The 230,686-nt window shown below is 43.5% G+C and carries 181 protein-coding genes (2 of these 181 cut by a window edge); 91 read left to right on the forward strand and 90 right to left on the reverse strand.

All coding sequences use genetic code 11. The features are described from left to right. Window positions 1-928, forward strand: partial view of a Si-specific NAD(P)(+) transhydrogenase gene (sthA, locus tag AAJP47_RS08870; protein WP_497198710.1) — the 3' portion only. 551 nt of this gene lie to the left of the window's left edge; only the last 928 of its 1,479 coding nucleotides appear in the window; its start codon lies beyond the left edge, outside the window; the stop codon is at window positions 926-928. A gap of 143 nt (window positions 929-1,071) precedes the next feature. Here sthA and AAJP47_RS08875 read toward each other — a convergent pair whose 3' ends face one another. The 5 genes from AAJP47_RS08875 to AAJP47_RS08895 form a co-directional block, all read right to left on the reverse strand. Next, on the reverse strand, window positions 1,072-2,268 hold the full coding sequence (locus tag AAJP47_RS08875) for an ABC transporter permease (RefSeq protein WP_346717557.1): 1,197 nt from the start codon (window positions 2,266-2,268) through the stop codon (window positions 1,072-1,074). Continuing rightward, window positions 2,268-3,659 (reverse strand): ABC transporter permease, encoded by a 1,392-nt coding sequence (locus AAJP47_RS08880; RefSeq protein WP_346717558.1) that lies wholly within the window; start codon window positions 3,657-3,659, stop codon window positions 2,268-2,270. Before AAJP47_RS08880 ends, AAJP47_RS08875 begins: the two co-directional genes overlap by 1 nt. A gap of 3 nt (window positions 3,660-3,662) precedes the next feature. Beyond that, window positions 3,663-4,868: an HlyD family secretion protein gene (locus AAJP47_RS08885; protein ID WP_346717559.1), complete on the reverse strand. Its 1,206-nt coding sequence runs from the start codon at window positions 4,866-4,868 to the stop codon at window positions 3,663-3,665. 48 nt (window positions 4,869-4,916) lie between these two features. Further along, complete coding sequence (locus AAJP47_RS08890) at window positions 4,917-5,780, reverse strand: YihY/virulence factor BrkB family protein (protein WP_346717560.1); 864 nt, start codon at window positions 5,778-5,780, stop codon at window positions 4,917-4,919. Between the two features lie 304 nt (window positions 5,781-6,084). Continuing rightward, window positions 6,085-7,755: a TolC family protein gene (locus tag AAJP47_RS08895; protein ID WP_346717561.1), complete on the reverse strand. Its 1,671-nt coding sequence runs from the start codon at window positions 7,753-7,755 to the stop codon at window positions 6,085-6,087. 582 nt (window positions 7,756-8,337) lie between these two features. Here AAJP47_RS08895 and glpK point away from each other — a divergent pair. From glpK to AAJP47_RS08915, 4 genes are all read left to right on the forward strand, one after another. Beyond that, window positions 8,338-9,930, forward strand: a complete 1,593-nt coding sequence (gene glpK / locus AAJP47_RS08900; RefSeq protein ID WP_346717562.1) for a glycerol kinase GlpK — start codon at window positions 8,338-8,340, stop codon at window positions 9,928-9,930. 451 nt (window positions 9,931-10,381) lie between these two features. Further along, complete coding sequence (locus AAJP47_RS08905; RefSeq protein WP_346717781.1) at window positions 10,382-10,897, forward strand: hypothetical protein; 516 nt, start codon at window positions 10,382-10,384, stop codon at window positions 10,895-10,897. Between the two features lie 298 nt (window positions 10,898-11,195). After that, the gene (locus AAJP47_RS08910) at window positions 11,196-12,224 is read left to right on the forward strand and encodes an endonuclease/exonuclease/phosphatase family protein (RefSeq protein WP_346717563.1); all 1,029 of its coding nucleotides are present in this window, start codon (window positions 11,196-11,198) and stop codon (window positions 12,222-12,224) included. 236 nt (window positions 12,225-12,460) lie between these two features. Then, a complete protein-coding gene (locus AAJP47_RS08915) occupies window positions 12,461-13,153 on the forward strand; it encodes a TetR/AcrR family transcriptional regulator (protein WP_346717782.1) in 693 nt (230 codons plus the stop codon). 70 nt (window positions 13,154-13,223) lie between these two features. Here the strand turns inward: AAJP47_RS08915 and AAJP47_RS08920 are convergent, their stop codons facing one another. The 5 genes from AAJP47_RS08920 to AAJP47_RS08940 form a co-directional block, all read right to left on the reverse strand. Beyond that, a complete protein-coding gene (locus tag AAJP47_RS08920; RefSeq protein WP_346717564.1) occupies window positions 13,224-13,991 on the reverse strand; it encodes a hypothetical protein in 768 nt (255 codons plus the stop codon). Window positions 13,992-14,163: 172 nt separating this feature from the next. Next, entirely contained in the window at window positions 14,164-19,455 is a 5,292-nt protein-coding gene (locus AAJP47_RS08925; RefSeq protein WP_346717565.1) for an SdrD B-like domain-containing protein, read from the reverse strand. Window positions 19,456-19,599: 144 nt separating this feature from the next. Then, the gene (locus AAJP47_RS08930; protein WP_346717566.1) at window positions 19,600-21,654 is read right to left on the reverse strand and encodes a hypothetical protein; all 2,055 of its coding nucleotides are present in this window, start codon (window positions 21,652-21,654) and stop codon (window positions 19,600-19,602) included. A gap of 82 nt (window positions 21,655-21,736) precedes the next feature. After that, window positions 21,737-22,201 carry a hypothetical protein gene (locus AAJP47_RS08935; protein ID WP_346717567.1) on the reverse strand — a complete coding sequence of 155 codons (465 nt, stop codon included), beginning with the start codon at window positions 22,199-22,201 and terminating at the stop codon, window positions 21,737-21,739. Window positions 22,202-22,472: 271 nt separating this feature from the next. After that, complete coding sequence (locus tag AAJP47_RS08940) at window positions 22,473-24,125, reverse strand: penta-EF hand family protein (RefSeq protein ID WP_346717568.1); 1,653 nt, start codon at window positions 24,123-24,125, stop codon at window positions 22,473-22,475. 694 nt (window positions 24,126-24,819) lie between these two features. On the opposite strand from AAJP47_RS08940, the gene aceE reads away from it, so the two are divergent. Both aceE and AAJP47_RS08950 read left to right on the forward strand, forming a co-directional pair. Continuing rightward, complete coding sequence (gene aceE / locus AAJP47_RS08945) at window positions 24,820-27,636, forward strand: pyruvate dehydrogenase (acetyl-transferring), homodimeric type (protein ID WP_497198707.1); 2,817 nt, start codon at window positions 24,820-24,822, stop codon at window positions 27,634-27,636. Window positions 27,637-27,661: 25 nt separating this feature from the next. Beyond that, window positions 27,662-29,371, forward strand: coding sequence for a 2-oxo acid dehydrogenase subunit E2 (locus AAJP47_RS08950; protein WP_346717570.1), 1,710 nt, complete (start codon window positions 27,662-27,664; stop codon window positions 29,369-29,371). A 241-nt stretch (window positions 29,372-29,612) separates the two neighbouring features. Here AAJP47_RS08950 and AAJP47_RS08955 read toward each other — a convergent pair whose 3' ends face one another. Further along, a complete protein-coding gene (locus AAJP47_RS08955) occupies window positions 29,613-30,245 on the reverse strand; it encodes an OmpW/AlkL family protein (RefSeq protein ID WP_346717571.1) in 633 nt (210 codons plus the stop codon). A 466-nt stretch (window positions 30,246-30,711) separates the two neighbouring features. Between AAJP47_RS08955 and AAJP47_RS08960 the strand changes: the two genes are divergently transcribed. Beyond that, a complete protein-coding gene (locus tag AAJP47_RS08960; protein WP_346717572.1) occupies window positions 30,712-30,888 on the forward strand; it encodes a hypothetical protein in 177 nt (58 codons plus the stop codon). A 189-nt stretch (window positions 30,889-31,077) separates the two neighbouring features. Continuing rightward, window positions 31,078-32,061 (forward strand): ion transporter, encoded by a 984-nt coding sequence (locus AAJP47_RS08965; protein ID WP_346717573.1) that lies wholly within the window; start codon window positions 31,078-31,080, stop codon window positions 32,059-32,061. Between the two features lie 309 nt (window positions 32,062-32,370). On the opposite strand, the gene AAJP47_RS08970 is transcribed toward AAJP47_RS08965, so the two are convergent. The 3 genes from AAJP47_RS08970 to AAJP47_RS08980 all read right to left on the reverse strand — a co-directional run bounded on the left by AAJP47_RS08970 (window position 32,371) and on the right by AAJP47_RS08980 (window position 37,223). Then, on the reverse strand, window positions 32,371-33,018 hold the full coding sequence (locus AAJP47_RS08970) for a TerD family protein (protein WP_346717574.1): 648 nt from the start codon (window positions 33,016-33,018) through the stop codon (window positions 32,371-32,373). A 113-nt stretch (window positions 33,019-33,131) separates the two neighbouring features. Then, on the reverse strand, window positions 33,132-34,250 hold the full coding sequence (locus AAJP47_RS08975; protein WP_346717575.1) for a helix-turn-helix transcriptional regulator: 1,119 nt from the start codon (window positions 34,248-34,250) through the stop codon (window positions 33,132-33,134). Window positions 34,251-34,412: 162 nt separating this feature from the next. Beyond that, the gene (locus AAJP47_RS08980) at window positions 34,413-37,223 is read right to left on the reverse strand and encodes an AAA family ATPase (RefSeq protein WP_346717576.1); all 2,811 of its coding nucleotides are present in this window, start codon (window positions 37,221-37,223) and stop codon (window positions 34,413-34,415) included. A gap of 432 nt (window positions 37,224-37,655) precedes the next feature. Between AAJP47_RS08980 and rsmG the strand changes: the two genes are divergently transcribed. The 10 genes from rsmG to AAJP47_RS09030 all read left to right on the forward strand — a co-directional run bounded on the left by rsmG (window position 37,656) and on the right by AAJP47_RS09030 (window position 47,725). After that, on the forward strand, window positions 37,656-38,372 hold the full coding sequence (gene rsmG, locus AAJP47_RS08985) for a 16S rRNA (guanine(527)-N(7))-methyltransferase RsmG (protein WP_346717577.1): 717 nt from the start codon (window positions 37,656-37,658) through the stop codon (window positions 38,370-38,372). Window positions 38,373-38,552: 180 nt separating this feature from the next. Beyond that, window positions 38,553-39,332 (forward strand): ParA family protein, encoded by a 780-nt coding sequence (locus tag AAJP47_RS08990; protein WP_346717578.1) that lies wholly within the window; start codon window positions 38,553-38,555, stop codon window positions 39,330-39,332. Between the two features lie 97 nt (window positions 39,333-39,429). Then, the gene (locus AAJP47_RS08995) at window positions 39,430-40,563 is read left to right on the forward strand and encodes a ParB/RepB/Spo0J family partition protein (protein ID WP_346717579.1); all 1,134 of its coding nucleotides are present in this window, start codon (window positions 39,430-39,432) and stop codon (window positions 40,561-40,563) included. An 85-nt stretch (window positions 40,564-40,648) separates the two neighbouring features. Then, complete coding sequence (locus tag AAJP47_RS09000) at window positions 40,649-41,386, forward strand: MotA/TolQ/ExbB proton channel family protein (protein ID WP_346717580.1); 738 nt, start codon at window positions 40,649-40,651, stop codon at window positions 41,384-41,386. A 74-nt stretch (window positions 41,387-41,460) separates the two neighbouring features. Then, window positions 41,461-41,892 carry an ExbD/TolR family protein gene (locus AAJP47_RS09005; RefSeq protein WP_346717581.1) on the forward strand — a complete coding sequence of 144 codons (432 nt, stop codon included), beginning with the start codon at window positions 41,461-41,463 and terminating at the stop codon, window positions 41,890-41,892. Between the two features lie 122 nt (window positions 41,893-42,014). Then, a complete protein-coding gene (gene msbA, locus AAJP47_RS09010) occupies window positions 42,015-43,766 on the forward strand; it encodes a lipid A export permease/ATP-binding protein MsbA (protein WP_346717783.1) in 1,752 nt (583 codons plus the stop codon). 76 nt (window positions 43,767-43,842) lie between these two features. Then, window positions 43,843-44,949 carry a tetraacyldisaccharide 4'-kinase gene (lpxK, locus tag AAJP47_RS09015; RefSeq protein WP_497198708.1) on the forward strand — a complete coding sequence of 369 codons (1,107 nt, stop codon included), beginning with the start codon at window positions 43,843-43,845 and terminating at the stop codon, window positions 44,947-44,949. 176 nt (window positions 44,950-45,125) lie between these two features. Beyond that, the gene (kdsB, locus tag AAJP47_RS09020) at window positions 45,126-45,950 is read left to right on the forward strand and encodes a 3-deoxy-manno-octulosonate cytidylyltransferase (protein ID WP_346717582.1); all 825 of its coding nucleotides are present in this window, start codon (window positions 45,126-45,128) and stop codon (window positions 45,948-45,950) included. Between the two features lie 105 nt (window positions 45,951-46,055). Then, on the forward strand, window positions 46,056-47,192 hold the full coding sequence (locus tag AAJP47_RS09025) for a DNA polymerase III delta subunit-related protein (RefSeq protein ID WP_346717583.1): 1,137 nt from the start codon (window positions 46,056-46,058) through the stop codon (window positions 47,190-47,192). Between the two features lie 185 nt (window positions 47,193-47,377). Further along, a complete protein-coding gene (locus AAJP47_RS09030) occupies window positions 47,378-47,725 on the forward strand; it encodes a PilZ domain-containing protein (RefSeq protein ID WP_346717584.1) in 348 nt (115 codons plus the stop codon). 117 nt (window positions 47,726-47,842) lie between these two features. Here AAJP47_RS09030 and ppk2 read toward each other — a convergent pair whose 3' ends face one another. Both ppk2 and AAJP47_RS09040 read right to left on the reverse strand, forming a co-directional pair. Next, the gene (gene ppk2 / locus AAJP47_RS09035) at window positions 47,843-48,856 is read right to left on the reverse strand and encodes a polyphosphate kinase 2 (protein WP_346717585.1); all 1,014 of its coding nucleotides are present in this window, start codon (window positions 48,854-48,856) and stop codon (window positions 47,843-47,845) included. Window positions 48,857-49,019: 163 nt separating this feature from the next. Continuing rightward, window positions 49,020-50,420 (reverse strand): acetyl-CoA C-acetyltransferase, encoded by a 1,401-nt coding sequence (locus AAJP47_RS09040; protein WP_346717586.1) that lies wholly within the window; start codon window positions 50,418-50,420, stop codon window positions 49,020-49,022. Window positions 50,421-50,973: 553 nt separating this feature from the next. On the opposite strand from AAJP47_RS09040, the gene AAJP47_RS09045 reads away from it, so the two are divergent. The 4 genes from AAJP47_RS09045 (at window position 50,974) to AAJP47_RS09060 (ending at window position 55,913) form a co-directional block, all read left to right on the forward strand. Beyond that, window positions 50,974-52,374 (forward strand): 3-oxoacyl-ACP reductase, encoded by a 1,401-nt coding sequence (locus AAJP47_RS09045; protein ID WP_346717587.1) that lies wholly within the window; start codon window positions 50,974-50,976, stop codon window positions 52,372-52,374. A 351-nt stretch (window positions 52,375-52,725) separates the two neighbouring features. After that, a complete protein-coding gene (locus tag AAJP47_RS09050; RefSeq protein ID WP_346717588.1) occupies window positions 52,726-53,643 on the forward strand; it encodes a MaoC family dehydratase in 918 nt (305 codons plus the stop codon). A gap of 55 nt (window positions 53,644-53,698) precedes the next feature. Then, entirely contained in the window at window positions 53,699-54,283 is a 585-nt protein-coding gene (locus tag AAJP47_RS09055; protein WP_346717589.1) for a protein tyrosine phosphatase family protein, read from the forward strand. Window positions 54,284-54,464: 181 nt separating this feature from the next. Next, the gene (locus AAJP47_RS09060; RefSeq protein WP_346717590.1) at window positions 54,465-55,913 is read left to right on the forward strand and encodes a serine hydrolase domain-containing protein; all 1,449 of its coding nucleotides are present in this window, start codon (window positions 54,465-54,467) and stop codon (window positions 55,911-55,913) included. 23 nt (window positions 55,914-55,936) lie between these two features. Here the strand turns inward: AAJP47_RS09060 and AAJP47_RS09065 are convergent, their stop codons facing one another. From AAJP47_RS09065 to AAJP47_RS09075, 3 genes are all read right to left on the reverse strand, one after another. Beyond that, window positions 55,937-57,184 (reverse strand): cation:proton antiporter, encoded by a 1,248-nt coding sequence (locus AAJP47_RS09065; RefSeq protein ID WP_346717591.1) that lies wholly within the window; start codon window positions 57,182-57,184, stop codon window positions 55,937-55,939. A gap of 368 nt (window positions 57,185-57,552) precedes the next feature. Next, window positions 57,553-59,439: a dihydroxy-acid dehydratase gene (gene ilvD, locus AAJP47_RS09070; RefSeq protein ID WP_346717592.1), complete on the reverse strand. Its 1,887-nt coding sequence runs from the start codon at window positions 59,437-59,439 to the stop codon at window positions 57,553-57,555. A gap of 191 nt (window positions 59,440-59,630) precedes the next feature. Further along, window positions 59,631-60,383 carry a hypothetical protein gene (locus AAJP47_RS09075; protein WP_346717593.1) on the reverse strand — a complete coding sequence of 251 codons (753 nt, stop codon included), beginning with the start codon at window positions 60,381-60,383 and terminating at the stop codon, window positions 59,631-59,633. A 216-nt stretch (window positions 60,384-60,599) separates the two neighbouring features. On the opposite strand from AAJP47_RS09075, the gene AAJP47_RS09080 reads away from it, so the two are divergent. The 3 genes from AAJP47_RS09080 (at window position 60,600) to dusB (ending at window position 64,514) form a co-directional block, all read left to right on the forward strand. Then, window positions 60,600-61,040, forward strand: coding sequence for an HIT family protein (locus AAJP47_RS09080; RefSeq protein ID WP_346717594.1), 441 nt, complete (start codon window positions 60,600-60,602; stop codon window positions 61,038-61,040). 275 nt (window positions 61,041-61,315) lie between these two features. Beyond that, window positions 61,316-63,361 carry a BCCT family transporter gene (locus AAJP47_RS09085; RefSeq protein ID WP_346717595.1) on the forward strand — a complete coding sequence of 682 codons (2,046 nt, stop codon included), beginning with the start codon at window positions 61,316-61,318 and terminating at the stop codon, window positions 63,359-63,361. A gap of 133 nt (window positions 63,362-63,494) precedes the next feature. Next, window positions 63,495-64,514, forward strand: a complete 1,020-nt coding sequence (gene dusB, locus AAJP47_RS09090) for a tRNA dihydrouridine synthase DusB (protein WP_346717596.1) — start codon at window positions 63,495-63,497, stop codon at window positions 64,512-64,514. A 54-nt stretch (window positions 64,515-64,568) separates the two neighbouring features. Here dusB and AAJP47_RS09095 read toward each other — a convergent pair whose 3' ends face one another. Further along, on the reverse strand, window positions 64,569-64,952 hold the full coding sequence (locus tag AAJP47_RS09095; protein ID WP_346717597.1) for a DUF1622 domain-containing protein: 384 nt from the start codon (window positions 64,950-64,952) through the stop codon (window positions 64,569-64,571). A gap of 186 nt (window positions 64,953-65,138) precedes the next feature. Here AAJP47_RS09095 and AAJP47_RS09100 point away from each other — a divergent pair, with 186 nt between their 5' ends. Further along, window positions 65,139-66,026: an SDR family NAD(P)-dependent oxidoreductase gene (locus AAJP47_RS09100; protein WP_346717598.1), complete on the forward strand. Its 888-nt coding sequence runs from the start codon at window positions 65,139-65,141 to the stop codon at window positions 66,024-66,026. Between the two features lie 71 nt (window positions 66,027-66,097). Here the strand turns inward: AAJP47_RS09100 and AAJP47_RS09105 are convergent, their stop codons facing one another. Next, a complete protein-coding gene (locus tag AAJP47_RS09105; RefSeq protein WP_346717599.1) occupies window positions 66,098-66,331 on the reverse strand; it encodes a hypothetical protein in 234 nt (77 codons plus the stop codon). Between the two features lie 483 nt (window positions 66,332-66,814). On the opposite strand from AAJP47_RS09105, the gene AAJP47_RS09110 reads away from it, so the two are divergent. Beyond that, entirely contained in the window at window positions 66,815-67,318 is a 504-nt protein-coding gene (locus AAJP47_RS09110; RefSeq protein ID WP_346717600.1) for a GNAT family N-acetyltransferase, read from the forward strand. Window positions 67,319-67,495: 177 nt separating this feature from the next. Further along, entirely contained in the window at window positions 67,496-67,939 is a 444-nt protein-coding gene (locus tag AAJP47_RS09115; RefSeq protein WP_346717601.1) for a GNAT family N-acetyltransferase, read from the forward strand. Between the two features lie 162 nt (window positions 67,940-68,101). Here the strand turns inward: AAJP47_RS09115 and AAJP47_RS09120 are convergent, their stop codons facing one another. The 3 genes from AAJP47_RS09120 to lipB form a co-directional block, all read right to left on the reverse strand. Next, window positions 68,102-68,569 (reverse strand): hypothetical protein, encoded by a 468-nt coding sequence (locus AAJP47_RS09120; RefSeq protein WP_346717602.1) that lies wholly within the window; start codon window positions 68,567-68,569, stop codon window positions 68,102-68,104. Between the two features lie 189 nt (window positions 68,570-68,758). Then, window positions 68,759-69,289, reverse strand: coding sequence for an inorganic diphosphatase (locus AAJP47_RS09125; protein WP_346717603.1), 531 nt, complete (start codon window positions 69,287-69,289; stop codon window positions 68,759-68,761). A 236-nt stretch (window positions 69,290-69,525) separates the two neighbouring features. Next, window positions 69,526-70,371 (reverse strand): lipoyl(octanoyl) transferase LipB, encoded by an 846-nt coding sequence (gene lipB / locus AAJP47_RS09130; protein ID WP_346717604.1) that lies wholly within the window; start codon window positions 70,369-70,371, stop codon window positions 69,526-69,528. 403 nt (window positions 70,372-70,774) lie between these two features. Between lipB and AAJP47_RS09135 the strand changes: the two genes are divergently transcribed. The 6 genes from AAJP47_RS09135 to pncB all read left to right on the forward strand — a co-directional run bounded on the left by AAJP47_RS09135 (window position 70,775) and on the right by pncB (window position 85,145). Then, on the forward strand, window positions 70,775-72,205 hold the full coding sequence (locus AAJP47_RS09135; RefSeq protein WP_346717785.1) for a coniferyl aldehyde dehydrogenase: 1,431 nt from the start codon (window positions 70,775-70,777) through the stop codon (window positions 72,203-72,205). Between the two features lie 419 nt (window positions 72,206-72,624). Then, a complete protein-coding gene (locus AAJP47_RS09140; RefSeq protein ID WP_346717605.1) occupies window positions 72,625-77,682 on the forward strand; it encodes a hypothetical protein in 5,058 nt (1,685 codons plus the stop codon). A gap of 286 nt (window positions 77,683-77,968) precedes the next feature. Further along, window positions 77,969-79,903 carry a glycine betaine ABC transporter substrate-binding protein gene (locus tag AAJP47_RS09145; protein ID WP_346717606.1) on the forward strand — a complete coding sequence of 645 codons (1,935 nt, stop codon included), beginning with the start codon at window positions 77,969-77,971 and terminating at the stop codon, window positions 79,901-79,903. A gap of 135 nt (window positions 79,904-80,038) precedes the next feature. Beyond that, a complete protein-coding gene (locus AAJP47_RS09150) occupies window positions 80,039-80,989 on the forward strand; it encodes an ATP-binding cassette domain-containing protein (protein WP_346717786.1) in 951 nt (316 codons plus the stop codon). Window positions 80,990-81,608: 619 nt separating this feature from the next. Then, window positions 81,609-83,396: a bifunctional peptide-methionine (S)-S-oxide reductase MsrA/peptide-methionine (R)-S-oxide reductase MsrB gene (msrAB, locus tag AAJP47_RS09155; RefSeq protein ID WP_346717607.1), complete on the forward strand. Its 1,788-nt coding sequence runs from the start codon at window positions 81,609-81,611 to the stop codon at window positions 83,394-83,396. Between the two features lie 522 nt (window positions 83,397-83,918). Next, window positions 83,919-85,145: a nicotinate phosphoribosyltransferase gene (gene pncB, locus AAJP47_RS09160; RefSeq protein ID WP_346717608.1), complete on the forward strand. Its 1,227-nt coding sequence runs from the start codon at window positions 83,919-83,921 to the stop codon at window positions 85,143-85,145. 4 nt (window positions 85,146-85,149) lie between these two features. Here pncB and xseB read toward each other — a convergent pair whose 3' ends face one another. The 3 genes from xseB to AAJP47_RS09175 form a co-directional block, all read right to left on the reverse strand. Further along, complete coding sequence (gene xseB, locus AAJP47_RS09165) at window positions 85,150-85,395, reverse strand: exodeoxyribonuclease VII small subunit (RefSeq protein WP_346717609.1); 246 nt, start codon at window positions 85,393-85,395, stop codon at window positions 85,150-85,152. 87 nt (window positions 85,396-85,482) lie between these two features. Next, window positions 85,483-86,982 carry an exodeoxyribonuclease VII large subunit gene (gene xseA, locus AAJP47_RS09170; protein ID WP_346717610.1) on the reverse strand — a complete coding sequence of 500 codons (1,500 nt, stop codon included), beginning with the start codon at window positions 86,980-86,982 and terminating at the stop codon, window positions 85,483-85,485. A 219-nt stretch (window positions 86,983-87,201) separates the two neighbouring features. Continuing rightward, a complete protein-coding gene (locus AAJP47_RS09175; RefSeq protein WP_346717611.1) occupies window positions 87,202-87,573 on the reverse strand; it encodes a hypothetical protein in 372 nt (123 codons plus the stop codon). 263 nt (window positions 87,574-87,836) lie between these two features. Here AAJP47_RS09175 and AAJP47_RS09180 point away from each other — a divergent pair, with 263 nt between their 5' ends. The 11 genes from AAJP47_RS09180 (at window position 87,837) to purF (ending at window position 98,951) form a co-directional block, all read left to right on the forward strand. After that, on the forward strand, window positions 87,837-88,496 hold the full coding sequence (locus AAJP47_RS09180) for an alpha/beta hydrolase (protein WP_346717612.1): 660 nt from the start codon (window positions 87,837-87,839) through the stop codon (window positions 88,494-88,496). 85 nt (window positions 88,497-88,581) lie between these two features. Then, window positions 88,582-89,682, forward strand: a complete 1,101-nt coding sequence (gene zapE, locus AAJP47_RS09185) for a cell division protein ZapE (protein ID WP_346717613.1) — start codon at window positions 88,582-88,584, stop codon at window positions 89,680-89,682. Between the two features lie 70 nt (window positions 89,683-89,752). Beyond that, on the forward strand, window positions 89,753-90,388 hold the full coding sequence (locus AAJP47_RS09190) for a nitroreductase family protein (protein WP_346717614.1): 636 nt from the start codon (window positions 89,753-89,755) through the stop codon (window positions 90,386-90,388). Between the two features lie 143 nt (window positions 90,389-90,531). Further along, window positions 90,532-91,800: an NAD(P)H-dependent glycerol-3-phosphate dehydrogenase gene (locus tag AAJP47_RS09195; RefSeq protein ID WP_497198711.1), complete on the forward strand. Its 1,269-nt coding sequence runs from the start codon at window positions 90,532-90,534 to the stop codon at window positions 91,798-91,800. A gap of 124 nt (window positions 91,801-91,924) precedes the next feature. Next, window positions 91,925-92,380: a SixA phosphatase family protein gene (locus AAJP47_RS09200; RefSeq protein ID WP_346717616.1), complete on the forward strand. Its 456-nt coding sequence runs from the start codon at window positions 91,925-91,927 to the stop codon at window positions 92,378-92,380. Between the two features lie 126 nt (window positions 92,381-92,506). Then, window positions 92,507-93,916 (forward strand): type II secretion system protein GspL, encoded by a 1,410-nt coding sequence (gene gspL, locus AAJP47_RS09205; RefSeq protein ID WP_346717617.1) that lies wholly within the window; start codon window positions 92,507-92,509, stop codon window positions 93,914-93,916. Between the two features lie 38 nt (window positions 93,917-93,954). After that, the gene (locus tag AAJP47_RS09210; protein WP_346717618.1) at window positions 93,955-94,530 is read left to right on the forward strand and encodes a type II secretion system protein M; all 576 of its coding nucleotides are present in this window, start codon (window positions 93,955-93,957) and stop codon (window positions 94,528-94,530) included. A gap of 132 nt (window positions 94,531-94,662) precedes the next feature. Then, window positions 94,663-95,199, forward strand: a complete 537-nt coding sequence (locus AAJP47_RS09215) for a DUF4870 family protein (protein ID WP_346717619.1) — start codon at window positions 94,663-94,665, stop codon at window positions 95,197-95,199. A gap of 187 nt (window positions 95,200-95,386) precedes the next feature. Continuing rightward, window positions 95,387-96,421 carry a quinone-dependent dihydroorotate dehydrogenase gene (locus tag AAJP47_RS09220; RefSeq protein WP_346717620.1) on the forward strand — a complete coding sequence of 345 codons (1,035 nt, stop codon included), beginning with the start codon at window positions 95,387-95,389 and terminating at the stop codon, window positions 96,419-96,421. Window positions 96,422-96,623: 202 nt separating this feature from the next. Next, window positions 96,624-97,121, forward strand: a complete 498-nt coding sequence (locus AAJP47_RS09225; protein ID WP_346717621.1) for a CvpA family protein — start codon at window positions 96,624-96,626, stop codon at window positions 97,119-97,121. A 294-nt stretch (window positions 97,122-97,415) separates the two neighbouring features. Beyond that, complete coding sequence (purF, locus tag AAJP47_RS09230; protein ID WP_346717622.1) at window positions 97,416-98,951, forward strand: amidophosphoribosyltransferase; 1,536 nt, start codon at window positions 97,416-97,418, stop codon at window positions 98,949-98,951. Between the two features lie 130 nt (window positions 98,952-99,081). Here purF and AAJP47_RS09235 read toward each other — a convergent pair whose 3' ends face one another. The 6 genes from AAJP47_RS09235 to yajC form a co-directional block, all read right to left on the reverse strand. Continuing rightward, on the reverse strand, window positions 99,082-99,441 hold the full coding sequence (locus AAJP47_RS09235; protein ID WP_346717623.1) for an AzlD domain-containing protein: 360 nt from the start codon (window positions 99,439-99,441) through the stop codon (window positions 99,082-99,084). Next, on the reverse strand, window positions 99,431-100,162 hold the full coding sequence (locus AAJP47_RS09240) for an AzlC family ABC transporter permease (protein ID WP_346717624.1): 732 nt from the start codon (window positions 100,160-100,162) through the stop codon (window positions 99,431-99,433). The genes AAJP47_RS09235 and AAJP47_RS09240 overlap by 11 nt, the downstream gene beginning before the upstream one ends. Before the next feature lie 89 nt (window positions 100,163-100,251). Further along, on the reverse strand, window positions 100,252-101,673 hold the full coding sequence (locus tag AAJP47_RS09245) for an MATE family efflux transporter (RefSeq protein WP_346717625.1): 1,422 nt from the start codon (window positions 101,671-101,673) through the stop codon (window positions 100,252-100,254). A gap of 239 nt (window positions 101,674-101,912) precedes the next feature. Next, window positions 101,913-103,181 carry a protein translocase subunit SecF gene (gene secF, locus AAJP47_RS09250; protein ID WP_346717626.1) on the reverse strand — a complete coding sequence of 423 codons (1,269 nt, stop codon included), beginning with the start codon at window positions 103,179-103,181 and terminating at the stop codon, window positions 101,913-101,915. Between the two features lie 9 nt (window positions 103,182-103,190). Further along, the gene (secD, locus tag AAJP47_RS09255; protein ID WP_346717787.1) at window positions 103,191-105,068 is read right to left on the reverse strand and encodes a protein translocase subunit SecD; all 1,878 of its coding nucleotides are present in this window, start codon (window positions 105,066-105,068) and stop codon (window positions 103,191-103,193) included. 355 nt (window positions 105,069-105,423) lie between these two features. Beyond that, entirely contained in the window at window positions 105,424-105,750 is a 327-nt protein-coding gene (gene yajC, locus AAJP47_RS09260) for a preprotein translocase subunit YajC (protein ID WP_346717627.1), read from the reverse strand. Window positions 105,751-106,449: 699 nt separating this feature from the next. Here yajC and AAJP47_RS09265 point away from each other — a divergent pair. The 3 genes from AAJP47_RS09265 to AAJP47_RS09275 all read left to right on the forward strand — a co-directional run bounded on the left by AAJP47_RS09265 (window position 106,450) and on the right by AAJP47_RS09275 (window position 111,830). After that, a complete protein-coding gene (locus tag AAJP47_RS09265; protein ID WP_346717788.1) occupies window positions 106,450-107,760 on the forward strand; it encodes a hemolysin family protein in 1,311 nt (436 codons plus the stop codon). A gap of 349 nt (window positions 107,761-108,109) precedes the next feature. Then, on the forward strand, window positions 108,110-108,604 hold the full coding sequence (locus AAJP47_RS09270; protein WP_346717628.1) for a nuclear transport factor 2 family protein: 495 nt from the start codon (window positions 108,110-108,112) through the stop codon (window positions 108,602-108,604). 250 nt (window positions 108,605-108,854) lie between these two features. Next, window positions 108,855-111,830: a LysM peptidoglycan-binding domain-containing protein gene (locus AAJP47_RS09275; protein ID WP_346717629.1), complete on the forward strand. Its 2,976-nt coding sequence runs from the start codon at window positions 108,855-108,857 to the stop codon at window positions 111,828-111,830. A 137-nt stretch (window positions 111,831-111,967) separates the two neighbouring features. Here the strand turns inward: AAJP47_RS09275 and AAJP47_RS09280 are convergent, their stop codons facing one another. Both AAJP47_RS09280 and AAJP47_RS09285 read right to left on the reverse strand, forming a co-directional pair. Continuing rightward, the gene (locus tag AAJP47_RS09280) at window positions 111,968-113,173 is read right to left on the reverse strand and encodes a transglycosylase SLT domain-containing protein (RefSeq protein ID WP_346717630.1); all 1,206 of its coding nucleotides are present in this window, start codon (window positions 113,171-113,173) and stop codon (window positions 111,968-111,970) included. 1,018 nt (window positions 113,174-114,191) lie between these two features. After that, complete coding sequence (locus AAJP47_RS09285; protein ID WP_346717631.1) at window positions 114,192-114,989, reverse strand: Nif3-like dinuclear metal center hexameric protein; 798 nt, start codon at window positions 114,987-114,989, stop codon at window positions 114,192-114,194. A gap of 280 nt (window positions 114,990-115,269) precedes the next feature. Between AAJP47_RS09285 and AAJP47_RS09290 the strand changes: the two genes are divergently transcribed. Further along, window positions 115,270-116,589, forward strand: a complete 1,320-nt coding sequence (locus AAJP47_RS09290) for a S1C family serine protease (RefSeq protein ID WP_346717632.1) — start codon at window positions 115,270-115,272, stop codon at window positions 116,587-116,589. 270 nt (window positions 116,590-116,859) lie between these two features. On the opposite strand, the gene yfaE is transcribed toward AAJP47_RS09290, so the two are convergent. From yfaE to AAJP47_RS09340, 10 genes are all read right to left on the reverse strand, one after another. After that, window positions 116,860-117,126 (reverse strand): class I ribonucleotide reductase maintenance protein YfaE, encoded by a 267-nt coding sequence (gene yfaE / locus AAJP47_RS09295; protein WP_346717633.1) that lies wholly within the window; start codon window positions 117,124-117,126, stop codon window positions 116,860-116,862. A 244-nt stretch (window positions 117,127-117,370) separates the two neighbouring features. After that, window positions 117,371-118,504: a class Ia ribonucleoside-diphosphate reductase subunit beta gene (gene nrdB, locus AAJP47_RS09300; RefSeq protein WP_346717634.1), complete on the reverse strand. Its 1,134-nt coding sequence runs from the start codon at window positions 118,502-118,504 to the stop codon at window positions 117,371-117,373. Between the two features lie 86 nt (window positions 118,505-118,590). After that, window positions 118,591-118,947 carry a hypothetical protein gene (locus AAJP47_RS09305; protein ID WP_346717635.1) on the reverse strand — a complete coding sequence of 119 codons (357 nt, stop codon included), beginning with the start codon at window positions 118,945-118,947 and terminating at the stop codon, window positions 118,591-118,593. A gap of 39 nt (window positions 118,948-118,986) precedes the next feature. After that, window positions 118,987-119,274, reverse strand: a complete 288-nt coding sequence (locus AAJP47_RS09310) for a type II toxin-antitoxin system RelE family toxin (RefSeq protein WP_346717636.1) — start codon at window positions 119,272-119,274, stop codon at window positions 118,987-118,989. Then, window positions 119,264-119,515 (reverse strand): type II toxin-antitoxin system Phd/YefM family antitoxin, encoded by a 252-nt coding sequence (locus AAJP47_RS09315; RefSeq protein WP_346717637.1) that lies wholly within the window; start codon window positions 119,513-119,515, stop codon window positions 119,264-119,266. Before AAJP47_RS09315 ends, AAJP47_RS09310 begins: the two co-directional genes overlap by 11 nt. 639 nt (window positions 119,516-120,154) lie before the next feature. Further along, window positions 120,155-120,355, reverse strand: a complete 201-nt coding sequence (locus tag AAJP47_RS09320) for a hypothetical protein (RefSeq protein WP_346717638.1) — start codon at window positions 120,353-120,355, stop codon at window positions 120,155-120,157. Window positions 120,356-120,359: 4 nt separating this feature from the next. Then, window positions 120,360-120,914, reverse strand: a complete 555-nt coding sequence (locus AAJP47_RS09325; protein WP_346717639.1) for a hypothetical protein — start codon at window positions 120,912-120,914, stop codon at window positions 120,360-120,362. A gap of 186 nt (window positions 120,915-121,100) precedes the next feature. After that, a complete protein-coding gene (gene nrdA, locus AAJP47_RS09330) occupies window positions 121,101-123,377 on the reverse strand; it encodes a class 1a ribonucleoside-diphosphate reductase subunit alpha (protein ID WP_346717640.1) in 2,277 nt (758 codons plus the stop codon). Between the two features lie 501 nt (window positions 123,378-123,878). Then, window positions 123,879-124,256: a YbeD family protein gene (locus tag AAJP47_RS09335; protein ID WP_346717641.1), complete on the reverse strand. Its 378-nt coding sequence runs from the start codon at window positions 124,254-124,256 to the stop codon at window positions 123,879-123,881. A 275-nt stretch (window positions 124,257-124,531) separates the two neighbouring features. Then, the gene (locus AAJP47_RS09340) at window positions 124,532-125,458 is read right to left on the reverse strand and encodes a bestrophin family protein (RefSeq protein ID WP_346717642.1); all 927 of its coding nucleotides are present in this window, start codon (window positions 125,456-125,458) and stop codon (window positions 124,532-124,534) included. Window positions 125,459-125,639: 181 nt separating this feature from the next. Between AAJP47_RS09340 and AAJP47_RS09345 the strand changes: the two genes are divergently transcribed. Both AAJP47_RS09345 and AAJP47_RS09350 read left to right on the forward strand, forming a co-directional pair. Continuing rightward, the gene (locus AAJP47_RS09345) at window positions 125,640-125,807 is read left to right on the forward strand and encodes a DUF4926 domain-containing protein (RefSeq protein ID WP_346717643.1); all 168 of its coding nucleotides are present in this window, start codon (window positions 125,640-125,642) and stop codon (window positions 125,805-125,807) included. Between the two features lie 103 nt (window positions 125,808-125,910). Next, window positions 125,911-126,342 (forward strand): SMI1/KNR4 family protein, encoded by a 432-nt coding sequence (locus tag AAJP47_RS09350; protein WP_346717644.1) that lies wholly within the window; start codon window positions 125,911-125,913, stop codon window positions 126,340-126,342. Window positions 126,343-126,405: 63 nt separating this feature from the next. Here the strand turns inward: AAJP47_RS09350 and AAJP47_RS09355 are convergent, their stop codons facing one another. After that, window positions 126,406-127,266, reverse strand: coding sequence for a LysR substrate-binding domain-containing protein (locus AAJP47_RS09355; protein WP_346717645.1), 861 nt, complete (start codon window positions 127,264-127,266; stop codon window positions 126,406-126,408). Between the two features lie 180 nt (window positions 127,267-127,446). Here AAJP47_RS09355 and AAJP47_RS09360 point away from each other — a divergent pair, with 180 nt between their 5' ends. Continuing rightward, window positions 127,447-128,211: a sulfite exporter TauE/SafE family protein gene (locus AAJP47_RS09360; RefSeq protein WP_346717646.1), complete on the forward strand. Its 765-nt coding sequence runs from the start codon at window positions 127,447-127,449 to the stop codon at window positions 128,209-128,211. Between the two features lie 270 nt (window positions 128,212-128,481). On the opposite strand, the gene AAJP47_RS09365 is transcribed toward AAJP47_RS09360, so the two are convergent. From AAJP47_RS09365 to AAJP47_RS09380, 4 genes are all read right to left on the reverse strand, one after another. After that, window positions 128,482-129,009, reverse strand: a complete 528-nt coding sequence (locus tag AAJP47_RS09365) for a hypothetical protein (protein WP_346717647.1) — start codon at window positions 129,007-129,009, stop codon at window positions 128,482-128,484. A 337-nt stretch (window positions 129,010-129,346) separates the two neighbouring features. Then, entirely contained in the window at window positions 129,347-131,269 is a 1,923-nt protein-coding gene (gene rpoD / locus AAJP47_RS09370; RefSeq protein ID WP_346717648.1) for an RNA polymerase sigma factor RpoD, read from the reverse strand. Between the two features lie 783 nt (window positions 131,270-132,052). Further along, window positions 132,053-134,230, reverse strand: coding sequence for a DNA primase (locus AAJP47_RS09375; RefSeq protein WP_346717649.1), 2,178 nt, complete (start codon window positions 134,228-134,230; stop codon window positions 132,053-132,055). Between the two features lie 168 nt (window positions 134,231-134,398). Next, complete coding sequence (locus AAJP47_RS09380; protein WP_346717650.1) at window positions 134,399-135,637, reverse strand: outer membrane protein assembly factor BamD; 1,239 nt, start codon at window positions 135,635-135,637, stop codon at window positions 134,399-134,401. A gap of 847 nt (window positions 135,638-136,484) precedes the next feature. Between AAJP47_RS09380 and AAJP47_RS09385 the strand changes: the two genes are divergently transcribed. From AAJP47_RS09385 to AAJP47_RS09395, 3 genes are all read left to right on the forward strand, one after another. Next, window positions 136,485-137,588 carry an RluA family pseudouridine synthase gene (locus AAJP47_RS09385; RefSeq protein WP_497198712.1) on the forward strand — a complete coding sequence of 368 codons (1,104 nt, stop codon included), beginning with the start codon at window positions 136,485-136,487 and terminating at the stop codon, window positions 137,586-137,588. Window positions 137,589-137,698: 110 nt separating this feature from the next. Next, complete coding sequence (locus tag AAJP47_RS09390; protein ID WP_346717652.1) at window positions 137,699-138,661, forward strand: purine nucleoside phosphorylase YfiH/LACC1 family protein; 963 nt, start codon at window positions 137,699-137,701, stop codon at window positions 138,659-138,661. Window positions 138,662-139,025: 364 nt separating this feature from the next. Then, complete coding sequence (locus AAJP47_RS09395) at window positions 139,026-139,643, forward strand: flavodoxin family protein (RefSeq protein ID WP_346717653.1); 618 nt, start codon at window positions 139,026-139,028, stop codon at window positions 139,641-139,643. Between the two features lie 557 nt (window positions 139,644-140,200). Here AAJP47_RS09395 and AAJP47_RS09400 read toward each other — a convergent pair. The 8 genes from AAJP47_RS09400 to tolQ form a co-directional block, all read right to left on the reverse strand. Then, complete coding sequence (locus AAJP47_RS09400) at window positions 140,201-140,722, reverse strand: ureidoglycolate lyase (RefSeq protein WP_346717654.1); 522 nt, start codon at window positions 140,720-140,722, stop codon at window positions 140,201-140,203. Further along, on the reverse strand, window positions 140,722-141,843 hold the full coding sequence (gene alc / locus AAJP47_RS09405) for an allantoicase (RefSeq protein ID WP_346717655.1): 1,122 nt from the start codon (window positions 141,841-141,843) through the stop codon (window positions 140,722-140,724). Before alc ends, AAJP47_RS09400 begins: the two co-directional genes overlap by 1 nt. 102 nt (window positions 141,844-141,945) lie before the next feature. After that, window positions 141,946-142,926: an allantoinase PuuE gene (gene puuE / locus AAJP47_RS09410; protein WP_346717656.1), complete on the reverse strand. Its 981-nt coding sequence runs from the start codon at window positions 142,924-142,926 to the stop codon at window positions 141,946-141,948. A 114-nt stretch (window positions 142,927-143,040) separates the two neighbouring features. After that, entirely contained in the window at window positions 143,041-144,537 is a 1,497-nt protein-coding gene (locus tag AAJP47_RS09415; RefSeq protein WP_346717657.1) for an NCS1 family nucleobase:cation symporter-1, read from the reverse strand. Between the two features lie 483 nt (window positions 144,538-145,020). After that, window positions 145,021-146,328, reverse strand: a complete 1,308-nt coding sequence (locus AAJP47_RS09420; RefSeq protein ID WP_346717658.1) for a translocation protein TolB — start codon at window positions 146,326-146,328, stop codon at window positions 145,021-145,023. Window positions 146,329-146,468: 140 nt separating this feature from the next. After that, window positions 146,469-147,440, reverse strand: coding sequence for a cell envelope integrity TolA family protein (locus AAJP47_RS09425; RefSeq protein WP_346717659.1), 972 nt, complete (start codon window positions 147,438-147,440; stop codon window positions 146,469-146,471). A 75-nt stretch (window positions 147,441-147,515) separates the two neighbouring features. Beyond that, window positions 147,516-147,974 carry a protein TolR gene (gene tolR, locus AAJP47_RS09430; RefSeq protein ID WP_346717660.1) on the reverse strand — a complete coding sequence of 153 codons (459 nt, stop codon included), beginning with the start codon at window positions 147,972-147,974 and terminating at the stop codon, window positions 147,516-147,518. Continuing rightward, window positions 147,971-148,693: a protein TolQ gene (tolQ, locus tag AAJP47_RS09435; RefSeq protein ID WP_346717661.1), complete on the reverse strand. Its 723-nt coding sequence runs from the start codon at window positions 148,691-148,693 to the stop codon at window positions 147,971-147,973. The genes tolR and tolQ overlap by 4 nt, the downstream gene beginning before the upstream one ends. 453 nt (window positions 148,694-149,146) lie before the next feature. Here tolQ and AAJP47_RS09440 point away from each other — a divergent pair, with 453 nt between their 5' ends. The 3 genes from AAJP47_RS09440 to AAJP47_RS09450 all read left to right on the forward strand — a co-directional run bounded on the left by AAJP47_RS09440 (window position 149,147) and on the right by AAJP47_RS09450 (window position 155,140). Continuing rightward, window positions 149,147-150,442 carry an NCS2 family permease gene (locus AAJP47_RS09440; protein ID WP_346717662.1) on the forward strand — a complete coding sequence of 432 codons (1,296 nt, stop codon included), beginning with the start codon at window positions 149,147-149,149 and terminating at the stop codon, window positions 150,440-150,442. A 730-nt stretch (window positions 150,443-151,172) separates the two neighbouring features. Continuing rightward, entirely contained in the window at window positions 151,173-154,436 is a 3,264-nt protein-coding gene (gene putA / locus AAJP47_RS09445; protein WP_346717663.1) for a bifunctional proline dehydrogenase/L-glutamate gamma-semialdehyde dehydrogenase PutA, read from the forward strand. Window positions 154,437-154,447: 11 nt separating this feature from the next. Further along, complete coding sequence (locus tag AAJP47_RS09450) at window positions 154,448-155,140, forward strand: 1-pyrroline-5-carboxylate dehydrogenase (RefSeq protein WP_346717664.1); 693 nt, start codon at window positions 154,448-154,450, stop codon at window positions 155,138-155,140. A 179-nt stretch (window positions 155,141-155,319) separates the two neighbouring features. On the opposite strand, the gene AAJP47_RS09455 is transcribed toward AAJP47_RS09450, so the two are convergent. Continuing rightward, window positions 155,320-156,492: a JmjC domain-containing protein gene (locus AAJP47_RS09455; RefSeq protein WP_346717665.1), complete on the reverse strand. Its 1,173-nt coding sequence runs from the start codon at window positions 156,490-156,492 to the stop codon at window positions 155,320-155,322. A 128-nt stretch (window positions 156,493-156,620) separates the two neighbouring features. Between AAJP47_RS09455 and AAJP47_RS09460 the strand changes: the two genes are divergently transcribed. Next, on the forward strand, window positions 156,621-156,800 hold the full coding sequence (locus AAJP47_RS09460) for an NF038104 family lipoprotein (protein WP_346717666.1): 180 nt from the start codon (window positions 156,621-156,623) through the stop codon (window positions 156,798-156,800). A gap of 10 nt (window positions 156,801-156,810) precedes the next feature. Here the strand turns inward: AAJP47_RS09460 and AAJP47_RS09465 are convergent, their stop codons facing one another. Both AAJP47_RS09465 and purB read right to left on the reverse strand, forming a co-directional pair. Continuing rightward, window positions 156,811-157,449: a DUF2238 domain-containing protein gene (locus AAJP47_RS09465; protein ID WP_346717667.1), complete on the reverse strand. Its 639-nt coding sequence runs from the start codon at window positions 157,447-157,449 to the stop codon at window positions 156,811-156,813. A gap of 52 nt (window positions 157,450-157,501) precedes the next feature. Then, window positions 157,502-158,893 carry an adenylosuccinate lyase gene (gene purB, locus AAJP47_RS09470; protein WP_346717668.1) on the reverse strand — a complete coding sequence of 464 codons (1,392 nt, stop codon included), beginning with the start codon at window positions 158,891-158,893 and terminating at the stop codon, window positions 157,502-157,504. A gap of 305 nt (window positions 158,894-159,198) precedes the next feature. Here purB and AAJP47_RS09475 point away from each other — a divergent pair, with 305 nt between their 5' ends. Continuing rightward, window positions 159,199-159,627, forward strand: a complete 429-nt coding sequence (locus AAJP47_RS09475) for a hypothetical protein (protein WP_346717669.1) — start codon at window positions 159,199-159,201, stop codon at window positions 159,625-159,627. 237 nt (window positions 159,628-159,864) lie between these two features. Further along, a complete protein-coding gene (locus tag AAJP47_RS09480) occupies window positions 159,865-160,692 on the forward strand; it encodes a hypothetical protein (protein ID WP_346717670.1) in 828 nt (275 codons plus the stop codon). Window positions 160,693-160,720: 28 nt separating this feature from the next. Here the strand turns inward: AAJP47_RS09480 and mnmA are convergent, their stop codons facing one another. Beyond that, the gene (gene mnmA / locus AAJP47_RS09485; RefSeq protein ID WP_346717671.1) at window positions 160,721-161,932 is read right to left on the reverse strand and encodes a tRNA 2-thiouridine(34) synthase MnmA; all 1,212 of its coding nucleotides are present in this window, start codon (window positions 161,930-161,932) and stop codon (window positions 160,721-160,723) included. A 270-nt stretch (window positions 161,933-162,202) separates the two neighbouring features. Between mnmA and ispF the strand changes: the two genes are divergently transcribed. The 6 genes from ispF to AAJP47_RS09515 all read left to right on the forward strand — a co-directional run bounded on the left by ispF (window position 162,203) and on the right by AAJP47_RS09515 (window position 168,065). After that, window positions 162,203-162,703, forward strand: coding sequence for a 2-C-methyl-D-erythritol 2,4-cyclodiphosphate synthase (ispF, locus tag AAJP47_RS09490; protein ID WP_346717672.1), 501 nt, complete (start codon window positions 162,203-162,205; stop codon window positions 162,701-162,703). Between the two features lie 319 nt (window positions 162,704-163,022). Beyond that, the gene (gene grxD, locus AAJP47_RS09495) at window positions 163,023-163,373 is read left to right on the forward strand and encodes a Grx4 family monothiol glutaredoxin (RefSeq protein ID WP_346717673.1); all 351 of its coding nucleotides are present in this window, start codon (window positions 163,023-163,025) and stop codon (window positions 163,371-163,373) included. A gap of 256 nt (window positions 163,374-163,629) precedes the next feature. Then, a complete protein-coding gene (locus tag AAJP47_RS09500) occupies window positions 163,630-164,169 on the forward strand; it encodes a hypothetical protein (protein WP_346717674.1) in 540 nt (179 codons plus the stop codon). 282 nt (window positions 164,170-164,451) lie between these two features. Then, entirely contained in the window at window positions 164,452-166,350 is a 1,899-nt protein-coding gene (mnmG, locus tag AAJP47_RS09505) for a tRNA uridine-5-carboxymethylaminomethyl(34) synthesis enzyme MnmG (RefSeq protein ID WP_346717675.1), read from the forward strand. 273 nt (window positions 166,351-166,623) lie between these two features. Further along, complete coding sequence (locus AAJP47_RS09510) at window positions 166,624-166,833, forward strand: ChaB family protein (protein WP_346717676.1); 210 nt, start codon at window positions 166,624-166,626, stop codon at window positions 166,831-166,833. A gap of 272 nt (window positions 166,834-167,105) precedes the next feature. After that, window positions 167,106-168,065 carry an AEC family transporter gene (locus AAJP47_RS09515; RefSeq protein ID WP_346717677.1) on the forward strand — a complete coding sequence of 320 codons (960 nt, stop codon included), beginning with the start codon at window positions 167,106-167,108 and terminating at the stop codon, window positions 168,063-168,065. Window positions 168,066-168,350: 285 nt separating this feature from the next. Here AAJP47_RS09515 and AAJP47_RS09520 read toward each other — a convergent pair whose 3' ends face one another. The 4 genes from AAJP47_RS09520 to katG all read right to left on the reverse strand — a co-directional run bounded on the left by AAJP47_RS09520 (window position 168,351) and on the right by katG (window position 175,863). Beyond that, window positions 168,351-169,355, reverse strand: coding sequence for an LLM class flavin-dependent oxidoreductase (locus AAJP47_RS09520; protein WP_346717678.1), 1,005 nt, complete (start codon window positions 169,353-169,355; stop codon window positions 168,351-168,353). A gap of 296 nt (window positions 169,356-169,651) precedes the next feature. Further along, window positions 169,652-172,201 (reverse strand): membrane-bound PQQ-dependent dehydrogenase, glucose/quinate/shikimate family, encoded by a 2,550-nt coding sequence (locus AAJP47_RS09525; RefSeq protein ID WP_346717679.1) that lies wholly within the window; start codon window positions 172,199-172,201, stop codon window positions 169,652-169,654. 208 nt (window positions 172,202-172,409) lie between these two features. Beyond that, window positions 172,410-173,339 carry a LysR substrate-binding domain-containing protein gene (locus AAJP47_RS09530; protein ID WP_346717680.1) on the reverse strand — a complete coding sequence of 310 codons (930 nt, stop codon included), beginning with the start codon at window positions 173,337-173,339 and terminating at the stop codon, window positions 172,410-172,412. 334 nt (window positions 173,340-173,673) lie between these two features. Then, window positions 173,674-175,863 (reverse strand): catalase/peroxidase HPI, encoded by a 2,190-nt coding sequence (gene katG, locus AAJP47_RS09535; protein ID WP_346717789.1) that lies wholly within the window; start codon window positions 175,861-175,863, stop codon window positions 173,674-173,676. Between the two features lie 557 nt (window positions 175,864-176,420). On the opposite strand from katG, the gene AAJP47_RS09540 reads away from it, so the two are divergent. The 4 genes from AAJP47_RS09540 (at window position 176,421) to AAJP47_RS09555 (ending at window position 181,354) form a co-directional block, all read left to right on the forward strand. Further along, window positions 176,421-178,085 carry an AmpG family muropeptide MFS transporter gene (locus AAJP47_RS09540; protein WP_346717681.1) on the forward strand — a complete coding sequence of 555 codons (1,665 nt, stop codon included), beginning with the start codon at window positions 176,421-176,423 and terminating at the stop codon, window positions 178,083-178,085. A gap of 48 nt (window positions 178,086-178,133) precedes the next feature. Continuing rightward, window positions 178,134-179,006 carry a peptide chain release factor N(5)-glutamine methyltransferase gene (gene prmC, locus AAJP47_RS09545; RefSeq protein WP_346717682.1) on the forward strand — a complete coding sequence of 291 codons (873 nt, stop codon included), beginning with the start codon at window positions 178,134-178,136 and terminating at the stop codon, window positions 179,004-179,006. 127 nt (window positions 179,007-179,133) lie between these two features. Then, complete coding sequence (locus AAJP47_RS09550) at window positions 179,134-179,931, forward strand: HesA/MoeB/ThiF family protein (RefSeq protein WP_346717683.1); 798 nt, start codon at window positions 179,134-179,136, stop codon at window positions 179,929-179,931. Between the two features lie 103 nt (window positions 179,932-180,034). Next, complete coding sequence (locus tag AAJP47_RS09555; protein ID WP_346717684.1) at window positions 180,035-181,354, forward strand: ABC1 kinase family protein; 1,320 nt, start codon at window positions 180,035-180,037, stop codon at window positions 181,352-181,354. Between the two features lie 277 nt (window positions 181,355-181,631). On the opposite strand, the gene AAJP47_RS09560 is transcribed toward AAJP47_RS09555, so the two are convergent. Beyond that, on the reverse strand, window positions 181,632-182,120 hold the full coding sequence (locus AAJP47_RS09560; RefSeq protein WP_346717685.1) for an Lrp/AsnC family transcriptional regulator: 489 nt from the start codon (window positions 182,118-182,120) through the stop codon (window positions 181,632-181,634). Between the two features lie 201 nt (window positions 182,121-182,321). On the opposite strand from AAJP47_RS09560, the gene leuA reads away from it, so the two are divergent. Together leuA and AAJP47_RS09570 are read left to right on the forward strand one after the other, a co-directional pair. Beyond that, complete coding sequence (gene leuA / locus AAJP47_RS09565; RefSeq protein ID WP_346717686.1) at window positions 182,322-184,106, forward strand: 2-isopropylmalate synthase; 1,785 nt, start codon at window positions 182,322-182,324, stop codon at window positions 184,104-184,106. A gap of 410 nt (window positions 184,107-184,516) precedes the next feature. Then, the gene (locus tag AAJP47_RS09570; protein ID WP_346717687.1) at window positions 184,517-185,137 is read left to right on the forward strand and encodes a hypothetical protein; all 621 of its coding nucleotides are present in this window, start codon (window positions 184,517-184,519) and stop codon (window positions 185,135-185,137) included. Window positions 185,138-185,236: 99 nt separating this feature from the next. On the opposite strand, the gene accC is transcribed toward AAJP47_RS09570, so the two are convergent. The 4 genes from accC to AAJP47_RS09590 all read right to left on the reverse strand — a co-directional run bounded on the left by accC (window position 185,237) and on the right by AAJP47_RS09590 (window position 189,588). Next, window positions 185,237-186,598: an acetyl-CoA carboxylase biotin carboxylase subunit gene (gene accC / locus AAJP47_RS09575; RefSeq protein WP_346717688.1), complete on the reverse strand. Its 1,362-nt coding sequence runs from the start codon at window positions 186,596-186,598 to the stop codon at window positions 185,237-185,239. 154 nt (window positions 186,599-186,752) lie between these two features. Beyond that, window positions 186,753-187,184, reverse strand: coding sequence for an acetyl-CoA carboxylase biotin carboxyl carrier protein (gene accB / locus AAJP47_RS09580; protein ID WP_346717689.1), 432 nt, complete (start codon window positions 187,182-187,184; stop codon window positions 186,753-186,755). Between the two features lie 245 nt (window positions 187,185-187,429). Beyond that, the gene (locus AAJP47_RS09585) at window positions 187,430-188,797 is read right to left on the reverse strand and encodes an MATE family efflux transporter (RefSeq protein WP_346717690.1); all 1,368 of its coding nucleotides are present in this window, start codon (window positions 188,795-188,797) and stop codon (window positions 187,430-187,432) included. Window positions 188,798-189,090: 293 nt separating this feature from the next. Beyond that, a complete protein-coding gene (locus AAJP47_RS09590; RefSeq protein ID WP_346717691.1) occupies window positions 189,091-189,588 on the reverse strand; it encodes an EVE domain-containing protein in 498 nt (165 codons plus the stop codon). A gap of 232 nt (window positions 189,589-189,820) precedes the next feature. Between AAJP47_RS09590 and hemW the strand changes: the two genes are divergently transcribed. Then, a complete protein-coding gene (gene hemW, locus AAJP47_RS09595; protein ID WP_346717692.1) occupies window positions 189,821-191,176 on the forward strand; it encodes a radical SAM family heme chaperone HemW in 1,356 nt (451 codons plus the stop codon). 70 nt (window positions 191,177-191,246) lie between these two features. Here the strand turns inward: hemW and AAJP47_RS09600 are convergent, their stop codons facing one another. Next, window positions 191,247-191,387, reverse strand: coding sequence for an entericidin A/B family lipoprotein (locus AAJP47_RS09600; protein ID WP_346717693.1), 141 nt, complete (start codon window positions 191,385-191,387; stop codon window positions 191,247-191,249). Between the two features lie 256 nt (window positions 191,388-191,643). On the opposite strand from AAJP47_RS09600, the gene AAJP47_RS09605 reads away from it, so the two are divergent. Next, a complete protein-coding gene (locus tag AAJP47_RS09605) occupies window positions 191,644-192,204 on the forward strand; it encodes a tRNA (cytidine(34)-2'-O)-methyltransferase (protein ID WP_346717694.1) in 561 nt (186 codons plus the stop codon). Window positions 192,205-192,285: 81 nt separating this feature from the next. Here the strand turns inward: AAJP47_RS09605 and AAJP47_RS09610 are convergent, their stop codons facing one another. From AAJP47_RS09610 to tusD, 4 genes are all read right to left on the reverse strand, one after another. After that, on the reverse strand, window positions 192,286-192,642 hold the full coding sequence (locus AAJP47_RS09610) for a TusE/DsrC/DsvC family sulfur relay protein (protein ID WP_346717695.1): 357 nt from the start codon (window positions 192,640-192,642) through the stop codon (window positions 192,286-192,288). Further along, window positions 192,639-192,980, reverse strand: coding sequence for a hypothetical protein (locus AAJP47_RS09615; RefSeq protein ID WP_346717696.1), 342 nt, complete (start codon window positions 192,978-192,980; stop codon window positions 192,639-192,641). Before AAJP47_RS09615 ends, AAJP47_RS09610 begins: the two co-directional genes overlap by 4 nt. Before the next feature lie 80 nt (window positions 192,981-193,060). Then, complete coding sequence (locus tag AAJP47_RS09620) at window positions 193,061-193,384, reverse strand: hypothetical protein (protein ID WP_346717697.1); 324 nt, start codon at window positions 193,382-193,384, stop codon at window positions 193,061-193,063. Window positions 193,385-193,662: 278 nt separating this feature from the next. Beyond that, window positions 193,663-194,133 carry a sulfurtransferase complex subunit TusD gene (gene tusD / locus AAJP47_RS09625; protein ID WP_346717698.1) on the reverse strand — a complete coding sequence of 157 codons (471 nt, stop codon included), beginning with the start codon at window positions 194,131-194,133 and terminating at the stop codon, window positions 193,663-193,665. Between the two features lie 231 nt (window positions 194,134-194,364). On the opposite strand from tusD, the gene glnE reads away from it, so the two are divergent. The 6 genes from glnE (at window position 194,365) to AAJP47_RS09655 (ending at window position 201,524) form a co-directional block, all read left to right on the forward strand. After that, window positions 194,365-197,256 carry a bifunctional [glutamate--ammonia ligase]-adenylyl-L-tyrosine phosphorylase/[glutamate--ammonia-ligase] adenylyltransferase gene (glnE, locus tag AAJP47_RS09630; RefSeq protein WP_346717699.1) on the forward strand — a complete coding sequence of 964 codons (2,892 nt, stop codon included), beginning with the start codon at window positions 194,365-194,367 and terminating at the stop codon, window positions 197,254-197,256. 281 nt (window positions 197,257-197,537) lie between these two features. Then, window positions 197,538-198,467 (forward strand): branched-chain amino acid transaminase, encoded by a 930-nt coding sequence (locus AAJP47_RS09635; protein WP_346717700.1) that lies wholly within the window; start codon window positions 197,538-197,540, stop codon window positions 198,465-198,467. A gap of 109 nt (window positions 198,468-198,576) precedes the next feature. Continuing rightward, window positions 198,577-198,768 carry a hypothetical protein gene (locus tag AAJP47_RS09640; protein WP_346717701.1) on the forward strand — a complete coding sequence of 64 codons (192 nt, stop codon included), beginning with the start codon at window positions 198,577-198,579 and terminating at the stop codon, window positions 198,766-198,768. A 24-nt stretch (window positions 198,769-198,792) separates the two neighbouring features. Continuing rightward, a complete protein-coding gene (locus AAJP47_RS09645; RefSeq protein WP_346717702.1) occupies window positions 198,793-199,413 on the forward strand; it encodes a glycosyl transferase in 621 nt (206 codons plus the stop codon). Between the two features lie 79 nt (window positions 199,414-199,492). Next, window positions 199,493-200,359 (forward strand): glycosyltransferase, encoded by an 867-nt coding sequence (locus tag AAJP47_RS09650; RefSeq protein WP_346717703.1) that lies wholly within the window; start codon window positions 199,493-199,495, stop codon window positions 200,357-200,359. Window positions 200,360-200,426: 67 nt separating this feature from the next. Beyond that, window positions 200,427-201,524 carry a glycosyltransferase gene (locus AAJP47_RS09655; RefSeq protein ID WP_346717704.1) on the forward strand — a complete coding sequence of 366 codons (1,098 nt, stop codon included), beginning with the start codon at window positions 200,427-200,429 and terminating at the stop codon, window positions 201,522-201,524. On the opposite strand, the gene AAJP47_RS09660 is transcribed toward AAJP47_RS09655, so the two are convergent. The 4 genes from AAJP47_RS09660 to AAJP47_RS09675 form a co-directional block, all read right to left on the reverse strand. Continuing rightward, window positions 201,521-202,288: a hypothetical protein gene (locus tag AAJP47_RS09660; RefSeq protein ID WP_346717705.1), complete on the reverse strand. Its 768-nt coding sequence runs from the start codon at window positions 202,286-202,288 to the stop codon at window positions 201,521-201,523. The genes AAJP47_RS09655 and AAJP47_RS09660 overlap by 4 nt on opposite strands. An 83-nt stretch (window positions 202,289-202,371) precedes the next feature. Continuing rightward, window positions 202,372-203,397, reverse strand: a complete 1,026-nt coding sequence (locus AAJP47_RS09665) for an NAD-dependent epimerase (RefSeq protein WP_346717706.1) — start codon at window positions 203,395-203,397, stop codon at window positions 202,372-202,374. Then, window positions 203,397-204,563: a nucleotide sugar dehydrogenase gene (locus tag AAJP47_RS09670; RefSeq protein ID WP_346717707.1), complete on the reverse strand. Its 1,167-nt coding sequence runs from the start codon at window positions 204,561-204,563 to the stop codon at window positions 203,397-203,399. The genes AAJP47_RS09665 and AAJP47_RS09670 overlap by 1 nt, the downstream gene beginning before the upstream one ends. Window positions 204,564-204,656: 93 nt before the next feature. Next, window positions 204,657-205,658 carry a stealth family protein gene (locus AAJP47_RS09675; protein WP_346717708.1) on the reverse strand — a complete coding sequence of 334 codons (1,002 nt, stop codon included), beginning with the start codon at window positions 205,656-205,658 and terminating at the stop codon, window positions 204,657-204,659. Between the two features lie 314 nt (window positions 205,659-205,972). On the opposite strand from AAJP47_RS09675, the gene AAJP47_RS09680 reads away from it, so the two are divergent. Beyond that, window positions 205,973-207,127: a glycosyltransferase gene (locus AAJP47_RS09680; RefSeq protein ID WP_346717709.1), complete on the forward strand. Its 1,155-nt coding sequence runs from the start codon at window positions 205,973-205,975 to the stop codon at window positions 207,125-207,127. A 3-nt stretch (window positions 207,128-207,130) separates the two neighbouring features. On the opposite strand, the gene AAJP47_RS09685 is transcribed toward AAJP47_RS09680, so the two are convergent. The 4 genes from AAJP47_RS09685 to aspS all read right to left on the reverse strand — a co-directional run bounded on the left by AAJP47_RS09685 (window position 207,131) and on the right by aspS (window position 212,081). Continuing rightward, entirely contained in the window at window positions 207,131-207,988 is an 858-nt protein-coding gene (locus tag AAJP47_RS09685; RefSeq protein WP_346717710.1) for a WaaZ-like lipopolysaccharide core biosynthesis protein, read from the reverse strand. Between the two features lie 110 nt (window positions 207,989-208,098). Beyond that, complete coding sequence (locus AAJP47_RS09690) at window positions 208,099-208,896, reverse strand: glycosyltransferase (protein WP_497198709.1); 798 nt, start codon at window positions 208,894-208,896, stop codon at window positions 208,099-208,101. A 358-nt stretch (window positions 208,897-209,254) separates the two neighbouring features. Further along, entirely contained in the window at window positions 209,255-210,187 is a 933-nt protein-coding gene (locus AAJP47_RS09695; RefSeq protein ID WP_346717711.1) for a lysophospholipid acyltransferase family protein, read from the reverse strand. Window positions 210,188-210,254: 67 nt separating this feature from the next. Next, window positions 210,255-212,081: an aspartate--tRNA ligase gene (aspS, locus tag AAJP47_RS09700; RefSeq protein WP_346717791.1), complete on the reverse strand. Its 1,827-nt coding sequence runs from the start codon at window positions 212,079-212,081 to the stop codon at window positions 210,255-210,257. A 397-nt stretch (window positions 212,082-212,478) separates the two neighbouring features. Here aspS and sohB point away from each other — a divergent pair, with 397 nt between their 5' ends. The 5 genes from sohB (at window position 212,479) to AAJP47_RS09725 (ending at window position 218,502) form a co-directional block, all read left to right on the forward strand. Continuing rightward, window positions 212,479-213,492, forward strand: coding sequence for a protease SohB (gene sohB / locus AAJP47_RS09705; RefSeq protein ID WP_346717792.1), 1,014 nt, complete (start codon window positions 212,479-212,481; stop codon window positions 213,490-213,492). 277 nt (window positions 213,493-213,769) lie between these two features. Further along, window positions 213,770-215,020 (forward strand): acyl-CoA dehydrogenase family protein, encoded by a 1,251-nt coding sequence (locus tag AAJP47_RS09710; RefSeq protein WP_497198713.1) that lies wholly within the window; start codon window positions 213,770-213,772, stop codon window positions 215,018-215,020. 343 nt (window positions 215,021-215,363) lie between these two features. Further along, entirely contained in the window at window positions 215,364-216,650 is a 1,287-nt protein-coding gene (locus AAJP47_RS09715; RefSeq protein WP_346717713.1) for a phosphotransferase family protein, read from the forward strand. 86 nt (window positions 216,651-216,736) lie between these two features. Next, the gene (locus AAJP47_RS09720; RefSeq protein WP_346717714.1) at window positions 216,737-217,531 is read left to right on the forward strand and encodes a histidine phosphatase family protein; all 795 of its coding nucleotides are present in this window, start codon (window positions 216,737-216,739) and stop codon (window positions 217,529-217,531) included. Between the two features lie 101 nt (window positions 217,532-217,632). Continuing rightward, window positions 217,633-218,502, forward strand: a complete 870-nt coding sequence (locus AAJP47_RS09725; RefSeq protein ID WP_346717715.1) for an SDR family oxidoreductase — start codon at window positions 217,633-217,635, stop codon at window positions 218,500-218,502. 157 nt (window positions 218,503-218,659) lie between these two features. On the opposite strand, the gene AAJP47_RS09730 is transcribed toward AAJP47_RS09725, so the two are convergent. From AAJP47_RS09730 to AAJP47_RS09750, 5 genes are all read right to left on the reverse strand, one after another. Beyond that, window positions 218,660-220,360, reverse strand: a complete 1,701-nt coding sequence (locus AAJP47_RS09730; RefSeq protein WP_346717716.1) for an AMP-binding protein — start codon at window positions 220,358-220,360, stop codon at window positions 218,660-218,662. A gap of 868 nt (window positions 220,361-221,228) precedes the next feature. Then, window positions 221,229-222,920, reverse strand: coding sequence for an AMP-binding protein (locus AAJP47_RS09735; RefSeq protein WP_346717717.1), 1,692 nt, complete (start codon window positions 222,918-222,920; stop codon window positions 221,229-221,231). A gap of 539 nt (window positions 222,921-223,459) precedes the next feature. Then, window positions 223,460-224,236: an ABC transporter permease gene (locus AAJP47_RS09740; protein WP_346717718.1), complete on the reverse strand. Its 777-nt coding sequence runs from the start codon at window positions 224,234-224,236 to the stop codon at window positions 223,460-223,462. 198 nt (window positions 224,237-224,434) lie between these two features. Further along, entirely contained in the window at window positions 224,435-225,319 is an 885-nt protein-coding gene (locus tag AAJP47_RS09745) for an ABC transporter ATP-binding protein (protein WP_346717719.1), read from the reverse strand. A 36-nt stretch (window positions 225,320-225,355) separates the two neighbouring features. Further along, the gene (locus tag AAJP47_RS09750) at window positions 225,356-225,988 is read right to left on the reverse strand and encodes a hotdog domain-containing protein (protein WP_346717720.1); all 633 of its coding nucleotides are present in this window, start codon (window positions 225,986-225,988) and stop codon (window positions 225,356-225,358) included. A gap of 284 nt (window positions 225,989-226,272) precedes the next feature. Here AAJP47_RS09750 and xthA point away from each other — a divergent pair, with 284 nt between their 5' ends. From xthA to AAJP47_RS09765, 3 genes are all read left to right on the forward strand, one after another. Next, on the forward strand, window positions 226,273-227,097 hold the full coding sequence (xthA, locus tag AAJP47_RS09755; RefSeq protein ID WP_346717721.1) for an exodeoxyribonuclease III: 825 nt from the start codon (window positions 226,273-226,275) through the stop codon (window positions 227,095-227,097). A 48-nt stretch (window positions 227,098-227,145) separates the two neighbouring features. Continuing rightward, window positions 227,146-228,369, forward strand: a complete 1,224-nt coding sequence (gene argJ / locus AAJP47_RS09760) for a bifunctional glutamate N-acetyltransferase/amino-acid acetyltransferase ArgJ (protein ID WP_346717722.1) — start codon at window positions 227,146-227,148, stop codon at window positions 228,367-228,369. A 447-nt stretch (window positions 228,370-228,816) separates the two neighbouring features. After that, window positions 228,817-229,215 (forward strand): DUF4377 domain-containing protein, encoded by a 399-nt coding sequence (locus AAJP47_RS09765; protein WP_346717723.1) that lies wholly within the window; start codon window positions 228,817-228,819, stop codon window positions 229,213-229,215. Between the two features lie 268 nt (window positions 229,216-229,483). On the opposite strand, the gene AAJP47_RS09770 is transcribed toward AAJP47_RS09765, so the two are convergent. Continuing rightward, window positions 229,484-230,686, reverse strand: partial view of an L-serine ammonia-lyase gene (locus AAJP47_RS09770; RefSeq protein ID WP_346717724.1) — the 3' portion only. Its footprint extends 231 nt past the window's final position; 1,203 of the gene's 1,434 nt are visible here — the last part of the coding sequence; its start codon lies off the right edge, out of view; its stop codon occupies window positions 229,484-229,486.

Here is a 230,686-nt window from a genome sequence, read left to right on the forward strand (position 1 = left end):
CATTTTAGATTTCGACCATCCACGCGTTTTTGACTCTGATAAAATCCTACAAATGGACTATATCGTCAAAAAAATCATCATTTATGGGGCGGGCGTGATTGGTTGTGAGTACGCTTCTATCTTTACAGGTTTGGGTTATAAAGTTGATTTGATCAACAACCAAGATCAATTGCTCAATTATCTAGATAGCGAAATCAGTGATGCCATCGCGCACGATTTTAGACAATTTGGTGTGCTTATCCGTAGTAATGAAGAAATTGATCATTTAGAAACGCATGATGACTGTGTGATCTTGCATCTAAAAAGTGGTAAAAAAATCAAATCTGATGCGATTCTTTGGTCAAATGGACGCTCAGGTAATACAGAAGGTCTGAACCTAGAAGCGATTGGTCTAAAAGCCAATAGCCGTGGTCAGCTAAAAGTAGACGATACCTATCGTACTGAGGTTGATAATATTTATGCAGCAGGTGACGTCATCGGTTGGCCATCGCTTGCCTCTGCTGCTTATGACCAAGGACGCTGTGCTGCCGCCTTTATGGTTGGCGACAGAAATGCTGAGCCAGTTTCTAGCGTACCGACGGGTATTTATACCATTCCTGAAGTATCGTGTATCGGTAAAACTGAGCAAGAGCTGACGGACGAAAAAGTCCCTTATGAAGTGGGTCAAGCCTTTTTCAAACACCTAGCACGCGCGCAGATTATTGGTGAGCGTACTGGTGTACTGAAGATCTTATTCCACCGTGAGACCTTAGAAATATTAGGTATTCATTGTTATGGTAATCATGCGTCAGAGATTATTCACATCGGCCAAGCCGTGATGAAGTGTAACAATACGCTTGAGTACTTCGTTAATACGACATTCAACTATCCAACGATGGCAGAAGCCTATCGCGTGGCGGCATTGAATGGTTTGAACCGCGTCTTTTAAGCGATAAAAGTCTAGAGTAAGAAACGCAAAAATCAAAGACAAAAAAGCGCCTGCTGCATGAGTAGGCGCTTTTTTTTGTTCGCGCTTTATCAGTTAATCCTAATAATAAAGCGTCATTTATTGCTTGTCAGAAACGTTGTTTTTTACTGCCATGCGTCGCGCTGTTTGATAGAGCCATACCAGCGTATCAGCATTAATAAAGTGAAATAAAACACCCACAATGCTGCTAGTGCATAAAACCCTGTCGCGACTTGCGAGACGCTGGCACCCATTTGGTTCAGTTGCACAGAGGTATTGATGGCAGGCGTGGTCGGTATCAACCAGCGGATGATTTGTAAGAATTCTGGAAGCTGATGGGCGGGCCAAGGGTAGCCACTGATAAAAAACAAGGGCAATGAGCTAAAAATCAAAATCTGCATACTACGCTCGCGCTGGCGGAACCAAAGCCCCAGCACGCAGCCAAGCGTTGCTACGGTTGGGCAAAACAGCAGCAAAAATAACAAACTGCCAAGCATGTTTTGTCCACGCGCATAGTGATGCAGCTCAAACGCCCAGCCATAATAAAAACAGCCCATCAGAAAGCTAAACATACTGAGCGCTGCAATACGTCCAAGCCAGCCGCGCATCGTGGTGCTATGACGACGTTGCTCATACCATGTGCCAATCAACATGGCGGTGGCGATCAACAGCGTTTGCTGCAAAATAAGAATAGAGACCGCTGGCACGACGTAAGCGCCGTAACCTTCAGTTTGATTATACAAAGGAACGATCTGTAAGGGCACTGCTTGGATATTGGCGGCAGCAGTGGCAGAATAAGCACCTTGTGCCACGTTTTTTTTGACCTCAATACCCGCTGAGACAGTGCTCACCGCTTTCAAAAAACCCGTTTGCACGTTTTTATTCAATAAAAGATAGCCACCATTGCCGAGGACGCTGACGCTTGCGGCTTTGCCGGACATGACTTGTTGCTCAAGTCCAGTGGGTATGACCATGTATCCGGCGATCTCATTTGACCACATGGCTTCTTTGGCAGTTTGTTCATCGACAAAGCGCTGTGTATCCAATTGCGGACTCGCGCTTGCATAGCGAATGATGGTTCGAGATAGCTGACTATTGTCTTGATCAATAATACCTACAGGTACATGGTTGACGACTTCTGTTGAATAGGGCCAAGGATAAAAGAAGCCGTAGATAATGGGCGCAATTAATAATAATAAAAATACGCCTTTATCTGAAAAGATGTCTTTGACAGTCTGTAAGAAGCTGCCGAAAAAGCTTTGTGACGAGTCAGTTTGTGACTCTGCCGTTTTGGTAGATGAACGGTCTTTTGATAATGGCATTAGCGCGCTCCCCAGCGTTCAGGATGCGCCAATGCGCGTTTGGTTAACAAGGCTGTCAAAAGCCATGCAATCATAGCAGCTATGGTTAGACCATAGACAATCGGCAATGAGATGGTAGCAGGGGCTTGCATCTGCAACTGAGCAATATGCAGTTTTAGATAATGGGTAAGTGGTAAGACGTTTGACCAATATTGGGCGCTACTACTGATGGCAATATAAGGGAAAGTGACGCCCGCAAACGCATAAGAAGGGGCTGAAATAAAAGCAGTAGAAGACAATCCCATGCGTAATGAAAACGATCTCAAGGTAAAGATAGCACCGAGCCAAAAAGAGAGCATAATGAGCAATAATAAACCAATATAAGTGACAATAAGTGAGCTGATGGCGATAGAGTCTTGAGGAGCAGCAAGCCATAGCGCGAGCATTCCCCAAACGCTATAGGCCAGCATCGGCCAAAAATACTTGCCCAACAGACCAGATAGCAAAACGGCGACACTGACATGATTAGGGATTTTATGAGAGAGGCTTTCCTTTATCTCAATACCTTGATTGTTGTTTGTGTTAGCTATTTCTACTCTTGATGTCGTTTGCTCGGGGTTTTCATTTAATGTCTTCTTGGTACTTAATGTCTCCTTGGTATTGCTCGTCCCATTAGTGTTTGGCGTCTCATTGATCGTTAGTAAATTAGGACGACCTGTTTGAATAAAATGATACCAATGACCAAGTTTTTTATCACGTAACTCACGTCCAATCGTGGTAGCGCCGATGACCATGGCCAAGATATGTAGCAGCGCAGGAATAACGGTCGATGCCAAAAACTGCTGATAGTTAGTGGCGGTATTAAACAGGCTGATACGCTGTATTTTAATGGGCGAGTATGCAATGTCCGCTTGCGATGGCGCCATTCCTTGTTTGATCAAACGCTGTATCTTAACACCGGCGGACAACGTGCCAGCAACGCCTTGTACACTGGTTTGAATGATGCCCGAATGCGTACCGTACTGCGCATTTACTTGCAAAATTAGGGGCGCGGATTTACCCGATAAAATATGGCGAGAAAAATCGTCAGGAATCACGACAATGGCATAGACATCGCGTTGCAAGATAGCCACCTCTGCCTCAGCTTTTGAATGATAAAGCTGTCTTACCGTCAGAGTGGGGCTGGCTTCCAAATAGCGTACGGCGGTATTGGCCACAGGACCATTGTCTTGATCTATAACACCAATGGGTAAGTCGGTAATTTGGGTTTGGGAAAATATCCACCAAACCAGCAATACCGTTACTAGCGGTATCCAAACCACCATACTCAAGTCCCATGGGTTTTTGGCTAAAAACCGTCGCTCATAGGCCGCGCTACGTACAAAAGCTTTAATGAGCTGAGTCAGGCGCATGGCTTACTCTTGGGTCTGAGAGGCAGTAGGATCGATACGGACGACAACGCTCATACCTGAGCGAATACGAGCATCAGTGATGGTCGGCCGCGCTTTGATCTCAAACGTGCGCACATCAAAGCCATCATCATTATTGGTTGGACGCCAAGTGGCAAAGTCAGAGAGTGTTGAGGTTGCATAGACCGTGAACTGCTTGGTATAAGGTTGATTGGCTGAGGAAAGCGCGGGAATCGTACCCGTAAACTGCTGACCAATCGCAAACTGATTCAAATACGTCTCGGTGACGTTTAGCACCACCCATTGGTCATCAGTATTGACCAGCGTTAAGATAGGCACGCCTTCACCAATGACTTCACCCGCATTGACGATAACATTATCTACGATACCTGCGATCGGACTTTTTAAATTGGCTTCTTCTTTTGCCACTAAGGCTTCGTCTAGTTGTGCATCGACTTGGGCGACTTGGGCGGTCGCGGCAGACTTGTCTTCACTACGAGCGCCTTCCATCGCCAAATCATACTGCAAGCGTGCCGCTTCCGTCTGATCTTGAGTGGCCAAATACTGGGCATAAGCTTCGTCACGTTTCTGCCGCGCCATCAGCCCTTCCTCATAGAGACGGTTGACTCGCTGATAGGTGTTTTCAGCCAAATCAGACGCCGCTTTATTGGCTTGCCAAGCGGCTTTTGCTTGCGCAATCTCTTGCGGGCGTGCGCCATTTTCAGCTTTGTCTAACTGACTTTGTGCCATTTGCTTGCCAGCACGCGCTTGATTGATTTTTGCGTTGATCTCAGGTGAGTCCATCTCAATGAGCTGCTGACCAACCGTCACCATATCCCCTTCTGTCACTAAAATCTGAGCAATACGTCCTGGCACTTTTGCCGCGATAGACGTCTGCTGCATTTGCATCTGCCCTTGCAAAGTGACCACTTGAGCCTCGCTTTGCTCATTGCTCTTATACAGACCGTAAGCAATAACGCCCACTACTATTAAAAACAGCAAGGCGAGCAGTCCTTTTTTTATCTTAGCTGACTGGTTCGTTTTTTTAGGCGTGCGCTGATAATTGGGCACCGCTTGTTCTTGTTCAGAGTTACTGTCATCAACGATAGGATCAACGGGGGCTTGCTCATTATGATGGCTATTTGGCGTAGTTGATGATTCTGAGTCTGTTAACTTGCGCGCGTCGTCTGGTTCGTTTGTAGAGTCAGTCATGACAATGAGGTTCCTAAAACAACAAAATGGGAGATAAAAGAGTAATGGCTAATACACGCGGATAGCATGAGGTTTGGCTTTTTCTAGGGTTTCAGAATTGAAAATAGCACCAAAAGCGATGATAAAGGCTGAATAATAAAGCCAAAGCATAATAACCACGGCTGCTGAAAGCGCACCAAACTCAGCACTATAATTATTAAAATTTTGTACATAAATCGAAAATACGACTGACAACACAATCCAAAGAACGGTTGCTAAAGCAGCGCCAGGCATCAGTTTTTTTAGGGCGATGGCGTCACGGTTTGGGGCTAGGCGATAAAGGCTTAGAAAGCTTAAGAATATAATGCCAGCCAATATGGGCCATCTGCTCCAAAGCGCAATCGTCTTGGCTATTTGCGGGAAGGGGAAGTAGGCTGCTGCCAAAGGAATAATAGCAATAGAAGAGATTGCTACAATCAACACCACGACTGCGCCAAAGGTCAACCCAAGCGCTCGAATCGTGCCCTGTATGAAACTGCGTTCTTGATTAATGTGAAAGGCAAGATTGATCAGAACTATCAACGACTTTACGCCTTTTGAGCCAGCATAAAGGGCAAGTAGGCTCGTTATAACGAGACTGAAAGTTAGGGTGGACGTCGTACTAGAAACTAGGTCGCTTAAGCGTGAATTAAGGACTTCATAGACACTATCAGGTATAAAGGCGCGTAACAATGATATCTGCTCTTGCATCTCAGCTGGTGAAAACGCGAGACCATAAACCAGCACAAACACCGCCATGACGGGGAAAATGGATAAAAAACCAAAATAACCGACGCTTGCACAATGTGCCCAAATATTAGAGCTATTCGCAATACGCCATGTTTCTAGTAAAGTTGGTAGCCAACTTGTCGATTTAGGAGTCATTTTTTTCATAAAATGGTATTCACAATAGGTTTATTAGTAGTATGGCACTTATTAGTGGCAAGACAATCAGCTGGTCGCTATGCAGTCAGTCGTTATATCGTTAATCCTAAATAAAATAGATACAAGAAACGATAAAGCGAGACTAGAATCAACTTTTCTTGCTTGCTGTGCCTTCGCAGGCAAGGGCATCAAAAAATGAGTCCCATTCTCGCTGTGCCTTTTTTATATTGGATTGACTATATGCAGTTATTCATGACAGGCCAGTCAGTATAAGCCCTTATCAATATACTCGATGATTTTTGATATAAAACCATTACTCAGTATATAAAGTCGGCAATCGAATGCCAGCGGCATTGAGATAAGCGTTAAAAGCAAGGGGTGTACCGCAGCTTTGCATCAGCGCTGCCAATGATTGTACATAACTGTTCGCTGCTTGTGCTTGTTCCGTTCGTGCTTTAAGCGATTGCGTCTGTGCTTGTACCACCTCGATAGGCGTATTTACCCCTTCTTGCAGTCCTAATTGCCGCAAGCGTAAAACCTCTGCCGCCAAATCGACGTTGCTTTGTAATGCCTGATAACGTGACTGAGCATTGTTGACATCGTGCCAGTTTTTTTCAACCAATAATAATAGGTTATCACTGACTTCAATCTCAGACAGATCAGCTTGGCGTATTTTGGCATTACTGGAGGCCAATGAAGCGGTTTTATCCAGTCCGCCCCACAGTTTCCAGCTTGCAGAAACCCCAGCTACCCAGCTTGGGTCTTTTTCGACTTGTCCATAGCCATAGAGCATAACGGTCGGCTTATAACCTGTATCCGATAGAGCGTGCAGCTGCTGCGCCTGCGCGCGTTTGGCAGCGACTTTTTGTAGTCCTGGGTGATTTTGGAGTGCCAAATCCTGAAAATAGCTGACGTCTGGTAAAGGGCGACTTGACACAAATAGTGGCGTTGAAGGTTTGATACGATAATCCGTACGCAAGAGACGCTGTAGCGACATCATGGCCAGACGGGCGTCGTTGTTGGCATTGACCGACTCACTTTTTGCATCGGCAAGTGCAGACTGAGCTTCTAAGCGATCCACACGTGAGATAAAACCTTCTTCAAAAAGCCGCTGCGCCATATGATCGGTCTGCTGTAACGTATCATAAGCATCGTCACGCAAGTAGGCGGCAATAATGGCCAGTTGCGCCTTAAAATAGCGCTCAGTTAACGTGTTATAAAGCTCGTTCTTGTCCAGTATGCTGTCCGCTACGGCTTCTTGCGTTCGCGCATTAGAAGCACCTGTGAGCGCCGTGGTGCGTCCAGCGGTATAAATAGGCCATACCACACCCACACCTGCACCGGTCGTAGACCCTAAACGCTTAAGCTCATAAGAGTCAGGGATACGTTCACCAATTAACTCGCCAAAATTTGGTAGGTCAGGTACTGAAGCGACTGGCGGTACTGCACCGCCCACATCCTCATTTACCTGATTAGTAATGTCGTTTTTGAGCGTTGATAAATCAAGATCTGTATCCACGTTATAAGCATTGGCCGATATCCGTGCAAATACCAAAGGATTGTCTATGGTTTTGAGTGCGTCTGTTTGGTATTCACTCGCAGCGATCGCGGCTTGGTTGGCAGCCATTTTTGGTGACACTTGCAATAAAATATTTTGAGCCTGTTCAAGACTCAATAGGCTAGACACTTCTAATGGATAGCTATTATCAACGCTTTTGTGGGTGATCGGATCGATAAGTGTGGTCAAGCCAACGCGCGGCTCAGTGTTGTCCGTCTCAGGGTCAGCGCTAGCAACAGTGGTTGCGCCGGTCACGTCATCTAAAGCGTTGTTTTGAGTATCAGCGTCAACAATTTGCGTCACAGCGACGGGTGTTATGTCATTTTGCAGCCCAATGCTATTTTCTTGAGTATGTGCGGAGGTAGCTAAGCCCATAAGCATAACCGTCATTACAGCAGTAGATAGCGTCGATAAAGCAAATTTCATAAGTCATGTAAGCCATTAATTAAAAAACAGAGTATTTTAGAATCACATATAGCCTTCACCGTACCGAAAGCACGGATTCTTATCACTAGCGACCAGTAGAATAAAGGTCTATTAGAATAAAGACAGTATTATAGACCATTCATAGAGACTAGAATTTTGTTACTCATAATAAAGCGTACACTGTAGTGGCACAATGGTGACGGGTCAATGCTCAGTATTGGCTTATTTTGCATTGAATGAGTGATAACTTTATGATAGTGCTTTGAGTTCAAAAAAGTCACGATGTTACTGATGGCTCAATAATAAAAACCCAATCAAGCATTTAGTGTGTTGGTTGCTACTAATTTTATATCTAGTGGCCTTTATAAATGAGTGTTTATCAAGCATAGACAACACGGATATAGGCTATGTTTCATGCGATTTATTTTTCTAGGCAGTCAAAATAGTAGAGGAGAGATGAGCGCTTTTCTAGCATAAGGCTGTGATGATTGATGTCAAAGAGCCTAAATGAGTGTCAGTAATGAAAAAATGATTATAGAATACCAATGACAAAATGATTGAGATTAAGATGGAGCGTGAGGAATGGCAGGATATATTTTGGCTTTGGATCAAGGCACAACGTCAAGTCGAGCGATACTCTATGATGATCATGCTCGTCCGATCAAGATAGCACAACAGTCAACGACACTAAAAACGCCGCAAGCAGGTTTTGTCGAGCAAGACGCGCAGCAAATTTGGCAGACGCAAATCAGCTGTGCGCATGACGTGATTAATCAGGCAGGTTTACTGGCCACCGATGTCACCAGTATTGCCATTACCAATCAACGTGAGTCTATTGTTATCTGGGATAAGCAAACGGGCAAGCCATTGGCACCAGCCATCATTTGGCAAGACAGACGCACAGCCAGTTACTGTGAAAAACTGACCACCGAGCTGACAACGGATAATCATCAGGACAAACAGACTGACATTGCAAGCGACATACAGCGCATGACAGGCCTACATCTAGATCCGTACTTTAGCGCCAGCAAAATCGCGTGGCTACTGGAGCATAATCCAAAATGGCGTGTCCGTATTGATAAAGGCGAGATCGCTGTCGGCACGATAGACAGCTGGCTTATATATAAATTAACAGGCGGCGAGCATGTGATTGATGTGACCAATGCTTCTCGCACCTTGCTATATGACATTCATAAAATGGCGTGGTCAGAATCGTTGTGCGCGTGCTTTGCTATACCTATGAAATTATTGCCCAAAGTATTGCCCTCTGATGGCGACTTTGGCAAAACCAAAAAAGGTCTGTTTGCCAAACAAATTCCTATCCACGCTGTATTAGGCGATCAACATGCCGCCTTATTTGGACAAGGTTGCCTTGATGCTGGCATGGCAAAAAATACCTACGGAACGGGCTGTTTTTTGCTAATGAACATTGGCAAAGAGCCCAAGCTTAGCGAACATAAGCTGTTGACCACGGTTGCTTGGCAACGAAAATCCTCGCCCTCGCGCTCAGAGAATCTATCGCTTGATCACATTGTGCAATCAGGTCGCCGCATGTTACATCCACCCAAAAGAGAAGTGACGTATGCGTTAGAAGGTAGCGTGTTTATGGCAGGTGCAATCGTACAATGGTTGCGTGATAATCTGGGTATGATTCAGCAAAGCGATGAGATTGAGAGGTTGGCGCGGCAAGTTGAGAGCAGTGAAGAGGTGGTATTGCTACCAGCATTTACAGGGCTGGGCGCCCCTTATTGGCGCTCAGATATCAGTGCGAGTATCACAGGAATGAGCCGTGGCACGACTAAAGCCCATATTGCACGCGCCGCATTAGAAGCAGTGGCTTATCAAACTTACGACGTTCTTATTGCGATGCAAAAAGACAGCCCGCATCCTTTGACTGAGCTGAGAGTGGATGGCGGGGCTGCTAACAATGATTTGCTGATGCAGTTTCAAGCGGACTTACTCAACGTCCCCGTACTGCGTCCAAAAGATACGGAAGTCACTGCTAAAGGGGCAGCGCTATTGGCAGGTCTAAAAACAGGTCTGTATGATGAAGCCACGATAAAAGCCTCATGGCAAGTTGATCGAGTCTTTGAACCTACCATGTCAAACGAGACTCGCGAGCGCCATCTTGATAAATGGCAACGAGCGATCAATAGTGCATTGAATACCAATTAAAACACAAGGGTATTGGTTAAGATAAGATAATCATCACATTAAAAATTACTTTAACTACTCTGCCATACCATAAAATAGTTAGAAAGATACAGGTTGTAACGCAAGACAATCGCAATTCGGACAGAGTTTACATAATCGGTCTATCTGTCTTCCCCCATAAGTTCCTATACTTTAGAAGAATTAAGCAAGACCGCTGGTTCTTTATTTATTAATGAATCAGCACTCAATAACTCTAATATATAACAATGAATTTAAGGAAGATATTATGAATAACGATGGCCGTATTACAGATCCTAACAATCGTGTGGTTGCTGATGATGATTACCTTGAAGTGGGTGATAGAGAGCGAATTATTGATGACAATCACCGCAGAGAAACAGGCGCTGACCCTATGCTAGGTGCTGATCCTATGGTAGACGGTAATAGAGGCGTTCTACACGACAATGACAATATGGTAAATGATCATGACGCCATTGATCGTGGTGAAGTTAAGCATATGTCAAAAGAGACAAAGAAAGATTTGAATGCTGACATGATTACTGGTGAGCCAGGCTCGCACCCAGTAGGTACAGGTATTGGCGGTGTAGGCGGTGCAGCAGCAGGCGCAGCTATCGGTACAATGGCTGGTCCATTAGGGACATTGATTGGTGGCGCTATCGGTGCAATCGTTGGTGGCGGCGCAGGTCATGCAGCTGCTGAAGCAATCGATCCAACACATGAAGAAGCGTATTGGCGTGCTGAGCATGCAAATGCTGATTACTACAAAGAAGGCTACGATTTCGACCGCGACCTACATCCAGCCTATGCAGTAGGGTATGCTAACCGTGCACGCTATCCTGCCGATGCTCGTTTTGAAGATCATGAAGCAGACTTAGAGCGTTCATGGCATGAAGTAAAAGGCGAGTCTCGTATGGAATGGAACGAAGCACGTCGAGCTTCAGCAGATGCTTGGAATCGTGTCTCTTAATAACAATCAGCTATTATAAACCATGATGAAAACGGTATAATCTACAAAACATACATAGCTTCGAGGCCTAAGACAATTAAGGTTAACTAATAACTGGCTTGTTTTAGGTAAGCGGATACTATAGAATCTTACTCTCTTATCACTAGAGTTAGTCTGATTGTAGATGACCCCTCAATACTAGATAAAATCCGTAGGTTTATGCTATTTTTAAGCTTCCAAAGATTTCTTTGGAAGCTTTTTTACTGTATATTTATATCTTGGAATGCAATTGATTGCGAACGATAACTATAGGTAATTTATGAGAAGTAACGCGAGTAACGGCAATCAAAAGCATTTCTACATTGCAACGGCCAATTTGCTCAATTTTGCTAACCCAAACCGTATTTATTATGATAATGCACCTGCTTATAGTAACAATGAGTATGAGCATAAGCTTCACGGTATCACCAGTTTATTATCAAAAGCGCACGCGGATATCATAGCAGTACAAGAAGTATGGGACAGCAAAGCGCTTGAAGCATTAGCGGTATCATTAGGGTTTGAGCCTGAGCATGTGTTAGCACCTCTGGCAAGCAATGACAGTGCCAGCCCGTACACGCAAGGCCAAGGCGCACAAGATACGCCCGCTGTGGGTATCATCAGTCGCTTTGAGCAATTAGAAAGCAGTTTGTTAGAGGATATAGCACCTAAAGCTGTGATTGATATCCCTGATATTGGTCCTTATCGTCGTTTTAACCGTCCACCATTGTTATTACGTGTCAATGCTTACGGTCAGCCCATTACGATTGTCACGGCGCATCTAAAGAGCAAACGGGCTTTTTTCTTACGTGATAAAGACGGCAGTTTATTAGAAGATATGGACGATCCAAATGTTCGAGTACGTGCCAAACTTCGCAGTTTGTGCATGCGCGCTGCAGAAGCAGCCTCTATTCGTATGTCTATTATTGAGCGCCTTTATCATACTCGCGAGCCATTAATTCTTTTAGGTGATATGAATGACGTGACTGGCAGTGTCACCACGCAACTGATGACAGAGACCGGCGAGGTCAATTACGATAAGAGTATGCGTGATGTTGCATTGTTTGACGCCGCCCGTATCCAATCGCGTTATGATTGGATGAGAGACGTGGCTTATACTCATATCTATCAAGGCATGCCAGAAGTTATCGATCAGTTGTTTGTTTCAGAAGAGTTCTTGCCTGATAGTAAGTTTTCGCTCGGTCAGGTTGAACGAGTCGACTATTTCAATGACCATTTAAAGTGGGATTATGCAGATAGAGTCATCGATCATGGTATTATAAGAGCGAAAATCAAACTTAACGATTAATTTTATTAAATTGCATTGTATGATCAGCTCGAATACATTGTTGATCTGTACATTATTCTTAACCCATTCATCTTCCTTGCTTGATAGTGTACAAGCGTTTATTATGACTTTCTATTAGTCTTAATAGGACTAAAGCGGTATTGTTGGTTAGTAGAAAGTAATTCTTCAGGTTAGAAGGCGTGCTATCTAATAAAGATGATTGTATCAAATAGGGTTTTAATTTTAAGAGACTTATGATGAGCGAAAACAAAGACGAAAAAATTGAAGACGTGTTAGTAGATTCGGAACTGGCAAAAAAACTTGTACCGAACAAGTTTAAATTTACCAGTCAACAAGGTCGATCTCGTCGTCAAAAACTTTTGGCTGGTGCCAAAAAGTTGAGTGAAACGCAAGCTATCAATGACATTACGTTGGCGGCTGTCTGTGAAGAAGCGGGCATCCCAAGAGCGTCAGCCTATCACTTCTTTCCCAATATCGAAGCCATATTTTTAGCATTGCGTTTTTTAAATGCGATCGAAATATTAGAGATGGTAGAAACCGTTGATGTTGGTAATTATGATAGATGGCAGGGGTATTTGACGGCCCTTATCGACCAATGTGTGACGATATTCCATAACGATAAAACCAAGGCCAAGCTTATTTATGATACCAACACGCCTGATTTTGAAGGTGATGGTTTTGGTGAAGACATGGATCATCAGATTGTTGATTTGGTTTACAAGCGTTTGTCAGAGCGTTATGAGATGCCAAACTTTGAAGACATTCAAGACACATTGTTAGTGGCTTATAGTATTGTTAATGCTATATTCACCTTGTCTTATCGTCGTCATCAAAGCATCACTAATGACTATATCCAAGAAGCAAACACGGCTTTCATTGCCTATCTGCGTTGCTACCTACCAGAAAAGCTACCACGTAAGAACCGTTGATAGATAGGCTTGGCTAGCGCTGAGCGGTCACAAAAAAAGCCGACATTATGTGTCGGCTTTTTTTGTGGTCTTATGTCGTCGTCGTCAATATTTGTCCCTGACAAATATGGGCGCTTGAGTCTACAGGCGCGTACTGTTTATAGTAGTACACTATTAACCCCTCCAAGGCAACATTGGTCTGCGAGTCATGATTATTGATATAGGCTTCACGCGCTTGCTCAACCCAGCGGTCTGCCATGCGAAAAAGACTGCCGGATTCGCGCTCACCGCGCTCGCAATAGTTATTCGTCGCCCAAATAAGAGCAACCTCGCTAAAGGCAATCTCACGCGGTGCTGACGCTATGCCTCCTTGCGCTTTAAGCGCGCTTAAAGTTGCCCACAGATCAGATCGCATCAGCGTACCGTTTGAAGGGATGTCTTGAATGAGAGGAAGGTCTGTTTCAGTGCCATTTTTTAAGGCTAATAATATATCTTCAGCAATTTGTGCGGCTTGCATACCAATCGATGAGCGGTTATTCATACTTTTTTTATGAATAGCATAGTTAAGCCAAGCTTGAGCTTTGTAGGCAAAGTACTGTTGACGAGCAGTCATACTGTCTTGTTGATAATATTGCAGTTGCGTTAGCAGACAGCTCAAAACGCGTTGGTCTTTTGAGCGGCGAGAGAATACTTGTAATTCAGTGCATGAGTGATTCTCATTTTCCACCGTCGTTACCTGCGCCGCTGCGCTCATAGCAAAAGCAGAGGGGATCAGCATCGGTGACAGTAATACAGCAACTGATAAAAGGATAAAGGTAGACCGTTTATGGGCGTCTGCTTTGACAATAGCATGAGACATGATGTAGCCACCTTGTAGTAAGCACAGGAAGGTTAGTGGTAGAGTTTAAGCTTGACTCAATGGCTGATTGCCATGCATCTGCTGTTCTAAGAGGTAGGGTCGATGGCGCCCAGTGCTGGCACGGTTATGTGATCAAGGCGATACCATAACCGTGTGCAACCATGAGTATAGATTATAACTCAGGATCAGTAGCCAATCCCTTGTCTTTACGTAGGTTTTCGCGTTTGAATAAAGCTTCATCAAACTTAAAGCGCAATCTACAATAACCGCCTTGCTGGGTGGTGTCATCCTGCGCGATATCTTCGTCCTCAAAACCCATGAAGTTATAGCCCAATGATAACCAAAGATTGGTCATCGGACTATAGCCCACTTCAGCGCCCAACATATAAGACATGTCATCCGCTTGTTTGTTCCAGTAAGTCCCTGCTTGCAAGCCTACATCCCAGCGCTCACTAATATCATAAAGACTGCGACCATAAAGCGCGTGTGCGGTATTATCACTGCTGATATTGTCCGCATCAAACTGCGTATACTTACCAGAATAATGGCCAGACAAGGTGAATGGTCTTGTTGGGTGATAGTTGCCGCTCAATGACCAAATAATCGCGTCTTTTTGATAAGCGTCGGCGCCTGTGCTGTTATCGTCTATACGATATTCAAGCTTTGTTAGCATGTCTAGCTGATTGCTATCGTAATCACGGTAAGCTGCGCCAAGCTGGAAACGGTTGATCATACGATCGCCATCATCGTAAGACACTTGTGAGTAGATGTCTTTGGCAAGTAATGTGACGTCATCGTTATAGCGATAGGCAACACCAGCACTACCAAGCAACGTATCACTGGTTTCGCCCCAACGCTTCTCAACACGTGCAGATGCTTTGTAGTCTTTGTTTGCAAGATACTCAACGCCGACACCTGCTGCGGTAGCGGTGTTACCAGCTTCTCCCTCTAATGACTCAACGCGCTCGAACAAAGTATTTAATGTCAAACCCTGCTGGACGTACCATTTGTTCTTTAGACCAATGGCTGCTTCGGCTTCGCGGGCACTAAGCGCATCATGCATACGATATTCGCTATAGACTTTACCGTCTTTCATATAATTGGCATCAAAGCCAAACACAGTACGCTGACGCTCTTCTGTATCGTCTAAACCGTAAGTACCCGATAAGCTGTTGATCAAATCATGACGCGCATACAAACGTCCCAAGCCACCGAGTGGGGTTTCGCTACCAATAGAGGTTGCATTACGACTGCTATTATCGATATCTTGCTCATATTCTGCAAATACCAAAGAGTTATTAATCTTTGGTAGACGCGCAGTAATACGAGCACGAGCCGTGGTGCCTTCGATGTCTTTTCCAGCTGTGTTCACGTCATTCAATGCTGATTGGTTGATGATGTCATCATTAAAAATAGTGTCATCAGTCACATCGACGACATCGGTTGCCGCTTGGGTATTACGTGAAGCAGGCGTGGCGTCTTGTTTGTAGTAGCGTAGACCAACCTCGCCCACAACGTTGGTACTTAAGCGTTGCTCAACACTGGCCAAAATACCTTCTTGGCTGGCATCGGTGATATTGTCTTTAGTACGTACGCCTTCAAGTTTCAATGCCGTCTTTTTGTCATTGATTAAATGAGTTAGCTCAGCGCCAGATTCTTCACGACCAGCCGTTTGCGGCGATGCGCCTGTGACAAATCCTTCATCCGTGTCTTTATAATACGCTTTGGCACGGGTGTTTTTCTTATTATCAAAATCAAGCTCGACACGTAAGGCATTGCCTTTAACGTCATTACCTACTAATGGCGTCGTATTGATTTGATTGCTCGGCTGAAAGTTTGGGTTTTCAGCTTGGTTAATGGCGTATTCGGCAACCAGTTTTAGCTGATCATTAAATTTAACGACACTGTTTACACTGCTCAGCTCTTCTTTATTTAAAGGATCGTCACTATTGACGTAGCTACCACCGATTGACACTTTTTCAGATAACAGTTTTTTGGCAGCAATGCCGCCCACTAAGTATGAGTCGCCGCCTTCGTCTACTTCTACGGTGATACGTAGATAGATAGGATTGCCATCGAAGTCTTGGCTAGCAATGGGCGCTTTGAGAAATAAGCTGCGGCTGATAGGATCAATCTCATAATCCGCAAAACGGGTTAGGGTTTCGCGCTTGATGATCAAGCCAGGATTGTTTGCATCACGCGTGATGACTTCAACGGTTTCTGAGTTTTCTAGTACCGCATCAAAGTTTTTTGCCAATGGGTAAGGGCCTGAGATTCCCAAACCACGGGTTTCATTCACGCGCTGGCTCGTACTGGTTTCTGCCAAAAAAGCAGTAACGCGAGTGGTAGTGTTTTCGTATTGCGTTTTTAAACCAGTCAAGGTACGGTTGTACTGACCAAGCTTGATCCCTTCATCATTATCAATTTGCGTTTTTAAATCGCCATACATCGCAAACGAGCGACCTTTATCCAAGCGTACATAAAGCTTGCTGGTAGACTGCGCGTCAAAGCCTTTGGCTGATGAGTCGCCATACACAGGATAGTATTCACCAGGCTCGATATCACGGAACAGCCGCTCGCCTTTTTTGTCACTGTCATACGCCAGAGTCAATAGATAATCGCCACGTACCTTACCTTTTAAAAACATAGCGGCGCGACCAGAGGCGTCATTACCGGCAAAGTCATTTAACTCTTGCTCGAAAGCACCTTGAGCGTCAGTGATGCTACTACCATCAAAATCTTTAAGCGAGATTGCTCCTTCGACGATACCGACAGCAATTAGAGGACGCAACGAAGCTGTAAATTGTAAAGGGATGACTTGTTTGCTACTACCTGTATCGATAATCATCTCACCTTTGCCTGGTATGCTTGAGGCAATAACAGGGATCAGTAGCTCGCCGCCAGAAACGATAACCTGAGTACCTGCTTGGTCTTTACTGTTATCGGTCAGGTTGATGCGGCCAATGTTGGTGTCGATAGTGATGGGGGTGGACGCAATATAAGGGCGGCCATCACGATCTTTTAGGCTAATAACAACTTGATACTCGCTTATCCCATCAGCCATAACCATTTGCTCTTGGGTACGATAGTCAATCGTTTGTAGTTTTTCTGGCGTCCATACCTTGATGGTTTGCTCAGAGATGACTTTACCATTTACGTCAGTTGCCACACCGCGCAATGTGTTGTTGCCGCGCTCTAGATTGACGCCGTAGTAATCAAAGGCGGTGACGCTTTGTTTTTCTTTCTTGGCCGTTTTGCCGATTTGCTCTTCTGATACCGCTTTGCCATTAACATATAGGGTGAATAATGAGCCAAGTGGCGCTTGTACCTGCATCATTTGTTTATAGGTACTAAGCTGCTGACCTTCGTTTAGATTGATAAAGGCAACGGCGTTGTCAGTCACCTCTTTTAAGTAGACTTCAAGGTCTTTTTCTACTGGTGGTACAACGGTAGTCACTGCCATATCTACACGATTGGCTGCTGGATTAACCATTTCTTTGATGATGGCTGAGTCACAGTTGCGGCCTAAATCTAAATCATCATTGGTCAGGCAACCACTGGCTTCAATGTGGTCATTGTAGTCACGATCGTAATCAGTTTCTAAGGCGAGTGTCGTTTTTACGGCCTGCTCAAGGGTATTGTTTTGTGCGCTAACGGATTTGCTACGAGCGGCCAGCTCAGTATTTAAGCGCTCGGTGCTGTTACCCATGCCGCCCACAATACCAAAATCAGCACGATGCAATTCACCATATTTTAAATCAACGAAACGGCTACTTGCATCACCCGCATTGCGGCTGCTTTGTGTGACCATTTCGGTCGCGTTAGGAAGGGTGGTGCGGTCCACTTTTAAAACGTGCGTTTTGGCGCTCACGCCGTAGAAGTTATATTTACCTTCAGGATCGGTCACGACAAAGTTGCCGTTTTCCATATAGATACGCACGCCAGCGACACCAAGCTCGCCGTCTTCTTTTTGTTGGATACCGTCGCGGTTGATATCATGATAGACCTTACCGATGATGATACCATCGGTATTTATGGTGCCGCGCTCCACATCAATTTTCCATTGTGCTTCTCTTGATGCCACGCTTTGACCTTGGCCGTTATTCGCCACCGCTGTCGCACGATTAATACCATCACCGCCCAATGAGGCTGCTCCAACCAACACACGGTAAGTGATTTTTTTACTGGCACCACTTGGCATGTCACCCAAGGTGAGCACCTGATATTTGCCATCAGTCTTAAATTCGGTGGTTTGAGCTTTATTAATCTCAGTGGTTTGATCAACACGCACGCTACCATCGACGTAATCAAAGCCACGTGGCAAAGCGTCTTTTAGTTGCACATCAAAAGCGGTAGCGTTGCTGTTATTGGCCACATTAATAGTGTAGCTGACGTAATCGCCAAGCTCGGCACGTTTTACATCACTTTCTTTGGTGACAACAAGGTTTGGGGTTTCATCAAGGATACGGATCTGTGAAGATAAATCACCGATATGGAATGACAAGTCGCCATCGCTTGGTAATTCGTCATCACCCGTGCCAACAGAGGGAGCAATACAAGCATCCAAGCTTACTGTCACAGTATCGTTTGCCAACGCTTGAACTATTCTATCGCTGATGGCATTGGCATTGTTTTGTGTTGGCATAGATAAGTGATATTTACCCGTATTGTTGCCAGTTTCGATGGCTTTCCACGAGATCTTGTCACCTGTCATCAAAGACGTGATCGTCAACCACACTTGATCCGGTTTGTCTGGCTGGATGTTACACTGGGCGTAGCTTGCATCAATATAGATGTTTTCGTTGAGTTGTGAGGTGGTTTTGTTCTCATCGAATTTAGGCGTCGTAAATTTTATCTCAGATTCGACGATCTGCATTTTTTCAGTAATATTAACCAATGACACTGATGGATCTTCAAGAACCACAGCCTTGATGTTGATATCTTCAATATCACCCGTCTTGCCGTTAGGGTTTGACAGCGTTTGCATAATGATTTTTATGCTTTCGCCCTGACCAAGTTTGACCTGAGTGCTAAAGTTGTAAAAGAAGACTTCGCTGTCCTCACTGTCTACAATGCCGTTATCATTAAGATCTTGATAAACTTTGACATTAGAGATAGACGGGGCTACATCAAGAGTCAACTCAACAGTCTCATCACTAAAACTGGTGTTGCTTAGCGTTTTATTCCAATTGACTAACGTATTTGGGGCAACGGTACGCAACGTTTGTTGGTTTAAGCTAATACCGTATTTAGCCAAAGCAGAAGATTGAAGTTGGACTAGGTTTGATGTGCCAAACTGTTTTGTATTACCAACGCTGTATTCAACATTAGCAATATTATTGATCATTTGCACGACTGAGTCAGTGGCAGCGAACGACGCATTCGATTGCATAAGTAACATGGCCAAAGACAGCGCCGAAATCTTCGCTGTACATAAAGTCCGACGATTAGGAGGTGTAATCATAGGTCTGCTGCTCATAAGTCACTTATCCAATGAAACGTAAAAAGGGTGTGAGTAGGGTGCCTATCGTTTGAATATGCTCAAGTGATAGGGGTCTACAGCTGCCATCCGACAGCTATAGACCTCAAAAAATAATTTTTTAAAAAATTACCAAGTCGCGCTACTTGCTTGAGACGTTTTAGCAGAAAATTTGATCACTCCTTTTGCTTGAGGCGCTAGGCTTGCAAAAGTACCTTTTACAACAGGCGCAATGGTACCGTTACCTGCAGATGGTGTAGAAGTGAAGTCAGTTCGGTACTCGACCTTGGTGTCTAAGGTATCTAATACGACGACATTATTAAGGCTAATGCCACTAGTCGTTGTAAAGGTATTGGTAGCTTCAAGCTTATAGAAAACACACTGACCCGCTTGTGCAGTAGTGGCTGCTTGTGACCAGCGGCTGTCATTATCTGTAATACTTGCCACTGTAGTCGTACAATCAGCGACAATTTGAGATTTTAGTAGGTTGATACCACGTAGTGTCGTCGTAGACGTTGTCGTCGCATCCGTTGCTTGTTTTGGCGTGCCATTTATTGAGCCTTGTTGCACCACAGTAATAGCCATCGTTTCAAATTCACCAAGATTATTGGTGCCTGAGTTATCACTTGTACCATCAATTTTGACCTGCACACTGATTTTGACAGACTCATTAGGCGCTATACCTGTCGTTTTTGCTTGGTTAAGGTCGTACTTACCAGCCGCATTTGGCGTCAGCTCAATATCACCACCGTCGAACGCACCATTATTATTGACATCCACATATACTCTTTCGACTGTAATGTAGGACTTATCAGTCGCAGCGGTTGGGGCAACCGTGAAAAGGACTTCGCCAGTTTTAGCAGCTTCCGTAATGTCTTTACCTGCATTAGTAATGGTATAGCTGTAAGAGACATTATCGTTCTTAGGCGCAACTTCCTGATTGGTACCCGTAGTCACTGTTAAATTACGAGTTTGGTTTTTGAGTAACAGTGTCGCCCCAGTATTGTCATCTTTACCAAGATTTGGTCTGGCGGGATCTTCATAGGTACTTTCTGTGACTGATTTATCAGTACTGTCACCTGAGCTATCGGTGATATCAGGAGTAGTGGTAGTTGTATCACTCTTGGTATTGTCTTTGACCACGGCATAGTTGGTGAAAACGCTGGTATCAGTTGCGCCAGCGGCTTTCTTAGCACGGAAGGTGACGGTAATGGTTTCGCCTACTTGGACGTTCTGACCTGTCACAGTAATGGTTTTACCATTGTTGGTTATCACTGGCGTCACAGCCGCACTGCCATTAGATGCAGTCGTTGTTGGCGCTGTGTAGTTTGCTTCAGTTGACAAGATGGCGACTAACCCTGCTGGCAAGTCATCTGAGATCACGATGGCAGTACCGTTGATGTTGCCGTCATTTTTCACTTTGATGGTGTAATCGACATAAGCACCAGCGTTGTTCAAATCCAAGTTTTTGTTGCCAAGATTGGTTTGAGCTGAGTTAGTGATAGCATAGATGGGGGCCGTTGTTTTGGCATTATCAGTGTTGGTTGCGGTATAAGCTGTTGACGCTGAATTTTTAGATTTTAAGTAAGCACTTTCTGCCGTCACAAGTAAGATACCGTTAGCATCAGCAACACGCTTGGTATCTGACTGAGCCGTGATAGTGATAAATGCCTTTTCGCCTGGGGCTAATGGGATGGTACCGCCATTGGAGATGGTGGTTGAGCTACCAATGTTACTACCACTGGCAGAAACTTTTTGATATTGGATTACACTGCTGCTTAGATTGTAATCGAAATCATCACCTGTAGCATTTGCAATATTGACAGTATAACTGTCATTCATGTTACCTGCGTTGATTAAGGTGTGGGTAAAGTTTACGGTCGATTTTGCCTGTGCATTGATAGGACGATCTCTACCGAAATCATCATTTGAATTGCCGTCTTCTACTGTTGACAACAAACCAAATGAGCCAGTTTCAGAGACGCTGACCATTACTTCGTTTGAATCGGCTCTTTGTTCGGTATTATTTCCAGCGACAGTATAAGTTGCTGAGGCTTTGTTTTTGACATTGAACGTACCAGAAGTGCCACCAATAGGGGTAGCGGCCATCGCGCCAGAAGAGATGCCCATCACAGCAGCAACACCAATAGCAAGCAAACTATAATTAAAGGTATTTGATTTCATATATTACTCCAAGAGAGGTCGTCAGTTTTTGGAACGTTAATTAATATAAAGTGAGAGTGATAAGTTGCTTACTATTGAGGTATTAGTCGACAGTCGTGTTTAGTGCGACAGCTGCTGACTTCTTAGCTGGCAGTAGTTTGATGTTCCAGCGTAGCATCCGATATTCCGATAAAGGAACTTTTACCAACTGACCATTTACTTTACGCATCAACGGCATATCGCCATAGTTCTGACCATCGGTGCTGGCTTGTGCACTGGCTGGGATAACTTCCCCTGTAAATGTCATGTTGGTCGGGATAGGTAGGGTGACCATCAAATCGTTAATGTCTTTATTGATAGTGTTGGTATAAGTCGCTTTGTATTGGATGACAGTACCTTTGGGCGCGGTACGTACTGGCGAATAAACGGTTTTGCCTTCTGCATTTTTGATAACTTGGTTAGCAGTTAGATCCATTTTTAACGCATCATCAGCATGAGCGATACCTAGTACACAGGTAGAAGCCAACGCTGCTAATAAAACACTGGGTAAAAGCTTAAAATGTTTCATATAAAGTCCTTGTCTCGATAATGGTGCTAGTGAGGTATTGACTTATAAATCGCAGCGAAATGGGCTTTAATCTGATAAGTAGTACCAACAGAAAGTATATGCTTCTTATGTTTTGCATTGTCACGTAAACAATACAAAGATTCACTATAAAGACGACAAATGGCTTATTGAGGTGACTAAACGGCAAAAGCCCTATCTCGGCAGATAGGGCTTGTTTTTGGAAGGTAAAAAGAGGTAATTAAGCAATAGAATCGGGAGGAAAAAACAGGTACTAAGGGTTCACAGTATTGCCGTATTTTGTATTGAAGTAAAAGTCGCGTTTTGATCTAGCAGATAGAGAAAGAGATCTGGTTTTAATTTCACCGTTTGCGCCAATAGCAGGATTCTCAGTAGCATTGTAATCTACTGTCGAGAGCACTGGATTAGCAAGTACAGAGGTTACAGTCGCGTTATTAACTCCCTTTTCCTGTAGTACATCTCGCATGATAAAGTTATCAATATTTATATTGGCGCGATTGGTCGCTGTTATCCTATATGCAATACATTGGCCGGGTGTTATGTTACTGATGTTACCAGTACTAAATCCGGTTTTGGGATCAGCATTATTGGCAGTATTTAGATTAGAATCGGTATAATTGAGGGTCGTCGGACAATTATTAACATATTGTGCTTTTTTTAGCACCAAAGCTGCGTTTGCAGCAATGACTCTACCAAAGTCATTGTTCGGATAAAGGTACTTTGTGGTGGTAAATCCAACGTTCCTATTATCGCTGGTGGTTCGAATAGGGTAGGTAGTACCACTATATTCTTCCATTAAACAAATATTGGTATTGCTATTAAAAGTAGAAAGAGGAACGCTGAATTGATATTGACCGATGGGAGCGCCTGCATTAACGGTTTGAGTCGCATAAGTAATCGATGTATTCGTACAGTTTACTAATTTAACGGTACTACCGCTAATTCCCGACTCTTGAGGCGAGTTAAAAACGCCATTAAAATAATTGGGTTTATTGGTATAAACACTACTGCTACTGGTAATATCATCATTGGTCGCATTTGCCTGTGCATCAGTGATACCGCCATTATCATCGAATACAGTACCTGTAAAAATATACTGAGGTATGTAGCAATAGTTATCTAAGCGTATATCGATTTCTTGGTTAGTTGCAGCGTTAAGATAACCAGTATTGGTGTAACGAATCTTCACTGAGGTGACAGGTTGAGAAAACTGCACAGAACCTTGGCATTGTGTACCTAAGTTTTTCGCTGGACAGTTAGGATCACTGGCGGTTCTAGTGAATAAACCTTGCGAACCTTGTGGCGGCTGACCAAACATAATATTTGAGCCAGTTATTGGCTGAAATGTACCGGCAATAGTAGAGCCTGCTTGAGTGATACCTGTAATCTGTACGAAATCATCAAAAGTATTGCCATTGCTATTGGCATAATCGATATCGAAAGCACTGAGGGCTACGTTGGTCAAATAGATGGGCTGCGCGGTCAAAGCATTGCGAAAGTCAAAGATGATGTCAGTAAAGGCAGTTGTGTTCGGGAAGGTTCTTTGAATATTAAGGGCACTTGTTCCCGATGTCGTAATCACACCAAAATTTGACCTTACGGTGCTAGTACTAGATTCAACGGTGGTTGTTTTTATCTGTAATGGAATACTGCCTCCCGCATTGCCAGTAATAGTGACATAATTATTAGTATTGACAGCGGCTACTAAGTTAGAATAATCAGTATTGGTTAGGCTACCTTGAGAAAAGCTAGTATTGCAGACAGCCCCTGGATTCGTGGCAAGCGCAAACGCTGCATTGCTAACGAATAACAAAGCTATGAAGCTAATAAAAATCGATGATAAGTGTTTCAAACGGCGAGATATATACAGATTTCTATAGCCTAAGACCTTTTTACTCTTACTCATAGTACTATTTCCTTCAATATATCTCGATAGCCAAAATTAGCCATAAGCTTGTCTGTTGACAATCTTATGGCTGCATGTATGAATATTGTAAAGCATATTTTATAGATAATTATAGGAGTAATTCTATAAAGAGTCGATAAGTGGTAGATATTCTATGACCAATTACCGTTTATTAGCATTAATAACATCGTTCTATTTACAGATAATATTATAGAAAGCTTGAGATGTTTAAATATTGTTTATGAAGACTGATCCATCTCATATTAATAAGATTAGTTATCTAATAAAGGTTAAATATTTACCTAATCACTAATCATTATTTATTTCAGAAATACTTGTCGTATCATCATTTCCCTATCGCTATAAACAACCATTCCATAAGCGCCTATAATGAAGGGTTATTATCATTTGATAATTGATTATAGGAGTCAAATGACAACCTCGTTTTACTATCTGATTATTCACTTTATATAGGATATATGAAGGGATAGTAATACCATTTTTAATGATGTCTGGCTGGCACAAGTGATGAATTGATCAAACGTCGCCGCATCATCACCATGCACTAAATGTCTCTTCTTAAATTAACAAGGAAGTCATTGAGCGAACCATTCACTTAAGACAGTATTGAACAATACTTCGATTTAACAACATCCTGTTTTTAGGCAGGGTTGACTGACAGAAAAGGACAGTAATGATGAATTATTATAAGGATGCTGACAGCACCGAAACCAAAGAGTGGCTTGAGGCCTTTGAGTCTGTTCTCAAACATGCGGACAAGGATCGCGCTCAGTTTTTGCTAAAAGCTTTATACAATATGGCGGTGCAAGAAGGATTGCCGTTCAACCGCCTCGATACCGCTTATGTCAACAGTATCGCTGTCGAAGATGAGCCAATGTACCCAGGCGATCTAGGCATGGAGCGTAAAATTCGTGCTCTAATTCGCTATAACGCCTTAGCCATGGTGATGCGCGCTAACAAAAACGACGACGATTTGGGTGGTCACTTAGCGTCATTCGCCTCTAGCGCCACGCTTTATGAGACAGGATTCAACCATTTCTTCCGTGCAGCAAGTGATCATTTCGGTGGTGACATGATTTATTATCAAGGTCACTCAGCCCCAGGTATTTATGCACGCTCTTATCTAGAAGGCCGCTTGACGGAAGATCAGCTTGATAACTTCCGCCGTGAAGTCGGTGGTAAAGGTCTATCGAGCTATCCGCATCCATATCTAATGCCTGACTACTGGCAGTTCCCAACTGTTTCTATGGGTTTGGGCCCGATCATGTCAATCTATCATGCCCACGTGCATCGTTATATGGAAAACCGTAAACTGCTGGATAAAGAAGGCCGTAAGATTTGGGCATTCTTAGGGGATGGTGAGACCGATGAGCCAGAAAGCTTGGGTGCCATCTCTCTGGCTGGTCGTGAGAAGCTTGATAACCTAATCTGGGTGGTCAACTGTAACTTGCAGCGCCTTGATGGGCCAGTACGTGGTAACGGCAAGATCATCCAAGAGCTGGAATCTGTATTCCGCGGCGCAGGCTGGCGTGTGATTAAAGTCATCTGGGGCGGTAAGTGGGACAGCTTGCTTGCCAATGATGATACGGGCGTTCTCAAACACCGTATGGAAGAAGTGGTGGATGGTGAGTATCAGTTGTACGAAGCCCGTACGCCAGAGTTCACTCGTAAAGAATTCTTTGGTAAATACCCTGAGTTAGAAGAGATGGCTAATGCGCTGTCTGATGAAGATATTGCTCGCCTAAACCGTGGTGGTCACGATCCTCAAAAGGTATATGCAGCCTTCAGTGAAGCCATGAAAACAAAAGGTCAGCCAACGGTTATTTTGGTTAAAACCGTTAAAGGTTATGGTTTGTCCAGCACAACACAAGCGGTCAATAAATCGCATCAAATCAAGAAGCTGGATCAAGAAGCCTTGGTTTATTTCCGTGACCGTTTTGACTTGCCGTTTACCGATGAGCAGTTAGAGACGCTACCGTTCTACCGTCCTGAAGAAGGCTCGGCTGAAATGAAATATCTCAAAGGTCGCCGTGAAGCGTTGGGTGGTCACCTGCCAAACCGCCGCAGTGGTCATATCCCATTGAACATTCCTGAACTATCGATGTTTGATCGAGTGTTAAAAGGCAGCAATGGTAAAGAGCAATCAACGACGATGGTGTTTGTACGCTTGTTGTCAGCCATGCTGAAAAACAAAGACATCCAAGATCGCGTGGTACCAATCGTACCAGATGAAGCGCGTACTTTCGGTTTAGAAGGTATGTTCCGCCAATTGGGTATTTATTCTGCGGTTGGACAGAAATATACACCAGAAGACAGCGAAGCCTTGATGGGTTATAAAGAAGCCATCGATGGTCATATGCTAGAAGAAGGGATCAACGAAGCGGGCGCAATGAGTACTTGGATTGCATTGGCAACCAGCTATTCTGTGAACGCACTACCGATGATTCCGATGTATATCTACTACTCAATGTTTGGTTTCCAGCGTATCGGCGACTTGGCTTGGGCGGCAGGTGATTGTCAAGCACAAGGCTTCTTACTAGGCGCGACTGCTGGTCGTACCACATTGAACGGCGAAGGCTTACAGCATCAAGATGGTCACTCGCAAATTTTGTTCAATGTTGTGCCAAACTGCGTCACTTATGATCCTTGCTTCGGTTATGAGCTAGCTGTTGTCGTGCATGACGGTTTGCGCCGTATGTATGGCGAAGGCGAGCGCGTCTATTATTACTTGACCTTGATGAACGAAAACTACGAGCAGCCTGCTATGCCAGAAGGCGCCGAAGAAGGTATCAAGCGCGGCATGTATTTACTAGAAGACAATGGCTCAGCACAAGTACAGCTATTGGGTTCTGGTGTGATCTTACGTGAAGTACAAAAAGCGTCTCAGATTCTAAAAGATGAGTTCAACATTACTTCTAACGTTTGGAGCGTCACCAGCTTTAACGAGTTGACGCGTGATGGTATGGCTTGTGATGATTACAATCGCTTGCATCCAATGGAAGAAGAAAAAGTATCTTGGGTCACTGAACAATTAGCCCCGCATGAAGGCATCGTAGTCGCAGCAACCGATTACATGCGCAACTACTCAGAACAGATTCGTGCTTGGTTACCAGACAATCGTCCTTATACGACCCTTGGAACAGATGGTTATGGCCGCTCTGACACCCGCGAAAAACTACGCAGTTTCTTCCATGTCGACGCCGCTCACATCGTCGTTGCAACGCTTAAACGCTTGGCAGATGAAGGCGAAGTAGAAATGCGTTTGGTCAAAGATGCGATTTCAAGCTTCGGTATTGAAGCGGATCAGCCGCCCGCATGGCAGCAGCAGCCTCACTATGATCATTTCCCAGATGCGCCAGCACCTGACAAAGTCAAACCAAATCCGGTTCCTGAGTTTGTGGGTGAAGAGGATGACGAAGTCAGTAGCGAAGGCCGAGCTGAAGATCCAGCCGATGCGACTCTACTTAACAGTGGCGATGTCAAAGAATAATAATCATAAGACGAGGAGATAACACATGGACATTAAAGCCCCCGATTTGGGTGTTGATAGCGCCGAAGTCAGCGAAATTATGGTAGAGGTTGGTGATGTCATCGCAAAAGATGACAACATCGTTTTACTAGAGTCTGACAAAGCCTCGGTCGAAGTACCAAGCTCTGCCGCTGGTAAAGTCGCCAAAATCAGTGTCGCAGTTGGCGATCAAGTCAGCGAAGGCATGGTTCTGATTGAGATTGATAGTGATAGTGAGAGTGCTGATGCAAGCGATGATACTGACGACAATGCCGAAGAAGTTACTGAGGCAGAACAAGTAGATGATAGTACTGAAGACGCCCCTGTCGAAGATGACGCAGACGTAGAAGAAGCGACTGATGATACTGGCGAAGGCGCATCAACTACCCATGCATTACCAGATATTGGCGTTGATGAAGCGCAAGTGGCTGAGATTATGGTTAGTGTCGGCGATACGGTCAGTGCTGATCAATCTATTCTATTGATTGAGTCTGATAAAGCCTCAGTCGAAGTACCTGCACCAGAAGCAGGCGTGGTCGAGAAAATCTTGGTTGAAGCGGGTGACATGGTCGCCAATGGCCAAGATTTTATTGTCATTCAAGCGGCAAGTAGTCCCAAAGCGAAACCGAAAGCGGATACTGCTAATAAAGAAGATAAAACAGACAAGCCTACGCCGAAAGCTGAAAGCAAGTCACAGCCAGCACCAACAGGCGAGCCAAAGCAAGCGCCTGCGCCGACCTCGACTGCTGCACCTGCGGATAAAAAATTAAGCGAAGCGGAAGTTAATGAAAAGTTAACAGATGTCTATGCAGGCCCTGCAGTGCGTAAGCTTGCCCGTCAGCTTGGTGTAGATATCACAAAGGTGAGTGGTTCTGCAATTAATGATCGCATCCTAAAAGAAGACTTGTTTGCCCATGTCAAAGAAAGCCTAAGTACTCAAAAAGCAGCACCTGCTAGCGGTAATGTAGCCAGTGCCAGTCTACCAAGCTTACCTGACATGAGTAAGACTGAGATTTGGGGTGAGACGGAAACACAAGACCTTAGCCGTCTACAAAAAGTCTCGATACCGCAGCTTAATTACAATACGCTACTGCCACAAGTCACTCAGTTTGATTTGTCAGATATCACTGATACTGAAAAACTGCGCGGTGAGCTAAAAGGTAGTATGAAGGCGGAAGGTATTGGTTTTACCATCTTGGCGTTTGTGGTCAAAGCAACCGCCTATGCCTTAACGCAGCACCCACGTTTTAACAGTCATTTGAGCGACGATAATACGCAAATTATCTTACGAAAAAGTGTCAATATGGGTATCGCTGTGGCAACGGATGATGGTCTTATCGTGCCTGTCATCAAAGACGTGCAAGACAAAGGTCTTAAGCAAATCGCTATTGAGATTGGCGAGCTTGCTGTCAAAGCCCGTGATAAAAAGCTCAGTACCAAAGACTTACAAGGCGCAAGCTTTACCATATCAAGCCAAGGTAACTTGGGCGGTACTGCATTCACGCCACTCGTAAATTGGCCACAAGTAGGTATTTTGGGTGTGTCTGAAGCCAGTATGCAACCGCGCTGGGACGATAAAAAGCAAAGCTTTGAGCCACGTCTCATGCTACCGCTGTCGTTGTCTTACGACCATCGCGTAATCAATGGGGCAGATGCGGCTGTGTTTACCCGCTATATCGCAACGCTATTGGCTGATCCGCGTCGTATCTTGCTCTAGAGTAGCTGTTAACTGTTAGTTATTATTATATAAATAAGCCTATTATTTTAAAAAAGACTGTCTACGGATGGTCTTTTTTATGCTCGATAATTTTTAACGGAATAACTTTTAGCAGAATGATTTTTATGTCAATTTATTATGCTCATATAACAATGGTATAGGCACAAAAAAGCCAGCTATGACGCTGACTTTTTTATTGCACTAATTTATCTCAATTAAGACACGCTTTTATCTGACGGTCTTAAAACTGTTTGACGAACGCCACGCCATATACCCAAGGACTAATATCAACTTCACCGATATCATCACCGTTTAAGCTTGCGTCTGTCTTAATGTCCATATAGCGTGCATCGATACGGAAGGCTTCGGTTTCAGCAAACGGAATGTCAATCCCAACATGACCTGCAACACCAACGCTGTCGTCAAGCTCTAAGTCACTGCCGTTGCCGTTATAGATTCTTTCTTTAAAGAAAGTCGTGTAATTCACACCCACCCCTACAAATGGTTTCACATTCATTGGCATATTGTAGTCATCGAAATGGTATTGTAGAGATAGGGTAGGCGGTAGGTGCTGAGTTTTTGCATCAATTTGGTTGCCAGCATTATCTGTCAAGGTAATGTCATGATGAAACGGAATCGCTGCCAATAGCTCAACGCCTACATTATTGGCAATGAAGTACTCGCCACTGATGGTTGGACGGATATCGTCATCAACTTCTACAGAAAGTGCGCCGTCTAAAAGCTTGCCATTGTCGCTCTTGGGATCAACCATATGGGCGCCTGCGGCAACAGACCATGTACCAGCAGGTACAGCAAAAGCGGTAGTCATAGTAAGAGCAGTGGCTGCGGCTAAAACTAGGGATTGTAGTTTCATCGTTCGATTCCTCAACATAATAAATGGTTGGTGGTAACTGCCTAATGAGGGATGACATCAGTTAGTTACCGATACACAATGTTATGGTGGTTGATTAACCTGTAACATTATAACTGTATTATAATATAAAACCCCTCTTTCTGTAAGGTTTTAATTGAGTATAAAGGGTTTTTATTCGATTAATCACGTTTAGTATTGGCTTTATGAGTAATCGACATGGTTGACAGAATCGATTCCGGTAGAAATATTGATTAGTAAGCAAGGAGTTATCCGCATTGATACATCGTAAGTAGACTTAAAATTATTAACTTTAGATTTCTGCCATTGATTTTGGAATTTTAAAGTTAGTAATGACCCAATCGTAGCTTTTTGCATTGATAGATAGGGTACAAAAGGAAAAGAGGCGTAATATATTATGCTCGGTTATTGTAGTAACTCTCCTCTACGCTGTGAAAAAGCGCATTCTATGGAACTATTGAATCAAGCAGATTCTTGTTGTCCTGAATGCCATCTGTTTTTGTTGCCAGCTCAAGACATCAGCCAGCAATTACGCGCTGAAGAGAAGTTGCTACTGTTTGCGGTCTTAGTCATTGCGTTTATACTGTTTGCCAGTATCTATATATACTATTCAGATTTTATATAACTTATGATGAGTGACCACTATTCATCGCGCATAAACCACACTAGATATAAGTCGCGCTAATACTGTTTAGTACAAACGCAACTAACGATTGGCAGGAATTATTTTGCTCACACACTCAGAACACACCTTGTGATGACTGCTTTATTTTATAATTAACTCAAGACCGGTATTACACCGCATAGGGATTGCATGATATTCCAATCTATTCGGCGCTTGCGTCTTTTTGTCTACAATATCTTGCAAAACGATGCGCATGACACATTGTTCAGTCGCTGCGTAGATTACTTCTTAATATTTTTAATCATGACCAATGTCGCAGCCGTCATTGCTGAGTCGGTCGATCAGTGGTATTACCCTTATCAAACGTATTTTACTTGGTTTGAAAATTTTTCCATCGTCATATTCTCCATCGAGTATCTGCTGCGTCTTTGGAGCGTGGCTGAGGCAAAGCCTGAGCATACCACTTGGCGTCAGCGTTGGCAGTGGTTAAAAAGTCCTTCAGCATTAATCGATTTGGTGGCCATTGCCCCTGCGTTCTTAAACTTCTTTGTCAATATTGACCTGCGCTTCTTACGTATTTTGCGCTTGTTCCGCATCCTTAAATTGACACGGTATTTTGCCTCTTTGCGTATTTTACTGGTAGTTATTAATAAAGAAAAAGGCTCATTTCAGGCCGTTATCTTTATTTTAATTATTATGATTGTGACCGCTTCTAGTGGTATTTATTTGGTGGAAAACCATGCGCAGCCGCAAGAGTTTGAGTCGATACCCAAAGCGATGTGGTGGGCGGTGGTGACACTGACGACAGTGGGCTATGGCGACGTTATCCCAATCACTACCGCAGGTAAGATATTGGGTGCAGTGATTACCATATTGGGTGTGGGTTTGGCGGCACTGCCTGCAGGTATTTTGGCAACAGGGCTGGCAAATGAGCTTGCTCAGCGGCGTGAAGAGCTTGAACAGCATTTTCGCGAACAACTGATCGACAGTGATTTTGATTTGATACAAAACCAGATGATGATTGATAAGATTCGCCGCGAGCTTGGATTAGATAGAGAGCAGGCGCAAAGTATTGTTCTACAAGTATTACGAGAGCAAGAGCTTGAGCGCCGCGAAAAAGAGGTAGAAGTAAAACAGAAGAACTTTTGTCCCAATTGCGGCGAGGCGTTGTAATAAATGGCAAGCTATAGTGAGTTCGATATAAAAACGATACAGGGGGACGTATATGAATTTTTTGCAGCCCTTGCCTGTGTAGGAACAGCAAGCCAGAAAAATTTATATTAGTTCCGCGTCATAAGATAACTATCTGTTTTATTTAGAATCGACTATAGTGCTTATAAAGCGCTATCTCATAAGTTTTTATCGCCGTAATTTAATATAAGGTTTGATATGATAAAAAAGGTGCTACGTTATTGAACACAGCACCTTTTTTATACGTGGTTATTTCTTATATATAATAGTTGACAGAATAATAGAACGATTTTATAAGCCTTGTGGAATAGGGAGTGCCCGTGCCAATTCATGAGCGACTTCTTGTGCTGCATCCGTGATATCTTCGGCAACAAGCGGTAAGTTTTGCAAGGTCAAATGCCAATCGTCTATTTCTCGGCGCAAATGTGCCACCCAAAGCGTCGTACAATCTTTTGGAAGTTGCTTTAAATTGACTTCAAAACACCGATTGCCTTCATCATCACTGAGATGAATTTCGCCTTTTTCGACTCTAGAAAAAGGATGACCATGGTAAGAGTTAGCAATCATAGCAATATGGGTGATACGGATGGGTATCTTATCTAGGTACAGTCTGATTTGTTCTTGGTCAAGTGGCGCTTGATACATTGCTTGCTCACCGCGATCCTTGCCATTTAGACTGTCACCTTGATGCCTTACGGACTCAGCTTTGTCACGCAATTGTTTGAACCAGACGATGTCATGAATGCTGGAATGGTTGTCGTATAGCACACATGCCAAATCAATATCGATCGCTTCTTTATTCTTCTTAAAGCGCTTAAACAGGCCTTTTGACTGAATCTTCGTAAACTCGTAGTTCAGGGCAAAAAATAAGGCACCTGCATCTAAGCCCAGTCCTTTTAAACTGTCCGACAATAAGGGTGATGGCACAGGGGTCGACATAATATTCCTTTTTAGTTCTTAGTTTTTTATAGGGTCGTAATACTGTTTTTGGGGCGTCGAGATGATTCGGATACAGACAAACTTAAACATCAGTTAAATAGTATCATCAGCGGCTATTTATTATTCAAAGGTTCGTCTAATACAGCTTGATAGAGCAGCTCAGGCTCGGCTTTTAATAACCCATTACCAAAACCTCGTAACCACCACACCAGCTGCGAGGTCAAATTAACCGTGGCTTTGATCGTCAGTGTGTCCTCATTGAATGTCACCGTTTGATCCTCACTCAGCTTACTTTCAGTGAGGCTTCTGCCTGCTTGTTTGGTAAATTGTAGCTCAATGGGCGTATTTTTGCCATGATCCGGTAACACGCTAAATAACGGATGGCTAAAGCCCATACCGCCTGAGTCCAAATAGGTATCCAGTTGAAAATTATCCGGTGTTTTTGCAGCCGTCTCGAGAATTTCAACACTGGCAAATCGATGCAAGGCAAAGGTTCGAATGATGGCTTCTGGGTCATCGATGCGGGTTGCTACCAAATAAATAATCACCCCGCGCTGAATAATCGCAATCGGGTTTAAGGTATATTCACTGGCTTGTGACTTGTCGCCGCGAGTATAAGCCGCTTTGATTTGTAGCTGATAAAACAACGCATGATAAATATTGTCTTTGCTTTCTAAATCTATATGCGGCGCAATCAACGGCTGCGTGGCAGGTTCAATCCGCACTCTATCTATCCAAGAATGGGTGACTTTACTGTTTTTAAGCTGTCGTCTGGCCAAATCAAACCAAGGAAATAGCTCATCTAAAATGACAGGAGGCAGTAGTTGGGTGAGGTTGGCTTCTACCATATTAAAGGCAACTGCTTGCGACAGATTCATATGCGGTAAGCTTTGTAATGGCGCGTCATCGCACCAGCGCCACCCTTGTGGATTGGCGTTGTTTTTTTCAATGGGGAAACGCTTGGCGAGCGCATTCAAGTCACGCTGTACGGTGCGCAAACTGATATCAAAGCCTGCCATCATAAGCTGCTCAAATATATGCGTGGTGCCCACCCAACGATTGCGCTGGAGCTGTGACAATACTTGCCACTGCCGCGCTGTGGTTGCCGCGCCGTGTCGATTTTTGCCTGACTCATCTACAGCCTGATTGTCGCTAGCCACCAGAGTACTGGCCTTGGTATCAGGATCTGTCCGAGTTTGAAGAACGTTGGCGTCAGTAGAATGTACCGTCATGAAAAATAACCTTTATTAACCTTTACAAAGTCACAGTCAGTTTTACACGTTTTTAGCGCACCATTAGGGCGTGTTCAACACGCCCTAATCATTTATCATCGCAGAAAAGCGTCGTAGCGTCTAGGGACGTTCGTTTTTGATTATGTTTTTGATTACGCCCATTTAATGATTGATCTCCAAGCTGACAGGTGCATCGCCATCATTTGCGATCTTATCATCGTCTTTTTCGTCCTGACCTGTATCTTTTCTTTTTTTATCCTCTTTTTTTTGACGTTTGGCTTTACGTTTTTTCTTATCTTTGTTTTTTGACTTTTTATCATCAAGGTCATCCTCGCCATCTTGATTGTCATCCCACAACATCAAGCGGCTTAATACTTTGCCAAATAAGGTTTCTTTGCGGTAACGACCTTTTTTATTCATCGTGTCGATAGGGAGACCAGTCATTAAGGTTAAGGCTTCACTTAGCGTATGCACGCCATAAATATGAAAGCTACCCGCTCTTACCGCATCGATGATGTCGTCGCGCAACATTAGTTGTTTGACATTGGCCATGGGAATGACTACGCCTTGCTGACCCGTCAGCTCTTGCTCACGGCACGCATCGAAGAATCCGGCAATCTTTGCATTGATACCGCCAACGGCTTGTACTTCACCCAGCTGGTTCATGGAGCCTGTGATGGCAAGAGATTGATCAATGGGAACGTTTGCTAAAGCGGACAGAAGTGCGCAGCCTTCGCTGACGGTGGCACTATCGCCATCTATCTGCGCGTAGCTTTGCTCAAAAGCAAGTGAGGCGCTAAAGTTTAAAGCGTGATGTTGGCTGAACAAGGCACGCAAATAGCTGGTCATGATCAGCATGCCTTTGGCGTGTAAGCTGCCACCCAAGTCCACATCGCGCTCAATATCAAGAATCTCACCTGCGCCAATATTTGGTTGAATGACGGCGGTCAGACGCGCTGGCATGCCAAACTCGCTGTCCGCATAGCTGACCACGGTTAGGGCATTGACTTGTCCGACCGCACTGCCTTGGGTTTGGATCAATTGCTGACCGTTTTTTAGCTCATCCCAATATAGATCGCGCAAGTAGCCTGAGCGCTCATCCATGTCCTCAATGGCTTGAGTGACGTGCTCAGCTGTGACAATGCATTCATTGTTCAAACGTGCATGACGGTTTGATTCATGAAGCAGCTTGATGAGCAAGTCGCTATGTAAGCTCAAGCGGTCTTGCTCTTCGGCTTGTAAGCTTAAATGTTCAAGCAAATTGGCTTGGGCGTAGCGATCAAAAGGACAGAGATTGGCGTAATCGATGATGTCCGCCATTTTTGCGACCAATGCCAGCTCATGCTCGCTGGTACGAACCACGTCATCATGAAAGTCGGCGCGAACTTTGAATACGGCATCAAACTCAGGCTCAAGCTCTAACAGTTCGTAATACAAATCTGCTTCACCCAATAAAATCACTTTAATATCAAGATCAATGGGTGCAGGCGATAACGATAAGCTACCTGTTAGCGTCAGCATTTGCTCGAGACTAGACAGCTTAATTTTGCGTGATTGTAGAGCGCGTTTAAGCCCTTGCCAAGCATAAGGATGCTCTAGCAAGTGGCTGGCTTCTAGTAGCAGATAACCGCCATTGGCACGGTGTAGCGCACCTGCTCGAATCATGCTGACGTCAGTGGTCACTGTGCCCAGTTGTGTGATTTGCTCGACATGACCCAATAAGTTTAAATGCGTCGGCAAGTCCTCAAAGATCACAGGCGCACCATTGTCAGGTTCGTGACTGACAATGACGTTAACCGCATAGCGGCTTGGCGTCGTGGCGAGCACCGCTGTCACAAACTCTTCATCATCACCGTTGACGATGCGCTCTACATGCGTGACCATATCGGCAAATACGGCTTTGAGATAATCAATCACAAGCGGGTGAGTAGAAAACTGCTCATAAACAGGAGCAAACAACGGCTGCAATGCTCGCCGTGCAATGCTGCGATGTAGTGTCTCTATGGCATCATTGGCTTCATCTTCTAGCTTTTCTAACGCTATGGTCAGCTGGCTAAGCCGTTTTTGCATGTGATTTTTTTGTACAAAGTTATTCAGTTCCGCTTGGTATTCACTATTACCGTATTTAGTATCGTCATATTCACTATTGTCATTCTGCGTACCAGCGTTGGTTGATTTTTTATGGTTGTCTATCGCTGATTTATTTTTAAGATTGCGAGAAGATTGGGTGTCAGCAACTTTGGTATCAGCATGATCGCTATGATTGTCATGATCTTCTGCTGGCAGCTGGCTTGGGTGTACAAAAACGGCTTTATTATCGAACGAGCGAAACGTGAGCGCTAAGTCATATTGCTTGCCTTCGGCGCTTAACACTTCATACGCCTGACTCTCTTGCTCATGCGTGTTGTTTTTGATGGCTTCGATTTTACTTTGATATTGATCACTGCGAAAGCGTTGGCTCAGTCGTTTTTTGGCTTGTTGCCATAAGTTATTCACTTGCTGTTGCAGCAGCACCGCTTGACCAGCAGGCAGACGTAGCGCTAAAGGCGTGCGTGGATCGGTGAAGTTATGTACATAAACCCAATCGTCCGGTGTCGGGGCATCTGCTGCGATGCGATTGAGCAGGCGGCTAATAATGGTTCGTTTGCCAAGCCCGTTTTCGCCAGCGGCAAACACATGATAACCACTGGCCTTAATATCTAACGCTGTTTGCAAGGCTTTAAGCGCACGCTGTTGACCAAAGCCAACATCCAAATCAGGTGCCGTGCGTGTGTCTAGTGGCAGCTCATCTGGCTCGCTATAACGCTTAAGTTGCTCAGCAGCAAGAAGGCAGCGCTCTTTGACTTCAATAAAGCTAGGATGCGGCGTGTCTGTTGTCGCTTGCTCGGTAACGGTTAATTCAGTGGTGGGTGTTGCCGTATCATGAGTGTCTTTTGATACTTGAGGGATAGGCGTGCGGCGTTGTTCGGTCATAGGCGTCTGGTAAATCGTCTTAAAATAATGGAATGGTATTGATGGATTCGTTTGTTATATCTGAGCTTTTTACGTCGCTTGCTGTGCTTATACTATTGTACTTAAATGTAGTGCTTAGCATTTTATAGTTGATTATTTATGCTTAATTTTTAATAGTAAATTAGACATCTTACAAGATATCACTATGCTTGAGACAAGTCATTACAGGCAATTTTGTATCGTCAGAAGCCATAACGCTGAATGTAGGCAAGCAAATAATAGCAAACATCAGTAAATAAATGGTTAGTTTAAGCTCGTTAAAAGAGAATAACGCACTTAATACGAGGGCAGATAGTATAAGATGTCTCACATTGGCGCAATCTGCAACTATTCAATGGGCAGACTGCATGATAAAATAGACGGTTCACGTGTCATAACTGGATAACTTGCTATATGTCAGCTTCCGCTAAAACTTCTTCGTCCTCTGCTAACATGAGCAATGTTCATATTGATCCGACTGGCTTTGTGAAGCTTGGCTCACAATTACCAACGCTTGCTCATACCTTGGCGCAAGCGATAGACAAATTGGGTTTATCATTAAGTGCAGAGCAGCAGCGCACCTTATTACGGTACTTAGATCAGCTTTTGTTGTGGAATAAAGCGTATAATCTGACCGCCATCACTGATCCAGAAGAAGCGCTGATCAAGCATGTGATTGATTGTTTGGCTATTATAACGCATTTGCCATCAGGATCATTGCTCGATATTGGGACGGGTGCAGGGTTGCCGGCGGTGATTATCGCCATTTGTCAGCCTGAACGCCAATGTACAGCACTAGATAGCAATCAGAAAAAAATACGATTTATCAAGCAAATCAGTAGCGAGCTTGGTTTGAGTAATATGCAGCCGATTGCGTCTCGTATCGAAGCGCATGAGGCCAGCTACGATGTGGTCACATCCCGTGCCTTTGCCAGCTTGATCGATTTTGTCGATGTGGCGCACTCGCGTTTGGCAAATGGCGGCTATCTGTGCGCTATGAAAGGTAAGGCACCAAGCGATGATGAATTACAAGCGCTTGAGAGTGATTGGCAAATCAAAACCATTCCACTAAAAGTGCCGTATTTGCATGACAGCCGTCATTTAATTGAATTGTCTGTTAAAAATGTCTAAGCTATGAGCACTTTACCGATGAAAGTGGCAATATGGAACGTATTAACTATTTTGTGAAACATAAAGCTGAGTGACTATTGAATGACCAAACTATCGACAAATAATATAATGACGAAAGCATAAAATTAATAAAGCATAAAAGTGTCAAAGTAACAGACCCCAATTAAATTGAGTGAGTGTATGGAAATCATAGCAATTGCGAATCAAAAAGGCGGCGTGGGTAAAACCACAACAGCGGTAAATTTGACCGCCAGTTTGGCTGCTAAAAACAAGCATGTACTACTGATTGACTTAGACCCACAGGGAAACGCAACCAGTGGCACAGGCGTGGATAAAAATGAGTTGGCACTAACAATAGCGGATGTGCTGCTCGATGGCGTGTCATTAGCTGATGCTATTGTTACCAGCCCAGCTGGGTTTGATGTTATCGGTGCCAATCGTGATTTGGCAGGTATGGACATCACTCTAATGAGTAAGTCCGATAGCCATGAGTTGTTCAAGACCGCGATGGCGGATCTTGTTGCTAGTCAAGTGGCTTCGCAAAAACCCGCTTATGACTATATCATTATTGACTGTGCACCCAGTTTGAATTTGCTGACCATTAATGCTTTGGTGGCGACCGATAGTGTTATCATTCCGATGCAGTGTGAGTATTACGCCTTAGAGGGCTTAGCAGACTTATCGCAAACCATTGAGCGTTTAACCGAGCTCAATCCCAATCTGTATATTCGCGGCGTGGTGAGAACCTTGTTTGATGCGCGCAATACATTGGCGCGCGATGTGTCCGCTGAACTCGAAGCGCACTTTGGCGACATTATGTACAAAACTCACATTCCAAGAAATATCCGTTTGGCAGAAGCGCCTGCCCATGGTTTGCCCGTTATTGCTTACGAGAGATGGTCGAAAGGCGCACGTGCATATCTAAAACTGGCAGCAGAAGTAATGAAACAAAGCCATTAAGATGCCAGTTGCATCATAAAACATTTAATATTGTATTTTTAGTAAGCCGCATTAACAATCAATTGGCTTTTAATTTAGCGTTAGAGGATAGGTAATCATGGCAAAGAAAAGAGGGTTGGCCGCTAACCGAGGCTTAGATGCCTTATTAGGGTCAATCAAAAAAGAAAAGCAAATTACTGCCTCTGCTTTGCAAGATGATATGGCTGCGCGTGACCAAATCTCGCCAGCCGACACGCTAAATACTCAGGTATCTACTGAGACAGACGGTATAGAAACCAATGAAAAACCGGTCGTACAATCAAGTACTACGGAAACGTCTGATCATAGTCAACGTAAAGCGCGTTTGCCGCGGGTTAATAATAAAGCACCTGCTAATAAAGTGCGCGCTACCGGATCGGATGCAGGCACTACAGAAGATCAAATCAGTTTGGTACAAATTGATGTGACGCGTTTGCAGGCTGGTAAATATCAACCGCGCCGCGACATGAGCGAAACGGCGCTGGCAGAACTTGCTTCTTCTATCGAGCAGCATGGGGTGATGCAGCCGATTGTTATCCGTCCCTTACTAGCGAATGAAGACAAGAGTGAAGCCTTCGTTACTCACGAAATCATTGCAGGCGAGCGCCGCTGGCGTGCGGCTAAAATGGCTGGAAAATCAGTCATTCCGGCGATAGAACGTGCTTTGTCTGATGAGCTGGCGATTGCACTGGCATTAATTGAAAATATCCAGCGCGAAGATTTATCGGTCATCGAGCAAGCGGCTGCCTTACAGCGCTTTCATACAGAGTTTGGTATGAGTCATGCAATGATTGCTGAGGTCGTGGGCAAGGCGCGTACAACGGTGTCAAATTTGCTGCGTTTGAATCAACTACACGATACCGTAAAAGATCATTTGGCAAACGGTGCTCTAGACATGGGGCATGCACGCACGCTTTTGGCGTTGTCATCTGAGCAACAACCTATCATTGCACAAAAAATCATTGACGGCGGCATGACCGTACGCGACGCTGAAAAGCTGGTCAAATCGATCTTGCAGCCTGCGCCTAAAGTAACGCGCACTGAACAAGTACAATCGCGTGATGCTGAGCAGTTAACGCAGAGATTGACAGACATGTTAGGCGCTGAGGTAAAACTCAAACACAAAAAAGATGGCCAAGGCAGCGTTGAGATTTTCTTCCATAGCCAAGACCAATTGGCTGCCCTCATTAAGCATATAGAAGCACAAGCGTAAAAGATCGAAAGAGCTTACAGTTATTCTTCTTTCTTTACATCATTTTGATCACCCCTGTTTTTATGAAAAATAAAAGAGAGTCGCTATGTGGGAGTTGGTAAAAGCAGGTGGTTGGTTGATGACGCCTATTGTGTTGTGTTCGATATTGGCATTGGTCATCATCATCGAACGTAGCCACACCTTACAGTTTAATAAAATTGTGCCAAGTCGCTTGCGTGAACAGCTTATTACTCGCTTGCGTGAAAACGGTGATATTGGTCGCACACAATTAATGAATGTCAAAGAAAAAACCGCATTGGGTGATATTTTGGCAACAGGTTTGCTTTATCGTCAGTATGGGTTAGAGTCGATGACGATGCACATGCAAAACCGAGCCAGCGTACAAGTTCATCAGCTAGAAAAAAACATCAATATGCTCGGCACCATAGGCGCAATTTCACCATTGCTTGGTCTATTAGGTACGGTATTGGGTATCATTTCTTCGTTTTTGGCGATTACCGATGGGGCGATGCAAGACCCAACAATGCTGGCAGCTGGCGTGTCACAGGCGCTTATCACCACTGCAGCGGGTATGATTGTGGCGATTCCGGCACTGGTGGCCTATCGTTATTTTCAGCGTCGTATCATTGATATCAATGCCCAGTTTGAAACCCAAGCGGGGCTTATGATTCAAGAGCTTTATGATTATCAGTTGCTAGAACATACTCATGCAGCTGGTTTTAATCAGTCTCGTCGCCATACGGCACTAAATGGGGAAGGCTTGGATCATGAGCGTCCAATGAGAGCCTCAGGACAAAACAAAGCGCCAACAATCGCGCCTTAGTAAGAGGTTCGCATCAACAGTTATGTGCAGCATTTTCCGAGCACATGGACATTACGGAAATTAAAGAGAGTGATATGCGCTTTAGAAAACCAACGGTTGAGCCACTCGAAATTAACTTGACGCCGATGATCGATTGCTTGTTGTTTTTGATTGTGTTTTTATTGCTAGCGACGTCATTCAATCATTTTAGTCGTTTAAACATCATTCTCCCTGAAGCGGAAGGCGTTGCACAGACAGAACAAAAAAACAGTATTGAGGTAGCGGTTCAAGAAGACGGCAGTTATTTGGTCAATGGCATAACTCTTGCCAGTAGTAATGAAGCTGAGTTGACCAGCATGTTACAACAAGAGGCGGGCAGTAACCGTGACATGTTATTTGTCATTGCAGCGGATGCCAATGCCACCCACCAGTCAGTAGTGCGGGTGATGGATGTCGCTGGTAAATTGGGATTTTTAAACCTTAATATCAGTACAGTCGTGCCGCTTGGCCAGCCTCTACCACCATAGTATATGGTCGCTTTTGAGCAAAAACACTCTCATAAAACTGTGCGCTAAGTGCAGCCTATTTCTATAATAATATCCAAATTGAGGCTTTTATGAGCCAAACCTATCCATCTGACTCTACGAAAATGCCTGCTAAAACAGTAGCAGCCCCATTAGTTGTCTCAAGGTATGCAACCTTGCTGCGTCTACTGAGCTATTTAAAACCATACTGGTGGGCATTGCTCCTCACGGTTTTGGGTTTTGCTATCAATGCAGGAACAGAGATTTGGATTGCCAAATTACTGCAATATATCACCGATGCGATCAACCAAAATGATCAAAGTCAACAAGACTTGTTTCCGTTGCTAATCATTGGCCTGTTTTTTGTTCGCGGTGTCGGCAGCTTTTTGGGAAACTATTATTCTGCTTTGGTCTCACGCAATCTTGTCTATGAGCTGCGAGTCGAAGTTTTTAATAAATTGCTGCGCTTACCAAGCTCTTTTTATCTTGCCAATCCAGCAGGTACTATTTCTTCCAAGCTGATATTTGATGTGGAACAAGTGACGGCTGCTAGTACCGACTCTATGAAAACCTTACTCCGTGATGGCTTGACCGTCGTGGCCTTGATAGGTTTTTTGCTTTATAGCAATTGGCGTCTGACCCTGATTTTATTTGTGGTGTTGCCGCCTATATTATGGCTCATTCGGTTGGCCTCCAAACGATATCTGAAGCTTTCTAAAGGCATTCAGGAAACGATGGGCGACGTCAGTCATATTACCAATGAAATCATTGGTGGTTATCAAGTGGTCAAAAACTATGGCGGCCAAGCTTATGAAGCCCAGCGTTTTGATAAAACATCGAAGAGAAATCTACGTCAAGGCATGAAAGTTGTTGTTACCAACAGCATCAATACGCCGCTTGTGCAGTTATTAATGGCAATTGCGATGTCGGTTGTGGTATGGCTGGCTTTGCGTCCAGCAGTAATAGACAATATCTCAGCAGGCGCTTTTATCTCGTATATCGCTGCCGCTGGTTTGCTGAGTAAGCCTGTGCGCTCATTGACGGATGTCAACCAAAAACTGCAAAAAGGCATTGCCGCTGGCGAGTCAATATTTGCACTACTCGATGAGCCAGAAGAAGAAGACACAGGAGTGGTTAGTCCTGCCTTGTCAGGTGAGATTCGTCTGAACAATATTGGTTTGGTTTATCCAGATTCGACCATCGCATTACGTGATTTTACGCTTGATATACGAGCGGGTGAAACGGTGGCATTGGTCGGACGTAGCGGTGCTGGTAAGTCGTCTTTGGTGAATTTATTAACTCGTACTTTATCGACCACGTCAGGGCAGATTACCTTAGACGGACTGCCCATCGAGGACATCACGTTAGAGAGCCTACGCTCACAAATTGCGATGGTCAATCAGCAAGTGGTGCTCTTTAACACCACGGTATTTAACAATATCGCTTATGGTAGCTTGGCAAATAGAACACAGGCTGAAGTCGAGAAGGCGGCAAAGGATGCCTTTGCTCATGATTTTATTATGAAGCTGCCGAATGGTTATCAAAGTGAAATCGGTGCTGAAGGTTTGCAACTGTCAGGCGGGCAGCGTCAACGCTTGTCAATTGCTCGTGCTTTGCTAAAAGATGCGCCCATCTTGATCTTAGACGAAGCGACCAGTGCGCTTGATAATGAGTCAGAGTACTACATTCAGCAAGCGCTTGATAATGTGATGAAAGACCGTACGACATTGGTAATTGCCCACCGTTTGACGACCATTGAGTCTGCCGACCGTATCGCCGTATTAGATGGCGGGCAGATTGTCGAGCTTGGCACACATGATGAGTTGATACAAAAGCAAGGCCATTATGCGCAAATGTATGCTCGAGATTTTGAATAAAACTGAGGTATTAAAGAGCTTTGGCGTTTAAGAAATACCAAACCAATCGCACAAAATAGCATAAGATAAGTGGTCAATGATGAGTATTGAGACGACAGTGACGCAGGCGTGGCAACGTCAAGCTGCTTGGTTATGGTTGCTGCTACCGATCAGTTGGTTATATGGATTGATTACGATGCTGCGTCGTCAGGCCTATAAGATGGGTCTACTTTCAAGCTATCGTGCGCCGCTACCAGTTATGGTTATTGGCAACATTAGTGTGGGCGGCAGTGGCAAGACGCCATTGATTATTACTTTGGTCAATCATTTGCAGGAGCAAGGGGTCAACGTTGGCGTCATTAGCCGTGGTTATGGTGGTGACACCAGTCAGATGCCAGCGCTGGTTACGACAAAAAGCTTACCGAACGTAGTCGGGGACGAGCCTTGTTTGATCGTCAATGTGACGGGCGTGGCAATGGCTGTCTGCCCGAACCGCGAGCAAGCCATTACGACTTTGTTAGCCACTTATCCTGAGTTGCAACTGATCATCGCCGATGATGGTTTACAGCATTATGCGCTACAACGCGACATAGAATGGATTGTGGTCGATGCGGCACGGGGTTTTGGTAACGAGCAACTGCTACCCACAGGATTTTTGCGTGAGCCTATGTCGCGCTTAAAAGGGGCAGACGTCATTTATCATGAAAGTCTAGAGACGGTAGCAACTTATCATAAAGACCATAACTATCAGCCACAAAGTCGTCTGACGATGCACCTAAAAGCGGATGGTATGCAGCGATTATGGCCATCTACCTCGATTAACCGTCAAGCAAAACGCGAAGGGCTTGAAACCGGGAGCAAAGTCCATGCGGTGAGCGGTATCGGTTACCCGCAGCGTTTTTTTGATACCTTAAGCGCGCTTGGTTATGACGTTATTGGACATCCTTATCCGGATCATTATGATTTTAGCTTGACTGAGCTGTTGCAATACAGCGACCATCCAATCGTAGTGACCACCAAAGATGCTGTCAAAATAAAAGCGCTAATCTTCAAGCATACAGATAGGCAGTCGTTGACCGCTGAGTATCAAATGCTTATAGATAGGCTTTGGGTGTTACCCGTCATGGCTGTGCTCTCTGACAACTGTTATTCAAATTTACAGCAGCGCTTGAGTCACTTGGGCATCGAGACTAGGGCGTGTTGAACAGTCAACCATGGCACTGACAGAGACTGTTTTTTAGGCGATGTTACAAGTCTTGCTAAGGTATCAACATTATCTTCGACTTTCGCCTTATCTATAACCATTTTAGCGATTAGCAGTGCCTATTTGTGAATGTCCAATGCGCCCTAAACCATATAACCCTTTTATAGGAATCAATTATGTCACCAGTCATTACGTCGCCCAAAACACATATTGTCATTCCTGCTCGCTTTAAAAGCACGCGATTACCCGGCAAACCCTTATTGAATATCCACGGCAAACCAATGATTCTTTGGGTTGCCGAAAAGGCACAAGCTGCCAAATTCGCTGACGACATGTGTATTGCTACTGATGACGAGCGTATTGCTCAGATATGTACAGAGGCAGGTTTTGAAGTGGTAATGACAAGTGGCGAACACGTCTCAGGCACGGATCGTCTGGCAGAAGTCGCTGCTATCAAAGGCTGGGCTGATCATGATATTGTGGTCAATATGCAAGGGGATGAGCCCTTGGTGCCGCCCCTGTTATTGGAGCAGGTAAAAGCGCTGTTGGTAGCCGACGAGAACAGCGTGATGGCGACATTGTGTGAGCCTATCGAGGATTACGAGACTTTTCAGCGACCATCGGTGGTCAAAGTGGTTAGTCATAAGTTTCAAGATAATAAGTCTCAAGATAAAGAGCGTGCTTTATACTTTAGCCGAGCACCGATTCCTTGCGATCGTGATGTTGTTTTGTCTAACAACAATAACAAGCAGCCGCCAAAAAATGCCTATCGTCATTTGGGGTTGTATGCTTACCGCGTCAGCCTATTACAGCAGTTTGTGCATTGGCCACAAACGCCACTTGAAATACTCGAAAGCCTAGAGCAATTGCGGGTTTTAGAAAATGGCGAGCATATTGCGATTACCGCTGCCGCTTGTCAACTGCCAGCAGGCGTCGATACCCAAGAAGATCTCGACCGTTTGAATGCGATGAGCCTGACTGATTTTCAAAACGCCGATTAGACATAGTGGATAGAAATATATAAGCGTATCCAAGCCGTATGCTGCGCTTTAAAATAAGTCAGTTACACCATCTCAGTGATTGAGTAAAATGATAGAGTAATAGCCATGAGTGATGTGATGGAAAACAAAGGCGCTTTAGACACCACAGACAGTATTTATTTTGCGCCACTGTTGCCATGGCAGCAAGCGCTTTGGACACAACTAACGACGCGAGTATTGACAATACAGCAGCCGTTGCCTCATGCGTTACTGGCAGCAGGTATGCAAGGTATGGGTAAGCGTGCCTTTGTATGGCGATTGGTTGCTTGGTTGTTATGCCGTGAGCGAAGTACTCATCCAGCGGGTGCTTGCGGTAAGTGCGAAAGCTGTCAGTGGCTAAGGTCAGGAACGCATCCAAGCTTGCAAGTGTTGCCCCTCACACGTATGCCAATCAATGCAGACAGTGCTGATAATACAGAAAAATTGAGCAGCAAAGCCAAAGATAAAAAACCGACCAAAGCTACCAGTAGCAGCGCGCTTAAGATTAAAGTCGATGACATTCGCGCTTTGCAGCCTTTTATTTATCAAGGCGGGCAAGGAATACGTATCTGTGTGTTAGATCAAGCAGAACAAATGACTGTGGCTGCGGCCAATGCGTTACTCAAAACATTAGAAGAACCACAATCACAGGTTCATTTATTCTTAATTAGTGATGCGCCTGCGCAGCTGCTGCCTACTATCAAAAGTCGTGTCCAGCAATTGCCATTGCAAATGATTGAGACGGCGACAACCATTGATTATGTGACAACCGCGCTTGGTCACACGGTCAATCGTGAAGCGGTAGGTAGCGCTGCGATAGAGCAGCTGATTCAACTGGCAAATGGCGCACCTTTAGCCGCAATAGCAATGGCGCAAGCATCATGGTATAGCAAGCGCGGTCTTTGGTTGACCACTTGGCAGGCATTACGTAGTGGCAAACGCAGTAGCGTGGCGGCCAGTGACTATTGGCAAAACCAGCTCAGTATCGAGGACTTTATCCAACTGTCTGAGATGATGCTTCTTGACATACAGCGTGTGTGTCTCGGTCTTAATGAGCTACAAACAGACGTTAATTTATCGACGATGCTAGAGACGTATCAACCCACTGATAATGGCCTAGAAGCCTTTGCCCATAGCCTACAACAGACCAAAATTGCTCTACAACAAAATGTGCAAGAAAAATTCGCCTATGATAAGCTGATGCAAGAGTTGGCCTATTTATAAACTTGTATTAGTATGATAGCGCATGATGACTGTTTAGCAGGAGTTGTTGGCAGTGTTTGTCAGTACTTGCCAGTATTTAATGTTGATAATGCTTGCCAGTGCTTGCCAATGCATCATCGCTTTGATTGCCATCTCCCCAATCACTTATACCATCTATTATATCCAATCAATATAGGAAGCTGACTATGGCCATGCCAGGACGCGGCGGGATTTTAACCTGCCATATTGAAAACATAGAAACGTTATACGCCAGCTATTTATCCTTTGTAAACAATGGGGCGTTATTTGTGCCCTCTAGCCAATCTCAGCCACTAGGCAGCGAGGTGTTCATCGCCGTGACGTTACCAAACTCGAGCGAGCGCTTGCCGATGAATGGTAAAGTGGTTTGGGTAAATTCAAAAACACAAGGCGGACGTCCCGCCGGTTTTGCCGTGCAGATTGGGACTGATATCGCAGGTCAACGAATTAAAAACGAAGTTGAGCGTTTATTGGCGGGCAAAATAGAAGGTATCCAGCCCACTTATACCATGTAGTTTTTCCAAAAAAGGAAAGGATGAAAATACAGACAGGCAGTAGCGCTTTTGTTCGCTATGCCTGTTTTTTCAGCTAAGGGCTTTAGGGAAAGGCTTTACCTAAATTACGCTTTCGGTTTAGTAACGCGGCGGTACGTACATATCGTCTGGAATCGGCTCACGATAGTATTCGTCGTCGCGTTTACGATCAGGCAGCTCAACCTCTTCACGAGGCACTTCCTTATATGGGATTTGCTCTAATAAATGAGCAATACAGTTGAGCCTAGCCCGTTTTTTATTATTGCCCTCAACGACCCACCACGGTGCTTCTGGAATATGAGTACGCTCAAACATGGTTTCTTTGGCCTTGGTATAATCTTCCCAGCGCCGCCGTGATTGCAAGTCCATTGGAGACAGTTTCCACTGCTTGAGCGGATCGTGAATACGGCTCATAAAGCGTGAATGCTGCTCATCGTCAGTGATCGAAAACCAATATTTTACTAAGCGAATGCCTGAGCGTACCAGCATACGTTCAAACTCAGGTACCGACTGAAAAAACTCTTCATACTGAGCGTCGGTACAAAATCCCATGACGCGCTCAACGCCGCCGCGGTTATACCAGCTGCGATCGAATAAAACAATTTCACCCGCTGCTGGCAGGTGTGCCACATAACGCTGGAAGTACCACTGCGTTTGTTCTCGTTCAGTGGGAGCAGGTAGGGCAGCTACTCTACAAACGCGTGGGTTCAGGCGCTGAGTGATACGCTTAATCGCGCCACCTTTACCAGCAGAATCCCGTCCTTCAAATATCACGACAATACGCTCACCGCGATCAACGACCCAATCTTGTAACTTAATCAGCTCTCTTTGTAATCTTACCAACTCTTGAAAATAGGTACGCCGATTTAATTTTTCTTGTTCACTCATCTCAATACCATCAAAACGAAAATCTCGTATATAGTCGTCTACTTCGCTCTCAATCTCTTCATCATAATTGTCAATGAGGTCTTCATGCATTTTACGCCGCAGTGTGTCGTTGAATACTTCTTTGTCCATGCGCTCAATAAAATTATCTTGTTCTGGTGAGCTAAGCTCCTTGCGTTCTTGCGGTGTTAGAGATTTTGGATCAATGGCTGAGGGTATCTTGCCCATTAAAAACTCCTAATAGATATTGTTATCGTTTTTATTGAATATGGGTCTTACTTTAGCACAAAGAAACGTCTCTTAGATGACAGGCGGCAATAAAAAAACACCCCTTAATCAAGAGATTAAAGGGTGTCTTAAAAGCCAATGCTACTTCTTAATCAGCTTAGAGTTACTTCTCTAGAATACAAGTAACGCCTTGACCGCCAGCGGCGCAGATAGAGATAAGCGCGCGACCTGACCCTTTTTGATCCAGTAACTTAGCAGCAGTGGCTAAGATACGACCACCAGTGGCGGCAAATGGATGACCTGCCGCTAACGATGAGCCGTTCACGTTCAGTTTGCTACGATCAATAGATCCAAGCGGTGCATCAAGCCCTAGGCGCTCTTCGCAGAATTTTTCATCTTCCCATGCCGCGAGGGTCGATAGGACTTGTGAAGCAAACGCTTCGTGGATTTCATAAAAATCAAAATCTTGTAGCGTCAAGCCGGCACGCTCAAGCATACGTGGTACGGCATAAGCAGGTGCCATTAATAAACCTTCGGTGGTTCCAGATTTACCAATGAAGTCAACCGCTGCGGTTTCTTGATGAACGATATAGGCCAATGGCTTAAGACCGTGTTCTTTTGCCCACTCGTCGGTGCCTAGTAAAACACAAGAAGCACCATCAGTTAATGGCGTCGAGTTGGCTGCTGTCATCGTTGGATTGGCATTCTTTTTACCAAACACAGGTTTTAGCTTGCCTAGCTTCTCTAATGTGGTGTCTGGACGTAAGTTGTTATCACGAGTCAAACCTTTGTACGGTGTAATTAGATCGTCAAAGAAGCCTTCGTCATAAGCACGCGCAAGGTTTTTGTGGCTATTAAAAGCCAATTCGTCTTGTGCTTCGCGGCTGATATTCCATTCAAGCGCAGTGATGGCTTGATGCTCACCCATAGATAGACCGGTACGCGGCTCACCATTTTGTGGTGAATCGATCAAGTCTTTTGGATTCAGACCCATTAATGCTTTTAAGCGTTGCTTATTGTCTTTTGCTGCGCCTAATTTGATAAGAACTTTACGTAGACCATCGCCAACCGCGATAGGCGCGTCGGAGGTGGTATCGACGCCGCCTGTAATGGCAGAATCGATCAAACCCAATGCGATTTTGTTGGCAGAGGCGAATGTCGCTTGTAGGCCAGTACCGCAGGCTTGCGAGATATCATAAGTTGGTGTGTGCGGGCTTAGCGCTGTGTTCAGCGTCGCTTCACGAGTCAGATTGATATCACGGCTTAGTTTCATGACCGCGCCTGCCACTACTTCACCCATCACTTCATCTTGTAGATTGTAGCGTTCAACCAAACCATCTAAAGCCGCCGTTAGCATGTCGGTATTGCTGACATCCGCGTATGAGCCGTTTGAGCGTGCAAATGGAATACGGTTGCCGCCTAAGATCGCTACTCGTTTTTGACCTGAGGCAAGTCCTGCTTTTTTGTCTTTAGCGGTCGTAGACGTTTGATTGTTGTCATCGTTTGCTTTTACGACAGTGCTCTCAACAACAGGACTGTCTGAATGATTGTTTTTATTACTCATAATATTATCCTTAAATAGAAAGAAAAAAGTGGTTCTCAATAAAAACGCGGTTTAACCAATATAAAATAAATGACAAGCAGATATTCTTACTTATTACTATCCATTACTATTGCCATTTGCGATCGTCACTCAAGATATCGTTCAGTTGTTTATGATAAGGTTTTTTTACAATGCTCGTGTATATCTTTAGCAAACCATATAAAGTTTGGAGTTTAAAATAGTCAATGCATAATCAAAAATATCGCATTGCATAATAATGTTTTTGATAATATATTGTTATCGATAATCATATCATATATAACTTATCCTCTAATTTTAGCACGGTGTTGTGTTTTTTGAGGTGAGAAAAAGTGGGGCGCTTGTATACCAGCTTGTTTACAGATTGTTGTAGACAGCAGCGATTTTTGGACTTGTTTATGATGAAAGTGTATAGTTAAGACAATTTTAGACGCATTCTTCAAATATCAATAACTAGGAAGATGGCGCGTCTATAAAGTCGAGGTATTGCATTTTTCGTTTACTATTATTTAACCATTACCTATAGGATTATATTATGTCAGACCGTTATGGTGATTTTGTTCAGTCTTCTATTGGCAAAAAAGTTGCAAAAAACTTAGGCCTACCTTTGCCAGTGACCCTTGACCGTTTTGAAAGTGGTGAGCGTCTGGTGCGTGGTAGTGTGTTAGTTGGCCGTGCTAATGGTGAGGACAAAAGTGTCAGTGCTTCAATCGCTCGTGTTTTGTCAGATGTGCATGCTGACGTATTTGTTAACAGCCACGATGACGTGAAAGATGCTTTAGCGGATGCCAATGTAGAAGCCAAAGCCAACACAGGTGGTGATGATAAATTCAAAGTTTTATTGTTTGATGCCAGTAATATCAGCAATGCAGATCAACTCAAAGCATTGTATGAATTCTTTCATAGTGTCGCGCGCCGCGTAGAAGCGTCAGGCCGCGTCATTGTGGTAGGTCGACCACCTGAAAAAATCACTGATATCGAAACGGCATTGGCCCAGCGTGCGCTTGAAGGGTTTGTAAAATCGGTTGGTAAAGAGTTTAAGCGCGGCGTTACCGCTCAGCTTGTCTATGTCGAAGCAGGGGCCGAAGAAAATCTGGATTCAACCTTACGCTTCTTTACCTCAGCCCGTTCATCTTATGTGTCAGGTCAAGTAGTCCGTGTTGGTAAAGGTGAGTCAGTCGATGTTGATTGGACACAACCTTTAGGCGGAAAAACGATGCTTGTGACGGGCGCTAGCCGCGGTATTGGTGAAGCCATTGCCCGTGTATTAGCGCGTGAAGGGGCGCATGTTGTTTGTCTTGATGTTCCTCAGCAGCAAGCGGATCTACAAAAAGTTGCAAGCGAAATCAGTGGTTCTACCTTAACTGTGGACATCACTAGTGAAGATGCTGGTGCCCAAATCGCAGAAGCCGCGCAAAAGCGTGGCGGTCTTGATGCTATTATTCATAACGCTGGCGTGACGCGTGATAAGACCTTGGCAAAAATGGATGAGAAAAAGTGGGACATGGTAATCAACATCAACTTAGGCAGTGTGGCTAAGCTGAACCGTTATTTACTAGATAACAATGTACTCAAAGAAAATGCCCGTATTGTTTGTGTCTCCTCTATATCAGGTATCGCTGGTAACATGGGTCAAACCAACTACGCGACTTCTAAAGCGGGTGTTATTGGCTTGGTTGATGCCACAGCAAAACAGTTAGAAGACAATGCTAAAGGCATGACCATTAACGCTGTTGCGCCAGGGTTTATCGAAACGCAAATGACAGAAGCCATTCCGTTTGCCATTCGTGAAGCCGGTCGCCGTATGAATTCAATGAGCCAAGGCGGGTTGCCAGTAGATGTGGCTGAGACCATCGCGTGGTTGGCGTCTCCCGCTTCTGGTGGTTTGAACGGCAATACGGTACGTGTTTGTGGTCAAAGCTTACTTGGTGCCTAGCATTGATCAAGGTAATAGTATGTATGAGTAGGTATATTGATGAATAGCTATAAGTATTAAATCTAATAGCGAGCAAGTGATATAACCTGCTATTTTTGATTCGCTTCACATATGCTTACGAAAAATTGACATTAAAAGGTAATAAAGCTGCCCAAGGGTGGCTTTTTTATGATAAAAACACAGAGGTTATATGCCAGATCGTTTTTTGCCGTGATGGTCGCTGATACGTTTGATTAAAAATAGGGTTTGTGACATTGCTCACTGAGCTCACTGATAGGCTTTAATCAACATATTCATAGCGTCTTTAGATGCACCCAAAAAATTTGTTCAAGCCCCATTTAGGATTTATTTATGTCAGACAAACATTATGATGCGTTGCCAAAAGCGCATACTACCTACGCCAATATCGTAAAAAGTTTACTGCCTATCGGTAATAGTGGAAAGATTGGTAAAGACCAATTGCCGCAAGCGACTTATTACGTCGATGATTTGCACATCGATCAAGAAAATTTAAACGACTATCGTAAGATTTGTGGTTTTGCAGATAATGGCAAAGTGCCGATTACTTATTTTTCAGTCCTGTCTCAAGCATTGCAAATGAATATGATGGTCAAAGAACCGTTTCCGTTTGCTATGTTGGGCTTGGTGCATGTTGACAATAGTGTCACGCAATATCGTCCAGTTGGCGAGCGCGAAACAGTTGCTATGTCAGTTGCTTTTGATAACTTACGTGATCATGCGCAAGGTCAGCAATTTGACTTTGTGACCACGGTTAAGTCATCAGAGGGTGAAATGATTTGGGAAGGTACGTCGACTTATCTGTCGCGTAGCAAAAAACCGAGCAGCAGCAAAGACAAGAAAAGCAGCCCGCGTCCAGTCACGGTTAAGCCATTGGTCAATGAAGAAGGGGTGCATAGTATCTTTGAGGTGCCAGAAGATATTGGCCGTCGTTATGCGTTTGTTTCTGGCGACTTTAACCTCATTCATTTACATCCGCTATCTGCGCGTGCATTTGGCTTTCCTAAAGCGATTGCCCACGGCATGTGGTCAAAAGCCAAATGTCTGGCCATGATGGATGAGCTGCCTGATGCTTGCACCGTTGACGTCTCCTTTAAGCTGCCTATCTTTTTGCCAGCTGAGGTTGAACTGATTGCTGACCCTGTGGCACAGCTTGAGAGTGTAGAAAATACTTGCCAGTTTGGTCTGTATAGCTCAAAAAATGACAAGCCGCATTTGGCTGGTGTGGTTAAACGCCAAAGTAGTCACTAATCGTATCCGAAGTTTTTTATCTCAATAGTCTTATTTAACGAATCCATTTAGCATTATGACTTCACAAAAAAACGCAACAAATACTGAACCATTTAATCAATCAGCAGCAACCGATACCACCGCTGCCAATAAGAAACTTACCAGCGGTAGCTCGGCTAATGACAGCGCCAATACCGACAGTGCATTTGATAACGGTATCGATCTTGCGACTGTTTTTACGCCTTATTTTCGGCCTGATGCAAACACGGTGGTGTGCGGTGCGCTCGATGACGAAAAGATTGCCTCTTTAGCACAAGCAGGGTTTGATGTGGTCATCAACTTGCAGCCAGATGAAGAATTGAGTTTTGATGAATCAGCTGCGGTCGAGCGCGCAGGCATGTACTATGCACATCTGCCCATTCGCGGCGCTGAGGACTTGAAGCAGCTCAAAATATTGGCGTTTGACAATATTTTGCGTCAATATCATGGTAAAAAAATGGCCATTCATTGTGGGTCTGGCAATCGAGTCGGGGCAGCAATTGCGCTGCGAGCAGGTTGGTTGCGCGGCCGGAAAATGGACACGGCGATGGAGCGAGGACGCAGTCATGGTCTGAGCAAGCTTGAAGATGAGGTTTATAAGCGTTTGCTAGTACCGCGTTAAAAAGCACTATGCTAAAAAGTATCGCGCTAAGAGATAGCCATCATTTATAACAACAAGGCGACCAAACGGTGGCCTTTTTTGTGAGTAAACCTTTCATTTATCATAAGAATATAGACATCAGGTATGGCAAGTGTCGATAGATTTGATGACACGGATTCTATAAAGACGGAGCAGAACCAGCATGACCGATAGCAACCAAGCAACCAACCAAGCAATCAACCAAGATTGTGATCAAACCATTAACAATCAGTTGCAACAACGCTTGCAGCAATTGCTGACAGATCTTCAATTAGAGGATGCGCCAGCAGGCGGCGCAGTGGTTGTTTATCAAGCAGGTAAGTGTATAGCCAGAGCAGCTGTGGGCATGGCGCGTGTCGATATGCCATGGCAGCCTGATACGCTGGCCATTAACTTTTCTACTGGTAAAGGCGTGCTGGCAACGCTGGTACATGTCTTGGTTTCAAAGCAAATGCTTGACTACGACACACCCATCGCTAGCTACTGGCCAGCGTTTGCAGCAAATGGGAAAGAAGGCATCACTCTGCGTCGTGTTATGTCTCATCAGGCCAATCTATTCTCAATTCAAAGTATCGATGTCGATAGTGAAACGATGCTCAATTGGCCTGTCATGCTAAACAAAGTTGCCGAAATGTCCATCACGCCGCCCGAAAACGCATCCTCTTATGATAGTGCCTATAGTGCGCTTATATATGGTTGGGTATTAGGAGGGGTGGTAGAAGCCGTGACAGACATGTCACTAGCTCAGGCGTTACGCCATTATTTGACCACGCCGTTGGGTATCGCTGACAGTTGTTACTTTGGGGTACCAAACAATAAAATAGAGCAAGTCGCTGCACTGGTTAAAGACTTTGAAACCTCAGAAGAAGGCAACTCATTGTTAGGGCATAAGCGCCATAGCAAAAAGCCTGTCTTAAAAACCGACTCTCAAAACACCTTAGATACCTATAAAAATCTACCAAGCTATACGTATTGGCAGCAACTTATGATAGACAGGACAGCAGATAAGCGCAGCAGTGATACTAAAAACGAGGTAGCGCCGCACGAACTACCTGCGTTAAACACCACACGCATTAATGGTTTATATTTCGACAGCAGCCAGCTCAACATAAAAAACTATAAAGCTGCCCTAGTACCAGCCAACAAGCAACCTGTCGATTACCACAAGCGCGAAACGCTACAAGCGGTCATTCCGGCAGCCAATGGTGTTGCCTCCGCTCAAGCACTGGCAACCATTTATTCGATGTTAGCGAATGGTGGCGAGTGGCAAGGGCAGACACTTATTGATCGTACCACTTTTGAGGAATTGTCTGTACCGCAGGTCACGGGTTCAGACGCCGTTATGCCAGCGCAGATGCAGTGGCGTTTGGGCTACCACAGACTATTTAGCTTATGCGCTAACAACAATATTGTAGAAAAGACAAATAAACCTCAGTCGTCAGGATTTGGACACATGGGCTACAATGGTTCGGTAGCTTGGTGCGACCCTTCACGCCAGTTGTCGTTTGCTTTTATACACAATTTTGATGCCACTATGCTCAATGACATCCGTCAGTTTGCGTTAACAGAAGCCGTGCTGGGTCTAATCGATGATGAGCTTTCAAACCATTAATAGCCTTAACCGATCATGTTCATTTATCGGGGCTTGTTTGGTGTCATTTTGAGCAATCTATTGGCACTAAGCCCATGGATAAAGATTGAAATTAAAATAACAATCGAACAAACAATCCATAATTTGAGAGCATCTTCTTCACCGAAAAATCCTTGGTTGAGCGCATAAGATAAGTAATAAAGCGTACCAATACCGCGTATACCAAGCGCTGAAATTGCATATTTTTCGGTACGAGGAAGCTTCAATCCTGATAGGGCAATAAAGCCACCGATTGGTCGTATGAATAATAAGAAAGCAAAGCTGACGATATAGACGCGCCATGTAAGCTCAACCCCAGATTGTAAGCCTTGACCCAAGAATATACCGAAAGTGACCAGTACCAGCGTCATGAGCAAGCCTTCTGATTGTTCTGCGAAGTCGTGCAATTTTTCATGATAAGCATGCTCATGTTCTGAGCGGCGAAACGCAAATGCGGCAACAAATACCGCGATAAAGCCATAACTATGGACAAATTCTGCTAGTCCATAAGCCACCAGCGTCAGAGCGATGACCATATAACCTTGAGAGATGGTCGTCTCTTTACTGTACTTTGAGAATACCAGCTTGGCCATGGCCTTACCGACAATAACGCCCACCACTACACCAGCGCCAATTTTCCATAAAACATCATGCGTAAACCATGACCAAAGCAACTCATTGGTGACGTCTTTTCCTTCGCTAAATGCTTCCGCTATCTTTATAGCCAAATAAACAAACGGAAACGCCAATCCATCATTCAATCCTGCTTCTGATGTCAGAGCAAAACGCGGCGTGTCTTCACCGCCTGTATTGGGCGGGCCTACTTGAATGCTGGATGCCAATACCGGATCAGTCGGCGCAAGTACCGCACCGAGCAAGATGGCAGCGCCCATCGTGAGACCAAACGCATAATAACCCAGTACAGCCATTGAAAAGATACCGATCGGCATCGTTATCAGCAAAAGACGGGCGGTCGGACGCCACAGTCGCCAAGTCAAAGGTGTGTCGATTTTAATACCCGCACTCACTAAGGAGACGATCACCACAAATTCGGTGAGCTTTTCGATAATCACGCCGTTTTCAACAGGATCTAAAAATGTCAGGGTGACCCAAAAATAACCCACGATCATTCCTATCACGACTTGTATCATCGGTAGAGAAACAGGGGTTTTTTTGAAGGCAATAGGAAACAGCGCGCCAAATAAAAAGGCGATACCGCAGATTAATAAGAATAAATTATAGTTTTCTATCATAAGGGTTTTATATGTCGATGTGTTTGTTTCACGCGCTGCTAGGCGATGACAAGAAGCGGTTATAGCAGTCAGCGATCAAGTTAATAAAATGACGTAACGAAATAGTGAAACAGACTGTAATAGTAGGCTGTGGTATAAAATAATAGAGCCTACTCATCATGACGATAAAAAACTGCCAATACCGCAAAAAATAGTTATCAAAACGGTTAATGTGTTGTTTTTTGGTGAAAAAAAGCCTGCATTGCGCAGGCTTAATAAATTTCTATCCGTCTGTTATAAAACTCTATACTAGCAATCTGTGCTATCAATCTATACAAGCAATCTATGTTAAAGATTATTAGGCTAAAAATTATAAAAATACTTTAGGCTTAACGCTCAACTTGAGTGACGTCACGTATCGCGCCAGTATCAGCACTGGTCGTCATAGCAGCGTATGCACGTAGGGCAGGAGTGACATAACGCTCACGGCTGACGGGCTTCCACGCATCACGGCCGCGTGCTTCCATTACCTCACGGCGCGCAGCTAGATCTGCATCGCTTACTTGCATGTTGATGGTACGATTGGGGATATCGATGTGAATGGTATCGCCTTCCTCCACCAAACCAATAGCACCGCCTTCAGCCGCTTCAGGGCTGGCATGACCGATGGATAGACCTGATGTGCCACCAGAGAAACGACCATCCGTGAGAAGGGCGCATTGTTTACCCAAGCCTTTTGACTTAAGATAAGTGGTTGGATACAGCATCTCTTGCATACCCGGCCCACCTTTTGGGCCTTCAAAACGGATAATGACCACGTCACCTGCGACAATTTTATCGTCTAACACGGCCGCCACGGCATCATCTTGTGATTCAAAAATACGGGCGCGACCAGTGAACGTTAAGATACTCTCGTCGACACCAGCGGTCTTGACCACACAACCCCGCTCAGCAATATTGCCATAAAGTACCGCCAAACCACCATCTTGTGAGTAGGCGTGCTGCACGCTGCGAATACAACCTGACTCGCGGTTGACGTCGAGGTTTGACCATTCTTTTGACTGTGAAAACGCTTCAGTGGTACGTACGCCACCAGGTGCTGCAAGATAGCGTGCGCGCGCCTCGGTATTATCAGCATTCATGATGTCCCACTTATCAATCGCTTCTTTCATGGTCGCACTATGAATAGTCGGTATATCAGTCGTTAATAATCCAGCACGATCAAGCTCAGCCAGTAAGGCAAAAACACCACCCGCCCGATGCACATCTTCCATATGGTATTTTTGTGAGGCAGGGGCAACTTTTGCTAGGCAAGGCACACCGCGACTTAAGCGGTCAATATCTGCCATTTTAAAGTCAATTTCTGCTTCGTTAGCTGCTGCCAATAAGTGCAAAATAGTATTGGTAGAGCCGCCCATGGCAATATCTAAACTCATGGCGTTTTCGAATGCCGCTTTGGTGGCAATAGAGCGTGGTAAGACAGAATCGTCATCTTGCTCATAGCGACGTTTGGCAAGCGAGACAATGGTACGTCCCGCTTCTAAGAACAGCTCGCGACGTAGCGAATGGGTGGCGAGCAGTGAGCCATTGCCCGGTAAAGCCAAGCCTAAGGCTTCGGTTAAGCAGTTCATCGAATTGGCAGTAAACATACCAGAGCACGAACCACAAGTTGGGCAGGCTGAGGCTTCGATAGCGGCGACATCTTCGTCACTAATACTGTCATCAGCGGCATCCATCATCGCATCGACAAGGTCGAGTTTACGGACGGCACTGCTTTCACTACTATCGGTATTGTGGCTCTTACCCACGGTACTGGCCAAAATCTTGCCCGCTTCCATTGGGCCACCTGAAATAAATACAACAGGGATGTTTAAGCGCATCGCGGCCATCAGCATACCCGGGGTGATCTTGTCGCAGTTTGAGATACAAACGAGGGCATCGGCGCAATGCGCATTGACCATATATTCTACTGAATCAGCGATGAGATCACGGCTTGGCAATGAGTAAAGCATACCACTATGTCCCATCGCAATGCCATCATCGACAGCAATGGTATTAAACTCTTTTGCCACACCGCCAGCTTTTTCAATCTCACGTGCGACCATTTGTCCAAGGTCTTTTAGATGCACATGACCCGGTACGAACTGGGTAAATGAATTGGCAATGGCAATAATTGGCTTGCCAAAGTCGCCATCAGTCATGCCCGTTGCACGCCAGAGCGCACGTGCACCAGCCATATTACGGCCGCCGGTAGAGGTTTTTGAGCGATAATCCATGTGATTTTCCTTACTAATAGGCGAGGTTTTTAAAATTTTAACCCGCAAGTGTGATGCTTATAGTTTGCTTTTTATATGATATGAAGACTAGTGAATAATACTAAGTCTTTACCATACCATTAGATATGAATAATTGAAAATAGCTCAGTAATGGTAATGATTTGGCTATGATAAAAAATACAATAAAGGGACTATTCAATGCGCGCTAAAATGGCTTTATCAAACCAAGGCAGATCAACTTTGTCCGCTTCTAGTTTTACAATGACCGCCAACGCGTGAGTGGCCAATAACTGCTGATAATCATGACTTGCATCAATCGTCAATAGCGATTCAGGTTGCGAGCCTTGTTCATCAATACTAATCAATGTCTGTTTGTCATTTTTGTAAAGCACGTCCACCCGACCAAAAAACTGCCAGTCTTCAAAGGCGGTAAGGAGAGCGTCCGCTTCGTTTTTTGTATATATCTGCTGGGTTTCTTTACCCGTATTGGTCCAATGCAGACGTACGGCCAATTGCAACGCTTCGCTAAACACCACCAATGAGCCAATGATTTTTATATGCCAAGGCTTAGCAAAGAGCGCTTCACCAATACCCATCAAGGTTGCTGCCTCATGAGTGGGCATGGGCGTATTGAATTGTGCAAGTAATGTAGGCGTCAGTGGGTGGCTCGTTTTGATACCGTCATCTAAGTTATCGTAATGATATAAAAAGGGTAATGGTAAATCTTGAGTGACCGTCTTTTTGATGATTTTACAATTGTGTATTTGCCAGCTGATGGTTTTATCGGTTAAGGCTTCAGCCAAAATGATGGCATTAGGATCAATGGTTTGAGGACGGTTTGTGCTCTCAACATCAGCATCAATATCAGAGTGTCCTTCCTCATTCTGAGGTGGAACAGCGTTGTTATTCATATCTGGTAGGGCGGGCAAAGTAGACGAATCCATAAGTATCGCGTTCTTAAAATAGAGCATTAATATAACATTTAAAGCGCTCAATCCGCCAATAAATTAGTGAGTCTGAGTAAGTATGGACGGCATTGTGGCTGTTGCTCTTATTGTCATCGCTTGTACTCAAACCGCATTTCGTTCACTATATTACTGACTGTTTATCAGCTTAAAAAACCACTGAACAATGAATATCACACTATCAAAGGAATAAAAATGAGTCAAAATAATCAGCAGGCCACTTATGACGATAATAATATCTTTGCCAAAATGCTCAACGGAGATATTCCTTATCATAAAGTCTATGAAGACGACAAAACGCTCGCTTTTATGGATATTATGCCGCAAGCAGAAGGTCATGTGCTGGTCATTCCTAAGCAAAAAGCGGTGGATTTAGCAGATCTTGAACCTGATTATGCGGCGGCTGTTTTAATGACCTGCAAAAAAGTCATGCAAGCGCAGCGTCAAGTGTTTGAACGTGAAGGCATTATTCAGATGCAATTAAATGGCGCACAAGCAGGGCAAACCGTTTTTCATTACCATGTGCATCTTATTCCCTCTAGTATTCACGAAATAGGTCGTCATGCGGCGACTCAAGTAGCAGCAGATAAGCTTGCCAATATGGCAAAACAGCTGGCAGCAGCTATTCATGATTGATCTTATAGAAAACAGCAACACACATTTCTAAAGACATAAAAAGGCAGATTGTTAACTGCCTTTTTTATTGTTTGGTAATTATCATGTAATATTCCTTAATTTATTGTTACGAATATAATGCTTAACTGGGGTTTTGGTAGATATTGTGGTAAATATTATGCCAACTTATATAGCCTTGTTTGAATTGTTACCTTTTGATTTCAATTAGTTCTTAATATTGTCTATAAAAAAGCACTGCTATTCTTATTATTCATTTTTTGAGGAAATCATTTCGTATGAGTAAATTACCTCGTTCTACTATTCTACTGCCAGTCTTTGTGCCAGCTGCCATTATCATGCTGCTACTGGTCGTTGGAACCGCTATCAATCCCGAAGCGGCGGGCGCATTATTCAATAGTGTGCTCAGTTTTACCACTGAGACATTTGGCTGGTTTTACATGCTGGCTGTGGCATTGTTTTTACTATTCATCATTGCATTGGCATTTTCTCCTTATGGAGGGATTAAGTTGGGGCCTGACCATGCTGAGGCTGAGTATGGATTCCTTGAATGGTTTGCCATGCTGTTTTCAGCAGGTTACGGGATTGCCTTGTTATTCTTTGGTGTGGCAGAGCCAGTCATGCACTTTGCCAGCCCGCCTGTATCCGCGCCCGAGACCATTGCTGCTGCTAAAGAAGCGATGCAAATTGCATATTTCCACTGGGGTTTTCATATTTGGGCGATTTATGCGGTAGTCGGCCTGTCATTGGCTTACTTCTCTTTTCGTCATGGTCTGCCTTTGTCGATGCGCTCGACGTTATATCCCTTAATTGGTGACAAAATCCACGGCCCTATCGGTCATACGGTGGACGTATTTGCCATTGTGGGTACTATGTTCGGTATTGCGACCAGTTTGGGTCTGTCGGTCTCGCAAATCAACGCAGGTTTGAATTATCTACTACCAGATTTAGTGCCAATAAGCATAGGGGTGCAGGTCATTGCCATTGTGGCGGTGACGGCAGCCGCCTTAGTATCAGTGCTGGCAGGTATGGATAAAGGCGTAAAGCGACTCTCTATCTTAAACATGCTGCTGGCAACCGCCTTGATGGCATTCGTATTTATCGTGGGTCCAACGCTGTTTATCCTAAATGCCTTTATGGAAAATACAGGTAACTATTTAGGCAACATCGTTGAGCGTACTTTTAGCCTACAGGCTTATGAGCACAATGATTGGATTGGTAACTGGACACTGTTTATTTTTGCATGGACAATCGCTTGGGCTCCATTCGTCGGCTTGTTTATTGCAAAAATCAGTCGTGGTCGTACCATTCGTGAGTTCGTACTGGGTGTCATGTTGGTACCAACGTTCTTTACTTTCTTTTGGTTTGCCGTGTTCGGTGATACCGCGCTCAACATGATTATGGTCGATGGCTACAATTCATTGATCAGTGAAGTGCAAAACAACCAAGCAATCGCTTTGTTTAAACTGTTAGAAAACCTACCTTTTACCCAGATCGTGTCTTCGTTGACCGTTCTATTGATTATCACCTTTTTTGTGACCTCATCAGATTCAGGGTCGTTGGTTATTGATGCATTAGCCGCTGGTGGCCGTAGTGATACGCCTTGGTGGCAGCGTACCTTTTGGGTCGTGACAGAAGGGGCCGTGGCGTCAGTATTGTTACTGGCGGGTGGATTAGAAGCCTTGCAAACCGCCGCGATTGTTAGTGCGCTACCGTTTGCAATCATTATGTTAATTGCCATGTTTGGTATGTGGCGTGCGCTACGTATCGAAGGTCATCGTAATCAGAGTCTAGATAATAACAGTAAGCTACCACCGCATCTGCTCAAATCATCAGCATGGCGTGATCGTATTGATTACATCACCAATCAGCCCACTCGCGATAAGGTACTAAGCTACATTCAGCAAGTGGTTATGCCATCGATGAAGGAGGTGTCAGAGAAATTTGCTGAGACTGGTTGGAAGCCATTGGTCAATTATGACGAGATTAATAATCGCGCTATCTTAGAACTACAACGCGGTGATGAGGTGGATTTTTGGTACGAAGTACGCTTGTCTGAACGCGATATTCCTGACTACTACACCGAAGAAAAAGCAAGTGATTTGCCGCAGGAACATCATCATCGAGCTGAAGTATATCTGCGCCGTGGCGGTCAAACTTATGATCTGTACGGTTACCAATCAGAAGCGATCATCAATGACATTATTGATCAATTCGAAAAATACCTATACTTCTTGAACGTATCGCCTGACAGCTTACCGTGGCGCATGCAAGAACATGATGAAGACATCACGTTGGAGCAGGGGAACTTATTGGATAAATAAACAGTTCAATAATAAAAATTTGTTCTCACTTCTGCAAGTTATTCACGTTAATAGCTTGCAATATGCGTACGAATCCTTAGAATAACGGCTTGTTTTCATTGACTTACTTCAATTAACTGCAAGCCGTTTTTTTATGCCTACTGATTTCTCCTCTCTACCAGCGTTTGATCATCCTCTATTGCAGCCTCTGGATATTGGTGGTTTAACGATTGCAAATCGCCTTATGGTTGCACCCATGGCAGGGGTGACAGACAATCCTTTTCGTCGATTGTGTAAGTCGTTCGGTGCCGGACATGCGGTCAGCGAGATGATAATCGCTGATACTGCTCTATACGCGCGCAAAAAATCTCTATATCGTGCCAATTTTGATAACGAAATAGCCCCTATTTCTGCGCAGATTGCGGGTGCTGAGCCAGATAAGCTTGCAGAAGCTGCACGGTATCAAGTCGATAATGGTGCGCAAATCATCGATATCAATATGGGTTGTCCGGCCAAAAAAGTCTGTCGTAGACTGGCAGGATCTGCGCTGCTGCAAGATGAAGATTTGGTGGCGCGTTTGCTCGATGCGGCTGTCAATGCTGTTGATGTACCAGTGACTTTAAAGACCCGACTGGGCTTTGAGAATGGACGCGAGAACATCTTGCGAGTGGCGCGCCGTGCTGAGCAGGCAGGTATTGCCGCTATTGCTATTCATGGACGCACGCGTGAGGATATGTATACGGGGGAGGCGCGTTATGAGCTCATCCGTGAAGTCAAAGAGAGTATCGGTATTCCTGTTATTGCCAATGGCGATATCGATAGTGCACAAAAAGCTCAGCAGGTGTATGAGTTGACGGGCTGTGACGCGGTAATGATTGGGCGAGCGGCGCAAGGTCAGCCTTGGTTGTTTCGTGATATTGGTCATTTTTTGCAGACGGGTGAGTCCCTTGATGCGCCTAGTGTTGGGGAAATAAAAGAGATTGTACTGGCGCATTTGCAGGAGCTGTATGACTTTTATGGCGAATACTCGGGTTGCCGTATAGCGCGTAAGCACATTGCATGGTATACAACGGGTATTCCCAACTCCAATGCTTTTCGTCAAGCCATGTACGGAGAGGAAAGCACAGCGGGTCAGTTTCAGGTAGTAGAGGCTTTTTTACAGGCTCATGAGTAAGGTGCGCCTATTTGTGGGCTCTAAAAGCCTGCTATCTCTTAAAATATGCGGTATCTAATCGGCTGAATCAGCATTGACCTTTTGCTTAGATGTCGATTTTCCTTTTTGCCAAGGAAAACGGCCTTCTAGCTCCACTTGTAAAGACAAGCTCAAAAACGTTCGAATCAGCACAATAAATCCTAAGACAAGAATGCTGCGTAACGTGGGCTCTGTAACCACTGTGGCCATAATATCAGCCGCAATCAGTACCTCTAATCCTAATAAAATAGACTTACCAACGGTCTGTCTGACCTCGATATAAGTATCATGGCTAAAACCAGCCGTTGAACGAACACCGCGATAAAAAGCCAAAAACAGCCCAAAGAACATAATAAGCACGCCAATCACTTCGACGATTTTGGCGATTAAGTCAATGTAGTGAGCCAAGCTTGCAATCAAAACAAACTCCTTATAAATCGTTTGCAAAAGGTAAAAATTCTAGCAGTAACGCCATTATAAGTCTATGAGGGCTAACCTTATTAACTTATCTGATGCAGTTCGCGGTTTTATTGTCTTATGGCAGACTTTTTTTGCTATTCTATTAACCAACATTCATAGGCATAAAACAAACAAAAAGGACTTTTTATGGCCAACCCCTCGAAAAAAAAGATAGCTGATACCGTTAAAGACAAAATTATTGTCATTACGGGTGCATCAAGTGGTATCGGTGAACGTACGGCTTTTTTGCTTAGTGAATGCGGTGCTCATGTGATTTTATTGGCCCGAACGGAAGACAAACTAAAAACAGTCAAAGAGAATATCGAAACGCTGGGCGGTAAAGCCAGTTACTACCCATGTGATCTGACTGATATGGATAACATTGAGGAAGTCAGTAAGCAAATACTGGCTGATTTTAAGCACATTGATGTACTGGTGAATAATGCAGGACGCTCAATTCGCCGATCTGTACATGAGTCAGTTAACCGTTTTCACGATTTTGAACGCACGATGGAGGTGAACTATTTTGGCGCTGTCAAAATTATTCTTGGTTTTCTGCCAACGATGATTGGACGTCAAACAGGTCAGATCGTTAATATCTCATCGATTGGTGTATTGGCTAACAGTCCACGTTTTGCCGCATATGTTGCCTCAAAATCTGCGCTTGATGCATTTAGTCGTTGTCTAGCGGCTGAGGTCAAAGGCGATAATATTACAATTACCAATATTTTTATGCCGTTGGTACGGACGCCAATGATTGCACCAACCAAGCTATATCGTTATATGCCAGCGTTGATGCCTGACGAAGCGGCAATGATGGTTGCCAAAGCCATCGTCGATAAGCCCAACAGCATTGCCAGTAATATGGGCAAGTTTGCGTCGGCGACTTATTCGTTGGTGCCTGCGTTCAATGTGGGTATTCAGTCGATTGGTTATCGTATTTTCCCAAGTTCAACCGCGGCGCAAACGACTGACAGTAAGCCCAACTTTGCTCAGCGTGCTTTTGCCAGAATTCTTCCTGGTGAGCATCACTAGCGTAGGGTTTTTATTATATTTGGAATAATAAAAAAGGATACCGCCGTATCCTTTTTAACTACTGTATCTTTTTATAAACAGAGTTCGCTGACAGTGATTTTATTTTCGTATTTACCAATAGGGCCATATCCACCTTTGGAATCAATAACGCCAACCACGCAAGCGTCAAAAGCTTTGTCATACCCTTTTTGGTCAAGCCCATTTGAGTGATTTACTAATAGCTGTTTTGGGTCTGACACATAGTAAATATTGCCATTAGATTCTAGTTCATGGACTTCAAAGCTTCTTCTAAATTTGCCGCGCATCTCTACTTTTTCTAAAATTTGCTCCGTCGATGTCTTTGTAGATTTCTCTGTAGGTCACTGACGCTTTTAGACTCGGTATTGCTACAACCTATACTTATAAATATAAGGGTCGAAAATCCTACTATTACCAATCTGAGGTTGGGCATTGAGCTTTCCTTATCATGTACTGATAAATGAGATTTTATATAAAATAAGGTCAGAAAATTTGATTATAAATACACTATTTTAATAGACTATTATCGATTAAAATGAGAGTTTCTACAATAAAAATAATGCTCTTTTAGTGTAGAGTCTTACTTCAATATTAACTATTGAATACCTTAGTAGGGACTGACTCTCCATGGTAAGTTGCTATTAATTAGAATAAATTAAGGCTTAAATATTTTGGATATTGATAACAAAAATAATGCTCCCACTCGTTACCAAAGTCGACACTAGTCAATGTATTAACCATATAATAATTTAAGTATAAGGATAAATATAATGAAGATTGACATACGTCATGCCGAACCAGAAGATGCAGATGTGTTGCAAGCCATTTATACCGATGAGGCCTTATATGCAAATACTTTGCAGTTGCCTATGCCGTCCAAGAGCTTGTGGCGCAAGCGACTGGCGGATATACCTGACAACACGTACGTATTAGTGGCTGAAATTGAGGGCGAAGTGGTGGGGAGTTTAGGGCTTGAAACTATGGTATCAAAGCGCCGAGGCCATGTAGCAAGTTTTGGGATCAGCGTAAAAACCTCATCACAAGGCAAGGGTGCGGGTCGAGCGCTTATAACCGCCGCGTTAGATTTGGCCGATAATTGGCTGAATATAAGGCGTGTTGAGATTACTGTTTATACCGATAATACTGGAGCCATTGGTTTATACAAAAGCTTGGGCTTTGTGATAGAAGGCGAGATGGTGGATTATGCTTATCGTAACGGCGAATATATCAATGCCTATCAGATGGCAAGAATTCGAAAAACCAAAAATGGATAAGACAGATAGACATTATTTACCATAATTTAGCTATACAATGATTGTCTAAATAACATAAAAAACATGGATCGAATATGAGTATTTTTTCAAAGCTACGAGTTAAAAACAGTCTTGCTTACAATATTTTTTAGACCATTCTTTTAAACTTATACTCCGGTAATCAAGAGAAGCAATATTATGAATATTCAATTGATACCTGTTTTAGCTTCAGAGTTTGACACGTTGTTTACGGTAGTTAAACAGGGGATTTATCCTTATGTAGAAAAATTGTTTGGCTGGGATGATGATTTTCAGAAACAGAGACTGCTCGAAGAATATGAACCAAGTTGGTTCTACTGGTTGTATATTGATAACATTTCTATTGGTATGCTGTGCTACAAACCTTACGCAAATAGTTTGCATATCCATTTATTAATTATTTTTCCAGAGTTTCAGAACAGAGGCTTTGGTTATTTAGTCATGTCGCATATTCACGAGTCAGCTAAGACTGCCAATCGTAAGAGTATTACATTATCAAGCTTTGTATTGAATAAAGATGCTATAAGATTCTACAAAAAATTAGGGTATCAACTAGTAGAGTGTGAAAATGATTTTCAATCGTTCAAAATTGAAATAACCTAATAAAGTATCTGAAAAATTAAGCGAGTAGTGAATACAAAATATCGTATTTTTTTAATTAAGATACAATTTCTTGTAATTATATCCAACAAAACCCACTATCTCACCCTTCAAATCTATTGATACACCACTTAAAACCAACGAGCGAAACCTAACAGACTTTACTTACCCAAATACCCGCCACAATATCCAAAATATACCTAGCATAATCACAGCAATCATAAGCAATCGCTTCAGCCAAAACGGTATTAGTGGTTTTTTATAGCCCAAATCTTTGAGTCGACTGTCCACGCCCGTTTGCAACGTCTGAAAATCCTGATGTGACTGGGTGGTTTTGACGCGGTTTTTTACCAAGGGATCGGCGTCATCGTCAGGCTCTTGTTCTCTATCAAAACTAATGGCCTCATTAGGAATGCCTTGTTTGTTGGCGATCTTACTGAGCTTTTGTTGCTGCTCTATCTTCAGCGCGGTTTCATACGCATCAATCCGTACCTTGGCTTCCTCCATACTGATATTCTCATCGGCTGCCAATGTTTTGATGGCCATCACCAAGTTGTTTTTTTCAATCATGGTAATGATTGCTTTTGGCAACTTGGCATTGATGGGCTTTGAGATAGGGTCGGGGTTAAACATGATCGTCCTTAGCGCTAATATAGGTGCTATATAAAAATAGAGAGATATCGTCGGTTTATTATAACCATTTTGCATGAGTGACGTTCAAGCAAAAAAATACCGCAATCACGTGAATGACTGCGGTATTGTAATCGTACTTAACTTTGAGAGCCTAAGTATCAAGATTCATAAGTACTTGGCTGCAATAAATTATAAATCTTTCCAGCGCTGAATAGATTCTTTGATTACTTCTTTGGCTTCGCTCACGTCACCCCAAGATTCAACCACAGTCGTGCCAGCTTTTTTCAAATCTTTATAGTGACTGAAATGGAACTCTAACTGGTTGATAAGCTGTTTTGGTAGATCAGCTAGGCTGTTATACGCATTGCCAGTATCACGGTCATCAGCTGGTACCACAACGATTTTGTCATCGACTTCGCCATCATCAACGAACTTCATCACACCGATAACTTTGGCTTTTAAGAAGATACCAGTTGGTAGTGGCTGTTCAGTCAAAATCAACGCGTCAAGCTCATCACCGTCTTCGTCAAGCGTTTGCGGGATAAAACCATAGTTACAAGGCTTAGCAAAAATCTGTGGATCAATACGATCAAGCTCAAATACGGCCAATTCGCGATTCCACTCAATTTTGTGACTGCTACCAGCTGGAATTTCTACTACTACGTTGATGATGCCGCCATCTACGTCGCCTGCGTCTAGAATTTTGTTAAAGTCTGCCATAAAGTACTCCAATTTGCTTTTGTTTTGAGTGTTTGAATAATAAATGATGTAAAGGGTTCAGCGTTGGGCGCTACAATACTATTGCTACAATATTATCGCTGTAATAAGGTCGTTGCCCTTTATTTTTGTGCCGCTTGCGATTATAACAAGTTTGACTCAAGTTTTCTCACAATGCTTAAGTCTAAGCGTGCAAGATATTATGCGAAAAAGGATTATGCAAAAAAAGACTCAAAGAACTACTTTGGTGCAAGCGCACGCAGCTCAATCAGTCCAGTATGACGCTTGGCGATATTATCAATAAGCTTTTGGGTCACTTGCTCATAGCTTAAAGACGACTGTCTTTGCTCATCAGTTTTACTGTTATCAGTATTGTTATTTGTCTCACCATTCATTGCCATAAAATCAGACAGTCGCAGCATTTGCATGCCTGCATAACCGCAAGGATTAATCGCATTAAACGCTGATAAGTCACAATCTAAATTAATGGCGATACCGTGGTAACTAAAACCGTGTTTGATCTTAAATCCCAGTGACGCCATTTTCCCCAGCATAATCGTAGGGTCAATGGCGCTAATAGGAGGGGACAGCTCTGCATCATTGTTTTTTGTTTCAGGCATGTCAGCGTATAAATAAACCCCAGGCGCATCACGGCGCGAATGTGCGCTGATATCGGTACTGTGAGAAGCGGCTGAGCTCAGACAGTCGTTAATGACATCTTCAATGGCTTGCTCAGCGTGGGAGACCAAATGACGCACACTCCAGCCCAAACTGTCCAAATCAAACAGCCAGTAAACAACCAATTGACCATGACCATGCCACGTCACTTGACCACCACGATCGGTTTTGATGATAGGCGTATTGGTCCGTTGCAAGATATGTTCTTCTTTGCCCGCTTGACCCAGCGTATAAACATCATTGTGATCAACGATCCAAAGCTCATCAGACGTGCGCTGTCCTTGCTTTTTTAGATCGATCCGTGCCAGCGTGCGTGCCAGCATCGCATCGAGCGTAGGAACGTAATCAGCGGCTAACAGCGTTTTGCTAATGAGCGTATCATTCAGAGGTTGTGTGGCATTTTGCATGAGCATGGTGGTCTTATGTTGTCAGGTTTAAGAGATTCATTGTTAGGGTTTAGTGTAGCAGTTTTAGAGCGTATCGCCCAAAACTATCTGTTATGACGCTTATCTTCTACTAGCGTATTTTTGATCGATGCCAGTGCTCGTATAAGGTATAAAAACGGATCGATAAAAAACGTTAATATCGTGATGTTAATGGCTTGTTAAATTTGAAGGGGTTACAAACCCAATAGGACATTTAATATGCTGTTCATTGTTCTATTGATGCGCTACATTAAGAGATAATGAGTGGTAACATATTCATATTTATAGTCAAAAAGTTCTGTAATGCCCATGTTTATGACAAGGAAGATAAATGACAAACAACGGCCAAGACCACCAAGAGACGACCTCAGCTGAGACTGACGTAATGCCACAACAAGCGGTCCAAACGCGTAGTATTGCCAATACCATTGATGAGATGCAAGCGCAGTTTTCCCATCTAAAAACATTGAGTCGCACCCAGCCCATCAATGATTGGGACACCCGCGAAACCCAGCTTGATAATCTAGAAGTGATGCTGAGCGACAATCAAGAAAGTTTTGCTAAAGCCATCAGCGCAGATTTTGGCTATCGTAGCGAATCAGAAACCCAGTTTGCTGAGCTTTTCCCCAGCTTTACGGGTATCAGCCATGCCAGAAAGCATGGTAAAAAGTGGATGAAAACCCAGCGCGTTTCTATCTCGGCGGTATATAGACCTGCGCATAATGAAATCCAGCCACAGCCACTAGGCGTGGTCGGTATCATCGTGCCTTGGAACTATCCTTTGTATTTGGCTGTCGGGCCAATGATCGATGCACTTGCCGCTGGCAACCGAGTAATGATTAAGATGAGTGAGGCGGCGCCGCAATTTGCTCAAACGTTTGCCGATGCGGTTGCTCATTATTTTTCTTCAGATATGGTCTGTGTGGTATTGGGTGAAGTAGATATTGCGGTCGCCTTTAGTAAGCTGCCTTTCGATCATCTGCTTTATACCGGTTCTACGGCGGTGGGTCGACAAATCATGGCAGCAGCAGCGCCCAATTTAACGCCAGTGACCCTTGAACTTGGTGGAAAATCGCCAGTAATCGTACTGGACGATGCGCATCTGGAAATGGTGGTCAATCGTGTGATGATGGGCAAGACACTGAATGCAGGTCAAACTTGTATCGCCCCTGATTACGTGCTGATGAAGCGTCAGCATCACGATCAGTTTATCCATTTGGCAAAAGAGTGGATGAAAAAACACTATCCTAATATCGAAAACAATCCTGATTATTCGCGCATTATCAATGGCGACCAGTTTAAGCGTGTAAAGGGCTACCTCGATGCATTGTCAGGTGGTGAGATCTATCCACTGACGGATGCCGAGTCCAACATGGAAACGCGCTTTATGCCGCCCGTTATTGTGAGTGATCCGGCGCCTGATAGCGAGGTGATGCAAGAGGAGATTTTTGCACCGATTTTACCGCTTGTTCATTATGAAACGCTGGATGAGGCGATTCATTTCGTCAACTCACGTCCACGGCCATTGGCGTTATATGTCTTTGGAGATAGTAATAGCAATATAGAAAAAGTACGTGATAATACGGTTTCTGGTGGTTTGTGCATCAATGAGGTGATTATCCATGTCGCGCAGCATGATTTACCATTTGGCGGGGTTGGCGAGTCTGGTACGGGTTCTTATCATGGCAAAGCGGGGTTTGAGCGTCTCAGTCACATGAAACCTATATTCGTTCAAAACAAGTTAAATGGCTTGAATCTGTTATTGCCGCCTTATGGTGGTTTGTTTAAAAAAGCCATGGCACTGTTTCTAAAGTAATGGCTTTAAAGGAGTCGTTTTTAAAATAAGATTTTTGAATCAGTCGTTATATATTTATATTTTAAAATAATGATAGTCTAAGCAATAGCACCTGCTCAATTGGGTGCTATTTTTTTGTCTAAAATTTGCTATTAATGGGTCATCAGGTTTGATGCTGAGAGCTGTATAGAGGTGGTTGTAATCATAACAATCTGTTTTTATTCAGGTATACGCCTATATATCATGAATGTCCGACTGGAATGGTGCTATCAGCTGACTCAACAACTAGGATTTTACAATAGGCAATTTCTTAAACCTTCATAACTAGCAAATATTCATTATCTGAAATCGTGAATAAACGTGAATTTCGTGATTTACAGTCTTTATAAGATGTTATATAATCCTTATAAATTATTAAAAACATTTAAGGATATGCCGTCATGCTAGATAAAAAAATTAGATATTTAAACGCTACAACTCAGACTCTAAAAGATGAAGAATTATTAGGCAATACGGTTTTAAGACAATGGGAAGTTATTGTTGATTTAATTGAGCAGACTAAAAACTTAAACCTTGATAAGTCTGCACTTATGAAAAAAACGAGTGACGATATAGGCGTAGTAACTCTTGAAAATTTCCGTAAAAGGATAAGTATGCTCAATCAAGAGTTTAATGATAATGACTTAGGTATTGAGATTAGCAATAGTAAAAATAACGTAGTAATTGCTATTGATGAAAAGAAATTTAATGACAATCTCAACAAGCAAACGGCAGATTTTATCAAACAAAGTAATTCTCACAATAAATTAGATGGTGATAAGTTGGTAGCGCCAAAAGCCAGTCCAAAACCTACGTATGCAAAAAGACAGGTCTTGTTCAGCTATTCGTGGGAACCAGATGCAGAAGAGTTAAAAGCCCAAAGACAGTTTGCCACTATGCTAGAAGATGGTCTTAAAAACCCTCCTGCCAAATATCAAGATAGTCCTAGAGTGTCTCTTTTTACTGACTATAAGAACTTTGAGCTGGGTGAAGATCAAATTGAACAACAAGATGCAATGTGCCAAGAAACACCTATGGCAGTTATCTGCTATACCCACAAGTACCTTCACTCATCAGCTTGTAAGCGTGAAATAGATTACTATTTAACAGAAGATGGCAAAAACCTTCCTAATCGTCGCGCCCTAGTATTGCCATTCGACTGTACATATGGAGATATGGATACTAGATACCAAAAGAATCTAGCGTTAACTCCACCTGATAACTTTACTAACGGTTTAGACTTTTTTACTAGTGCATCACCTGCTAACAAAAAGGCGCTGGTAGGTCAGTTGGTTGAAAACATATACAGTTGGTTTAATAAAAATCCAACCCCACCTAAATTTGATAAATACTATGATGTTAAAAATACATTGCAAGATACAGGCAATAGCATAGAGTTAGGCTTTCAAAGCCCAGAGTATTTGAAAGGCAATACTCAACAACATCAATATGAAGGAGCAATTGATATTGTTGATCTTATGTATGATTGGTCTACAGATACAACAGATCTGGAGACTAGGCTATTCTACTTATTAGGTGATTTTGGCTCTGGTAAATCAACCAGTTGTCAGATGTTAACTAAAAAGTTAATGGACAACTATAATGATAAGATAGCGAAAGATGATATTCATGACAATAAGCCTGTTCTACCTATCTATTTAGACTTAAAAAAGCTCCTTAACGCGTTTAGTAGCCAGAAAGATATTGCTATCGAGCCTATTAGTTCACTGCTTGAAACTATGCTTAGTAGTACTGGAGTTACTAAGAAAGTATCAGGCGATAGCATCATTAAATTTATCAATGAGTATCCTTGCCTACTAATATTTGATGGTTTTGATGAGGTAGGACAAAAGCTTAATGCACAGCAACAGACTGGATTATTGAATAAATTATTGGAAATATTCTCAAAAAGCGTTTATCAGCAAGATCTCAACCGCTTAAATAAAGATAGCAACCAGCAAAATTCGTCAGAAGTACCTATTAATTCACGTATTCTAATCAGCTGCCGAACACATTTTTTCAAAAACTATGCAGAGCAGGAAGCATTTCACCAGCTTTATTACCGCCATGAAGCAGGTGTTAGCGCGGGCGAAGTAAAAAACTATCAAATTTATTACCTTTTACCTTTTACGAAAGAACAAATTGAAAATTATCTTATTAATTGGCTTGGGAAAGCTGACGCAGATAAGGCGTTAAAATTTATAAATAATGTTCATGATTTATCAGGGCTGTCCGAACGTCCGCTTATGCTTAATCTTATTAGGGATTTATTACCTGAGCTACAAAAAGAATTTCAACATAATCCTCATATTAATGCATCAACACTTTACAGAATGTTATTCGATAGAGTTGGGCTTCGTGATAATGAAAAACACTTAATACCGTTAAATGAGAAAAGAAAATTATTAGGACGGTTTGCACTACATTTGTGGCAACAAGGCATTACTACCTTGCATGTAGAAGCTTTAGACGAATGGTTATTAGATAATTTAGATGACTATCCACAACTGAGGATCAAGCTTATTTCAGGTTCATATGCACCTGAAATAATACTACAAGATTTACATAATGCTAGTCTGTTAGTACGAGATAATGACGATGAATATCGTTTTGCCCATACGTCATTTTTTGAGTTCTTTGTTGCTGTAGGTATATTTGATAGTGTAATCAATTGTGATAATACTGAAAAAGGGTTTGAACATATCTTTATTAAAGACACTCTCGGTTCGGAAATTATTCAGTTTTTATTAGATTGGCGTTTAGCGATCAGGAAGAGTGAAAAGGATACATTTGATAGACATTGGCAGCAACTCCAGCAATCAGATTCTAATGTCACTAGTAGAAAAATCGCATTTGATATATGGTATTTCGCCTATATTGAGAATCAAGAATTTACAGTATTAGATAAACCAAACTGGCAAGGCTTGAAGTTCATGAATATCAACCTTGATAAACAATCAAAAAATAAAGCTTTAAACTTAAGTAGCGTTAATTTTTCTGATGCTAGTATTGAAGAATGTACCTTTAATTTTATTGATTTTTCTAAAACTAACTTAACTAATACTTACCTCAGACAAAATAAATTTAATGCATGTAATATTGAAGACTGGGTTAGTGAAACAACAATTTTTCGTAACAATAGATTCAATGATTGTTTAATTCCAAATATTTGGAAAGGCTCTAGTCTATTACACTCGAACTTAATTATGCCATCCAATGAAAGTGAGAACTCGAAAAATCTAAACGTTTTACAACAACTTATATATGAAAATCCAAGTTCTAGATTAGCTTGTTTTCATCCTGATGGTATACGGATACTACTAGGGGGCTATGGCGGCGCCAGTCTTTGGCAAATCGCCAAAGATAATATTATCTGCTTACAGAGTTTCATTGAAGAAGATAGTATCACGGGCTGTGAATTTAGTCCTGATGGCACTCGAATATTAACTGCAAGTCATAAAGGTGTAGGTCTTTGGCAAATAACTGAAGATAATGTTATCTGTTTACAGAGTTTCATTGAAGAAGATAGTATTACGAGCTGCGAATTTAGTCCTGATGGCACTCGAATAGTAACTGCAGGTCGTGGCGGCGCCAGTCTTTGGCAAATAGCTGAAGATAATGTTATCTGTTTACATAAATTTTTTGATGAGAGATTTATTAGAGGCTGTAGATTTAGTTCTGATGGTACTCGACTAGTAACTGCAAGTCATAAAGGTGTAAGTCTCTGGCAAATAGCTGAAGATAATGTTATCTGTTTACATCGTTTTATTGAAGACAAAGAAGATAGTATTACGAGCTGCGAATTTAGTCCTGATGGTACTCGACTAGTAACTGCAGGTAGGGGTGGCGCCAGTCTTTGGCAAATCGTCGAAGATAATGTTATCTGCTTACATAAATTTTCTGATGATATATCATTAAGAGGTTGCGAATTTAGTCCTGATGGCACTCGATTAGTAACTGCAAGTCATAAAGGTGTAAGTCTCTGGAAAATAGCCGAAGATAATGTTATCTGTTTACATGATTTCTATAATGAATTCTTTATCACAAGTTGCAAATTCAGTCCTGATAGCACTCAGCTAGTAATTTCTGGCCATAGTGGCGCCAGTCTTTGGCAGATCATCGAAGACAATATCATCTGCTTACATAGACTTTCTAATGGCTATGGTGCTGAAACTTGCAGTTTTAGTTGCGATGGTCTACACCTAATAATAGGTTGTTATAGCAACGCCAGTCTTTGGCAAATAGCCGAAGACGATGTTATCTGTTTACATAAGTTTTTTGAAAAACAGCCTGTCGCGAGCTGCGAATTTAGTCCTGATGGTACTCAGCTAGTGACTGTAGGTCGTAATGGCGGCAGTCTTTGGAAGATGGCCGAAGACAGTATCACCTGTTTACATAATTTCTGCGATGAAGTTTTTATCAAAAAAAGCAGCTTTAACTCTGATTGCACACGACTAGTAACTGTAGGATATCAATACATAAATCTTTGGCAAATAGTCGAAGACAATATCATCCGCTTAGATCGTTTTTCCGATGATTATGGTACTGAAATTTGCCAATTTAGTCCTGATGACACTCAGCTAGTAATTTCTGGTCTTAACGGGGCCAGTCTTTGGCAAATAGCCGAAGACAATATCATCTGCTTACATCGTTTTATTGAAGAAGAACACATTACAAGCTGTGAATTTAGTCCTGATGGTACTCGAATATTAACTGCAAGCGAGGGCGGCGCCAGTCTTTGGCAAATAGCTGGAGATAATGTTATTTGTTTACAGAGTTTTATTGAAGAAGATCCTATGATCTGCGAATTTAGTCCTGATGGCACTCGGATAGTAACTGCAGGTGAGAGTGGCGCCAGTCTTTGGCAGATAGCCGAAGACAATATCATCTGCTTACATCGTTTTATCGAAAAAGAACACATTACAAGCTGTGAATTTAGTCTTGATGGCACTCGGATAGTAACTGCAGGTGAGGGCGGCGCCAGTCTTTGGCAAATAGCCGAAGACAATATCATCTGCTTACATCGTTTTATCGAAAAAGAACACATTACAAGCTGTGAATTTAGTCCTGATGGTACTCGAATAGTAACGGCAGGTGATGGTGGCTTAAGCCTTTGGCAAATAGCTGAAGACGATGTTATCTGTTTACATCAGACTGAGAAGAATTTAAGGGTGTTTAGTATTGACCAAAGCCCAGACAATAATAGTGTTGCTATTACTACCTTTGATCGAACTTACTTGTATTCTTTAAAAGCTAACAAGATAGCTGAAATAGGTGTTCTACAGTCTTTCAGCGATGCTACTGTTAGTTATAAGGATAGTAGCTTTACAAATGTTTCTTCAATACAGGGCAAGGCTTGGAAATACTTATATAATAAGGTTACAAATGAAGATAATACTATACGAATATTGGCACCTGATACTCACCCAGATTGGGATAAAGCATATAGAGACTTATAAATTTTCAAATATATAGGACTTAACTAAAACATTTAATATCGACTGTTCTATAAGTGTTACCGTTTAAAAACAGGTATTAACAATTGGCAAATAATTATCTATTATCAGTCTTATAAACTGACAAAATTTACAATAAAGCCAATCATCCGTAGATTTCTGTTTAGATAAAGGGTCTGTAGAGGGGTCGAATATAGATCCGCCTTGATTGAGTAAGAAAAGAGCCGTAGCAATCGATAACCATCAATAACGATCCCAGTGTTGATAACAATAATAAATAGGACAGAACATGCGCCAATGGATTGCATTAAGTTTACTGTGTATGAGTGCACTGTTACTGCCTGTATCAGCTTCTGCTGCTTGTGATGCGCCTATTAAGTTTGGCGCATTAACGTGGGAGAGTGGCCAGTTTATCTCGGGCGTCCTCAAATACATCACTGAAGATGGCTACAATTGTGAGATAGAAGAAGTGCCCGGTGCGGGCCCAGCGCTTGAGACGGCGTTATCACAAAACGACATCCAAATTATCGGTGAGCAATGGGTGGGACGCTCGCCAATTATGGAGCAAGCCCTCAAAGACAATAAGGTAGCCGTGATTGGCGATACGCTTAAAGGCGGTGCAACCCAAGGCTGGTATGTGCCTAAGTATGTCTTAGACGAAAACCCGGGACTGCGTAGCTATCAGGATTTACCCAAATACGCTGAGCTGTTTAAAGACCCTGAAAATCCCGGTAAGTCACGCTTTATGAATTGTCCATCTGGTTGGGCATGTGAGGTCTTTAATACTCGTCTACTCGAAAACACAGGGTTGGATAAGGTATTTAACAATGCTCATCCTGGCACTGGTGCCGCGCTTGATGCCGAAATTTCCTCCGCGTTTGAGCAGCACAAACCCTTATTATTTTATTACTGGCAGCCCACAGGATTGATGGCGAAATATGATTTTGCACCATTGGCATTCCCAGATCACGATGAGGCCTGCTGGCAAGATTTATTACAAATAGATGGCACCTCTGACTGCATCTCTGGGTTTCCTGTCTCGCCATTGAGTATCGCCGTATCGACCCCGTTTTTGGAGACCAATCCAGAGTTGGCAGAAGCCTTCAACAAAGTGCAATTCACCTCTGATGAGCTCAATGGCGCTATTTTGGAGATGAGTGAAACCAAACGCAGCGGAGAAGAGCAAGCGTTAGCGTTCTTGCGTGAACACCCAGACGTTTGGCAAGCATGGTTGTCTGATGAAGCCGCTACTAACCTTGCTAAAAATCTAGGTATCAGTTTGACAGGAGCCGCTGTCATCGACTCTACAGCCGCTAACGACAATGCCAATGCCCTAGGCTGGTCAGACAGTTTTCCCTCATGGTCGCTTGAGACTCCACTCAATAATACGCTGGCAAGCGTCGTTCAAAATTATGGCGATGTGTTTCGTACAGTTAGCCGCTTGGCATTGACCTATTTATTGCTACCTATAGAACGTCTATTAACGGTCATTCCACCTTGGTTGATTATTGCGCTCGTCACAGTATTGGCTTGGTTTGGGGTACGCAAAATCTGGTTTGCGCTGGCATGTGGCGTAGGACTGTTTTTAATTGGCGCATTTGGATTATGGGGCGCGTTGATTGACACCTTGGCGCTGCTCATCGTATCGGTGTTGGTTACGGTTGTCATTGGTATTCCGATCGGCATTGCGATGTCGGGCAGTAAGTGGCTTCGCAGAATCGTCACGCCCATATTGGATGTCATGCAAACCATGCCAAGCTTTGTCTATCTGATTCCTGTCTTGATGTTATTTGGTATTGGTAAAGTCCCTGCGCTGTTTGCCACCATCGTTTATGCCTTGCCACCACTCATACGTCTGACCATGCTTGGTATTACTCAAGTGAATCATGAGATGGTCGAAGCGGGACGCTCATTCGGTAGCACGCATTTACAGCTGCTGATTTGGATCAAATTGCCGCAAGCGCTACCGAGCATTATGGCGGGTATCAACCAAGCGGTGATGATGTCACTTGCGATGGTGGTGTTGGCGTCAATGATTGGTGCGCCGGGTCTTGGCGAAGATGTATTGCAATCGATACAAACGCTTAATATTGGTCAAGGCTTACAGGCAGGAACGGCTATTGTTATTGTGGCGATTATTATTGACCGTATCACGCAAGCGTTTGGACAAGGCAAGCGTGCGCGTCAAAAAACCATTGACGCTGGCAAACGTCCGATTGGTTAACGATTTGCCTGAGAGTAAAAGCCCTAAATAAAAGTCTTTAGAATTGTATGCTTATAACCCTGTTTATAAAACAACGTCTATAAACAGCACCTATAAAACAACGTTTACAAAACAGTGCCCATAGCGAGAACCATGATGAATCATATCCAGCTCGAGAACATCAGTAAGATTTATAATGCCACCAGCTCGCAAGCACAGTCAGCACTGGCGTTGTTAGAACAAGGCATGGACAGTGTTAAAGTCAAGGAGCAAACAGGCTATTCGGTTGGACTTTATGATATCAATCTGACCGTCAAGGCAGGCGAGCTGCATTGTATTATGGGGCTATCCGGTTCTGGTAAATCAACATTGATACGTCATATCAACCGCTTGATTGACCCAACCAGTGGCAAAATATGGGTCGATACTGCTATCAATGCAAAACGGTCTACCAAGGCCGATCACGCCATTACTAAGACGCAGTCGCCAACCACTGATTTACACAAGACTCAAGCGCCTCTCGATATGACAGACGTTTCTAACGCCGAGACCAACCATTCAGCCATTGATGTCTTGGCGCTTAACGACAAAGAGTTGCAACAGTATCGCCAGCAAACGGTCAGTATGGTCTTTCAGCATTTTGGCTTGGTGCCGCACATGACCGTCATACAAAACGTGGCCTACGGTTTGCGCGTACGCAAAATGAGTGTTAAGGAGCGCCACGATGTTGCTCGGCACTGGTTGAATGAAGTTGGATTGTCAAACTTAGAGCATAGCTATCCGGATGAGTTGTCAGGCGGGATGCAGCAGCGGGTTGGTTTGGCGCGTGCTTTGGCGACAGACAATCCAATTTTGCTCATGGATGAGGCGTTCTCTGCACTTGACCCGCTTATTCGTGCTCAATTGCAAGACCAGCTGTTAGAATTACAAGCGCGTCTGAACAAAACCATTGTTTTTATTACCCATGATATCGATGAAGCGGTCAAAGTCGGACAGCGCATTAGCATTTTAAACGGGGGACGATTAATACAAACGGGGACACCGAACGAGCTGCGTCAAAATCCAGCGGATGACTATGTGGCACAGTTTATGAGCGCTAAAAACTAGGGCGTGATGCCCATTCAACCATGGCACTGACAGAGACGATTTTTTAGACAATTCGAAGATAAACATAGTAAGTATTGTCGTTCTATACATCTATACCAATATGAATCTTTTTATAACCGTGTTTCACGAACTGTATTTCGTATTTTCCGCTTCTATCTTCATACTATAAGGTTTGAAGGTAACTAATTAACTAACTAACTACCTAACAGCCGTTAACGTGAATACGGAACCCATTGTTTTTTTTCAATTTATCATCATATATAGTCTTATAAGCATCAATTGAGCACGTCATTATTTTTTTATCTCGCTACTCTTACCGCGTTGTTAAATAAGTGTAGCAAGGCATTATTACTATTAAAATCAACTCCATCACCGATGTATACTATTAAGATGTTCTAATACGCCCACGCGTATTATCCTCACAGCGTTATCATATACAAGCGTTCAGCTGAGCTATTTTTGTTGTATTGGCTTTTTTCTTAAATAGCCGACAGCCATACCCTAAATCTGCTTTTTTCAAAAGCCATTATCTACTTACCCTAGTTGCTACAGCAAGAAGGCAAGGAGTGACCGTTTATATCAAACGTAAGGTCACAAGACTTCGTAAAAAGGACATGTCATGCCACATAAAAATATTCGCGATACTAACCGCACAGATATCAAAGCGCTCACGACAGGCTCATCGCGCTGGTTCAAAAATGCCAGTGCCTTTGGCATAACGACCGTACTAAGCGCTGGGATTTTGGTTGCGTGTGGACAGATGAGCAATGCCGAAAGCAAAGCGAGTGGAAGCACTGGGAAGCAAAAAAGTGAGTCGATCAGCTCTCGTGACATGTTGCCCTCCGATATGCTGCAACAGATGCAAGCATTGCCGCAGCTAACAAAGGGTTTGGGTGATACAGGGGCCGCCGTCATTGATCCCAATAAACCAACCTTGGTGAAGTTTTGGGCAAGCTGGTGTCCGCTTTGCTTAGGGACGCTTGAGGAAACAGAGACGTGGCGAAAAGATCCCAAATTTGCGGATCTAAATGTGGTTACGGTAGCAAGCCCTGGTCATCTAAATGAGAAAGAAGATAGTGAGTTCACTACGTGGTATGCAGGCGTTCAAGCGGATTACCCGAAATTGCTCGTACTGTCTGACCCCTCCGGTGAGCTGATTGAAAAGCTTGGCGTACAAGTATATCCAAGCTGGGCTATTCTCGATAAAAAAGGCAACTTGGTTCACTTAGTTAAAGGTAATATCAGCGCTGAACAAGCCTATGCCCTCGCTGAAAATGCCAATAATGATTTTGCTGAGCTTAAGTCTGGCAATGCCAAACCTGCAAACGCGCAAGCACTTGATAATAACAATAAGATTGAAACCATTAAGCAAAAAGATGGCGTTTATTATAACGACAAAGGCAAGCCAATCAATACGCGTTCGATTTATTTAGCGGGTGGCTGCTTTTGGGGTGTGGAAGCTTATATGGAGCGGGTCGATGGCGTCGTAGATGCAGTATCGGGCTATGCTAATGGCGATACGGCCAATCCAAGCTATGAGCAAGTGATTCGTGGTTCAGGCCATGCTGAGACGGTCAAAGTCACTTATGATGCGGATAAAATCGATCTTGATACGCTCTTAAAATATTACTTCCGTGTGGTTGATCCAACCAGCCTTAATAAACAAGGCAATGATCGCGGCGTCCAATATCGCTCAGGTATTTATTACACTGATCAAGAAGATAAAGCGGTTATTGATGCGGCGCTCAAGCGAGTGCAGAGCCAGTATAAGCAAAAAGTTGTCGTTGAAAATGAAGCGCTTGATAACTTCTATGTGGCAGAAGCTTATCATCAAGATTATTTGGCCAAAAATCCAAATGGCTATTGTCATATTGATTTGAGTCTCGCCGCTGATAAACCTGAGGGCGCAACACAAGCCAAGCTCGCGCCTGTCAGTACGGTTGCGGAAGCACTAGATCCCAAGCGTTATGCTGGGTTTGATAAAGGCGCCCTTAAGAACACCTTGACGAAAGCCCAGTACAATATTACCCAAGACGCGGGTACTGAGCGTGCGTTTAGTCATGAATATGATGACTTATTCGCGCCTGGGATTTATGTCGATGTGGTCAGCGGCGAGCCATTGTTTTTATCGACCGATAAATATCAATCAGGTTGCGGTTGGCCAAGCTTTACTAAGCCGATTGACATGCAAGTGATTACTCAGTATGAGGACAAAGCGTTCAACATGGTGCGTACTGAGGTGCGCTCACGAGTCGCAGACTCACATCTTGGCCACGTATTCCCTGATGGTCCAAAAGATCGCGGCGGCTTGCGCTACTGTATTAATGGCGGAGCGTTACAGTTTATCCCCGTTAGTGTGATGCCGCAGTCAGGCTACGCGCCTTTGGTCAAGCTGGTTAAATCATAAGTTTTTTGGCACTATAAAATAAGAGTGGGTCTGCTGAGATGAATTTTACGTAGCCTCTGTCTGCGTAGGCACAGCAAGCAAGAAAAATTTATTTCAGTAGCCCGTTATAATGTAAATAAAAAAAGACGTTAAGACTTTTCTTAGCGTCTTTTTTTATCGTTAAACTTTGTCCGTGAGTAGTCAGTTCTAAATAAAACAAGAACAAAGGTTATAACACGCTACAGTGATAAATTTTACGTAGCCTCTGTCTGCGCAGGCACAGCAAGCAAGAAAAATGTATCAATGTAGCCGCTTATTTGTTTTATAGCAGCTCGTTTTGATTAATAAAAATACGCCATCATCGTAGTAATTTTGCTGCGATTAAAGCGTGAACTCTGAAATCAACCGCAAACTTCGCTATACTTGACGGTTTATTGGTCACTCATCATTGGTGAGTACACTTGCTCTATTGTTCATATATTATGTCGCTCTGCGTATTGGGTGACGTTTATATCTTATCTTTGCGTTTTTCAAGGCCATAGTATGACCGTTACCTATACCCCTATTATTACCTCGTTACTGGATAATGACTTATATAAATTCACCATGCTTCAAGCCATGTTGCATCAGTTCCCGCAAACTCATGGCGTTTATCGCTTTCGCTGCCGTAACAACGCGGATACAGTTTATCCATTAGCCGACATTAAAGAACAACTGGAAAAGCAATTAGACAGTTTATGTGAGCTGCGTTTTTTAGAGGATGAATTGACGTATTTGCGTGGTTTGCGCTTTATGCGTTCAGATTTTGTGGATTATCTTGAATTATTTAAGCTCAAGCGCCGTTTTATCACCGTCAGTACGGACAGTAAAGGTCGTCTGTTTATCGATATTGAAGGCCCCATGATTCAAGCCATGTTCTTTGAGGTCTTTGTCTTGTCGATTGTCAATGAGCTGTACTTCACCGCGTTGTCAGATGACAGCGTTATTGAGGAAGGCCAGCGCAGACTCGATGAAAAGGTCGCCTTATTGCATCATTATGCGGCAGAACAAGCAAAAGAAGGTCAGGACAAACCGCCATTTATCGTCGCTGATTTTGGTACACGTCGACGTTTTAGCAAAGCATGGCAAGCGCATGTGGTCGAGACGTTACACCAAGCGGAACCAAAAATTATAAGAGGCACTTCCAACGTTTATTTGGCCAAAAAGCTGGGTATAACTCCGATTGGGACAATGGCACATGAATTTATGCAGGCGTTCCAAGCGCTAGATGTGCGTTTACGCGACTCGCAAAAAGCGGCGCTTGAGGCGTGGGTGCATGAGTATCGGGGCGACTTGGGCATTGCGCTGACCGATGTCGTTGGAATGGATGCGTTTTTACGGGATTTTGATTTGTATTTTGCCAAGCTTTTTGATGGCTTGCGTCATGACAGCGGCGACCCTTATGTTTGGGGCGACAAAGCCATTGCTCATTATCAAAAATTAAAGATAGATCCCAAAACTAAAATTCTAACCTTTAGCGATGGCTTAACGCTTGAAAAAGCATGGGAGCTGCATCAATACTTCCAAGGCCGTATTAGAACCAGCTTTGGTATTGGTACTAATTTGACCAATGATATCGGTATTACGCCGATTAACATCGTTCTAAAACTCGTTGAGTGTAATGGGCAGCCCGTGGCAAAACTGTCTGACAGTCCAGGCAAGACCATGATCAATAATGACACGTATCTTGCCTATTTGCGTCAAGTTTTTGAATTGGATGAACCTAAATAATAGCTCAGCTATCGCTATTTTCGGTTTTGTTTTCTTCAGCGAAAGCCGCATCTAACGCTTGTTGTACAGCATTAATACGAGTTTCGCAAACGCGATAGGCGGCAATAGATTCTTCGACCGTGGTCATGAGATTGTCGATATCAGGCTCGTCTTGTTGCTGTAGCTCAGTCGCATTGGTTTTTAGAATATCGTAGGCCGCCTTGAATGTCTTTGGGGCGGCTTTTTTACGTTTGCGAGTAGGGGTGGTCATAGTATGTCCTAATGTTAAGATAAATGTTAAAAATGTTAGTAAGGTTAATTAATTAATCTGGTCAATGTGAGCTTAGCAATGAATAGATTAAGTAGCCGTTATCTCTACAATTTGCGCCTTTGCTTTACCATCTTTTAAGACGATATGAACAGTTTGATCAGGATAAAGCTGACTGCTACTGGTCAGTGTCTGCTTGTCTTTGTCATCCATCAGCATGGCGTAGCCTTGTTTAAGCACACGAGAAGGCCGGTGCAATAGCACAATATCACGCAAATGCTCGCTATCACGTTGTGCTTGAATCAGCTGTTGCTGCGTGTTTTTACGAATGGTATGTTGGTAAGTTTTGCTAGCAGTCGCGGCAACAGATAACTGCTGATACGCAGCGTTTTTAATCTGTTTGTGACGCTCATTGGCTTGTCGGGCAGCTTGTTTGACTTGACGCTGAGCGCTTTGCTCAATACTACGCCATGCATAGTCACTGTCTTTTTGTAACGCCGTGAGTTGACCAATTGTTTGTGATTGTACTTGGCTTAGCTGGCGCGTCGCTTGTTGCTCAGCCGTATTGAGCTGACGCTGAGCGGTTTGTTTAATTTGCGCTTGGTATTGCAGCGTCTGAGTGACCAATTGTGCCAAATGACTCATGATTGCCGCGATGACTTTTGATGGCGTATCAAAGCTGGTGTGCGCCACTTCATCTAAAACAACTTTATCACGCTCGTGACCAATGCCAACCCAGACAGGAACAGGCTGCTCTGCGACTAGGGCGGCAAGCTCATAATCGTTGAGATAAGCCAAATCTCCCACCGCGCCGCCACCGCGTATAATAACCAATAAATCGGGTAGACGTTGGTAAGTATCATAAAACTGCTGCTGGGCGGTTACAATGGCCTGACGAATTTCAGCGGGGGCATGATTGCCCTGAAACGTCGCGTTATGATAATGAAAGTGGCAAGCATTTGTACTGGCTAGGCGATTGGCATCGGCTTGAAAATCTCCGAGTCCCGCCGCTTTTTCAGGGGCGATGACTAAGACGTGCTCGATATCAAATGGCGCTGGCAGTTGTTGATTCAGATGCAATAAGCCTTCGCCGGTTAATCGGTCAACCATTTGTGCATACTGACGCGCCAAGTCTCCTAAGGTATAGCTGGGATCAATATCTTCAATGGTGAGCGAAAAGCCATATTGTGGATGAAAGCCTGCTGCTACTTTGAGTAATACCGTCAAGTCGCGATCAAGCGGCATACCGGTTGCGCGTTCAAACTTTGCTAACACGCGTGCCGCTTTAAAACGCCACAGGTTACCTCGGCAGCTAGCGACCACTTTACCGTCATCATCTTTTTCGGCCAGCTCAAAATAGTAGTGCCCACCTTTGCTCGATAGATTGCGAATCTCTGCCTTTACCCAAACGCGATGATCAAAGGTTTGCTTGATGACCATCTCAACCGCTGCCAAATAGTCACTCAATCGCAGAACAGTATCTTCCAAATGGTCCTCTTGCTCAGCCAATTCGGCCTCTAAGGTAGCCAAGTCTTTGGCAGGCGCCAATACTTTTTCCTGTTTTGCATTTGCGAGATTGGGTTTGCGCATAATAGTAGACCACGTGAGTAAAGCTGAGAGATTGGCTAAGGTATAAGCAACAAATGAGAAAAGCCACAACCTAGAGTGGGTAGTTTACCTCAAAAGTACACGTACAAAAAGCGAAGCCAACAAGTCGCATGAGCGTATTTCACGCAAACTGGTTGGCTATAGACTATTTAAAGCGTGCTGGCTTTTATACAAAACATTCAAATATAAAATGAACTCAGACTACTGGCAACGAAAGTTAATCATGTACTCGTAATCGTCCTTACGTGACAAATCTGGTGAGCCCGTACCAAAGATCGAGCCGACAACCGCGCCTACTTGACCGACCATACGTCCAGTACGCTCATCTAAAATACCGTTGTATCTGGCCGTATCATTAACGATAATGACTTGTTTGCTTCGGCAGGTTTTTTGCGCGCTATCGATGGCATTTTGTTGGGCTTTAACTTTGGTATCGGCAATACCAGTCGTTTCATAAACAGAGTTGGCACGCTGAATCACAGGTGAGGACGGTGTGGTGCTTTGACAAGCGCTTAGAGCAAGTGCCGCCGCCAAAGTAGCTGTTAATGTCGCGGTTTTCTTAAAAGTCGTCATAAGTGGTTCCTGATTCTGGTAAATTGACCATAAAAGTTAAGCAAACACGGTATCAGCACAATAGTACTGTGCTTAATATGTCACTTTACAAATAGCACGAACTGAATCTAACCCATTCATGCGATGAGTGTCTAGGCGGTTATTGTGTCCCAAATTATCTAGCACGTTGCCCTTGATCCATTATATTGACACAGCAAATCACTTGAAATATAAACCATATCTAGGATAATTGACCTATTCATTCCTAACCAGTAAGTAATGTTATGCAATTAATTCCTGCGCCTGAGGGCGTGCTCGAAGTCGATGCGCTATGGCAACAAAACAATCCCAATGATCCGAATACCGATACCGTGGCGCTACTTTGCCATCCCAATCCGTTATTTGACGGTACAATGAACAATAAAGTGGTGACAACCATGTACCGCTTTGCCCGCGACAGTGGCATGCATGTGGTGCGTTTTAACTTTCGCGGTGTGGGTCGGTCAACGGGTGAACATGATTATGCTGACGGTGAAGTGGTCGATGCCATGACCGTGTTACAATGGATCGCTGAACAAACCAATGCGCGCAAACTCTGGCTTGGTGGTTTTTCTTTTGGTGGCTATGTGACAGCACGTGTGGCTGAGCAAGTGCTTGAAGCCTCTCATGTGTGGGGAGTCAGTGATTTTGAAGTGGCTAAAATCGCCCTTATCGCGCCTTCTGTAGAAAAAAACGACAGTAGTGATATACAACTGCCAGTAGACAAAACTTTTGAGATTTATGGCAATGCCGATGAAGTCATCGAGCCTGAGAACATGCAGGCATTTGCGGATCGGTTAGGCATTGCTGTCAGCGTCGTGGATGGCGCGGGTCACTTTTTTCATGGCCGATTGTCAGAGCTCAAAGGATTGTTAGAAAAACACAGTTTTGATAGTCAGCGTTAATATTACTGATAGGGTTTTATCCTGATAAGATAAGCCAGCATCAATCCATTTTTTACCATTTATTTATCTAATGATGAGTCGTATTATGAGTTTATCTCCATTGCAACGTTACGAGCAGGCCGTCAGTACGGATGACTTTACTCAAGATGAGCAGCAATTTAAAGCCATGAGCTATCTTGATGAGATATATCATCAGCTCATCAATAGTGCGCCGCAAAAGAAAGGCTTTTTTAGCTTTTTGAAATCCAAACCTACCGCCCCAAAGGGGTTGTATATGTGGGGCGGGGTGGGCCGCGGTAAAACATGGATGATGGATATGTTTTATGACTCATTGACCATTGAGCGTAAGATGCGCCTGCATTTTCATCACTTTATGCAGCGTGTTCATCAGGAGCTAAATAAACTGCAAGGCGAGAGTGATCCGCTTGAAAAAGTCGCTGATATTATCCATGAAGAAGCCATCATTATTTGTTTTGATGAATTTTTTGTTTCTAACGTCTCTGACGCCATGATCTTAGGCGATCTATTTACCATGCTGTTTAATCGCGGTATTACTTTGGTTGCCACGTCAAACATTGAACCAGCAGGACTGTATAAAGACGGTTTACACCGTGATCGTTTTTTACCTGCTATTGCAGAGGTCGAGCGTCATACCACGGTGATGAATATCGACTCTGGCATTGATTATCGCTTACGTGTTTTGCAGCAGGCCGAATTGTATGAATCGCCTTTGACCAAAGCCAATCACCACTGGCTCGCCAACCGTTTTTCTAGCTTATCTAACAATCAAAAAATCAGTAACGCGCCCATTACGATTAATGGCCGTGAGATTAAAGTCAATGCTCGTACAGAAGACATCTTATTTTGTGACTTCCGTCATTTATGTATGGAGCCGCGTTCAGCAGCTGATTTTATTGAAATTGCCAAACAGTTCAACACTGTACTGGTCAATTCAGTGCCAGCGCTGGATGACGATCTGCGGGATCCGACGCGCCGCTTTATCTACTTGGTTGACGAGTTTTATGATCGCCGCGTGAAGCTGCTGGTTCGAGCAGAGCAATCGATACTGGATCTGTATCAAGGAGAGAAGCTGGCGTTTGAGATTGAGCGTACGCGTTCACGCCTGCTTGAGATGCAGTCAGAAGATTACTTGCGCATGGCGCATCGTATTGAAGACGCCGCCTAATAAATAGAATTAAAAGTGATGTCTTTTGGATGACATAACCGCAAGAGATAATAATAAACAAGGAACGATGATGACTGTATTTAATGATAACGAAGCACAGAATGACGAAAAGTTGGCGACTCATGATGACACTGCCGACACGCTGATTGGTTGGATCAATTCCAGACGTAGTATGGGCAATTTGGATACACCAGCGCCGACTCGTGCCCAGATAGTGGAAGCGATTGAATGTGCGGCAACTGCGCCTGATCATAAAAAGCTTCGCCCATGGCGTTTTATCGTGACAGAAGGGGAGGCGCGCCATGAGCTGGGTCGCGCTTTGGTTGAAGCGGCTCAAGCACAAGCGCAGCAAGAAGGGGAAGTATTGTCCGAAAAAAACATCAAAAAAACCCAGTCTATGCCATTACGTGCGCCGCTTATCATCACGGTCGTCACCAAGATGCAAGCACACAAAAAAGTGCCGCCTTTTGAGCAAATGCTCAGTGCAGGCGCTGCGGTACAAAATCTTATTTTGGCGCTAAAGGCACAAGGGTTTAGTACGGTATGGCGCACTGGATTGCTGTGTAACGAACCTGCTGTCAAAGCGTATTTTGATGTGGGGCCAGATGATTATGTGACGGCTTTTGTTTATACTGGTACCAGCCCTAAAAAAGAAGCCACGCGCAAGCCAATTGATATCGAGCCATTGGTGCGATTCGAGCCTTAACGTAGCCGAATACTGGGTATTGAGTGTGCTTGCCTTTTAAAAAGACAATGAGTATCCACCACCAAATCATGATAAATTACTAACCATTAGTCAGTCAACACGGATAAAAGAACATGACCAGCCCTGATAATAGCAATAAAGACATGAATAATGACGATAGTGCGACCGATAAAAATACGTCTGAGAAGCAAAACAGTCTGCTAGTAGGTCTCATCGAACGGGCGACCAAATCAGGCATTGGTCGTAAGAAGTTGAATCCAAGTGCAGTAGAGTCAGCGGTTGCCAAAAATATGGCTGAGATTCATAGCAATCCTACAAAACTGCGTTTGGCATTTTTAGGGGGCGGTAGTTTTGGCACTGCCATGGCCAACTTGGCTGCCAGAAATGGTTGTGATACCACGCTTTGGGTACGTAATAAGCGGACGGTAAAGGCGATGGTCAAAACCCAAACCAACAAAAAATACCTACCGGGTTATAAGCTGGACGATCGTCTCAAGTACAGCCATGACTTAGCCGCGGCTGTAAAAGACAAAGACATTGTTTTTATCGCTGTACCGGGTCTCGCCTTTAGAGAAACCTTAAAAAATATCGCCCCCTTTATCAGTGGTCAGTCTATTGTGTCATTGACCAAGGGAATGGAGAAAGATACTTTTGCTCTCATGAGTGATATTATCAAAGATGAGCTGCCCGAAGTGAATTTCGGTGTGATGTCAGGGCCAAACTTGGCCATAGAAATCATGAAAAATATGCCCTCGGCGACCGTCATTGCCAGTGAGTCTGAGCCATTGCGTCATGCCGTACAAGCGGCGCTCCACAGTGCCTTCTTTCGTGTCTTTGCCAGCGACGATGTAAAAGGCGTCGAGCTTGGCGGTGCACTCAAAAACATTTATGCGATTGCGATGGGCATGGCGGCTGCTTATGATGTCGGTGAAAATACTAAAGCGATGATATTGACGCGTGCCTTGGCAGAAATGAGCCGTTTTGGTGTTGAAGCAGGTGCCAATCCGCTTACATTCTTAGGGTTGTCCGGCGTCGGTGATTTGTATGCTACCTGTAGTTCAGAGCTGAGTCGCAATTACCGTATTGGCACGATGCTGGGTCGCGGCATGAATATCGATGCAGCGGTAAAAAAACTGGGTCAAACCGCTGAAGGCGTCAATACCATTCAGCAGGTGCACGAAAAAGCCACCAAAGAAGGCATCTATATGCCTATCACTCATGCCCTATACGCCGTCATTTACGAAGATAAAGCGGCATTAGGGGTAGCGCTGCACTTGATGGAGGCAGGCTTCCGTAGTGACGTCGAATTTGTGATGGCTCATGACCACAGTAACGCGGCGCTGACAGCTCACATGAAAACCTCAAACGCGGATACTGAAGAAAATAAAAACGATACTGATGGTAAAAAATAAGGATAATTAATAGGGTTTTATCGTCAGTTTGTTGCGCAGTCGCGAGATTTAACGATGTGCAAGCCCTTTATTTACAATACTTACCCCAGAACCTGCACTTAAAAAAGATATAACAAGGACGGTTATGAAAATTATATTAGTACGGCATGGTCAGGCAGAAGATAAGACGCGTCCAGATAGCGCCCGTCAGTTGACTGACTTTGGTAAGCAACAAGCTGGGCAAACTGCCGAATATGTGACAACGAACTATCAGCCAGATCGTTTTTTGGTCAGTCCTTATGATCGCGCGCAGCAAACATTGGCAGAATTCCAAACGCGAGCGCCAAAAATACCCTCAACGATACAAGACAATATCACACCCGCTGATGATGCTCGTCAGGCTTTGATAGACATTGGTAATGTAGAGGCTGAGTGTCTTGTGGTGGTTTGTCATATGTCTATCGTTGCCAATATTGCAGGGCTGTTGACGGGTGATTATCCTGAGTCGTTCTCGTTGGCAGAAGCGCGTATTTTTGAGATGGATTTTGTCATGAGCGGTATGGCAACCGAGATTGATCGTTTTGTACCTGAGCAGCCATAATAGGCGTGACGGACAAGCGTAAGCATAAAAGGCAACCGTAAGCACGATGAACAACCGTACTTTTATAACAACATCTTACTCTTACAACAATGTCTATAATAGCGTCAATGATTGAGGATATGCTTAGTGTTACATGTTTGGTTACGAGCGCAGCATAGCCCACTAGCTGTCTGGCATGATGACGTAAAAAAATGGCAAACCGTCGATGGATGGCAGCAGCTGCAATCTATCTATGGCAGTTACAAGACCAATGCTCACAAAACATTGTGTCTCTACTTTCCCTCAAGCCATGTTTTGCAGGTAGAGACTGCATTAAATACGGCTCAACTAAAACAGCTTGGCAATACAGGTAAGCAATATCTGTTTGAAGACATGTCGCTTACGCCCATCGAGCAATTGGCAATTCGACAACTCACTCACGCTGATCATCATCAACTGTACGCGCTGGCGCAAAGTGATATCGAGTCATGGCAGCAAAGCGCCAAGCTTGCTGGCATGACAATCGTGGCATTACTTCCTGATTTTTTATTGCTGCCAACGCCAGAAGAAGGTGCTGGACAGCAAGTCACCCTGTATCAAGATACACAAACCATGCTGCTACGCCAATCCGTACGGCAAGGCATGGCGGTCAGTTATTTGCCCTTAATTTTTGAGCGTTTTCCGCATTTAAATGAAGTCAATGTAATACCGCCCATCGAATCTTTTGATGAGGCGTCAAATCTGTCTACTGGCAATACTTTTGCAGAGTCTCGCAGCAGTGTTTCAAGTGATAGTATTTTAGATGACAGTATTTCAAGCAATAGTATTTCAGGTGGTAGTGTTTTAGGCAGTAGCGATGACTTAGAATTTAATCACAGAGAGCTGTATCAGCAACCGACGCCTAATGATTTTATGGCGCAAACGTCAGCCCTGATCACTGAGCAGCAGTTGCTATTGACCACTTTGGCAACGACGCCAAAACCTGTTGACAACCCTGATCGTCACGCGCTTAATTTCTTTATCAAGTCAACGGATTCACAAGTCTCACCGTATTTGCGAGTTGCTATGATGGTTACGTTATCAGCCTTAGTGCTGCAAATGGCGACCGATGCCGTCCAGTGGTATCAGTACAAAGAGGCCGCGGTCGCAACCAGAACCGAAGTGGCGAAGCAGTATCAATCGTGGTTTGCGGATGAACCACTGAACGCTCGTAACAAGCTGCAAGTACAATTACAGCCTAAGCTGCGGAGTGATAGCCAAGCACCAAACACGCACATGGCAACATTGGCTCGGATAGCGCCCTTAATCAAACAATCCTCATTGCGAGCGCAAGGATTGGTCATGCAGCCCTCGTCACTTAGCTTTACCTTGATCGCACCTAATCGCGATAGTCTTGATAAATTTACCAGTACGCTGACGGCGCAAGGGTTGAATGCCAAGCTTGAACAAGTAAACGGTAGCGAGCAGGGACAATTTAGTGGTCAAATCATTGTAAATGTTGCAGACAGCAGTGCTACAGAAAGTAGTGGTACGCCAGCGGACACAGCGGCATCATAATCTATTGGCCACTTAAATGATGGCAAAAAGGTCAGAAAATGAAACGATTACAACGCCGTATGAAGTTTACTAAAGTCAATCCTGATGTCATCGGTAGCATTGAAAATCATGCGCTCGGCACGCTGATGAACCGTTATCAAAATGTGTTGTCTATGCGTTGGCAGTCATTGTCTCCACGTGATCAGCTGGCTTTGGCTATATTGTCTGCGTTTTTGCTATTGTTTGTCGGTGGCTACGGCGGATATAGCGTTCATCAAGCCGCAAACAATAGTAAGAATGACTATCAAGCGCAAGTGGCTGATTACTTTTGGTTGCGTGCTCAAGCCAGTAATATCGATAGCAATGCAATGCAGGCCGCTAATACGGCAGATGGTGAGGCCGCCATGCCGCCTGCCAGTGCTGTCAGTACACTGTTAAACAATTCAGGTATTGCAAACGCTCAAGTCGTGGCCGCTGGTGATGCGATTCAGTTGAGCTTCAACCATGCCAGTCAAGCCGTCGTTAGTGCGGCACTGGGTAAGCTTGAACAACAAGGCTGGCAATTTACTCAATTGTCGATGCAGCAAGATCTAACGGACAAATCCATTCAGGTGCAAGCGACGATTACGTCATAATGCGTTCACGCTTAGCGTCCTGTTTAAATCAATGGCTTTGTTTATTTGTCCTCATTTATTAGTAGCGTTATTGAAAAACCGCTGGTCTGGTACAATCAAATAGTTATTAGCCACTATCAGACATGGACATTTATGAGTAATCCTACGCCAAAACACAAACCTGATGAGCGTACACGTCAACAGACTGAGCCTGTTGATTCTTATCATCGTGACTCTGTTGGCGTAATGTCTGATTATGAAATTGCACAGCGAGGAACCTCCCATATGATGAGTGATAAGAAACGCCGCTCCTTGATTACCTACAATCACATTACCTATTTTTTATATGTCATCAGCTATTTTACGGCGGGCTTGTTATGGATCGTGCCGATTGTCATGAATTACGTGAAGCGGCATGATGCAGATGGTTCATGGATATCCACGCATTTTGATTGGCAGATTAAGACATTTTGGTACAGTATTGTCTGGTTCATTCTAGGAATCATCCTCATCGCTTTTGCATTGGGCGGGGTGGGCGTTAGTGTATTGGCGGATAGTGGCAATGTTGCCATTGGTTCGATACTATTGGCTGGATTGGGTCTGATTATCATGACCTTTACCTTTATTTGGCACCTTTACCGCGTGGTTCGAGGCTGGATTGCGTTAACAGACAATCGTCCTGTACCTTAACGCCGATAAAAAATCACGCCTTATCATATCTATTCATTGTCACTTAAATGAGTTAGCGGCGGTTTAAACACAGAAATTTACCACAGGAAACTTTGCTCTTATTTCTGTTAAGCTGATATAATCGCAGCGCTTGATTTTATTCGCACATCTCATTCACTATTTCTTTTGAGCAGGGTCTGTCCTTACTATGTCTTATGCCTTACTTCGTCCTTTTTTGTTTAAAATGGATCCAGAACACGCCCATGAGATGACTTTATCTTTATTAGATAAAGCCCATAAAGCGCGGGCGCTAGGTTTGGTATATGGTCAGTCTATGCAGCCAACCGACTGTATGGGACTCCAGTTTACAAACCCAGTTGGTCTAGCCGCAGGATTGGATAAAAACGGCGACTATATTGATGCATTGGCTGAGCTTGGATTTGGTTTTATAGAAGTCGGAACGGTCACGCCGCGTCCGCAAATAGGCAATGATAAGCCAAGACTGTTTAGAATCAAACAGGCAGATGCCATTATCAACCGTATGGGCTTTAATAACCAAGGTATTGATTATCTGGTTGAGAATGTCAAACGCTGTAAATACAAAGGCAATATTGGTATTAATATCGGTAAAAATGCCGATACACCCGTCGAGCAAGCAGCGGATGATTATGTGTATTGCTTAGAACGTGCCTATCCGCATGCCTCATATATTACCGTCAATATCTCATCGCCAAATACCAAAAATTTACGTGATCTGCAAAGTGGCGATGCATTGACTCAGCTGTTGGATACGATTAAGAACCGCCACAGTCAATTGGCCACGGAATACGGCTTTTATGTGCCGTTGGTACTTAAAGTTGCGCCAGACTTAGAGCCCCTACAAGTCGACTATATCTCACAGCAGCTGTTAGATTTTGAAATTGATGGTTTGATTGCGACCAATACGACCCTGAGCCGTGTGGGTGTCGAAGACTTGCGTGATGGTGATCAGATGGGTGGTCTGTCAGGACGTCCGGTGAGTCATATTAGTACTCAGATTTTACAACAGTTCGCCGATCAACTGGATGATAAAGTGGCATTGATAGGCGTGGGCGGTATTGATAGCGGGGTCAAGGCGGTTAAGAAAGTTGAGGCAGGTGCTGATATGGTACAGCTCTATACTGGTCTTATCTACCGCGGGCCCGGACTGGTACAGTCTTGTATACAGGCGATTGGCGGCTATTATGACGCCATGGAAAGCTAGTCTCTGAGTCAAATAACGGCTTTGCAAATACTATTTTTTAAAAAAGGTTTTCAAATACTACCATTCAAATATTGAGGTTTAGATCGCTAGTGTTTAGGTAAGAGCGCAAGGTTGCAAGATTATCTGTGAGATGACTAATGGTTTACCTTATCACTTGCTAAACAAACACCCGATAAAATGAATAAGGTACGAGGCATAAAACATGAGTGGTCTGGATATTGTGATTGCTATTGTTGTCTTGATTGGCTTATGGCGCGGCTTTCAAGTGGGATTGATTCGGACAGCGGTGGGCTTGGCTGGTTGGTTTATTGCGCTTATCGCTGCGACGCGTTTGGCAGGCGTGGTATCGCCTCAGTTATCAGGTATTGTACAAAACCCGGTTCTACAAATGGCCATGGCATTTTTATTGGTGGTCATTATCATCTTAGCGATCATGCATTTAGTTGCGTTTGTGTTCTCAGGCGTGTTAAAAACCCTACGCCTAGGGCTATTGGACAAAATGGCGGGCGGGGTTTTAGGGGCGGGTAAAAACATCCTTATGGTATTGGTCATTCTTAGCGTCAGTGCCCCATTATTGGTACAAATGCCGCAATGGCAAACCTCCGTGCTTGCCCCCGAGCTACTGCCGTATGCACCCATGGGCCGCGAGTTGGTGTCAGATGTGTTAGGTGTGGCTTGGGATCAGGTCAATCAATCGTAAGTCTTTTATTGTGCAGACTTTAGCCACTTCTTTTTTGTGATTTTCGTTTTTATGATCTCTATAACCTTGTCTTTGTAATTTATGCTTGATAAAAATTCTTTCGATAGCATTTAATAGTGATGAATGATGGTAGGTAACATATTGATTATTCGATCTATTCATGATCGAGAGGATAAATATTTTCTAACATCATCAGGTCGGCGGTAAGTGGCAGTTGTGATGATCAATCGCATACTGGCAAAAAAATCTACCGGTATTGTAGTACTAATGTATGGGTCAAAATAGGATATAACTATGTGTGGAGTCATTGGGGTTGCAGCTCATGAGCCAGTTAATCAGATTCTTTATGATGGTTTAACGATGTTACAGCATCGTGGACAAGATGCAGCGGGTATCGTGACTTTGCAGGATGGACGACTCTATCTGCGCAAAGAAAATGGTATGGTACGTGACGTTTTCATGAATCGCCATATGATGAAATTGGTTGGCAAATTCGGTATCGGTCATGTGCGCTATCCAACAGCGGGCACATCGAGTAGCGCGGAAGCTCAGCCGTTTTATGTTAACTCACCTTACGGCATTACGCTTGCGCACAATGGCAATTTGACCAATGCTGAGAGCTTGGCCAAGTCTTTGTATATTGAAGATCGTCGCCATCTTAATACTGACTCAGATTCAGAAGTGTTATTGAACGTACTTGCGCACGAGATGCAAAATCTAAACAAGACCAACCCAACCGCTAATGATATCTTTGAAGCGGTCAAGGCGGTCTACAGCCGAGTGGAAGGCGCTTATGGTGTGGTGGCTTTGATTACCGGTCATGGCCTACTGGCGTTCCGTGATCCAAATGGCATTCGTCCACTTATTTTTGGTAAACGCATGGCAGAAAATGGCGGCACCGAATATATGGTGGCCTCAGAGTCAGTTGCCTTGACAGGTTCTGGTTTTAGCATTATCCGTGACGTCAAACCAGGCGAAGCCATTTTTATTGACCTAGACCATAAGCTACATACACATCAGTGCGTAGAACCGAAAGAATATACGCCTTGTATCTTTGAGTATGTTTACTTCGCTCGTCCAGATTCAATCATGGACAACATCTCAGTGTACAAATCACGTTTGCGTATGGGCGAAAAACTGGCTGATAAGATCCTTGCCGAATGGGGTGAAGATCACGATATCGATGTGGTCATTCCTATTCCAGATACTTCGCGTACGTCAGCGATGGAGTTGGCGCTCAAAATGAATGTCAAATACCGTGAAGGGTTCATGAAAAACCGCTATATCGGTCGTACCTTTATTATGCCAGGTCAGCAGCAGCGCAAAAAATCGGTTCGTCAAAAGCTTAGCGCCGTACCGTTAGAATTCAAAGGCAAAAACGTGTTGTTGGTCGATGATTCTATCGTTCGTGGTACGACGTGCCATGAGATCATTCAGATGGCGCGTGATGCTGGCGCTAATAAAGTATTTTTCGCCAGTGCGGCGCCACCGGTTAAGTACCCCAACGTTTACGGTATCGATATGCCAGTACGTAGCGAGCTGATTGCTTCAGGTCATACGACAGAGGAAGTACGAGAAATCATTGGCGCTGATCGCCTGATCTTCCAAGACTTGGATGATTTGATCGATGCGGTCAAAGACACCAAGCATAGCCGCGTTGAAGGTTTTGATTGTGCCGTATTCAATGGCTGTTATATCACAGGTCAAATCAACGAAGCGTATCTTGACCATCTACAAGAACAGCGTAACGACACTGCTAAGACTGGTAAAAAAGGTGTGCAAATCGTGGCCGATACGCCAGTCGATATGATGGGTGTCGAAGAGGTTTAAGTAAGCAACCATTGCTGTCTTTAAACGACTCACCTATGCTCAAAAAAGGCCGGATCCTAATAGGATCCGGCCTTTTTTTATGGTTGTCTTATCGTATAGACATTCAGATGGTAGATCGAGCGTTTGAAGGTTAGGTTAAAAAACCAGTAAACAGCCACAGTAGGCCGTTGATTGCTGCGATACCAACCACCATACTAACCAATAACTGACGACTGACATGATAAATAAATAGCACCAAAAGCAGTGCGCCAATTTGTGCTAGCAATAAATGCCATTCTGGACTGCTAATGCCCGTTGATGCAGATAAATCTTGATAAGACAGACTGGTTAAAATAAGCAGTACCATGACAGACAAAGGTAAGCTTTCATTCAACCGATGTAGCCAAGGGGTGTCCAAGAGTTTTTTTGGTATCAAAGCGGGAAGGGCGCGAATAACAAAGGTAACCGCGGCCATCGCTAAGGTTGCAAAAATCAGATAGCTACTGGTCATGGTTTCCTCCTAACACATTGCGCTGCGTCCAAACGCCACGCGCCAAAATCAATACCATGCAAACACTAATCGCTGCTAACAGTAACCATTTGCTCGTAAATAAAGACGCGATGACTAAAGAGATGATGGCCACAACGATTGGAAAATAACGTTTGATGCTTTGAAACTGCTCATAAGCCAAGATAGCAAACAGGCACACTAAGGCAAAATCTAGATGTGGCACCAGATCGCTTAGCGCACTACCGATCATCACACCCATCGCACTGGCTATTACCCACCAGCTTTGGTTAAACAGACTGATGGGCAGGATTAATGCCTGCTTTGAGGCGTTAGGCAAGCTGGTTATGATAGAAAAGGTCTCATCAGTAAGCGCAAACAAGCAATAGGTCTTGGCAATCTTTTGTTTGGGCAGATAGGGCAATAATGGCATACCATAAAACACATGGCGTAAATTGATGGCGGCAATATTGGTTGCGATGTTACCAATGGGTAAACCGGCGCTTAGCATTGGCAAACAGGCGTACTGTGCAGCGCCAGCGTACAATACGATACTGAGCATCAAGACTGCCCACATAGGGATGCCAGCCACTTGTGATAGCACACCAAAAGCGATGCCTGCCGGTAAATAACCCATGGCGACTGGTAAGCTTTTTTTAAACCCTCCAATCCAATCGGAGTGAGCGTTGAATGATTCGTTTAATTCATTTGAATGAGTAGACACGTAAAATCCTAATTTTTCTTGCTATAGTTTTTGATTCTTAATTCTTAATTCTTAATTCTTTATGACAAAATCAACTTTATAAAAGGGTTTTAAACCTCAGGCTGCAGTGTTTCATAACTGCCTGTTTGATGGCCACGGTACAAGAAGCCTCCCAAAATAATGAGCCTTAATAACAACAAACACCAGACGCCGAGCCAAATGCCCGTCATATCCCATTGCTGATAAAGCAACCAGCTGATGGGGAAAAACAGGGCGGCGAGTATTAAGGCAGCATTGCGAATCACACTGCCTGCCGTTAGGCCAAAAAATATGCCATCCAGCCAATATGCACCAACGCCAACAACAGGCAACAGCACAGCGTATAAGCGATAGTCAGAAGCAAGTGTAAAGACCGATTCGATATTGGTCATAAACTGCAAATAAGTTGGCATCAATGACCACCAAATGGCACTCAAAGTGATGGCGAGCCCGTAACTGACGATACCTGTGCGCTTCACGATAACACGGAACCGTTGCCAGTCACGTCGTCCTGCCGCTTGTCCGCTTAACGTTTCAGCAGATACGGCGACCCCATCGAGCGCAAAGGCTGAGATGCTGAGTACTTGCAGTAAAATAGCGTTGGCAGCCAGTATGACGTCACCACTTTGAGCAGAAAGACGCGTAATCCAAGCAAAGCTTAACGTTAAAATAAGCGTGCGAATAAAAATGTCTTTATTGAGCGAAAATAGCCTAAGTATTTTTTCTTTAGTAAAGTGTTGTGGGTCAGTCTTAAATAACGATGACCAAGAAATCTTCAAATGTTGACGGCTTAGCCATAACGCCAGTAAAACGCCCAACCAAAAGGCAATGGTGGTGCCTAATGCCACGCCAACCAATCCCATCTGCAAGCCAAACACAAAAAATAAAGTCAAAACAATATTAAGGATAGCAATAAATCCTTGCTGATAAAGCATATAGCGCGTCTTGCCTTGACCCGCAAACCAGCCAATAAACGCAAAGTTCATCAGCTCTGCGATAACGCCCCAAAATCTTACATCCAAATAAGTCTTTGCCGCCAGGCCACTAGCAGGATTGGCAGATAAGGCTTGTAAACCAAAATCGATTAACCAAGGTTTTGCCAATAGTAAAAGAGTACCGATCACAAACGCTAGTAATAAAGCGCGCTGTAAAATGGACAAAAGCGGCGATGGTGCGGAGTTCAATGAGACCGTTTTATCATTTATAGAGCTGTCAGTAGAGTGCGCCAATTGTCCGAGCGCTTGAGCGGACAATCCAGATGAGGCGTACTGCAAAAAGTTAAAACTCACCAGCAACAAAGACAATAACTGTATTGCCAGTCCCATACCAGCAAGTTTGGCCGTGTCATTCATGTTACCGACAATGGCGGTGTCAATCACGCTTTGTAGTGGCATTGCCAGATTGGCCAACAATACGGGCAAAGCAATGGCGATGATACGCGCGTATCGTGTATCAATCGGCGGCATTGTAGATGGCGGTGTATTCATTGACATTGATGACTCGTCTGTACTGGTATATGGGATGTTGTCGTGAATGAACGAAAGAGGTAAGCGATGTGTATTTGACGCTAAATAAAAAATAGCTATAAAGATAAAAGCACCTAGACTCATTATGAATAAGTCAGGTGCTCTTATTTAATGATAAGTATTGCTCAATCAACGTTAGATATAAAGAAGACTGATTAACCTTATCTTGACTGTTTATCTGGGTAAACAGTCACTATGGTGTGATATTACAATTTTTCTTGCTCAAACATTTTTGGATCATTAAAGGTCACGATCTCTTCTTCGAACTCTGGTTTTACTTTGACAATAAAGTCATCGCGAGACAGTCCCATACGCAGTGGAATCGAGCTTGCAATATAGGTTGATGAGTAAGTACCAGCCAGCAGACCGATAAACAATGCCACTGAGAACCAGAATAAGCCATCACCGCCCAAGAATAACATCGCCAGTACGACCAATAAGACGGTCGAGATAGTCATGATGGTACGGCGTAAGGTCTCGGTCAACGACAGATCAACGGTTTGACGCGGTGAGATGCCGCGGACGCGGCGGAAATTCTCTCGAATACGGTCATAAACAACAATCGTGTCATTGAGAGAATAACCAATCAAGGCCAAGACTGCTGCCAAAACCGTGAGATCAAACGGAAAGCCGAATAAAGCAAAAAAGCCAATGGTCACGATCGCATCATGGAATAGTGACAATACTGCACCAAGCGCCAGCTTAAACTGGAAACGTAGCGCGACATAACCTAACATACAGGCCAAAGCTAGGAAGAGCGACATGACTGAGTTTAAATAAACCTCATTACCAACTTGGCTACCGATAATATTTACATTACTGATTTCAACGCTATTATTGGGCAACGTCAAGGCTTTAGTCAGATTGGCATTCAATCCATCGACACTATCAGACTGAGGCGGCAGACGTACAAGTAGCTCTTGTCGCGTACCCAAATACTGCACCACCGCATCATCAAAGCCGTTATTGGCCAATGATTGTACGACTTCTACCTGCTCAACGGGCTGCTCATAACGTACATCTGCTGAGACACCACCCGTGAAGTCGAGCCCTAAGTTCAGACCGTTTACGGCAATGGCAATGATACTACCAATGACCATTAATAAAGACAAAAGCGCCATGGGCTTTTCTATCTTCATAAATGGAATGATACGTTGGTTACCAACCGCTTTGATACCGCCTTCAGCTTGTGCTGCGGCATCTTCAGCGGCATCACTCGACACTAAATTAGCATCTGTAGCGGTGGTCGTGGCGAGTGCTTGATTGTCTTTGCTTTGAGCTTTTCCACCACGGCGAGTCTTACCAGACGTCGATGTGGCAGGATTACTAATTTTATTATTACTGCCTTTGCCATCACGGCGTGGTTTTTTGCGGCGGCGTGTACTGCTACTGTTAGCATCAGTATTTGAGCCACCTGAACCATTACGATCTGGATTGTTCTGCTGTTCTAGAGGATTATTCTTATCGATCGTCATAGTGTTCTCCTAACCGATGCTCAAACGTTTGATAGATTTACGCTTACCATAAGCAATCTGTACCAGCGCTCGCGTTACCAAAATAGCGGTAAATAGTGAGCTTACAATACCGATAGCGAGCGTGATCGCAAAGCCTTTGATCGGACCTGTACCAATCGCAAATAGAATAAACGCGACCAATAAGGTGGTGATGTTGGCATCGAAAATACTACTAAAAGCGCGATCAAAACCTGCCACAATAGCGGACTTTGGTCTCACGCCGTTGGCAAGCTCCTCACGTATCCGCTCAAAAATAAGCACGTTGGCATCGACCGCCATACCGATGGTCAAAACGATACCTGCAATACCTGGTAGCGTCAGTGATGAGCCTAGGATCGACATGATGGCGATGATAATAATAACGTTTACGGCAAGCGCCACGTTGGCGATGACACCAAATAGACGATAGAAAATAATCATAAAGGCAAAGACCAACAGATAACCGACCTGAGTAGAGAATAGGCCTTTATCAATGTTCTCTTGACCCAATGAAGGACCAATGGTGCGCTCTTCAACAAAGTACATCGGTGCAGCAAGCGCGCCCGAGCGTAATAGAAGAGCAAGCTCAGCCGCTTCAGCACTACTATCTAAACCCGTGATTCGGAAAGATGAGCCGAGTACTGCTTGAATATTGGCGCGGTTGATGACCTTGGTCTCAGCATAAGGCGTTCTTACTTCGGTAGTTTCCCCAGTGGCAGGGTCTTCTTCATAAGTAATTCTTTGCTTGTTTTCGATGAACAATACGGCCATCTGCTTGCCAACCGAAGTACGAGTAGCATTTTGCATCAGTTTACCGCCTGCGCTATCTAGCGTAATGCTGACTTCAGGAGCGCCATTTTCATCAAGGCCTGTTTGGGCATTGGTTACTTTATCGCCCGTGACAATCGCCTGACGTTGCAATAGTACTGGTGGACCATCAAGGGTTTCAAATGGGAATGCTTCGGTTCCCGCTGGCGGAATGCCGCCTGTATAGTTTGCACTGTCTTCAGCCACCAAACGGAACTCAAGGTTTGCCGTACGGCCAAGAACACGCTTTGCTTCAGCCGTATCTTGTACGCCTGGTAGCTCGACCACAATACGGCTGGCGCCTTGTGATTGTACCAAGGCTTCAGTGACACCAAGCTCGGCAATACGGTTACGGAGCGTCGTTAAGTTTTGATTGACCGCGTAGCTATTGATCTCATCAAGTGTGGCATCGTTGTATGCCAAAATGAGGGCAGGGCCTTGGGCATCAATTGATGACTGTAGATTAAACGTATTACCTATTGAACCTTGCAGGACATTTTGTGCCCGGTTACGGGTATCTGTATCAGCAAAATGCAGGATCACGCTTCGATCTTCGGTCTTAATCCCTTTGATCGCCACTTGCTCAACACGTAAATCACGACGTATGTCACGGCTCGCGCTGTCCAAACGTTGTTCAAGCGCTTTGTCCATATCGACTTCTAGTACAAAACGTACCCCGCCGCGTAAGTCAAGACCAAGCTTCATCGGTCTTGCGCCGATATCACGTAGCCACTGCGGTGTCGTCTGTGCCAAGTTAAGTGCGACCACATAGTCTTCGCCCAAGTTCTGACGTAACACTTCTTGCGCTTTTAGCTGATCAACTGGATTGTTAAGACGCACCAGCGCACTATTGTCTTCAAACGTACCGTCATGGTATTCAAGACCTGCCTCTTCAAGCAAGCTTTGCGATTGAGTCAAGACACCTTCTGACAGCTGTGTACCAGCCGCTGCACTGGTAATCTGCACAGCAGGTTCGTCAGGATATAGGTTAGGCGCAGCATATAGACCGGCAATGATTAGCACGACGGTAATAAGTAAGTATTTCCAAGCGGGATATTGCATAATCACTTCTTTAGGTTGATAAACGACTGGCGACATGAGCCACAAGTTAGCAGATGGGAAGTTAGCGATAGCAGTGGTTGAATGTGCCGTATTGAGCACCTTCATCAAACGCCGCTGCGATCATCCGCGATAATAGTAAAGCGTCAAACAAAAAGACAAATGATACAGATGTCTCTTTATATATTCATCAAAAATATGACGAGCTTATAAAACAACATGATCAATAGCGAAAAATGACCGTAAACAATGTACAGTCATCTTTAATCTTGGTATCTATTATTTTATTTATGGGTGCGGTATCTACTAAAGATACGATCCAACCAGCAAATAATCATTAACCAGACGCTATTAAGAATTAAACGCTTTCGATCGTGCCAGCGGGCAATACGGAGATAACAGACGCACGTTGTACTTTGACATCGGTGTTGTTGTTTAAGCTAACAACGGCGTAATCGCCTTCTAATGCCTTGATGCGACCCATCAAGCCGCCAGCAAAGATGATTTCGCTACCAACGGTCAATGAGTTGACCATTGCACGATGCTCTTTAGTACGCTTAGACTGGGGACGAATAACCAAAAAGTAAAAAATGGCAAAAAAAGCGACAGGCAATAGGATTTGACCGAACAACGAGGCTGCGCCAGCAGGTTCAGCAGCATGAGCGGCTTGAATGAATGAAAACATAATTTCTCTCAGTGAGTCATAGATAATAATAAAATTAAACGCATAGTAACAAAAAATCCCAGTCTTGGTAACTGTTAATCATAGGCTGAGCCTATTTTTCTTAACGCGATACAGTGCTGGGAGCGGTTACTTATGATGATAATGTTTTTATAGATCTTTATATAGCCGATTAACTATAGTTAGTACCATACAAAAAATACAGCCTGACTGGGATAAATGTTTTGTCATCTCTGCATCAGTAGCACCGCGAGAAAATTTATTTTAGCAGCAGGTGGTTTTCTACATATAGAGCCTGTAGCTACTGGTGTATAAAGGAGGAGTAAGCGTTGTGAGTATAGCAAATTTCAATTATAGAATGGCTATTAGGTAAGAGTAATACCCAAGCCTCTATAAGAAATAAAGCAAAAATTGTAAAAAAATATCGGTTTAAAATAGCGAATTATTGTGAAATACAATCATCAATGCTACTATCAAATAGTAATAATTACTTGTATTTAGCATGCGATCTACTAAGATGTGATAAAGTCTAATATGAAATAATAAATCAGTTTTGGGCAGTTATTGATAGTCGCTTTTGCAGATATTTTTACCTACATCTTTATTTAATTCGATACTTGTTTTAGTTTCTGATGTAGCTTGCCTATTTATATTCCCTTTTCCTTTTCTCTGTTTAGGTTACCCAACTTGTTCAACACTTCTATGTTTGTATCTCAATTATGTCGTCCGCGCGCTCATAAAGAAGCGTCTGCCGAACCTCCTCCGACGACAAGCCGTTTTATACGTCTTAATAGGCTCAAATCCGTTTGTAGTCTATCGGCATTGATGGCGATGCTGATGTTGCTATTGCCTTATTCTGCTTTTGCAGTAGGGGCGGGAGAAGTAGCAACCGACGTAATAGCAGAGCCAACCGCCACCAGTGTGTTGCTATTGATATTTTTTGTGGTTATTGCCATCGGTATCTCTTTCGTTTGTTCTTTGTCGGAAGCTGCATTGCTCAGCATGACACCGTCGTATATCGCTGATGTACAAGAACACAATCCCAAAAAAGCAGATATGCTAAGACGCTTGAAAGTTGATAATATCGATCAGTCGTTGGCGGCTATTTTGACCTTAAATACAGTGGCTCATACCTTGGGGTCTATTGGCGCAGGTGCTCAAGCCACTATCGTATTTGGTAGTGCGTGGTTTGGATTATTCTCCGCGCTTATGACATTAGCCATCTTATTTTTATCTGAAATCATTCCAAAGACCCTTGGAACAATGTATTGGCGTCAGATAAGCGGAATAGTGGCTTATTTTGTACGCGGTATTATTTTATTATTGTATCCGCTCATTTGGATCTCAGAGCGTCTGACAAAACTGCTGGTACGCGGTAAAGAGCCGCAAGCGTTTAGTCGTCGTGAGTTTGCGGCGCTTGCCAGTATTGGTGAAGAGTCAGGACAGATTGATCCGTTAGAGTCGCGTATTATCCGTAACTTACTGGCGTTTGGTGCGATCAAGGTGGAAGACATCATGACGCCGCGTTCGGTGATGTTAGCGTTTGAAGAAAATAGAACGGTGGCGGAATTGCTGGTTGACCGTCCAAGATTGACGTTCTCACGGTTACCAATCTATGATGGGGACTTGGATAATATTACGGGTTTTGTTTTAAAAACTGACATGCTATTGGCAAAAGTCAACCACGCTATGCATAAGCCTTTGACGCAGTTTAAAAGAGAAATCACTTTTGTGTTTTCAAAAATGAAACTGTTTGATTTACTTGAGCTGATGCTAAAAAATCGGATTCATATTGCGATTACGGTGGGTGAGTACGGTGAAGTTAAAGGGTTGGTCACGCTAGAAGATGTGTTTGAAACGCTATTGGGTCTTGAAATCGTGGATGAGATCGATCGTGTCGAAGACATGCAGGCGTTGGCTCGACAAATGATGGACAGACGCGTAGAGCGTTTGGGTATGAAGTTGAGTGATGATGAGCACTACGAAGACAATGGTAGCAATACCAAACTGTAGACTAGCGGTCTTTTAGCGCCATCGGTTTTATCGTTTAACCGTCGCAATAATTACACAGCGTGTCACATAGCTGTGATAATTGAATGATACGCTCACGCTATGATACATGTATCTCACCATCAGTATTATAGGGTTTTAAAGAACAGGATTTTAAAATATTTAAAACAATAGCGTGGAAAGTCAAAGCGTTGAATGAAGAGTGTTAAAGTAAGAATGTGTACTGCATTCAACACACCATGACTATAAGCATTTAATCCGTTTGAGCAATTACAAAAGCCTAAAAGAATAGTGAAAATACATTGGCAGTCGTTATTTGACAGTCACAAAAACAGTATCGCTAAGGATTATCATGAAACAATTATGGAAAACAAAGTGGTTAGCGCTATCAATAAAAAGTATGAGCGTTGCAGCAGCGGTTGCCTTAGCTAGCACTGTGAGTATTAGTGCGCAAGCAGCAACCATGAATGAAGCATTGGTACAAAACTATATCGCCGCCATGAAGTCCGCTGCGAATAGCAAAAGTACCAATCAAGTGGCGCGTTTGGTCTCTGATGATGCCTTGATTTCATTATCAAGAAAAGGTAAATCCACCAGCTTAGACAAAGATGCCTATTTAAAATTATTGCAAACCAGTTGGAGCGACACGTCTAACTATAATTATGATATTTCTGTCGATAATATCGTTATAACAGGTACACAGGCCAAAGCCAATGTGACAACCAATGAAAGCTGGGTGAAAAATGGACAAAAAGTCTCATTTGTTACCACATCAAGAGTGACGTTGACCTTGTCTACTGGTAACGCCGTTCTATTGCGGGCAGTCTCGCAGGTTACTATTAATTGATCATTGATCATCCATAAGTTAATAGCTTAGGATGGGTTTTCAATAGTTAATGGCTCACAACGTTTATTCGTATGTCCATTGAACATTTAAAGGATTAAATGGTTCAATGCTTTGATTGGGTCATATCAAGGCTGAGATCAGTTTTGGCCACTGTCTTCGAATATTAAAGTAGTCTTTGCTTTACATTGCATACTATACTATCAAACAACTTTATCTTACCACTTCTCGTCGTTAGGAAAATTCCAATACCATGTCTACTGTGCTATCAAATTCTCGCTCATTCATTGCATTGCCACTGACCCTTGCGGTCTCCACTTTACTTATTAGTGCTTGTAGTAATACGTCTGCGGTAAAAAACAATGGTGCGACCAATAGCTCAACAGCCATTGTCAAACGTCCTACGACTCAGACTGCCAAACCAAGCGGCAGCAATGACTACTCAACCGCCTATTTGGATGCGGAGAGTTTGGATGAGTTGGCAGATTTGTTAGAAGCCTCTGATATGACCATGGTAGAAGGCAATAAGTTGGCTATTCAGCAGTATGGTGATTTGTGGAATCGCTTGCGGGCGGGTTATCGCATGAATGGTGGTCAGCCTATTTATAACCAGCGTATCGAAGCACAAAAGAGTTGGTTTACCAGTCGTCAAGATTACTTAAATCGTCTAACGGCACGTGCCAGTCGCTATATTTATCACACGGTAAGAGAAGCAGAGCGTCGCAATATTCCAACGGAGCTTGCGCTATTGCCTGTGATTGAAAGCTCTTATGATCCAAGTGGTACCAGTACTGCAGCAGCAGCAGGTTTGTGGCAGTTTATTCCAAGTACTGGCCGGATTTATGGTCTGAATCAAAGTAGCACATACGATGGTCGCCGCGATGTTATCGAATCGACGCGTGCCGCTTATGACTTTTTGACAGCACTACACAATCAATTCGGCAGTTGGGAGTTGGCATTAGCGGCTTATAATGCAGGCCCTGGCCGTGTTCAAAAAGCTATTGATGCCAATGCGGCACGTGGATTGCCAACGGATTACTGGTCACTTAGGTTGCCAACAGAAACCATGAACTACGTGCCGCGCTTTTTGGCAGTGGCCGAAATCGTTGCCAAACCTGAGCAATATGGCGTTTATTTGCCTGCCATTGCCAACCGCCAGCATTTCCGTAGTGTGCCAGTGAACTACGGCGTTAGTTTGGCAGAAGTGGCGCAGTTAACTGGGGTCAACTATGATGAGCTAGAAAGGTTGAATACTGCCCTAACATCTGGACGTGTTGACTCTTCAGGCCCGCAGCGTGTCATCATTCCTAATGACGTTAGCATGAATTTCGATGCCAAACTCAGTACGCTCAAAGGCAATGGTACGGGTAATGTACTTGCATCAAACAATACGAGCAGCCCTAGCACATCGACTACCCCAAGTTATAATAGCAAACCGTATAGCAGCTCTTCTTTGCCTTCTACAGGTAGTGCATTGGCTGATTATGCGGCAAATGCCAGCGTGCCTCAGCAAACGACAAGCTATATTTCACCGTCAGTCACGCCTACTAGCAGCTCTGGCTATAGCAACAATACCTCGGTTCGTACTGAGCCACCATTAACTACGGCAGAAACGAACAAAATCAATGCTGAGCTTAAGAGTAGCAACACGTTACCGACTACCTCAGCTCAAATCACACAGAACAATACGATTGTCCAAGAACCACCGCTAAGTAAAGAAGAGCGCGACTTTATTGCCAACCAAATTCGAACCAGTACCTCTGAGACTAATGTCGTTAACGCGGATGGTAATATCAATTTATCAGCGGTACAGACCCAGCAGTCTATCTTAGAAGCCAGTGGCGAAGAGAAGAAACTGAGTTTTGCCAGCTCTTCAGCGAGCAAACCAAAACCACAAGGCACGCGCAGCACATATACAGTAAAACGCGGTGACACCTTGTCCAATATCGCTAGCCGTGCGGGCGTGAGCTGGCGTGACATTGCAGAATGGAATCAAATAGATGCCAGTGCGAAATTGTTGTCCGGTAGTACCTTGTATTTGTATAACGCCAAAACCATTGAACCTCTGAGCACTGAAAGCAGTGCGGCATCGAAGCAGCCAGAAAGCTATGTGGTACAAAGTGGAGACACGCTAATCGGTACGGCCAATCGTTTTGGTTTATCCGTCACTCAGTTGGCAAGTTATAACAATTTAAGTAGCCGTGCTGATTTGCTGCGAGGTCAAAAGCTGTGGCTAATACCCGGTAAAGTGTCTGCACCCGCAGTGACCCAAGCAGCACCGTCTAGCAGATCGAACACGGCTACCAAAAACTATAAAGTCAAAGCGGGCGATGGTTTAATCGCACTTGCGCGTCAGTTCAATGTATCAACAGACACGCTGGCTTCGTTGAATGGCATTGGCAGCACAGACTCATTATATGTTGGCCAGACGCTTAAAGTACCGGCCAGCGTTGATTTTAATTCTGCGCCTACAAGCACGAGTAGCGCAAGCAGCTCAAGTTCAGTTGCAACGACCAACTATAAAGTAAAATCAGGCGACACTTTGATCGGAATTGCCAATAGTGTAGGGGTAAGTCCGGCAGAGATTGCAGCAGTGAACAGCAGCTTTGATGCCAAAGCACGTTTGCAACGCGGTCAGACGATCAAAGTGCCCGTCTCTAAACAATTGGTCGATCGCCAATTGAATGATAAAGCAGTCAGCTACAAAGTGAAGTCAGGCGATACTTTGACCGGTGTGGCGCAACGTTACAATATTGGGATCAGTGATTTGGCTTCAGCCAACAACTTAAAAACCAACTCAAACCTGATACTGGGACGTACCATCACTATTCCTGCCAGTGGCAGTGCACCAGCTTCTACTAGTACCAATAGTACTAAGCAGAGCAGTAGTACTTCGAGCACAGCGAGTAGCAGTGGCAAAAAGCTTGGCAATACAGAAAGCTATAAAGTCAAATCAGGCGATGGTCTGATTGCACTTGCCCGTCAATTTGGCGTATCAGTAGAAGACTTGGCTGCGACTAATAATTTAGCGACCAATGCTCAGTTGCAGCGTGGACAAACCCTTAAAGTGCCTAAAGTAACGGTTAGCTATACGGTTGGTTCAGGGGATAGCTTAATTGGGTTGGCGCGTAAATATGGTATATCCACGCAAGAGCTGGCAGAGATGAACAACATCGCCGCCAATGCCATGTTGCAGCGTGGCCAACGTCTCACCGTACCCAATCGCTAATTGATTAGCGACGGTTGGTTGTTGAAGGCAGTATAAGCTTTACGACATAAACGTTAGCGTACAAAAAAGCTGCTCTTTATAGAGCAGCTTTTTTTATTTCAAGATTGAGTAATAAAACAATCCATAAAAAGTCATTACTAAACGGTCTGAGTCTTTATCGTTTCAAGATAGCTTCTGATGTTGCTGACATAATGCATGGCTTGACCGTAACGGCTATTAGAAGCTCTATGATCCGCCAAATAGGCATAAACGTTAGCCCAGCTTTTATCGTCAATACCCTGACTTCTTAATTGACGCTGAATGTTCTTTACGGCGTTGGGCCCCATGTTGTAACCCGCCAGCGCAAACCAAATACGATCGGTTTTGGGTACATCCGAAAAATCGTCTTTCATTTGCTCTAAATAGCGTGCACCGCCACCAATACTTTGATAAGGATCAACACGGTCTGAAACGCCCATGGCCTTAGCGGTGTTGTTGGTCAACATCATAAGACCACGCACACCTGTCGGTGAGACGGCGTTGGCATCGAGATGTGACTCTTGATAACCCATTGCCACTAGCAATTCCCAGTCGTGGTTATAATTACGAGCTTGCTCTTCAAAAGACGACTGATAATCGGGCAGTCTTTCTGTTAGCGTCTTTTTGAAATGGTCTTGACTATAAGCGTCTTTTAGCAAGTTTTGATTATAGAAGGCAGCAAGCTTTTGCGTATTTTGCAACTTGATGCTATCACATAAAAAATAACTGGCTTTTTTCGACAACTGATCGTTTGGTGAACTAAACGTCCAGCTTACCTTTGGATGTAGACCGTTTTTGGTTAAGCTGGCGTCATAACCGCAGCTAACATTGACAGACGCCAAATTTAGCTTGCTTTTTAGCTGCGTGCTGGCCGTTGTCAGCGCCATATCCGCATCGCCTGATCTCACGGCTTTTAGCGCGGCTTCCTCGTTGGCGTAAGCTTTAAGGTTGATATCGACACCAAGCTCGTCGGCATAGGTCCGTACCAAATCAAAGCCGAAGCCATGTTGGAAGCCATCGGTCGCAAAGTAGGTGCTATCACCTGGAACAGCGGCAATAGTCAATGTGTCTGCTAGCATGACACGGTCATAAGCTGGTACTTCTACACCCATCGTCGTCAGGCTCTCAGCCGGTAGCGAGAGCAGCGCAATACTGGAAACTTGCGCCAATTTTTTGGTTCTGGCAAAACGAGTCGAAGTTGGGGTAACGGATGAAACGATGTTACTTTTAGTGTTTAGTCGGCGTTTAGAGGGACTCAATAAATAAGAAATACGACGTTTGGTCCCTTGCGCAGATACTTTTACACGATAAGTAATACGCTGCATGGATGTCTCCTGATTTTAGCCATCCTGCTTACCCTAAAACATCAATGGTGATGCTGAGAAACCATGCACATCTACACATTGCGTTTCAGATGACAGTGCACTTATAAATACCGCAAGCACAAAAGCACCTTGTTTTGACCATCGTGCCGCTATTAAACACTCTATAAAAGCGGGCGGTACAGTTTTAATTAGCGTCTGTCTTATATCGATGTCGAGATTCAGCGAGGTGATGTTAAGCATCGCCTTATCAATCTAAACGCGCAACAATGCGAAGGAGTTAGATCAGATGATTCCTTCATCGATAATAAAAAAACTAATAGTAAAACTACGATGGATCAAACACGGGTAAGGTCATGAATAAGTTATCAAAACAAAACCGTAGAACCATTAAACGACGTAGAAGCTGACAATGAATGCTAGCACCATAGATAAAAAATAGTCGTTCAAAATGTACTACGTTTATATCAACCTCTACTGACTCTTTTAATCTTTTATGGGAGAGTCAGCCGCTGCTGATATAACATTGTTCAGTCATAAGGGTATGCCAGTCATCTTGATAGAAGATAATAATTAAAAAACACTATCAATCAAGATAAGCAAAACCGTTACCGAGACACTCAGATGAAGGTATGTTGTACTGCTAAAACGCTATTAAAATGCTTTAGACAGAAAAAATATACCGTTAAGTGACTGTTCTACAAACTCATCAAACATAAAAATAACGAGCTTTTAGAAGATTGTCATCATCGAAGCGCCATAACCGGAAGCTGTAATAAATGGGAAGTCTCATGACAAGACGTTCTTTCTTCAGTGAGTAATATGCGGATATCGAGTACATTATTCAAGTAGAGTTAAGAAAAATGCGATAAAACTTAACAATCGAGCTATAAACGGTTAAAAAATACCTCTTTACTAAGTGCTAAAGTAAAAGAAATATCATAAAATTCAGCTATTATTGGTAGATTGTCTCTCATGATTTTGGTAAGAATGTGCAAAAATCAAAAAAATGTACAGATAATTAAGCAGGATTATCGATATCAATGAACATCACAGGTAAGCCAAACTGCTCAGCAATAACTTCACCCAAAGCTTGAATGCCACCACGCTCTGTTGCATGATGGCCGCAAGCAAAATAATCAATACCAAGCTCACGCGCAATGTGCGTGGTACGCTCTGATATCTCACCAGAGATAAACGCATCACAGCCCATGGTTGCCGCTTGCTCGATCATATCTTGAGCGCCGCCCGTACAAATACCGACACGTTCAATCTGCTTATTATTATTACCGGAGATATGTAGCGGCGCACGTCCTAACGCTTGGGTAATCTGAGCAATTAGATTGTCCGCACTTTGGGGCGTACAAGTGGCAATATTGCCAACAGGATGTGACTCATTGGGATAAAGCGCTCCTGTGATTGTCATATTCAGTGCGTCGGCAAGTTTGGCATTGTTGCCAACGACGGGATGCGCATCAAGAGGCAGATGATAGCCAATCATAGAGATGCCATGTTGCATCAGCTTACGAATGCGTTGACCTTTCATACCTGTAATAGGGGCAGGCTCACCTTTCCAAAAATATCCATGATGTACCATAATCGTATCTGCATCCGCAGCGATGGCCGCATCAATCAGGGCTTCACAAGCGGTAACACCAGTCACGATACGTTGAACAGGTCGTCCACCATCGACTTGCAAGCCGTTTGGGGCATAGTCTTTAAAGGCGCTGGCCGATAGGTAGTCGTCACAAAAAGTCGTCAAGTCTTGTACGCTTATGGTTTTGGGCAGAGTATGGGTTGCCGTAGTGTGGTCAGTCATTTTTCTTATCCTATTTTCTTTATATTGCTAAAACCGCCATCTTAACATGCAGCTGTAAAAGAGTAGACAAGACTAATAACTGAAATGGTACACGATACGTGACAATTTGATGATATGGAGGGTTATAATTTACGCACGTGAGCCTGCTCAATGAATGCCATGTAAGGGTTCGGCGCTATTTATGGTTAGTAGTGACTAGTCTATGCTGCGTTATATTCAGTGGATAAGCATTTTTACCTAAATTATTTTCGTCTGTGTATCAAATTTATAGAGGTTTTATATGTCGTCATCTCGAAACACCAATAACAAGGCGTCCTTATTAAAATGGATACCTTGGGTTTTATTACTAATAGTGATTGCCGCATTTATCTGGTTGTTTATGAGTATGAAGTCACCGTCAAAGGATACATGGGAGCCGCCGAGAACCACACCAGCTGAACAAAAAGCGTCAGAACCCACCAGTGATACACCGACACCTATTTCTTCTTATCATAATGCGGTCGCGCGTGCGTCGCAGTCGGTTGTCAATATTTATACCACACAAACGATGACAGAGCATCCCTATATGGATGATCCTGTTTTGCGCCGATTTTTTGAAGATCATGGTGATCCGTCACAGGGGCAGGGTAATACCAATTTAGGTTCTGGCGTCGTTGTATCAGCAGATGGCTACATTGTGACTAATGCCCACGTCATCGAAAAAGCAGATGAGATTATCGTCGCCTTTAATGATGGTCGAAAAAGCCGCGCTAAGATCATCGGTACCGATCCCGACAGTGATTTGGCGGTTATTAAAGTGGATATGACGGGATTAACACCGTTAGGTTTCCGTGAAGAGCCTGCTGGCGTGGGCGATGTGGCATTGGCGATTGGTAATCCGTTTGGTGTGGGTCAGACGGTAACGCAAGGTATCATATCAGCGACGGGTCGTACGGGACTTGGGGTCAGTAAGTTTGAGGATTTTATCCAGACCGATGCGGCTATCAATCCGGGTAATTCGGGCGGTGCACTGGTCGATGCTCATGGTGAGTTAGTGGGTATCAATACTTTGATTTTCTCACGCTCTGGTGGCTCGATGGGGATTGGCTTTGCCATTCCAACATCGATTGTAGAGCAAGTAATGAATGGCTTGATTAAGAATGGTCGCGTCAGCCGTGGTTGGTTGGGGATTGAAATACAATCACAACTGCGTGACCCGACACAGCTTGAGACGTCGACGGGTGTTGAGGTGCTTAATGTCATTGATGGTAGTCCAGCTGCTAAAAGCGGGCTGCGTGTTGGCGATATTGTTTTGACGATTGATGGTGTTGAGATGACTGATGCCAATACGCTAATTCAGTATGTCGCTCGCAAGGCACCCGATAGCGAGTTAAATGCCCAAATAGTGCGTCAAGGTAAAAATGCACAAGTGAAGATAAAGTTAGAAGAGCGTCCAGCGCAAGCGGCAATTGAACAACCGGTCGTCATGATGCAAGATGGATCTGGTCAACCAAACTTACAGGGCGAGCCGCAAGAAGTACCGATGATGTCAGAGGCCGAGCGCGACCGTATGCGGGAAGAGCTATTGAAGTTGTTTGAACGAAATGGTGCGCCGCAATAGTTATTCAAAAATAGTTATTCAAATCTAACAAGACAAGAATTAAACGCTTTTATAGTGTGATGCTAGGATGAATGTTCGAAGGCTCTGTCAGTAACGATATGGCAAGTAAGAAAAGAACCTCCTAGCGCCAAATTACAATGACATCGTGATGACTACGTGATGCTTATTTAAGCCTAGTTTTATACAATAAAAAGCGCGCTACCTGAAAAGGTAGCGCGCTTTTTTGATGCTTGTTTTAATAAGTGAAGATTTGTTTTGATAAATGAACAGTTACTTTATCATCAGCTCATGATTGATATAAATGACCCCTCGCACACGGCAACAGCAAGGAAGAATCTCATCGTCTTCTATCATGGCAAGTGGCTCAAACGGATAATCAACCACATGAGAGCTGGCAATCCGTTTAATTCGGCAACTACCACAGTAGCCCTCACGACACTGATAGTTGACATCGTGCCCTGTGCGTAGTAGCCCGTCAAGCAAGCTTTCATCATCATGTAGATAGAACTGTTTTTTACTGGTCATTACCCAAGTCATAGTATTGATCCTATTTCACTGGTTGTATGATGTTCCAGATTTTTTTGAGTACTATATAAGTTTAAACAAGCCACTGGCAACCATTTTCCTTGCTTGCTGTGCCGTTGCTGATAGAGGCGACACAAAATGTATGCCAGTGTTGCTGTATTTCTTTTATAGTGACCAGACTTTATATGAATAATAAAATCTTGCTAACACTAAAATCGCTTACTCTTATAGCTCAAAGCTTTTATAATTAAAGCTCTTATAATTCAAAGTCATCAAAATCACTGTCTGATAAATCAGAGTCAATCTGACCCACCAAGTATGAGCTGATTTCTGTCTCTTGCGGCGCCACTTGCACATTATCAGAAGACAACCACGTATTGATCCACGGAATCGGGTTTGATTTTGAGGTAGGGAATGCCGCTGGCAGGCCGACCGCTTCCATACGTAAGTTGGTGATGTATTCGATATATTGGCAAAGAATGTCTTTGTTTAGACCAATCATTGAGCCATCTTTGAATAGATAACCTGCCCATTCTTTTTCTTGCTCAGCGGCCTTACGGAAGATTTCGATACTTTCTTCATAGCACTCGGCGGCAATCTCGACCATCTCAGGATCGTCACGGCCGTTACGCATGAGGTTGAGCATGTGCTGTGTACCTGTCAAATGCAGGGCTTCGTCACGCGCGATGAGCTTAATAATCTTGGCATTACCTTCCATCAATTTACGCTCAGCAAACGCAAACGAGCAGGCAAACGACACATAAAAGCGAATCGCTTCTAACACGTTGACCGCCATAATGCAGAGATACATCTGCTTTTTCAATGCTCTCAAATCAACGATCACTTGCTCGCCATTGATGTTGTGCGTGCCAGCACCGTACAAGCTGTATAACTGCGAGTTGCGGTATAGCTCGTCATAGTATTGAGCAATGTCAGAGGCGCGCTCTAAAATGTGCTGGTTTTGCATAATGTCGTCAAAGATAAGGTTGGGGTCATTGACGATATTACGAATAATATGGGTATAGCTGCGTGAGTGAATGGTCTCAGAAAACGACCACGTCTCAATCCACGTCTCAAGCTCAGGAATCGACACCAACGGTAATAGCACCACGTTTGGACTACGACCTTGGATCGAGTCGAGTAGGGTCTGGTACTTAAGGTTGCTTAAAAATATGTGCTGCTCATGCGATGACAGATTGCTAAAGTCCATACGGTCGCGTGACACATCAACTTCTTCTGGACGCCAAAAAAACGACAACTGCTTTTCAATCAATTGCTCAAAGATTGGGTGTTTTTGTTGGTCATAGCGTGCCACGTTGACTGGCTGACCAAAGAACATCGGCTCTTTTAGCGCATTGTTTGGCGTTTGAGAAAAAATCGAGTAAGTCATGGGACTGCCTTTATAAGTGATACGGTTATTGATTTGAATGTTAAAAATGCTGCTGTAAAAATACTGGGTTGAATGTATCAACGATATTATAGATTTTCTAATGATATCTGCGAGGACTCTTGTCCATCATTCATATAAGCTTTGAAAATTTCACTCAGCTCACCATCATCTAAAGCTTCTAACTCGTCAAGCGCGCTTTTGCGTAGGGTACCCAAGTCAGCATTTTCTACGGCTTTTTGTACTTCTTTTTTGGTCTGTTTCTTTATTTGTTTTTTGGGTGCTCTTGGCGCGTCTGATTTTTGCTCTGTGCTTGTACTTAACTGCTGACGAACGTCGTCGATATCAACGGTGACTTGGACAACATGCGCCTGACCATCGTTGAGGTCTGAAAATACGTTTGGGATAAACAACCCACCGTCTTTGATGATTGCGGTATATTGCACATAACCTCCGTTATTCTTATTGCTGTTTACGTGTTTTCATTATGGCTGACGCGTCGCCAGACTGTCATATACTTTGTTATTTTCTCTTTTACCGACTGCCAATACATAAACCACTACCAAGTCATCTTTGACGGTATATACCAAACGATACCCTATGGCGCGTAATTTAATTTTATAAGTATCAGTATGTCCAGAGAGTTTTGACGCAGGCACATGAGGGTTTGATAGTCGCTGCTGTAATTTTTTCTTAAACTGCTGCTGGATACTTGGTGCTATCTTTTTCCATTCTTTTAACGCTAACGGGTGAAACTCAAGACTATAAGTCATCCAAAGAGACCTTGATAGGTGTTTGCCCATCATTCATGCGTGTGCTGACCGTTTGGCTGAGTGCCATATCGTCCATCGCTTCCATCATGCGCTCAAAGACGTCTGTTGAGACCAAATAAGCCACGGGTTTGTTGTGGTTTAAAATCGCAATCGACTCACCATCTGATTGTTTGATCAATGCCGAGGGATTGTTTTTTAGCTCTGAAATACTCGCTGTCTGTGTCGCAAATATCGGTTGCATGCCGCATTCTCCGTTAAAATTATGCTCTAAATATAGGGCTAATTTTAGCACGAAAATTAGATCTTATTTGTTACTGTGTTAAATTAAATATTTGCGGTAGCCAATCCCGCTTACCGCTTGTATCTGCTAGCGTAATGACTATAAGTCTTTTAAATAGTCAGACTGTTGACTATTCCAACCACATTTTACACAAACGCCATTTTTGAAATAATGACTACAGCTTGGATAGCCATAAAGTTTGTGAGCGCAATCGGGGCATAAACTTGCCATCTTTGAGCTATCTATAACGTATGATGATTGGCACTCATCACAGGTGCTTTTTGCTCTATTCATGATTTAATTCAAAGCCCAATATTTTGACGTAGTAGGCGTAGGGTGCGCCTCGCGCACCTTTAAACTTTTTATATCATGGTACGCGAGGCATACACTACATCACGAGCCAACATAAGCCTTAGAGTTGAATATGTTTTGCGTAGGCTTTGGCCCAGCATCTTGCTTTTTCAAAATCATGAATTTAACTTACAACAACTGATACTTTCTAAAAGTAGGTTGGCGTCGAGGAACTACACTCAACAAATTATTAAATAGAAGTAGTTGAGTGTCGAAGGCTCCACCCAATCTACGTCTACTGCAAAAGCTTTATTTCTCATTTCTATTACCATCTACACTATCGAAAACAGAAACATGAATATCGATATTACGCTTATAATCTTCCATACAAGGTGTCAACGTCTGCGTTATATATTCACTTGAAGTATCATTAGACTGACTGGTTGCAGAGGTTTGAATATATTCATGAGCTATATCCATACCTGGTGGAGTTGTAGATTGTTCTGACATAATGTTAACCTATTATTTTTAATATGATTAGGATTAGCAAGGAAGTAAACAATAGGCTGATAAAAAACCTTATTTTATTGGAAACTTTCCTGATGTGATTTTGTTTGTTAATAACAGTCTGATTCATGGAGTTTATTGATGCTTGGTATACAGTAATCAATACTCCCTTATACTTGTTTGCATCTAATTCAACAGTATTTCTTAATAGTTCTTCAATATTGTTAATCTTTTTAGATTCTACTAATTCAAAGCAGTCTAGGAGATATTTAAAGATTAATATCCCAAGAATCAAACTAAGTAGAGAAGTTGCTACGAATAACAATGTCAAAAGAAAACCAACAATCGAATTCAAGTGATCAAATACTAAGCTATCAGCAGCAGAGCTAGAAAGAACTACAAACAATCCTGTAGCTACTATCGAAATAACTAAAATGTATTTATTAGCTTTCTCATCGACGTTCCTTATCCTTTGAATACATTGAAGATACTCTTCTTTTAAAATAGAAATGCTTATATCGTATTTAGCTTCCCATTCACAATCATCGGTATTGCTATTCATTTTTTTACTATCTTCTATAGTATTGATATTAGATACACAATTTTTTTTACGATTGACTAAACGGTTCAAACTATTGTGGATCATTTTAAGTACCTGTTAGGCTTGACTTACTATGTAAACAGTAACGGAGTTATTAATAGAACTAAATGCCCTAAAATCTATATCTCATAAATTTCTCTCGCGAAACTAAATCTTACAAGCCCCACCAGCACAATCATCTTCCATATCCGCTTGCGCATCGTTCGCACCATCACGCGTGTTATGGTAGTACAACGTCTTCACACCCATCTTATAAGCGTTTAGTAAGTCTTTTAGCAATATCTTCATCGGTACACGGCTGCCTTCATAACGAACCGGATCGTAGTTGGTATTGGCAGAGATACTTTGATCGACGAACTTTTGCATGACTGCGACCAGCTTTAGGTAACCGTCATTGTTTGGCATTTGCCACAGTAGCTCGTACTGATCCTTTAGTTTATCAATCTCAGGCACGACTTGCTTTAAGATGCCATCTTTTGACGCTTTGATAGAGACCAGACCGCGTGGTGGCTCGATACCGTTGGTCGCATTGGCGATCTGACTAGAGGTTTCAGACGGCATCAAGGCGGTTAGGGTAGAGTTGCGCAGACCATGAGCGGTAATCTCGCCACGTAGCGTTTCCCAATCGAGATGTAGTGGCTCTTGGCAGATTTTATCCAAGTCTTTTTTATATGTATCAATCGGCAAGATACCTTGCGAGTACGTGGTCTCATTAAAGGCAGGACACGCGCCTTGCTCTTTTGCCAATTTGTTTGACGCTTTTAACAGGTAGAACTGCAATGCTTCAAATGTTTGATGCGTCAGACCAAGCGCGCTGTCGTCTGAATAGCGCACGCCATTTTTGGCAAGGTAATACGCGTAGTTAATCACGCCCACACCCAAGGTACGGCGACGCATACTACCATTTTGAGCGGCTTTTACTGGATAGTCTTGATAATCAAGTAGGGCATCAAGCGCACGCACGATTAGCTCAGCTGGCTCTTCGATGTCGCTGACGTTTTCGACTTTACCCAAGTTAACCGCTGATAGCGTACATAGGGCGATTTCACCTGCTTCGTCATTGATGTTATCAAGTGGCTTAGTCGGTAGCGCGATTTCCATACATAGGTTTGACTGGCGAATCGGCGCAACCGTCGCGTCAAATGGGCTATGCGTGTTGCAATGATCGACGTTTTGGATGTAGATACGGCCTGTGCTGGCGCGCTCTTGCATCATTAGGCTGAACAAATCTGCCGCTGGGATTTGACGACTGCGGATATTAGGATCATTTTCGTACTTGGTGTATAGCTCTTCGAATTTGTCTTGATCCTCAAAGAACGCATCATAGAGGCCAGGGGTGTCGCCTGGTGAAAATAGCGAGATGTCTTGACCTTTGATCAGACGGGTATACATGGTTTTATTCAACTGAACGCCGTAGTCCATGTGACGAACACGGTTGTCTTCAACGCCGCGGTTGTTTTTCAGTACCAGTAGTGATTCAACTTCTAAATGCCACAATGGGTAGAAGAGGGTCGCTGCACCGCCGCGCACGCCGCCTTGTGAGCAGCATTTAACCGCTGTTTGGAACAATTTATAGAATGGAATACAGCCAGTATGCTGCGCTTCGCCGCCACGGATTGGGCTACCAAGGGCGCGAATACGACCGGCGTTGATGCCGATACCAGCGCGCTGCGACACATAACGCACGATGGCGCTGGTGGTAGCGTTGATTGAATCTAAGCTATCGCCGCACTCGATCAGTACGCACGAGCTGAACTGACGCGATGGCGTACGCACACCAGACATGATCGGCGTCGGTAGCGAGATTTTGAATTGTGACGTCGCATCGTAGAAGCGTTTGACATAATGCAAACGGTCTGATTTGTCATAACCGGCAAACAAACACATACCAACGAGCATATATAAGAACTGCGGGCTTTCATAAACAGTCTTGGTCACGCGATCTTGGACAAGGTATTTACCTGCCATTTGCTCGACCGCGGCATAGGCAAGATTCATATCGCGCCAATGGTCGAGGTATTCTTCTAACTCGTCAAATTCGGCACGGCTATAATCGGCTAGGATATGTTGATCGTACTTGCCTGCGTCCGTTAGGGTTTTGACATGATCATAAAGATGCGGTGGCTCAAACTGGTTATAAGCAATCTTACGCAGATGGAAAATCGCCAAACGCGCCGCTAAATACTGATAGTCCGGCGTCGTTTCAGAAATAAGGTCAGCGGCTGACTTGATGATGGTTTCATGGATGTCGCGCGTCTTGATACCTTCATAAAACTGAATGTGCGATTTTAGCTCAACTTGTGACACCGACACGTTATCCAAATTGTCCGCGGCCCACGCAATTACCTTGTGAATTTTATCTAAATCAATAGGCTCTAAACGTCCGTCACGTTTGGTCACTTGGATTTTGTCGATATGTGTCATATTGGCCTCTTATGTTAATTGCTTATGATGATGCTGCGCGTGTCATACATGGCAGGCATTCTTTATAACGCTATAATTTTTATCACGACAGAAGTTTTTTTAGGCAAAAAACTACCGCTACTCAGAATAATGATGAAAATCATTGAGTACTACATATAGCGTGTTTGTCAGTAGGTAGGCACAATATAGCGGGAAAATTTTGGAAATACTATATTGATTTTAGGAAGAAACTATGTTGCTAACCGCTCAAAAATTGGCAAAGGAAGATGGGATAAGGGTTAGACGAGAATAAGAAAAATAATAAATTTTTTGTAAAAATTGAATGACGGTTTGCTTTTTATACGCTTGCAAATTATCAAGCTAAAAACAGCGTACTGGCAATAAAAATGAGGGCGCAGATTGTACATCAAACCATAAAAAATCGCCACCCGTATGTTATTAATAGCGAGTGACGATTTGCAAGAAAAAGGTGCTGAGATTTTCCAAAGGCGCTTTGTCTATTTAGACAACCATCCGTACCGTTTTGGCATTATCCAGTGCCGCATAAAGTTTGTTTACTTGATCGGCCGCTGTAAGGTATAAATTGACGCGTGCTGAGTGAAAACGACCCGTTCTAGACGGTTTGACTTCGATAGAGGCCAAATCAAAATCTGGGAACTGGCTGCCCAAGATAAGCTTGACTTCATTAAGCAAACTTTCGTGCTCGCCTTCATGACCAATAATGCTTAAAGGATAATTCATTGGGAAATCCCAAAGCTCAGGGTTTTGAATATCTGTCTTTTTACCTTTTAAGGTGGTTTCGTCGTTCGACAGTTCAGTCACGTTGACCGATTTTTTATTTGCCGGATTTTGGCTATTGTCTTTTGAATCATCGCTCATAATGTGTGCCTTACTTTTTATAAAAATGTGGAAATACTGATTAGCAACCATCGCGCTTCACGCGGCTATTAATAAAACCAAAATCTGAGTCAGTCTTAGTTAGTGTCCCAGTTAGTGGTTTAGTTAATCACTCAGTCTCTTAATAGACTCGGTTTTTTGCGGTCATATTTGCAGGACAGTTGTTTTATTTCCTATTTATAGTGGCGTATCTAAAATTATTCAAGGGCTGTGGCGGTGATGACGCATTAGCAAGGTGCTAGATGGCAAATCAATGCTTACGGTAAATAGCCATTAATAGGAGCGATATCAGGCGGCGTATCTGTTTCTCCCAAGGCTTCTAATAAGTTGATCTCAATAGTGCGTGACAAGGCGGTGAGCGGCAACTGGTTGGCGGCCAACCCAAACGGCTCTTCAAGCTCTTCACTAAGCGCATCAAGACCGAAAAAGGTGTAAGCAATCACCGCACAGATTAGAGGGGTTACCCAGCCTAATGAGGCCACCAAGCCAAACGGCAGCATAATACAATACAGATAAGTCGTGCGATGCACCAATAGCATATAAGCGAAGGGCAGCGGTGTATTGTGAATGCGCTCGCAAGCGGCTAAGACAATGGTCATAGAGGTTAGGCGTTCATCCATATTTTGTATGACTTGCTCTGACACGAGTCCTTGACGTCGAATGTCTCCAAGCTGTTTGCCCATTAAGCGCATCAAATAATTGGGCACATTTCGCGCTTGACGCATGCTGGTATGATACTGTGGATCAACAAAACGCTCGATGTCTTGCCACGGCTCAGTACCCCGAAGGCGATGGCGCATAGCATGGGTAAACGCAATGGTCAGATGAACCATACTTAGCTGAGCCTGTCGTCCCGTCTCGTCATTTTCGTCTATAAAAGAGAGCACTTGGCGGGTAAGACTGCGACACTCATACACTAGCTGTCCCCATAAGCTGCGGGCCTCCCACCAGCGCTGATAGCTTGCGTTGTTCCGAAACCCTAAAAACAATGACAAAGCGATGCCCAATAAGGTAAAAGTCGCGATACCATAATAAGGAAACGAGTTTGGTATCCAGTGCTGGATAATCGTAATGACAGTGCTAAGGATGGTAACCAGTAGAAGCTGGGGGTAAATCTTTGGAATGATTGAACCGCGCAGGGTAAAAAATATTTTAAAAGGGTGGGGTGTTTGTCGGACAATCATGTGGGTTTCCTAGCGGTGGAGTCGGTGAGCACACTTTGAGTATGCGATATGATTCTAATACAGAATTGGGATCTGTAAAGATTAAGTCGAGATTTAGTATGATTAGACAAACTGAGCGTTTATAGAGGTTCTTCAAACTAACGCTAAACTGACTCTAATTTTTTTCAAATAAGGATTCATAATGTTAAAGATTAATGATGTGATTAAAATTAAAAATAATATTCAAGGCGATATTAAAGTAGGTGATATTGGAACGGTCGTACATATCTTTGATGTGACTCCTCCCGTCTATGAAATTGAATTTATTGACGATCAAGGTCGTACACTTGAGATGATACCTTTGAAATAAGAAGACATGAGTCTTTACTGGGTTGCAAGTACTGGAACCTATGTTGATGAAGAGTGAAGTCTCCTAATAATAAAGTCACAACACAGACCTTGAACTCACTTGTATGTTTAATGAAGGCTCTCCAGAATCAAAAATTATTAACACCTTTGATTTAATGAGTATTAAAGAACTACCTGTAGGGTATAAGGAGTTTTTACGCATTAGTAATGGTGCTTTTTTATTTTTGAATAAAAAGTATGGTCAGGCTGGATTAAACTTCTATAATTTGGAAGAATTCGAAAACAAAGTAAATTTTTGGTTATCGAGTTATAGGTCGAATAGTCTAATCAAAGGAGATTTAATTATTGGTGAATTTCTTGGAGATAGTGATTTTGTAATTTTAAGATGCGATCAAGAAGCTGATGATTATGGTGCTATTGTTATTTCACATCCTTATGATGAACGTAAAAATTGGTTTTATGTAAAAGATGGTTTTACGAAATTTTTATCAGATTTTGTGAGAGCTGAAGGGGATAAATATTGGGAATTAATTTAATGCGTAGGTTGAGTAATAGTATTTTCTAAAGAGGTAAACAGTAGAACCTGTATTTTTTTTCTCTTAAAACACTGTTTTTATGAGCTCCAGAAAGGCATCTTTCGCGCTGTGGTGACCTGTATCCTTATTCCAAATGAAATAATTATTGATAGGTTCCAATTCAGAAATGGAATACCCTTTAATACCATCTAATGATTTGAACTGTTCATATATACCTTTAGGAACCAAAGATACCCCTGCCCCAGAGCTTACACAGCCTAGGATAGTTCCATAACTTGCCATACTAGTAATAGGCACAGAAAGGTTACTCTCTGATAACCAGTTTTCCAGTGCTTTTCTATAGGGGCAACCATCTGGCCACATATAAATATTCTTACCGATTAAACTTTCTGCAGAGTCAATATTGTCAAACATAGAAGAGGCAATTATGACTAACTCTTCCTCATAAATCGCTTCACAATTAATCTTAGGGTGGGCACTGTTAACCGCAATGATAGCACCGTCAATTTCGTGCTTTACTACCTTGCTCTCTAAGTTTTTCCATGTGTCAGTAGAAAATTCAATTTTTACTTCTGGATAGGATTGATGATATGTCGACAATAGCTTAGGTAATCGACTTGTCGCCGAAGATTCGATGGCACCGATACTAAGCCTACCTGTAGGGGTGGTTCCAAAGTTGATAGACCTTTTGGCCTCATCACAAAGGGTGAGGATTCTATTCGTATACTCTAAAAATATGATTCCAGAAGGACTAAGAACCAGTCCTCGTCCTTTTCGAATGAACAGTAATTCCTCTAACTCTTCCTCCAAATTTTTAATTCTCGTAGTTATATTGGAGGGTACACAATGGAGCTGTTCAGCCGCTCTTGCAATGCTTCCAAAGTCTGCAACTTTCTTAAACATGAGGAGTTGAGATAGTTCCATAAACAATCACTTAAAATGAGTTATCAACTTAATATAAGTCACTTTTATTTATCTGTCTAGTAAATTAACCTTACTAAAGTAGAGAAAGATATCTACTAACGCTAAGTAGGATTTATAAATTAATTAGAGGGACTAAAGTGGCTGAAAATATAATTGGAAGACCTCAAAGAAAATTAAAATATGTCTATTGACCTTTATATATTAGGTCTTTTTTCATTTTTTGGTGGGTTAATTGATGCTGCAGTTGGAGGTGGGGGATTGGTTTTGATGCCAGCCTTACTTCATGCTTTACCAGAATATACAATCACAACGGTATTCGGAACGAATAAAATTGCTGTATGGGCTGGTACACTGTCCTCTATATTTCAATATGTGAAACGCGTTAAGATTGTTTGGAAAATCGTCATACCTACCGCTTTGTCTGCTTTCTTATTTTCTTATTTAGGTGCTATGTCAGTGTCCTTGATACCCAAGGAAATCATGCAGATCGTGGTATTTCTTCTGCTTGTTATAATGGCTATCTATACGTTTGTAAAAAAGGATATAGGGACAACACATCAGCAGTTAATAGGGAGTAAGCTAGAAATAGCTAAAGGGATAGTTTTTGGTGGATTGATCGGGTTTTATGATGGGTTATTTGGTCCAGGTAGTGGTAGTTTTCTATTATTTCTGTTCGTTCGAGGATTTGGTTTTGATTTCCTAAATGCTTCAGCCTCAGCAAAACTAATTAATATGGGGACATTTACTGCCGCACTTTTATTCTTTATCCCCTCTGGTAATGTGCTATGGAAGGTGGGGTTGCTAGTAGCCATCTGTAATATTCTTGGGGCAATTGTCGGTGTGTTTCTTGCGCTGAGATATGGCAGTCGTTTTATCCGAATCGGCTTTTTAGTCCTGTTGATTTTTTTGATTGGAAGAATGGGGCTTGATATTATTTATGGATAGAAACTCTATTTGAAAATTGAAAAATAGTTCAATAAATTTTTATGCTTTGATGAATCAAAACATTGCTAATTTTTAGAGCCGCTTGAGTGATGAATAATATTCTTTGCATTGTAACGACAATTACTACCGTCTTTGGTTTAATTTTTTAGATAATTATCAAAGGAATTGGATTTGATAAATTTTGAGCCTAAATTATCTGTCTAAAAGTTAAAACTTTAAAATAAAAAAACTCTGACTAAATGCCAGAGTTTTTTCTATAAATTACCCCAATCAATTATTAATAATAATCGGATAAGAAACAACCCTCGGCTCAGGTGGTGGTGCAGTTCGCACTACCTCGGTCACGGGCTTTTCTGTTGCTTTGTCTTTGATCCAAAAGTCAACATAGCTGTCTTTACTAAACCACGCTGTACCAATATCAGTAGCGAAATCTAGCTGATAGTTAGTGTTGGCTTTGGCATCAAAGTTAATCTTGGTCGGCAAAGTATAATGTCCTGCCATACGGTAAGTGACCGTCAAGGTATGCTCACCCGTTGTAATGGGATAAACATTATCCCAAGTATCACTGTAAGCCTCTTTTTTATCTTTAGGGACGCGCTTACCATCAATCTCCATGATATAGGCGATACGATCGCCAACGAGTTTGGTATGTCGTGGCTCCATTTTACCCATGACAGTTGCACTCGCACCTGATAAGGGCGGCTGGTAGATCAAATCGGCTGGTAACTCCTTTACATTTTTCAGGCTCATACAAGCGGTCAACAAGGGTAACGCACACACCAGTACAGTCCACTTCATCACTTATCCTCAATAGAATTTATCTGATAATATAGCTAATTTTTCAAAACTTCGGTTGGTAAAATATAGCTGGTATAGTTTACCTATTTTCTCTTAAAACAGTAACGTTTTTATTAGCAAATAACGCAATATGAGATAAATACAATGCTACTAAGATAATTTTGCCGCAGCCTACGTCTGCATAAGCACAGCAAGCAAGGAAAATCTATCTTAGTGGCATGTTGAAATACTGATAACTAGGTCATTTAGGTTTGACTTTATAACACCCACAAAAAAAGCTGAGATAGGCTCAGCTTTTTTATAGGATTGAATAACTACGATTTAAAACCTATTAAAATTAGTCATTTTCTAGGAAAGAGCGCAAGTGCTCAGAACGTGACGGATGACGCAATTTACGTAGCGCTTTTGCCTCAATCTGACGAATACGCTCACGCGTTACATCGAACTGCTTACCAACCTCTTCTAGCGTATGATCGGTTGGCATATCGATACCAAAGCGCATTTTTAGCACACGCGCTTCACGCTCAGTCAAGTTGCCTAGTACATCACGCGTGGCTTCACGTAGGCCAGCAGACGTGGCATCATCAACAGGACTTGAGATCGTACCATCTTCGATGAAGTCGCCTAGGTGTGAGTCTTCATCATCACCGATTGGCGTCTCCATAGAGATAGGCTCTTTGGCGATTTTTAGTACCTTGCGGACTTTAACTTCGTCCATCTCTAAACGCTCGCCTAATTCCTCAGGGGTTGGCTCGCGTCCCATTTCTTGTAACAACTGACGTGAGACACGGTTGATCTTATTGATAGTCTCAATCATATGCACAGGAATACGAATGGTACGGGCTTGGTCAGCGATAGAGCGGGTAATCGCCTGACGAATCCACCATGTAGCATACGTTGAGAATTTATAACCACGGCGATATTCAAACTTATCAACCGCTTTCATCAGACCAATATTGCCTTCTTGGATCAAATCCAAGAACTGTAGGCCACGGTTGGTATATTTTTTGGCGATAGAAATAACAAGACGTAGGTTGGCTTCAACCATTTCTTTTTTAGCACGGCGAGCTTTTGCTTCACCAACGGCCATACGGCGCGCTACATCTTTCATGTCGTGGATTTTCATATCGAGCTGTTGCTCGTAGTCACGAATTCGACGCTGTAATAAGATAACGTCGTCGGTGACGCGCTCTAGCGTGCCCGCAAATGCAGGCTTACCTTTGATGCGCTCAATGAGCCAATCGACGTTGGTTTCGTTGCTTGGGAAGGTTTTACGGAACTCTTCACGCGGCATACGACCACGGCGGATAACCAAACGCATGATTTGACGCTCTTGCTTACGCACATCATCATAAACGTCATGCATGATGGCCATGACCTGATCTGACAAGCGGTTGTTTAGCTTTAGCATCATAAAACGTTCAGCGAGTAGGGCATAAGCGTCATCGGCTTCGACACTACCACGACCATAATCCAACAAGGCTTGTTTGGCTTTGATAAATAAGTTTTCGATCTCTTCTAAACGCAAACGCACTTCTTCTGGATCGATACCGCTGGTTTCTTCTTCGGCTTCTTCCTCGACGTCGCTTTCATCTTCATCTTCGTCGTCATCATCGAGAGCCAGTGCTTTGGCTTTCGCTTTAATAACCGGTGGATTTTCTTTCTCTTCTTTGATTCTCTCGCGTTCTTCTTTTGCCGCTTCTTTGGCTTCTTGAGCCGCGATTTTGTCTTCTTCGGTTTCAGGATCTAAGAAACCAGTGATCACATCAGAGAGCTTTTTCTCACCATCTTGTACTTTTTGATACTCGTCAAGGACAAACTGTACCGTACCCGGCCAATAAGCCATGGCATGCTGGACATCACGAATGCCTTCTTCGATACGCTTGGCAATGGCAATCTCGCCTTCACGGGTCAGTAGATCAACGGTACCCATTTCACGCATATACATACGCACAGGGTCAGTGGTACGACCAGGCTCAGTCTCCACAGAGGCCAATACAGCCGCTGCTTCATCTGCCGCCATGTCGTCATCACTTGAATCATCGTTCATCAAGATGTCGTCGGCATCGGGGGCTGATTCAAAGATTTTAATACCAACATCGGTCAGCATTTGCACAATATCTTCGATCTGATCGCTTTCGGTAATAGAGTCTGGCAGTTGGTCATTCACCTCAGCATAGGTAAGATACCCTTGCTCTTTACCCATCTGGATTAAGGTGGCCAGTTGAGATGTGGACTTAGAAACTGACTTATCGTTCATAAATACTCGCTTACTTGCATCGGACATTTTTATATTGTGACTCGCTATCGCTTGCTGTCTGCGTTGATCTTATCAATCGATTGATCAAAATGGGGCGTAGAGGTTGTCAATAATATCAAAAATGAGTTGATATGAATAAAGGCTCAAAACATTACAATAACACTGCTAAAAAACAGCTAAACATTCAAAAATTCTTCAAAATAACAGGGTTTAAAAGTGACGCTGTTTAAAAATAACTTTTTCCAAAAAATCATCTTGCCTAAAAGATCGCTAAAAATACTACAAATTCGTGTTTCACCATGCTTGTGCATCGTCATTCACTAAAAAGAGCTGTCAATATACAGCGACACAGTTTAACACAGACCACCGCAGTCAAGCACGAGGTAGTGATACCTAGCCATTAATTTTCACTGATTATTTGCTATCAGCTGAATGATTAAGGACTTACATATGCGACTGGCCATAATCACTAGTAGTGGGGGCAGCCTTAATACTTTTAAAGGGGGCGTTGGTTTAGACACAAAAATTTAAGGGATAGTCAGTCTTAAATAAAACAAGGACAAGCCTCATCCAGCTAAGTCACTATAAAAGCGCGTCAGTGAAACGGGGACAAATTTTTTACAGCCTCTGTCGGCATACACATAGATACAGCAAGCCAGAAAAATTTGTCCCAGTCTCGCGTCCTTATATCGTATTACCCTTTTGGTTGAATCGTCTTTATACCTAAGCGCTAATATATATGGGCACTAATATACAAAGGTGCGAATACATAAAGCGCTAAGACTAAGCAGTGACCATCTGTGCTGACTGCTCGGCTTGCTGAGCGCGTAACCAGTCATTGAGTAACTGAGACTGTTTACGGACAATAGCCAGCTTAATATGATCGGGATTTTTTATCAGCTCTTGCATCTTCTTTTGCAAATGCAGTTTGAGTAACTGCATCACCAAGTTTTCAATCAGCTCATCCAAGCTCAACACATTTCTTGCCGTCAAAGTCTTATAGAATCCGCCCCAACTGCGACTTAGTGTGTCTTGGGTAATGGGTTTCAGATTGGATAAGACAAAGTGCGCGGCGGCATTGGCATCTTTTGGCAAGTAATTGAGACAGCGTTTAATGGTGCCAACGATGTCGATCAAGGCCGTGTCTTGTAGATCTTCCCAAGCCACAGCGCGTAGGATGTCAGGCGAGGCTTTTTGCTTAATGTGAGCAGGTAATTGTAGGCTGTGGATACCAGCTCGCTGCCAAATCATCTCAATAGGATCATCGATAAGAGCGCGCGGCTGAAACAAAAAGCACAGTTGTAGCTGCTGACTGATGGTCATGTCGCCATCGAAATCTAATAACGCATCTTTGGCTTCAACGTTTTGACTGCGTTTGCCGCCAAGCTTTTGATAAATGTCATTATTCAGCAGATAGCGGAAACTACTGCCTTTAGGTAGGGCAGTGGTTAATGAGCGCACTTGCGACATCAGCTTGGCTTTGCCCTCGACCAGCGTTAAATCATAGCGCTCGCTCAAATAAGCAAAAATATACTGTGACAATGGCATGGCATTGGTGATTTGCTCGCGCATGGCATCGCTGCCCTGACTTTTAATAAAGGTGTCAGGATCATGGTTGTTGGGCAAGGTCAAAAACCGCAGTTCTTTATCATCAGCCAATACAGGTAGAGCCACTTCGAGCGTGCGCCAAGCCGCCTTTTGTCCCGCACTATCGCCATCGAAGCTCAAGGTCAGCGTTGGGTTCAAGGTCAGTAGTCGTGATATTTGGCTCTCATTAATCGCCGTGCCCATGGAGGCGACAGCACCATAAATACCCGCTTGATAAAGAGCAATGACATCCATATAGCCTTCGACCACAAGCCAGTTATTCGCGCGCTGCTGGCGTGATTCATAATAGCCATATAGTACGTGCTGCTTGTGAAAAACAGGTGAGTCTGAGGAGTTGATATATTTGGGTTTTATCTCGTCATCGAGCGCCCGACCGCCAAAACCAATGGTGCGTCCCTGATTGTCCCGAATGGGGAAAATCACGCGATCACGGAGCAGGTCATAGTCGCGGCCAGATTCTGATTGGCGCACCAATCCTAGCGCTTTGAGTCCCTCAATATCCTGTGGAAACTGATGCTCGAGATGCTGCCAACCAAAGGGTGCATAACCCAACCCAAAGGTCTCAAATATGTCTTCGGTAATGCCGCGCGACAAAAAATAATGCTTGGCATGAGGGTGAGTCGTAAGATTGTGCTGATAAAATTGCTGTATCTGCTCTAGTAGCTCATATAAGTTGCCATCTTCATCAGCAGCATTACTTATACCGTGCAGATCTGTGACGCCATCATTGCCTGTCAACCACGGCGGCGGATAGCCATTATCATTGGTATTGGCACTATTATCGCCACCACTGTTTTGATAATCCGAACCATAAGAGTCTGAACCATAAGTATCAGCTGGGTAAGGTGCTGAATCATAAGCCTCTAACGGCGGATAGTTGTCGTAGCCACTGTTATCATTGTAGGCAGGCGAGTCTGTATATGCTTGAGGGGTATGTTCTACTTTACTCTGGTCTATGTTGCTCTTATTTACGTTACTGTGCGCTATAGTCGGACTAGACACAGGAGGTGGCGCAATAGGTTTAGGTGCGCTGCGCTGATAGCTGACATTTTGCTGCTCTTCTTGCGGTACTTCAATGCCCGTTTGCTTTGACAGCTCTTTGACCGCTTCAATAAAGGTTAAGCTTTCATAATCGCGCAAAAAACTGATGGCATTACCGCCAACCCCGCAACCAAAACAGTGATAAATGTTTTTTTGTGGATTGACATAGAATGAAGGTGATTTTTCGCCATGAAACGGACAGCAGCCTTTAAATTCGCTTCCCGCTCTTTTAAGCGTGGTATGACGCCCAATAATACTGATCAAATCAGCTTGGCTATTTAATTGTTCGAGAATATGGTTAGGAATGCTCATACAAAAAACAGTTTACCATAGGTCAATTGAGTTGGTGCACAGACAATAAATTAGTCGTAGAAAAATAGTGCTGACAGAAAAATAAGGCCAACAGAACGTTGACCTTATTATTTTTTATGCGCGGTAGACAGTAGGACGCTTATTTAAAGCTTAAAGCGTCTGATTAAATTAATCATCAGTCATATCTAGATCAGTATTGGATGGTGTGAGCAAAATACCATCACGTTCAGCCTCAGGTAGAGTCGTGCGGCGTGTTGGGTTGATATTTTGCGGATCAACGTCTGCTTCTCTCGCAGTAGAGCCAGTGCTCGATTGGCTGGTCACGCGTTCAGTTGACGCTTCTGGCAATCCCAAACCGATATTAAGACCGCTGTTATTTGTAGGCGACGTAAAGTTGCCAGACATAGACGTACCAGTTGACGCTGCATTAGTAGCAGCCGCATTGTCACTAGGCAATCTTAACTGGTTGGCATTACGAATCATCTGTGTCTTAGTAGCGCCAGTATATTGACCCGCTGCAGCAGAGGTGTCAGTCATGTCAGAGCGACCAAGCTTGCCAAAGGTTATTTTATTGAGCCAAGTGCTATCGCGTTTGGTTTTTAGTTTGACACGGCCGTCATTGGTCAACCAATTGGGATAGTTGATCTGCAACAGTGTTTTATACTCGTTTGCCAATTCGGTCAAACCCAGTTTATTGTTGCTATAAGCGAGGATAGCAATGGCTTCTGGCACGGATTCACTGAGTGGATAGTACTGAAACACCCATTTGGCACGGTTGACAGCGGCGACATAAGCTTCGCGCTCGATATACCAGTTAGCGGCACTCATCTCACTTTCAGCAAACTGATTGTAAATAAACGTCATGCGCTGGGCGGCATCTGGTGCATAAGGGCTGTTTGGATACTTGCTGACAAGCTCTTGGAAGTTAGCAAAAGCAATACGTAAATAGGCGGTGTCACGCTCAGCTTGGTTGAGCTTAAATAGCTTGAGACCTTCTGATGAGCCTTCCATATTGGACACGCCGCGTACATAGTAAGCGTAACTGACTTGTGGATTAGAAGGGTATAGACGAATAAACTGCTCAGCGCTGGCGGCTGCCATTTCAAACTTACCGCTGGCATATTGAGCGTACATCATATCGAGTAACGCTTGTTCAGAATATTGCCCAGTAGGGTAAAAGGTACGCAGACTGGTCAAGTCTTCGATGGCTTGGTTATAGCGACCTTTATCAATTTGGGTGATGGCGTCGTTATAGTAAGCTTGCTCTGATTTTTCGGCAGTTTCTACCGCATCGACGTCTTTTTTACCAGTCAGGTTTTTAAACGTCTGACAACCCACGAGGTTTACGCTAAGCGCAAGTAACGTTATTGAGGACAGTTTGATAAACGTATTGCCAACAGCTTGCATACTTCTTCTCCGACACAAGACGCATAATAGCAGCGCCATTATGCTATATAAAAGGTTAATAATAAAAAACGATGCGTATGGCATCAGTTAACTGTCTACTACTGAGTAAGCTCATTATTAAGCGGATTCATACTCATTGCTGATATGATTTTATCAAATGCAGTGGTGTTATCGTTCGTATGGACTATGCATTAGCGTAAAATCACACTTTATACTCATAAAATAGGGGTATTTTCAAAGATTATTTGAAAATATAGTGCCATAGCATACAGCAAAATATGGCGATACTTTATAGAATATCGGTTACTTCGTCTATTTTTTGGTATTTTAGCATGAGCAGCTATCGTGAGCGATATTGAATGTCTCTAGCATCGGTAAATATACAGTAAATTACAGCAATGTCATATTTTAGAGAGTTAGCTCTCAATGTCTGCTTACCATATTGTTCATTGAATTGTCATCAAAAAACGCCAGATAACACATTGCGTCTATAGGGCTTGAGCGCTCAGCATGATACACTATCGCGATATTTCCGCCATGTTTTTTGATGATGATTGCTTTTATGATCCATAAGCGCTCATCTATCTTTTTGCAAAGTGATATTTAAAGTGATGTTCTAAACTACTTTAACTATCGATATACAAGCGGTTTAACTGCCTTTGCCCTATACCAATCTATTATGAACCATAATACTATGCCTACCCATTTATCATCGAATCAATCGTTAGATACTGATTCATCAGCACAAGAGTCACCAATGCCAAATGACGTTTTAAAAAATAATGAGTTACCTAATAACAAAGTTCTAGAAGAGGCCTCAGAAGACGCGATGTCAGACAACCTTACGTTGCAAGACGATGAAATGCTTGACGGCACAATAGATGACGACATGATGGATAGCAGCGAAGACATTGACGGCATGATTGACGACGACATTGATGACAGCGACGATGAAGATGAAGCCCCAGTAGCTGGCCAAGCTGTACCAGTGGTGGTGGATATGACCCACATTGTCACAGAAGATCAGTCGGGTCTGCGCATTGATAAAGTCGCTTCACAAGTATTTGCAGACTTTTCGCGTATGCAGCTACAAGGTTGGATCACTGACGGCAGCTTACGCTATAACGGTAGTGTGCAAAAACCAAAAGTCCGTGTCAAAGCCGATGATGTCCTACATCTCTCAACGACGTTGCAGCAGCATAGTGAAGATCAGCCAGAAAACATAGACATTGATGTGGTCTACGAAGACGATGACGTACTGGTGATTAATAAACCTGTTGGCATGGTGGTTCATCCTGGCGCTGGCAATCAGACAGGTACGTTGGTCAATGCCTTGCTGTACCATTATCCGCAGCAGCATCATTTACCGCGTGCCGGTCTGGTACACCGTATTGATAAAGATACTTCAGGGCTATTGCTGATTGGTAAAACCAAACCTGCACAGATGGCACTGATGGAGCAGTTAAAAGATAAATCTGTTTATCGTCATTATCAGTGCGTAGTCGCAGGGGATGCCGCCAGCTTGCTTCGTCACCGCCGTATCGATGCCCCGATTGGACGTCATCGCAATCAGCGTACTAAGATGACTGTTATGACCGCCGGACGTGAAGCAGTTACGCATTTATTAAATGTCACAGCGCTTAATGAAAACTACTGCTTGTTAGATGTGGGACTTGAAACGGGTCGCACCCATCAGATTCGTGTGCATTTGAGTCATATTACCTATCCGATCGTTGGTGACCGCGTCTATGGTGGTCGTCGTCAATTGCGATCAGGGCTGACGGAAGCTCAGCGCCAAGCGATTAATAATTTTTCGCGTCAAGCACTGCATGCTTATACCTTGGGGTTTGTACATCCAACGACAGGTGAGGATATTGAAGTTACCACACCGCTGCCAGAGGATATGCAACAATTGATGAAAGTATTAAGCGATGGTTATGATGACGAATAAATGATAAAAAGTCGTTTTGCTAATTGTCTTTGCGCTTGCTGTGGCAAATAAAAAATATGTCATCATAGTCCAGTGATAAAACACCGATCCATTAAAAGGGTAGATCCATTATGAGCAATAAGCTGCCTGTAACTTTGCTTGCGCAAATAGAGGATGTGGCTGTTTTTCAGACAGCGGCTTTTTTGGGTAATGGCGTTGATAGACTTGACTCGGAGCATTTGCACGTAGATCTAAATACAGCAACAAACCAGTCGGCCAACTATGGTGAGCTAAATTTAGGGCTACACGTCAAGGATGAAGCGGCAAAGGTATTGACCAATCGCATGCGCTTGTTGGCGGCTATTAATGAGCAATTAGCAAACGTATCATCAGATAGTCAATCGTATATGAATGTCAAAAGCTTGCATTGGGTCAATCAAGTGCATGGCAAACACATTTGTGACGTTGATACCACTCTAAGTATGGAGCCGCTGGCGGCTGATGCCATGATTAGTAAGCAGGTAGGTCTGGGGTTGGCAATCATGACGGCTGACTGTGTGCCGATTGTTTTATATCAACCTGCCAGCGGTCAGATTGCTGCGATTCATGCAGGCTGGCAAGGACTGGCCTGCGGTATTATCCAAGCGACCGTGCAACGCTTTACTGAGTCTGGAGAGATCAAAGCGTGGATTGGGGTTTGTATCAGTCAAGCGAATTATGAAGTTGGTCCTCACGTCCGTGACCAGTTGTTAGCAGGCTGCGCAGAGGCTCAATCATTGACACAATCTGACCTTAATAAGTTTGATGAGCGTTATGTTATTCATCGTGAGACTCAAGGCTTGCAGCAGACCGCTGATACATTAGCAAAGCATACGGTAGAAGATGCAGAAACTGATATCAGCAAACTTAAGCTAAATCTACCAAGACTGGCAGCAGATCAATTAAAAGCGGCTGAAGTAACGTTAGCGGATGAGCTACCAAAGGAATGTAGTTATGGCGATGACTGCTACTATTCCTATCGGCGTCAAACGCATTTGCAGCAGCCAGCCACTGGGCGTATGGCGCTAGTCATCGTGCGTAGAGCCTCTATATAAAAGTAGGCGGCTTATCGTTTATAGTGAGTTCGGTATAAAAACGATACAGCGGGACAGATATGAATTTTTTGTAGCCCTTGCCTGTGTAGGCACAGCAAGCCAGAAAAATTTATATTAGTTCCGCGCCATAAAATAACGTATCTGTTTTATTTAGAATCGACTATAGCATTATCATGCGTGACTCATCAAAGCTTTCTCAGCTTGCTGCGACTATTATGTCTATGCCAACAGAGGTGACAAAACCTTGGTTTTATTAACAAGGTATAGATAGGGTATACCAGTCACGCGGTAGCTTTTTTTATATTGACCTGACTATATCGCATTACGTTTTATCTAACCATTTCACATCATTATTAGAGTTTGTATGAATACATCTGTTGAATCGTCTTTAAAATCTAAATCTGCTGAAAACCCAACCAATGTGTCCATTGCGGTTATTTACCACAGCAATTATGGTCATACCAAGCGCGTTGCTGAAGCCATTGTCGAAGGCGCGCGCAAGCAGCTACCCGACGCACAAGCCAAAGCGATTGATGTCCACAAGGTTGATTGGGCCTATGTAGATCAAGCGGATTTGCTGGTTTTTGGTAGTGCGGTCTACATGGGTAGCGTGACAGCTGAATTTAAAACTTTTATGGATGAAACCTCGAAGCGTTGGTATAACCGCAAGTGGGAAGGTAAGTGGGCGGCCGCTTTTGCCAATTCAGGTGGGCTCAGTGGCGACAAGCTTGCGGTATTACAGCAGATTTCTTTATATGCCATGCAGCATGGTATGAACTGGATTGGGTTGCCGCTCATGCCCACAGGTCATGACGTCCATGATTTAAATCGTTTATCCAGTTTTTTGGGCTTAATGACGCAGTCTTTGGACGGCCCGCCTGAAGAAACCCCAGGATCGGGTGACATCGATACAGCTATTTGGTTCGGCGATCATTTGGCAAAAACCATTATCAAACATCAGCCAGTATCCTCAAAAGACTAGGGTAAGCTGATCGATAATCGCTTATGTTCTTTAAAAATAAAGTTTTTGAACAAAAAAACAGACATCAATTTGGTGTCTGTTTTTTTATGGCGGCTGTTTTTATAGGACGTTTGACAAGACGTTGTTAAGGCGTGGTATTTTTCACGGTTGTACTGCTAGCAGCAATCCCTGTAACCGGTATAGGGCTGTCGACGAATTGAAACGATTGGCACCCTGTCATTAGTAGTGTTGAAGTTAGTAAACAGCTTAGCGTGAATGATTTCATATTAGTATCTTAAAGGTAGTTTTAACCCAGCATTACTATTTCCGCTTTATAGTAAATCGACTATGCAGGATCAGGAAAAGTAAGGGATGAGAAATATTTCTTCCTATTATATATAAAAATCGTTTAGCTATTGCAGTTTAAGTAAAAAATAGGCTTGGCTTTAAATATAAGGTATATGGCAAAAATACGGTTTAATTTTAAATGAATTTGACTATAAAACCCTCATTTATTGGGAGTAAATGAGGGTTTTCAGTTTTTTGATAATGGTATAACTTCACCAAGTTTAGAGGTGTTATCTATTTAACTCGATAACCACATCCCAGTCAGTGATATCAATCTCATAGCAGTTATTACCGTCACCGTTGATACGATCAATCACCAAAAAATCACTATCCTGACCAAGCGCCAGTAATGGATGATGCCAGACGTTGGCATCGTACTGTACGCCTTGATGCGATTTGGCATAGAACACAGCCAAATCGTCTACCGATTGCGGCGGCGTACCCGCTTTTGCGACGACGACGACATAGTCTTGACCTTCCATCGACACAAACGCTTGCGTGCCAAACGGATGATACTCCATCACTGAGAGGGCAATCGGGTTCTCACGTTTTTTGGCTCGAAAGATACTGATACCAACAGCGCCACCATCAAGCTGACTCTCGGCCAATGCATGATGACGAACGGCATAGCCATTATTGATCTCATAAGTATTGTCAGCGGTTTGCTCATTATTACTATAGCGCTCGATAACCGAGCCGTAAGGGGCAAAATCGGCCTTGGTCAAAGGCTTAGCTGTTAGAATGACACTCATTATTTACCCTCTGTACTATCAATACTTGTATCAGCATCAGTCGCAACCTTACCATAGACACGCACGCGACTAATACCACCATCGGGGAAAATATTGACGCGAATATGAGTGATAGGCTGATCTATCTGGAGTTTGTCGTTACCAAAGGTATGGATGTCATCAGCATTGGTTTTTTGCGGCTCAAGCAAGGTGTCCCAAAACATACTTTGGGTGACCAAGGTTTGTTCTGGCGTATTTGGTGAATAGACAGCTTGGATTGAGACTTTATCAGGATAGTTGCCTTTAAAATGGGCCGTATCGATTTCAATAGAATCCACAATACCTGCTTGACCAAGGGCGATAATACACCAATCGTTACCTGGCTCACGGCGACGACGTGTCTCCCAGCCATCTCCCATATTGGGGGCTTTAGTGGGTAGGAGTAGATTACTGGCTGCACCAAAGTGTGCGTCGTTACTGGCAATTGCGCGACCACCATTCAACGCGCCTGCCAAATCAATTGTCTCACCTTGTTGGTTAAGACTTGCCTCAAGCTGGATATCGCCATAGACACGCAGACGGGCCACGCCGCCATCTGGATAAATATTCAAACGAATATGGGTGACCGTTTGCTCGTTATCAATCTCAACAAACTCATGGTGATTGCCTTGTAGTGGTGTCATACCCACAAGCGCTTGCCAGTTTTTACCGTCCCAGTCTTCTTTATTCAAACCAGTAAGTTCAGTCTCATTCTGCTGTAGTAGTTCTGGTGCGTATAAGGAATCGACACTGGCTGAAGAAGGAAAGTTACCCGTGAAATGGCTGGTATCAATATCGAGACCTGCAATCTTAGTCGGGCGGGCGAGTTGGATGACCAAATAATCATAGCCTAAGTGACGCTTACGGCGCGTCTCCCAGCCGTCCATCCATTTGCCGTTGTCATCAAATTTACCCACCATAAATACAGGAGTATCAGGATTTAGAATACGGCTCTTGTCTGCAAAAAAGTCATCGGTTGCAAATAGCGCTTTTGCACCCAAGCGACTGTCAGCCACGTTTGATTTTTTGGTAAAAGCTGGCAGGGTTTCAGGTAAGTTATCTGCTGAGATGATTTGTCCAGCTACTAAGGTATTTTGACTCATGGTTATTCCTTTTATTTACTAATAGTTTTGATTGATAGAGTGCCGTTTGTTTTATTTATTCGATACACTATGGTGTATTTACTACACGAGGTAATGGCAAAATTACATCCAGTTAGTAGTATTGTCTGACGTCGCAGGATGATTTTCATACCAGTGTTTGGCGATTTCATCACGGCGGCATATCCACACGTCAGGCTTGTTGGTGATATAGTGCAAAAACTGCTTCAACGCTTTGATGCGTCCTGCACGTCCGATGATGCGGCAGTGCAAACCAATCGTCAGCATTTTGGGTGTTTCTGCGCCTTCTTCATAAAGGGTATCAAAGCTGTCTTTGAGATACTGATAAAAGGGTTCAGCATGGGTGAAGCCTGGGCTAGAAGAAAACCGCATGTCGTTGGTCTCTAAGCTATAAGGGATGACCAAATGCGGCTTGCGAGTGATTGTGTTGCCATCTTGGGCTTTGACATTGAGCCAGTAGGGCAGCTCATCGCCGTATGAGTCGGAGTCATAGTGATAGCCACCTTGTTCGACGACCAGCTCGCGTGTGTTCGGGCTATCGCGCCCTGTATACCAACCGAGCGGCTGCTTGCCCAGCATGCGCTCAAATATATTGGTTGCACGGCTGATATGTTCACGTTCAGTCTCGCGATACATATATTGATAAGTGATCCAGCGCAGACCGTGACTGGCAATCTCATGACCATCTTCTAATATACGTTCGATAATGTGTGGTGTCTTTTCGGCAGCAGCGGCACAGGTAAAAGTCGTAATTGGCACACCATATTCTTTAAACACATCTAGTACACGCCAGACGCCGACACGACTCCCGTATTCAAATGCTGACTCGATAGACTGGTGACGGTTGTTAAATTCCGGTGTACCCAATATATCAGACAAAAAGCGTTCTGACTGTCCATCGCCATGAATGACGCTGTTTTCTGCCCCTTCTTCAATGTTCAGGACAAACTGTACGGCGATTTTTGCGCCGCCCGGCCATTTTGCTTTTGGTGGATTATCACCATAGCCTTTTAGATCGCGTGGGTAGTTGTCTTGATCAAAATCACTGATGACTTTTTGAATCATTATTAATGTCCTATAAAAAATGTTCCTGTAAAAAACGGTAAAAATATATCAGATGAGCCGTACCAAGCAATATGGTATGAGATTGTCTATGTGCTGATTTTTCTCTTACCAAGTTTATACTTCTACTGATCTATGCGACATAGGGCGCATCAGTAGCCAATAAGAGACGCCGCCTAAGGCTGCACCTAGCAAAAACCCATACCCTTCAAGACTCGTCAAAGTTGGTACAAGCACCGTAGACAAGGAGAAAATAGCCCCGATAGCAAACGCTATGACACCACGAATGTTCCAACCTTTGTAGTAATAGTAGGCACCCGTTGGCTTGTCCGAAAACAAATCATTCATATTAATGTGTTGGCGCTTGATCACGTAATAATCGATGATCAAAATACCAAAGAATGGCGCTATTATTGCACCAATGGCATTCACAAAACCGACAATACCAATTTGGCTGATGAATGATAGCCACAATGCACCCACAAAAAAGGCAATGACAGCAGTAATCAAACCGCCCATGCGAAAGTTGATGCGCTTCGGAAACAGGTTTGCCAAGTCGTATGCTGGCGGTATGAAGTTTGCGACCATATTGATACCGACTGTGGCAGCAAAGAAGGTTAGGGCAGCAATGATGGTTAATGGTAACGCATCCACTCGCTCAACAATATCAGAAGGATTGGTCAATGCCTCGCCAAATAATACGAGAGTACCAGCAGTAATCACAAGGGCTATGAATGAAAAGAACGCCATGTTTATAGGCAAACCAATCAAATTACCAATTTTCATGTCCCTTTCACTGCGTAAAAAACGTGAGAAATCGCCAAAATTAATAACAACGGCCGCAAAATAAGCGACCATCGTACCCACCACTGCTATAAAAGCCTGTAATGAACTTCCAGTATAATCACTGTCGCGACTAAAAATAGAGCCAATCGCTGGTAACAGTTCTGAGCCTGACTGATACCAGACAACGCCCATCAAAATAACCATGACCACATAAACCAATGGACCTGCCCAATTCAAAAAATGCTTAATAGTCTCGACACCTGACCAAAAAAGCAGCAACTGAAATATCCAAACGATGACAAATGCTAACCAAGCTGTGCTATTGAGACCTAAGAGGGTGGCATCCGAGCCGCCCATTACCATCGTTAATAAAATGGCGACTGCTGTTGACGCAAAGTACGTTTGTACGCCATACCAAAAAATACCGATAATAGCCCGTAGCATTGCAGGAAGGTTAGCCCCATTAATGCCAAGGCTTGAGCGTATCAATACCGGAAAAGGAATCCCGTATTTGACACTGGGCTTACCTGTCAAGTTCACCATTAGCATGACAATAAAGCCTGCGCATATAATGGCCGCCATTACCCACCAGCCGCTCAAACCGTAGCTCAAAAAGAGGGATGCTGCCAGCGTGTAACCAAATAGGCTTTGAATATCATTTGACCAGACATTAAATATCGCAAACCAGCCCCAAGTGCGTTCTGTTTGCTGTATTGGTGCCAAATCCTCGTTATACAGTCTTGAATGCTTGATAGCAGGATCAAGTTGACTGTGATCATAATCAGCTTGGTGCAGATCAGCGCGTTTTGGCTCGGTATTGTCAGGCATAGTCTTCCCTTCCTAATAAACAATAGTCAAATTCAGCAATCATTTCACTTTATGCATATGTGCCAATCCCGTCAAGCGACTTCTTAACTTATATGTGTACCACTGAGTTGTCCCGTCCTGAAATAAGTTTACGAAAAAGGAGTTTATCAATAGATAAGCAAGAGCATATAAAGGTGAAGCGTACTCAAAAAGATTATGAGTGAGCTTAGACTGCTTATCGATGAGTCTGTTTATATTTACAACCATATCAGACCGCATCTTAGTTTGAATATGAGAACATCGGCTAAGGTAGCGACATTATCTTCAACTTGCGCCTTGTCTGTCACCATTTTAGCGATCCGCAGTGCCTATTTGTGAATGTTCAACGCGCCCTAATGTAAAAAAGCCAGATACTCAGGGTATCTGGCTTACCAATAAACTATCAATCTATTTTAGGAGGGGACACACTGCTTTATCTATCAATCAGCGTATGAGCTAAAAGCACTATTGAGGGCTAGATGACCAGACAGGTGAGCGGATAACACCCTGTCCTGATTTACCAAACGCTTCGCCGCCATTGAGAGATTTGATGGTCAATACACCTTTGCCGCCTTGGGTTGAAGCATAGACCACGCGTTTACCATTAGGTGAGAAGCTTGGGGCTTCATCAATGCCAGTATTGCCCAAGTTGGCAGTCACAGCGCCGCTGCTGTTCATAATGGCAGCTGAACGTCCATTTAAAAAGGCAATTTGTGAGCCATCGCTACTATATTGCGGGCTGGTGGCGTAGCCACTATTTGACACTTTGGTCGTACGACCTGAGCCAAACTCATAACGATAAATCTGCGGTTTGTTAAATCCGGCTCGATCGCTGACGAATACGAATGATTTACCATCAGGCGCATAGCTTGGCTGTACTTCACTGCTTGGCCAATTGGTCAGTCTTCTAGGTTGACCGCCACTGGCGCTCATCTCATAAATATGGGAACTGCCTTCAAAGCTGCTTGAGAACAGTATTTTACTACCATCGGGTGAAAATGAAGGACTCAAGTTACTGCCGGAAAACGGCGTCAATGGTGTGGCACCACCACCGCTGACATTTTGTACATAGATTACAGGATAGGATTTATCGCGTTGTACCGAATAAGCGATGCGATTGCCATCGGGTGACCAGGTTGGTGAAAATATAGATCCTGCTACCTCGGTAATGGTTTTGGCGTTTTCGCCATCTGCATCCATGACCTTTAGGCGGGATACTTTATTTTTGCCAGTGCCGACCTCTTCAATATAAGCAATACGTCCTGAGAAATCGCCTGGAATGCCTGTAATAAGCTCATACACTTTATCAGAGATGACATGTCCTGCATAACGCATGCTTTCTTTGTTATTGTGAGCCGTTAAGCTTTGTTTGCCTTGGATAACGCGACCAGACTTGACATCCACCACTTCATAATCCGTTACTATTTTGCCGTGATTACTGCGTGTACTACCGACTACTAAGTAAGGAATCCCCATACTTTGCCAAATGGGTAACGAGCCTGCCAACTCGCTACTATTATGCGGCTGCTGTGGCAAATTTTGACTGGTCACTTTTAGCTCAGTCTTACTCAAATCGTTTAGGATAATGGGCGATAAAACAGAATCGCCTGCAAACGGCACAAAAGCGACTTGGTTTTGCTGTCTTGGAGCAGTGGTCGAAACATCGATTTCTATCGGCGCAGCAGTAGATGCATAGATAGGTACAAACAATAGAGGTGTAAATAACAATATATTTGAAATACTACGTACATTGGACAAGGTCAGTTGTTTCATAAAAGATTCTCTAAAAAGAAAGTTATTAAGTGGGCCTCAATATTACTTATAGTGAACCAACCCTATAAGGTAAGCTACTCTTATCCCAATTATTTCATAATGGATCAACGATATATAGACTAAGTATGATTACCAGTATTCTATTGAACGGTGACGTTAATAATAAGATCCGCAAAGTTAGCAGCGTTGTCAAAATCAATCGGTAGTGGACTGGCCGCAAACGCTGCATCTTCTGCCGCTTGATTGACTTTTGGGTTAGAGCCATTAGCGTCAGCAGAGAGTACGTTACCCCTTGAATCCAATTTGAGTCTCACCCTAGCAGTCAAACCTTGGGTGTCAGTTGGGGCCTTAAGATTGCGCTCGATCTTATCAGCAATAGCACTTTTTACGTCGCCTATAGAGCGACTGCCGCTGCCTTTATTACTAGATTGATTGGAGGTATCGCCAGAAATACTCGACTCACCATCTGATAGGTTGTAAGTTTTGCCTGAGCTGCCAGTCGTAATTTCTATATTACGATTACTGGCAGTCGGACGATTAATTTTAGGTGGCGTGTTTTGTTTTACGCGATAATCTCCGAGCCGCTCTTGTTCTTCTGTGCGCTGATCACTTCTATTTTGCTCAACTTGGTCATGCTCTTCGGTCACCGAGTCATCAAGTTGGGCTGCCCATTCCGCCATACGGCGCTCATACTCTTGATTTTGATCAAGTATACGCTGACGTTGATCGTCACTCATTAGCATCGGCTGGCTAGCATCATCAGAGCGTGTAAATACGGGCACACGCTGAGAGCTTGTTTGATTGGGGTTTTGTGTGCTTGCGCCACCATCAAAAGTTTCTGTTTGCGTCATGCTGGTAGCGCTGCTCTCGGCCTGCATAGCACTAGCGGCGGCGGCACGGTTGGCCAAGATTTGTCCTTGCATTTCAGCCAATTGCTCAGGCGATACCATCACAGTTTCGATACTACCTGTTGGCTCTACCTCAGTGTGTTGGTAGGTATAAATGAGTACGCCAATCACCAGACCATGCGCGAGCAAACTGAGTAGCATTGGCAACGTTAAGCCATTACCTTCAGGTTGGGTCGGTACATAAACGATAGGAGCATTATGCATGATAAGGATACTCAAAAACGAAGTTTATCGAATGGTCTGCTTTATTATAACAAGTGGTGCTAGTAATAGGCGTCATTACAATGAAGGCGTGGGCAAAGGAGCGCCTGTTAATAGACCAACTTTTTGAATACCTGCTTGTTGTAAGCTTGCCATCAAAGTCATAATCGCGCCATATTGATTGTTTTGGTCCGCATTAATCATGACTTGTAAAGGCTGAGCACCAGCGTCGCTACTTTGATTTTGAAGGGTCGATAAGGTGTCGATCAGTTCAGGCTCAGTAACTGGTAAGTCCACATTATTCTCATAACTGACAAAGATCTCACCACTGTCAGTCAGTGAGACAATAACAGGTAGCTGGCTTTGGCTCATGGTATTGGTCTGCTCTTTTGGCAAGTCAACATCAACACCCGTAATCAGCATTGGGGCCGTTACCATGAATATAACGAGTAGCACGAGCATCACGTCAATATAAGGAACGACGTTCATCTCCGCATTCAGCGCTTTTTTCTCGCGGCGATAGGGACTTTGCTTCATAACCCTGTTACCTGAGTGCTATCAGAGAGGGTTTCTTTACCCGTGATGATTTCTGCGCTGGTCTCACGTTGAAGCATACCTGTCATCTCATCACAGAATAGGGCACGTGAGTCATAGAGACGACTAGACTTGGCGGTAAAATGATTGTATGCCAGCACAGCTGGAATCGCTGCAAACAAGCCCATAGCGGTAGCAATTAACGCTTCAGCAATACCAGGTGCGACAGAGGCAAGGGTTGCTTGCTCAGTTTGAGACAATCCTAAAAACGCATTCATAATGCCCCAAACGGTACCGAATAGACCAATATAAGGCGCAACTGATCCGATGCTGGCAAGTGTCGCCAATCCTGACTCTAATAATTGCTGCTGACGTCCCAAACCAACTCGCAGCTTACGTTCAACGCCATCGATGATGTCATCTTTAGGTTGGCGCTTTTTATGCATTCTTAGGTATTCAGAAAACCCGACATAAAAGATTTGCTCAAGGCCTTGGCGCTCAGGTGAGCCTTGCACACCTTGGTATAGTTTGGCCAAATCTTCCCCAGACCAAAACCATGTCTCAAACTGCTCATCGAAGTTTTTAGCGGTACCAAGCCGCGCACTCATACGAAAGATAATCACCCAACTCAGTAAGGAAGCCAACAACAATAACGCCATCACAATCTGTACCAAAAGACTGGCTTGAGTGATAAGGTCAATAATATTCAATGATTCAGGCATGTATGGGACTCATAGATAATGGATAATGACTGGCTTTGTGCAAAACGCACCAAATATAACTGTCAGCTAAACGTATGATAATAAGCCAAATACTTTTATTTTACATAGTGCTATCAGCCGCCTAGTGTACTGCTAAATACAAAAAAGGTCATTTATTAAAGTGTTAAATACTCAATAATAACATTTGTATTTGTCCATATTCATTCATAAAGTGATCTATAAGCGCATAACCATATTCAAAATCATATCTGGGTATTATTTAATAATTAGCCAAAGAAGCAGATTTATACCCATAAGGCACGGGTAATGATTGAATTTATACCGTAATTTCTCTAAAATGTTGCACTTTGTTACCGCTGCCTTTTGATAATGACGTCGCAATTTTTGCTGACGTCATATTTATTTTAGGCACCAATACATTTGTTCTTTCACTAGCAAGCTGGGCGCGACACTATGAATGCAATTGAACGCTATTTTGGGATTAACGGTGAAAACACCACGGTCAGAACGGAAATCCTCGCCGGTATAACCACTTTTTTGACCATGGCTTATATCATCTTTGTGAACCCCAACGTATTGGCTGAGGCTGGTATGGATAAAGGGGCGGTGTTTGTTGCCACCTGTTTAGCAGCGGCAGTAGGCTGCTTTATCATGGGTATCTATGCCAGATTACCGGTAGCACTAGCACCTGGTATGGGCTTGAATGCTTTTTTTACCTACGGTGTCGTACTGGGCATGGGCTATGCATGGCAAACGGCATTAGGGGCAGTTTTCTTATCCGGTTGTTTGTTTATTATTTTGAGCTTGTTCAAGATTCGCGAATGGATCATCAACGCTATTCCAACCAGTCTTAAACAGGGTATTGTGGCAGGTATTGGGGCTTTTTTAGCCTTTATCGCGTTACAAAGCTCGGGCATTATTGTAGGCCGTGATGCGACCTTGGTCATGCTTGGTGACATGAGCTCATTTCCACCTATGATGGCGGCTTTGGGTTTCTTTATCATCATTGGTCTGGTCTATAAAAAGGTACCAGGTGCGGTTACGATCGGTATTCTAGTCATTACATTGATCAGCTTAATAACGGGTCATACGCAGTTTGCTGGCATTATGTCGGCACCACCATCGATTGCACCAACGCTGATGGAGCTGGATATTGCTGGTGCATTTGACGTGGGTATGATCAGTGTTATCTTTGCGTTTTTATTCGTTGATTTATTCGATACAACAGGCAGCTTAGTGGGTATCACTAGCAAAGCTGGCTTGATTGACAAAGACGGCAATATCCCTAATATGGACAAAGCCTTATTGGCCGATTCAACCGCTACTGTAGCAGGTGCCATGCTTGGTACGTCATCGACAACCAGTTATATTGAAAGTGCCTCAGGCGTTGCCTCTGGTGGACGTACTGGCCTTATGGCAGTGACGGTGGGCGTTTTGTTCATCCTAAGTATTTTCTTTGCGCCATTAGCCGGTATGATTCCCGCTTACGCCACAGCGGGTGCGATTTTTTATGTGTCTGTTTTGATGCTGTTCACCTTAAAGGATATTAACTGGGAAGATTTAACAGAAGCGGCTCCTGTCGCTGTTGTTCTGTTGTTGACGCCGCTGACGTATTCTATCGCTGATGGTATTGCGCTTGGTTTTATCACCTTTACCGCAGTCAAACTTATGACGGGTAAATTCTCTGAAATCACCATTCCAGTTTGGGTATTAACGATTATTTTATTGGCTAAGTTGGTATTGTTATAAGCTTTTAGAATACCCTTACAAGCTTTATTTTTGCTTTTAAACCCGCTTCCTCATAAAACGATGAAGCGGGTTTTTTTGTGTCAAAAACGCTCAGAAGGTTTGTTTATGACTGCTATTGTTTGCAAGTGTTTGATTTAAAAAAATTAATTTACAATAGTAAACAGAAAAATATAACCAAAGCGTCACAATAGATAAGGTGGTGATAACTGGTTGTTTTTTCGCATGATATTAATTTATAAAAATGGTAAATAGTGTTAGTTTGAAAATTTTTTTCATGCTACCATGCCCGAGTTAAGCGCATCACCTCAATCAACGCCGTAGAGGTTTTTCTTACAGTGAATTAGCGTCAAATAAGATGACAGATCTAAACCCAATCAAAGCGATATTTTATTTATTTCTTATTATTTTGATTAAGTGATAGACATATCTGAGCATCACACTCCTTTCACTACTAACAAGAAGAAGGCACTAATGTCGCTTAACGTTTTGTTGTTGCCTTTGTATTGTTAACGTAGCCCGTTTAACACTCGAACGACCTACTTAACCATTTCCAGCCTATGCTGGATTTTCCCGTTTCGTGATGGCGCTGTTTGGTGTTTTGACTATTGCTGTGAGTATCAATCAATGATCACTATTTAAGACAATAGTGGTGATAGACACTTAAGCACCAAGATCAAACGTCCTAAAGCACCATTTATTATGGTTTTTAAACGATAGTTATGGAGTTGTTATGAACCCAGTAGATCAGTTTACCCCGCAAGAACCGATTTTGTTTAACCCTGTCGATTTGCTATCGCCAGACTATATCACTCAATCATCAGACACGCTGCACGCGCGGATCTCTCCATTATATAGCGTTGATGAAGCGAGTTGGTTGTCAGAGTTATTGCCATTGGCTAAGCCTAGCGATGAAGAGCGTAATGCGGCGGCTGAACAAACGCGCCAGCTGGTGGAGCATGTACGTAATGATGGCAAAGCGGTCAAAATGGTTGACTCGTTATTGCTCGAATACAGTCTCGACACGCAAGAAGGCATCTTGCTGATGAGCTTGGCAGAAGCGCTGATTCGAGTGCCTGACAATTATACTGCGGACGCGCTTATTCACGACAAAATGAGTGTGGCTGACTGGAAAAAACACATCAAGAACGACAATAACTTTATGGTCAATGCCTCCTCATGGGGCATGATGATGACGGGCCGTGTCGTGAGTATCGATAGCAATACCACGGCGTCAGGATTTTTGGATCGTATGACCAAAAAAATGGGCGAACCGGTGATTCGTAGTGCGATGCAAAAAGCCATGCGTATCATGGGGCATCAGTTTGTACTAGGCGAGACCATTGAAGGCGCAAACAAAAACAGTCAACCATACCGTAATAGAGGCTACACCTACTCATTTGATATGCTAGGTGAGGCGGCGATTACTCAGCGAGACGCTGAAAAGTATTTCAATGACTATTTGCATGCGATCAGAGCCACGGCCAGTATCAAAGTCAAAGAGGGTATGCCAAAGCCTTCTGTGTCAATCAAGCTATCTGCCTTGCATCCTCGCTACGAAGCCACGCAAGAAGCGCAAGTAATGGGGCTGTTACGCCAACGCTGTTTGCTGCTGATTGAAGCGGCGCGTGAAGTCAACGTCGATCTCAGTATCGATGCCGAAGAAGCGGATCGTCTTGAGATTTCTTTGAAGTTGTTTGAGTCGTTATATCGTGACAACTTAACCGCAGGCTGGGATGGTTTAGGTATTGTTGTGCAAGGTTACTCTAAGCGCGCTATTGCTGTTCTCGCGTGGCTTGCTCGTATATCTAAAGAAGTCGGTGACCGTATTCCGGTACGTTTGGTTAAAGGCGCGTATTGGGATACAGAAATCAAACTTGCTCAGCAAAAAGGATTGTCAGGCTATCCGGTTTGGACACGCAAAGAAGGCACAGACACCGCGTATCTTGCGTGCGCGCGTTTCTTATTGTCAGACCATCTGCGTGGTCTTATTTGGCCACAGTTTGCTACTCATAATGCGCATACACTGGCCTCCATTATGACCATGAGTAAGCACAAAGAGTTTGAGTTTCAGCGTCTGCATGGTATGGGTGATGCACTTTATGATCACATTTTACAAGCATACAAAATCCCTGTTCGTATTTACGCCCCAGTAGGTGCCCATAAAGACTTGCTGCCGTATTTGGTACGCCGCTTGCTTGAAAACGGTGCCAACAGCTCGTTTGTCCATCAGCTTTTAGATAAGTCTTATCCGATTGACAAGCTAACCGTGCATCCTTATGACAAGCTTCTCACCAACGCCACGTTGCACAACCCCGATATTCCACTGCCAGCAGGCATCTATGGGTCAAGACGTGCCAGCTTTGGTCCGAATATCTTTGTAGAGTCACAATGGCTGCCGTTTAAGTCGGCTATTGACAGCCATTTGCACAAAACTTGGTCAGCAACGTCTATTGTCAATGGTCAAGCTATTGATGCATACGACGTGGATGGCGTCACTCAAAAGCTTGATGTGCAACCCGTACGCGCTCCTTGGAATCAACAAGTCAGTGCAGGTGAAGTGACTTACGCCAATGCCGCACTGGCTCGCCACGCTATCGACGTGGCAGTTGCTGGACAAAGTGCATGGCAAACGGTATCCGCTGCCAAGCGCGCTGATATATTGCGCAAAATAGCGGATCTTTATGAAGAAAACTACGCTGAACTGATGGCATTGTGCCAAGTTGAAGCGGGCAAGACCATGCAAGACAGCATCGATGAGATTAAAGAGGCCGTTGATTTTTGTCGTTTTTATGCGGATGAAGCCGAGCGTTTAGACACGAAGGTATATGAATTCACAGATTTAAGCGGTCAACCGTCGCGCCAAGCTTATAAAGCGCGTGGCACCTTTGTCTGTATCAGTCCTTGGAACTTCCCATTGGCTATTTATACCGGTCAAATCGTGGCAGCGTTAGCGGCGGGTAACACAGTTGTGGCCAAACCTGCCGAACAGACCAGCTTGATTGCTCATTTTGGTGCACAATTAATGTATCAAGCAGGCGTACCAGCAGAAGCATTGCAATTGGTTATTGGGGCTGGGGACGTGGGCGGTGCATTGACAGCAGCTAATAATATCGCAGGCGTCATTTTCACAGGCTCTACTCAGACCGCTCAACGTATCAACCAAAGCTTGAACGATCATGCACAAGCCAGCGGTGAGTTGCCCGTGTTTATCGCTGAGACTGGTGGTCAAAATGCCATGATTGTTGATTCAACGGCGCTGCCAGAGCAAGTGGTGAGAGATGCTGTGTTATCTGCATTTGGTTCAGCAGGTCAGCGTTGTTCAGCGTGCCGAATCTTGTGTGTACAAGAAGAGATGGCTGATGATTTGATTGAGTTGCTACAAGGCAATATGGCGGAGCTGCTTGTGGGCAATCCACTTTATGCGGCAACCGACGTCGGTCCCGTGATTGATAATGATGCCAAGCAAGGTCTTGAAGCCCATATTGAGCGTATGCGTACCGAACCCACGGCAAACATTTTGGCTCAAACGCCAATGAGTGTGAGCTCGGTGGTTAGCCAAGAACAATCTACCTTTGTACTGCCTACGGCGATTGAAGTAAAAAGTATTGATGTGATTGGTGGTGAGCACTTTGGCCCGATCTTGCATGTACTACGTTACCAAGCGCGTGATTTGGATAAGTTGATTGATTCGATTAACAATACCGGATTTGGTTTAACCTTGGGTATTCATAGTCGTATCGAAAATACGGCTGAGCATATCGAGCGCCGTGCTTTCGTTGGTAATACTTACATTAACCGTAATCAGATTGGTGCAGTAGTGAATGTACAACCATTCGGTGGTTGCGGCTTATCTGGAACTGGTCCTAAAGCGGGCGGTCCGCATTATGTAGCGCGTCTCATGCAATTGACGACAGAAGCATCAGTTAATGAGCAATCAATGACTGAACAAACAGCAAATAACACATACTCAACCACTCAAACAGAACTCGCATAAGGAGTAGCAACATGGCGACTGAATTCAAAAAAAATCATGCCCAGGTTTGTGAATCTTGGCGACTGCTTGGCGCAGTGAATCGCGCTACCTATTTGCAAGCGGCTATTCCTAAACTGGCTTTATTGACGGGTGACGCCAATAAGGCAAAGCGTCTGTTCACTCATTTATTGAGTGCTGCGCCCAGTTTGGATGAGATGCATCGTATGACGGGTGCAACGGGTGAATCCAATGATCTGTACGTGACCGCTCGCGGTAAAACCATGGTGGTTGGCGGTGACTCTGCTAAAGCCATGGCAGTATTGGGCCAGCTCGTAGCAGCTTTGTTGACAGGTAATGAAGTAATTTTGCATTGCCCAAGTCAAGATGAGATGTGCAATGAAGCGGCAAAGATTCTCTATGAGACTGGCATCAGCGATGATGTGTTGAGCGTCGCTAACGACTCACAAACCATTACGCTTTTGTATATTGACCGTCTTGCGCAAGTTGCTGTCGCGGGTACTCACAGCGACATCCAAACCATCAGTCAAGAGCTTGCCAAAACTGACGGTATCTTGACACAAGTCATTGCTGTCACTGATATGGAAGGCTTTTCAGAAATGCTAACACCAGATTATCTGCACCGTTTTGTCACAGAGCGCGTCAAAACAATCAATACCACTGCTATTGGTGGTAACGCCAGCTTACTTGAGCTTGGTACAGAGTAATAGCTTTCGTTAAAGACGCGCTTAGCTTTGATAAAAAATTAAGCGTTATTACCGTCCTATTAAAAGCTAGACAATAAAAAACCGCTATCTGAGTGTTGCTCAGGCAGCGGTTTTTTTGTGTTTGCATCATTTGTGATTGAAGGGATTAAATCACTTGATTAATATGAATAAGTTTAAAGTTACTCAGAAAAATTTACCCAAACCCAGCCGTTTTCTAACCACTCGCTGAGATCGTCTGGATCAATGTCTGTCACATCGCTTTGTTGTAGATGTTCACCATTAGCCAGACGAATAAGAATAGACAGCGCAGCCTCATCAAGACCATCAACGCGCTGACCATTGGCATATAGCACAGCACCATCACTGGTTTGGCTATAAAGCAGACGGTTACTATAGTCCGCTTGTAGCGTTGCGCCTTCTGACAAAGCTTGTATCAGCTCATCGGTGTCTAATGTCTCTTCCGGCACAAGGGCATCATATTGGCGTTTGCTTACCACTTCTGACACGGCTTGACGAATAACATGATCGCCGCGCTCAGATTGTAGCAACGCTAACAACTGGGTTTTAATCGCGTCAATACTATCCGCTCGCAACTCACCTGATGCTTGCATTGTTTGTGGTAGCAGCATAGGGATAAATAAATCGCTATCGTTGGTAGCCACATCAGCCAGACTATCAATAATTTGCATCAAATTTGGACGACGGCAGCCAAAAGAAAAGGTCAAGCAGTCATCTTGCGCTACCCCAAAATGAGACAGTTTAGGCGGTACGTAAAGCACGTCACCCGCTTCTAATATTTCATCAAAAATAATCTCGCCCATATCATCAAACAGCCTGATGGGTTCATCAGCGACAAACTCAGTGTTTTGATCACAGAATTTGCCCAATTGCCAACGACGATGCCCATAACCTTGTGCCAAAAACACATCATAATCGTCATAGTGTTTGCCAACTGAGCCCCCTTTAGGCGCATAAGAAACCATGATGTCGTCTCGTTGCCACTGCGGGATAAAATCAAATGCTTGCCATAATTGACCAAGCTCAGGTGACCACTGTTCAAGGTTTTGTACCAACACCGTCCACTGCTTCGGCAGATTATCAAAGTCTGACTCAGTCAATGGGCTTTTTTTTAGTTGCCATTGCGGTTGACCTTTTTGTTTGGTATCGGCTTGTGTCAACAGACGCGCTGAAGCGTCTTCTTCAATGGCTAAACCCAGCATATCTTCTGGCTCAAACATCTCTGCTAATTGTGGCAAGCCTTGTTTGATTAGAAGGGGTTTCTTTTGCCAATATTCTGCCAAAAATTGCTCAGGGGTGATAGATTCTGGCAAACAAAGGGGTATAGAGTTCATTTATAAATCCGTATTTTTGAATAGAGAGGAGAGTGGTAATGAGTGCTTTATAGGAGGGTTCTAATAGTTTATGATAATCCTCTATCTGATGACTCCTAATCGAGCATCTAATCTATCGTAGGTAATTTATGAAAAATTTACATATCATCGTCATCATCGCTAGCGTATTTTTATTACAAGCCTGTGTGCACAAAATTGTGACTGTGCCTGCTAAAGTTGCTTATAAAACCACTAAAGGCGTGGTCAAAGGCACCGTTGCAGTTGGCAAAGCCATTATCCCAGGCGACAGCGATAGTGATAACGACTAGAAAAAATCTGTTATTTGCTTAACTTTCGATTTTTACGTGTCTGAAACAGAACCATTCCTGCCGCAATCAGCCCGCCAAGTAGTGCCATAGTCATGTCTTTGTGGGCATCCCAAACATCTCCCTGCTGACCATTATAAGCTTCAGCCGCTTCTGGCGATAAAGTTAAGGCAATGCTCCACTCGATTAGCTCATAGAGTAGGCTCGATGACATATTGATCATGAGTGCGATAGCGATTAATAGTTTTGTTGATTGAATGGCGAAAATGGATTTTGAGCTTTCAACCATCGCGCTAAACAGCAAAAGACCATAACTGAAATGGACAAGGCGATCATACATATTGCGCTGCCAACCAAACAACTCACCCAAACGTACATCAAATAGTTGCTGTATCCAATCATCATAAGGCACGTACGAGTATAAATAACGCGCGCCTATGATATGAATGACTAAAAATAATGAAGCGAACGCATAAGAGCGCGAACTGATGTAGCGATAATGGAAAGCGCTCAGCATCAATGCCAAAAAAAGTAAAGTACCAAGCTGATGAAGTAGGTAGCTTGACCACGCTAGCGGTTCAATACTTGCCAGTACCATGACGATAAATACCACCATAGTACTGACAATGACTGACTTATAGTGACTATACATAGCAACGCATCACATAGTAATACATCGTGAGCACCTACTTATTGATTTACTATTAAAGCTTGGCTATCCACTCTTTGATAGTGCGAGCTTGTTCAGCGGCATTACCGGTATAAGTAGCAGGCGTCAATTCGCGAAGGCGAGCTTTATCAGTATCGCTCACCGCAGACAGCTCATCACTTTCAACAAATGTCAGCATGGCTTCACGCGTCATCGCATTACCGCGCGTCAAAGCTTTTAGTTTTTCATATGGGTTTTCAACGCGGTAGCGACGCATGACGGTTTGAATGGGCTCAGCCAATACTTCTTGGGCTTGATTGAGGTCTTCATTTAAACGCTGGGCATTTAATTCAAGCTTACCCACGCCTTTTAAGCACGCATCAAAAGCAATCATACTTTGCGCCAGACCAACACCGATATTACGTAAAACGGTTGAATCTGATAGATCACGCTGCATACGTGAAATTGGTAGTTTTTCACCCAAATGTGCCAGCATGGCATTGGCCACACCTAAGTTACCTTCTGAGTTTTCAAAATCAATTGGATTGACTTTATGCGGCATCGTAGAAGAACCTACTTCGCCGTCTTTTAGGCGCTGTTTAAAATAGCCTAAGCTAATATATTGCCAAACGTCACGGTTAAAATCGATCAAAATAGTATTAAAACGTTTTACTGCATCAAACAATTCGGCAATATAATCGTGTGGCTCAATCTGCGTGGTATAAGGATTGAAGGTCAACTCCAAACGCTCATCGATAAATTGGGCGGCATGGGTCTGCCAATCAACCTCAGGATAGGCTGAAAAATGGGCGTTATAGTTACCGACCGCGCCATTGATTTTACCCAATAACTCTACTTGGTTAATTTGCTTGATTTGACGGGCAAGGCGGTAAGCCACGTTTGCCATCTCTTTACCAAGCGTGGTTGGGCTTGCGGTTTGACCATGCGTACGTGACAACATAGGTTGCTCAGCGTGAGTAACAGCCAAATCTACGATGCTGTCCGTTACTTGCTGCATTTTAGCTACTACAATGTCACGGCTGTCTTTGAGCATCAGCGCGTATGATAAGTTATTAATGTCTTCACTGGTACACGCAAAGTGAATGAATTCCAATGAGTCAATGAGTGCATCCTGACCACGGAACTTGTCTTTAATAAAGTACTCGACCGCTTTGACATCGTGATTGGTCGTCGCTTCAATATCTTTGATGGCTTGCGCATCTGCTTCGCTAAAATCATCAACAATACGATTTAAAAAAGCATTGGTATCTGCATCAAACGCAGCCAGTTCCCCAATCGCATCATTATCTGCTAATGACTGTAACCAGCGAATCTCAACCGTAACGCGGGCTTTAATCAAACCAAATTCAGATAGATAAGGACGCAAGCTATCAGCTTTGGACGCATAGCGACCGTCGATGGGAGAGAGTGCGGTAAGTGGAGTCATGATATCGCCTTTTGATGAACAGGAAGTAAAGGAGTGCTTAGTACAGCAGGAAAATTTTAATCGCATAATTATAGCAAAAGTCGATATAAAAAAGTCAGCTTTAGCCCCACTCTCTATTGATTATTCCCTAAACAGAGAATGAATAATACATTTGTTACATCACTGAAAGACTTACCTTCAGGGGATATGAAAGTTTTTTGTTTAAAATGAACAATTTATATTGTAACGCTATTGTTTTTACAATGTAAAAGTGGTTTAATAAACTACTTTTAACAATCAATAGTTTACTAAATGGAAAACAAACTATGAATAAATTCGTTGGCGTTTTAGTGTTGGGCTCGGCATTGGCGCTTAGCGCTTGCGGCGGTGATAGTGACAGTAGTGGTAGTAGTAATAATAACGAAATTATACCCGCTAAATTTCTAGGCTTACCCAACTGTGTAGTAGATAAAGATTCTTTTACAATTAAACAAGATTTTTTCCTAGTGGAACAATCTAATAACTCTTCTCCTACCTGCTTAGTGAAAGTTCCAGACCTTAACAATGGTAGAACTTTTGCACTCTCATGCAACGCTGATGTTATCAATGATACAACAGTATTTAACTATCAGGTTGGTGGAGATAGCCGTGATGATCTTGATTCTATAGGTGACGATATTCAAGAATTTATTGATTATCTAGAAGATGATAATGCGACTACCAGTGATAGCAAATATGGCTATTTGTGTATTTGAGTTTAATAATATTGAACGTTTATTTTAGTTCATATTTGATAGCTGTTGACATCAGCTAAGCCTAAAGCTATCTTTTATTCATATAAATTATTGCCGTTTTTATCGCTGATAGAAATGGCTTTTTTGCGCTTAATTGAATGAGACATATTTATCCCAAATGACGTGCAATGTTTTTTATCAATTACTATTAATGAAAAGCTCTTTGCATCAACTATTGTTCTAGACTATTGATACCCTATGAAAGACAAATTATTATTTTTTTCATCCATTCTAGTTGCCTTTATTTTTGGTAGTTTAGGAACTTATTTGTTGATGAGCAAGCAACAAATGGATCAGGTTATGCAAGCAAAACAGCAGACGTCACTAGCTAGTGCTGATCAATCCAATCTAAATAAAAACAATAACTCACTGGCCGAGCTGGAAAAGTATGCCAATAGTGTAGGTGTTCAGAATACTAATGGTTCGAGTAATCCATCTATAAATGACTATTCACAGCAGCAGGCGCTTGATATCGTAGATAAGATGCCAGACTATATGCTTGGACAATACGTCGACAGGTTTATGGCAAAAGATGCGAGTAGTGCGATTGGAGATAAAAGACGTTTCGCTGAAAGAGCAGTAGAAGAGCTCTATAAAGAAAATGACAATCAGCCTTTAGCAGGTACTGTGAAACTATCGCTAGATACAGTTATGCCTACAGTGTCACTTGATACCTCAACTTTGGGTAAAGATACAAAACTATATGCTCACTTGGACACAGGCGGTAAAGTGCCTGAAAGTCCTTACGTATTTGTTAAGTGGGTCAATAACCAAACAGGACAAGTGCTGTTATTTGAGAAAAAAGATATTGTTGCCAATAAGAACCAAAATTGGGTCAGTTTTCAGCCGTATGATGGTTGGACACAGGGCAGCTATGATATTCGCTTTTATCAGTTCACATCAGAACTTGAACCTGTTGCTCAATTGACTTATCAAATATATACAGTTGAGGATGCCAATCCTAATACAACGAACGGCACGACAAATGGTGTGGCAAAGGTTGCTACAGCTACTAACAAAAAATAGCCACTATACTAAAGCTCTATTAGTGTTATCAAAGCGCTCGCGGTGCATCGATAGAGGCAATAACACCGCCGCCTAAGCATACTTCATCTATATAGAATACCGCTGACTGACCAGGCGTAACCGCACGTTGCGGTTCATCAAATATCACGCGGACTTCGCTACCGTCCGCTTTTGTGGCAAAAACGTAGCACGCTTGGTCAGGCTGACGATAGCGCGATTTTGCCATACAGCGTAGGCCTTTATCGCTGAAAATATCAGTAGGTGGTAAGCCTTCAATCCAATCAAGCTTATAAGCGTGCAGCTCATTGCTCATTAGCATCGGATGCTCATGCCCTTGACCGACGATTAAGCGGTTTTTGTCCAAATCTTTAGCCAGTACAAACCACGGCTCTTCGGGGCGATCTTTGACACCGCCAATACCGATGCCACCGCGTTGCCCCAGCGTATAGTACATAAGTCCATCATGCGTACCGATTTTTTTATGGTCATCAGTAATGATGTCGCCTTTTTGCGCAGGCAAGTACTGCTGCAAGAAGTCTTTGAAACGACGCTCACCAATGAAGCAAATACCGGTAGAGTCCTTCTTTTTTGCCGTGATCAGATCATGTTCTTCAGCGATCTGACGGACAACAGGTTTTTCAAGCTCGCCAACCGGGAATAGCGTTTTGGCAATTTTGTCGCCGCCAACAGCATGTAAGAAATAGCTTTGGTCTTTGTTATTATCCAGTCCGCGTAATAACTGCGCGACTGTTTCGCCATCTGTATTAGTATAATTTATGCTACGACGGGTATAGTGACCAGTGGCAATATAATCGGCACCAAGCGTCAACGCGTAGTCCAAAAATGCTTTAAATTTGATTTCTTTATTGCATAAAATATCAGGGTTCGGCGTGCGCCCCGCTTTATATTCTGCCAAGAAGTGCTCAAAAACGCGATCCCAATATTCCATAGCAAAATTGGCCGTGTGCAATTTGATGCCAATCTTGTCACAGACGGCTTGCGCGTCCGCTAAGTCATCCATTGCAGTACAGTATTCAGTACCATCATCTTCTTCCCAGTTTTTCATAAACAAGCCTTCCACCTTAAAGCCTGCCTGCTGAAGCAAGACGGCCGAGACAGAAGAGTCAACGCCACCTGACATACCAACGATGACATGCTTGGTGCTAGGACTGTCAATATCGGCAAGCGTTAAAGGACGATGGGCAGAAAAAGAATCTGAATGTGATGTAATGGCTGACATAGAACGGCTCAATTATTTATACTTAATTCAAAATCGTAGTGGTACTCATAACAGATGCTTTGATGGATAGCATTAGCATTTTAACGGTGCCAGTTTTTCTTTTGAATTCGGTATTATGATAAAATAAGCGTCATATTATACCAGTTAATTGAAACTGGTGGCGACCTATGGCATCTTAGGTTGAGTAAAATTCCTTTAGAAATTCAGATAGTAGTTTTGAATTATTTTAATCACGCCTAATTAACATGCTTTAATTGAGTTGGAATAATAATGATAAAAATTGGTCAAGGCATCGATGTACATGCGTTTCATAACAATGGTCAGCAGCAGCAATATGTCATATTGGCTGGCGTGCCGATCGAGCATACACATAGTTTGTTGGCACACTCTGATGGTGATGTGGTGCTACATGCATTAGCAGATGCACTACTAGGCGCATTGGCGCTTGGTGATATCGGTCAGCATTTTCCAGATACGGATGCGGCGCATGCTGGTTTGGATTCACGAGTACTATTACGCTACGTATATAGCAAAGTCCAAGAGGCGGGATATGTCCTAGGTAACGCTGATATCACCGTCATGTGTGAGCGTCCAAAATTGGCACCGCACAATCAAGCCATGCGTGACAATATCGCAAGCGACTTGCAAACAGCGGTTAGTAATATCAGCGTCAAAGCCACTACCACAGAAAAACTAGGTTTTACTGGACGCCAAGAAGGTATCATGGCCAATGCCGTGGTATTATTGGTTCCAAACAAAGCTGACACGTAGCCGACATTTAATGGCTGTCCAGTAGGCTAATAATAGTCGAGTCATTTCAAAATCAATACGGGGCCATTAGTATAAATCTTTCTTGCTTGCTGTTCGCCAGCGTGACAGAGGCGGCAAAAAATTGATCCCACTAGTACCTAGATATTCACGCAACGATTTTGTTTTGAGCTGGATCTATAGCGATCATGCTTGTAATATGGCGATAATCGCCCCATGTATCAGCCATATCGTCATTTAGATTGTCATCCAATGACTTTGCAATATTACTATTTTATATTTATTGCCTTTTTAATGTACCGCCTTATCAATAGGAGTTTTTATGAGTGATCAAACCCCAAATACTGCTACAAATGATGTCGAACAATTGATTCGTGATCAAATCCGCGACAACAAAGTTATTATTTATATGAAAGGCACACCGCAGTTTCCGCAGTGTGGTTTTTCTGCCCGTTCTATTGAAGTATTGACGCAGATTGGCCGTCCGTTTGCCTTTGTAAATATCTTAGAAAACCCAGAAATCCGTGCAACGTTACCAAAAATTGCCAATTGGCCAACGTTTCCACAATTGTGGATTGATGGCGAGTTGATGGGTGGCTCTGATATTATCTTGCAGATGTATCAATCAGGTGAGCTAAAGCCATTGGTTGAAGCCAACAGTCCTGCTGCTTAACCAGTTATCAGTAATAGGTAAGATGGTTTATAGCATTACTATTTATAACTTATAACATTATTATTGATAGCATTTATGATGTTTTAAAAAACAGTGATACATAAATCAGTTTTGCTATTAAAGTACCATGAACCCAAGTAGTCTTATGGCTATTTGGGTTTTTTATGGCCTATATACGTTATTGCTTTTACAGGTTTTGACCCCATATAGTGTTCAATATAAACAAAATAAGTACCTTTATTAATAAGAGAGTCTTATGAATACTCAAGTATATGATCAACAAGATGCGCAAAAAGAAGCAGCCGAACAAGCGGCTATCGAAAAGCGTCGCGAGCGTTTAAAAAATGAATCTTTACGAATCACTGAGATTGCAGATAACGAAGCAAACTCAGCCCTTAAATGTATCCATCAATTAAGTGTGGCAGGCGGCGCCACAGAAGCGACTTATATTGCTATTGAGCAGCGTATTGTGGCGGATCAAGATCCTGCTGGTGCTTATCATTTGGCACTATTGGCTCAAAGCACTCCAGACTTGCCGATTGATGCGCGCCAGCTTATCGAATTGGTGGTTAACAAAGGCGACAATCAACAGCTTTTAGCGCTTCTGAAGAATTTACCATTACCTCCTGTCGATATTATAAAAGAGCAGATTTTGGCCAGTAATGACGGCGAGGCAATTGGTTTGATGAATGCGTACTTACAAATTAATCCAGAAGGCTATGGCAGTCATCATATGCTGAGCAGTGGTCAATCGGATCAAATCGTACCGCTAAGCCCTGGTAATCAGTCAAACTGATATCTAAAAAACTAATACTTAGAAAAGCTAATAGTAGTGGCTTAGTTTAGTAGTGGCTTAGATTAGTAGTTGCTTGGTTCATTTTTAGCGTTAATTTTAACAGTTTTGGTTCTAGCGTTTTTTAAGTGACAAAAAATTGTTATAATTATCGGTTATCTATTTAAGTTTTAATCACTTATATCATCCGTACTTATTATATGAATGACGATTATCAATCTTGTAGCACATTTATTATAGACAATAACGTGTTGCTAAACATATCGTCATTCAAGCGAGGCATGCATGCAATATCCTAAAAATTATGATGTGGTAGTGATCGGTGGCGGTCATGCTGGCACAGAAGCTGCGTTGGCAGCCGCACGTATGGGCGCGCAGACCTTGCTATTGACGCATAATATTGAAACGCTTGGACAGATGAGCTGTAACCCAGCCATTGGCGGTATCGGTAAATCGCATTTGGTGCGCGAAATTGATGCACTGGGCGGCGCAATGGCGCTCGCAACGGACAAAGCAGGTATCCAGTTTCGAGTATTGAACAGTCGCAAAGGGGCTGCCGTAAGAGCGACGCGTGCTCAAGCAGATCGTATTCTTTATAAAGCTGCGATTCGCCATACATTGGAGAACCAGCCAAATCTGGATATATTCCAGCAAGCGGCGGATGATATTTTGGTAGAAAATGGGCGAGCGACAGCGGTTGTTACCTCGACTGGTATCATTTTTAAGACGGAAACGGTTGTATTAACCTCAGGTACTTTCTTGGGCGGGGTGATTCATATTGGTCTTGAAAACTCAAACGGCGGACGCGCAGGAGACCAGCCTTCGATTAAGCTTGCTGACCGTCTGCGTGAGCTAAAGTTACCAGTTGGACGTCTAAAAACAGGTACGCCAGCTCGTATCGATGCGCGCAGCGTTGATTTTAGCGTGATGACAGTACAGCCTGGTGACACGCCATTGCCGGTCATGAGTTATATGGGTGATGTGTCGATGCACCCTGAGCAGGTCAACTGCTATATCACGCATACCAATGCACGCACTCATGACATTATCCGTGAGAATCTTGATCGTTCACCGATGTTTTCTGGCAAGATTGAAGGGGTTGGTCCACGATACTGTCCTTCTATTGAAGATAAAATCCATCGTTTTGCGGATAAAGACAGCCACCAAATCTTTATCGAACCAGAGGGGTTGACTACGCATGAGCTGTACCCAAATGGTATCTCGACCAGTTTACCGTTTGATGTGCAGCTAGATTTTATTCACAGCATGAAAGGTTTGGAGAACGCACATATCACGCGTCCGGGTTATGCGATTGAATATGATTACTTCGATCCACAAAGCTTGAAGCCAACGCTTGAAACCAAATCTATTGATCGCTTGTACTTTGCAGGTCAGATCAATGGTACGACAGGTTATGAAGAAGCGGGCGTCCAAGGTTTGTTAGCAGGTACGAATGCAGCATTGGTCACGCGTGACAATAGTGAGTTTGAAACTTGGACACCGCGCCGCGATGAAGCTTATCTTGGCGTGCTTGTCGATGATTTGATTACTCATGGCACTACTGAGCCGTATCGTATGTTTACCAGTCGAGCAGAGTATCGTTTATTATTGCGCGAAGACAATGCGGACCAACGTCTTACTGAGACGGGTCGTAAGCTTGGTTTGGTTGACGATGCGCGCTGGCAAGCCTATCAAGAAAAAATGGAAGCCATTGCCACAGAATCTGCGCGTTTAAAAGACATGTGGGCAACACCAACCAATACTTTGGGTCAGCAAGTAAGTGAGCAAACAGGTGAGGTTCTGTCAAAAGAAGCGAATGCCTATGATCTGCTAAAACGTCCGCAGATTCATTTTGCTGATATTGCTGCTATTACTGACTCAAAAGTTGATGCGCAGGTTGGTGAGCAGATAGAGATCTCTGTCAAATACGCAGGTTATATTGATCGTCAGCAAGAAGAGATCGATCAAATGAAACGTCTCGAAAATACAGCGTTGCCGACGGATTTTGATTATACGGTGGTATCTGGTCTGTCTAATGAGATTGTGCAAAAGCTAACCAAAGTACGACCTGCTACGCTCGCGCAAGCTGGGCGTGTGAGTGGCGTAACACCAGCGGCTGTACAGTTGCTGGCGATGACCGTCAAAAAGAATAAAAAAGCGGCGTTGGCTTTAAACGCGTCATAATAATTTAATAAATAATCGTGACTCAAAAAAGCTTATAGCATTATATTGTTATGAGCTTTTTTTGTTTAAGTTATTTTTAAAAGGCTCAAATGTAGATTATTTTTTAAACGTTTTAACAATGCTAAAACAACTTAAAGTGTGTTTATACTATCTTAGGGTGAAATAATAGGTAAAATGGAAGATGGAAATGTTCAGTACCTATCTAATGTTCAGTACCTATCTAATGTTCAGTATGTATCTATAAAAAATCGACAAAAGAAAAGGAGCTTTCTTATGCCTTATGACAAACTATCAGACTTGCCGCCTGAGGTAAAAGATAACTTGCCCAAACATGCGCAAGAAATCTTTCGAGCCGCCTTTAATAGTGCAAGCGACCAATATGATGAGGAATCTCGCTGGTTCGCGACTGCATGGGCAGCCGTTGAAAATGTTTATGAGAAAAACTCTGACGGCGAATGGGTAAAAAAACCAGATCACAAATAAATAGGTGTTACAATTAATCCAAAATAAAAGTAGTACATAGTGCTCTCATATTTTACTGGTCTAGATTTTGCTTGCTGGCTGTTCTTAAGCCTGACAGAGGTTTGGCAAAGTTTATCCCAGTAAAATGGTGCTCTTTTAAAATGGATTAACTATATTGCCTTATTTTGACTTAAAATTTTTAACCATTCTAACTATACAAACTACCTATAAAAAGCAGGCGGTCATTGCTATAAAGCTGTGATTTTGAGAACCTTGCTGATTCGAGCTTATCTATGATTGAAGCTATTATTTTTGCGATTACTATTGTCCTGCCCAACCTTGCTCTAATGGGGTTGGGTTTTTTTATGCAACGCCGCGGTCAAGCCAGCCAAACCTTTATTGACCAATCATCAAACTTTGTTTTTAATTATTGCTTGCCTTGTCTGCTATTTTTTAGTGTGGCTGATAGTAATGTTGATTATGCAAAGCAAATCACTCTGATAGGGGTCGGCATCCTTGTGACTTTTACCTTGTTTATTGGTGCAGAGATCTACGCCAAATACTTTATTAGCAAACCTGCTGATCAAGGGGTATTTGTACAAGGCATTTTCCGTAGCAACATGGCCATTATAGGTTTAGCAACCGTTTACAATGCTTATGGCGATGCAGGTTTAAGTATCGGTGCTGTCTATATGGGCGTGGTCACGATACTATTTAATATTTTAGCAGTGATTACGTTAAGCCGCGTGTCTAAAAGTGTGGATGATACGTGGAGCAGCCGCATTATTATGGTTTTCAAAAAATTGACGACCAATCCGCTAATACTGGCATTGTTGGCAGCATTTGCTTATAAAGCACTGGGGTTACCCCCAATTACAGGCGTCATACATGTTACTGGTGATTTACTTGCCGCAGTGGCATTGCCATTAGCGCTGATTTGTGCCGGAGCCAGTATCGATATGAAGTCAATGCTGCGTCTGTCGGGATTATCGATGCAAGCCAGTATTGGTCGTATCATCGTTGCCCCATTGGTAGCTATTGCTATTGGATTGGCTTTTGGCTTATCAGGGGTACACATGGGCGTACTATTCTTGATGGTAGCATCGCCAGCCGCCGCCGCCAGTTATGTCATGGCAAAGGCAATGGGCGGCAACGATGTGCTTGCAGCAAATATTTTGGCATTTACCACCGTAGTAGGGATGTTTGGTATGGCATTTGGGGCGGCGATATTACGTGCTTTAGGGCTTATGTAGCAACTTTTGTATTCTATAATAAAAGAAAAAGTTTAGTCGTTTCCCCATAAAAAAACCCTCTGATCCAATCGGAAAAGAGGGTTTTTGCTATTTTAGATTATCTCGTTTGCGCTTATCGGCAAGACGCTGCTTACGTTTTGGGCTAACTCGATAGGTAAAATAAACACCAGCTATTGTTACTACGAACACTGCTGCAACGTACAAAAATATCGATGAACCCATAAAAGTAGAAAATTCCATGACCTTTTTCTCGTTGTAGTTTATCAACAATTATGCAATTGCTTATCAAGGTTGTAAAGTAAACAAGTTTAGCTGAGATGTAAGTTCAAGTGAACGCAAACGCGCTGTCTGGTCATGGACATTGGCGGTAACAATCAACTCATCTGGCTGATGGGTGGCTATGAATGCAGCAAGTTTGGGTTTAACGGTTTCAACTGATCCGATAAAAGACACAGATAACGCGTTATCGACCATCATTTTTTCTGCTTGACTCCAAATACTGTCCATATCATGCGTCGGTTTTGGCATTTGACCAGTTTCACCGCGACGTAAACGGACGAAGCTTTGTTGGGCTGAAGTAAAGTGATACTGTGCCGTAGCATCGTCATCGGCAAGCAACAAGTTTGCAGCCAGCATCACATAAGGCTTATCCAAATAGGCAGAAGGTTTGAACTGCTCACGATAGGCGGCAATGGCTTGCGACAGCATTTGCGGCGCAAAATGAGAAGCAAACACATAAGGAAGTCCAAAGTGTGCGGCTAAAGTCGCTCCAAAAAGAGAAGACCCTAAAATCCAAATAGGAACATTTGAATTCGCGCCAGGGAATGCCTGCACAGGACTGCCATCCGTATCATTTCCCAAAAAATACATCAGCTCTTGTACATCTTGTGGAAAACGCTCAGCATCCTTCATTTGACGACGTAGCGCCTGAAACGTTGCGCCATCAGTACCGGGCGCACGGCCCAATCCTAGATCAATACGGTCACCATATAAAGCGTGCAAGGTTCCGAATTGCTCAGCAATAACAAGCGGCGCGTGGTTGGGTAGCATGACGCCACCTGCACCAATACGTATGCGCTTGGTTTGACTACCAATGTGCGATAGTAGTACGGAAGTTGCGGCACTAGCGATGCCCGGCATGTTGTGATGTTCTGCCATCCAGTATCGATTTAGACCGACTTTTTCTGCTTGCTGTGCCGTCTCAACCGTTTGAGCGATGCCTTCAGCGATAGTTTTACCTTCAGGAACAGGTGCTAGATCTAAGAAAGATAGGGGGATTGTATTACTCATAAAGTATCCGATAAAGTATTCATTATTTTCTCTTGATATGATCACTGTGGCTAGTAATTTCAAGTCAAGTGACAACGCAGTAAGAAATCATAACAAATGAGCGTGAGTTATTTATACCTACTATAACGAGGACAAAATACCAATTTTAATTATCGTTGTTTCATAAAAAAAGCAGACGACATAAGTCATCTGCTTTTTATTAGAATTGTTCTTTTTTGGAAGTACCCCATCTTAAAAAACAAAACTTTTAAAACGGGGTAAAATCAATAAAACATCAATTTATAAACTGCTCTTAATTACTTAGCAAGTTTATAAGCCAACACATAATCACCGATCTTCGTACCCACTGAACCATGTCCACCTGCAACCAATACGACCATCTGCTCGCCTTTAGAGTTTAGATAAGTCATGGGCGTGGCTTGACCACCGGCTGGAATACGCACATTCCATAGCACATCGCCATTTTTTAAATCATAAGCGCGGAAGTTGTTTTCAGTAGCAGCGGACAAGAAGGCGACACCACCTTTGGTGATGATAGGTCCACCGATACCAGGAACACCCAGCTCAAACTTCAATGGAATTGGAGACAAGTCTTGTACCGTACCATTTTTACGTTGATAGGCAATCTCGCCTGTTGCTAAGTCAGCACCCGCGATCGTACCCCATGGTGGCTGCTGACACGGTATACCTAAAGGTGATAAGAAGGGTCCAAGCTCGACTGCATAGTCTGCGCCTTCGTTAGCATTAACCCCTTGCTCTCCTTTATTGGTTTCGGCATCACCAAGCGTATCTTTAGGAATAAGTTTTGATTTAAATGCCAAATAGGTTGGCATACCAAACATCACACCATTTTCAGGATCAACAGCAAGGCTGCCCCAGTTAAAGGTACCGAAGTTTCCAGGATAGACCAAACTACCGTTCGTCGATGGTGGCGTATAACGACCATCATAGTTAAGTTGATTAAACTCAATACGGCACATCATTTGATCGATAAGACTTCCACCCCACATGTCTTTTTCAGTCAAAGGCTCAGGCTCAAAGCTCAAACCAGAGTATGGTTGTGTTGGAGCAGCATGTTCACCTGCAACCAAGTAACCTTGTGGTGCTGCACGTTCTTTAATCGGTACGATTGGCTCGCCTGTTTCACGATTCAATACATACACATCGCCTTGTTTGGTAGGAACAACAAGGGCAGGTTGAACGCCACTATCAGTATTTAAGTCAATCAAACTTGGCTGAGCAGGGGTGTCCATATCCCAAAGATCATGATGGACAAATTGTTGAACCCAGCGCGCTTCCCCTGTTGCAATATCTAAAGCAACAACAGACGTCGCATACTTCTCTTCAGCGGCATTTCGGTAGCTGCCTAATTGATCTGGTACACGATTGCCCATCGGGAAATAAACCAAACCAAGCTCTTCATCCGCACTGGCCGTTGACCATGAGTTTGGCGAACTGGTTTTGTATGTCTGACTTGGGTCATTAACATCGAAAGGCGCAGTGTTGTCAGGATCGCCTGAATCCCAGTTCCACAATAGCTCGCCAGTATTGACATTATAAGCACGAATCACACCAGAAGGTGAGTTAACATCGTAGTTATCATTTACTGCACCCGCCACAACAATCGTATCACCTACGACGATTGGTGGAGAGGTTGAATAATAGTAGCCATCTTGTTTGAATGGCATATTGTGCATCAAATCTAACGAACCATCTTCACCAAAATTCTGACAGCGTTGCCCAGTATTTGGATCAAGTGCATATAGCTTAGCATCAGAGGTTGGTATGAATATCTTGGCATCGCACTGTTTAGAGGCGTTTTCAAAGGTATTACCAGCCACTTTTTGTGCCATCACATTGCTGGTCGCAGTCGATTGAGTGGCAACAGCTGCATTAGTAGCATTATTGCTGTCTGCTTGATCATTAACTGCTGGAGGAGTGTTACCTATGCCAGCTTGACCAGCATAGTAAGACACACCACGGCAGGTTTGATGCTGACGCTGTAGGTCTCCTGATATTTTAGGATCAAACTTCCATAATGTTTCACCAGAGTCGGCATCTAAAGCCAAGACCCAATTATGCGGTGTACATACATATAGTGCGTTACCAATTTTGAGAGGGGTTACCTCGTAAGTGGTCTCACCAGTATCACCAGGACCTTTCATATCCCCAGTTTGAATTTGCCAAGCCAGTTCTAAGTCTTTGACATTATCAGTGTTGATTTGAGTCAAAGGAGAGTAGCGTTGCCCGTAGTCAGTACCACCATACGCGCTCCATTCACCCTCTGGCGTTTGCTGACCATTTGATAATGGATCACCAAGATTGGCAGAAGTGGCGTTTTGATCACCATCATCTTTGGCAGTTAAGCCAAGTTCGCCTAATTTATCGGTGGCATTATTAGCCATACTACCGAAAGAAATCAGTGCACCCACAACCACACTAGCCAGCAATCCCCAATAGTAAAGCGGATTCTTTTTAGTAGTAACTGTGGTTCTTGGACTATGAGCGGTGTCTGTTGCTACTTGAGTATGAGCACCGTTCATCTTTTTAGAGACCCACGGCAGAAGCATCAGTAGGCCAAAGATTAGCGGGAAGCCCAAGCGAGTTGCCAGCGCCCACCAATAAAAACCAGATTCCCAAAGCGCCCACACCAGCGTCACAACGATAAATATCGCGTAAACTCCGTAAGCGCTCCAATGTTTTTTGAACAATAAAAATGCGGTCGCTAACATCATAATGCCAGCAAAGAGATAATAAGGACTTCCGCCTAGAGAGAGCAGATAAGCGCCGCCGATAAGCAGAGGGACGGCAAAAACTCCCATAATAATCGCTACGAATTTTTCCATGAGCGGTACAACCTGTTTACATAAAAGCAAATGGACATGCACTGATTGACACCCAGTACAATTGAATGTCTAGGCGTCCATCAATACATGCATAAATAACAAATCAAACGCAGAATCACGTTTTAGACGTTATTTTATCACTTATACATAAGCTCGGTAAAGTTACTGTAAGTTAACAACCGTTTGACAGGCTGGGCATAGGTTGTATTTAGTTATCAAATTGCTTTTGACACAGCTCCATAAAGGCGCGTCCATATTGACGAATTTCAGCATCGTCTCGTACTGCCATCCAGCTGGTAAAACGTCCGAAATGATCGACAGGAATGGCCGTTAAGTTCTGATAATGACTGGGCTCAAACGCCATCTCAGCGATGATGCCGATACCCAAACCAAGACCAACGTAGGTGCTAATCACATCGGCATCAAGCGCAGCTAGTACAATATCAGGCTCCAAACCTGCGTTCTCAAATGTCTTGTCAATGGCGCCGCGTCCTGTAAAACCGCCGTGATACGTTACAATGGGATAGCTGGCAAGGGTCGGTAGGTCAACTGACTCTTGGTTGGCAAGCTCATGATCGCTTGGCACAATAACACGGTGCGTCCAGTCGTAATATCGATAGCATCTAAGATAATTGTTATGCAATAAAGACTCGGTGGCAATACCAATGTCGGCTTGTCCACGAATGACCATCTGAGCAATGGTTTCAGGATCGGCTTGTTGTAGGATTAAATTGACCTTGGGAAAACGCGCTTTGAACTCTTTGACCACTTTTGGCAAGACATAACGTGCCTGTGTATGCGTGGTGGCGATAGTGAGGGTGCCGATATTTGGATTGTTAAAATCGAGACTGAGGTTTTCAATGGTACGAATTTCAGCAAAGATAGATTCGATGTGTGGCATGAGCGCTGTGCCCATAGTGGTAAGGCCAGTCAAGCGCTTGCCTTGACGAATAAACACCTCGGTTTTTAATTGATTTTCAAGCGCGGCAATGTGCTTTGATAAGCTTGATTGACTGGTATGCAATACTGTTGCTGCTTGACTTAAGTTATAGCCATTGATCACCGTATGCCATACCGTCTCCAACTGTTTGAGCTGAATTTGTAAGTGCCGCTGATTGACCACTACATCGATTGCCATAACTTAATCCTATCGTGTAAATATACAAACCCCGTCTGTATACATAAAATAAAAATGTGAAAATAATCCGTGAGAGACCAGTGTAAAACAAAGCTATTATTCTTGTATATAATAAATAGCTATCAATTTATAGTTATTGGGAATATAGAGATTTTAATATGAAAAATCAGTTCCAATCTCGCTCTCTCATTTCTTGTATCCATTTTATTTAGAATCAACTATACACAAAAAAACAGCTGCCTTCTAAAAGACAGCTGTTTAATAAGGGAGCTAATCGGTTATATGTTACTTGGCTACATCACGTAGGCAAACTGGGTAGCTGTATTTAACGTGATTAGGCAACATCAAAACGATCGGCATTCATCACTTTGTTCCAAGCTTTAATGAAATCTTTGACAAACTTTTCTAAGTTGTCGTCTTGTGCATAGAGCTCAGCGTAAGAACGTAATATAGAGTTAGAACCAAAAACTAAGTCCACACGGCTTGCTTGCCATTTGGTTTTGCCTGTGCCGCGTTCGCGTATTTCATACGTGTTAGCCGTATTGCTTTCGTCAGCATCGGTTCTGACTGGATGCCACGTGTAGCTCATGTCCGTTAAGTTGACAAAGAAGTCATTGGTCAGCACACCTGCGCGATCTGTGAAGACGCCATATGGGCTTTGACCATAGTTGGTATCTAAAACGCGCATACCGCCGATCAGGACGACCATTTCAGGTGCGGTTAATCCCATTAATTGGCTACGATCAAGCAACATCTCTTCTGGAGACACTGCATAGTCGTGTTTGACCCAATTGCGATAGCCATCGTGTAAAGGCTCTAAGTCAGAGAATGATACGTCATCTGTCATGTCCTCAGTCGCATCACCGCGACCTGCTTTGAACGGTACAGTAACTTCTACACCCGCATCGATTGCTGCTTGCTCAATGGCCGCATTACCCGCCAATACAATAAGGTCAGCCAAGCTAACGTCTTTTTCAAACTCGGCTTGAATGCGTGTCAGTGTCTCAAGCACGCGTTGCAATTGTTCTGACTCATTGGCTGTCCAGTCTTTTTGCGGTGCCAAACGAATGCGAGCGCCGTTAGCGCCGCCGCGATAGTCGGATGCGCGGAACGTACGAGCGCTATCCCATGCCGTAATAATCAATTCGCGGCGACTCAGATCGCTAGCCAATATTTGCGATTTTAGTGTGGCAATGTCTTCATCTGTTAAGTCAGCATTACCAGTTGGAATAGGATCTTGCCATACAAAGTCTTCCGCTGGCACGTCTGCCCCTAAGTAGCGAGATTTAGGCCCTAAATCGCGGTGTGTCAGCTTGAACCAAGCTTTAGCAAATACTTCGTCGAAGTAGTTGGGCTCGCGGTGAAACTTCTCAGAAATCTCACGATAAATAGGGTCTTTGATCAATGCCATATCGGCATCAGTCATGATAGGATTGCGGCGGACATTAGGGTTGTGTGCATCCAATGGACGATCTTCTTCTTTAATGTCCGTCGGCTCCCACTGCCAAGCGCCTGCTGGACTTTTGGCTAGCGCCCAGTTATGGCCTAAAAGTAACTCAAAGTAGCCGTGATCCCATTGAGTTGGGTTGGTGGTCCATGCGCCTTCAATACCGCTGGTGACGGTATCGCCAGCGTTACCATTGCCTTTAGGATTACGCCAACCTAAGCCTTGCTCTTTGACATCAGCGGCTTCTGGCTCATCTTCTAATACCGTGGCATCCCCATTACCATGACACTTACCTACGGTATGACCGCCTGCCGTCAAGGCAACCGTTTCTTCATCGTTCATGGACATACGGCCAAACGTGGTACGCATATCCTGAGCGGTTTTTAATGGATCAGGATTGCCATCGACCCCTTCAGGGTTGACATAAATCAAGCCCATTTGTACCGCTGCTAACGGGTTTTCGAGTGTGGCGCGGTCTTCATCGTTGTCATAACGGTTTTCGGTAGGGGCAAGCCATTCACGCTCAGAACCCCAATAGATGTCTTTTTCTGGATGCCATATATCAGCGCGACCACCAGCGAATCCCAAGGTTTTAAAGCCCATCGATTCATAAGCCATGTTACCGGCCAAAATCATCAAATCTGCCCAAGACAGCTTGTTGCCGTATTTTTTCTTAATAGGCCACAATAAACGGCGCGCTTTGTCTAAGTTGACGTTGTCCGGCCAACTATTTAACGGGGCAAAGCGTTGATTGCCCGTATTAGAGCCACCGCGTCCATCCGCATTACGGTAAGTGCCAGCCGAGTGCCACGCCATACGAATCATAAGGCCACCATAATGACCCCAATCTGCTGGCCACCATTCTTGCGATTCGGTCATTAAGTTTTTTAGATCTTGTTTAACGGCTTCTAGATCGAGCTGCTTGAACGCTTCAGCATAATCAAAATCTTCGCCCATGGGGTTCGTTTTTTGGTCGTGCTGATGCAATATATCTAAATTCAAACTGTTCGGCCACCAGTCGGTTGCGGCTGAGGCGTTGGTAGTGTGGGCTTGATGCATGACAGGACAGCCGCCCATACTAGGACGCTGCGGTGTATGCGCGTGATCAACGTTTTCACTATGAATCGTTGGACCTTGGTCGTCACCTTGGTCATAAGTGGTGTTGGTTGGCGCGTCAGAGTTGTTGCCTGCGTGGTTCACAGGACAACCCGCCGTATCTTGCGTGGCATTTTTATCAGTGGGCGTATTATTTGAGCTAGACATGGTATTACTCCTAGGTGATATAGATTAAAGGTCAATCACGACAATCATTATTTATAGATAGAGCATAACCAAACACCATTAATTTATAAAACCAATTTATAAAAACAATAAGTTTTAAATAACAAATCATAAGAATGCAACATTCATAGCATTCTTAATGTACCACTCCAGTTGCCCCAAACGATAAGTTAATGCAAAAATATCTAGTCAAGGTAGAGGTTCTCAAGTACCATAACTGGATTTTGTTGTGATAAGTGTGTTGGTGCAACGTTGGGCAATTTTTATCAATCCTTGTTGGTGATAAATCCTTATAATGATTGATAAAAATTGTGCACAGTTGTGTTCTTTGTTTCAAGTGTTGGTGAGTTACTATGTCTGCTGTCAAATCTGCGCCACCCGATCAACCAATTGTCAAAAAATCATGGGGAGAGGCGGCAAAAGCCTATCTCGATCGACGTGCTATTATTATGTTGTTTTTGGGCTTTGTCGCTGGCATTCCAATTCTACTTATTTTTTCAAGTTTATCATTGTGGCTGCGTGAAGCAGGTATTGACCGCAGTGTTGTGACCATGTTCAGTTGGGCGGCACTGGGTTATTCGTTCAAGTTTATTTGGGCGCCTTTGGTCGATGCAGTACCTCTACCTATCTTGACCAAATGGCTGGGTCGCAGACGTAGTTGGATTTTAGTGGCTCAACTACTGATTATTCTGTCAATTTGTCTGATGGCAAGCGTTAACCCAATTGATGAAAGCAGCCTGATATGGATGGCAGTGGGTGCCGTATTGCTCGGGTTTTCTTCTGCGACGCAAGACATCGTTGTTGATGCCTACCGTATTGAGCTTGCGCCGCCCAGTCTACAATCTGTTTTATCAGCAATGTATACGGCAGGTTATCGCTTAGGTATGATCGTTGCAGGTGCAGGCGCTTTATATTTGGCTGACTATTTTGGTTCGACTGAGACGCTTTATAGCTATGAGGCTTGGCGCAACACGTATTGGATTATGGCAGCAGTGATGGGTGTGGGGGTCGTGACCACGCTAATCATTCGTGAACCAGTAAGTGAGCAAGTACGTGTGCCACGTCAGACATCAGATTATACGCGTTTGGTTTTGGTATTTGCCTTGTCAGTAATTGGGTTTGTCATAGTATTTGCCAATATTGGTGCTGTATTGCCTGAAACTGAGAGTGCGTTAATTGGCTTCTTGATTGAGATTGTACATTTGGCTTTGAGTTTGACGACAGCATTAGTCATCGGTTATGGCCTAGTAAAAGTAGGAATGGTTAAAGAGGAAGTAGCAAGGGCGACTTGGATTGAACCTATTGCAGATTTTTTCCGTCGCTATGGCAAAAAAGCATTGCTATTATTGGCACTGATTGGTCTCTACCGCATCTCCGATATCGTCGCTGGCGTGATCTCCAACGTCTTTTATCAAGACATGGGCTTTAGCAAGACAGATATTGCCAATGCTGTTAAATTAGTCGGGGTCATCATGGTGATTGCTGGTGGTTTTTTAGGCGGTTTGATGGCCCAAAAGCTGCGTATGATGCAAGCGATGATGGTTGGGGCGATTTTGGCCTGTGTGACCAATTTATTGTTTGTCTTACTGACCTATCATGAGGGCAGCTTACCCGTTCTGTATTTGGCCGTGATTTTTGATAACTTGGCAGCAGGGTTGGCCAGTGCGGTATTTATTGCTTTCTTATCAGCATTGACGTCTATTCGTTTTACTGCGGTACAATACGCCATATTCTCATCGCTTATGACCTTGCTGCCCAAAGTTTTGGGCGGTTACTCGGGTACTATCGTTGATAACATGGGTTATCCGTTTTTCTTTATCTTTACTTTTGCCATCGGTATTCCAATTTTATTGCTGATTTATCTGGTCGATAAGCACATTGTCATTGGTGATAATGACGATATTTATGGCGACGATGATGACAGTGGTGACAATGAGGACAGCCATATTGGTAATAAATTAGCCAAGGCCAATCCCAACTTGACGGATACTAAAGAACCACCACGCGCCTCAGAATAGTAAATATAATATTCCGCTCATTACCGACTGTGTTTTTAAGAGTTATCTATGACATCATTGACCATTCGTCAAATAAAGCAGCAGATTCAGCAATTGATGAGTACAGAATCCGCTCGGGAATGGCCATCTTTTTGGCTAACGGATTGGTTATTACATGTCATTGATAAACCTAATCTGTTTTTGATCACTGATGAAGATTATAAGCTGACAGAAAGTGAGCAGCAGCAGTTCGAAGCTGGTGTGATTAAGATGCAAGAGGGGACACCGCTTGCTTATTTAACCGGTCAGCAAGCCTTCTGGTCGCTTAACTTTATGGTTAATAAGCATACCTTGATCCCTAGACCAGATACTGAAATACTAATCGAGCAGGTACTGGATTGGATCAATGCTCAGCCAACTCAGGCACAGAGTAAGTACTTACTCGACTTGGGTACAGGCTCGGGTTGTATCGCTATTAGTCTTGCTCATGAATTGAAAAAAGAGAATTGGCAGGTGGTCGCTGTTGATTTGTCATCAGAAGCGCTTGACGTTGCCCAGCATAATGCAACACTCAATAGTGTGGACAATATCGAGTTTATACAAAGCAGCTGGTATGACAAGCTGTCTATACATGATCAACCGTTATTCGATGTCATTGTCTCAAACCCTCCTTATATAGATGAAGCAGACGAGCATCTGGCACAACTAAAGGCTGAACCAATCAGCGCGTTGAGTGCGCCCAATCATGGTTTGGGAGATATCGAACAGATTGTTCAGCAAGCAACAAACCACTTATGTAAAAATGGTCTGCTGGCTATTGAGCACGGCTATGATCAAGGCGCTTCCGTCCGTCAGTTGTTTTTGGATCATGGTTTTGAATCCGTCGTGACAGTGCAGGATTATGGCGGTAATGATCGCGTGACGCTTGGTCAGAGTCAATAAGCAGACAGCTGACATTTATCGCTTTAGTAGATGACCATAGTCGAAGCTTTTTTAACCGCTAGTCTCTATTAAGTATTAGTCAGGTTTTATCATAATAAAGTTGTTTAATCATAGGTTTTAAATAAGTATGACGCACTCACTGGAGACAGAGCAATTATTGGATGAAGAGCTGCTGCGTTATGCGCGGCAAATATTGCTCGATGGCTGGGATATTGATGCCCAACTACGATTGAAGTCTGTGCGCATAATCATTATTGGCGCAGGCGGGCTAGGTTGTCCCGCTTCTGAAACCTTGGTAAGGGCAGGGCTTGGTCAGGTGCATCTGATTGATGATGATGTCATCGAGGCAAGTAATCTACAACGGCAAACACTGTTTTTACCCGACGATATGGGTAAGCCCAAAGCGTTGACAGCGGCGACTATGTTGGAGCGCATCAATCCTTTGATAGCAGCTCGTGGGACAGTCGCACGATTGAGCGAAGACAATGCGTATGATTTACTTGATATAGCAACGGGCAAGCCCGATCTGCTATTAGATTGTACGGATAATTTTGCCACGCGCGACATTATCAATCGCATTAGTGTGCGTTATCAGATTCCATTGTTGTCTGCGTCAGCGATTGCCATGCAAGGGCAACTGGCGTTATTTGAGCCGCATTTAGATACGGGCTGTTATCACTGTGTGTTTGGGTCGGTTGTAGACGATATAGAGACAGATGAGCGTACTTGCGCCAATTCAGGTGTGCTTGCCAGCACCACTGCTATTATGGGCAATTTGCAGGCCAATGCCGCTTTGCAGTATTTGGGATTAACCAAAAATCCACTGACAAACAAACTATTAATATGGGATGGTAGCCGGATGCAGCAACGGCTGATGGGTTATCGCAAAGACCCCGAGTGTCCAGTCTGTTGTGCTACTTCTTAATCTATTAGTGCCGATTTCACATACTTTTATTGTTGATAATTGGCATAGTGTTTTATTGATGTAGTCTCCTCAAATCTTCTTTTTATCATCACAGTTGTTTTTTATGAAAATTCATCGTCCCCATTTATTAAAACACACGTTTAACGTTGTCAATCGCGTCCGCCAAACCGCAAGCGTCGCTGGTCTTTCTGCACTCAGAGTCGCAAAAGGTGAAAAGCCTGATGCTATGCTATTAAAAGAGACATTTGAGCAGTTAGGTACAACTTATATCAAAATCGGTCAGTTCATCGCTAGTACGCCGTCATTATTTCCTCGCGATTACGTTACTGCTTTTCAGAGCTGCTTAGATCAAACCACGCCTTTGTCTTATGCTTATATCGAGCAAGTATTGAACGAAGAATTGGCAGCCGATGGTAGGACGCTTGATGAATTGTTTGCGCATATTGATTCAGAGCCATTAGCGTCAGCTTCCATTGCCCAAGTGCATGCGGCACGTCTACATAATGGTGATGAGGTCGTGCTAAAGGTGCAAAAGCCGGGCGTTGAAACCATCATGCAAACGGATTTAGGCGTATTGCACGGCGTTACCAAATTGCTTGAGCTACTCATGCCCTCGATGAAGTTCGCCAGTATTGCGCCGATTATTGATGAAATTCGTTTGCGGATGCTGGCTGAGACTGACTTTATCGCTGAGGCGCAGAATATTCGCGATTTTCAGCAGTTTTTGGCGGTATCAGGCAATACCCGAGTGACTGCGCCTGAAGTATATGAGGCTCTCACCACGAAGCGCGTGCTGACCATGAGTCGCTTATACGGTGTCTCCATGGTAGATGAATCGCTCATGCGTCAGTACTGTGGTGATCCTGCCCAAGTCATGGCAGATACCTTAAACACTTGGTTTGCCAGTCTTATGCTATGCAATAGTTTCCATGCTGATTTGCATGCGGGTAATTTAATGCTATTAACGGATGGTCGCATTGGCTTTTTGGATTTTGGGATTGTCGGTAAGTTAAAAGCGGAAAGCTGGCGCGCCTGTATGGGTATGATGCAAGCGATGCAAGACAACGATTATCAAGCGATGGCACGCCATATGGTGGATATGGAGATGACCCACGGTGGCAATCAGGTTGATGTTGTGGCATTGGGCAATGATTTACAGCGTATGATGAAGACCATCATGGCAGAAGACAAAGCCTTTACCAGTGGGGTTCCCTTTAATAGTAAACAGCAAGCGGATGAGCTGAATACGATGATGCTTGAGATTGTCGAAGTGGGTAAGCGTCATGGTATTCACTTTCCTCGTGATTTTGCCTTATTGACCAAGCAGATGTTATATTTTGATCGTTTCATGCGGACGCTCGCGCCTGATATGGACATGTTCAGCGATCAACGGGTGCAAATGCTTGGACAAACAGAAGGTTAATTGATCACATTTACCGAATTGAATGTATCTAAGAGCCAGTCATTTTTTAAATGACTGGCTCATTCTTATTTTCGACTTTTTTAGCACAGCGGATCTTTTGTTAACCACTTCAAAATAACCTTGTCATATAGTTGATCCTAAATAAAATGGATACAAGACATGATAGCGCGCGACTGGAACCAATTTTTCTTGCTTGCTGTGCCTTTTTTTATATTAGATTGACTATATATTGCGATGGTTGTTTCGTCGGTAAGCGCCGATAACGGCTTGATAGCCTTTATACGACATTGCGATTAAACACTTCTCGAAGCTCAAAACTGGTATGTACTTGGGTAACCCCTTCGATACGATTTAATCTATGTAATAGAAATTCCTCATAATGCGCCATGTCGCGTACTCGTACTTTGATCAGATAATCTTCTGTACGACCTGTCACGATACTACAGCTAACCACCTCATCGAAGCTTTGTACCTTAGATTCAAACTGCTCAAAACGCTCGGCAGTATGACGATCCATACTAATCGCAATAAACACCGCTAGCGGATAGCCCAATTTTTGTGGATCTGTTTTGGTGTAATAGCCGGTAATAATACCCGAATCTTCTAAGCGTTTAATACGGCGTGCGCATGGAGTTGCAGAAAGATTGACGCGTTCGGCAAGCTCAGTGACACTCATACGTGCCTGCGTTTGTAATAATCGCAGTAATTGTCGGTCGGTTTCATCGATATCGACCAAAAGCGAGCTGTTCATATAATTGTTTTGCATGAGTTGTCGCTTTATTAGTGAATTTAACTCATTATAATTATTAATAAGAGACTTTCCACTAAAATAGCATCAAATCGAATCAAAAAAAGCAGATTTTTAGACAATTAAATTTGCTACTATAATGATCTAACTAGGGTTTATCTCGTTTGATAAATCATACTTTAATAATAAACTATCCAAACTCTCATCTAAGGATTGATTATGTCTGACCAAGCCACACGCACTGGCGTCGAAGCCACTGCCAAGATGACACCGAAAAGTGCCGCTTTTGATTTTCGTAAATACCGTCCATTTGCTTTTGCGCCATCACTACCAGATCGCACTTGGCCAAGTAAGACGATAGAGAAATCACCAATATGGGCAAGTGTGGATCTGCGTGATGGTAATCAGGCACTGATTGATCCGATGACCATCGAACAAAAAATGCGCTTTTTTAAAACGCTAGTAGACGTAGGGTTTAAAGAGATTGAGATTGGCTTTCCATCAGCCGCGCAAGTCGAATTTGATTTTGCTCGTAAACTTATCGAAGAAAACCATGTACCGGAGGATGTGACGCTTCAAGTGTTGGTACAGGCGCGTGAGCACTTGATTGCCCGCACCTTTGAATCTTTAAAAGGCGCTAAGCGCGCGGTTGTCCATGTTTATAACTCCACCAGCCGTGTACAACGCGATAAAGTCTACGGTAAAGACAAAGCTGAGATTAAAGAGATTGCGATCACTGGCGCTAAGCTATTAAAAGAGTACGCAGCAAAATATCCTGAAACTGATTGGGTGTTTCAGTATTCACCTGAAAGTTTTAGCCAAACAGAGACAGAGTATGCGGTAGAAGTCTGTGACGCGGTTTGTGAAGTGTGGCAGCCGCAGCAAGGACAAGAGGTTATTCTTAACTTGCCAGCGACGGTTGAGGCATCTATGCCCAATGTGTTCGCCGATCAGGTTGAGTACTTTTGCCGCAACCTTACTCACCGCGAGCATGTGATTGTCAGTTTGCACACGCATAATGACCGTGGCTGCGCAGTTGCTGCCGCTGAGCTTGGTGTGCTGGCTGGTGCAGATCGTATTGAGGGTACGTTATTGGGTAATGGTGAGCGTACAGGCAATATGGACATTATGGTCATGGCCATGAACTTATTTAGCCAAGGAGTAGATCCTGAGCTTGATTTTAGCAACATGAGTGAGATTGTGCAGGTGGTAAGTGAATGTAATAACTTGCCACTACATCCGCGTCATCCTTACGTGGGCGAGCTGGTCTTTACCGCCTTTAGTGGCTCACATCAAGATGCTATCAAAAAGTCTCTCGACTACAACGAGAAGCATCAAGATGAGACTGACAATGTTTGGGATGTGGCTTACTTGCCGATTGATCCGGCGCACATTGGTCGTAGTTATCAAGATGTGGTACGTATTAATAGCCAGTCAGGTAAAGGCGGCGTGGCGTATATCTTGCAGCGCAACTATGGGTTTAACTTACCACGTTGGATGCAAATTGATTTTAGCGGCGTGGTACAAAAGCAAGCGGAAACCGCAGCACGCGAATTACAGAACGATGAAATCTTGCAGACCTTTGAGGACACGTATCTACAACAAGGCAGATTTGAGCTATTAGATTATAGTGTCAACAATAAAGGCGGCGACGTTTATTTTAGTGGTCAAGTACAAATAGATAATGACGTCATCGATATTGATGGTAAAGGCAATGGTCCATTATCATCGTTCATGGATGGACTTGCCCAGCATACGGGAAAATCGCTACATATTATCAATTATGCCGAGCACGCCATCAACCCGCACCATAACAGCGGTAACGGCATTGATGATGATACCAATAAGGACAATAAAACCAATGCCAATGCCGCAGCGTACATTCAATTGAATGTTGATGGTGAGGTCTACTCAGGTATCGGAACCTGTAGCAGTACTGTATCTGCCATGCTTAAAGGGGCATTATCTGCCTTTGCTCAAGCGGTTGACAAAACAGCGGCGTAATCTTAAGAGCCTTCAAAAGCTTTTATAAGGTCAATCTACTTTAAAAAGAGTACGGTTCTACTGAGATAAATTTTTCGAAGCCTCTGTCACACTTGCAAGCAGCCAGTGAGGAGAATTGATACCAGTAAAGCATAATAGCCGTATGTACACTTTTATGCTGGATTACCTGTAACCGCTATTTATAACGCCATCGCTTCTTGTCTCAAACAAGTAAAGTGGTGGCGTTATTTTTTTGCATAAAAAATGAGTTTATTTTAAAAAGTAAGACCGCTTGCCGCCAATAATCGAGTCGGTTCCATCATCGTTTGAGCATAACGAGCGATAGCATAATGTTACTTGTATTTTTGGTGTCTAAGACTTACGCTAATGTACATAGTGCATATTATTATATTATAAATAAAAGGTTAATTATGGAACCTATCTCATTTGCTTCATTTTCATTAGCAGCGCTTTTGGCTTCATTACCAGCGAATGGTGAAGTGATTAGTAAACCGACGATCACCACTCATATTAGTCCGGCTATTGCCGGGCAGTGGGAGGTGGATTTGGACAGCGGTATTACCATGACAAAAGAAGCTAGAGCGCGGCAAGCAGCATCAGAAGACGGGCAAGCGGTACAAAGCGAAGCGCCTAAATCGGTTGCGGGCACAGAGGGCGGGGTTCTTACGCAAGATGAAAAGCGTGTCCTTAGTATTCAATCAGATGCCAATACAAATTTGATGGCATCGGTTAAAAAAGCCAATCAGTGCCGCGAATTGTATAACTTTGCCGCTGACAATGAGATGTGGACAGTCAGTGGCAAAGAATTGACGTACGGGCGCTACTTGGTCACGCACCGTGAAGAAGGATTGCCCGTCATCGCGATTAAAACGATTTATGACAATAACGAAGTAGATTGCTCTGGTAATCAGGTTGATCAAAGTGACGAAGCGTTGATTGCGTTTTTGAACCATGATGGTGATCAGATGCAGTGGTGTGCTGATCCTGATGGTAACGAGTGCTTTATGAATTTTAATAGAATATTACCATAATTAAAAAAGCAGATATTAAGGGTATTTTCAGGCAACAAATACTAAAAAAACCGCTAATCAATAGCGGTTTTTTTGGTTCAAAGAGGTAAGTTGTTTAGCTTACGATGGGTCTTTTGCCTTATTGGCAGTCAAAAGCTCTCTTTCAAGATAGTGAATGTTTTGTGCTTCTTGCACAAAATTATCATCCGCTAAAATCACATCACGGTGTAAAGGTATATTGGTTTTGATACCTTCAATTACTAGCTCATCAAGCGCATGTAATGTCTTAGAGATTGCTTGCTGGCGCGTTTGACCATGGCAGATAAGCTTTCCAATCAATGAATCGTAATAGGTCGGTATCTCATAACCAGGATACAGATGCGAATCAAATCGAACGCCAGCGCCACTTGGTGCAAACAGCTGACTGACTGTACCAGGACAAGGCATAAAGGTCGCTGGATCTTCTGCGTTGATGCGGCACTCAATAGCGTGACCTTGAATCTCAATCTCGCTTTGACGATAAGACAAACCATAACCAGCAGCGATTTTAAGCTGTTCAACGACGACGTCAATGCCAGTGATCATTTCAGTAACTGGATGCTCAACCTGCACACGAGTATTCATCTCAATGAAGAAGAACTCGTTGTTTTCAAATAAGAACTCAAAAGTACCCGCACCGCGATATTTCACTAGCTCACATGCTTTGACGCACGCTCTTAAAATAGGTTCACGCACATCATCTGGAATGTCAGGCGCAGGCGCTTCTTCTAATACTTTTTGATGGCGACGTTGTAGTGAGCAATCACGATCATATAAATGGATGGCGTTACCGTTACCATCGCCCAGTACTTGTACTTCTACGTGGCGCGGATTTTGTAGATAGCGCTCCATATATACCGTGTCATCACCGAACCAAAGCTCAGCTTCTTGTTTGGCTGCTTGTACTTGTCCGATGAGTTCATCAAAACGCTCAACCACACGCATACCACGACCACCGCCGCCAGATGCGGCTTTAATGAGTAGTGGAAAGCCAATATTTCGCGCTTGTTCTTCAGCATTGTGAAGGGTCACAGCGCCAACAGAGCCGGGCACGGTTGGAACGCCTGCTTTTTTCATCGCATTGATAGCTGACACTTTATTACCCATTAAGCGGATATGGTCAGCATTGGGACCAACGAACGTCAAACCCGCTTCTTCAACGCGTTCAGCAAACTCAGCATTTTCTGATAAAAAGCCATAACCGGGATGAATGGCATCAGCGCCTGTGATTTCAGCAGCGGTTAAAATAGTGTTGATATCAAGATAGCTTTGATTGGCATTGGGTTTACCAATACAGATTGCCTCATCCACAAAACGAAGATGCATTAGGTTTGCATCAGCCGTCGAATAGACACCTACGGTTTCTATTCCAAGGGCTTTACAAGCTCTGACGATACGCAGGGCAATCTCACCTCTATTGGCGATGAGCAGTTTTTTTATCATGGGTTCATCCTTGTCGAAGTGGCAGTCAACGATAGAGTCGCTATTTTGGCATCACAAAATCAAATAATACTTTATTTAATATCACTTAATTTCTGATGCACTTAAGATAGCGACCTCTCTATCATTATGAGGTAAAGAGTGGCAAATGGAGTCGTTAAGCTTTATAGCGTACGACAGGCTGGCCAAACTGTACCACTTCAGAGTTCTCAACTAAAATCTCGTCAATGACGCCGCTTTGAGTTGCTTCAAGGGGATTCATAATTTTCATGGCTTCAATAATACCCAGCGTATCACCCGCCTGTACCTTTTGCCCAACCTTCACGAATGGTGGATCATTAGGACTAGGGGCTGAATAATAAACACCAACCATAGGTGAGGTCTCGACGCTACCCGCTTTTACGGCTGCCGGTGCTGCTTCAGCAGTCATGGGGGCAGCGCCTGCGGTAGGAGCGGCCATCATCGTTGGGGCAGGGGCATCATAGTGACGAGTTAAACTGATATGCTCATCATCTGAGCTAATTTCCAAATTGACCAGTTCACTTTCTTCCATGAGGGCGATCAGGGTGCGTATTTTTTCAATATCCATAGTTTTAATTTTGCCTTGTACCAAATTCGAGAAATAGTGTAACTAAATATTGTGTAGATAATTGCTAATGATACCTATATTCCCGCCAATGAGCAATCGATGTACAGTTGTTAACTGAGTTTTTTTACATATTATGACGCAAGCGGTTTTGCGTGTAAGAAACTTTCTACAATCAATCATAGTCTATGTAACGCGACAGCACCAGCAATTACCGAAGTTATGTTTGGATAAAATAAACCTTGTAATTAAGCCCATATCGCTTTTAAACGCTTTTGCTGATAAAGGAGGCGCAAAGTCAGAAGAATAGAGGATAAGAATAACCCTGTGATTAATGCCATCCAAAATCCTTGGGCACCGACATTGGTGAAGCGCACCAAATAAATACCAAGTGGTAACGCGACTAGCCAATAGCAAAACAGCGTGACCCACATCGGCACAGCGGTGTCTTGCATACCGCGCAATATACCAGCGATATTGACCTGCCAGCCATCAAATAGTTGGTATGCAAGTGCAAAGATGAGTAGATGCATAGACTGCGCGATAACCGCTGGATTGTCTGTAAATGCGGCAGCCAACTGTGGCCTAAACAACCAAATGCCAAGCATACAAATAAGCGCAATTAATACCGTCCATATCAGACCAGTGGCTTGTACTTGACGCAGTGCCATGATGTTTTTTTCGCCGAAGCGATTGGAGACCATGATGGTCAATGCCATAGCAACGGATATGGGTATCATAAACAGTTGCGAGGTGACCGCCAACGCCACTTGGTGAGAAGCAGTTGCCAGCTCGCCTAACGGACTGATGACCAATGCACCCAAGCTAAATAAACTGGCTTCAAAAAAGATAGATATACCAATTGGGATCCCGAGTTTTAAAAGCTTTTTGATCTGGGCACGATTGGGACTGGCAAAGCCATAGAAGAATCGAGTACTGGCAAATTGCTGGCGTTTCGTGAAGCTGGTATAAGTGGCAAGCAGCAACACATTTATCCATAAAACACAGGCAGTCGCAACCCCGCAACCCGCACCGCCAAGCTCAGGCAGACCGAACAAACCATGAATAAAAATATAGTTGAGGGGAATGTCGGCGAGTAAGCCAATGATACTAATAACCGTCACAGGCTCAGGTCGACCAAGCGCTTCGCAATAACTGCGCAGTACCGCATAAACAGCGATAGCAGGGAAACCAAAGGACACACCATGTAAGTACTGCGTGGCGATCGGTTGGATGTTTTCAGGCACACCCATGACCCCAAGGATATTGGGCGCTAAATTGACAACAATAAAGCCAACAATACCCAGCACGCCTGCCGTCCATAAAGACTGCTGCGTGATATGTGGCACTTGACTGTGTTGATCTTGGCCGATGGCTTCACCAATGAGAGGTGTGGTTGCAATCAAAATACCCGTCGCCAACAAAAATAGCGGAAGCCAAATACCAGACCCAACTGCCACAGCAGCCAAATCAAGGGCAGAAACTTGACCTGCCATAATGGCATCGACCACACCAAGCGCCGCTTGGCAGAACTGAGTAATTAAAATAGGAAGCGCGAGCACGCCTAAGCGTAAGCTGTAGCTTTTAAAATCTTTAAAAGACAATGGAAAAGACATAGTGAGCAACTTTTTATTCTTTATAATCTTTATTGTAGATGCGCAAATACTGCCATCAACAAATCAATAGCAAGACAATAAGACAAGATAGGCGTTGTGCCGATGATGATACTCTGATAAATAATACGAACAAGCCTATAACGGCAAAGTATGAGAATAAAATGAAAGGCACAAAAATAAAAATAACCCGTCAATTCAAAAAAGAATGGACAGGTCATAAGTAGATAGGATGGTAAAGAAGCGAGCCCGTAAAGTCAACGTTTTAGATGGTTTTGTTACGGTTTTCGCTATTATTACAAATAAGTTTGGGCTTCATCTGGCAATAGATTGAGAGTGTCTGCCATATTGATAATAGCGCGCCAATGCTTGGGCTCAAGTGGTAGAATGGTCAACTGCTCGCACCCTTTTCTCAGTAATAGTGAGTCCTCAAGCGCCGGTAAAAACTTAAGCTCTGATAAAGGCACAACGTCTATAAAAGCCAGCTCAAAAGCGACTTCTACCAGGTACCAGCGCGGCGTATCCTCAGTTGCTAGAGGGTCGTAATGGCGATGCTCAGGATGGAACTGAGTGGGATCAGGATAGCCTGCTTTGCTAACGGTCATAATACCAGCGGCTCCGGACGGCTTGGCGCTGGAGTGATAAAAAATAACTTTGTCACCCACCTGCATGTCATCACGCATAAAGTTGCGAGCACGGTAGTTACGAACGCCATCCCAGCTATCTGTTTCTAATCGCTCCAAATCTTTGATACCAAAAAACTTTGGGTTGGACTTCATCAACCAATAAGCCATGTATTTTATCCTTATAATATGATCAATTATTTGTTATCAACGTCTTATTAATATACTTGTAATATCTTGCCTGTAAGCCCATTGTTTTAACATCGGTTTTTGTGAGTGGTTTTGTTGAGAAATTTATCCTCGCATAGCTTTTCTTTAGATCATCTAGCCGTTATCCTAGCGCTACTTTCTGCCAATCATAGCAGATGCCCTTTTATATCTCTTTTTATAGAAATCCTTGTTTATGCCAAATAATCAATCTGTTCATTCTTTAGATCACAATGATGCTTCTTATGAAGCTTCTGTGAGTACGTTAGACGTGAGTGACATTCCTTTAGCGCTTTATATTCACATTCCGTGGTGCGTCAAAAAGTGTCCGTATTGCGACTTTAACTCGCACGAGCTGCCAAAAGACACTCAGTTATCTATGTACGACGAGTATGTAGAGACGCTCTTACGAGATGCCAGTATGCAACAGGAATTAGCGCAGGGGCGGTCTATTACCTCAATATTTATAGGGGGAGGGACGCCGTCACTCCTTCCTATTACTCAGTATCAACGGCTGTTTTTGGGCTTACGTCAGATTTTTAAATTTGCTGAGGATATTGAGGTGACTATGGAGGCCAACCCCGGCACACTTGAGCACGCGCCTTTCGAGCAATATTTGGACGTGGGTATCAACCGGTTGTCGATTGGGGTACAAAGCTTTGCCGCTGACAAATTAACCACGCTTGGGCGAATACATAATCCTACTCAGGCGTTGAGTGCTATTCAAGCAGCGCGTGCGGCAGGCTTTGAGCGGGTCAATGTTGACTTGATGCACGGATTGCCGCAACAAACCATGAATGAGGCGTTGACCGACATTCAAATGGCACATGATGCAGGCGCTACGCATATTTCATGGTATCAATTAACGATTGAGCCCAATACGGTGTTTTATCGCAGCCAGCCACTGTTGCCCGACGAAGACAATTTGGCCGATATCGAGCAGGCAGGTCAAGCGCTTTTAGAACAATTGGGCTATCGCAACTATGAAGTGTCAGCTTGGGCGGGTGCGTTAGACAAACCCTGTCGCCACAACGTCAATTATTGGCAGTTTGGAGATTATCTAGCGATTGGCGCTGGTGCGCATGGCAAAGTGACGGTTGGACATACGCCCTCACCGACAAATGCAAGTCTGCCCAAACCATTGGGAGTCAAGAAAAATCTAGGGAATGACGCGCTGGCAGCGTCAGGTATTTATCGTTTTAGCAAATCACGGCTGCCAAAAGATTATATGGCGAAAGACCATATGCTAAAAGATCATACGTTTACGAATGAAGCATTGGAGAATGTTCAGCCAAATGCACCAAAAATGGTGGGCTGGCAACAAATTGCAAGTGATGAGCTGGTCAGTGAGTTTATGCTTAATGCGTTACGTTTACATAGCGGGGTAGAGTGGTCGTTGTTTGAAACCAGAACGGGGCTTGCTTATAGTGATATTGCACCACAAGTGAAAAAACTGGTCACGCGAGACTTGCTTGTAGACAGTATTGAGAGGTTGCAGCCAACGGTATTGGGACAGCGCTATCTCAATCAGATATTACAAGCGTTTTTATAAAAATAGACTCACATAAAAAAGGCCTATCAAATAAATGATAGACCTTTTAAGTGATCTAAGAAGCTAGCACTTAGATTTTGTTCTGTACGTCTTGTGCGCCGCCACTAACAGCATCGCCAGCACTTGATACGTCTTGGCCTAGACCTTTAAACGTGTTGCAACCAGTTAGAACAAACATAGCAGCTAAAGATGCGATAATTAATTTTTTCATAAGGATATCCTCAAAACAAATGGGTTGTTATAAATAATCACAGTAATGCTAAGCATCATGCTCAAGCGTCACTGAGAAGGTAGTGAATAAGATGATAATGTATATATTATCTCGCTATCCGTTACCGACATCATAGTGAAAGTTAAAAACGCTGCACAGTATCAAAATGTAATTATTGACAGTAAACTGTAACTTTTGATTACATGCAGCCTATAAGTGTCACAATTAATTAGAATTAATCACTCAAGGAATTCGTATGACCATCCATATCGTGTTGGTAGCTCCCAAGATGCCCAGCAACACTGGTAATATTATCCGCTTATGCGCGAACACAGGCGCCCAATTGCATCTGGTCAAACCTCTAGGATTTGAGCTGGAGGATAAAAAGCTGCGCCGCGCCGGTCTTGATTATCACGAATACGCCCATTTACAAGTACATGACGATTGGTCGGCCACAAAACAGGCATTAAAAGCCGCTGATTGCCAAGTGATAACGGCTTTGACGACCAAGCTGAGTAAGCCTTTTTATGATTATGACTTTAGCGGACAGCCAGACGTTAAAAAAACAAACAAGGATTCAATGCCGAGTATCGCTCTGGTATTTGGTTCTGAAACCGCTGGATTAACAGACGAAATTCGTGAAGACATTGGGGCGGACAATTGGTTAAGACTCCCGATGCTTGCTGATTCGCGCAGCCTAAACTTATCCAATAGTGTGGCGATTTGTCTCTATGAGATATGGCGTCAGCAAGGGTTTATGGGCGATGAAGGGCGCAGTGTCGGTTATGAGACTTTAACCGTTTATGACCCAAAATAAGGGTGCATTCTATAATGTGCCGCGCTCCTATATTTTAATAAGGATAGGGCGCGGCTGAATTTTTATAAGTAGTTAGGGTTTTTATAAGCAGTTGGGCGGTTTGGGCAAGCCAGCAAGACGATTGACATGACGGGCCACCAGTCCTGTCTTAAACAGTTGCTGCAATTTTTGGTTGCTTATATCGTGGTTTGGCAACGTTTTTTGCAACCATTTGATTAATGGACGCGTGGCTGGCGCGTGATTGAATTTATCAAAAAATGCTCGCACTTGTTGTAAAACCTGCAAATGCTCAGCTTCTAACTCCACCTCTAGCGTGTTTGCAAGCTGCTGCGCTATAGCAGGTGTCCAAATAGTATGGTCACATAAATGACCGTCTTGATCCAATTCGACATCAATTGTATGGTTAATGGTATGAGGCGTCACAGTGTCGTTGTTCATAAGGCGATGGTCACCACTTTATCAAATTGAGGGTCTTGGGTTAGGTTGACCCATTCTACGTCTGTTAATAGAGCCGTTAATTTGGCGTTAAGATTGAGCTTAGCGCTGGTATTGGCCGTTAGCTGAGCGACATCGTCAGTGAGCGCATAAATACCTGCAATGTCCTTTATGTCAATGTATGGCTCACTGTCGCTTAACTGCGCATTCAACCAGTCGATAAAAGCAACTGTCGTACCCAGTAAAACAATACTGTCACCTGCACGCCATGTACGCGACATCTCCTCCACACTTTGACTAAGCGTGTCTATGGTGCTGTGTAATTGATATAAAGTGGCCATAAGGGTATCCAATTGCTCTAATAATTCTAGGGTAAAGAGGGTGAGTGACTATTTATCTGTCTAATAAAAAATGCACGCCATCAAAATCTTAATATTTGCTCAAAGTCTTGTGAGTTCACGACCTCTGGTATCAATGTTAATTGCGAAGCCAAGTCAGTTGGCAACATCCCTGTCACCCAACCGCTAAAGACATCATTAGGTAGCCAAGCCGCTGGCATGTCGTACAGATCTAGCGATTGAATCATGCCATGCAGACGGGTTTCAGGTTGCATCAACAGGCCAAAAACAGGAGCGTCTAAGTACAGCTGCACCTCGTGTCCAAAGGTTGCCAGCGTTAGCGCAAGCGCACAGCCTTCATAACTGGCCATTTCAGTAGGCGTATTCAGCTGGATTAATAATTTCATGATAGATTCCTAAATTGCTCATTGATTGACACGGAGCAGCATTGCATTTGTTTTGATAAGAGGGTCACTGAACCAAGCGTTAAGCTATAGTCGATCCACTTTAAAAACGATACGAAGTTGCTGGGATATATTTTACGCAGCCTCTGTCAGCGTAGACACAGCAAGCAAGTAAAATGTATACCAGCAACGAAGCAATATTGACGTATCGATTTTATTTAGACCTGACTATAAGTAAGCAGTTAGTAATATGAGCGTTTGTTTATATAATCTGCATTTTATCAAAACTGTATCACCTGAGCGTCATTTTGCATCATCATGGCAAGCTCGCTAAGTCCCACTAAGCTAAAACCTGCGGCCAGATTGTCACCATCCAGTTGATGACGAGTGCTGTTATCAGCGTCACTAATCCCGCGACTAAGAGCGGTACTGACGCAAACAGGTAAGGACAATCCATATTGCTTAGCGAGATTTTGCCACTCTTTGGTGACATCCACTTGATCGGCAGATTGCCAGCGTAAGCCATTGGCAACATGAGCGGCATCGCCATAAAAAAAGACATTTAACAATGCTTTGCCAGTGACAGGGGCGTCATTGTTAATAGCATTGGCGTCATCATGGATGATCTGAGCGCTGTCATTTGCTTGGTTGGAGGCGTTTTGAAGATAGGCACGAGCATAGCGTAGCGCCAGCTTGGCAAGAGGATGACTAGGATCGGCGGTAATCAGTAGTAGGGGCGTTGTGGTTGTCATAGAAAGTTTTGTCATTCATCTGTACTAAAGTTGTTTATGCTACCATAAAGCCACTCAAATCAACTAGGCACACGGTGATGAAATATGGTTTTATGCGTAATACTTATTTTTTTATCAGCTACTGATTAATTGCTGTGATTCAATACAGTGACTGCCTCGTAAGAAAAAACAATAAACTTATGCGCGAGCTTCACGTAGTCTTATCATTCTATGCAAGGAGTTTATGTCTCTATGTTACCTGTTATGCCTTCACCTATGAACAATGCGACAGATTATCAGCCAACAGCGGCACAGCTGCAAGTATTACAAATGGCGAGTGCTTTTGCTTATCAGATTTGGGAGAGTCGAACGGTCTCGTGCCAAACGTTTTTGCGTAGCTATCCTTTAGATCAGACCTTAACGCGTCAGCAAATCGAAGATCTGATTCAAGACTATACGTTGGATGAAAACTATCAACTCGCGGATGAAGCAAAAGTGATGAGCGGCTTACGTCATCTGCGTATGCTACTTATGATGCGCTGGATTTGGCAAGACGCCTTACAGGTGATTGCGCTTGAGCAACTGACGGATGAGCTGTCTGAGTTTGCCGATGGCTGTATCGCATTTGCCAAAGCTTATACCTATCAGAATTTGGTCAAACAATATGGCGAACCGACTTTTATCAATGATCAAGGCAATGTACAAATCGATGATATGGCAATTATGGCCATGGGTAAGCTTGGCGCTCACGAGCTAAATTTATCAAGTGATATTGATCTTATTTTCGTCCATCAGGCGCGGGGCGAAACCAATGGGGATAAAGCCCGCGGCACCCGTAGCATAGAAAATAAGCGTTTTATGACGCGGCTCGGTCAAGGGATTATCAAATTGTTGGATAACAAGACCGCCGATGGTTTTGTGTTTCGCGTCGATATGCGTCTGCGTCCGTGGGGTGATGGCAGTGATTTGGCGATTCATTTATCTGCCCTCCAAAAGTATTTTGCGTTACATGGGCGGGCGTGGGAGCGTTTTGCTTGGCTAAAAGCGCGGGTAATTGGACAAGTAGATCAGCCGTTTTATAATGAGTTACAGGCACTTATTAAGCCGTTCGTCTTTCGTTATTATGTGGATTACAGCGCTTTTGCCGCCTTAAGAGAGATGAAGTCGCTTATTCAAAATCAAGTGGCGCAGCGTGAAGACTTGGATAATATTAAGCTTGGGGCAGGCGGTATCAGAGACATTGAATTTATTGTGCAAGCCTTTCAGCTGATTTATGGAGGCAGACACCCCCAGCTACAGGTTAAATCGTGCTTGCAGGCGATGAAAGTTTTATGCGAACTCCGATATCTAGAGCCAAAAACGTATGAGCAATTGCAAGCGGCTTATCGGTTTTTGCGTCGTCTTGAGCATGGCATTCAGGCCATCAATGATCAGCAAACTCAGCGCTTACCTCATGATCCGCATTGGCAACACAATCTTGCGGTCATCTTGGACTTTGACAATTGGGAGGGACTCTTAAGCACGCTCAATCAGCATCGACACAACGTAAATGTTCCTTTTGAGCGTATGGTGACTGAACGCCAAGTGCCTGATCAAGAAGAAACGGATCTTCAACCTGAGCATTTGGATGCACAGATTGAGCGGCTGTATGAAGTGCTGACAGAAGCCAATGGCGAATTACTAAGAAGTTTTTGGCAATCAAAAATGGTTGCTAATTTAACTGATGAGGCAAGAGAACGCCTAGACGCTGCGTATCCTGTGATTGTGCGTGCGTTATTGGCACACCAAGAACAGCAGCAGCTCGCTAATACAGCTTTGCCGCGTCTGATCGCTTTACTCGAAGCGATTTGTCGTCGTTCTATTTACTTGGTTATGATCGCTGAAAACCCCAACGCAACGATTGAGCTGATTCCGATGCTATCGGCAAGTCCGTGGATTGCAAAAGAGCTTGCTCAATACCCTGTGCTACTCGACAGCTTTTTGCAACAGCGCTACCGTCATTTACCTGACAAGCCTGAGCTGCGTGATATTTTGCGTCAACAGCTACTGCGTGTCGAGCCAGATGATGAAGAGGAGCTGCTTAGCGTCCTGCGCCTGTTTAAAAAGAACCAAGTATTGGCTGTGGCTGCCAGTGATGTATTGGCTGAGCGCCCGATTATGAAGGTGTCTGATTCTCTCACTTATATTGCAGAAGTAGTATTAGAAGCCGCACTGGAGCGCGCGTTTACAGAGCTTGTCAAACGTTATGGTTATCCCATTGGTCAAGACGGTGATCCGGTGACGGAAGCCAATTGCGGCTTTGCTATTATTGGTTACGGCAAGCTTGGCGGACTTGAGTTGTCCTACTCTTCAGACCTAGATTTGGTGTTCTTGCATAAAATAAAAGAGCAGGGCATGACCACGGGTGAGACGTCAGTGAGCGGCATGAAGTTCGCGGCGCGCTTGGTTCAAAAGCTCATGAATTATCTAAATACTCAAACTCGAGATGGCCGTGCTTACGAGATTGATATGCGTCTACGTCCTTCCGGTAACGCGGGCATGATGGTGGTTTCTTGTCACGCTTTTGAAACCTATCAGCTTGAAAAAGCGTGGTCTTGGGAGCATCAAGCGTTGGTTCGAGCGCGTGCCATTTGCGGAGATAAGCACGTAACAGCACGGTTTTGTAATATTCGCCGCGAGGTATTGGCATTGCCGCGTACGATTGAACAAGTACGTAGCGAGGTCACCAGTATGCGCATAAAAATGCAAAAGCATCTGGGTACCAGTCAATGGGAGCAGCAAGCGGGTAAGTTCCATCTTAAGCAAGATGCAGGCGGAATAGTAGACATAGAGTTTTTGGCACAATTTGCGGTATTGGCCTACTCACATGAGCATCCAAGCTTGACCAAATGGAGTGACAATGTGCGTATTTTCGAAGAAGTGGCATCGCTGGGTATTTGGGCGGCGTCAGTCTGTCAGGATTTGACCGATGCCTATCTCAGAATTCGTGCGGCCACTCATCAGCTGGCCTTATCAGAGCAGTCGTTGCTGGTTGATGAGTCGCTTTGGAAAGAGACGCGCGCATTGTTACAGGCGCAGTGGCAACATTTAATGGGCGTTGATTTGACGCATAAAGGCACGTCTATAACGCAAGACAATCCTTAAAAGACACGCTTTGATTATAAATAATAGCCTGCTATGGCCAAACCAAAAGATTTCATTTGCTCGTACTGCCAGTGATATAATCGCTCCTACATCACAACATCATTGGCGCTTGTTATTACAGCTATTAGCAACCTTTATTAGAAGCTGTTATTAAAAATAATGACGCAAGATTTTTAATCGTGACATTCGACGCTACGGTGTTATCATATGGTGTTGATACATACTGTTGAATAAAATTTATCTAAAAAGCTAGACGTTGACGCTAGCATAAGGACTATAAAATGAATATGGCAACACAAGATGGTAAGCTTTGGATGAATGGCACGATGATTGAACAGCCAGATGCCAAAGTTCACGTACTGACACACAGTTTGCATTACGGAATGGCGGTTTTTGAAGGCGTACGTGCTTATCAAACCGACGACAAGCGTACCGCTATTTTTCGTCTAAAAGAGCACACTGAACGCTTATTGGGTTCTGCAAAAATTTTCCAAATGGACGTGCCTTTCGACGCAGCCGCTCTTGAGCAAGCACAAAAAGAGGTAGTCAAACAAAATAACTTAGCAGAAGCCTATGTTCGTCCTCTTATTTGGGTCGGTGCGGAAAAGCTCGGTCTGTCTTCACGTGACAACAGTATCAACGCGATGGTTGCGGCATGGCACTGGGGCGCTTATTTGGGTGAGGAAGGTATCAAAAATGGTATCCGTGTAAAAACTTCTTCTTATACGCATCACATGCCTAATGTCACGATGTGCAAAGCCAAAGCGTCTAGCAATTATCCTGTGTCTATTATGGCAAACCAAGAAGTGACACGCAGTGGTTATGATGAAGCCATCCTGATGGATCCACAAGGATTCGTCTGCCAAGGCGCGGGCGAAAACTTATTCTTAGTAAAAGACGGTGTGCTGCATACCCCAGATTTATCGGGCGGTGCACTTGATGGTATTACGCGTCGTACTATCATTCAGTTTGCAGCTGATTTGGGTATCAAAGTGATTGAGCGCCGTATTACGCGCGATGAGTTTTACTTAGCAGATGAAATCTTTATGACGGGTACCGCTGCTGAAGTGACGCCTATTCGTGAATATGATGATCGCACCATTGGTAATGGCGGCCGTGGTGAATTGACCGAAAAGCTACAAACCTTGTATTTCGATGTGGTGCATGGCCGCAATGAGAAGTACATGGACTGGTTAAGCTTCATCGACTAAAAACAGTCGTATTTGATTCTGCAAAAAAAGCTGAGCGTAATTGTTCAGCTTTTTTATGCTAATATATTTGTCATATTTATTCATACAATTAAAGTAAAGTGAGCAGTCAATGCCAATGGATTCTAGTACAGCCGACAATAACAATGTCAAACAAGTGATTTGTATTAAATGGGGTACAAAATACGGAGCTGATTATGCTAATAAGTTATACGGCATGGTATCTCGTAATATTACGCCACCATTTCGTTTCGTTTGTTTTACAGATGATACAACTGATGTACGTCCAGAAATTGAATGTTAGGAACTGCCTCCGTTAGATGTCACTATGCCAACCAATACGCTTGGCAAATGGCCAAAATCTCGTTTGTGGGGTGAGAAGCTTGGTAATTTGACAGGTACAGTACTCTTTGTAGATTTGGATGTCATCATAGTAGACAGCCTTGACCCTTTCTTTGAATATGGCGAGCCCGACGATGTCATTTTGTCTTATAACCCAAGCAATCCACTAGAGCGCTTAGGGCAGACTTCTTGCTTTAGATTTAAAATAGGGTCACTTGTTTCACTACAAGAAAAATTCAAAGCCGATCCGCAAGGTATCGCTGATGAATATCGTTTTGAGCAGCGTTTTGTCACGCGTAATGCGCCAGGTGGCGTCAAATTGTTTCCAAAAGCATGGGTTGCTCATTTTAGACGTAAATGTCGTCAGCCATTCCCGCTTAACTACATTAAAGAGCCGAAAATTCCTACAGGCGCTCGTATTGTTATCTTTCCTGGTGACTTGTATCCGACGCACGCTATCGAAGGTAGATATAATAAAAACGCTGCTAACAATGCCAAAGACCATTTAAAGAGACTGGCTGAACCCAAAAACCTAAAGAGACCACTCCGTCATTTGCGTCACTTTATTTTGCCGGTGGGATGGATAGAAAAATATTGGAAAGAATAAGCTCAGTTTTATGTTTGAGTATTCCTATATTAGAAGAAAATCAGTATTTTAGAGCACTTATTAGTTAATGGATGTAATTATGAAAACAGATGATACTATTAGCGTTTTTGTTGGTTGTGACCCAAACAACTGTGATTTGGAACAGATGATGGTATTGGACTATAGTATTCATAAACACACCAGCGTACCAGTTGAAATAGTATGGATGCAGTTATCGCGTGATCCTAATAGTTATTGGTACTCTAATCCTGAGACTGGCGAGGGCTGGGATACTACTAAATGGTCAACGCCTTTTTCAGGGTTTCGATGGGCGATCCCTGAATATTGTGATTACTCAGGACGTGCCATTTATATGGACGCAGATGTTGTTATTTTAGATGATTTGGCAAAGTTATGGCAGCATCCTATTGAAGGAAGGTCTATCGTAGCAGCCAAAACGAATGCTGACATGACGCGACTGTGTACTTGCGTTTGGGACTGTAACAAAGCAAAAGAGGTCATTCCTCCCGTTCAACAACTCAGAAAAGACCCTGATAGTCATAAACACATGATGAAGATGCTTAAGCGGCACAAAAAACTTATCGAGCCTTATCAAGATAGTTATAACTGTGTCGATGGAGAAGGTTTAGCAATAGAAGATATTAGAGTTTTACACTATTCAGATATGGGTACGCAGTTTAGCCACAAATATGCAATCCCTAGAGTGAATGCAGAAGGATTTGAACATTGGTTTGATGGTAAGATAATGCCGCATCCAAGACAGGATTTGGTCAAAATTTTTGATAAATATTATGATGAAGCCCTTGCTAGCGGATATGAATTAGACAGTTATAGAGTTGATCCCTTTGGTACTTTCCCAAAAAAATCTCAGCAAAACTATAAAGGCAATAAAGTGACTCGTCCCAACGTCTCCAAATCACTATTTTCAAGATTGTTTAAACGTTGATCTGTCTAATATTATAAGAGTCATTTTTATATCAAATGAGAAATGTCTCATCAATAGGTTATGGTTCATGAAGCAAGATAAAAAAATAGCGTTACTTGTGATTAATTGTTTACAGGGTGGTGGTGCGGAACGAGTTGTTCTTACTTTGGGACAAGGGTTTTATGAATTGGGTTATGAGGTACATATCTTAAGGTTTAAGCCTCGAGCCGAATATGATCTAAATTCGAACCTGATTTATCATGTGCTTAAATTCAAGCCTTATAAATTGATACCAGGCGCGCAGCGTCGTGATAAATTTTTTGCTCATGCCGTTGATAAGTATGTTTCAAAAAACATTGGTCAACCGGACGTAATATTGTCTAATCTTGATCGTGCAGATAGTATTCTGAGTAACAGTAAACTGCCCAATATTTTTTATGTGATCCATAATACGGTGTCTTTGCTATATAAACTTAATAAGACGAATACTGCTGACGAATTAAAGTCAAAGATGATCAACATATACTCTAAGCATCCTTGTATATGTGTCAGCAAAGGCGCTGAACAAGATTTTATCAATACTTTTGGTGATATTACTCCAACGACTGCGATTCATAATCCAATTGATAGAGACCACATCCGAAAGCTAGGTGACGCATTCATTCCTGAATACGAAAACTATATCATTCACGTGGGTAGCTTTAAAAACGCAAAGCGTCATGATGTATTAATAAGAGCCTATGCCCAAACGGATCAGTCTATGCCGTTATTGCTCTTAGGACAAGGTAAGCTGAAAAGTGATATTGAGCAGTTAGTGTTAAAGCTTAATCTAAAAGACAAGGTTGTGTTCTTAGGTTTTCGTGAAAATCCTTTCCCTTATCTAAAGCACGCAAAATTTAAAATTTTGACGTCTGATTGGGAAGGCTTCGCTCTAGTGATTGCTGAGGCTTTAGTGCTAGGTACACCCGTTATCAGTACCGATTGCCAGTCTGGTCCAAGCGAGCTACTGCCAGAAAATAACTTGATGCCAATGAGAGACGTAAATGCTATCTCTGAAAAAATCAGCTTAGCGATGGAAAATCCACAGCAGTTCCATTCTGAATTTGATGAGTCGCTGCTACCAGTTACGATAGCCAAAAAATATCTGGCATTTGTGTCGAGCTTTGAAGACAAAACAGATGCTTAATCTGTCCACCATTTAGACCAGTCGTCTCTGTGTAATGCGCGTAACGTAGCAAAAGCACTATCAGTATGCTGTAGTTTTTCAAAGACAGCCAACAGCATACTAGAAGCCAACTGATCAACTTTATAGAATTTATGATAACGTTTGCGCATATTTCTCAAGCTGTCATCCGTCCCTATGCGAAAATAGGTCAGACCATTATAAAGAGGCAAGTCACCAGCATAAAGCATGTCGATTTTTTCTGCTATTAATGGCATAGAGTCGGCGTCAACGGGTAGCTGCAAAAAGTTCTTGGTCTCATAGGTTCGCAAGGTATTCATTAACGTCACAACATTCATCAAAATTGCCGCTCTATAAGTATTGTCTGAATGATCGATAAACGTATCACAGGCAGAAACTATCCAGCGCAATGAGAGATGCTCTAATAAATAGTCGCTCTCTGCTTCCCACAGTCTTTCAAACTCTGCAAACGTGTTATCTATCTTATATTTACGGCGCATCAATATAATGAGGGTATTATGATAAAAGCAGAGCTCAGATTCACCTAATGATTGGTATTTCAAATTATTCAAATGATTTTCTAAATCTTTGCTCTTGCGCTCATCGGTCAGTGCTTCGACATCACACATTGATTCAGTAAGCGTTGTTGCTTTCATCTCATCAAAACTTTTACCCTCGTAATTTTTGATAATTTTACCTGCATTCAATCTTTTTTCACTTCGGAATAATAACAGCAATTTTCTTTGCCAATTTGCAGATGTGGTCATGTATTTAGCATCCTTTGAGCAAATATAATAATAGTAAAGATTACACGCTTGAAGTATAGAAATTGAAGATTTTTTGTTCTTATTCAAACTGAATAATATTGTTTGTACCAATCCACAAATCTTTTAATACCTTCTTCGATACTGGTTTCAGGCTTGAAGCCAATATCGTCCACGAGCTCATCTATATCGGCATAAGTAATTGGCACATCGCCTGCTTGCATTGGTAGTAGGTTCTCCTGAGCCTTTTTACCACATGCGTCCTCGATAGCAGTGATAAAGCGTCGCAGCGTTACAGGCTGGTTATTGCCAATATTGTAAATCTTATAGGGCGCAGTCGCTGTCGTAATAGTGGAATATTGGGCCGCGGGAGGCTTATCTATTATTCTAACGATGCCTTTGATGATATCGTCAATATAGGTAAAGTCACGCTTCATATCCCCATTATTAAAAACATTGATTGGCTCGCCAGCTAAAATCTTTTTGGTAAAAGAAAAGTACGCCATGTCAGGCCGACCGTAAGGACCGTAAACCGTAAAAAAGCGCAATCCTGTCGTAGGGACATTGTACAAATGACTGTAGCTATGGGCCATCAGTTCGTTGGATTTTTTGGTAGCAGCGTACAGACTAATAGGAAAGTCAACACAGTCAGCCGTTGTAAAGGGTTGTTTGATATTCATACCATAGACAGAGCTAGAGCTGGCATAGATTAAATGTTTGATGTTATGGTGACGACAGCCTTCTAGTATATTCACAAAACCGACGACGTTTGAATCAATATAGGCGTTTGGATTGTCAATAGAGTAGCGCACACCTGCTTGCGCACCCAAATTAATGACCGTATCAAATTGATAGGTAGAAAAAAGATGCGACATACCGTCGCGATCAGCAAGATCGAGCTTAATAAACGTAAAATTTTCTGGCGCTGATATCTCACTGAGTATTTTCAAACGTTCTTGTTTTAGATTCACGTCGTAATAATCGTTGATATTATCAACACCAACGATAAAGTAACCATCATCAGTTATGTTCGTTTGTAAGTTTGCTTCTAACAACGCTTTGATTAAATGAAAACCAATAAAGCCTGCCGCACCAGTGACTAAAATCTTCATTAGTCGCTCCCAAATAAATCACGTGTGAATACTTTGTCCGCGACATCTTCTATATCGGTAGACAGACGGTTTGCGACAATGACATCACTCATTGACTTAAAAGCTTCTAAGTCGCGAATCACTCGTGAGTTAAAGAAATCCGCTTCTTTCAACACGGGCTCATACACCACAACTTCGATTCCCTTTGCCTTGATACGTTTCATAATGCCCTGTATGGCAGACGCTCTAAAGTTGTCTGAGCCACTTTTCATGACCAGTCGATGAATGCCTACGATTTTTGGTTTTCTCTCGATAATTTTATCAGCAATAAAGTCTTTACGGGTTCTATTAGAGTCGACAATAGCCTTTATCAGATTGCTAGGTACTTCGTCATAATTTGCCAATAGCTGTTTAGTGTCTTTGGGAAGACAATAGCCACCGTAACCAAATGAGGGGTTATTATAATGGTTACCAATACGTGGGTCTAAGCCAATGCCTTCTATGATTTGTTTGGTTTCAAGTCCAAAGGTCTGCGCATAAGTATCAAGCTCATTAAAATACGCCACACGCATCGCTAAATAGGTATTAGAAAATAACTTAATTGCTTCAGCTTCAGTAGATTCTACGAATAATAGCGGCGCATCTTTGTTAATGGCGCCTTCAAGCAAAAGGTTAGCAAATGTGTGAGCTTGTTCAGACTGGGCGCCTACAATGATTCGAGAAGGGTAGAGGTTGTCATGCAGCGCTTTACCTTCTCGTAAAAATTCAGGCGAAAAAACAATACGGTCAGTCGCATAACGTTCTCTGATACTCGCTGTATATCCCACTGGCACCGTCGATTTTATGATAATAGTCGCTTTTCGATTGACCAAAAGTACTTGCTCGATCACCGCTTCTACGGTTGAGGTATTAAAATAATTGGTCTTGGTATCATAATCTGTTGGTGTGGCTATGATAATAAACTCAGCATCTTTATAAGCTGCCGCAGCATCAAGGGTTGCAGAAAAATTGAGTTCTTTATGGGCTAAAAAGTCTTCGATATCTTCATCTTCAATAGGAGATTGCTTGGCATTTAACCATTCGATTTTTTCAGGGATGATATCGACAGCCACAACTTCATTATGCTGTGCCAATAGCATTGCGTTTGATAAGCCTACGTAGCCTGTACCTACTACTGCTATTTTCATATTATATCCACGTAATTTTTAAACTTTTATTGGTTTAAACCAAGATTGGGTGATGCTAATGGTAGTTCAAGCTTGAGTCAAATAAATTCAGGTCTACTCGCTGGAATTTTTAATCACAGAAGCGGGCAGATAAGCCAAAAATTTTTGTCTCATGGCTTCACTAATTTTTTTATGTAAGTCGGGCTTAAGAAGGTCCAAGCTTTGAATACAGCCATATTTGATGGTTTTATCTTCTAAAGCACTGACGAAATCTTCTACGCTATTCTCATTTTTTAAATAGTTGATAGCCGTATCGGGTTTCAGATTTGCTTCGCACTTTTGAATTTTCAAATGGTTCATCAGCGTTATAGGATTCACTTGCGCCACATCTCTAAACTTATATTTTATCTGCTCGTTCAATAATTGCGGATGACTCAATAGATGGGCTTTTAAAATATTCTTATCGACTATATGAGGATAATGATGAATCTCAAAAAATTGATCCATACCCAGTATTTTAGCACTTAACATTTGCGCTATCGTGTGCCTTGGCTGTATTGGTGTTCCAAATAACTTAAAGCGAGATTTTCGGAAGTTAAGTTTGGCATTCAAAGCGGCATTTTTACGCCACTTACCGTGAATAACAAGTTTTTCCTCCTCTAAAAAGTCAGTTACCGTCACTGGTTGATTGAAAAAGAAATCGTCATTCATGTAAATAAAGTAATCAGACAGTCCTTTAATATTCCATATCATGGTCTCAATGGATCGGGTGTTGAACGTTGGTAAAAACTCCTCATAACCCGAAAAAATCTCTTTGTGATCGACAATACGTATTTTGTCTGCCGTGCAGATTTTTTGCTTAGCAAACTCATCAATGAAAGCTGGTCGTTGTTGATCTGTGACGATATAAATATGACGACAAAAGGGCACGTATTTGAGGATAGAGGCCACATTATAATATATCTCATCGTCACTCGCGAAACGAGTGGCAGTAATCGCATCTGACGCCACTGCTTTGCCCGATTTGTAATGCTCTCTTTTTTGTTTGAGTGTGGGGTCTGCACCGTCCACCCAAGCAATAACAACGTCTAATGTTTTTGCGTCAGACTGTTTCATGACTGATCCTGTTTTTATGACCCTATTTTTATGATCATGTTATATTGATGGGCTGATCTTTTTGGTCGTTATATTGGTTCAGCTATGATATTTACTCGTATGGGTATTGGCAAGGTTTAACTGATTTATCCAGTAAAGATCGATAATGATGTTTATATGACTGAATCATACTTATACTTCGGTAAATACAGATTAGAGATCTATAGGTAGATGAGACTAGCATATAAAGTCAAAAAGCGATAACAATCGTGCTCATTGATCCATTCATTTGATCGGCTTGCCATACTTTTTTATAACATTAAACTGGGATACCAATGTCTGCAACTATTCTGTTCATTTTAAAAGCACTTGAAGGGCGAGGCGCTGAGCGTATGGTGACAACGTTAGCAAGTGCTTATGTAAAAATGGGTCACAGCGTTCATATTCTGTGTTTAGAGAATACGCAAGATATGCCATTGGATGCTGATGTTCACTATCATGTCGTGCCATATGATAAGGTTTTTTCTGAGCAAAATCTGGCACCAAATTCTGAGCAAGCGCAAGCTTATGCCGCAGTCGCTCAGCGTATTGACGATCATGTCCTAAGCCAAATAGGGACGCCGGACTTGATACTGGCGAACATCTATAAAATAAACTGGATAATGGCGTATAGCCAATTACCCAATATCGTCAATGTACTACACACAGCGCTCTCCAAACAGTTTCAAACTCAGCTGTCAGAATCCTATCTTCAAACCATTAATCATTTAAAAATGGTCTATGGGGCGCATCCTTGTAGCTGCGTCAGTGCTGGCGCGCGCGAAGATTTATTAACGTTGATTGGTCATAATCCTAATAATATGACTTCTCATAAGACCACAACCATATACAATCCTTGTGCGGCTGATGACATTAGACACGCCGCTACAGCGCTTTCGATCATAGAAGAATATGAGGAATATGGCTTAACTAATAACGGCTATATTATTCATGTGGCGTCTTTTGATACGATGAAAAACCACCGAGATTTGCTACAAGCCTATGCCAAAACCGAATGCACGTTACCATTAGTGTTGGTCGGTAAGGGCAAATTAGAAGAGGAGATGAAGCAGCTGGTGCTTGAGCTAAATATTGGTGAGCGTGTTAAGTTTCTAGGGTTTCAATCCAATCCTTATCCGCTGATTGCAGCCGCAGCATTGATGGTATTGACGTCTACGTTTGAAGGGTTCGGCTATGTCATCGTCGAGGCGCAAGCGCTCGGCGTGCCAGTCATCAGTACCGATTGTCCATTTGGCCCAAGAGAGTTATTACCAGCGAGAAGTTTAGTACCGATAGGAGATATTGAAGGGTTAGCCACCCTGATAGATAAAGTGTTAGACGATCCAAAAAATTATATTGTCCCCTTAAATCAGCAATTATTGCCTAATTCCATTGCTCAGCAGTATTTAGAGTTTGGGTCAGTATTAAATTCATCAGATGATGAGTGTTAGAAGTTAGAGAAAGTCGAAGAGGGTTTTGGAGACAGGAGAATGATTGATAACCGAAACACCATGCGCTTTGTAGGTTTTGCCCAATAAATTAAACGAAGGCACAATACGCTCGTTCGTGACTTTGTTTAACATACTCGGAGCGCGATTGCTGTCATCTTCATAAAATCGTGGCTGATCGCTATTGAGCAAATCGATGCCGTATAGATGAATTGTCGCTGCATGACGTGAGAAAGCCAATTGCGTGGCGACATAAGCAACCGTACCTGCCTCGACAAACCCGTGAGTAATATTAAGAGAGACGCCGATCTCAGCCGAGCTATGACTGCCATCAATAATGAAGTTTGGATGGTTTATGAAGTACGACAAGGGCATTTTTTTATTCAATCGTTTTTTCTTAAACAGTAGCTTATTGAACGATAGCTTATTTGATTTAACGCCCCATGGTCTATCTACAGGATAGAGTACACGCATAACTTGATGATAAGTGCGCATGATGTCAGGATGGGTGGTTGCCATTGCTTCAAAGACGGCCAACGTTGCATACAAAGGCTGCCCAGTATAATGTTGACGTAAAATCTCAGGCTGATGATTGATAAAGCGGGCGTCGCTGATAACATAACCAGCGATATCCGTAAAATCATGATGCTCTGTTAAGCTAAAACTACCATTGACGAAAATAGTCGGTGTTTGTAGTAGATCTGGTAAGGATAGCTGCTGTATAGAGGGCCCTGAAGCGATAATATTGACATCTTTACCATATAGACTTTGCTCTGGTTCATTGGCATTAAAGGCCTTGATGATGATGATCTCGTTATCAATATTGAACCCAGCGGTAGTAGGTAACCTCAAATACAGTGCCATACTATTTTCCTGTGGTTAACTTTGATTTCAGATGCCTTACATCGTAATGCACTGTCTTTATATCGGTTGAACTGCTGTAAAACGTTTGAACATCGGTACTGTCTATACGCCTATTGCCAATATTCTTTTAACCAAGGACTGGGTTTTGCATGACGATACCATTTGCCGCCACCGCCATTAATGGCATCGGGTGGATTGATTTCGCCATGAAAAATCACAATCTTTGCACCATCAGGCAGTGTTGGTGCGCGTACCAGATTAAACGGAATCGGCGCCATACATTGGTATTTAAAGCTGACACACCAGTCTTTATCCCAATACTCTAGGTGATGATGCTCACGCAAGTAGTTGGATAAATACGCTTGTTCATGGCGGACTTGCTGACGAATGGTATCGAAGTTGCGTTCGAAATTCGCTAACAAATCAGGGTAGGTGTTCATACCAATATTGAAGCGATAGACGGAGCTATTACCAATCATGCGCCACGGTTTTTTCCAATCACGGATAATCACAACACTATCTTCGTGAGCCGCTTCATAAGTGAAAAACGCATCGATGTTATCAACGATGACAATATCGATATCCAAAAATAACGCAACCCCTTTGAGGTCATAAAGCTCAGGTTTGAAAGTTGTGAGTTTTTTCCAACCGCGCTCGGGACCCGCTGGTAGATCCATTTCAGGTATGGGGTAACAAGTAATAGCAGGGTTGATGCCAGTGCTGTCATCGGTTAAGCAGACCATTTGAAAGTCTAAGCTCAGATGGCGACTGACCATATTATACAAACGATTGACGTATTCAGGACCGTATTTATCACCCCATTTCATACAGATGACGTAGCGCTGATCGTGCGCGCTAGCGGTTTGCATGTGATTTGTTGGTAACGACGTCGCTATATCAGTTGCCATAATGCACTCATATTAAAAAAAGGGATTATATAGTCGATCTACTATAAAAGAAATACAGCAATACGAGCGTACATTTTGCGCCGCTTCTGTCAGCAACCGCACAGCAAGCAAGGAAAATGGTTGCCAGTATCGCATGATCATAGGCATATCTTTTTTATTTAGGTCTGACTATACGTTAAAAGGAATGAACATTTTTCATAATACCAATATACCAGCACAGTTAACCTAGACGGCATATTTTCAATATTCAAGTTCTCAATATTCAAGTTCTCAATATTCAAGTTCTCAATATTCAAGTTCTCAATATTCGAGTTCTCAATATTCGAGTTCTCAATACTCAGGCGTTCTAGATTCGGTATTACTCACCTGACAATGGAGTATTGTTATGACTGGTCTGAATAAAAGCAGCCAACTCAGACTGTTCAGCGTTATAAGGATTTCCAAGATTAGGTACACGCTTAAAACGTCGATAGCCCCACATGTAATGACTGAATTCATCCTCGATCATTCGCTGCATGGCTTGGTTAAGCGCGTAGGCAGCAATTTCCGCATTACGGTTATATAGGGCGGGATCATCGAGCTTATAACAATAAATATCAAACCCTTGACCATCTTCACGCCGAATACAAGACAAGCCAACCAAGGCGCATTTGGTTTTGCTGGCAAGTTTGGAAGCAAGGGTGCTGGTTAAGGTCTTAATACCAAAAAAAGGCACAACCACGCCGCCTGAAGGATCGGGTACGTGGTCGGGTAACACAATACTGAAACCGCCTTGTTTAAGCGTTTTGAAAACTGCTTTCACACCGCTACCATCGGTAGGAACCAACGTAGCATTGAGCCGCGCTCGACCTTTTAGCACAAAGTTATTGGTTATATTGCCTTTCACAGGCTTATACATGATGGTTGGTGAACCAAACTGATTGAGCCAGGCGTTCATCATCTCCCACGTACCAAGGTGCGGTACGATGGCAAGCATACCATTGGGGCTGGCAAGCCCTTCTAGTAAAATGTTTTTATTATGAACGTCGCGGATTTGGGCAATACTCCATTCAGGAGACATCGCCCAGCTTTTAACAGACTCGATACTGGTTAGGCATTGGTGATAAACGATGTCCTTGGTCAGGTTTTTTTTCTGAAGGTCGGACAAGGTAGGAGCAACCAGCGCCATATTCGTATTGATAGTGCGCATAATACTGAAACTTGGAATTTTGATAATTATCCAAGCAACAAAACGTGCCAATATCTGTAGGACAGACAAGGGCACGTATTTGAAAATATGATACGGATTCATGACCATTCACACAGTAATGAATCACATAACAAGCACTGTATGAAATAATCAAACATTATCACGTCATTTATTGAGCAGGTTTATTGGTATCGGCCTGTGCTTTTTCACGCACACGAATGCCAAGATCACGTAACTGCTTGCTATCGACTTCAGCAGGTGCTTGCGTTAGTGGGCACTCAGCCGTTTTGGTTTTCGGGAAGGCAATCACGTCACGGATAGAGTCCGCGCCTACCATAAGCATAATCAGACGATCTAAACCAAAGGCCAAACCACCATGCGGCGGCGCACCGAATTTTAGCGCATCAAGTAAGAAACCAAACTTGTCTTCAGCTTCTTGCTCACCGATACCTAGGGCATCAAGTACGGCTTGCTGCATATCAAAGGTGTTGATACGTAAGCTACCGCCACCAATTTCAGTACCGTTTAACACCATATCATAAGCAATAGATAAGGCAGATTCTGGATTGTTCTTTAGCTCTTCAACTGACCCTTTAGGCTTAGTGAATGGGTGATGCATCGACGTCCAACGACCATCGTCCGTCTCTTCAAACATTGGGAAATCCGTTACCCAAAGTGGTGCCCACTCACAGGTAATCATTTCCAAATCTAGACCGATTTTTTGACGTAGCGCACCGATTGCATCATTCACAATGCTGGCTTTATCCGCGCCAAAGAAGATAATATCGCCATCTTCTGCCGCTGTACGCTCAATCAAGCTAACCAGTACATCGTTCGTCATGTTTTTGATGATAGGCGACTGTAGGCCAGATTCTTGATCCACACCATTGTTGATGCTGCTTGCGTCGTTGACTTTAATATAAGCCAAACCGCGTGCGCCATAGATACCGACAAATTTGGTATAGGCATCGATTTGCTTACGGCTTAATGATGCGCCACCTGGGATACGTAGGGCAGCAACGCGACCTTTAGGATCGTTTGCAGGACCTGCAAATACCTTGAAATCAACATCTTTCATCAAGTCGGCAACGTCAACCAATTTCAATGGAATACGTAAGTCAGGCTTGTCTGATGCGTAATCGCGCATTGCTTCGGCATAAGTCATACGAGGGAATTGCTCGAACTCAACATCCATCATGGTCTTGAACAAATGCTTGATCAAACCTTCGTTGATGTTCATGATCTCTTCTTCGTTCAAGAAAGACGTCTCAATATCCACCTGAGTAAATTCAGGCTGACGATCGGCACGTAAGTCTTCGTCACGGAAGCACTTAGCGATTTGATAGTAACGGTCAAAGCCTGACACCATTAGCAACTGCTTGAACAGCTGTGGTGACTGCGGCAAGGCAAAGAAATTACCGGGGCGTGTACGTGATGGTACGAGATAATCACGCGCGCCTTCTGGTGTTGCACGAGTCAAAATAGGGGTTTCAACATCTAAGAAGCCGTGATCATCTAAATAACGACGAATCGCTGAGGTGGCTTTGGCACGAAAAACCATACGCTCTTGCATTTGCGGACGGCGCATATCGAGATAGCGATACTTGAGGCGCAAGTCTTCTGATACGGTGGTTTTTTCGTCATTCAATGGGAATGGTGGCGTTTCAGACTTAGCCAGTACTTCAATCTCTTTACCCAACAACTCAATCTGGCCACTGGTCATCGTATTGTTTTCAGTACCTTCATAACGGCGACGTACGCGACCAGTTATTTTTAGTACGTATTCAGGACGTACCGCATCAGCAGTAGCAAAGGCTTCTGGGGTATCAGGATCGACGACTACCTGCAAGATACCAGCGCGGTCACGCATGTCTAAGAAAATCACGCCACCGTGATCGCGACGACGATGTACCCAGCCTACGACACTAATGGTTTGCTCAAGTAAGCTTTCGGTTACGGCTCCGCAATATTCGTCTCGGTATTCGCTATGCGTCATAGTGCTTTGCGTCATAATATAGTTATCCAGTTATCAGCCCAATTCAAAGTACAATAATGTAGCCATTGCCACGCAATTCAAGCTATTTGCAAAAAAAAGCAAAAACAACGCGATTCAGACAAAGGGTCATCGCGTTGGCTACAGAAGATTTGATATAAACGCATATTATGCCTAATCTGCCCTTGTTATACAACCAAATGCCGTCAATCAACAGACAGGAATATCTCGGCATTCGATGTATTTATTCAGTAGCTATCTACAGTAGCTATCCAGTAATTATTCAATCACAACTTAATAACAGTGGTACTGGATTAATATTCTCCTTTTGCTTGAAAACTCAGTCAAATGAGCGCATATCAACGAGACGCTAATAAAAACAGCTCTATTAAACTATCTACTGACATCTCTATCCATTTTAGGAATTATCATTATGCTATTTCATTCCCCCAAAAACCCGATCGAATTAAAAATATTGCACCTTAATGAAGCGCAAAAGCAGCGCCGTGAAGATTTGATGGAAGCCACGCAAGGCAAAGATGCACTTAAGCAGTTTAAAAAGGCAATGGCCAAAAAAGCAAAAAAGGCATTAAAAGCAAAATCTAAAAACAAGAAAAAAGAGGCGGATACCAAAGCTCAGGTTTTTGTTTTGGATTTTGATGGCGATATTAAAGCGACAGCCGTTAAGCACTTACGTGAAGAGATCAGCACGCTTATCAGCGCCGCAAACAAAGGTGATGAAGTAGTGGTTCGTCTTGAGTCGGGCGGCGGTTTGGTACATGGTTATGGACTGGCAGCAGCGCAATTGGTACGGTTAAAAGAGGCGGGTCTAAAACTCACCGTATGTGTGGACAAGGTTGCAGCCAGTGGCGGTTATATGATGGCGTGTGTGGCAGACAAGATTATTGCCGCACCATTTGCCGTTATTGGCTCAATCGGTGTGGTCTCACAATTGCCAAACTTCCATAAATGGCTAAAAAACCATGACGTCGATTATGAGATGTTCACCGCGGGCGATTATAAGCGCACAGTGACTGTATTTGGCGAAAACGATGCCGAAGATCGTGCCAAGTATCAAGAAGAGCTTGAGCAGACGCATGAATTATTTAAACACTTTGTCAATACCTATCGTCCAGAATTGGATGTTGCCAAAGTCGCTACTGGTGAGCATTGGTATGGTGAAGATGCATTGAAACTTAACTTGGTTGACAACTTGCAAACGTCTGACAGTTATATTTTGGCGCGTTTAGAGGACAATGAAGTGTATGCGCTACATTCACGTCAGAAGCCAACCCTAGCGGAAAAACTGGGCTTGTCTCAAGCAGCAGAAGCCACCTTGAATATAGTAGTTGATAAGCTGCCAGACGCATTAGCTCGCTTTGATTTAGACAGTCGTCTTAATATCTTGAAATAGTGATTTGTAAAATATCTTGATTGCCTCTGCTAAAAGTTATCACTGTTTTTAGTAGTTGATAGCCTAATGCTTTAAGTCTAACCTCACTAATGTTTGTATTTTGTAAAAGGCGTGTCCTAACGGGTCGCGCCTTTTTTGCTGTTTATTCACAATTGCTGTGTTATAAATGTAGGATACGAAAGACAGTATACGTACGTACACTATCAGTGTTTTATTGGAGTTTGATTAAAATAATCAATCAAAGAAAAGGAAGTCATTTATGTCTAACGATACTCTCATGTTCACCGCAACAGAGCATGGTCAAGCCATGCATGCCAAAGTCAAAGCGTTTATTGAGACGCATATTGAACCAATTGAAGCAAAATTCTGGGAAGAATGTCATAAAAAAAATCCTGATGGTAACTGGGAGAGTTGGCAGTGGCCAGAAGCCTATGACGACCTAAGAAAACAAGCTCGTGAAGCGGGTTTGTGGAATTTATTTTTGCCGAATGACACCTTGGGCGCTGGGCTCTCAGTCACTGATTATGCCCCTATTGCAGAACTGACTGGCCGCAGTTTGCTTGCGCCTCATGTGTTCAACTGTAATGCGCCTGACAGCGGAAACATGGAGCTATTGTGGCGCTATGGTACGCAAGAACAACAAGACAAATGGCTCACGCCACTATTAGAAGGTGAGACACGCTCTGTGTTTTGTATGACTGAGCCTGATGTGGCATCAAGCGATGCCACCAATATGCAAGCGACCGCGGTGGTCGATGGTGACGAAATCGTCATCAATGGTAGTAAGTGGTGGTCATCTGGTCTGGGTGATCCGGCTGTCGATGTCTTGATCGTTATGGCGTATACGGCTGATGACAGTGCGGACCGTCATCATCAGCATTCAATGGTGCTTGTGCCAGTAGACACAGCAGGCGTGACTATCAAACGTATGCTCAAAGTGTTTGGTGATTATGATGCGCCGCACGGGCACGGTGAAATCGTTTTTGATAATGTACGCGTGCCAGTCAGTCATTTTATTGGCGGGCCAGGCATGGGCTTTGAGATTGCTCAAGGGCGTCTAGGGCCAGGCCGTATTCATCACTGTATGCGTTGTATCGGCGCGGCTGAAAAGTCTTTGGAGCTTGCGGTTAAACGCGGTATGTCGCGGACTGCTTTTGGCAAACCATTGCTACAACTGGGCGGCAACTTCGAGCGTATCAGCGAGGCTCGTATCAAGATTGATCAAGCGCGCTTGCTTACGTTATATGCTGCACAAAAAATGGATGCCCAAGGGACGAAAGCGGCCCTCACTGAAATATCTGCAATCAAAGTAGTAGCGCCAACCGTACTACAAGAAGTGGTCGACATGGCCATTCAGATCCATGGTGGTATGGGTGTTTGCCAAGATACAATGTTGCCAAACTTTTATTCGCAAGCACGGGTGCTCCGTTTAGCAGATGGCCCTGATGAAGTACATAAAGCCATGATTGCCAAGTTAGAGCTAAAACGTCAGGGCTTTAGCCGCTCCTCTAAACCAGCAAAATCTTAATTACAATGGTAGTCGTACGAATTGCTAATGATATCGTCGTCTAAACCTCAGCAGAATTAAGACAGTAATAACGTCAATTGAAAATTCACTATGACTGATTGGATAGTGAGTTTTCGTCACTAACAATGTTTCTTCACTACTAGTTTCGTTACTATAGTTGCTCCTAAGTAAAATGGATACAAGAAATGATAGAGCGAGACTGGAACCAATTTTTCTTGCTTGCTGTGCCTTCGCAGACAGAGGCATCAAAAAATGAATCCCATTCTCGCTGTGCCTTTTTTATATTGGATTGATTATACTAATAAGTTATAACAATAAATGACTCCATGATAAGGAACGTCTCATGTCAACAAATAGTCATGCCGACAATACTGGCAGCAAAAACCCCCAAGCCGATAACCAAGTGTTAGATAAAGGTGGCGCGGTACGTGAGGGTGAAGAGCTTGACGCTCAAGCCGTCAGTGAATGGCTGCGCAGTCAAGGGATTGATATACAAGGTGAGCCTACAGTCACTCAATTTTCAGGTGGCGCATCAAACTGGACCTACCGTCTGCAATATGACAATGAAGAGAAAAGCCAAGACCTAATCTTGCGTCGTCCACCAAAAGGTACCAAAGCGAAGTCAGCACACGATATGGTGCGTGAATATACGGTGCAAAAAGCGCTAAAAGATGCCTATCCTTATGTCCCAAAAATGATAGCGCTGTGCACTGATGAAGACGTGATTGGCGCTGACTTCTACATTATGGAGCGCATGGAGGGCATTATCCCTCGCGCCAATCTCCCAAAAGGGGTTGATTTAGACAAAGAACAAACCCGCGCTTTGTGTACCAATGTCATCGATGCGTTGATTGAATTGCATCAAGTGGACTATGAGCAGCATCCTGACTTGATGAATTTGGGTCGCGGCGAAGGCTACTGTGTGCGTCAGATCAGTGGTTGGGATAAGCGTTATGTCAAAGCAAAGACGCCCAACGTACCAAGCTTTGCCCTGGTTAGGCAGTGGCTCAATAAGCACACACCAGCCGATAGCAAAACATGTGTGATCCATAACGATTGGCGCTTTGACAATGTGATTTTGGAGGCCAGTGAACCAACCAAAGTCATCGGTGTTCTTGATTGGGAGATGGCGACATTAGGCGACCCGTTGATGGATTTGGGTAGTGCCTTGGCGTACTGGATTGAAGAAGATGACAATATTATTATGCAACAATCACGCCGTCAGCCCACCCATTTAGAGGGCATGATGACTCGTGAGGAAGTGGTGGATTATTATCTCGAAAAAACGGGCTTAGAGGTAGATAACTGGACCTTTTATGAAGTATTTGGACTGTTCCGCTTAGCGGGTATCGTGCAACAGATTTACTATCGTTATTATAATAAACAAACCACCAATCCAGCGTTTAAGAACTTTTGGATCATCGTGCATGCGCTTCATGCTAAGTGTCTTAAATTGATTGCTCAGTATGAAGGGGAGGCGTTATTCACCAGCCGTGTGCAGCCACATTTACAGGATGCGGGCATCGACGCGGCGACCATCGAGCAGCTACCAAGTCCTGTACAAAGCGTGATCAAAAGCATTTTGCCAAAAAGCTACTTTGCACAAACGACGAATAACGCTGAAAAGTGATTGGTTTCTAAAAAAGCAACGGCTAAAAAGTCATAAAGCCGTTGCTTAACATTCGTTCTTTAAGAATAAAAAAAAGGGATTTATTTATGACAACCATACTTCTGGCGCGGCATGGTCAGGCGTCCTTTGGACAAGAAAACTACGACCAGCTCTCAGAGTTGGGAAAGACACAAGCACAAATGCTCGGTCAGCACTATGCCAACACGCAGCGCCAAATCGATGTTGTGCTTACTGGCAGTTTGGTGAGACAACAGGACTCTGCTCGATATTTCTGGGAGCGTTATCAATCGTCTCTTAATGACGAACACGTAGCGCTTGATGAGAACAACAGTAGCAACAGCAACAGTGTGCCGCTATCACCAGCGCTCAATCTTAACGATCCGGACAGTTATGTTTTGCCGCAGTTCGATGAGTTTAATCATCAAGACGTATTTGCCAAATCTGATCCTGCTTTTAGCAGTCGAGCAGCCGTTGCCGCTGAACTGGCTAAGTCAGAGACACCAAACCTGCGATTGGCGGAGTTATTTGATCATGCGATGGCGCGTTGGCACGGCGGTGACAATGACCAAGACTACATTGAAAGCTGGCCTCAGTTCAATAATCGTGCGCAGCAGGCGCTGGAACAGGTATGTACAAAAGTAGTTAATCTCAATTTGGATCGTGATAGTACGGTATTGGTTTTTACCTCAGGCGGTGTCATTGCGGCGATTACGGCACAGTTATTAAAACAAGGCAGTCAGACGGCGTATCAGTTGAATAAAACGCTAGTCAATACAGGCGTGACGTCTTTGACCTTAAAAGGTGACCGTGTTCGACTACTGTCTTTGAACGAATACAGTCATTTATTTTCTGAAGGCAAGCAGTTTGTCACGTGGCGATAAGTGGGTGAAGGATTTATTTTCATAACGGACAAACCCAATCTGTAGATTTGCGCTATTATAGACTATCGACTTTATCCCATATCGATAAAAAAGGATCGTCTATGCAAAGTAAATTGATACATTCAGTATTCAAAAGTGCCAATAAAAGCAAAAATCAGCTGTTTAGCGCTGTACAGCCATCACGTTATTTACAGGACTTGAGTAAACAGCAAGCTGGTCAAAATAAAACGGTACTTATCACGGGTGCCAGTTCGGGTTTGGGTGAAGGGATGGCAAGACTCTTTGCCAAACTGGGTTATAATTTGGCTATTTGTGCGCGCCGCGTCGATCGTTTAGAAGCTCTACAGTCGGAGCTTATGGCAGAATATCCTAATATCCGCGTCGAGTATCGTACGCTTGATGTCAGTGATTATGAGGCTATTTTTGCAGTGTTTGACGCTTTTGCCAAAGATTTTGGCACCATTGATCGGGTAGTCGTCAATGCAGGAATTGGGGACAGCCGCCGTATTGGTAAAGGTCGTTTTGATACCAACCGCCGCACGGTAGAAATTAACTTCATATCAGCATTGGCACAATGTGAAGCGGCAATGAATATCTTTCGCGCCCAAAACAGCGGTCATCTGGTGGTGATATCTAGTATGTCAGCGCTGCGTGGATTGCCTAAGCATTTGACCGCTTATGGCGCTAGTAAAGCTGGAATTGCCCACTTAGCAGAAGGCATTCGGGCCGATATGCTCTTGACCAAACTGCCGATTACAGTATCTACCATTTATCCGGGTTATATTCGTACTGAAATCAATGAAAACGCCAAGCCATTGCCGTTTGAAGTGGATGCAGAAACAGGAACCAAAGCCATCGTGGCAGCGATTGAGGCAGGCGTAGATGAAGCGTGCGTGCCAAGCTTACCCTGGTCGATTGTGGGTCAGGCGATGAAGCGTCTGCCGCTACAAGTGATCAATCGCGTTAGTTAGGGCATGTCCTCATTTGTAGTCCATTTAGATAACTATCGCTTGAATTGAGGACACACCCTAGTACAAGCACCACAAAAACCAACCAATAAGAAGCCCACTATATTAGCGATAGTGGGCTTTTATTTTTACGGCTTGTTCTAAAATGACAACATACGTATTACGTCATTTGAGGATTGTCTAACATATGTTGTTCACGTAGCTTTTGACGCAGCACTTTACCGACATTGCTCTTTGGTAGTTCGCTGACAAATTCGATATGACGCGGACATTTGTAACCAGTCAAATTGTCCAATGCAAACTCTTTAATATCTTCTCGGGTCACATTGTTGTCTCTAGGAATGACATAGATTTTGACAGCCTCGCCTTGATTTTCATCAGGGATACCGATTACCGCACAATCAATAATGCCATCACAATCGAGCATCACAGACTCGATCTCATTTGGAAAGACATTAAAGCCTGATACCAGTATCATGTCTTTTTTGCGGTCGAGTAGGGTGAAGTAGCCTTTGTCATTCATACTAACAATATCACCCGTACGGAAATAACCATCGCTGGTAAATATGTTGGTGTTGTCTTTATTAAAGTAACCTGACATGACATTCGGCCCTTTAATACACATCTCACCCGCTTGATTACATGCAACACGCTTGCCATTGTCATCGACAACAATGATATCGACGCCCGGTACGGGTAAGCCAATAGAACCATTAAACTTGCGATCAGTCACGATATTGGCAGTACCAGCCGCAACGCCCTCGGTCATGCCCCAACCTTCAATCATAGGACAGCCAGTCACCTTTAACCAACGTGCCGCAGTTTGCTCCGTGGCTGCCATACCACCCGCTTGGGTAATACTTAATGGACCAAAATCTAAATCTTTAAAGTTTGGCTGATCAAGTAATGCCTTAAACAACGTATTGACGCCAGGGAAAATGTGGAACGGCTGTTTTGATAAGGTTTTAACAAAGCCCGGCATATCGCGTGGATTTGGTACTAAGACAAAAGTATAGCCCGAGCGCATACCTAGTAAACTCAGTGAAAAAGCAAAAATATGATAGAGCGGCAAAGCCATGACCATATTGATATATACCTCATTAATCTCTGAGGTAATAGGGCGATACCACGCTTCTGCCATCATTGCAGAAGACGCGATGTTGCGCTGAGTTAATATCGTGCCCTGAGATAGACCTGTCGTACCGCCCGTATATTGCAATATACCTAATTGATCCAAGCTCATTTGGGGCGCTTGGAAAGGTAAGCTTTTGCCTTTTTTGAGTACGTCAGGGAACTTGGTGACATTATACTTAGGGTCATTCAGATTATATTTGGGTACTAAGCGTTTGACCTGACGGATAACCGTATTGACCAAAATACCTTTGAGGCCCATCATATCGCCCATTTTTGACAAAATAATGCGCTTAATATTGGTCTCTTCAATGACCTGTTCTAGGGCTTGAGCGAAGTTGTCAACGACAAAAATTGCCTGAGCACCCGAGTCATTTAATTGATGACGCAGCTCGCGACCTGTATACAGTGGGTTAACAGGCGTACAGACATAGCCTGCGCGTAAGATACCAATCATGATCGGCAGGTACTGGGGGACGTTTGGCATCATGAGAGCCACGACGCTGCCTTTAGGTAGGTTTTGAGATTGTAACCATGCTGCTATGGCAAGTGATGCTTTATCAACATCACCATAAGTATGCGTAACACCCATACAGACAGTCATAGGATGCATACGAAAGCGATCAAAGCACTCTTCATACAGTTCTATCAGGCTTCCATATTGATCAGGGTTAATCGTCTTGGGTACGTTTTTGGGATATTGAGCGAGCCAAGGTTTATCTACTGTCATGCGTAGCGTCCTTAAATTAAGATAAGTTAAGGGTCTATAAAAAGTTAGTCACATCCATGTCAACAATAAGAGTCCTTGCTTTAATAGCAATAAATTGTTGAGTGCTATCCTGTCTATTCACATACTGCTAAAATATAAGAACCTTTATAAGATTTAATTGAACCACAAAGAGTAAGCACTGTAAGTAGATTAAACGGCTGATTACTATTTTTGGCGTTGAGAGCATGTCATCCAAAAAGCAGTTGTAACTTGATAAGAATCAAAAAAAACCTTCATGTAAATTACGAGAAATTATCGTGACATATTTCCGCATCACATTAACATAATGACAACCAAATCGGTTATTTTTATGAAAGAACTTGCTAGTTTATAATTAAATTTGCTTAATAAACAAATGTATGTAGCAGAGTAAACAAGCGTGAACTGAAGTCAGCTAAGTCGTTATAGGCTATTAAAATGAAATCGATACATTAATAGCCATAGGCAACTGGTATAAATTTTCCTTGCTTGCTGCTCATGCAGAGGCTAGGGAAAATTCATCCCAGTCGCTCTGACTCGCTTTTACATTGAATCAACTATAGCAACCATTTATACCTATAGAACCAATAACCGCATAAGCATAATAAGTCCAATAAACCCAATAAAAATAGCTGTCTAATAAAAGAATCATGATATCGTCAGCATTGGCATTGGCATTGGCATTGGCATTGGCATTGGCATTGGCATTGGCATTGGCATTGACATAGACAAGGTAGGTTTATACAGATAAAAAAAGCGTCCTACCTTTAGTGTAAGACGCTTTTTAATAGCGTTTCATATATGAGACAAGTTAAGAGCCGGCTAGACGCCGCTTATTAATCTTTGATTATTAAGAGTGATCTGCCTGATGCTTCTCTCGCAATTTTTGACGCAATACTTTACCGACATTGCTTTTTGGTAATTCACTGACAAACTCGATGTGACGTGGGCACTTGTAACCAGTCAAATTGTCCAATGCAAATTCTGTAACGACTTCTTTGGTTACGTTGTTGTCTGCTGGGACAATATAAATTTTAACCGCTTCACCTTGACGCTCATCTGGGATACCAATGACGGCACAATCAATAATGCCATCGCAATCGAGCATGACGGATTCTACCTCATTTGGGAAGACATTGAAGCCTGATACCAAAATCATGTCTTTTTTGCGGTCGAGCAGTTTAAAGTAACCTTTTTCATCCATACTGGCGATATCACCCGTGCGGAAGTAACCATCACTGGTAAAGTCGTCGCTATTGTCTCTATTGAGGTAACCTGACGTGACGTTTGGTCCTTTGATGCACATCTCACCTGCTTGATTAACACCCACACGTTCGCCATTTTCATCAATCAAAATGATGTCAACACTAGGCACGGGTAAGCCAATAGAGCCATTAAACTTGCGATCAGTGACGACATTCGCCGTACCGCCAGCGACACCTTCTGTCATACCCCAACCTTCAATCATGGGACAGCCAGTGATTTTCAACCAGCGTGAGGCCGTTTGTTCAGTGGCCGCCATACCACCCGCTTGGGTAATACTTAACGGACCAAAATCCAAATCTTTAAAGTTTGGCTGCTCAAGTAACGCTTTAAATAGCGTGTTCACACCTGGGAAAATATGGAATGGCTGTTTTGATAAGGTTTTGACAAAGCCCGGCATATCGCGCGGGTTCGGTACCATAATAAATGTGTAGCCTGAGCGCATACCAAGCAGGCTGAGCGAAAAAGCGAAGATGTGGTACAGCGGCAAGGCCATAACCATATTAATATAAACTTCATTGATCTCTGAGGTGACAGGACGATACCAAGCTTCTGCCATCAAAGCGGCAGACACAATATTGCGCTGACTCAGAATAGTGCCTTTAGACAATCCTGTCGTACCACCCGTATATTGCAAAATCGCTAATTGATCCAAGCTCATTTGCGGCGCTTGGAAAGGTAAGCTTTTGCCTTTTTTGAGTACGTCAGGGAATTTGGTTACTTCGTGTTTTGGATCGTCCAGCTTGTACTTAGGTATCAAGCGTTTGACTTGGCGGACAATGGTATTGACCAACATGCCTTTGAGACCCATCATATCGCCCAATTTAGACAATACAATACGCTTGATACTGGTTTCATCGACCACTTGCTCAAGCGCTTGCGCGAAGTTATCGACCACAAAGATAACCTGAGCGCCTGAGTCATTTAATTGATGACGCAGCTCACGACCTGTATACAAAGGATTGATAGGTGTACAGACATAACCGGCACGCAAAATCCCAATCATGGTCGGTAAGTACTGAGGAACGTTCGGCATCATTAGTGCCACAACGCTGCCTTTGGGCAGGTTTTGTGCTTGTAACCATGCTGCTATGGCAATTGATGCTTTGTCAACGTCACCATAAGTATGCGTCACACCCATACAAATCGACATAGGATGCATACGAAAGCGATCAAAACACTCTTCGTACAGCTCCATTATACTGCCATATTTATCTGGGTTAATGGTCTTAGGTACACCATTAGGATATTGGTTAAGCCAAGGTTTATTCAGCATCATAGTCAGCGTCCTTGAGATTTAAAATAAGTTAAAATTTTATGGTAAAGCAGTCATATCCGTGTCAACAAAACTCATCAGCGCTGACATATAGCATTGGTCGCTGAGAGAAATAAAATCCTTATTTATTGACTGGCCGCTAAATGGTTATTGCTGTTTGCATTATTCCTCGCTCACCGTTAAGGAATATGAACCAACAAATAGTGTCATGGTAAAACAAATTTTCTCTTAATAAGCATACTTTACTGTGTACTGTCCTAATATAAAAATCAATACATTTAAGCAACACATTAGCATGAAAAAAGAAGAATGTATTAATAGTAAGAAATACTGAGCAGTACATAAATAAAGCTGAAAAATACAATTTATGTGATTATAGAATATTAACACGACCGTGTTTTTGTAGCTTGAAAGTGAGTGCCAATATTATAAGAAAAGGATTGATTTATCGTGGCAAATACACAGAGTTTGGATAAAGTTAGTGCCGTAAATTCTTTCGTCATTATCCCGTTGAGATGTTGCTCGATCTCAGGGTTTTTGCTTTATGAAGGAAGGATAAGTTGCTTACTTTTATTAAAAAAGCGTCGATAAATGAGCAAAGCGCTAATTGTGCAACCAAGCGTACTACTCACGCAAATCAAAAACATTGTGATTATCTGATAACGAACGGCCTGTGTGGGATCGGCGCCAGCCAGTATTTGACCTGTCATCATACCGGGTAAGCTGACGATCCCGACGACCAGCATGGAGTTTAAGGTCGGCGTCATACCGTTGATAATGGCAGCGCGTATTGGCTCATGTACGGCTTCGAAAGGTTGAGCAGAAAGACCGAGCATCATCTCAATACGTCGATGTTGCTCATGAAACGCTTCAATCAGCTGATTGTTCGTCAGCGAAATAGCGGTTAAAGAATTGCCCAATATCAAACCCAATATGGGAATGATGAACTGCGGCGTATACCAAGGTTGGACGTTTAAAATGGCGATAATGGCTATTGTGGTCACCAATATGCCAGAGATACCGACTGCAAGTAGGGTATCAACCAACAAGCCTTTATAGTGACGTTTGACACGGTTCTTGGCAGCGCTCCCAGCAATCAGTGTCATGATGGTTAAAATGAGTAGTACTTCATACCATTGCTCGCGCGCAAAAATCCATGCCAATATTAGCCCAATAAAACTAAGCTGGACGACGGTACGAACGGCAGCGACCAATAGCGTTTTGGTGAGGGCTAAGCGTAATCGCCAAGACAAAATAAGGACGATAATCATTAAGCTGCTGGCAAGAGCAATGTCGCCATAAGTTAGAAATATTTGCATATTGTCCATACTGCGCTTAGCCACTCATGATAAAAAGGAAAAGGTTAAATAGAGGTTAAACAAGCAAGAAAACGGTATGTCAGTATCACCTTATTATCTGCGTATCTGCTTTATTTAGGACGGACTATACTAAAAAACCTACTATTAAAACCTACTATTAAAACCTATTATTCAAACCTGTTATTAAAAATCATCTCCCTAAAATATACTTTTTAACTCACCTGCTTGCATGTGCCAATGATGATCGGCCAATGGCATAATATCTTGTGTGTCATGGGTGACCCATAACAACGTCCGCCGCGAATCTGCTCGCAACCAGCACATGAGTAACTTGACTAGCTGAGCTGAGGTATCGCTGTCTAAAGCCGCTGTGGGTTCATCTAATAACAGTACTTGCGGGTTCAACTGCAAAAGACGTAGGGTATTGACCAGCTGTTGTTCACCACCGGATAGGTGAGTGGTTTGTTGGTATAAAAAATCAGGGCTGCGCTCTAAATGGGCAAGTTGGTTGATATGCCAATCAACATCAAAACGGCGATGCTGATGGGCTTGCAAACCATAAGGCATTTGCAAATTGTCAAGGACGCGACCTTCTAGCAGTTGAGGATGCTGTGCCAGTAGAGAAACCTGCGAGCGCCATGTTGTAGGAGAACTGTCATAAATACTGATGCTGTGATTGCTAGTATCGCTAATGCTAAGATCACGAGCGCCAATATTGTGAGTACCAATATCTTTAGTACAAGGGACGAGACTGTTGGAGTCGTCCTCAGCGCGCAAACGGACGTCGCCGCTGCTGAGTGGTAATAGACCTGCCAACACGCGTAACAATACGGACTTACCACTGCCAGATGCTCCTGTCAAAACGGTCACTTGTCCTGACAATAACGTGCCACTAATACCCCTTATCAAAACGCGTTTATTGACAGACAAAGGCTTATCTACCACGGAACGCTTTGTTATTTTGCTAAGCCAATCGTGACATGTGCTAGACAAAGTAGGGGCGGACGTAGAAAGGCGCTCATGACTGGGACTTTCTGTCGTAGGGCGTTTACTATGTACCCAAAGGTCGTGAAATGCTAGCATAACGCTCTTCTTAGGTATGCCAGCAGATCAAAGTCTTTATTCATCAGCATGTTGAGTGATGGCTTGCTGAATCGCATCACGCAGTTTTTGCGGCACACGAATGGGGCGCATTGGCACGGCATGAGTGGTGGCTGGATCATCATTAGATATGGCTTCTGCGGTTACTTGGTTTTGCACGCAAGCGATAACAATCTTGCTACGACTCAATAAGCTGTGGTTGGCATTGTTACTATTAGTAGAGTTACTATTAGCATTAGTACTATTAACAGAGTCACCATTAGCAGAGTTACTATCTGATGGGTGACGATGGATGCTTTGATAAAAGGTGATGCTGGCAGGTTTTAGATCGACTTTGTCGATACGCACATTGATGATTTCGTCTAAAAGAATGGCGCGTTTGTATTGTAAGTCGGCTTGGCTCACGACAAAATGCTGAACGTCACCCGTATCAGTCTGTAAAAAATACCCATTGATACCGAGCTTGGTAAACCAATCGCGTCGGCAGTTTTCAAAGAACACCAAATGATTGGCGTGATAAACTATACCACCGGCATCAGTATGGTTAATATAGACGTTATAGTTCGTAGCAAATAGGGGCTTAGTCGCAGTATCAGAAGTGACTTGATTGGTTGCTTTATTAATAGGGGCTGCGCTTGTCTTGTTATTCATAGTGTCTGCCATTACGGTACTTAGTAAAGAGGGTTGAGAAGGATCACTTAGTGAAAGCGACTTAATAAAAGTAGCTCAATATAAATGTGATTTAATAAAAACAATATAGTAAAGAATAATATAGGTGCCAATAAAGGCTACTCTATCTTAAGATATAAAGGCGCGCAACAGAAAGGCGCGCCTGCGTCTGCTATCATAGCCGTTTATGGGTGGCTGCATTTCACGTATTCGTATTAGCCCCGTAGTCCAATCAAGTAGTCTAATCAATCAGTATAGGATGGTTTATGCCCCGTTTTGTCAGTTTTAATATCAATGGTATTCGCGCCCGTCAACATCAGCTTGAGGCTGTACGAGAGGTCATCGATCCTGATGTGATGGGTCTACAAGAAACGAAAGTTCACGATGAGCAGTTCCCACTCAAAAACATAGAAAGCCTTGGCTATCATATAGAATACTTTGGGCAAAAAGCGCATTATGGCGTAGCCTTATTATCTAAGGTTGCGCCTATATTCGTACAAAAGGGTTTTCCGGGTGAGGATGAGGAAGCGCAAAAGCGTTTTATCCATGCCCGTTATGAGCTAGAGGGACGCGAAATCGATGTGCTCAACGGCTATTTTCCACAAGGAGAAAGCCAAGACCATCCAACCAAATTTCCGATGAAGCGCGCGTATTATGCTGATTTGATGGCTTACATTGATACGCTAAAGGCAGAAGGGCGCTCGCTTGTTATCATGGGAGATATGAACATCGCGCCAGAAGACATCGACATTGGAATTGGTGAGGCCAATGCCAAGCGCTGGCTTAAGAACAGAAAGACGTCGTTTTTGCCAGAAGAACGCGCTTGGTATAGCGATTTGATGTCGCGTGAGTTGACCGATACGTATCGCTTACACTATCCAGAGAGCACAGACTTGTATAGCTGGTTTGATTATCGCAGCGGCGGCTTCAACGATGATCCTAAGCGTGGTCTGCGTATCGATCACATCTTGTGTACTCCTGATTTAGTAGAGGCGTGCGTTGATGCAGGTATCAGTTATGAATTACGAGGTATGGAAAAACCTTCTGATCACGCCCCAATTTGGTCAGCATTTGATCTAAATAAACTCTAAACCATTTTTTATAAATAATACCAAAAACTGAATAATAAGGATTTAACGATGGCTGTTGGAAATATTGCAGTACCTGATACGATCTATCCTATCGAAGGCATTAAGTTAAGCGCCACCGCAGCAGGTGTACGCTATAAAAATCGTGACGATTTGGTTGTGATTGAGATTGCTGATACGGCCACTACCGCCGTTGTAACCACCAAAAACGCTTTTTGTGCTGCCCCTGTACGCCTATTACGCGAGCACGTTAGTAAGACCAGTCCGCGCTATTTGGTGACCAATACAGGCAATGCCAATGCAGGTACTGGCGCGGATGGTAAACGCCGTGCGACCGATATCTGTCAAGCACTTGCTAATAAAGCTGGGGTGGACGTTAGTGCCGTATTGCCATTCTCAACAGGCGTCATTGGCGAGCCTTTAAACAGCGACGCTATTATTGCCGGACTGGACAAGGCGCTTGCCAACCTATCTCCTGATCATTGGCTGGCCGCTGCGAATGGTATTCGAACCACGGATACTATTCCCAAAGTTGCTAGCCAAAAAGTTGATGTTGATGATGTCAGTTATCATGTCACTGGTATGTCAAAAGGGTCTGGCATGATACGTCCAAACATGGCGACCATGCTAGGTTATGTGGCAACCGACGCCAATATTGCCGCTGACTTGTTGCAAGAAATGCTAAGCGCCATTAATGAGCAATCTTTTAACCGCATCACGGTTGATGGAGACACCTCTACCAATGATTGTTGTGTATTAATCGCCACAGGGTCTGCCAGCTCAGACGTCATTGATAGCAAGGCGCACCCGCATTATCAGGCAGTTTTTACCACTCTAACCGAGGTGTTTGTACGTTTGGCACAACTGATCGTGCGTGATGGTGAAGGTGCGACCAAGTTTATGACCGTGAAAGTGACAGGCGGTAAGACGACGCAAGAATGCTGCGATGTGGCATACGCCGTCGCGCAGTCGCCACTGGTAAAAACGGCATTCTTTGCCAGTGATGCCAACTGGGGTCGTATTTTAGCAGCCGTTGGTTACGCTGGTATTGAAGATTTAGATACAGAGCAGGTCGATGTGTATTTAGATGAAGTAATGATTTGCCAAAACGGGGGCGTTGCGCCTGACTATACCGAAGAAGCGGGCAAGACGGTCATGAGTCGTGCTGAGATTACCATTCATATCGATCTTGCGCGCGGCGATGCCAGCGACATCGTTTATACCTGTGACTTGTCATACGATTATGTCAAGATTAATGCTGATTACCGTAGCTAGTTTTTTTTAACTCAAAATTTATTGGTATTGGTAGTGGTGTTGTCATCAAGCCAGAGCAAATATTGCTCTGGCTTTTTATGGTCTCTATCGTGGATGACTGGTTTATATGGTCATTCAATACGCTTTGTTAACATCAGTTGCAAAAGCTGACGTTACTTTACAAAGCAGTCATAGAGAGAATTAGGTTATGCGCTCTATACTAGCCTCAGTAAGCAATGACCGACGTTGTTGATATTTTGATAGAACGTAGAAGCAATTTGGCTAAGTTTTTAGTCACAGTAGCGCTATAGCAGTAACGTTATAAAACTCACTGAGTTTATAGACATTATAATAGCCACTGATATTGCTTGAGGTGTTTTGAATAGATGTCGGGCAATGAAAAACGTTTAGAACAATAAATTGAAATAAGCAGTACCGTATTTATATTACTTAACTGAGGATTTAATAATGAAAAAATTAGCACTTGCAGCATTGATGACCACTTTTGCCCTTTCAGGTTGTTCTACTATGGGTATGGATAACGAGCGTACCATGGTTGTTGAAGGCCAGCCTATGAATGTCAAAGTCGTTAACATTCCAAGTTTTGAAGTAGAGATTGCACCACGTAAAGCTGTATGTGATCTAACTGCTACTGATGGCAGCAAAGTTGAATCACAGTGCTTACAGTATCGTCAAACTTATCAGAAAAATTTCAACACTTTAAATGGTAATATCCAAGGCTTCACTTATGAGCCAAACTACCGCTATGTGCTAGATGTGCGTCAAGAAGCAGTAACTGCTGAAGGCTCTAACAAGGTTCAGCCTGTTTGGATTTTAAATGAAGTTGTGTCAAAAACTGCTGAATAATAAGTCTAGTTTATAAACAGACAGTATTGTGCGATAGCAACAATGACAGTAACAATATATAGTCAATCCAATATGAAAAGGCATAGCGAGAATGGGACTGATTTTTTGATGCCTCTGTCGGCGTAGGCACAGCAAGCAGAAAAAATTGGTTCCAGTCTCGTTATATCGTTTTTTGTATCCATTTTATTTAGAATCAACTATAGATAATAATAAAAGGCCTCTAATCTGTTAGAGGCCTTTTTTAGTGCAGCAATATGAGTGCTTTATATTAACACTGACTGAAGTTCACACTAACACCGCGAGTCGCAGTCGGAATACGATTGTCGGCATAGATGGCAAGCCCGCCACGAGCGGTTTCTTTATATTTATCAGACATATCCGCACCCGTTTGCTTCATGGTTTCTATCGCCTTATCTAATGATACGAAATGCTGACCACTGCCTCTACAGGCAAGACGCGCCGCATTGATGGCTTTTACTGCGCCCATTGCGTTGCGCTCAATACAAGGTACCTGCACCAATCCGCCAATAGGGTCACAAGTCAAACCTAGATTGTGTTCAATACCAATTTCAGCGGCGTTCAAACATTTGGCTGGCGAGCCGTTCATAATCTCTGCCAATGCCGAACCTGCCATGGCACAAGCGGAACCGACTTCTCCTTGACAGCCCACCTCAGCGCCAGAGATTGAGGCATTTTGTTTGATCAGACTACCGATTGCAGTGGCATTCAATAAGAATTTACGCACACCGTCTTGGCTATAATTGGGCAAAAAATCGCGATAATAATGCAAGACGGCGGGAATGATACCAGCAGCGCCATTGGTAGGAGCCGTGACTACTTTGCCGCCATTGGCGTTTTCTTCATTGACGGCAAGTGCGTATAAATCGACCCAATCCATGGCGGCCAATTTATCCGTCTTAGTGATGGGCTGATCTTTTTCAGCACACAATTGCGAGTGCAAATCTTGAGCGCGGCGCTTGACATCTAAGCCACCCGGTAAAATACCGCCATTTTCACAGCCTTGTTTGACGCAGTCCTGCATGACGTCCCAAATGCTGTCTAAATAGGCAAATACGTCTTCTTTATCACGAAAATGACATTCGTTCGCCAATACTAAGTCGCTGATACTGAGTCCATATTGACTGCACTGTTCTAACAGCTCTGAGGCATTGTTAAAAGGATAGGGGACACGGCCAATTGTTGGGTTGGCATGATCTTCATCTGGGTTGGTCGCATCTTCTTCATTGATCACAAAGCCGCCACCGACTGAATAATAGGTCTGCTGATAACGGGTGCCGTCTGTCAATACAGCCCGAAGCGTTAAGGCATTGGGATGATAGGGCAGGACGGTATCATCGTACCAATAGATATCTTGTTCTGTATCAAAGGCCACGGTATGCACACCTGAGATATTTAGGACTTTATCAGAGAAGATAGGCGTCAAATAGCTGCTAGTCATACGAGTATCAAT

Origin of the sequence: Psychrobacter halotolerans, from assembly GCF_039680845.1 — a bacterium.
GTDB lineage: Bacteria > Pseudomonadota > Gammaproteobacteria > Pseudomonadales > Moraxellaceae > Psychrobacter.

Excerpts from the sequence above, each read along its gene's own strand:
- AAJP47_RS08875 (WP_346717557.1), bottom strand. The coding sequence starts at position 2,268 with ATGCCATTATCAAAAGACCGTTCATCTACCAAAACGGCAGAGTCACAA.
- AAJP47_RS08880 (WP_346717558.1), bottom strand. The coding sequence starts at position 3,659 with ATGCGCCTGACTCAGCTCATTAAAGCTTTTGTACGTAGCGCGGCCTAT.
- AAJP47_RS08885 (WP_346717559.1), bottom strand. The coding sequence starts at position 4,868 with ATGACTGACTCTACAAACGAACCAGACGACGCGCGCAAGTTAACAGAC.
- AAJP47_RS08890 (WP_346717560.1), bottom strand. The coding sequence starts at position 5,780 with ATGAAAAAAATGACTCCTAAATCGACAAGTTGGCTACCAACTTTACTA.
- AAJP47_RS08895 (WP_346717561.1), bottom strand. The coding sequence starts at position 7,755 with ATGAAATTTGCTTTATCGACGCTATCTACTGCTGTAATGACGGTTATG.
- glpK (WP_346717562.1), top strand. The coding sequence starts at position 8,338 with ATGGCAGGATATATTTTGGCTTTGGATCAAGGCACAACGTCAAGTCGA.
- AAJP47_RS08905 (WP_346717781.1), top strand. The coding sequence starts at position 10,382 with ATGGTAAATGATCATGACGCCATTGATCGTGGTGAAGTTAAGCATATG.
- AAJP47_RS08910 (WP_346717563.1), top strand. The coding sequence starts at position 11,196 with ATGAGAAGTAACGCGAGTAACGGCAATCAAAAGCATTTCTACATTGCA.
- AAJP47_RS08915 (WP_346717782.1), top strand. The coding sequence starts at position 12,461 with ATGAGCGAAAACAAAGACGAAAAAATTGAAGACGTGTTAGTAGATTCG.
- AAJP47_RS08920 (WP_346717564.1), bottom strand. The coding sequence starts at position 13,991 with ATGTCTCATGCTATTGTCAAAGCAGACGCCCATAAACGGTCTACCTTT.
- AAJP47_RS08925 (WP_346717565.1), bottom strand. The coding sequence starts at position 19,455 with ATGATTACACCTCCTAATCGTCGGACTTTATGTACAGCGAAGATTTCG.
- AAJP47_RS08930 (WP_346717566.1), bottom strand. The coding sequence starts at position 21,654 with ATGAAATCAAATACCTTTAATTATAGTTTGCTTGCTATTGGTGTTGCT.
- AAJP47_RS08935 (WP_346717567.1), bottom strand. The coding sequence starts at position 22,201 with ATGAAACATTTTAAGCTTTTACCCAGTGTTTTATTAGCAGCGTTGGCT.
- AAJP47_RS08940 (WP_346717568.1), bottom strand. The coding sequence starts at position 24,125 with ATGAGTAAGAGTAAAAAGGTCTTAGGCTATAGAAATCTGTATATATCT.
- aceE (WP_497198707.1), top strand. The coding sequence starts at position 24,820 with ATGATGAATTATTATAAGGATGCTGACAGCACCGAAACCAAAGAGTGG.
- AAJP47_RS08950 (WP_346717570.1), top strand. The coding sequence starts at position 27,662 with ATGGACATTAAAGCCCCCGATTTGGGTGTTGATAGCGCCGAAGTCAGC.
- AAJP47_RS08955 (WP_346717571.1), bottom strand. The coding sequence starts at position 30,245 with ATGAAACTACAATCCCTAGTTTTAGCCGCAGCCACTGCTCTTACTATG.
- AAJP47_RS08960 (WP_346717572.1), top strand. The coding sequence starts at position 30,712 with ATGGAACTATTGAATCAAGCAGATTCTTGTTGTCCTGAATGCCATCTG.
- AAJP47_RS08965 (WP_346717573.1), top strand. The coding sequence starts at position 31,078 with ATGATATTCCAATCTATTCGGCGCTTGCGTCTTTTTGTCTACAATATC.
- AAJP47_RS08970 (WP_346717574.1), bottom strand. The coding sequence starts at position 33,018 with ATGTCGACCCCTGTGCCATCACCCTTATTGTCGGACAGTTTAAAAGGA.
- AAJP47_RS08975 (WP_346717575.1), bottom strand. The coding sequence starts at position 34,250 with ATGACGGTACATTCTACTGACGCCAACGTTCTTCAAACTCGGACAGAT.
- AAJP47_RS08980 (WP_346717576.1), bottom strand. The coding sequence starts at position 37,223 with ATGACCGAACAACGCCGCACGCCTATCCCTCAAGTATCAAAAGACACT.
- rsmG (WP_346717577.1), top strand. The coding sequence starts at position 37,656 with ATGTCAGCTTCCGCTAAAACTTCTTCGTCCTCTGCTAACATGAGCAAT.
- AAJP47_RS08990 (WP_346717578.1), top strand. The coding sequence starts at position 38,553 with ATGGAAATCATAGCAATTGCGAATCAAAAAGGCGGCGTGGGTAAAACC.
- AAJP47_RS08995 (WP_346717579.1), top strand. The coding sequence starts at position 39,430 with ATGGCAAAGAAAAGAGGGTTGGCCGCTAACCGAGGCTTAGATGCCTTA.
- AAJP47_RS09000 (WP_346717580.1), top strand. The coding sequence starts at position 40,649 with ATGTGGGAGTTGGTAAAAGCAGGTGGTTGGTTGATGACGCCTATTGTG.
- AAJP47_RS09005 (WP_346717581.1), top strand. The coding sequence starts at position 41,461 with ATGCGCTTTAGAAAACCAACGGTTGAGCCACTCGAAATTAACTTGACG.
- msbA (WP_346717783.1), top strand. The coding sequence starts at position 42,015 with ATGCCTGCTAAAACAGTAGCAGCCCCATTAGTTGTCTCAAGGTATGCA.
- lpxK (WP_497198708.1), top strand. The coding sequence starts at position 43,843 with ATGATGAGTATTGAGACGACAGTGACGCAGGCGTGGCAACGTCAAGCT.
- kdsB (WP_346717582.1), top strand. The coding sequence starts at position 45,126 with ATGTCACCAGTCATTACGTCGCCCAAAACACATATTGTCATTCCTGCT.
- AAJP47_RS09025 (WP_346717583.1), top strand. The coding sequence starts at position 46,056 with ATGAGTGATGTGATGGAAAACAAAGGCGCTTTAGACACCACAGACAGT.
- AAJP47_RS09030 (WP_346717584.1), top strand. The coding sequence starts at position 47,378 with ATGGCCATGCCAGGACGCGGCGGGATTTTAACCTGCCATATTGAAAAC.
- ppk2 (WP_346717585.1), bottom strand. The coding sequence starts at position 48,856 with ATGGGCAAGATACCCTCAGCCATTGATCCAAAATCTCTAACACCGCAA.
- AAJP47_RS09040 (WP_346717586.1), bottom strand. The coding sequence starts at position 50,420 with ATGAGTAATAAAAACAATCATTCAGACAGTCCTGTTGTTGAGAGCACT.
- AAJP47_RS09045 (WP_346717587.1), top strand. The coding sequence starts at position 50,974 with ATGTCAGACCGTTATGGTGATTTTGTTCAGTCTTCTATTGGCAAAAAA.
- AAJP47_RS09050 (WP_346717588.1), top strand. The coding sequence starts at position 52,726 with ATGTCAGACAAACATTATGATGCGTTGCCAAAAGCGCATACTACCTAC.
- AAJP47_RS09055 (WP_346717589.1), top strand. The coding sequence starts at position 53,699 with ATGACTTCACAAAAAAACGCAACAAATACTGAACCATTTAATCAATCA.
- AAJP47_RS09060 (WP_346717590.1), top strand. The coding sequence starts at position 54,465 with ATGACCGATAGCAACCAAGCAACCAACCAAGCAATCAACCAAGATTGT.
- AAJP47_RS09065 (WP_346717591.1), bottom strand. The coding sequence starts at position 57,184 with ATGATAGAAAACTATAATTTATTCTTATTAATCTGCGGTATCGCCTTT.
- ilvD (WP_346717592.1), bottom strand. The coding sequence starts at position 59,439 with ATGGATTATCGCTCAAAAACCTCTACCGGCGGCCGTAATATGGCTGGT.
- AAJP47_RS09075 (WP_346717593.1), bottom strand. The coding sequence starts at position 60,383 with ATGGATTCGTCTACTTTGCCCGCCCTACCAGATATGAATAACAACGCT.
- AAJP47_RS09080 (WP_346717594.1), top strand. The coding sequence starts at position 60,600 with ATGAGTCAAAATAATCAGCAGGCCACTTATGACGATAATAATATCTTT.
- AAJP47_RS09085 (WP_346717595.1), top strand. The coding sequence starts at position 61,316 with ATGAGTAAATTACCTCGTTCTACTATTCTACTGCCAGTCTTTGTGCCA.
- dusB (WP_346717596.1), top strand. The coding sequence starts at position 63,495 with ATGCCTACTGATTTCTCCTCTCTACCAGCGTTTGATCATCCTCTATTG.
- AAJP47_RS09100 (WP_346717598.1), top strand. The coding sequence starts at position 65,139 with ATGGCCAACCCCTCGAAAAAAAAGATAGCTGATACCGTTAAAGACAAA.
- AAJP47_RS09105 (WP_346717599.1), bottom strand. The coding sequence starts at position 66,331 with ATGCGCGGCAAATTTAGAAGAAGCTTTGAAGTCCATGAACTAGAATCT.
- AAJP47_RS09110 (WP_346717600.1), top strand. The coding sequence starts at position 66,815 with ATGAAGATTGACATACGTCATGCCGAACCAGAAGATGCAGATGTGTTG.
- AAJP47_RS09115 (WP_346717601.1), top strand. The coding sequence starts at position 67,496 with ATGAATATTCAATTGATACCTGTTTTAGCTTCAGAGTTTGACACGTTG.
- AAJP47_RS09120 (WP_346717602.1), bottom strand. The coding sequence starts at position 68,569 with ATGTTTAACCCCGACCCTATCTCAAAGCCCATCAATGCCAAGTTGCCA.
- AAJP47_RS09125 (WP_346717603.1), bottom strand. The coding sequence starts at position 69,289 with ATGGCAGACTTTAACAAAATTCTAGACGCAGGCGACGTAGATGGCGGC.
- lipB (WP_346717604.1), bottom strand. The coding sequence starts at position 70,371 with ATGCAAAATGCCACACAACCTCTGAATGATACGCTCATTAGCAAAACG.
- AAJP47_RS09135 (WP_346717785.1), top strand. The coding sequence starts at position 70,775 with ATGCCACAACAAGCGGTCCAAACGCGTAGTATTGCCAATACCATTGAT.
- AAJP47_RS09140 (WP_346717605.1), top strand. The coding sequence starts at position 72,625 with ATGCTAGATAAAAAAATTAGATATTTAAACGCTACAACTCAGACTCTA.
- AAJP47_RS09145 (WP_346717606.1), top strand. The coding sequence starts at position 77,969 with ATGCGCCAATGGATTGCATTAAGTTTACTGTGTATGAGTGCACTGTTA.
- AAJP47_RS09150 (WP_346717786.1), top strand. The coding sequence starts at position 80,039 with ATGAATCATATCCAGCTCGAGAACATCAGTAAGATTTATAATGCCACC.
- msrAB (WP_346717607.1), top strand. The coding sequence starts at position 81,609 with ATGCCACATAAAAATATTCGCGATACTAACCGCACAGATATCAAAGCG.
- pncB (WP_346717608.1), top strand. The coding sequence starts at position 83,919 with ATGACCGTTACCTATACCCCTATTATTACCTCGTTACTGGATAATGAC.
- xseB (WP_346717609.1), bottom strand. The coding sequence starts at position 85,395 with ATGACCACCCCTACTCGCAAACGTAAAAAAGCCGCCCCAAAGACATTC.
- xseA (WP_346717610.1), bottom strand. The coding sequence starts at position 86,982 with ATGCGCAAACCCAATCTCGCAAATGCAAAACAGGAAAAAGTATTGGCG.
- AAJP47_RS09175 (WP_346717611.1), bottom strand. The coding sequence starts at position 87,573 with ATGACGACTTTTAAGAAAACCGCGACATTAACAGCTACTTTGGCGGCG.
- AAJP47_RS09180 (WP_346717612.1), top strand. The coding sequence starts at position 87,837 with ATGCAATTAATTCCTGCGCCTGAGGGCGTGCTCGAAGTCGATGCGCTA.
- zapE (WP_346717613.1), top strand. The coding sequence starts at position 88,582 with ATGAGTTTATCTCCATTGCAACGTTACGAGCAGGCCGTCAGTACGGAT.
- AAJP47_RS09190 (WP_346717614.1), top strand. The coding sequence starts at position 89,753 with ATGACTGTATTTAATGATAACGAAGCACAGAATGACGAAAAGTTGGCG.
- AAJP47_RS09195 (WP_497198711.1), top strand. The coding sequence starts at position 90,532 with ATGAATAATGACGATAGTGCGACCGATAAAAATACGTCTGAGAAGCAA.
- AAJP47_RS09200 (WP_346717616.1), top strand. The coding sequence starts at position 91,925 with ATGAAAATTATATTAGTACGGCATGGTCAGGCAGAAGATAAGACGCGT.
- AAJP47_RS09210 (WP_346717618.1), top strand. The coding sequence starts at position 93,955 with ATGAAACGATTACAACGCCGTATGAAGTTTACTAAAGTCAATCCTGAT.
- AAJP47_RS09215 (WP_346717619.1), top strand. The coding sequence starts at position 94,663 with ATGAGTAATCCTACGCCAAAACACAAACCTGATGAGCGTACACGTCAA.
- AAJP47_RS09220 (WP_346717620.1), top strand. The coding sequence starts at position 95,387 with ATGTCTTATGCCTTACTTCGTCCTTTTTTGTTTAAAATGGATCCAGAA.
- AAJP47_RS09225 (WP_346717621.1), top strand. The coding sequence starts at position 96,624 with ATGAGTGGTCTGGATATTGTGATTGCTATTGTTGTCTTGATTGGCTTA.
- purF (WP_346717622.1), top strand. The coding sequence starts at position 97,416 with ATGTGTGGAGTCATTGGGGTTGCAGCTCATGAGCCAGTTAATCAGATT.
- AAJP47_RS09235 (WP_346717623.1), bottom strand. The coding sequence starts at position 99,441 with ATGACCAGTAGCTATCTGATTTTTGCAACCTTAGCGATGGCCGCGGTT.
- AAJP47_RS09245 (WP_346717625.1), bottom strand. The coding sequence starts at position 101,673 with ATGTCAATGAATACACCGCCATCTACAATGCCGCCGATTGATACACGA.
- secF (WP_346717626.1), bottom strand. The coding sequence starts at position 103,181 with ATGACGATCGATAAGAATAATCCTCTAGAACAGCAGAACAATCCAGAT.
- secD (WP_346717787.1), bottom strand. The coding sequence starts at position 105,068 with ATGCAATATCCCGCTTGGAAATACTTACTTATTACCGTCGTGCTAATC.
- yajC (WP_346717627.1), bottom strand. The coding sequence starts at position 105,750 with ATGTTTTCATTCATTCAAGCCGCTCATGCTGCTGAACCTGCTGGCGCA.
- AAJP47_RS09265 (WP_346717788.1), top strand. The coding sequence starts at position 106,450 with ATGTTTGTATCTCAATTATGTCGTCCGCGCGCTCATAAAGAAGCGTCT.
- AAJP47_RS09270 (WP_346717628.1), top strand. The coding sequence starts at position 108,110 with ATGAAACAATTATGGAAAACAAAGTGGTTAGCGCTATCAATAAAAAGT.
- AAJP47_RS09275 (WP_346717629.1), top strand. The coding sequence starts at position 108,855 with ATGTCTACTGTGCTATCAAATTCTCGCTCATTCATTGCATTGCCACTG.
- AAJP47_RS09280 (WP_346717630.1), bottom strand. The coding sequence starts at position 113,173 with ATGCAGCGTATTACTTATCGTGTAAAAGTATCTGCGCAAGGGACCAAA.
- AAJP47_RS09285 (WP_346717631.1), bottom strand. The coding sequence starts at position 114,989 with ATGACTGACCACACTACGGCAACCCATACTCTGCCCAAAACCATAAGC.
- AAJP47_RS09290 (WP_346717632.1), top strand. The coding sequence starts at position 115,270 with ATGTCGTCATCTCGAAACACCAATAACAAGGCGTCCTTATTAAAATGG.
- yfaE (WP_346717633.1), bottom strand. The coding sequence starts at position 117,126 with ATGACTTGGGTAATGACCAGTAAAAAACAGTTCTATCTACATGATGAT.
- nrdB (WP_346717634.1), bottom strand. The coding sequence starts at position 118,504 with ATGACTTACTCGATTTTTTCTCAAACGCCAAACAATGCGCTAAAAGAG.
- AAJP47_RS09310 (WP_346717636.1), bottom strand. The coding sequence starts at position 119,274 with ATGACTTATAGTCTTGAGTTTCACCCGTTAGCGTTAAAAGAATGGAAA.
- AAJP47_RS09315 (WP_346717637.1), bottom strand. The coding sequence starts at position 119,515 with ATGCAACCGATATTTGCGACACAGACAGCGAGTATTTCAGAGCTAAAA.
- AAJP47_RS09320 (WP_346717638.1), bottom strand. The coding sequence starts at position 120,355 with ATGTCAGAACAATCTACAACTCCACCAGGTATGGATATAGCTCATGAA.
- AAJP47_RS09325 (WP_346717639.1), bottom strand. The coding sequence starts at position 120,914 with ATGAATAGCAATACCGATGATTGTGAATGGGAAGCTAAATACGATATA.
- nrdA (WP_346717640.1), bottom strand. The coding sequence starts at position 123,377 with ATGACACATATCGACAAAATCCAAGTGACCAAACGTGACGGACGTTTA.
- AAJP47_RS09335 (WP_346717641.1), bottom strand. The coding sequence starts at position 124,256 with ATGAGCGATGATTCAAAAGACAATAGCCAAAATCCGGCAAATAAAAAA.
- AAJP47_RS09340 (WP_346717642.1), bottom strand. The coding sequence starts at position 125,458 with ATGATTGTCCGACAAACACCCCACCCTTTTAAAATATTTTTTACCCTG.
- AAJP47_RS09345 (WP_346717643.1), top strand. The coding sequence starts at position 125,640 with ATGTTAAAGATTAATGATGTGATTAAAATTAAAAATAATATTCAAGGC.
- AAJP47_RS09350 (WP_346717644.1), top strand. The coding sequence starts at position 125,911 with ATGTTTAATGAAGGCTCTCCAGAATCAAAAATTATTAACACCTTTGAT.
- AAJP47_RS09355 (WP_346717645.1), bottom strand. The coding sequence starts at position 127,266 with ATGGAACTATCTCAACTCCTCATGTTTAAGAAAGTTGCAGACTTTGGA.
- AAJP47_RS09360 (WP_346717646.1), top strand. The coding sequence starts at position 127,447 with ATGTCTATTGACCTTTATATATTAGGTCTTTTTTCATTTTTTGGTGGG.
- AAJP47_RS09365 (WP_346717647.1), bottom strand. The coding sequence starts at position 129,009 with ATGAAGTGGACTGTACTGGTGTGTGCGTTACCCTTGTTGACCGCTTGT.
- rpoD (WP_346717648.1), bottom strand. The coding sequence starts at position 131,269 with ATGAACGATAAGTCAGTTTCTAAGTCCACATCTCAACTGGCCACCTTA.
- AAJP47_RS09375 (WP_346717649.1), bottom strand. The coding sequence starts at position 134,230 with ATGAGCATTCCTAACCATATTCTCGAACAATTAAATAGCCAAGCTGAT.
- AAJP47_RS09380 (WP_346717650.1), bottom strand. The coding sequence starts at position 135,637 with ATGCAAGCTGTTGGCAATACGTTTATCAAACTGTCCTCAATAACGTTA.
- AAJP47_RS09390 (WP_346717652.1), top strand. The coding sequence starts at position 137,699 with ATGAGCAATAAGCTGCCTGTAACTTTGCTTGCGCAAATAGAGGATGTG.
- AAJP47_RS09395 (WP_346717653.1), top strand. The coding sequence starts at position 139,026 with ATGAATACATCTGTTGAATCGTCTTTAAAATCTAAATCTGCTGAAAAC.
- AAJP47_RS09400 (WP_346717654.1), bottom strand. The coding sequence starts at position 140,722 with ATGAGTGTCATTCTAACAGCTAAGCCTTTGACCAAGGCCGATTTTGCC.
- alc (WP_346717655.1), bottom strand. The coding sequence starts at position 141,843 with ATGAGTCAAAATACCTTAGTAGCTGGACAAATCATCTCAGCAGATAAC.
- puuE (WP_346717656.1), bottom strand. The coding sequence starts at position 142,926 with ATGATTCAAAAAGTCATCAGTGATTTTGATCAAGACAACTACCCACGC.
- AAJP47_RS09415 (WP_346717657.1), bottom strand. The coding sequence starts at position 144,537 with ATGCCTGACAATACCGAGCCAAAACGCGCTGATCTGCACCAAGCTGAT.
- AAJP47_RS09420 (WP_346717658.1), bottom strand. The coding sequence starts at position 146,328 with ATGAAACAACTGACCTTGTCCAATGTACGTAGTATTTCAAATATATTG.
- AAJP47_RS09425 (WP_346717659.1), bottom strand. The coding sequence starts at position 147,440 with ATGCATAATGCTCCTATCGTTTATGTACCGACCCAACCTGAAGGTAAT.
- tolR (WP_346717660.1), bottom strand. The coding sequence starts at position 147,974 with ATGAAGCAAAGTCCCTATCGCCGCGAGAAAAAAGCGCTGAATGCGGAG.
- tolQ (WP_346717661.1), bottom strand. The coding sequence starts at position 148,693 with ATGCCTGAATCATTGAATATTATTGACCTTATCACTCAAGCCAGTCTT.
- AAJP47_RS09440 (WP_346717662.1), top strand. The coding sequence starts at position 149,147 with ATGAATGCAATTGAACGCTATTTTGGGATTAACGGTGAAAACACCACG.
- putA (WP_346717663.1), top strand. The coding sequence starts at position 151,173 with ATGAACCCAGTAGATCAGTTTACCCCGCAAGAACCGATTTTGTTTAAC.
- AAJP47_RS09450 (WP_346717664.1), top strand. The coding sequence starts at position 154,448 with ATGGCGACTGAATTCAAAAAAAATCATGCCCAGGTTTGTGAATCTTGG.
- AAJP47_RS09455 (WP_346717665.1), bottom strand. The coding sequence starts at position 156,492 with ATGAACTCTATACCCCTTTGTTTGCCAGAATCTATCACCCCTGAGCAA.
- AAJP47_RS09460 (WP_346717666.1), top strand. The coding sequence starts at position 156,621 with ATGAAAAATTTACATATCATCGTCATCATCGCTAGCGTATTTTTATTA.
- AAJP47_RS09465 (WP_346717667.1), bottom strand. The coding sequence starts at position 157,449 with ATGTATAGTCACTATAAGTCAGTCATTGTCAGTACTATGGTGGTATTT.
- purB (WP_346717668.1), bottom strand. The coding sequence starts at position 158,893 with ATGACTCCACTTACCGCACTCTCTCCCATCGACGGTCGCTATGCGTCC.
- AAJP47_RS09475 (WP_346717669.1), top strand. The coding sequence starts at position 159,199 with ATGAATAAATTCGTTGGCGTTTTAGTGTTGGGCTCGGCATTGGCGCTT.
- AAJP47_RS09480 (WP_346717670.1), top strand. The coding sequence starts at position 159,865 with ATGAAAGACAAATTATTATTTTTTTCATCCATTCTAGTTGCCTTTATT.
- mnmA (WP_346717671.1), bottom strand. The coding sequence starts at position 161,932 with ATGTCAGCCATTACATCACATTCAGATTCTTTTTCTGCCCATCGTCCT.
- ispF (WP_346717672.1), top strand. The coding sequence starts at position 162,203 with ATGATAAAAATTGGTCAAGGCATCGATGTACATGCGTTTCATAACAAT.
- grxD (WP_346717673.1), top strand. The coding sequence starts at position 163,023 with ATGAGTGATCAAACCCCAAATACTGCTACAAATGATGTCGAACAATTG.
- AAJP47_RS09500 (WP_346717674.1), top strand. The coding sequence starts at position 163,630 with ATGAATACTCAAGTATATGATCAACAAGATGCGCAAAAAGAAGCAGCC.
- mnmG (WP_346717675.1), top strand. The coding sequence starts at position 164,452 with ATGCAATATCCTAAAAATTATGATGTGGTAGTGATCGGTGGCGGTCAT.
- AAJP47_RS09510 (WP_346717676.1), top strand. The coding sequence starts at position 166,624 with ATGCCTTATGACAAACTATCAGACTTGCCGCCTGAGGTAAAAGATAAC.
- AAJP47_RS09515 (WP_346717677.1), top strand. The coding sequence starts at position 167,106 with ATGATTGAAGCTATTATTTTTGCGATTACTATTGTCCTGCCCAACCTT.
- AAJP47_RS09520 (WP_346717678.1), bottom strand. The coding sequence starts at position 169,355 with ATGAGTAATACAATCCCCCTATCTTTCTTAGATCTAGCACCTGTTCCT.
- AAJP47_RS09525 (WP_346717679.1), bottom strand. The coding sequence starts at position 172,201 with ATGGAAAAATTCGTAGCGATTATTATGGGAGTTTTTGCCGTCCCTCTG.
- AAJP47_RS09530 (WP_346717680.1), bottom strand. The coding sequence starts at position 173,339 with ATGGCAATCGATGTAGTGGTCAATCAGCGGCACTTACAAATTCAGCTC.
- katG (WP_346717789.1), bottom strand. The coding sequence starts at position 175,863 with ATGGGCGGCTGTCCTGTCATGCATCAAGCCCACACTACCAACGCCTCA.
- AAJP47_RS09540 (WP_346717681.1), top strand. The coding sequence starts at position 176,421 with ATGTCTGCTGTCAAATCTGCGCCACCCGATCAACCAATTGTCAAAAAA.
- prmC (WP_346717682.1), top strand. The coding sequence starts at position 178,134 with ATGACATCATTGACCATTCGTCAAATAAAGCAGCAGATTCAGCAATTG.
- AAJP47_RS09550 (WP_346717683.1), top strand. The coding sequence starts at position 179,134 with ATGACGCACTCACTGGAGACAGAGCAATTATTGGATGAAGAGCTGCTG.
- AAJP47_RS09555 (WP_346717684.1), top strand. The coding sequence starts at position 180,035 with ATGAAAATTCATCGTCCCCATTTATTAAAACACACGTTTAACGTTGTC.
- AAJP47_RS09560 (WP_346717685.1), bottom strand. The coding sequence starts at position 182,120 with ATGCAAAACAATTATATGAACAGCTCGCTTTTGGTCGATATCGATGAA.
- leuA (WP_346717686.1), top strand. The coding sequence starts at position 182,322 with ATGTCTGACCAAGCCACACGCACTGGCGTCGAAGCCACTGCCAAGATG.
- AAJP47_RS09570 (WP_346717687.1), top strand. The coding sequence starts at position 184,517 with ATGGAACCTATCTCATTTGCTTCATTTTCATTAGCAGCGCTTTTGGCT.
- accC (WP_346717688.1), bottom strand. The coding sequence starts at position 186,598 with ATGATAAAAAAACTGCTCATCGCCAATAGAGGTGAGATTGCCCTGCGT.
- accB (WP_346717689.1), bottom strand. The coding sequence starts at position 187,184 with ATGGATATTGAAAAAATACGCACCCTGATCGCCCTCATGGAAGAAAGT.
- AAJP47_RS09585 (WP_346717690.1), bottom strand. The coding sequence starts at position 188,797 with ATGTCTTTTCCATTGTCTTTTAAAGATTTTAAAAGCTACAGCTTACGC.
- AAJP47_RS09590 (WP_346717691.1), bottom strand. The coding sequence starts at position 189,588 with ATGGCTTATTGGTTGATGAAGTCCAACCCAAAGTTTTTTGGTATCAAA.
- hemW (WP_346717692.1), top strand. The coding sequence starts at position 189,821 with ATGCCAAATAATCAATCTGTTCATTCTTTAGATCACAATGATGCTTCT.
- AAJP47_RS09600 (WP_346717693.1), bottom strand. The coding sequence starts at position 191,387 with ATGAAAAAATTAATTATCGCATCTTTAGCTGCTATGTTTGTTCTAACT.
- AAJP47_RS09605 (WP_346717694.1), top strand. The coding sequence starts at position 191,644 with ATGACCATCCATATCGTGTTGGTAGCTCCCAAGATGCCCAGCAACACT.
- AAJP47_RS09610 (WP_346717695.1), bottom strand. The coding sequence starts at position 192,642 with ATGAACAACGACACTGTGACGCCTCATACCATTAACCATACAATTGAT.
- AAJP47_RS09615 (WP_346717696.1), bottom strand. The coding sequence starts at position 192,980 with ATGGCCACTTTATATCAATTACACAGCACCATAGACACGCTTAGTCAA.
- AAJP47_RS09620 (WP_346717697.1), bottom strand. The coding sequence starts at position 193,384 with ATGAAATTATTAATCCAGCTGAATACGCCTACTGAAATGGCCAGTTAT.
- tusD (WP_346717698.1), bottom strand. The coding sequence starts at position 194,133 with ATGACAACCACAACGCCCCTACTACTGATTACCGCCGATCCTAGTCAT.
- glnE (WP_346717699.1), top strand. The coding sequence starts at position 194,365 with ATGTTACCTGTTATGCCTTCACCTATGAACAATGCGACAGATTATCAG.
- AAJP47_RS09635 (WP_346717700.1), top strand. The coding sequence starts at position 197,538 with ATGAATATGGCAACACAAGATGGTAAGCTTTGGATGAATGGCACGATG.
- AAJP47_RS09640 (WP_346717701.1), top strand. The coding sequence starts at position 198,577 with ATGCCAATGGATTCTAGTACAGCCGACAATAACAATGTCAAACAAGTG.
- AAJP47_RS09645 (WP_346717702.1), top strand. The coding sequence starts at position 198,793 with ATGCCAACCAATACGCTTGGCAAATGGCCAAAATCTCGTTTGTGGGGT.
- AAJP47_RS09650 (WP_346717703.1), top strand. The coding sequence starts at position 199,493 with ATGAAAACAGATGATACTATTAGCGTTTTTGTTGGTTGTGACCCAAAC.
- AAJP47_RS09655 (WP_346717704.1), top strand. The coding sequence starts at position 200,427 with ATGAAGCAAGATAAAAAAATAGCGTTACTTGTGATTAATTGTTTACAG.
- AAJP47_RS09660 (WP_346717705.1), bottom strand. The coding sequence starts at position 202,288 with ATGACCACATCTGCAAATTGGCAAAGAAAATTGCTGTTATTATTCCGA.
- AAJP47_RS09665 (WP_346717706.1), bottom strand. The coding sequence starts at position 203,397 with ATGAAGATTTTAGTCACTGGTGCGGCAGGCTTTATTGGTTTTCATTTA.
- AAJP47_RS09670 (WP_346717707.1), bottom strand. The coding sequence starts at position 204,563 with ATGAAAATAGCAGTAGTAGGTACAGGCTACGTAGGCTTATCAAACGCA.
- AAJP47_RS09675 (WP_346717708.1), bottom strand. The coding sequence starts at position 205,658 with ATGAAACAGTCTGACGCAAAAACATTAGACGTTGTTATTGCTTGGGTG.
- AAJP47_RS09680 (WP_346717709.1), top strand. The coding sequence starts at position 205,973 with ATGTCTGCAACTATTCTGTTCATTTTAAAAGCACTTGAAGGGCGAGGC.
- AAJP47_RS09685 (WP_346717710.1), bottom strand. The coding sequence starts at position 207,988 with ATGGCACTGTATTTGAGGTTACCTACTACCGCTGGGTTCAATATTGAT.
- AAJP47_RS09690 (WP_497198709.1), bottom strand. The coding sequence starts at position 208,896 with ATGGCAACTGATATAGCGACGTCGTTACCAACAAATCACATGCAAACC.
- AAJP47_RS09695 (WP_346717711.1), bottom strand. The coding sequence starts at position 210,187 with ATGAATCCGTATCATATTTTCAAATACGTGCCCTTGTCTGTCCTACAG.
- aspS (WP_346717791.1), bottom strand. The coding sequence starts at position 212,081 with ATGACGCATAGCGAATACCGAGACGAATATTGCGGAGCCGTAACCGAA.
- AAJP47_RS09710 (WP_497198713.1), top strand. The coding sequence starts at position 213,770 with ATGTTCACCGCAACAGAGCATGGTCAAGCCATGCATGCCAAAGTCAAA.
- AAJP47_RS09715 (WP_346717713.1), top strand. The coding sequence starts at position 215,364 with ATGTCAACAAATAGTCATGCCGACAATACTGGCAGCAAAAACCCCCAA.
- AAJP47_RS09720 (WP_346717714.1), top strand. The coding sequence starts at position 216,737 with ATGACAACCATACTTCTGGCGCGGCATGGTCAGGCGTCCTTTGGACAA.
- AAJP47_RS09725 (WP_346717715.1), top strand. The coding sequence starts at position 217,633 with ATGCAAAGTAAATTGATACATTCAGTATTCAAAAGTGCCAATAAAAGC.
- AAJP47_RS09730 (WP_346717716.1), bottom strand. The coding sequence starts at position 220,360 with ATGACAGTAGATAAACCTTGGCTCGCTCAATATCCCAAAAACGTACCC.
- AAJP47_RS09735 (WP_346717717.1), bottom strand. The coding sequence starts at position 222,920 with ATGATGCTGAATAAACCTTGGCTTAACCAATATCCTAATGGTGTACCT.
- AAJP47_RS09740 (WP_346717718.1), bottom strand. The coding sequence starts at position 224,236 with ATGCAAATATTTCTAACTTATGGCGACATTGCTCTTGCCAGCAGCTTA.
- AAJP47_RS09745 (WP_346717719.1), bottom strand. The coding sequence starts at position 225,319 with ATGCTAGCATTTCACGACCTTTGGGTACATAGTAAACGCCCTACGACA.
- AAJP47_RS09750 (WP_346717720.1), bottom strand. The coding sequence starts at position 225,988 with ATGAATAACAAGACAAGCGCAGCCCCTATTAATAAAGCAACCAATCAA.
- xthA (WP_346717721.1), top strand. The coding sequence starts at position 226,273 with ATGCCCCGTTTTGTCAGTTTTAATATCAATGGTATTCGCGCCCGTCAA.
- argJ (WP_346717722.1), top strand. The coding sequence starts at position 227,146 with ATGGCTGTTGGAAATATTGCAGTACCTGATACGATCTATCCTATCGAA.
- AAJP47_RS09765 (WP_346717723.1), top strand. The coding sequence starts at position 228,817 with ATGAAAAAATTAGCACTTGCAGCATTGATGACCACTTTTGCCCTTTCA.